This window comes from Nocardia sp. NPDC051321 (assembly GCF_044455225.1).
GTDB lineage: Bacteria > Actinomycetota > Actinomycetes > Mycobacteriales > Mycobacteriaceae > Nocardia.
Map to the genome: position 1 here is coordinate 115,052 of NZ_JBITEM010000010.1, position 227,074 is coordinate 342,125.

Annotated in this window: 217 protein-coding genes, 1 pseudogene and 1 riboswitch (1 of these 219 only partly in view); of the genes and pseudogenes, 100 read left to right on the forward strand and 118 right to left on the reverse strand. The window is 66.6% G+C overall.

Going from position 1 to position 227,074, the window contains the following annotated elements; genetic code table 11:
- Positions 1–28 precede the first annotated feature (28 nt).
- A complete protein-coding gene (locus ACIA8C_RS24320) occupies positions 29–1,750 on the forward strand; it encodes an urease subunit alpha (RefSeq protein WP_397138375.1) in 1,722 nt (573 codons plus the stop codon).
- A gap of 3 nt (positions 1,751–1,753) precedes the next feature.
- Here the strand turns inward: ACIA8C_RS24320 and ACIA8C_RS24325 are convergent, their stop codons facing one another.
- Together ACIA8C_RS24325 and ACIA8C_RS24330 are read right to left on the reverse strand one after the other, a co-directional pair.
- Positions 1,754–2,284, reverse strand: coding sequence for a DUF3558 family protein (locus tag ACIA8C_RS24325; protein WP_397138377.1), 531 nt, complete (start codon positions 2,282–2,284; stop codon positions 1,754–1,756).
- 110 nt (positions 2,285–2,394) lie between these two features.
- On the reverse strand, positions 2,395–2,736 hold the full coding sequence (locus ACIA8C_RS24330) for an ArsR/SmtB family transcription factor (protein ID WP_397138379.1): 342 nt from the start codon (positions 2,734–2,736) through the stop codon (positions 2,395–2,397).
- 550 nt (positions 2,737–3,286) lie between these two features.
- Here ACIA8C_RS24330 and ACIA8C_RS24335 point away from each other — a divergent pair.
- From ACIA8C_RS24335 to ACIA8C_RS24345, 3 genes are read left to right on the forward strand one after another with little or no spacing between them, the layout of a single operon-like run.
- The gene (locus ACIA8C_RS24335) at positions 3,287–3,475 is read left to right on the forward strand and encodes a hypothetical protein (RefSeq protein ID WP_397138381.1); all 189 of its coding nucleotides are present in this window, start codon (positions 3,287–3,289) and stop codon (positions 3,473–3,475) included.
- A gap of 2 nt (positions 3,476–3,477) precedes the next feature.
- Positions 3,478–4,422 (forward strand): CorA family divalent cation transporter, encoded by a 945-nt coding sequence (locus ACIA8C_RS24340; RefSeq protein WP_397138383.1) that lies wholly within the window; start codon positions 3,478–3,480, stop codon positions 4,420–4,422.
- A gap of 55 nt (positions 4,423–4,477) precedes the next feature.
- Positions 4,478–5,197 (forward strand): TetR/AcrR family transcriptional regulator, encoded by a 720-nt coding sequence (locus ACIA8C_RS24345; RefSeq protein ID WP_397138385.1) that lies wholly within the window; start codon positions 4,478–4,480, stop codon positions 5,195–5,197.
- Here ACIA8C_RS24345 and ACIA8C_RS24350 read toward each other — a convergent pair whose 3' ends face one another.
- The 6 genes from ACIA8C_RS24350 to ACIA8C_RS24375 form a co-directional block, all read right to left on the reverse strand.
- A complete protein-coding gene (locus tag ACIA8C_RS24350; protein WP_397138387.1) occupies positions 5,198–6,247 on the reverse strand; it encodes a 2Fe-2S iron-sulfur cluster-binding protein in 1,050 nt (349 codons plus the stop codon).
- A gap of 4 nt (positions 6,248–6,251) precedes the next feature.
- Entirely contained in the window at positions 6,252–7,199 is a 948-nt protein-coding gene (locus ACIA8C_RS24355) for an SDR family NAD(P)-dependent oxidoreductase (protein WP_397138389.1), read from the reverse strand.
- Positions 7,196–8,770 (reverse strand): flavin-containing monooxygenase, encoded by a 1,575-nt coding sequence (locus ACIA8C_RS24360; protein ID WP_397138391.1) that lies wholly within the window; start codon positions 8,768–8,770, stop codon positions 7,196–7,198. The genes ACIA8C_RS24355 and ACIA8C_RS24360 overlap by 4 nt, the downstream gene beginning before the upstream one ends.
- Positions 8,767–9,624, reverse strand: coding sequence for a metal-dependent hydrolase (locus tag ACIA8C_RS24365; protein WP_397138393.1), 858 nt, complete (start codon positions 9,622–9,624; stop codon positions 8,767–8,769). The genes ACIA8C_RS24360 and ACIA8C_RS24365 overlap by 4 nt, the downstream gene beginning before the upstream one ends.
- A 42-nt stretch (positions 9,625–9,666) precedes the next feature.
- On the reverse strand, positions 9,667–10,545 hold the full coding sequence (locus tag ACIA8C_RS24370; RefSeq protein WP_397138395.1) for a metal-dependent hydrolase: 879 nt from the start codon (positions 10,543–10,545) through the stop codon (positions 9,667–9,669).
- A 124-nt stretch (positions 10,546–10,669) separates the two neighbouring features.
- A complete protein-coding gene (locus ACIA8C_RS24375; RefSeq protein WP_397138397.1) occupies positions 10,670–11,494 on the reverse strand; it encodes an amino acid-binding protein in 825 nt (274 codons plus the stop codon).
- Positions 11,495–11,912: 418 nt separating this feature from the next.
- On the opposite strand from ACIA8C_RS24375, the gene ACIA8C_RS24380 reads away from it, so the two are divergent.
- Both ACIA8C_RS24380 and ACIA8C_RS24385 read left to right on the forward strand, forming a co-directional pair.
- A complete protein-coding gene (locus tag ACIA8C_RS24380; RefSeq protein WP_397138399.1) occupies positions 11,913–12,200 on the forward strand; it encodes a hypothetical protein in 288 nt (95 codons plus the stop codon).
- A 222-nt stretch (positions 12,201–12,422) separates the two neighbouring features.
- Positions 12,423–13,325, forward strand: a complete 903-nt coding sequence (locus ACIA8C_RS24385; protein ID WP_397138913.1) for a S1C family serine protease — start codon at positions 12,423–12,425, stop codon at positions 13,323–13,325.
- A 2-nt stretch (positions 13,326–13,327) separates the two neighbouring features.
- Here the strand turns inward: ACIA8C_RS24385 and ACIA8C_RS24390 are convergent, their stop codons facing one another.
- Positions 13,328–14,008, reverse strand: a complete 681-nt coding sequence (locus tag ACIA8C_RS24390) for a TVP38/TMEM64 family protein (RefSeq protein WP_397138401.1) — start codon at positions 14,006–14,008, stop codon at positions 13,328–13,330.
- A 182-nt stretch (positions 14,009–14,190) separates the two neighbouring features.
- On the opposite strand from ACIA8C_RS24390, the gene ACIA8C_RS24395 reads away from it, so the two are divergent.
- The 5 genes from ACIA8C_RS24395 (at position 14,191) to ACIA8C_RS24415 (ending at position 21,401) form a co-directional block, all read left to right on the forward strand.
- Positions 14,191–16,068: a methylmalonyl-CoA mutase family protein gene (locus ACIA8C_RS24395; RefSeq protein ID WP_397138403.1), complete on the forward strand. Its 1,878-nt coding sequence runs from the start codon at positions 14,191–14,193 to the stop codon at positions 16,066–16,068.
- Positions 16,068–18,380, forward strand: coding sequence for a methylmalonyl-CoA mutase (scpA, locus tag ACIA8C_RS24400; RefSeq protein ID WP_397138405.1), 2,313 nt, complete (start codon positions 16,068–16,070; stop codon positions 18,378–18,380). The genes ACIA8C_RS24395 and scpA overlap by 1 nt, the downstream gene beginning before the upstream one ends.
- A gap of 308 nt (positions 18,381–18,688) precedes the next feature.
- The gene (gene meaB, locus ACIA8C_RS24405; RefSeq protein WP_397138915.1) at positions 18,689–19,681 is read left to right on the forward strand and encodes a methylmalonyl Co-A mutase-associated GTPase MeaB; all 993 of its coding nucleotides are present in this window, start codon (positions 18,689–18,691) and stop codon (positions 19,679–19,681) included.
- Between the two features lie 348 nt (positions 19,682–20,029).
- Positions 20,030–20,704, forward strand: a complete 675-nt coding sequence (locus ACIA8C_RS24410; RefSeq protein WP_397138407.1) for an L-2-amino-thiazoline-4-carboxylic acid hydrolase — start codon at positions 20,030–20,032, stop codon at positions 20,702–20,704.
- Positions 20,705–20,936: 232 nt separating this feature from the next.
- Positions 20,937–21,401, forward strand: a complete 465-nt coding sequence (locus ACIA8C_RS24415; protein WP_397138409.1) for a hypothetical protein — start codon at positions 20,937–20,939, stop codon at positions 21,399–21,401.
- 76 nt (positions 21,402–21,477) lie between these two features.
- On the opposite strand, the gene ACIA8C_RS24420 is transcribed toward ACIA8C_RS24415, so the two are convergent.
- Positions 21,478–21,972, reverse strand: coding sequence for a MarR family winged helix-turn-helix transcriptional regulator (locus ACIA8C_RS24420; RefSeq protein WP_397138411.1), 495 nt, complete (start codon positions 21,970–21,972; stop codon positions 21,478–21,480).
- Between the two features lie 114 nt (positions 21,973–22,086).
- On the opposite strand from ACIA8C_RS24420, the gene ACIA8C_RS24425 reads away from it, so the two are divergent.
- Positions 22,087–22,728 (forward strand): NAD(P)-dependent oxidoreductase, encoded by a 642-nt coding sequence (locus ACIA8C_RS24425; RefSeq protein WP_397138917.1) that lies wholly within the window; start codon positions 22,087–22,089, stop codon positions 22,726–22,728.
- Between the two features lie 12 nt (positions 22,729–22,740).
- On the opposite strand, the gene ACIA8C_RS24430 is transcribed toward ACIA8C_RS24425, so the two are convergent.
- The 3 genes from ACIA8C_RS24430 to ACIA8C_RS24440 all read right to left on the reverse strand — a co-directional run bounded on the left by ACIA8C_RS24430 (position 22,741) and on the right by ACIA8C_RS24440 (position 26,110).
- Positions 22,741–23,649 (reverse strand): amidohydrolase family protein, encoded by a 909-nt coding sequence (locus ACIA8C_RS24430; RefSeq protein ID WP_397138412.1) that lies wholly within the window; start codon positions 23,647–23,649, stop codon positions 22,741–22,743.
- A complete protein-coding gene (locus tag ACIA8C_RS24435; protein ID WP_397138413.1) occupies positions 23,642–24,682 on the reverse strand; it encodes a nucleoside hydrolase in 1,041 nt (346 codons plus the stop codon). The genes ACIA8C_RS24430 and ACIA8C_RS24435 overlap by 8 nt, the downstream gene beginning before the upstream one ends.
- An 81-nt stretch (positions 24,683–24,763) precedes the next feature.
- Positions 24,764–26,110 carry a CoA transferase gene (locus tag ACIA8C_RS24440; RefSeq protein ID WP_397138415.1) on the reverse strand — a complete coding sequence of 449 codons (1,347 nt, stop codon included), beginning with the start codon at positions 26,108–26,110 and terminating at the stop codon, positions 24,764–24,766.
- Positions 26,111–26,150: 40 nt separating this feature from the next.
- On the opposite strand from ACIA8C_RS24440, the gene ACIA8C_RS24445 reads away from it, so the two are divergent.
- On the forward strand, positions 26,151–26,924 hold the full coding sequence (locus ACIA8C_RS24445) for a thioesterase II family protein (protein WP_397138417.1): 774 nt from the start codon (positions 26,151–26,153) through the stop codon (positions 26,922–26,924).
- Positions 26,925–26,958: 34 nt separating this feature from the next.
- Here ACIA8C_RS24445 and ACIA8C_RS24450 read toward each other — a convergent pair whose 3' ends face one another.
- From ACIA8C_RS24450 to ACIA8C_RS24480, 7 genes are all read right to left on the reverse strand, one after another.
- Complete coding sequence (locus tag ACIA8C_RS24450; protein WP_397138419.1) at positions 26,959–27,348, reverse strand: DUF2784 domain-containing protein; 390 nt, start codon at positions 27,346–27,348, stop codon at positions 26,959–26,961.
- A gap of 16 nt (positions 27,349–27,364) precedes the next feature.
- Complete coding sequence (locus tag ACIA8C_RS24455) at positions 27,365–28,144, reverse strand: O-methyltransferase (RefSeq protein WP_397138421.1); 780 nt, start codon at positions 28,142–28,144, stop codon at positions 27,365–27,367.
- 54 nt (positions 28,145–28,198) lie between these two features.
- Positions 28,199–29,629 (reverse strand): SDR family NAD(P)-dependent oxidoreductase, encoded by a 1,431-nt coding sequence (locus tag ACIA8C_RS24460; RefSeq protein WP_397138423.1) that lies wholly within the window; start codon positions 29,627–29,629, stop codon positions 28,199–28,201.
- Between the two features lie 95 nt (positions 29,630–29,724).
- Positions 29,725–30,516, reverse strand: coding sequence for a hypothetical protein (locus ACIA8C_RS24465; RefSeq protein ID WP_397138425.1), 792 nt, complete (start codon positions 30,514–30,516; stop codon positions 29,725–29,727).
- 45 nt (positions 30,517–30,561) lie between these two features.
- On the reverse strand, positions 30,562–32,085 hold the full coding sequence (locus ACIA8C_RS24470) for a hypothetical protein (RefSeq protein WP_397138427.1): 1,524 nt from the start codon (positions 32,083–32,085) through the stop codon (positions 30,562–30,564).
- Positions 32,082–32,297 carry a hypothetical protein gene (locus tag ACIA8C_RS24475; RefSeq protein ID WP_397138429.1) on the reverse strand — a complete coding sequence of 72 codons (216 nt, stop codon included), beginning with the start codon at positions 32,295–32,297 and terminating at the stop codon, positions 32,082–32,084. The genes ACIA8C_RS24470 and ACIA8C_RS24475 overlap by 4 nt, the downstream gene beginning before the upstream one ends.
- A gap of 35 nt (positions 32,298–32,332) precedes the next feature.
- Positions 32,333–33,262: an alpha/beta fold hydrolase gene (locus ACIA8C_RS24480; RefSeq protein ID WP_397138431.1), complete on the reverse strand. Its 930-nt coding sequence runs from the start codon at positions 33,260–33,262 to the stop codon at positions 32,333–32,335.
- A 305-nt stretch (positions 33,263–33,567) separates the two neighbouring features.
- Here ACIA8C_RS24480 and ACIA8C_RS24485 point away from each other — a divergent pair, with 305 nt between their 5' ends.
- From ACIA8C_RS24485 to ACIA8C_RS24495, 3 genes are all read left to right on the forward strand, one after another.
- The gene (locus ACIA8C_RS24485) at positions 33,568–34,257 is read left to right on the forward strand and encodes a TetR/AcrR family transcriptional regulator (RefSeq protein WP_397138433.1); all 690 of its coding nucleotides are present in this window, start codon (positions 33,568–33,570) and stop codon (positions 34,255–34,257) included.
- A gap of 193 nt (positions 34,258–34,450) precedes the next feature.
- Positions 34,451–35,596 (forward strand): acyl-CoA dehydrogenase family protein, encoded by a 1,146-nt coding sequence (locus tag ACIA8C_RS24490; protein WP_397138435.1) that lies wholly within the window; start codon positions 34,451–34,453, stop codon positions 35,594–35,596.
- Positions 35,580–36,257, forward strand: coding sequence for a TetR/AcrR family transcriptional regulator (locus ACIA8C_RS24495; RefSeq protein ID WP_397138437.1), 678 nt, complete (start codon positions 35,580–35,582; stop codon positions 36,255–36,257). Before ACIA8C_RS24490 ends, ACIA8C_RS24495 begins: the two co-directional genes overlap by 17 nt.
- Before the next feature lie 21 nt (positions 36,258–36,278).
- Here ACIA8C_RS24495 and ACIA8C_RS24500 read toward each other — a convergent pair whose 3' ends face one another.
- Positions 36,279–36,632, reverse strand: coding sequence for a hypothetical protein (locus tag ACIA8C_RS24500; RefSeq protein WP_397138439.1), 354 nt, complete (start codon positions 36,630–36,632; stop codon positions 36,279–36,281).
- A gap of 231 nt (positions 36,633–36,863) precedes the next feature.
- Here ACIA8C_RS24500 and ACIA8C_RS24505 point away from each other — a divergent pair, with 231 nt between their 5' ends.
- Positions 36,864–37,625 (forward strand): DUF4190 domain-containing protein, encoded by a 762-nt coding sequence (locus tag ACIA8C_RS24505; RefSeq protein WP_397138441.1) that lies wholly within the window; start codon positions 36,864–36,866, stop codon positions 37,623–37,625.
- A 9-nt stretch (positions 37,626–37,634) separates the two neighbouring features.
- Here the strand turns inward: ACIA8C_RS24505 and ligD (ACIA8C_RS24510) are convergent, their stop codons facing one another.
- The 5 genes from ligD (ACIA8C_RS24510) to ACIA8C_RS24530 form a co-directional block, all read right to left on the reverse strand.
- On the reverse strand, positions 37,635–38,636 hold the full coding sequence (ligD, locus tag ACIA8C_RS24510; RefSeq protein WP_397138443.1) for a non-homologous end-joining DNA ligase: 1,002 nt from the start codon (positions 38,634–38,636) through the stop codon (positions 37,635–37,637).
- Complete coding sequence (locus tag ACIA8C_RS24515; RefSeq protein WP_397138445.1) at positions 38,633–39,712, reverse strand: ATP-dependent DNA ligase; 1,080 nt, start codon at positions 39,710–39,712, stop codon at positions 38,633–38,635. The genes ligD (ACIA8C_RS24510) and ACIA8C_RS24515 overlap by 4 nt, the downstream gene beginning before the upstream one ends.
- 296 nt (positions 39,713–40,008) lie before the next feature.
- Positions 40,009–40,413: a cold-shock protein gene (locus ACIA8C_RS24520; protein ID WP_397138447.1), complete on the reverse strand. Its 405-nt coding sequence runs from the start codon at positions 40,411–40,413 to the stop codon at positions 40,009–40,011.
- Between the two features lie 34 nt (positions 40,414–40,447).
- Positions 40,448–41,548 carry an SPFH domain-containing protein gene (locus ACIA8C_RS24525; protein ID WP_397138449.1) on the reverse strand — a complete coding sequence of 367 codons (1,101 nt, stop codon included), beginning with the start codon at positions 41,546–41,548 and terminating at the stop codon, positions 40,448–40,450.
- A gap of 19 nt (positions 41,549–41,567) precedes the next feature.
- Positions 41,568–41,801: a hypothetical protein gene (locus ACIA8C_RS24530; RefSeq protein WP_397138451.1), complete on the reverse strand. Its 234-nt coding sequence runs from the start codon at positions 41,799–41,801 to the stop codon at positions 41,568–41,570.
- Between the two features lie 166 nt (positions 41,802–41,967).
- Here ACIA8C_RS24530 and ACIA8C_RS24535 point away from each other — a divergent pair, with 166 nt between their 5' ends.
- Complete coding sequence (locus ACIA8C_RS24535) at positions 41,968–44,994, forward strand: tetratricopeptide repeat protein (RefSeq protein ID WP_397138453.1); 3,027 nt, start codon at positions 41,968–41,970, stop codon at positions 44,992–44,994.
- Between the two features lie 95 nt (positions 44,995–45,089).
- Positions 45,090–45,743, forward strand: coding sequence for a Uma2 family endonuclease (locus tag ACIA8C_RS24540; RefSeq protein WP_397138455.1), 654 nt, complete (start codon positions 45,090–45,092; stop codon positions 45,741–45,743).
- An 87-nt stretch (positions 45,744–45,830) separates the two neighbouring features.
- Here the strand turns inward: ACIA8C_RS24540 and ACIA8C_RS24545 are convergent, their stop codons facing one another.
- Entirely contained in the window at positions 45,831–46,547 is a 717-nt protein-coding gene (locus ACIA8C_RS24545; protein WP_397138457.1) for an SDR family oxidoreductase, read from the reverse strand.
- Positions 46,548–46,632: 85 nt separating this feature from the next.
- Here ACIA8C_RS24545 and ACIA8C_RS24550 point away from each other — a divergent pair, with 85 nt between their 5' ends.
- A complete protein-coding gene (locus ACIA8C_RS24550; RefSeq protein WP_397138459.1) occupies positions 46,633–47,505 on the forward strand; it encodes a LysR family transcriptional regulator in 873 nt (290 codons plus the stop codon).
- Positions 47,506–47,514: 9 nt separating this feature from the next.
- Here the strand turns inward: ACIA8C_RS24550 and ACIA8C_RS24555 are convergent, their stop codons facing one another.
- From ACIA8C_RS24555 to ACIA8C_RS24600, 10 genes are all read right to left on the reverse strand, one after another.
- Positions 47,515–47,910 carry a hypothetical protein gene (locus ACIA8C_RS24555; protein ID WP_397138461.1) on the reverse strand — a complete coding sequence of 132 codons (396 nt, stop codon included), beginning with the start codon at positions 47,908–47,910 and terminating at the stop codon, positions 47,515–47,517.
- 65 nt (positions 47,911–47,975) lie between these two features.
- On the reverse strand, positions 47,976–49,322 hold the full coding sequence (locus ACIA8C_RS24560) for an AAA-associated domain-containing protein (protein ID WP_397138463.1): 1,347 nt from the start codon (positions 49,320–49,322) through the stop codon (positions 47,976–47,978).
- 40 nt (positions 49,323–49,362) lie between these two features.
- Positions 49,363–51,099, reverse strand: coding sequence for an ABC transporter permease (locus ACIA8C_RS24565; RefSeq protein WP_397138465.1), 1,737 nt, complete (start codon positions 51,097–51,099; stop codon positions 49,363–49,365).
- Positions 51,096–51,812 (reverse strand): MgtC/SapB family protein, encoded by a 717-nt coding sequence (locus tag ACIA8C_RS24570; RefSeq protein ID WP_357388438.1) that lies wholly within the window; start codon positions 51,810–51,812, stop codon positions 51,096–51,098. Before ACIA8C_RS24570 ends, ACIA8C_RS24565 begins: the two co-directional genes overlap by 4 nt.
- 340 nt (positions 51,813–52,152) lie before the next feature.
- A riboswitch (M-box (ykoK) riboswitch) is annotated at positions 52,153–52,323 on the reverse strand.
- A 107-nt stretch (positions 52,324–52,430) separates the two neighbouring features.
- Entirely contained in the window at positions 52,431–53,060 is a 630-nt protein-coding gene (locus ACIA8C_RS24575) for a TetR/AcrR family transcriptional regulator (protein ID WP_397138467.1), read from the reverse strand.
- Positions 53,061–53,140: 80 nt separating this feature from the next.
- Positions 53,141–53,545 carry a hypothetical protein gene (locus ACIA8C_RS24580; RefSeq protein WP_397138469.1) on the reverse strand — a complete coding sequence of 135 codons (405 nt, stop codon included), beginning with the start codon at positions 53,543–53,545 and terminating at the stop codon, positions 53,141–53,143.
- Between the two features lie 113 nt (positions 53,546–53,658).
- Entirely contained in the window at positions 53,659–54,975 is a 1,317-nt protein-coding gene (locus ACIA8C_RS24585; protein ID WP_397138471.1) for a pyridoxal-phosphate dependent enzyme, read from the reverse strand.
- Entirely contained in the window at positions 54,975–56,462 is a 1,488-nt protein-coding gene (locus ACIA8C_RS24590; protein ID WP_397138473.1) for an alanine racemase, read from the reverse strand. Before ACIA8C_RS24590 ends, ACIA8C_RS24585 begins: the two co-directional genes overlap by 1 nt.
- Positions 56,459–57,739: a heavy-metal-associated domain-containing protein gene (locus ACIA8C_RS24595; RefSeq protein ID WP_397138475.1), complete on the reverse strand. Its 1,281-nt coding sequence runs from the start codon at positions 57,737–57,739 to the stop codon at positions 56,459–56,461. The genes ACIA8C_RS24590 and ACIA8C_RS24595 overlap by 4 nt, the downstream gene beginning before the upstream one ends.
- Positions 57,736–59,052 carry an aminotransferase class V-fold PLP-dependent enzyme gene (locus tag ACIA8C_RS24600; protein ID WP_397138477.1) on the reverse strand — a complete coding sequence of 439 codons (1,317 nt, stop codon included), beginning with the start codon at positions 59,050–59,052 and terminating at the stop codon, positions 57,736–57,738. The genes ACIA8C_RS24595 and ACIA8C_RS24600 overlap by 4 nt, the downstream gene beginning before the upstream one ends.
- Before the next feature lie 123 nt (positions 59,053–59,175).
- Between ACIA8C_RS24600 and ACIA8C_RS24605 the strand changes: the two genes are divergently transcribed.
- Positions 59,176–59,598, forward strand: coding sequence for a pyridoxamine 5'-phosphate oxidase family protein (locus ACIA8C_RS24605; protein WP_397138479.1), 423 nt, complete (start codon positions 59,176–59,178; stop codon positions 59,596–59,598).
- 14 nt (positions 59,599–59,612) lie between these two features.
- On the opposite strand, the gene ACIA8C_RS24610 is transcribed toward ACIA8C_RS24605, so the two are convergent.
- The 4 genes from ACIA8C_RS24610 to ACIA8C_RS24625 form a co-directional block, all read right to left on the reverse strand.
- Positions 59,613–60,047, reverse strand: a complete 435-nt coding sequence (locus ACIA8C_RS24610; RefSeq protein WP_397138919.1) for a CBS domain-containing protein — start codon at positions 60,045–60,047, stop codon at positions 59,613–59,615.
- A 78-nt stretch (positions 60,048–60,125) separates the two neighbouring features.
- Positions 60,126–61,388 (reverse strand): PucR family transcriptional regulator, encoded by a 1,263-nt coding sequence (locus ACIA8C_RS24615; protein WP_397138481.1) that lies wholly within the window; start codon positions 61,386–61,388, stop codon positions 60,126–60,128.
- A 237-nt stretch (positions 61,389–61,625) separates the two neighbouring features.
- Entirely contained in the window at positions 61,626–61,856 is a 231-nt protein-coding gene (locus tag ACIA8C_RS24620) for a hypothetical protein (protein ID WP_357388460.1), read from the reverse strand.
- 211 nt (positions 61,857–62,067) lie between these two features.
- Positions 62,068–62,223: an SAM-dependent methyltransferase gene (locus ACIA8C_RS24625; protein ID WP_397138921.1), complete on the reverse strand. Its 156-nt coding sequence runs from the start codon at positions 62,221–62,223 to the stop codon at positions 62,068–62,070.
- Positions 62,224–62,873: 650 nt separating this feature from the next.
- On the opposite strand from ACIA8C_RS24625, the gene ACIA8C_RS24630 reads away from it, so the two are divergent.
- Both ACIA8C_RS24630 and ACIA8C_RS24635 read left to right on the forward strand, forming a co-directional pair.
- The gene (locus ACIA8C_RS24630) at positions 62,874–63,095 is read left to right on the forward strand and encodes a DUF397 domain-containing protein (RefSeq protein WP_397138483.1); all 222 of its coding nucleotides are present in this window, start codon (positions 62,874–62,876) and stop codon (positions 63,093–63,095) included.
- An 89-nt stretch (positions 63,096–63,184) separates the two neighbouring features.
- Entirely contained in the window at positions 63,185–64,078 is an 894-nt protein-coding gene (locus ACIA8C_RS24635; RefSeq protein ID WP_397138485.1) for a helix-turn-helix domain-containing protein, read from the forward strand.
- A gap of 742 nt (positions 64,079–64,820) precedes the next feature.
- On the opposite strand, the gene ACIA8C_RS24640 is transcribed toward ACIA8C_RS24635, so the two are convergent.
- The 4 genes from ACIA8C_RS24640 to ACIA8C_RS24655 form a co-directional block, all read right to left on the reverse strand.
- On the reverse strand, positions 64,821–65,048 hold the full coding sequence (locus ACIA8C_RS24640) for a hypothetical protein (protein ID WP_397138487.1): 228 nt from the start codon (positions 65,046–65,048) through the stop codon (positions 64,821–64,823).
- Between the two features lie 296 nt (positions 65,049–65,344).
- Positions 65,345–65,644 carry a putative quinol monooxygenase gene (locus tag ACIA8C_RS24645; protein ID WP_397138489.1) on the reverse strand — a complete coding sequence of 100 codons (300 nt, stop codon included), beginning with the start codon at positions 65,642–65,644 and terminating at the stop codon, positions 65,345–65,347.
- 30 nt (positions 65,645–65,674) lie between these two features.
- Complete coding sequence (locus tag ACIA8C_RS24650) at positions 65,675–66,370, reverse strand: SDR family oxidoreductase (RefSeq protein WP_397138491.1); 696 nt, start codon at positions 66,368–66,370, stop codon at positions 65,675–65,677.
- Between the two features lie 33 nt (positions 66,371–66,403).
- Positions 66,404–66,892, reverse strand: a complete 489-nt coding sequence (locus tag ACIA8C_RS24655) for a DUF2599 domain-containing protein (protein ID WP_397138493.1) — start codon at positions 66,890–66,892, stop codon at positions 66,404–66,406.
- A gap of 229 nt (positions 66,893–67,121) precedes the next feature.
- Here ACIA8C_RS24655 and ACIA8C_RS24660 point away from each other — a divergent pair, with 229 nt between their 5' ends.
- Positions 67,122–68,246, forward strand: coding sequence for a lipase family protein (locus ACIA8C_RS24660; RefSeq protein WP_397138495.1), 1,125 nt, complete (start codon positions 67,122–67,124; stop codon positions 68,244–68,246).
- Positions 68,247–68,344: 98 nt separating this feature from the next.
- Here the strand turns inward: ACIA8C_RS24660 and ACIA8C_RS24665 are convergent, their stop codons facing one another.
- Complete coding sequence (locus ACIA8C_RS24665) at positions 68,345–68,668, reverse strand: hypothetical protein (protein ID WP_397138497.1); 324 nt, start codon at positions 68,666–68,668, stop codon at positions 68,345–68,347.
- A 220-nt stretch (positions 68,669–68,888) separates the two neighbouring features.
- On the opposite strand from ACIA8C_RS24665, the gene ACIA8C_RS24670 reads away from it, so the two are divergent.
- The 6 genes from ACIA8C_RS24670 (at position 68,889) to ACIA8C_RS24695 (ending at position 75,473) form a co-directional block, all read left to right on the forward strand.
- Positions 68,889–70,112 carry a lipase family protein gene (locus ACIA8C_RS24670; RefSeq protein WP_397138499.1) on the forward strand — a complete coding sequence of 408 codons (1,224 nt, stop codon included), beginning with the start codon at positions 68,889–68,891 and terminating at the stop codon, positions 70,110–70,112.
- 184 nt (positions 70,113–70,296) lie between these two features.
- Positions 70,297–71,730, forward strand: coding sequence for a lipase family protein (locus ACIA8C_RS24675; protein ID WP_397138501.1), 1,434 nt, complete (start codon positions 70,297–70,299; stop codon positions 71,728–71,730).
- Between the two features lie 212 nt (positions 71,731–71,942).
- Positions 71,943–73,010 (forward strand): fused (3R)-hydroxyacyl-ACP dehydratase subunits HadA/HadB, encoded by a 1,068-nt coding sequence (locus ACIA8C_RS24680; RefSeq protein WP_397138502.1) that lies wholly within the window; start codon positions 71,943–71,945, stop codon positions 73,008–73,010.
- A 205-nt stretch (positions 73,011–73,215) separates the two neighbouring features.
- Positions 73,216–74,079 (forward strand): helix-turn-helix domain-containing protein, encoded by an 864-nt coding sequence (locus tag ACIA8C_RS24685; protein WP_397138923.1) that lies wholly within the window; start codon positions 73,216–73,218, stop codon positions 74,077–74,079.
- Positions 74,080–74,247: 168 nt separating this feature from the next.
- A complete protein-coding gene (locus ACIA8C_RS24690; RefSeq protein ID WP_397138504.1) occupies positions 74,248–74,892 on the forward strand; it encodes a TetR/AcrR family transcriptional regulator in 645 nt (214 codons plus the stop codon).
- Positions 74,889–75,473, forward strand: coding sequence for a hypothetical protein (locus tag ACIA8C_RS24695; RefSeq protein WP_397138506.1), 585 nt, complete (start codon positions 74,889–74,891; stop codon positions 75,471–75,473). The genes ACIA8C_RS24690 and ACIA8C_RS24695 overlap by 4 nt, the downstream gene beginning before the upstream one ends.
- A 205-nt stretch (positions 75,474–75,678) precedes the next feature.
- Here the strand turns inward: ACIA8C_RS24695 and ACIA8C_RS24700 are convergent, their stop codons facing one another.
- Positions 75,679–77,244 carry an acyl-CoA carboxylase subunit beta gene (locus ACIA8C_RS24700; protein WP_397138508.1) on the reverse strand — a complete coding sequence of 522 codons (1,566 nt, stop codon included), beginning with the start codon at positions 77,242–77,244 and terminating at the stop codon, positions 75,679–75,681.
- Positions 77,245–77,796: 552 nt separating this feature from the next.
- Between ACIA8C_RS24700 and ACIA8C_RS24705 the strand changes: the two genes are divergently transcribed.
- The 4 genes from ACIA8C_RS24705 to ACIA8C_RS24720 are packed head-to-tail and all read left to right on the forward strand — an operon-like array spanning position 77,797 to position 81,877.
- The gene (locus tag ACIA8C_RS24705; protein WP_397138510.1) at positions 77,797–78,753 is read left to right on the forward strand and encodes a transcriptional regulator; all 957 of its coding nucleotides are present in this window, start codon (positions 77,797–77,799) and stop codon (positions 78,751–78,753) included.
- 58 nt (positions 78,754–78,811) lie between these two features.
- Positions 78,812–79,762 carry an acyl-ACP desaturase gene (locus tag ACIA8C_RS24710; RefSeq protein ID WP_397138512.1) on the forward strand — a complete coding sequence of 317 codons (951 nt, stop codon included), beginning with the start codon at positions 78,812–78,814 and terminating at the stop codon, positions 79,760–79,762.
- Between the two features lie 29 nt (positions 79,763–79,791).
- A complete protein-coding gene (locus ACIA8C_RS24715; protein WP_397138514.1) occupies positions 79,792–80,790 on the forward strand; it encodes an alpha/beta hydrolase in 999 nt (332 codons plus the stop codon).
- Between the two features lie 49 nt (positions 80,791–80,839).
- Positions 80,840–81,877 carry an LLM class flavin-dependent oxidoreductase gene (locus tag ACIA8C_RS24720; protein ID WP_397138516.1) on the forward strand — a complete coding sequence of 346 codons (1,038 nt, stop codon included), beginning with the start codon at positions 80,840–80,842 and terminating at the stop codon, positions 81,875–81,877.
- A 1-nt stretch (position 81,878) separates the two neighbouring features.
- Here ACIA8C_RS24720 and ACIA8C_RS24725 read toward each other — a convergent pair whose 3' ends face one another.
- Positions 81,879–82,928 carry a fused (3R)-hydroxyacyl-ACP dehydratase subunits HadA/HadB gene (locus tag ACIA8C_RS24725; protein ID WP_397138518.1) on the reverse strand — a complete coding sequence of 350 codons (1,050 nt, stop codon included), beginning with the start codon at positions 82,926–82,928 and terminating at the stop codon, positions 81,879–81,881.
- A gap of 11 nt (positions 82,929–82,939) precedes the next feature.
- Positions 82,940–83,584 (reverse strand): YdcF family protein, encoded by a 645-nt coding sequence (locus ACIA8C_RS24730; RefSeq protein ID WP_397138520.1) that lies wholly within the window; start codon positions 83,582–83,584, stop codon positions 82,940–82,942.
- 372 nt (positions 83,585–83,956) lie between these two features.
- On the opposite strand from ACIA8C_RS24730, the gene ACIA8C_RS24735 reads away from it, so the two are divergent.
- Both ACIA8C_RS24735 and ACIA8C_RS24740 read left to right on the forward strand, forming a co-directional pair.
- Positions 83,957–85,156, forward strand: a complete 1,200-nt coding sequence (locus ACIA8C_RS24735) for an esterase/lipase family protein (protein WP_397138522.1) — start codon at positions 83,957–83,959, stop codon at positions 85,154–85,156.
- 446 nt (positions 85,157–85,602) lie between these two features.
- On the forward strand, positions 85,603–86,694 hold the full coding sequence (locus ACIA8C_RS24740; RefSeq protein ID WP_397138523.1) for an alpha/beta fold hydrolase: 1,092 nt from the start codon (positions 85,603–85,605) through the stop codon (positions 86,692–86,694).
- A gap of 8 nt (positions 86,695–86,702) precedes the next feature.
- Here ACIA8C_RS24740 and ACIA8C_RS24745 read toward each other — a convergent pair whose 3' ends face one another.
- The 5 genes from ACIA8C_RS24745 to ACIA8C_RS24765 form a co-directional block, all read right to left on the reverse strand.
- Positions 86,703–87,140, reverse strand: coding sequence for a hypothetical protein (locus ACIA8C_RS24745; RefSeq protein WP_397138525.1), 438 nt, complete (start codon positions 87,138–87,140; stop codon positions 86,703–86,705).
- Positions 87,141–87,456: 316 nt separating this feature from the next.
- Positions 87,457–87,738 (reverse strand): response regulator transcription factor, encoded by a 282-nt coding sequence (locus ACIA8C_RS24750; RefSeq protein WP_397138527.1) that lies wholly within the window; start codon positions 87,736–87,738, stop codon positions 87,457–87,459.
- A gap of 126 nt (positions 87,739–87,864) precedes the next feature.
- Positions 87,865–88,947 carry a hypothetical protein gene (locus ACIA8C_RS24755; RefSeq protein ID WP_397138529.1) on the reverse strand — a complete coding sequence of 361 codons (1,083 nt, stop codon included), beginning with the start codon at positions 88,945–88,947 and terminating at the stop codon, positions 87,865–87,867.
- Positions 88,944–90,131, reverse strand: coding sequence for an ATP-binding protein (locus ACIA8C_RS24760; RefSeq protein WP_397138531.1), 1,188 nt, complete (start codon positions 90,129–90,131; stop codon positions 88,944–88,946). The genes ACIA8C_RS24755 and ACIA8C_RS24760 overlap by 4 nt, the downstream gene beginning before the upstream one ends.
- Positions 90,128–90,823, reverse strand: a complete 696-nt coding sequence (locus ACIA8C_RS24765; protein WP_397138925.1) for a response regulator transcription factor — start codon at positions 90,821–90,823, stop codon at positions 90,128–90,130. Before ACIA8C_RS24765 ends, ACIA8C_RS24760 begins: the two co-directional genes overlap by 4 nt.
- Positions 90,824–91,332: 509 nt before the next feature.
- Between ACIA8C_RS24765 and ACIA8C_RS24770 the strand changes: the two genes are divergently transcribed.
- Positions 91,333–91,959, forward strand: coding sequence for a 4Fe-4S cluster-binding domain-containing protein (locus ACIA8C_RS24770; RefSeq protein WP_397138533.1), 627 nt, complete (start codon positions 91,333–91,335; stop codon positions 91,957–91,959).
- Here ACIA8C_RS24770 and ACIA8C_RS24775 read toward each other — a convergent pair.
- Positions 91,877–93,097, reverse strand: a complete 1,221-nt coding sequence (locus ACIA8C_RS24775) for a PucR family transcriptional regulator (RefSeq protein ID WP_397138535.1) — start codon at positions 93,095–93,097, stop codon at positions 91,877–91,879. The two genes, ACIA8C_RS24770 and ACIA8C_RS24775, sit on opposite strands and share 83 nt — an antisense overlap.
- Positions 93,098–93,305: 208 nt before the next feature.
- Here ACIA8C_RS24775 and ACIA8C_RS24780 point away from each other — a divergent pair, with 208 nt between their 5' ends.
- Positions 93,306–93,722, forward strand: coding sequence for a hypothetical protein (locus ACIA8C_RS24780; protein WP_397138537.1), 417 nt, complete (start codon positions 93,306–93,308; stop codon positions 93,720–93,722).
- A 64-nt stretch (positions 93,723–93,786) separates the two neighbouring features.
- Here the strand turns inward: ACIA8C_RS24780 and ACIA8C_RS24785 are convergent, their stop codons facing one another.
- Complete coding sequence (locus tag ACIA8C_RS24785; protein ID WP_397138539.1) at positions 93,787–94,665, reverse strand: sigma-70 family RNA polymerase sigma factor; 879 nt, start codon at positions 94,663–94,665, stop codon at positions 93,787–93,789.
- Between the two features lie 107 nt (positions 94,666–94,772).
- Here ACIA8C_RS24785 and ACIA8C_RS24790 point away from each other — a divergent pair, with 107 nt between their 5' ends.
- On the forward strand, positions 94,773–95,120 hold the full coding sequence (locus ACIA8C_RS24790; RefSeq protein WP_397138541.1) for a DoxX family protein: 348 nt from the start codon (positions 94,773–94,775) through the stop codon (positions 95,118–95,120).
- 8 nt (positions 95,121–95,128) lie between these two features.
- Here ACIA8C_RS24790 and ACIA8C_RS24795 read toward each other — a convergent pair whose 3' ends face one another.
- Positions 95,129–96,715, reverse strand: coding sequence for a GMC family oxidoreductase (locus ACIA8C_RS24795; RefSeq protein ID WP_397138543.1), 1,587 nt, complete (start codon positions 96,713–96,715; stop codon positions 95,129–95,131).
- A 231-nt stretch (positions 96,716–96,946) separates the two neighbouring features.
- Here ACIA8C_RS24795 and ACIA8C_RS24800 point away from each other — a divergent pair, with 231 nt between their 5' ends.
- Positions 96,947–97,390, forward strand: coding sequence for a nuclear transport factor 2 family protein (locus ACIA8C_RS24800; protein ID WP_397138545.1), 444 nt, complete (start codon positions 96,947–96,949; stop codon positions 97,388–97,390).
- Between the two features lie 27 nt (positions 97,391–97,417).
- Here the strand turns inward: ACIA8C_RS24800 and ACIA8C_RS24805 are convergent, their stop codons facing one another.
- From ACIA8C_RS24805 to ACIA8C_RS24830, 6 genes are read right to left on the reverse strand one after another with little or no spacing between them, the layout of a single operon-like run.
- Positions 97,418–97,996, reverse strand: a complete 579-nt coding sequence (locus tag ACIA8C_RS24805; protein ID WP_397138547.1) for a TetR/AcrR family transcriptional regulator — start codon at positions 97,994–97,996, stop codon at positions 97,418–97,420.
- A 15-nt stretch (positions 97,997–98,011) separates the two neighbouring features.
- Positions 98,012–99,481 carry an FAD-dependent oxidoreductase gene (locus ACIA8C_RS24810; RefSeq protein ID WP_397138549.1) on the reverse strand — a complete coding sequence of 490 codons (1,470 nt, stop codon included), beginning with the start codon at positions 99,479–99,481 and terminating at the stop codon, positions 98,012–98,014.
- A 12-nt stretch (positions 99,482–99,493) separates the two neighbouring features.
- Positions 99,494–99,889 (reverse strand): carboxymuconolactone decarboxylase family protein, encoded by a 396-nt coding sequence (locus ACIA8C_RS24815; RefSeq protein ID WP_397138551.1) that lies wholly within the window; start codon positions 99,887–99,889, stop codon positions 99,494–99,496.
- Positions 99,886–100,755 carry an NAD(P)-dependent oxidoreductase gene (locus ACIA8C_RS24820; RefSeq protein ID WP_397138553.1) on the reverse strand — a complete coding sequence of 290 codons (870 nt, stop codon included), beginning with the start codon at positions 100,753–100,755 and terminating at the stop codon, positions 99,886–99,888. The genes ACIA8C_RS24815 and ACIA8C_RS24820 overlap by 4 nt, the downstream gene beginning before the upstream one ends.
- Positions 100,752–101,501, reverse strand: a complete 750-nt coding sequence (locus ACIA8C_RS24825) for an SDR family oxidoreductase (RefSeq protein WP_397138555.1) — start codon at positions 101,499–101,501, stop codon at positions 100,752–100,754. The genes ACIA8C_RS24820 and ACIA8C_RS24825 overlap by 4 nt, the downstream gene beginning before the upstream one ends.
- Positions 101,502–101,516: 15 nt before the next feature.
- The gene (locus tag ACIA8C_RS24830; protein ID WP_397138557.1) at positions 101,517–102,986 is read right to left on the reverse strand and encodes an aldehyde dehydrogenase; all 1,470 of its coding nucleotides are present in this window, start codon (positions 102,984–102,986) and stop codon (positions 101,517–101,519) included.
- 300 nt (positions 102,987–103,286) lie between these two features.
- On the opposite strand from ACIA8C_RS24830, the gene ACIA8C_RS24835 reads away from it, so the two are divergent.
- The 10 genes from ACIA8C_RS24835 (at position 103,287) to ACIA8C_RS24880 (ending at position 112,879) form a co-directional block, all read left to right on the forward strand.
- Complete coding sequence (locus ACIA8C_RS24835; protein WP_397138559.1) at positions 103,287–104,489, forward strand: cytochrome P450; 1,203 nt, start codon at positions 103,287–103,289, stop codon at positions 104,487–104,489.
- Positions 104,489–105,295, forward strand: coding sequence for an SDR family oxidoreductase (locus ACIA8C_RS24840; protein WP_397138561.1), 807 nt, complete (start codon positions 104,489–104,491; stop codon positions 105,293–105,295). Before ACIA8C_RS24835 ends, ACIA8C_RS24840 begins: the two co-directional genes overlap by 1 nt.
- Positions 105,292–105,498 (forward strand): ferredoxin, encoded by a 207-nt coding sequence (locus tag ACIA8C_RS24845; protein ID WP_397138563.1) that lies wholly within the window; start codon positions 105,292–105,294, stop codon positions 105,496–105,498. The genes ACIA8C_RS24840 and ACIA8C_RS24845 overlap by 4 nt, the downstream gene beginning before the upstream one ends.
- Entirely contained in the window at positions 105,498–106,046 is a 549-nt protein-coding gene (locus ACIA8C_RS24850) for a nuclear transport factor 2 family protein (RefSeq protein WP_397138565.1), read from the forward strand. The genes ACIA8C_RS24845 and ACIA8C_RS24850 overlap by 1 nt, the downstream gene beginning before the upstream one ends.
- 5 nt (positions 106,047–106,051) lie before the next feature.
- Positions 106,052–107,296, forward strand: coding sequence for a hypothetical protein (locus tag ACIA8C_RS24855; RefSeq protein ID WP_397138567.1), 1,245 nt, complete (start codon positions 106,052–106,054; stop codon positions 107,294–107,296).
- 24 nt (positions 107,297–107,320) lie between these two features.
- A complete protein-coding gene (locus tag ACIA8C_RS24860) occupies positions 107,321–108,925 on the forward strand; it encodes an acyl-CoA synthetase (protein WP_397138569.1) in 1,605 nt (534 codons plus the stop codon).
- Between the two features lie 177 nt (positions 108,926–109,102).
- A complete protein-coding gene (locus ACIA8C_RS24865; protein WP_397138571.1) occupies positions 109,103–110,686 on the forward strand; it encodes a succinic semialdehyde dehydrogenase in 1,584 nt (527 codons plus the stop codon).
- 35 nt (positions 110,687–110,721) lie between these two features.
- Positions 110,722–111,948 carry a cytochrome P450 gene (locus ACIA8C_RS24870; protein ID WP_397138573.1) on the forward strand — a complete coding sequence of 409 codons (1,227 nt, stop codon included), beginning with the start codon at positions 110,722–110,724 and terminating at the stop codon, positions 111,946–111,948.
- Positions 111,945–112,430 (forward strand): glutathione peroxidase, encoded by a 486-nt coding sequence (locus ACIA8C_RS24875; RefSeq protein ID WP_397138575.1) that lies wholly within the window; start codon positions 111,945–111,947, stop codon positions 112,428–112,430. Before ACIA8C_RS24870 ends, ACIA8C_RS24875 begins: the two co-directional genes overlap by 4 nt.
- Positions 112,431–112,561: 131 nt before the next feature.
- Positions 112,562–112,879, forward strand: coding sequence for a GNAT family N-acetyltransferase (locus ACIA8C_RS24880; RefSeq protein ID WP_397138577.1), 318 nt, complete (start codon positions 112,562–112,564; stop codon positions 112,877–112,879).
- Positions 112,880–112,910: 31 nt separating this feature from the next.
- Here ACIA8C_RS24880 and ACIA8C_RS24885 read toward each other — a convergent pair whose 3' ends face one another.
- The 3 genes from ACIA8C_RS24885 to ACIA8C_RS24895 all read right to left on the reverse strand — a co-directional run bounded on the left by ACIA8C_RS24885 (position 112,911) and on the right by ACIA8C_RS24895 (position 117,020).
- Complete coding sequence (locus ACIA8C_RS24885; protein ID WP_397138579.1) at positions 112,911–114,275, reverse strand: NtaA/DmoA family FMN-dependent monooxygenase; 1,365 nt, start codon at positions 114,273–114,275, stop codon at positions 112,911–112,913.
- A gap of 15 nt (positions 114,276–114,290) precedes the next feature.
- Positions 114,291–115,337 (reverse strand): LLM class flavin-dependent oxidoreductase, encoded by a 1,047-nt coding sequence (locus ACIA8C_RS24890; RefSeq protein ID WP_397138581.1) that lies wholly within the window; start codon positions 115,335–115,337, stop codon positions 114,291–114,293.
- 231 nt (positions 115,338–115,568) lie between these two features.
- Complete coding sequence (locus tag ACIA8C_RS24895; RefSeq protein WP_397138583.1) at positions 115,569–117,020, reverse strand: MFS transporter; 1,452 nt, start codon at positions 117,018–117,020, stop codon at positions 115,569–115,571.
- 243 nt (positions 117,021–117,263) lie between these two features.
- On the opposite strand from ACIA8C_RS24895, the gene car reads away from it, so the two are divergent.
- Complete coding sequence (car, locus tag ACIA8C_RS24900) at positions 117,264–120,770, forward strand: carboxylic acid reductase (RefSeq protein WP_397138585.1); 3,507 nt, start codon at positions 117,264–117,266, stop codon at positions 120,768–120,770.
- A gap of 5 nt (positions 120,771–120,775) precedes the next feature.
- Here car and ACIA8C_RS24905 read toward each other — a convergent pair whose 3' ends face one another.
- The 3 genes from ACIA8C_RS24905 to ACIA8C_RS24915 form a co-directional block, all read right to left on the reverse strand.
- Entirely contained in the window at positions 120,776–121,519 is a 744-nt protein-coding gene (locus ACIA8C_RS24905) for a nucleotidyltransferase domain-containing protein (RefSeq protein ID WP_397138587.1), read from the reverse strand.
- On the reverse strand, positions 121,516–122,760 hold the full coding sequence (locus tag ACIA8C_RS24910) for a glycosyltransferase 87 family protein (protein ID WP_397138589.1): 1,245 nt from the start codon (positions 122,758–122,760) through the stop codon (positions 121,516–121,518). Before ACIA8C_RS24910 ends, ACIA8C_RS24905 begins: the two co-directional genes overlap by 4 nt.
- A gap of 123 nt (positions 122,761–122,883) precedes the next feature.
- On the reverse strand, positions 122,884–123,816 hold the full coding sequence (locus ACIA8C_RS24915) for a DUF1295 domain-containing protein (protein ID WP_397138591.1): 933 nt from the start codon (positions 123,814–123,816) through the stop codon (positions 122,884–122,886).
- An 86-nt stretch (positions 123,817–123,902) separates the two neighbouring features.
- Between ACIA8C_RS24915 and ACIA8C_RS24920 the strand changes: the two genes are divergently transcribed.
- Both ACIA8C_RS24920 and ACIA8C_RS24925 read left to right on the forward strand, forming a co-directional pair.
- Complete coding sequence (locus ACIA8C_RS24920) at positions 123,903–124,532, forward strand: TetR/AcrR family transcriptional regulator (protein WP_397138593.1); 630 nt, start codon at positions 123,903–123,905, stop codon at positions 124,530–124,532.
- 54 nt (positions 124,533–124,586) lie between these two features.
- A complete protein-coding gene (locus ACIA8C_RS24925; protein WP_397138595.1) occupies positions 124,587–125,495 on the forward strand; it encodes a helix-turn-helix transcriptional regulator in 909 nt (302 codons plus the stop codon).
- Between the two features lie 21 nt (positions 125,496–125,516).
- Here the strand turns inward: ACIA8C_RS24925 and ACIA8C_RS24930 are convergent, their stop codons facing one another.
- Positions 125,517–127,088 carry a S10 family peptidase gene (locus tag ACIA8C_RS24930; RefSeq protein ID WP_397138597.1) on the reverse strand — a complete coding sequence of 524 codons (1,572 nt, stop codon included), beginning with the start codon at positions 127,086–127,088 and terminating at the stop codon, positions 125,517–125,519.
- Between the two features lie 230 nt (positions 127,089–127,318).
- Between ACIA8C_RS24930 and ACIA8C_RS24935 the strand changes: the two genes are divergently transcribed.
- On the forward strand, positions 127,319–127,546 hold the full coding sequence (locus ACIA8C_RS24935; RefSeq protein WP_397138599.1) for a hypothetical protein: 228 nt from the start codon (positions 127,319–127,321) through the stop codon (positions 127,544–127,546).
- Positions 127,547–127,591: 45 nt separating this feature from the next.
- Complete coding sequence (locus tag ACIA8C_RS24940; protein ID WP_397138601.1) at positions 127,592–128,284, forward strand: aquaporin; 693 nt, start codon at positions 127,592–127,594, stop codon at positions 128,282–128,284.
- Positions 128,285–128,368: 84 nt separating this feature from the next.
- Here ACIA8C_RS24940 and ACIA8C_RS24945 read toward each other — a convergent pair whose 3' ends face one another.
- Positions 128,369–130,090 carry a GMC oxidoreductase gene (locus tag ACIA8C_RS24945; RefSeq protein ID WP_397138603.1) on the reverse strand — a complete coding sequence of 574 codons (1,722 nt, stop codon included), beginning with the start codon at positions 130,088–130,090 and terminating at the stop codon, positions 128,369–128,371.
- Positions 130,091–130,287: 197 nt separating this feature from the next.
- Here ACIA8C_RS24945 and ACIA8C_RS24950 point away from each other — a divergent pair, with 197 nt between their 5' ends.
- Positions 130,288–130,986 carry a TetR/AcrR family transcriptional regulator gene (locus ACIA8C_RS24950; RefSeq protein ID WP_397138605.1) on the forward strand — a complete coding sequence of 233 codons (699 nt, stop codon included), beginning with the start codon at positions 130,288–130,290 and terminating at the stop codon, positions 130,984–130,986.
- A gap of 30 nt (positions 130,987–131,016) precedes the next feature.
- Here the strand turns inward: ACIA8C_RS24950 and ACIA8C_RS24955 are convergent, their stop codons facing one another.
- The 5 genes from ACIA8C_RS24955 to ACIA8C_RS24975 all read right to left on the reverse strand — a co-directional run bounded on the left by ACIA8C_RS24955 (position 131,017) and on the right by ACIA8C_RS24975 (position 136,825).
- Positions 131,017–131,229 (reverse strand): hypothetical protein, encoded by a 213-nt coding sequence (locus ACIA8C_RS24955; protein ID WP_397138607.1) that lies wholly within the window; start codon positions 131,227–131,229, stop codon positions 131,017–131,019.
- On the reverse strand, positions 131,226–132,554 hold the full coding sequence (locus ACIA8C_RS24960) for a family 1 glycosylhydrolase (protein ID WP_397138609.1): 1,329 nt from the start codon (positions 132,552–132,554) through the stop codon (positions 131,226–131,228). Before ACIA8C_RS24960 ends, ACIA8C_RS24955 begins: the two co-directional genes overlap by 4 nt.
- 375 nt (positions 132,555–132,929) lie before the next feature.
- Positions 132,930–133,868: a TIGR03621 family F420-dependent LLM class oxidoreductase gene (locus ACIA8C_RS24965; protein WP_397138611.1), complete on the reverse strand. Its 939-nt coding sequence runs from the start codon at positions 133,866–133,868 to the stop codon at positions 132,930–132,932.
- Positions 133,869–133,948: 80 nt separating this feature from the next.
- A complete protein-coding gene (locus tag ACIA8C_RS24970; RefSeq protein ID WP_397138613.1) occupies positions 133,949–136,228 on the reverse strand; it encodes an MMPL family transporter in 2,280 nt (759 codons plus the stop codon).
- Between the two features lie 153 nt (positions 136,229–136,381).
- Entirely contained in the window at positions 136,382–136,825 is a 444-nt protein-coding gene (locus tag ACIA8C_RS24975; protein ID WP_397138615.1) for a MarR family winged helix-turn-helix transcriptional regulator, read from the reverse strand.
- A gap of 86 nt (positions 136,826–136,911) precedes the next feature.
- On the opposite strand from ACIA8C_RS24975, the gene ACIA8C_RS24980 reads away from it, so the two are divergent.
- Complete coding sequence (locus ACIA8C_RS24980; protein ID WP_397138617.1) at positions 136,912–137,265, forward strand: rhodanese-like domain-containing protein; 354 nt, start codon at positions 136,912–136,914, stop codon at positions 137,263–137,265.
- On the opposite strand, the gene ACIA8C_RS24985 is transcribed toward ACIA8C_RS24980, so the two are convergent.
- Complete coding sequence (locus tag ACIA8C_RS24985; protein WP_397138619.1) at positions 137,246–137,815, reverse strand: nitroreductase/quinone reductase family protein; 570 nt, start codon at positions 137,813–137,815, stop codon at positions 137,246–137,248. The two genes, ACIA8C_RS24980 and ACIA8C_RS24985, sit on opposite strands and share 20 nt — an antisense overlap.
- 162 nt (positions 137,816–137,977) lie before the next feature.
- Between ACIA8C_RS24985 and ACIA8C_RS24990 the strand changes: the two genes are divergently transcribed.
- On the forward strand, positions 137,978–138,454 hold the full coding sequence (locus ACIA8C_RS24990; RefSeq protein ID WP_397138621.1) for a nitroreductase family deazaflavin-dependent oxidoreductase: 477 nt from the start codon (positions 137,978–137,980) through the stop codon (positions 138,452–138,454).
- A gap of 98 nt (positions 138,455–138,552) precedes the next feature.
- Entirely contained in the window at positions 138,553–140,847 is a 2,295-nt protein-coding gene (locus tag ACIA8C_RS24995; protein ID WP_397138623.1) for a molybdopterin guanine dinucleotide-containing S/N-oxide reductase, read from the forward strand.
- A gap of 79 nt (positions 140,848–140,926) precedes the next feature.
- Here ACIA8C_RS24995 and ACIA8C_RS25000 read toward each other — a convergent pair whose 3' ends face one another.
- Positions 140,927–141,676: an alpha/beta fold hydrolase gene (locus ACIA8C_RS25000; RefSeq protein ID WP_397138625.1), complete on the reverse strand. Its 750-nt coding sequence runs from the start codon at positions 141,674–141,676 to the stop codon at positions 140,927–140,929.
- Between the two features lie 159 nt (positions 141,677–141,835).
- On the opposite strand from ACIA8C_RS25000, the gene ACIA8C_RS25005 reads away from it, so the two are divergent.
- The 5 genes from ACIA8C_RS25005 (at position 141,836) to ACIA8C_RS25025 (ending at position 145,932) form a co-directional block, all read left to right on the forward strand.
- Positions 141,836–142,417, forward strand: a complete 582-nt coding sequence (locus ACIA8C_RS25005) for a PadR family transcriptional regulator (protein ID WP_397138627.1) — start codon at positions 141,836–141,838, stop codon at positions 142,415–142,417.
- An 11-nt stretch (positions 142,418–142,428) separates the two neighbouring features.
- Entirely contained in the window at positions 142,429–143,862 is a 1,434-nt protein-coding gene (locus ACIA8C_RS25010) for an FAD-dependent monooxygenase (protein ID WP_397138629.1), read from the forward strand.
- 70 nt (positions 143,863–143,932) lie between these two features.
- Positions 143,933–144,325 carry a VOC family protein gene (locus ACIA8C_RS25015; RefSeq protein ID WP_397138631.1) on the forward strand — a complete coding sequence of 131 codons (393 nt, stop codon included), beginning with the start codon at positions 143,933–143,935 and terminating at the stop codon, positions 144,323–144,325.
- 68 nt (positions 144,326–144,393) lie between these two features.
- Positions 144,394–145,044: a transcriptional repressor LexA gene (lexA, locus tag ACIA8C_RS25020; protein WP_397138634.1), complete on the forward strand. Its 651-nt coding sequence runs from the start codon at positions 144,394–144,396 to the stop codon at positions 145,042–145,044.
- Between the two features lie 24 nt (positions 145,045–145,068).
- Positions 145,069–145,932: an NAD-dependent protein deacetylase gene (locus tag ACIA8C_RS25025; RefSeq protein ID WP_397138636.1), complete on the forward strand. Its 864-nt coding sequence runs from the start codon at positions 145,069–145,071 to the stop codon at positions 145,930–145,932.
- A gap of 275 nt (positions 145,933–146,207) precedes the next feature.
- On the opposite strand, the gene ACIA8C_RS25030 is transcribed toward ACIA8C_RS25025, so the two are convergent.
- Entirely contained in the window at positions 146,208–146,822 is a 615-nt protein-coding gene (locus tag ACIA8C_RS25030; protein WP_397138638.1) for a TetR/AcrR family transcriptional regulator, read from the reverse strand.
- A gap of 116 nt (positions 146,823–146,938) precedes the next feature.
- On the opposite strand from ACIA8C_RS25030, the gene ACIA8C_RS25035 reads away from it, so the two are divergent.
- Positions 146,939–147,715: an SDR family NAD(P)-dependent oxidoreductase gene (locus ACIA8C_RS25035; RefSeq protein ID WP_397138640.1), complete on the forward strand. Its 777-nt coding sequence runs from the start codon at positions 146,939–146,941 to the stop codon at positions 147,713–147,715.
- Positions 147,716–147,862: 147 nt separating this feature from the next.
- Here ACIA8C_RS25035 and ACIA8C_RS25040 read toward each other — a convergent pair whose 3' ends face one another.
- The gene (locus tag ACIA8C_RS25040; RefSeq protein WP_397138643.1) at positions 147,863–149,428 is read right to left on the reverse strand and encodes an MFS transporter; all 1,566 of its coding nucleotides are present in this window, start codon (positions 149,426–149,428) and stop codon (positions 147,863–147,865) included.
- Positions 149,429–149,513: 85 nt separating this feature from the next.
- On the opposite strand from ACIA8C_RS25040, the gene ACIA8C_RS25045 reads away from it, so the two are divergent.
- Complete coding sequence (locus ACIA8C_RS25045; RefSeq protein ID WP_397138645.1) at positions 149,514–149,945, forward strand: MarR family winged helix-turn-helix transcriptional regulator; 432 nt, start codon at positions 149,514–149,516, stop codon at positions 149,943–149,945.
- 375 nt (positions 149,946–150,320) lie between these two features.
- Here the strand turns inward: ACIA8C_RS25045 and helR are convergent, their stop codons facing one another.
- Positions 150,321–152,516, reverse strand: a complete 2,196-nt coding sequence (gene helR / locus ACIA8C_RS25050; RefSeq protein ID WP_397138647.1) for an RNA polymerase recycling motor ATPase HelR — start codon at positions 152,514–152,516, stop codon at positions 150,321–150,323.
- 669 nt (positions 152,517–153,185) lie between these two features.
- Between helR and ACIA8C_RS25055 the strand changes: the two genes are divergently transcribed.
- Positions 153,186–155,075, forward strand: coding sequence for a S9 family peptidase (locus tag ACIA8C_RS25055; RefSeq protein WP_397138649.1), 1,890 nt, complete (start codon positions 153,186–153,188; stop codon positions 155,073–155,075).
- Between the two features lie 92 nt (positions 155,076–155,167).
- Here ACIA8C_RS25055 and fabG1 read toward each other — a convergent pair whose 3' ends face one another.
- Both fabG1 and ligD (ACIA8C_RS25065) read right to left on the reverse strand, forming a co-directional pair.
- Entirely contained in the window at positions 155,168–155,887 is a 720-nt protein-coding gene (gene fabG1, locus ACIA8C_RS25060) for a 3-oxoacyl-ACP reductase FabG1 (protein WP_397138651.1), read from the reverse strand.
- Positions 155,888–156,197: 310 nt separating this feature from the next.
- Complete coding sequence (ligD, locus tag ACIA8C_RS25065) at positions 156,198–157,148, reverse strand: non-homologous end-joining DNA ligase (protein WP_397138927.1); 951 nt, start codon at positions 157,146–157,148, stop codon at positions 156,198–156,200.
- 730 nt (positions 157,149–157,878) lie between these two features.
- Here ligD (ACIA8C_RS25065) and ACIA8C_RS25070 point away from each other — a divergent pair.
- Both ACIA8C_RS25070 and ACIA8C_RS25075 read left to right on the forward strand, forming a co-directional pair.
- Positions 157,879–158,733 carry a hypothetical protein gene (locus tag ACIA8C_RS25070; RefSeq protein ID WP_397138654.1) on the forward strand — a complete coding sequence of 285 codons (855 nt, stop codon included), beginning with the start codon at positions 157,879–157,881 and terminating at the stop codon, positions 158,731–158,733.
- A gap of 108 nt (positions 158,734–158,841) precedes the next feature.
- Positions 158,842–159,066: a hypothetical protein gene (locus tag ACIA8C_RS25075; protein WP_397138656.1), complete on the forward strand. Its 225-nt coding sequence runs from the start codon at positions 158,842–158,844 to the stop codon at positions 159,064–159,066.
- Between the two features lie 89 nt (positions 159,067–159,155).
- On the opposite strand, the gene ACIA8C_RS25080 is transcribed toward ACIA8C_RS25075, so the two are convergent.
- Together ACIA8C_RS25080 and ACIA8C_RS25085 are read right to left on the reverse strand one after the other, a co-directional pair.
- Positions 159,156–160,361, reverse strand: a complete 1,206-nt coding sequence (locus ACIA8C_RS25080) for a site-specific integrase (RefSeq protein WP_397138659.1) — start codon at positions 160,359–160,361, stop codon at positions 159,156–159,158.
- Between the two features lie 148 nt (positions 160,362–160,509).
- Positions 160,510–160,818, reverse strand: coding sequence for a hypothetical protein (locus ACIA8C_RS25085; protein WP_397138662.1), 309 nt, complete (start codon positions 160,816–160,818; stop codon positions 160,510–160,512).
- 172 nt (positions 160,819–160,990) lie between these two features.
- Here ACIA8C_RS25085 and ACIA8C_RS25090 point away from each other — a divergent pair, with 172 nt between their 5' ends.
- Positions 160,991–161,431 (forward strand): GNAT family N-acetyltransferase, encoded by a 441-nt coding sequence (locus ACIA8C_RS25090; protein WP_397138664.1) that lies wholly within the window; start codon positions 160,991–160,993, stop codon positions 161,429–161,431.
- A 34-nt stretch (positions 161,432–161,465) separates the two neighbouring features.
- On the opposite strand, the gene ACIA8C_RS25095 is transcribed toward ACIA8C_RS25090, so the two are convergent.
- The gene (locus ACIA8C_RS25095; RefSeq protein WP_397138666.1) at positions 161,466–162,650 is read right to left on the reverse strand and encodes a citrate synthase; all 1,185 of its coding nucleotides are present in this window, start codon (positions 162,648–162,650) and stop codon (positions 161,466–161,468) included.
- A gap of 87 nt (positions 162,651–162,737) precedes the next feature.
- On the opposite strand from ACIA8C_RS25095, the gene ACIA8C_RS25100 reads away from it, so the two are divergent.
- Positions 162,738–163,919 carry a citrate/2-methylcitrate synthase gene (locus ACIA8C_RS25100; RefSeq protein WP_397138668.1) on the forward strand — a complete coding sequence of 394 codons (1,182 nt, stop codon included), beginning with the start codon at positions 162,738–162,740 and terminating at the stop codon, positions 163,917–163,919.
- Here the strand turns inward: ACIA8C_RS25100 and ACIA8C_RS25105 are convergent.
- Positions 163,907–165,448, reverse strand: coding sequence for a carboxylesterase/lipase family protein (locus ACIA8C_RS25105; protein WP_397138670.1), 1,542 nt, complete (start codon positions 165,446–165,448; stop codon positions 163,907–163,909). The two genes, ACIA8C_RS25100 and ACIA8C_RS25105, sit on opposite strands and share 13 nt — an antisense overlap.
- A gap of 331 nt (positions 165,449–165,779) precedes the next feature.
- Here ACIA8C_RS25105 and ACIA8C_RS25110 point away from each other — a divergent pair, with 331 nt between their 5' ends.
- Both ACIA8C_RS25110 and ACIA8C_RS25115 read left to right on the forward strand, forming a co-directional pair.
- A complete protein-coding gene (locus ACIA8C_RS25110) occupies positions 165,780–166,586 on the forward strand; it encodes an SDR family oxidoreductase (protein WP_397138672.1) in 807 nt (268 codons plus the stop codon).
- Between the two features lie 103 nt (positions 166,587–166,689).
- A complete protein-coding gene (locus ACIA8C_RS25115) occupies positions 166,690–167,565 on the forward strand; it encodes a helix-turn-helix domain-containing protein (RefSeq protein WP_397138674.1) in 876 nt (291 codons plus the stop codon).
- Here ACIA8C_RS25115 and ACIA8C_RS25120 read toward each other — a convergent pair.
- Positions 167,562–168,554: an aldo/keto reductase gene (locus tag ACIA8C_RS25120; protein WP_397138676.1), complete on the reverse strand. Its 993-nt coding sequence runs from the start codon at positions 168,552–168,554 to the stop codon at positions 167,562–167,564. The genes ACIA8C_RS25115 and ACIA8C_RS25120 overlap by 4 nt on opposite strands.
- A 592-nt stretch (positions 168,555–169,146) precedes the next feature.
- Between ACIA8C_RS25120 and ACIA8C_RS25125 the strand changes: the two genes are divergently transcribed.
- Together ACIA8C_RS25125 and ACIA8C_RS25130 are read left to right on the forward strand one after the other, a co-directional pair.
- On the forward strand, positions 169,147–170,103 hold the full coding sequence (locus ACIA8C_RS25125) for a hypothetical protein (RefSeq protein WP_397138678.1): 957 nt from the start codon (positions 169,147–169,149) through the stop codon (positions 170,101–170,103).
- Positions 170,104–170,210: 107 nt separating this feature from the next.
- Positions 170,211–170,882, forward strand: coding sequence for a 1,4-alpha-glucan branching protein (locus ACIA8C_RS25130; protein ID WP_397138680.1), 672 nt, complete (start codon positions 170,211–170,213; stop codon positions 170,880–170,882).
- A 37-nt stretch (positions 170,883–170,919) separates the two neighbouring features.
- On the opposite strand, the gene ACIA8C_RS25135 is transcribed toward ACIA8C_RS25130, so the two are convergent.
- From ACIA8C_RS25135 to ACIA8C_RS25145, 3 genes are read right to left on the reverse strand one after another with little or no spacing between them, the layout of a single operon-like run.
- Complete coding sequence (locus ACIA8C_RS25135; RefSeq protein WP_397138682.1) at positions 170,920–172,083, reverse strand: RNA polymerase sigma factor; 1,164 nt, start codon at positions 172,081–172,083, stop codon at positions 170,920–170,922.
- Complete coding sequence (locus ACIA8C_RS25140; protein ID WP_397138684.1) at positions 172,080–172,487, reverse strand: YciI family protein; 408 nt, start codon at positions 172,485–172,487, stop codon at positions 172,080–172,082. Before ACIA8C_RS25140 ends, ACIA8C_RS25135 begins: the two co-directional genes overlap by 4 nt.
- A 54-nt stretch (positions 172,488–172,541) precedes the next feature.
- Positions 172,542–173,039, reverse strand: a complete 498-nt coding sequence (locus ACIA8C_RS25145; RefSeq protein ID WP_397138686.1) for a pyridoxamine 5'-phosphate oxidase family protein — start codon at positions 173,037–173,039, stop codon at positions 172,542–172,544.
- A 171-nt stretch (positions 173,040–173,210) separates the two neighbouring features.
- On the opposite strand from ACIA8C_RS25145, the gene ACIA8C_RS25150 reads away from it, so the two are divergent.
- The 5 genes from ACIA8C_RS25150 (at position 173,211) to ACIA8C_RS25170 (ending at position 177,812) form a co-directional block, all read left to right on the forward strand.
- Complete coding sequence (locus tag ACIA8C_RS25150) at positions 173,211–173,813, forward strand: DUF308 domain-containing protein (protein ID WP_397138688.1); 603 nt, start codon at positions 173,211–173,213, stop codon at positions 173,811–173,813.
- Between the two features lie 88 nt (positions 173,814–173,901).
- Complete coding sequence (locus ACIA8C_RS25155; protein ID WP_397138690.1) at positions 173,902–175,308, forward strand: S8 family serine peptidase; 1,407 nt, start codon at positions 173,902–173,904, stop codon at positions 175,306–175,308.
- 103 nt (positions 175,309–175,411) lie between these two features.
- The gene (locus ACIA8C_RS25160) at positions 175,412–175,534 is read left to right on the forward strand and encodes a hypothetical protein (protein WP_397138692.1); all 123 of its coding nucleotides are present in this window, start codon (positions 175,412–175,414) and stop codon (positions 175,532–175,534) included.
- 180 nt (positions 175,535–175,714) lie between these two features.
- On the forward strand, positions 175,715–176,476 hold the full coding sequence (locus tag ACIA8C_RS25165) for a hypothetical protein (RefSeq protein ID WP_397138694.1): 762 nt from the start codon (positions 175,715–175,717) through the stop codon (positions 176,474–176,476).
- Positions 176,477–176,594: 118 nt separating this feature from the next.
- Positions 176,595–177,812, forward strand: a complete 1,218-nt coding sequence (locus tag ACIA8C_RS25170; RefSeq protein WP_397138696.1) for a DUF418 domain-containing protein — start codon at positions 176,595–176,597, stop codon at positions 177,810–177,812.
- 46 nt (positions 177,813–177,858) lie between these two features.
- On the opposite strand, the gene ACIA8C_RS25175 is transcribed toward ACIA8C_RS25170, so the two are convergent.
- The 4 genes from ACIA8C_RS25175 to rox form a co-directional block, all read right to left on the reverse strand.
- Entirely contained in the window at positions 177,859–179,772 is a 1,914-nt protein-coding gene (locus ACIA8C_RS25175; protein WP_397138698.1) for a M61 family metallopeptidase, read from the reverse strand.
- A 304-nt stretch (positions 179,773–180,076) separates the two neighbouring features.
- Positions 180,077–180,952, reverse strand: coding sequence for an alpha/beta fold hydrolase (locus ACIA8C_RS25180; protein ID WP_397138700.1), 876 nt, complete (start codon positions 180,950–180,952; stop codon positions 180,077–180,079).
- The gene (locus ACIA8C_RS25185) at positions 180,949–181,533 is read right to left on the reverse strand and encodes a TetR/AcrR family transcriptional regulator (RefSeq protein WP_397138702.1); all 585 of its coding nucleotides are present in this window, start codon (positions 181,531–181,533) and stop codon (positions 180,949–180,951) included. The genes ACIA8C_RS25180 and ACIA8C_RS25185 overlap by 4 nt, the downstream gene beginning before the upstream one ends.
- 178 nt (positions 181,534–181,711) lie before the next feature.
- Positions 181,712–183,136, reverse strand: coding sequence for a rifampin monooxygenase (gene rox / locus ACIA8C_RS25190; RefSeq protein ID WP_397138704.1), 1,425 nt, complete (start codon positions 183,134–183,136; stop codon positions 181,712–181,714).
- Positions 183,137–183,492: 356 nt separating this feature from the next.
- On the opposite strand from rox, the gene ACIA8C_RS25195 reads away from it, so the two are divergent.
- Positions 183,493–184,314, forward strand: a complete 822-nt coding sequence (locus ACIA8C_RS25195) for an alpha/beta fold hydrolase (protein ID WP_397138706.1) — start codon at positions 183,493–183,495, stop codon at positions 184,312–184,314.
- A gap of 159 nt (positions 184,315–184,473) precedes the next feature.
- Here ACIA8C_RS25195 and ACIA8C_RS25200 read toward each other — a convergent pair whose 3' ends face one another.
- Entirely contained in the window at positions 184,474–186,198 is a 1,725-nt protein-coding gene (locus ACIA8C_RS25200; protein ID WP_397138708.1) for a hypothetical protein, read from the reverse strand.
- A 270-nt stretch (positions 186,199–186,468) separates the two neighbouring features.
- On the opposite strand from ACIA8C_RS25200, the gene ACIA8C_RS25205 reads away from it, so the two are divergent.
- From ACIA8C_RS25205 to ACIA8C_RS25215, 3 genes are read left to right on the forward strand one after another with little or no spacing between them, the layout of a single operon-like run.
- Complete coding sequence (locus ACIA8C_RS25205; RefSeq protein ID WP_397138710.1) at positions 186,469–187,443, forward strand: alpha/beta fold hydrolase; 975 nt, start codon at positions 186,469–186,471, stop codon at positions 187,441–187,443.
- A gap of 41 nt (positions 187,444–187,484) precedes the next feature.
- Positions 187,485–188,921 carry an alpha-amylase family protein gene (locus ACIA8C_RS25210; RefSeq protein ID WP_397138712.1) on the forward strand — a complete coding sequence of 479 codons (1,437 nt, stop codon included), beginning with the start codon at positions 187,485–187,487 and terminating at the stop codon, positions 188,919–188,921.
- A 35-nt stretch (positions 188,922–188,956) separates the two neighbouring features.
- Positions 188,957–189,775, forward strand: a complete 819-nt coding sequence (locus tag ACIA8C_RS25215; RefSeq protein WP_397138714.1) for a thioesterase family protein — start codon at positions 188,957–188,959, stop codon at positions 189,773–189,775.
- Between the two features lie 51 nt (positions 189,776–189,826).
- On the opposite strand, the gene nuoN is transcribed toward ACIA8C_RS25215, so the two are convergent.
- The 15 genes and pseudogenes from nuoN to ACIA8C_RS25290 form a co-directional block, all read right to left on the reverse strand.
- The gene (nuoN, locus tag ACIA8C_RS25220) at positions 189,827–191,452 is read right to left on the reverse strand and encodes an NADH-quinone oxidoreductase subunit NuoN (RefSeq protein ID WP_397138716.1); all 1,626 of its coding nucleotides are present in this window, start codon (positions 191,450–191,452) and stop codon (positions 189,827–189,829) included.
- Positions 191,453–191,535: 83 nt separating this feature from the next.
- Positions 191,536–193,161 carry an NADH-quinone oxidoreductase subunit M gene (locus ACIA8C_RS25225; RefSeq protein ID WP_397138718.1) on the reverse strand — a complete coding sequence of 542 codons (1,626 nt, stop codon included), beginning with the start codon at positions 193,159–193,161 and terminating at the stop codon, positions 191,536–191,538.
- Complete coding sequence (nuoL, locus tag ACIA8C_RS25230) at positions 193,158–195,044, reverse strand: NADH-quinone oxidoreductase subunit L (RefSeq protein WP_397138720.1); 1,887 nt, start codon at positions 195,042–195,044, stop codon at positions 193,158–193,160. The genes ACIA8C_RS25225 and nuoL overlap by 4 nt, the downstream gene beginning before the upstream one ends.
- A 1-nt stretch (position 195,045) precedes the next feature.
- On the reverse strand, positions 195,046–195,345 hold the full coding sequence (gene nuoK, locus ACIA8C_RS25235) for an NADH-quinone oxidoreductase subunit NuoK (RefSeq protein ID WP_357388746.1): 300 nt from the start codon (positions 195,343–195,345) through the stop codon (positions 195,046–195,048).
- Positions 195,342–196,178 (reverse strand): NADH-quinone oxidoreductase subunit J, encoded by an 837-nt coding sequence (locus ACIA8C_RS25240; RefSeq protein WP_397138722.1) that lies wholly within the window; start codon positions 196,176–196,178, stop codon positions 195,342–195,344. Before ACIA8C_RS25240 ends, nuoK begins: the two co-directional genes overlap by 4 nt.
- A complete protein-coding gene (gene nuoI, locus ACIA8C_RS25245; RefSeq protein ID WP_397138929.1) occupies positions 196,175–196,798 on the reverse strand; it encodes an NADH-quinone oxidoreductase subunit NuoI in 624 nt (207 codons plus the stop codon). Before nuoI ends, ACIA8C_RS25240 begins: the two co-directional genes overlap by 4 nt.
- Positions 196,787–198,010 (reverse strand): annotated as a pseudogene (gene nuoH / locus ACIA8C_RS25250) (NADH-quinone oxidoreductase subunit NuoH); the annotation flags it as partial. The gene nuoI and the pseudogene nuoH, both read right to left, overlap by 12 nt.
- On the reverse strand, positions 198,003–200,486 hold the full coding sequence (locus tag ACIA8C_RS25255; RefSeq protein ID WP_397138724.1) for an NADH-quinone oxidoreductase subunit G: 2,484 nt from the start codon (positions 200,484–200,486) through the stop codon (positions 198,003–198,005). The pseudogene nuoH and the gene ACIA8C_RS25255, both read right to left, overlap by 8 nt.
- Positions 200,483–201,850 carry an NADH-quinone oxidoreductase subunit NuoF gene (gene nuoF, locus ACIA8C_RS25260; RefSeq protein WP_397138726.1) on the reverse strand — a complete coding sequence of 456 codons (1,368 nt, stop codon included), beginning with the start codon at positions 201,848–201,850 and terminating at the stop codon, positions 200,483–200,485. Before nuoF ends, ACIA8C_RS25255 begins: the two co-directional genes overlap by 4 nt.
- Positions 201,847–202,563, reverse strand: a complete 717-nt coding sequence (nuoE, locus tag ACIA8C_RS25265; protein ID WP_397138728.1) for an NADH-quinone oxidoreductase subunit NuoE — start codon at positions 202,561–202,563, stop codon at positions 201,847–201,849. The genes nuoF and nuoE overlap by 4 nt, the downstream gene beginning before the upstream one ends.
- Positions 202,560–203,948, reverse strand: a complete 1,389-nt coding sequence (gene nuoD / locus ACIA8C_RS25270) for an NADH dehydrogenase (quinone) subunit D (RefSeq protein WP_397138730.1) — start codon at positions 203,946–203,948, stop codon at positions 202,560–202,562. The genes nuoE and nuoD overlap by 4 nt, the downstream gene beginning before the upstream one ends.
- On the reverse strand, positions 203,948–204,724 hold the full coding sequence (locus ACIA8C_RS25275) for an NADH-quinone oxidoreductase subunit C (RefSeq protein WP_397138732.1): 777 nt from the start codon (positions 204,722–204,724) through the stop codon (positions 203,948–203,950). The genes nuoD and ACIA8C_RS25275 overlap by 1 nt, the downstream gene beginning before the upstream one ends.
- Positions 204,721–205,275 (reverse strand): NuoB/complex I 20 kDa subunit family protein, encoded by a 555-nt coding sequence (locus ACIA8C_RS25280; protein WP_396970174.1) that lies wholly within the window; start codon positions 205,273–205,275, stop codon positions 204,721–204,723. The genes ACIA8C_RS25275 and ACIA8C_RS25280 overlap by 4 nt, the downstream gene beginning before the upstream one ends.
- A 50-nt stretch (positions 205,276–205,325) precedes the next feature.
- A complete protein-coding gene (locus ACIA8C_RS25285) occupies positions 205,326–205,694 on the reverse strand; it encodes an NADH-quinone oxidoreductase subunit A (protein WP_397138931.1) in 369 nt (122 codons plus the stop codon).
- A gap of 538 nt (positions 205,695–206,232) precedes the next feature.
- Positions 206,233–206,643 (reverse strand): hypothetical protein, encoded by a 411-nt coding sequence (locus ACIA8C_RS25290; protein WP_397138734.1) that lies wholly within the window; start codon positions 206,641–206,643, stop codon positions 206,233–206,235.
- A 161-nt stretch (positions 206,644–206,804) separates the two neighbouring features.
- Here ACIA8C_RS25290 and ACIA8C_RS25295 point away from each other — a divergent pair, with 161 nt between their 5' ends.
- From ACIA8C_RS25295 to ACIA8C_RS25310, 4 genes are all read left to right on the forward strand, one after another.
- Entirely contained in the window at positions 206,805–208,346 is a 1,542-nt protein-coding gene (locus ACIA8C_RS25295) for a hypothetical protein (RefSeq protein ID WP_397138736.1), read from the forward strand.
- A gap of 4 nt (positions 208,347–208,350) precedes the next feature.
- Entirely contained in the window at positions 208,351–208,794 is a 444-nt protein-coding gene (locus ACIA8C_RS25300) for a hypothetical protein (protein ID WP_397138738.1), read from the forward strand.
- Between the two features lie 119 nt (positions 208,795–208,913).
- Entirely contained in the window at positions 208,914–211,175 is a 2,262-nt protein-coding gene (locus ACIA8C_RS25305; RefSeq protein WP_397138740.1) for an FHA domain-containing protein, read from the forward strand.
- Positions 211,176–211,470: 295 nt separating this feature from the next.
- Positions 211,471–212,511: a chitinase gene (locus ACIA8C_RS25310; protein ID WP_397138742.1), complete on the forward strand. Its 1,041-nt coding sequence runs from the start codon at positions 211,471–211,473 to the stop codon at positions 212,509–212,511.
- Positions 212,512–212,521: 10 nt separating this feature from the next.
- On the opposite strand, the gene ACIA8C_RS25315 is transcribed toward ACIA8C_RS25310, so the two are convergent.
- A complete protein-coding gene (locus tag ACIA8C_RS25315) occupies positions 212,522–213,766 on the reverse strand; it encodes a helix-turn-helix domain-containing protein (RefSeq protein WP_397138744.1) in 1,245 nt (414 codons plus the stop codon).
- Positions 213,767–214,186: 420 nt separating this feature from the next.
- Between ACIA8C_RS25315 and ACIA8C_RS25320 the strand changes: the two genes are divergently transcribed.
- Positions 214,187–214,396 (forward strand): hypothetical protein, encoded by a 210-nt coding sequence (locus tag ACIA8C_RS25320; protein ID WP_397138746.1) that lies wholly within the window; start codon positions 214,187–214,189, stop codon positions 214,394–214,396.
- A gap of 82 nt (positions 214,397–214,478) precedes the next feature.
- On the opposite strand, the gene ACIA8C_RS25325 is transcribed toward ACIA8C_RS25320, so the two are convergent.
- Positions 214,479–215,348 carry a LysR family transcriptional regulator gene (locus ACIA8C_RS25325; protein WP_397138748.1) on the reverse strand — a complete coding sequence of 290 codons (870 nt, stop codon included), beginning with the start codon at positions 215,346–215,348 and terminating at the stop codon, positions 214,479–214,481.
- Positions 215,349–215,735: 387 nt separating this feature from the next.
- On the opposite strand from ACIA8C_RS25325, the gene ACIA8C_RS25330 reads away from it, so the two are divergent.
- The 7 genes from ACIA8C_RS25330 (at position 215,736) to ACIA8C_RS25360 (ending at position 221,928) form a co-directional block, all read left to right on the forward strand.
- The gene (locus ACIA8C_RS25330) at positions 215,736–217,178 is read left to right on the forward strand and encodes a form I ribulose bisphosphate carboxylase large subunit (RefSeq protein ID WP_397138750.1); all 1,443 of its coding nucleotides are present in this window, start codon (positions 215,736–215,738) and stop codon (positions 217,176–217,178) included.
- A gap of 20 nt (positions 217,179–217,198) precedes the next feature.
- Positions 217,199–217,618: a ribulose bisphosphate carboxylase small subunit gene (locus ACIA8C_RS25335; protein WP_397138752.1), complete on the forward strand. Its 420-nt coding sequence runs from the start codon at positions 217,199–217,201 to the stop codon at positions 217,616–217,618.
- A complete protein-coding gene (locus tag ACIA8C_RS25340; RefSeq protein WP_397138754.1) occupies positions 217,611–218,705 on the forward strand; it encodes an AAA family ATPase in 1,095 nt (364 codons plus the stop codon). The genes ACIA8C_RS25335 and ACIA8C_RS25340 overlap by 8 nt, the downstream gene beginning before the upstream one ends.
- 16 nt (positions 218,706–218,721) lie before the next feature.
- Entirely contained in the window at positions 218,722–219,801 is a 1,080-nt protein-coding gene (locus tag ACIA8C_RS25345; protein WP_397138756.1) for a class 1 fructose-bisphosphatase, read from the forward strand.
- A 27-nt stretch (positions 219,802–219,828) separates the two neighbouring features.
- Entirely contained in the window at positions 219,829–220,707 is an 879-nt protein-coding gene (locus ACIA8C_RS25350) for a phosphoribulokinase (RefSeq protein ID WP_397138758.1), read from the forward strand.
- Positions 220,708–220,826: 119 nt separating this feature from the next.
- Positions 220,827–221,240, forward strand: a complete 414-nt coding sequence (locus ACIA8C_RS25355; RefSeq protein WP_397138760.1) for a nuclear transport factor 2 family protein — start codon at positions 220,827–220,829, stop codon at positions 221,238–221,240.
- 136 nt (positions 221,241–221,376) lie between these two features.
- Entirely contained in the window at positions 221,377–221,928 is a 552-nt protein-coding gene (locus tag ACIA8C_RS25360; protein WP_397138933.1) for a Uma2 family endonuclease, read from the forward strand.
- Positions 221,929–221,932: 4 nt separating this feature from the next.
- Here ACIA8C_RS25360 and dinB read toward each other — a convergent pair whose 3' ends face one another.
- The gene (gene dinB / locus ACIA8C_RS25365) at positions 221,933–223,165 is read right to left on the reverse strand and encodes a DNA polymerase IV (protein ID WP_397138762.1); all 1,233 of its coding nucleotides are present in this window, start codon (positions 223,163–223,165) and stop codon (positions 221,933–221,935) included.
- 141 nt (positions 223,166–223,306) lie between these two features.
- Here dinB and ACIA8C_RS25370 point away from each other — a divergent pair, with 141 nt between their 5' ends.
- The 4 genes from ACIA8C_RS25370 to ACIA8C_RS25385 all read left to right on the forward strand — a co-directional run bounded on the left by ACIA8C_RS25370 (position 223,307) and on the right by ACIA8C_RS25385 (position 225,652).
- On the forward strand, positions 223,307–223,702 hold the full coding sequence (locus ACIA8C_RS25370; protein ID WP_396993689.1) for a BlaI/MecI/CopY family transcriptional regulator: 396 nt from the start codon (positions 223,307–223,309) through the stop codon (positions 223,700–223,702).
- Entirely contained in the window at positions 223,699–224,649 is a 951-nt protein-coding gene (locus ACIA8C_RS25375; protein ID WP_397138764.1) for a M56 family metallopeptidase, read from the forward strand. Before ACIA8C_RS25370 ends, ACIA8C_RS25375 begins: the two co-directional genes overlap by 4 nt.
- An 81-nt stretch (positions 224,650–224,730) precedes the next feature.
- Positions 224,731–225,126, forward strand: coding sequence for an NUDIX domain-containing protein (locus ACIA8C_RS25380; protein WP_397138766.1), 396 nt, complete (start codon positions 224,731–224,733; stop codon positions 225,124–225,126).
- 31 nt (positions 225,127–225,157) lie between these two features.
- The gene (locus ACIA8C_RS25385) at positions 225,158–225,652 is read left to right on the forward strand and encodes a hypothetical protein (RefSeq protein WP_397138768.1); all 495 of its coding nucleotides are present in this window, start codon (positions 225,158–225,160) and stop codon (positions 225,650–225,652) included.
- Positions 225,653–225,654: 2 nt separating this feature from the next.
- Here the strand turns inward: ACIA8C_RS25385 and ACIA8C_RS25390 are convergent, their stop codons facing one another.
- From ACIA8C_RS25390 to ACIA8C_RS25405, 4 genes are all read right to left on the reverse strand, one after another.
- On the reverse strand, positions 225,655–225,858 hold the full coding sequence (locus ACIA8C_RS25390; protein WP_397138770.1) for a hypothetical protein: 204 nt from the start codon (positions 225,856–225,858) through the stop codon (positions 225,655–225,657).
- Positions 225,859–225,919: 61 nt separating this feature from the next.
- Positions 225,920–226,519 (reverse strand): GTP-binding protein, encoded by a 600-nt coding sequence (locus ACIA8C_RS25395; protein ID WP_397138772.1) that lies wholly within the window; start codon positions 226,517–226,519, stop codon positions 225,920–225,922.
- Positions 226,500–226,874 carry a DUF742 domain-containing protein gene (locus ACIA8C_RS25400; protein ID WP_397138774.1) on the reverse strand — a complete coding sequence of 125 codons (375 nt, stop codon included), beginning with the start codon at positions 226,872–226,874 and terminating at the stop codon, positions 226,500–226,502. Before ACIA8C_RS25400 ends, ACIA8C_RS25395 begins: the two co-directional genes overlap by 20 nt.
- Positions 226,871–227,074, reverse strand: the final stretch of a protein-coding gene (locus tag ACIA8C_RS25405) for a roadblock/LC7 domain-containing protein (protein WP_357388808.1). 222 nt of this gene lie beyond the right edge of the window; 204 of the gene's 426 nt are visible here — the last part of the coding sequence; the start codon falls outside the window, past its right edge — the gene reads right to left on this strand; it ends in the stop codon at positions 226,871–226,873. Before ACIA8C_RS25405 ends, ACIA8C_RS25400 begins: the two co-directional genes overlap by 4 nt.

Consider the following 227,074-nt stretch of genomic DNA (forward strand, 5'->3'; position numbering starts at 1 on the left):
TGGTGCGCGGCCGACCCGGAGGGACACCATGGCTGAGTTGAGCCGCGCCCGTTACGCGGAACTGTTCGGACCGACGACCGGTGACCGAATCCGGCTGGCCGACACCGACCTCTTCGTCGAGATCACCGAAGACCGCAGCGGCGGACCGGGACTCGCGGGCGACGAGGCGGTCTTCGGCGGCGGCAAGGTACTGCGCGAATCGATGGGCCAGTCCCGCGCGACCCGCGCCGACGGCGCCCCCGACACCGTGATCACCGGCGCGGTGATCATCGACCACTGGGGAATCATCAAGGCCGACATCGGCATTCGCGACGGCCGCATCTGCGCCATCGGCAAGGCGGGCAACCCGGACACCATGAACGGGATACATCCCGACCTGGTGGTCGGCCCGTCCACCGAGATCATCGCGGGCAACGGCCGCATCCTCACCGCGGGCGCCATCGACTGTCACGTGCACTTCATCTGCCCGCAGCTGATGGACGAGGCCCTCGGCGGCGGCATCACCACCCTGATCGGCGGCGGCACCGGCCCCGCCGAGGGCAGCAAGGCGACCACCGTCACGCCGGGCTCCTGGCACCTGGCCCGGATGCTGGAGGCCACCGACGGCTGGCCGATGAACATCGTGCTGCTCGGCAAAGGCAACACGGTCAGCGCCGAGTCGATGTGGGAGCAATTGCGTGCTGGCGCGGCGGGTTTCAAGCTGCACGAGGATTGGGGTTCCACCCCGGCGGCGATCGACGCCTGCCTCACCGTCGCCGACGCGGCGGGCGTCCAGGTGGCGCTGCACTCGGACACGTTGAACGAGGCCGGTTTTGTCGAGGACACCCTCGGCGCCATCGCGGGCCGCGGCATCCACGCCTATCATACCGAGGGCGCGGGCGGCGGCCACGCGCCCGACATCATCACTGTCGCAGCACATCTCAACGTGCTGCCCAGTTCGACCAACCCGACCCGCCCGCACACCGTCAACACCCTCGACGAGCACCTCGACATGCTCATGGTGTGCCACCACCTCAGCGCGGCCATCCCGGAGGACCTCGCGTTCGCGGAGAGCCGGATCCGCCCGTCCACCATCGCGGCCGAGGACCTGCTGCACGACCTCGGCGCGATCTCGATGATCGGCAGCGACTCCCAGGCCATGGGCCGCATCGGCGAGGTGGTCATGCGCACCTGGCAGACCGCGCACGTGATGAAGCGCCGGCGCGGCGCGCTGCCCGGCGACGGCGCCGCCGACAACGCCAGGGTGCGGCGCTACATCGCGAAATACACCATCTGCCCGGCCGTCGCGCACGGCCTCGACCACGAGATCGGTTCGGTCGAGGTCGGTAAGCTCGCCGACCTGGTGCTGTGGGAGCCCGCCTTCTTCGGTGTCCGCCCGCACGCGGTGCTCAAGGGCGGCGCCATCGCCTGGGCCGCGATGGGCGACGCCAATGCGTCCATCCCCACCCCGCAACCGGTGCTGCCCCGCCCCATGTTCGGCGCGGCCCCGCTGGTCGCGGCCGCCACCTCGCTGCACTTCGTCGCCGAGCAGGCCATCGACGACGGCCTCGCCGATCGGCTGCGGATCAACCGGAAACTGGCCCCCGTCAAGAACGTTCGCGACCGCAAGAAGACCGACATGCCGCACAACGACGCCATGCCGCGCATCGAAGTCGACCCCGACACCTTCACCGTCCGCATCGACGGCGAGGTCTGGACCGAACAGCCGGCCACCGAACTCCCGATGGCCCAGCGCTATTTCCTGTTCTGAGGGCTAGGGGGACAGGTCGACCATCATGGTCGCCAGGTCCAGTGCGGCCGCGCAGGGGTCGAGTGCTGTTGTGTGCGAACGCTTCTGGACGCGCCAGGTGATGGCGCCGTTGGCGGCGGCGGTGACGGCGCAGTCGCTGGTGTCGTGCGGGTTGCGGATGTAGAAGGCGGTCGCGGTGACCGTGCCGAGGGCGTGCTTGGTGATCACCATGTGCTCGGTCTGGAAGCCGTCGGATCTGGCGCGGTCCCACAGCTGCTGCAGCGAGTCCTGCGCGGAGTAGGTGAAGCTGACGGTCGCGTCGCCGTCGCCGACCTGGGCCTCCCAGTAGCAGACCTGCGGCGTGTGGTGCGTGGTAAGGCTGTCCGCGTGGACGGCGTCGCTGATCTGCTGGTTGGTCAGCGGCGCACAGTCGGCGAACGGGTTCGCGGGCGCCGCGGGGGCGGCGTCCGGCGTGCTTGCGGTGCTACATCCCGTCACCAATCCGGCCAGGGCGATAACGGCAAGTCCGGCATTACGGACAGAGAACGGGTTCATCACCGCTCCCTTTCTGGATCATCAACGGGTCAGACCAGGCCACGCTACCCAGCGATCCGCCGACACGCGACCTGAGCAGGCGCGATCTTGCTCTCAGTCGGCCAGGCCGTTCAGTCGCCCAGGCCCTCAGGCAGCTGCCCGCCGTGTAGCCGGTGATGCCGGAAGGCGAGCCGGACGATGTCGCCGATGCCGGGATCGGCGATCGTGTAGACATTGCGCCGACCCTCTTTGCGCATGTGGACCAGACCGGCCAGTTTCAGTTTGGCGAGGTGCTGGCTGACCGCGGGCACGGTTTGGCCGATATCGGTGGCCAGTGTGCCGACATCGCGCTCGCCTTGACCGAGCAGCCACAGGATCTGCAGCCGGGCGGTGGCCGCGAGCATGCCGAAAACCGCTGCCGCGTCCTGTAGTTGAGCCGCCGGGAGGGGGCCCGGTTCGCTGTGCTCGGTCACGTCCGCCTCCAACCGGGAGCGCTGGCGAGCGAATTCGCCAGGCCGCTGGGAGCGCTCGCGGAGCGAATGCGCGAGGCCGCGTGTCCGTAGCGTGGCACGCAGTCGAATACTTGCGCAACTGATTGACGAACGCACGGCGGCGGGTTTCTAATAATGGGTGCGCAATTCTGCGTAGCTGAACAACCAACGAAGCGGGGTGAGCGGCTGATGCCGGTTGACAGTATCGACGTCTCTAGCCGGACCGCCTTAGCGAAACGGGTTGTGCCGGTTCGTCGTTGATCTGCCCGCGCGATGCGTGGCCGAGCTGAGCGGCCGTCCCATCGCCTGACGCGGCACCAATTGTCAACATCGTTCGACCCGAAGGGCTTGCGCACGCGGCGTCGGTGCGGGTAAGTCGGTGCGACCGTCCCTTGGCGGCCGTACAGAGCGCTTGCGAAATCCGTGCAGCCGCACCGATCTTCGGGCGCGGCCGCGCGCTGCGCCCGAACGTTCGGCCCGCGCGGTAGCGGGCGCTGTCACCACCAGACCTACGAAACATTGGAGTTCCGCCATGGCGATCATGTTCAAGAGGGCCGAAACACCGCACCGCGCACCGAATCTGGAGCGCCAGTCGATCTGGTTCACGATCGGTCTCTACCTTTTGATCAGCGCGGGACTGCTGACTATGCATTACGCCCATCATCAGGCCCCGGTCGGCTCGTCGTCGGTCTCGCCCGCGCACTCGTCCCACGGTCAGTAGCGATGCGTGCACTCACCGGCGCCGTGCCCGCCGACCGGTTCGACACCGAAGTCCTGCAACAACATTGGATCCCGCTGGCGGCCGCCGACGCCGACACCGCCGCGGTGCTGCGCGAGCGGCTCGGCGTCGACTTCGCCGCCGCCCGTGACCGGGTCTGGGAGACCGACAACTTCCTCTACCTGCCGGTCGTGGCCAACTACAAGCGCGGCGACGCCATCGAACGGGAAACCATCGTCTTCGCCCTCGGCGCCGAATTCCTGGTGACGTTGCAGCCGGAGGAGCACTTCATCCCGTTCGACAAGGCGATCGCGAAGATGCGCCGCACCCCGACCCTCACCGGTTCCGCGCACGGCGTGATGTACGCGCTGCTCTGGGCGCTGAACGAGGCATCGGAGCGGGTTATCTACTACGCAAGCGACGCGCTGGAGGCGATGAACGACGAGATCGAGATGGCCACCAACGGCTACGACCAGCGCGGCCGCGAGATCGGCGTCGCCGACATGCGCGGCACCATGTCGCGAATGAACGCGGCCGAGGAGATCGTCTCGCGCACCCAGGAGACCCAGCTCCAATTGGCCCGTGCCGCAAGACATCTGATGGCCGATATCACCGTGCGCAGCGCCGAGATGGAGAGCCTGCTCGCCATCCTGATCGCCGACATCGACGGGGTGAAACAGCACGCGGGCTTCGAGCACGACAAGGTCCGCTACCTGCAGCAGTCGGTGATGACCTGGCTCGACGTCAAACAGAATCAGATCGTCAAGGTGTTCACCATCATCACCGCGGTCTTCCTGCCACCCACCCTGATCGCCACCTTCTACGGCATGAATTTCACCTGGATGCCCGAACTGGAATGGCAGCACGGGTTTCTGGCCACCACCCTGATGACCCTGGTGGCCGCCGTGATCCCGCTCGCCTATATCAAACGAAAGGGCTGGCTGCGCTGAGCGAGGAGCGGCCCGAACGGCGTTGCCGAGGTCGGCATTCAATATCATGACAACTATGACGGCCGCCGGTAGCAGCTCGCCCGACGCGCCGCGTCCGGATGCCAGGACCGAACGATGGCGCGCGCATCGGGAGCAGGTGCGCGGCGAATTCGTCGACGCCGCCTTCCGTGCGCTCGCCGAGCACGGGCCCGACGTGAGCATGGACGACATCGCGCGCGCCGCGGGCTGCGCCAAGCCCAAGCTGTACCGGCATTTCGCGGACAAGACCGATCTGTACCTGTCGATCCTCGAGCGGGTGCAGAACATGCTGTGGGAGCGGGTGCTTGCGAAGATCAGTCTGACCACCGATTCGGTGGCCGAGCTGATTCGCACCGCCATCGCGGAGTATGTCGCCGTGGTGGAGGAGCAGCCCGATGTGTTCCGCTTTCTGGTGCACAGCAGGCTGGCGCAGCAGGCCGAGCAACCAGAACGCGCCATCGAGGTGGCGCAGCGGTCGGCGCTGCTTGCGGCGCAGATGGTCGAGGAGCGGCTCGAAGGGCAGAACGTCGACACCGGCAGCCTGGAGTTGACCGCCTACGCCATCTTCGGCGCGGTCGGCTCGGCCACCGACTGGTGGCTCGGCGCGAACCGGGCCAGGGCCGAGGTGATGTCGACCGAGCGGTTCGCCCAGCATGTGAGCATTATCGCCAGGAACATGCTCGACGGGGTCGCCGAGCTCAACAATCTGCCGCTCGACGTGCGGAAACCGGCGCACCTGGCGTTCGAGCCGGAGTAATCACTGGTCGAAGGCGATGTGCACCCGGGGTGACTCCGGGAGGGTTTGGCAGGCGAGGGTCAGGCCGAGGGCGAGCTCGTCATCGATGAGTGCCTCGTTCTGCCGCATCCGGGTGCGTCCCTGTTTCACCGAGCAGACGCAGGTGCCGCAGGCGGATTCACGGCAGACGTAAGGGGCGTCGATTCCGTTGTCCAGCAATACATCCAGTAGGGGAGTGTGTTTGGGCCAGTCCAGGACATGGGTTTCGCCGTCGATGTCCACTTCGACAACGGCCGCGTCGCCGAGTGGTGTTGCGGCGGGCAGACGTTCGTTGACGGTTTCGAACGGATTCGACTGCAGAGACCGGTATTCCTCGGTGTGGATGCGGGATGTCGGCACCCGCAGTGCGGTAGCCGCGGCACCGGCCACCGTCATGAATCCCGCAGGCCCGCACAGAAACCAGTCACGGTCGGAATACGGTCGCACCAGTTCCGCGACCGCATCCGCGGTGGGTAGCCCACGCTCCGATTCGAGCCAGTGCAACACCTGCAACCGACCGGCGTAGCGGCGTGTCAAATCGTCGATGGTGTCCGCGAAGATCACCGACCGCCGATCCCGGTTGGCATACAGCACAACGACATTCCCGCCGCCGGACATCATGGATTTGATGATCGACAGGACCGGCGTGATGCCGCTGCCCGCAGCACACAGCAGCACATCGGTGCCCAGATCGCGCGGCCCGAACGTACCGGACGGCTCCAGCACCGTGATCAGGTCACCGACCGCGACGGTGTCACAGATCAGGTTCGAGGCATAACCGTCCGCGATCCGCTTGACCGTCACCGCGATCCGATCATCACAGTGCGGGCTGCTGCACAGCGAATAGCACCTGGCCACCGAGCCGGTACGCGCGCTGGGCACCCGCAGGGTGAGGAACTGGCCGGGACGGTACCGGAAACGCTCGGTGAGCTCATCGGGCACCTCGAATACCAACGTGCGGGCATCGTCGGTCTCCTCGATCACCGCCCCGACCTTCAGCACATGCCCGCGCACGCCGTTGTCCGCGGTCATCGGGCTACCTCGGCGCCTCGACCGGTACTGAAACAGGCTGCGCCGCTGCGGGAGTGGCCGACACCGGATCGATCAGCCGGAGCACCCGGCGACCGAGCCGTTCGATTCGCTCGACATCGAACGGCTGGGTGATCCGTCGATTCACGCCCGGCGCGATCCGCAACATGAAGTAGCCAAGCCACGCCTCGGCCCGCACCGGCACGACGGCAAGGTCGTAACGCACCGCGCGCTGTGCCGCCCGTGCCACCAGATCCGGACTCATCGGCGAGAACGGCAGTTTCGCCGCGGCGTCCTGCACTCGCCGCGCCAGTTCCTTGCCGCGTGCGATCAACTCTTGATCGACGCCGACGGTGACGGCATGCTCGCCGATATTGGTGTTGATCACCCCGGGACAGATCGCGCTGACCCCGATTCCCTTGGGCCCGAACTCGAGTCGCAGGCACTCGGTGAGCATCTTCACCCCGGCCTTGGACACCGAATACGCCGACATCACCGGCGTCGGCGTAAAGGCCGCCGCCGACGCGATATTCACGATGTGGCCCCGCTTGCCGTCGTCGATCATCTGCTGCCCGAACACCCGGCAGCCGTGCACCACTCCGAGCAGGTTGACGCTGAGCTGGCGATCCCAGTCGGCCGGTGTTAGATCCACGAAGGCGCCGCTGACCAGCATGCCGGCATTGTTGACCAGCACATCCGGCACGCCGTAGTCCGCGAGCACGTCCCGGCCGAACGCTTCCCACGCGCTCGAGTCGGTGACGTCGAGCCGAGCCGCGGCGGCCCGGTGACCGCGTGCGTGGATCATCGCCTCGGTCGCCAGGGCGGAATCCAGATCAAGGTCGGAGACCACTACGTGCGCTCCCGCCATCGCGAACCGGATCGCGATGGCCCGGCCGATGCCGCTGCCCGCACCGGTCACCACCACCAGTTCGGGGTGAATGTTGGTGAGTTTCATACGGATTCCTCGAGGATCGCGCCGGTCCGCAGTGCGGGCACGGGCTGGCGGTAGTGGTAGTCGTCGAGATCGAAATGCCGGTTCTGCCAGTACATCTCGCCGTGCGTGGAGGGACGGAACGGTGAATCGCCGTGACTGTTGATGTAATAGGTGTTCGATCCGTCGCAGGCGGAGGTGAACAGGAAGTTCTTCTCCTGGCGGCGCAGGCATTTGGCGAAGTACTCGTCGTGCGCGTGCTGGCTGATCTCGCACACGGTCGCGCCGCGCCGCTTGGTCTCGGCGATGGCCCGGCTCAGGTGCGCGGCGGTGGCCTCGATCATCCAGATGTAGGAACCGAGCACGAAACCGTAGGGCCCGGTGATGGTGAACATATTCGGGAACCCTGGCACCGAGACGCCGTGATAGGCCTGGAATCTGTTGCGGTCCCAGAACTCTCCGAGATCGAGCCCGTCGCGGCCGGTCACCGGGAACGGCGGTATCGAATCCTTTTCCCACAGCTTGAATCCGGTAGCGCAGATCAGCACATCGACCGGATGCCGCACCCCGTCCTCGGTGGTGATGTCGTGCTCGCCGATGCAGCCGATCGGCTCGGTGATCAGGCTGACATCCGGCCGATTGAATGTCGACAAGTAATCGTTCGACATCGAGGGCCGCTTGCACCCGAGCCCGTAGGCCGGAATCAACTTCTCGCGGATGACCGGATCGTGCACCTGGCCCCGCATCCACCGTCGCGCCGGGATCTCCGCCAGCCGACGGCCCGCGTCGCTGAGCCAGGTGGGACCGACCACCATGCCGCCCATGCCGATCTCGGTCGCGAGGGTGCCAAGCATCCGGATGCCGGACCGCACCCAGGGCCGCTCGAGCACCGCGCGGCCGATCGGCCCTACGGCCGCGTCGGATTTCGGGAACACCCAGATCGGCGTCCGCTGAAACACATTCAGGTGCGCCACCTCGTCCACGATGGCGGGCACCAGCTGCAATGCGGTCGCTCCCGTCCCGATCACCGCGACCCGCTTGCCCGTCAGCGCGACGTCGTCGTCCCACAGCGCCGTGTGCATCAGGGTGCCCTTGAAGTCTTGCAGGCCCGGAATATCGGGCATCTTCGGTCGTTCCAGCCCGCCGATCGCCATCACGACATAGCGCGCGGTGAGCGTGCGGCCGCCATCGGTGCCCAACAGCCACAGGCTGTTCTCGGCGTCGTACACCGCCGAGACGACCGTCGTGTTCAACCGCAGTTTCGGCCGCAGGCCGTACTTGTCGACCATGCCCTCGGCGTAATCGCGCAGCTCGGTGCCGGGCGCGAAGATTCGCGACCAGTCACCGCGCTGTTCATAGGAGAAGCTGTAGATGAACGACGGGATGTCAACGGCGACACCGGGGTAGGTGTTCGCGTGCCAGGTGCCACCGACGCGATCCCACTTGTCCACGATGACGAAGTCGTGAATGCCTTTGCGTTGCAGTGCGATAGCGGCGCCGATGCCGCCGAACCCTGCGCCGATCACGATCACCTCGTGCGGCCGCGCGCTGTTGCCACTCGCCGGCGCGCCATGGCCGGGTTGCGCCGCGCTCATCGGACGCGATCCACGAGCGCGCCTTGGGCGCCGAACAATTCGGTCTGCCACCGCTGGAGCAGGGCCGCGGTGTCCACCTGGTCCGGGTGGAATCCCGGCTTCAGGTACACCTGGATCTCGCTGAGCAGGCCGCGCACGATCGGTCCGCGAATCAGCCGGTAGGACTGCCTGGCGACCGTGATCGGCTGCCAGGCAGGGGGATCGGCGATGATCGAGGCGAATACCCCGAGCCCGACCACAGGAATCGTGAAGAGATACATCACCGCCATGATCGCGATCCGCAGCCACTCCGGGCCGTCGACCGATCGATAGACGTCGAAGGTCACCGATTTGTGTTCGAGCTCTTCGAGCGCGTGCCAATTGAGCAGGTTGCGCACCTCGGGATCGCCTGCCAGGGTCTGGATTTCGGGACTGGACAGCACCCGGGCCGCCAGCACGGCGGTGTAGTGCTCGGCAGCGGCCGTGATGGCGAGATGGGCGGCGGGTGGCGCCAGCCGTTCGGCCCGGCGCACGAGTTCACCCTGCCTGCTCACGAATCGCGGCAGCGGATAGCCGAGCGCGAACAGCTGCTCGTTCAAGCTGCCGTGCTGCTGGCCGTGGACGGCCTCCTGGCCGATGAACGCCGCGACCCGTTTCTTGAGCACCGGATCGGTGATCTGGTCGGCGAAGCGGCGCACCGATCGGATGAACGATTCCTCGCCGGGTGGGAAGGCGGCCGAGAGCAACGCGACCAAGTGGCTGAGCACGATGTCGTCGCCCGCGTAATACTTGGTCATCGGTTCCGGGTCGCCGAAGCGGAATTTCATCCGGCGCACCTTCGGGTAGCCGCCGGATTTCTGCACGCTGGTGGTCATGTGAATCTCCGTTGATTCCAGGGTTGTTCGGGCGGGGATCAGTTACTTCAGGTGATCGACGAGGGCACCTTCGGTACCGAAAAGCTCTTTCTGCCAGCGCTCCAGCAACTCTCGCGAGTCGATGTCGTCGGGATGGAAGTTGGGCCGCAGATACAGCACCAGCTCGCGGCCGATGCCGCGGAACACCGGCCCGCGGAACAGCGTGACGGCTTCCCTGGCCAGGCTCAGCGGGTAACGCCGCGCGTCCGGGTCGCGGCTGAGCGACGCGGTGAGCGTGACGGCCGTGAGCGGGAGCGTGAGCGCGACCAGCGTCGCCATCGTGAGGATGCGCATCGTCTCCGTGCCGCCGACCGCGCGGTACACGTCGAACGCGACCGACTTGTGCTCGAGTTCCTCGAAAGCATGCCAGTTCAACAGGTTCCGCACTTCTTCGTCACCGGCCAGCGCCTGGATCTCCGGGCTGGACAGCACGCGTTCGGCCAGCACCGCCGTGTAGTGCTCGGCCGCCGCGGTGGCCGCCAGGTGCAGCCGCGCGGGGATGCGCTGTTCGAAACGCTTCTGCCGTTCGACGGCCGCAGGCGCGTCCAGCCATTCGATGGCGTAGCCAAGCTCGATCAGCTTCTCGTTCAGGCGCCGGTGTTCCTGGCCGTGCATCGCCTCCTGGCCGATGAAACCGGCGACCCGCTTCTTGAGCACCGGATCGGTGATCTGGTCGGCGAAGCGGCGCACCGATCGGATGAACGATTCCTCGCCGGGCGGGAACCCCGCGGACAGTCCGGCGATGAAATGGCTGAACACCATGTCGCCGCCCGCGTAGTACTTCGACATGGGCACCGGCTCGCCGAAGCGGAATCTGATTCGCCTCGCCCTCGGGTATCCGCTGCCCGTGCGGCCCTTCGTTCGCACACCTTGCTCGGTCATCTCGCACCTCATTGAGCTCGGTACCGTCAGTATGCGGTACTACTAGTACGATACCGTCTCAGACGGATAGGGCAAGAGGTGTCGGAATTGACGCAGGTAGACGGAATTCTGTTGCGACTGTTCGTCAGCCGTGTCTGGTAACGCTGCGTGCCAGGTCGGTCAATCGGTGCGCGCGGGCGTTCTCGGCCGGGGTGAAAGGTTCGTCGGGGCGGACGAAGAGGAGTGGGTGGTCCGGCTGCCACGGCACGACCAGGGTGGTCCCGTCGAACGTGAGGTCGCGGTGGGCGAAGGTGCCGGGGGTCAGGTAGCGGGCGCCGAGCAGTTCGGCGATGGCGAGCGGGAGTTCGTCCGGGTCGGAGGCGACGCGGGTCGCGATGCCGAGCGCCTTGGTCTGGCCGTCGATCAGGGCGAATGCCGAGGCGGGCCAGATGCGGACCGCGGATCCGCCCGCGTGCACGACCGCCGACGACAGGGTGTCCGAGGTGATGCCCGCGGGCGCGGCGATGACCAGCTCGTTGAGCACGCCCGATTCGAGTTGGTGCACATGGACATTCAGGATATTGGCACCGCGGCGAGCCAGGTGTCTGGCGAGCGCCTCGAGCCGGCCGGGGCGATCGTCGACACGGACGCGAATGCGCCACAGGGCAGGGGCGCGGTCGACGTCGTCGCGGCTGCGCAGCTCGGGGCCGTGCAGCCACGCGCCGAGCATGCGCGTTGCCGAGGGCTCGACGACCCAGATGATGAGCGTCGTCGTGCTGATCGTCAGCAGGGCAACGGTGACCAAATAGGGCGGGTCCAAGTGGACGACGAGCGCGTGCAGCGCCAGTTCGACCGGAAATACCGCGGCCAGTTTGGCCAGCGTCAATCGTGCCCGGCGCGGGTGCGGCAAGCGGCCGCACACCTCACACGCCAGCACATGTACACGATGTCGAGAACGCATCGGACGCATGCGCACAGCGTCCGGCTCGAACATTTCCGTTCCGCTGCCGAATGTGTAACGCGGCGGTGAAATCGGACGGGAAAGCCGTTGAGCGGCAGGACTTTCCGTGGTGATGCTGAGCACAGGCGGAGGGGTGCGTGTCCGAGCGCACAGTTACCGGACGGGTCGGCCGACTTCGCGGGTGGTCTGCGAGTGCCACCCCGACCTCGTCGCCAGCGCAGACCGGCTGGCCTGGCCCGCCGAGATGAACCCGGGGCGACCGCCTCGTGACTAAATGTTTGCTCAAATGTTGCGGAGTTGCGCGTGTCGGGCTACGTTCATAGCGAACGGATAGTCGTAAGTGCCCTGCCTGTTGAGTATTACCGGGAGTGTCCGATGAGGAACCGACTTGTAGCTGCAACATTGCTTGTACCGGGTCGTGCGTGACATGACCATGATCATCACCCCCGCCGACGACCTGCTGGCCACCAACGAATTCCTCCGGGACGGCGTCCGAATGAGCGTCGCGATCGGCCGCCCCCAGCCCTATCCCACCGGCTCAGGCTGGCGCTGCCGCGTCCGCGTCGAATGCGGCACCACCCGCCTAGAACAATCCCAGGTCGTAGCCCCCACCCCCCAAGAAGTCCTCCGCCTAGCCCTGGACCTCATCACCACCCGCCTGAACATGACCGAATCAGAATTCTTCGAAGGCGCCACCGTGAGCCCCGCCGCCTAACGCAAACCCAGGCACACTTGACCTACGCATCATGCTCTTGACGCTCGTTGCAGGAAGCGTCAAGAGCATGATGCGTACATCAAGTCGCGTCGGGTGCGCGGGGCGTTGATTGGTTGTGGCTCTGGTGAAGACGGTGCGGGGTGGGCGGTGGGCGGGCATGCTGGAGGGGTTGGTTTGGACGGGTAGTCAGGGGTGGTGGTCGGCGTGGACGATGACGCTGCGATGGATGCCTATTCGCGCACGGTGACCAGGGTTGCCGCGTCGGTCACGCCGCATGTGGCCAGCGTGCGAACCAGGCGGGGTAGTGGGTCGGCGGTTGTGTTCACCGACGACGGTTTTCTGCTGACGAACGCGCATGTCGTGGGGTCGGCCAGCGGTGGCGAGGTGGTGTTCGCCGATGGGGTGGAAGCCGAGTTCGACGTTGTGGGCGTCGATCCGCTGTCGGATCTTGCGGTGCTGCGCTCCCGTGGCGGCGCGCCGGGGGCGGTCATCCTCGGTGACGCGGACGAGCTCGTCGTCGGGCAACTGGTCGTCGCCGTCGGCAGCCCGCTCGGCCTTGCCGGTTCGGTGACCGCGGGTGTGGTGAGCGCCCTTGGCCGAGCCGTACCGGTCGCCTCCCGCCGCGCCGGACGAGTAATCGAGGACGTGATCCAAACCGACGCCGCCCTGAACCCCGGCAATTCCGGTGGCGCCCTTTCGGATTCGGCGGGCCGGGTAGTCGGCATCAATACCGCCGTCGCGGGTATCGGCCTCGGCCTTGCGATCCCGATCAACGCAACCACCCGCCGCATCATCGGCACCCTGCACACCGACGGCCGCGTCCGCCGCGCCTACCTCGGCCTGGTCGGCATGCCCGCCCCGCTGCCCGCCACCGTCGCCGCCCGCACCGGCCAAGCCGCCGGTGTCCGCATCATGGAAGTGGTGCGCGGCGGCCCAGCCGAAGCGGCCGGCCTGCGCCGCGGCGACCTGGTACTCAGCGTCGCCCGCGCCGAAGTCCGTGACGCCCAAGGCATTCAACGTCAACTGTTCGCCGACGCCATCGGCGTGCAGCTCCCGGTTACCGTCCTGCGCAACGGGGCGATGGTCGACGTCATCGCCGTCCCCATCGAACTGACCGTGGACTGAGGCTATTTGGCGACGGTCGCGGGTTCCTCGGTGCGCGGGACGGCGTCGGTGTTCCAGCGCGCGTCGACCACCAGGCCGATCACTCCGACGGCGATCAGGACGGCCGAGAAGACGATCAACGCGGGGTGGGTGGTGCCGGTGAGGGCGTCGCCGAGGATGACGGTCCCGATGGTGCCGGGGAGAACGCCGAGGAGGGTGGCGATCATGTACGGCCAGAAGCGGATCGAGGACAGGCCGCAGCAGTAGTTGATCACCGAGAAGGGGACCGCGGCGATCAGCCGCAGTGACCCGACGGCCAGCCACCCGCGACGCCGCAGTCGATCGTCGACGGCGCGCACGGCGGGATGAGTCAGGCGGGACGCGACCTGCTCGCGATCGAGCGCGCGCACCACCAGGATGGCAAGCGCGGCACTGATCGTCGTCGCGCCGACGGCGAGCGCGATGCCGAGCACCGGACCGAACAGCAGCCCGGCACTCACCGTGAACACCGTCCGCGGAATCGGCGCGACCGTCACGAGCGCGTGCACCACGAGGAACAGCACCGGAAAGATCGGCCCGACGGAGGTTGCCCAGTCTTGGATCTGGCGCGGACTGGGCAGCGGGACCAGCATCGCCGCCACGAACAACGCGACGACACCCACGATCAACGCGAGCACACGCGGGTCACGGATCAGCCTGGTCACCGGGGCCAGATTACCGGGTGGTAGTGGTACTAGGGGACAACGCGTTGCAGTGTTGCCGCTAGCATCAGAGGAAACGGGACGAATGCTCGTTAACCAAAGTACTCGCTGAACTGGGCGAATACGGCGGTTTCGGCACACAATCACGGGTGCGCCTGCAGTCGAGTGGAAGAGGAAAGCAAGCTATGCCGATTGCTTCAGAGCCCGGACCGGGATCGGCGCCCACGGGCGTGGATCCGGTGCCGCAGTTCGCCGCGTGGCGCAAGGGCGTGGCCGGGGTGCTGGCGAAGGTCCGGCGGGTCGAGATCGCCGAACTGCCGGAGGAACCAGAGCACCTGCTCGATGAGACGACCTACGACGGGCTCACCATCGCCCCGCTGTACACCCGGCGGGACGAGCTGCCCGAGCAGCCGCTGCCGGGCGCGTATCCGTTCGTCCGGGGCAGTGATGGCACCCGCGACGTGCACCGCGGCTGGCACGTGAGCGCCCACTTCGGTGGGCCCGATGCCGCCGCGGTCAACCGGGAGATCATGGCTGGTCTCGGCAACGGCATCAGCGCCGTATGGCTCGGCGTCGGCGAGCGCGGCGTGCCAGCGGCCGAGCTGCCCGCCGCGCTGTCCGGTCTGCTGTTCGATCTCGCGCCGCTGACCCTGGACGCGGGCACCGCGACGGCCGACGCGGCCGCGCACCTGTACACCGTGCTCGACGGCTATGACGCGGCCTCCCGCAAGGACATTCAGGTCTGCCTCGGCGCGGCACCGCTCACCAGCGGGTTCGCCGGAACCGCCGACATCGAACTCGCGGACACGGTGACCGTGGCCGCCGCCGCGGTCGCGCGCGCCGAGGCGGTGCGCGCGATCACCGTGGACGGCACCGTATTCCACAACGCGGGCGCCTCCGACGCCCAGGAACTCGGTGCCGCCGTCGCTGCGGGCCTGGCCTACCTGCGCGCCCTCACCGAGGGCCTGGACATCGCGGACGCGTTGGAGCAGCTGACCTTCCGGTTCGCCGCCACCGACGATCAATTCGCCACGATCGCCAAATTCCGTGCCGCCCGCCAACTCTGGGCCCGCGTCGCGCATGCCTGCGGCGCACCGAATTTCGGTGGCGCGCCGCAGCACGCGGTGACCTCCGCGGCCATGATGACCCAGCGCGACCCGTGGGTGAACCTGCTGCGCACCACCCTCGCGGCGTTCGGCGCCGGTGTCGGCGGGGCGGACGCGGTCACCGTGCTGACCTTCGACTCGGCACTGCCCGCCGGTGAGCTCGGCGTCTCGAAGTCGTTCGCGGACCGGATGGCGCGCAACACGCAGCTGCTGCTGCTCGAGGAATCCCACCTCGGCTTCGTGCAGGACCCGGGTGCTGGCTCCTGGTATGTCGAGGACCTGACCGGCGCGCTGGCCGCGAAGGCCTGGGCGTTCATGCAGGAAATCGAGGCGGCCGGTGGCTATCTCGCCGCGCTGGATTCCGGACTCCTTGCCGGGCGCATCGCGGAGACCAAGTCGGCTCGGGATTCCGATGTCGCGCACCGCAAGACGTCCGTCACCGGGGTCAACGAGTTCCCGAACCTGGCCGAGCAGCCGCTGTCCGAGGCGGCGCGCCTCGATGATCGGGTGGCTCGTTACGGTGCCACGTTCGAGGCGCTGCGCAACCGGTCCGACGCCTACCTGGCCGAGCACGGCGCGCGGCCGAAAGCGCTACTGGTGCCGCTCGGTTCGGTCGCCGAACACAACGTTCGAGTGACCTTCATCGCGAACCTGCTGGCCTCGGGTGGTATCGAATCCATCAATCCCGGACCACTCGAGGTAGGCGCGATCGCCACGGCGGCAACCGAATCCGGTGCGCCGATCGCGGTGCTGTGTGGTTCGGACAAGCGTTACGGCGTGGAAGCCGGTGCGGCGGTAGCGCAGTTGCGTGCCGCCGGAGTGGAGACGGTGTTGCTGGCCGGTGCCGCCAAGGCGGTCGCCGAGCTCGAGGACGCGCAGCGTCCGGACGGATATCTCGCGGCGAAGATCGATGCGGTCGCCGCGTTGTCCGCCCTGCTGGAGAAAGTGGGAGCCTGATGACACTGAGTCATATGCGCAAACAGGGTGAAATCAAGCACGTGATCGGCAGTTTCGCCGAGGTGCCGCTCACCGAGCACGCGCCGGAGCCTGCAGAGGTGGACTCCGCGCAGGTCGATGCCTACATCGGCGAGGCAGCGAAGGCCAACAACTACGCCCCCGAGCAGCTGGTGTGGTCGACACCCGAGGGCATCGACGTGCCACCGGTGTTCACCAAGGCCGATCGGGATGGCGTTGTGGCCGAGGGCTATCCGCTCGACAGCGTGCCCGGTGTCGCGCCGTTCGTGCGCGGCCCGTACCCGACGATGTATGTCAACCAGCCGTGGACCATCCGCCAGTACGCTGGGTTCTCCACCGCCGCCGACTCGAATGCCTTCTACCGCCGCAATCTTCAGGCTGGGCAGAAGGGCCTTTCGGTCGCCTTCGACCTGGCCACCCACCGCGGCTACGACTCCGACCATCCGCGCGTGCAGGGTGACGTCGGCATGGCCGGTGTCGCCATCGATTCCATCCTCGACATGCGCCAGCTGTTCGATCACATCCCGCTCGACCAGGTCAGCGTCTCGATGACGATGAACGGCGCGGTGCTGCCGATCCTGGCGCTGTATGTCGTTGCGGCAGAAGAGCAAGGCGTCGGACCGGAGCTGCTGGCCGGAACCATTCAGAACGACATTCTGAAGGAGTTCATGGTCCGCAACACCTACATCTACCCGCCGAAGCCCTCGATGCGGATCATCTCCGACATCTTCGCCTACACCAGCGCGAAGATGCCGAAGTTCAACTCGATCTCCATCTCCGGCTACCACATTCAGGAAGCGGGCGCGACCGCCGACCTGGAGCTGGCCTACACCCTCGCCGACGGCGTCGAGTACATCCGGGCCGGTATCGACGCGGGCATGGAGGTGGACAAGTTCGCGCCGCGGCTGTCGTTCTTCTGGGCGATCGGCATGAACTTCTTCATGGAGGTCGCCAAGCTGCGCGCCGGGCGGCTGCTGTGGAGCGAGCTGGTCGCGAAGTTCGAGCCGAAGAGCTCGAAATCGCTGTCGCTGCGCACTCATTCGCAGACCTCCGGCTGGTCGCTCACCGCGCAGGACGCCTATAACAACGTCGCGCGCACCTGCATCGAGGCGATGGCCGCGACGCAGGGGCATACCCAGTCCCTGCACACCAACGCGTTGGATGAGGCGCTCGCGCTGCCGACAGACTTCTCCGCCCGCATCGCGCGCAATACCCAGCTGCTCATCCAGCAGGAGTCGAAGACAACCCGCCCCGTAGATCCTTGGGGCGGTTCGTATTACGTCGAGTGGCTGACCCATCAGCTGGCCAATCGGGCTCGCGCGCACATCGCCGAGGTGGAAGCCCACGGCGGGATGGCGCAGGCGATCGGCGAGGGCATTCCGAAGCTGCGTATCGAGGAGGCCGCCGCGCGCACGCAGGCACGGATCGATACCGGGCAGCAGCCGGTGATCGGTATCAACAAGTATCAGGCCGAACAGGACCAGCAGGTCGAGGTCCTCAAGGTCGAGAACTCGCGGGTGCGCGCTGAGCAGATCGAGAAGCTGCGGCAGCTGCGGGCCGACCGTGATTCGGCCGAGGTCGAACGCGCGCTAGCCGAATTGACCCGTGCCGCAGCCTCTTCCGAGGGCGGCATGGAGAACAACCTGCTGGCCCTCGCCATCGACGCCGCGCGCGCCAAGGCGACCGTCGGTGAGATCTCCGACGCGCTGGAGAAGGTTTACGGCAGGCATCAGGCCGAGATCCGTACCCTCTCCGGTGTGTACCGCGACGAGGCAGGGAAGGTCAGCAACATCACCAAGGCGAGCGAGCTCGTCGAGGAGTTCGCCGAGGCGGAAGGTCGTCGCCCGCGTATCCTCGTCGCGAAAATGGGGCAGGACGGGCACGACCGCGGCCAGAAGGTGATCGCCACCGCCTTCGCCGACCTCGGCTTCGACGTCGACGTGGGCCCGCTGTTCCAGACCCCGGAAGAGGTGGCCCAGCAGGCGGCGGACAACGACGTGCACGTCGTCGGCGTGTCCTCGCTGGCGGCCGGCCACCTCACGCTGGTGCCCGCGCTGCGGCAGGCACTGGCCGACGCGGGTCGACCCGACATCATGGTGATCGTCGGCGGCGTCATCCCGCCCGGCGATTTCGACGCCCTCTACGAGGCCGGTGCCGCGGCGATCTTCCCGCCGGGAACGGTCATCGCCGACGCCGCGATCAACCTGCTGAAGAAGCTCGCCGCCGACCTCGGCCACCCCGAGCTAGGTTCGGAAACCAGCAGCGGCGCCGAGGATTCCGCCGAGGGCGAATGAGCGAGCACAACGCCGCGGGCCCCTCGACCGAAGGCCCTCTTCAGTCGGACGCGGACGCTGAAGGGCGCCTTCGGTCGGATGCCGGTGCCTCGGCTGAGCATGCCGACGATATGGTTCGATCGGGCTCGGCGGCAGACGGTCGCCTCGAGGCGGGGCCAGATGTGCCGATTGACGATGCGACTCAGTCGGATTCGGCCGTCGAAGGTCGTCCACGGTCGGATTCCAGTGCGCGGAGCGGTCGGGCTGATGGTGGCCGGGAGTCGGTCTCGCAGGTCGACCGTGGGCCTCGGCCGCCAGGGCGTCCGGCGATCGATGTGGAGGCGATGGCGAAGGCGGTGCGGGCGGGGGAGCGGGCCGCCTTGGCGCGGGCGATCACCCTCGTGGAGTCGACGCGTGCCGACCACCGGGACTCGGCGCAGCAGTTGTTGCTGCGGCTGACGCCGGACAAGCACAGTTCCGAGACCGCGGTGGTGTCGAATCGTGTTGGCATCACCGGTGTTCCGGGCGTCGGCAAGTCGACGTTCATCGATGCGCTCGGGATGGATTTGATCGGGAAGGGGCATCGGGTCGCGGTGCTCGCGGTCGATCCGTCGTCCACCCGGACCGGCGGTTCGATTCTCGGCGACAAGACCCGGATGGCGCGACTGTCGCTGGAGCGCAACGCCTATATCCGTCCGTCGCCGACCGCGGGCACCCTCGGTGGCGTGGCCAAGGCGACTCGCGAGACTATCGTGCTGCTCGAGGCCGCCGGGTACGACGTGATCCTGGTGGAGACCGTCGGCGTTGGCCAATCCGAGGTCACCGTCGCCAATATGGTCGACGTCTTCTGCTTCCTCACGCTGGCTCGCACCGGAGATCAGTTGCAGGGCATCAAGAAAGGTGTGCTGGAACTCGCCGACCTGGTCGCGGTCAACAAGGCCGACGGCAAACACGAACTGGAAGCCAAGTCGGCCGCCCGCGAACTCGCGGGCGCGCTGCGCCTGATCCACCCGCACGACGCGCTCTGGCGCCCGCCGGTGCTCACCATGAGCGGACTGGAAGGCGTCGGCCTCGACAAATTCTGGGCCACCGTCCTCGAACACCGCCGCGTCCTCACCGACGCGGGCGAATTCGACGAGAAACGCCGCCGCCAGCAAGTCGACTGGACCTGGACCATGGTGCACGACCAGCTGCTGCGCCGCCTAGCCGACAACCCCGCCGTGAAAGCCATTCGCGCCCAAGTGGAAAGCCAGGTCCGCGACGGAACCCTCACCGCCGCCCTCGCCGCCGAAGAACTCCTCCGCGCCTTCGACACCCACTAGCCCTCACCCGAAGGGGTTGATGATCGCGGCCCCGGTCTCCTCGAAGTGCTTCACATTCCGGGTGACCACGGCGAGGCCATGCGTCAACGCGGTCGCCGCGACAAGCCCATCCGCCATGTCGATCGAGTGCACGCTCCGAAAGAAGTTCGGTACCAGGACTATTGGACATGGCATCGCGGGCGTGGGATGCTGCGAATGTTCCGCAGCCGCGGGACTATCCAGGAATATCGTCAGCGCCAGGTAGGTCGGTGGAGCGCGTTGGCGTGCTCGTCGGTGGCGGGCACGGCCGACTCTTCGCTGTGTGGTTGTGCTGTGTTCGAGACCGGCGATGTCTCGAAAGGACGCAGTATGAACACCGACCGTTTCGGTCTTGCCGGAGACGATTACGTGCCCGATGTGGCGGGCGACTCGACGGCGATCGTCGAGGCCTTCTTCGACCATCTCGCGGGGAGTCTGCGGGACGCGGACCTGCCCGATGATCTGTTCAGCGGTATGCGTGCATCGCTCGCCGCGCTGGCCGCCGCTGATGCGGAGCGTTGCGTGGACGAGCCCGCGCGCTACAACCTGGAAATGACGCTCGCCTTGGTGGTCGCCTACCGGGCGTTGCGACCTCGGCTCGGGCGGGAGGTCACCATCGCCGCGCTGCGGGCGGCTTTCGTCGAACCCCTGGGGGAGGCTGTTCGGGCCGGCACGAGGGCGATGCTCGATGCCGCAGCGGATCCGTTCGCCGCGCTGGTCGCGGTGTCGAAGACCCGCGAGAAGTACGCCTTCGGCGCCGGATTCGGCTTCGCGCGCACCGTGGACAGTGCCGACAGCTACCACCTCGATATCGTGCGCTGCTTCTATCATGAAGTGCTGGTTGCGCATTCGGCGGCCGAGCTGACGCCGGTGATGTGTGAGTTCGACGCGAACTGGATCGGCGCCATCGATCCGGCGAAGCACGGGTTCCGGTTCGATCGGGCTACCACGATCGGACTCGGCGGGACGCACTGTCCGTTCCATTGGGATCGCACCGAGAGCTGATCGGTCGCTGACCTGTCGAGGCGGTGGCCTGCCCACCGCCTCGGTAGGTCCATCTACCTGCGTAGACATCGCGTCCGATGGATATTTGCGGAAGATCTGCTAGTTGTCGAGCCATATTGACGAGTAGTAGATTGGAAGGTTCCTCAGCTGGCGATGACGCGGCGACGAGGACTCGCCAGCCGACGTGATGCGGGGGGATCCGGCCCTCCGCAGGGCGAAGGAGGTGCCTGCGATGTCCGATGAAGCGATCGCCCGACCGTCCGAACCGGGAATGGTTCGGCCGCAGTGGATTTCCGGGCCGGAACCGCCTCCGCCGCAGTGGAATTCGTTCACCCCGCTGCCCGTTTTGGTGACCGTCGGAGACATCGGGTGCACGGCGACCCAGGTCATGACGCCCTCTGGGCAGCATCCGCTGGCCGGTACCACATGGATTGTCACCAACCAGACCAGCGTCAACCAGCGCATCCCGTCGTACGCGATCGTGCTCGCGGTGCTCCTGATGGTCTTCTGCCTGCTCGGCCTGTTGTTCCTGGCCGTCAAGGAGGACAAGATCCAGGGCTTCGTGCAGGTCAGCGTGCAGGGGCCCGGCTTCTACTACGCGACCCAGGTCAAGATCGCCGACCGCGCGCAGGTGTTCGACACCGAGCAGCGCGTCAACTACATCCGCGGCCTGGTCGCCGCACTGCCCGCCGCCTGAGCGGACCGTCCGCGCACCGATCGGCCCGGCGCGCGCCGCACAGCTAACGATTTCCTGCGCCTCGCGCGGCGGCGGATCAGGTTGCGTCGCCCAGGGATTCGAGCAACGTACGCAACGTGTCGGCCAGTGCGGCGCGCTGTTTCGGGGTGAGTGGACTGAGCAGGCGTTCCTCGGTGGCGACATGATCGGGTAGTGCGGCATCGATGAGCTGATGCCCGGCGTCGGTGAGGGCGACGTGGATGCCGCGACCATCGGATTCGCTGCGGGACCGGCGCACCAGGCCGCGTTCTTCGAGGCGATCCAGGCGCTGGGTGATCGCGCCGGAGGTGACCATCGCCGAACGCATCAGCTCGGTGGGGGTCAGGCTGTGCGGCGGTTCGCTGCGCCGCAGCGTGGCCAGCACGTCGAAGGACGCGGCGTCGAGGCCGTGCGCGGCGAAGGTCTTGCGCAGTTCGGCGCCGCTGAGTTGCGTCAGTCTGGACAGCCGCCCGAGCACGGCCATGGGGGAGACGTCCAGGTCGGGGCGCTGGTCCTGCCATTGCGCGAGAACGTGGTCGACGTGATCGGTCACCCCCGCACTCTAGCGAATATCTCAACGGTGAGGTATCTCATTCGGGAATTACTCAGCGCTAAGGTAAGTTACTTAGAGCTAAGCGATCGAAAACAGCACGGAGGAGGACGAATCATGCGCATCACGGTGTTCGGCGCGACAGGTCAGGTGGGCAGCCGGGTGGTGGCGGAGGCGTTATCGCGCGGCCATGAGGTCGTCGCCGCGCTGCGGAACCCGGCCGGTGCGGCCACCGTGCCGGCCGCGGCCGAGGTCAGGATCGGTGATGCGATGAATCTCGATGACGTCGTATCGTTAAGCGCCGGACAAGATCTCGTGATCACCGCGACCCGGCCCGCGACCGGTCAGGAACACGAACTGCCCGAGATGACGTCAGTCCTATTGAAAGTGCTGGCGCACAATGGTGTTCGCCTGTTGGCAGTCGGCGGTGCGTCGACGCTTCTGGTGCCGGGCACCGATGGCGTGACGCTGCACGAAACACCCGGCTTTCCCACGGAATTGCGATCGATCGCGCAGGCGTGCGCCGACCAGCTGGCACTGTACCGAGCCGAAACCGTGGCGGACTGGACCTATCTGAGCCCGCCTGCGTTGCTGGAACCAGGGGAGCGCACCGGCACCTACCAGACCGGCGTCGATGAACTGCTCGAAGGCCCGGACGGCGAATCGGCCATCTCGATGGAGGACTTCGCCGTCGCCCTGCTCGACGAGGCCGAGCGCCCCGCGCATCGCCGCGCCAGGTTCACCGTCGCGGCGGCGTGAATACCAGCAGGCCTACTCGATACCGAACAGATCCGCCGCATTGTGGTAGCAGACCTTGCGCAACCATTCGTCGCCGAGCTCGAGACGTTCCAGTGCGGAGACGGCGTGCCCGTAGGTGTACGGGATGTTCGGGAAGTCGCTGCCGAACAGGATGCGGTCACCGAGGAAACGCAACCTGTCGCGTTCCGCGTCGGGGAACGGATCGACTTCCTCGAAGAAGTCGGTGAACGTCATGGTGGTGTCGAATCGGATATCCGGGTATCGCTCGGCCAGGTCGAAGAATTCGGTGTACTCGGGTGCGCCCATGTGCGCGACGATCAACCGCAGGCGGGGAAAGCGCCGCAGCAGTGCGGCAATGGGCGCCGGACCGGTGAATTCGCCCGCTACGGGCCCGGATCCGCAGTGGATAACCACCGGAATGCCCGCGTCCTGAACCAGCCCCCAGGCGGGGTCGAGCAGCGGATCGCCGGGATCGAAGCCGCCGACCTGGATGTGCACCTTGAACAGCTGGGCGCCGCGCTGAATCGCGGCAGCCACATAGCTTCCGGCGTCCGGCTCGGGATAGAACGTGGCGGTGTGCAGGCAATCAGGTGTGCGCGCGGCGAATTCGGCGGTCCATTCGTTCAGCCACGCCGCCATCTCCGGCTTGTGCGGGTAGACGAGGGCGCTGAAGGCACGAACACCGAAGCCGCGCAACGTCTTCAACCTGACCTGCTCGTCCGCCCGGTACGCGATGGGCCAGGCGCGGGCGGTGAGCGGACCGGCCGAGTCGAAGTAGGCCCACACCTTCCGCATCACCGGCTCCGGCATGAAATGTGTGTGCACATCGATGATTCCGGGCAGTCCGAGCCGGTCGCGGAACTCGGTGAGATAGCCGTCGTCGTCCTTGTCGCCGAGCACGGCTTCTCCTGTCTCACACATTCGGCGGGTACACCGTCCGCGCGAAGTCGCCGATCCTGGTGATCAGCCGGTCGAAGAACAGCTGCTGATCGGTACCGATCACGATGTCCGCGTTGGGTTCTCGGCCCCACATGCCAGCCCAGTCGGCCACGGTCGTCGCGCGCGTCAAGGTTCCGGTCAGCTCGACGTCGACCGTCGCCGGACGCGTGACGGCCAGGGCCGGGTCGAGCGCCACCGCCGCCGCGAACGGATCGTGCATGTGCGCGAGGTAGCCGAGATCGTAGAGCCGGTGGAAGTCGAAGTAGAACCGCACCGCGTCGGTAGCATGCCGGACAATCGGATTGCTCGCCGCCGACCTGGCCTCGGGCGGATCGGTCTCCGAAACCGTCTCCACCGGAACGCTGCCCGCGCGTTCGGCCAGCAGCGACAGGTGCTTCGGCCGCATCTCGATGGTCTCGGTGATGTCGAGCGCGCAGACGATCGGCCTGCGATCCGGCGGCGCGGCGGAGAAGGCATCGAAGACCTCCTTGGCGGCCTCCGGATCCACGTGCACGTTCCACTCATTGGTGGGTGTGGTGTTGCCGGGATGATTGAACGCGCCGCCCATGATCACCAGCCTGCGCAACAGCGTCGGCAGCGCGGGCTCGAGCCGGACGGCCAGCGCCAGATTGGTCAGCGGACCGGTACACAATCCGACGATCTCGCCGGGATGCGCGCGCACCAGATCGACCCACAGCTGCGCGGCCGACCGCGGCGAAAGGACGCGCGCCGAGAGCGGCAGCTCGGCATACCCGACCCCCTGCGGCCCATGTGTGTCCTCGGTGGTGCGCAACGGAATAGCCAGCGGCTCGGCGGCGCCGAGCGCGACCTCGATCTCCGGCGCCCCGCACACCTCGAGCCAGGCGAGGTTATTCGCCGCCACCTGCGGCGCGGGCACATTCCCGGCCGTCGACGCGATCCCGACGATCTCCGCCTCCGGCGACGCCAGCAGGTAGAGCAGCGCAAGAGAATCGTCGACCCCGGTATCGACATCCATCATGATCTTCTGCCGCACCCAACGAGACTAACCGCCGGTCTCGCATCGGTTCCGCGCGCACCGTTCGCCAGGCCCGCGGCTCACCTGTGTGCGCGGCGATCAATGGGTCTTCAAAGGCCAGGCGGGGCGATCACCGCCGTAGGTGGGAGCGGGCCAGGTGTAGGCGGGGTATTCGGCGATGGCGGGGGTGGCGGTGATGACGTCGCCGTGCGACATGACCTCGGTGGGATCGGGCAGGGCGGCGGGTGGGTGACGGGGGGTGCGGTCAGGGGCGGCCAGGAGCCAGGAGGCGGTGCGCGCCAAGGAGACTCGCACGTCACGGCCGATGCCGTCGGACGCGCGAGCGGCCAGCGCATCGATAACGCCCGCGGCGAGCAGGTAACCGGAGGCATGGTCGAGCGCTTGCGCGGGCAGCGCGCTCGGCACCGACGGCGCGCCCTCGGCGATCGAAATCCCCGACGCCGCTTGCACAATGCTGTCGAAACCACGCCGCTCGGCCCACGGTCCGGCCTCGCCCCAAGCGCTCACCCGGCCGTGCACCATCCCGGGCCGCATCGCGGCGGTGAGACCCGCGCGTTCCAGCGAACCCGGCCGATACCCGGTAACCAGCACATCGGCCGAAGCCAGCAGATCCCGGACCAGCGGCAGTTGCGCCCACAGATCCACCAGCGTCGACCGCTTGCCCTGCCCGGTATCCGCGTACTGCCAAGAGATTTCCGGCAGGTGTGGCGGATCCACCCGCAGCACATCGGCGCCGAGCAACGCCAGCGTCCGCGTCGCCACCGGCCCGGCTATCACCCGCGTCAAATCGAGCACCCGCAACCCACGCAACGGCTGAAATGGCGCGGCACCGACCGGCAATCCGGGCTCCCCGCGATCGGCCCGCCGGTCGATCGCGACCAACGGCCCCATCGTGGCGGCCCACCCCTCGGCGCTCGCCAGCCACTCCTGCTCGGTCCGCACCCGCACCGCGATCGCCCCGTGCGCGGCGGCATGATCCTCGATGTCGGCCGCGCGGCTCATCGCCATGTGCGCGACAACGAGATCGAACGGTGCGTCCAGTGGCAACCCGAGCGCGGTGAGCAGCCGATCACGGTGGTGCGGATAGTTGGCGTGCGTGCGCACCCACCCGTCGAAGGTGGGGAAGAATCCGGAGAGGTCGCCGAACATCGTCGCGGGGCGACCGCCGATGCTGAGTAACCGTTCACTACAGAACGCGGCGGTGATGCGCGCGGGGTCGATGCGGTGCGCGACCGGGTCGAGTCCGCGGACACCGCGGATCCGGTTGGCGGCGGCGATCAGCGCGGCGACCGATCCGGCCGACAGTGACCAGACCGGCAGTGTCGCAGCCAGATTGCTGACAGGATCGGGTGCGGGCGTAATGGCAGAGGGGGTGACACCGATTCCGGCTTCGTAGTCGTGGACCAGCCGTGTATGCGCGTTCACGCGAAAGAGCGTAATAGTTCCGTCTGAGGAGGAGTTATACATGGGCAGATCCATCGAGTCCGGTGACTGGCTGCGGAGCCTGCGTTCCGACGCGACTCCCCGGCACCACCTGCTGTGTTTCCCGCCGGGCGGCGGTCCCGCGACGGCCTATCGCGATTTGGCGAAACAGTTCGGTGCGGGCATCGCGGTGTCCTCGGTGCAGTATCCGGGACGGCAGGATCGGCTCGGCGAGGCGCCGATCACCGAACTGGATACGCTCGCCGAGCGGATTGCCGAGGAAGTGCTGAAGCTCGGAATCATTGATGGGCTAGCGCTATTCGGTCATAGCATGGGCGCAACACTGGCGTTCGAGACCGCGCGTCGGCTGGAGCGCAAGGGGCAATCGTTGACGGCATTGTTCGTCTCCGGCCGTCCCGCACCGACTTTCGTGGAGACGCAGCGCGTCCATGCCGGCTCCGACGGCGACCTGATCGCCGAGCTGGAGCGGTTGGCCGCCGACCCCGCGCCGATCCAAATGCTGCGCGACGAGCCAAGTCTCGCGGAACTGGTGCTACCCGCCGTGCGCGCCGACTACCAGGCCGTCGAGACCTATCGGTACACCAAGGGCGCCCCGCTGACCGCCGACATCGTCGCGCTCGTCAGCACCGAAGACCCGACGATGACCCCGGACCAAGCCGACGAATGGCGCGAGTTCACCACCGGAACCTTCGACCGCGCGACCTTCCCCGGCGGTCACTTCTATCTGGACGAGCGTCCCGCCGAGGTGGCGAAGGTCGTCGCCGAGCAGCTCGCGCGCAATCTGTCGGATATCTGAAAGCGTCTGTCGGCCAATCTATTTCGACATGTAACTAGTGGGATGCGGAAAGGTGGGTAGTCGACCCGGCTGCCCGCCGCCGCAGCCACCCATAGCCCACCCACGACACCGCGACACACACCGCGACGAGCACCCGAACCAGCCCGAGCGCGTTCTCCGGATAGAGCACGCCGGTGATGTAGTGGTCGATGAACCCGCTCGACGGCAGTCCGGCCTCGCCGGCTCGATGCCGCGCCCAATTCTCCAAATACGTCAGCGGACAATCCAACCCGAACAGCACCGTGCTGAATCCCCAGCCGAACGCGATCAGGTGCAGCCAGATGCTGCGCGGCCAGCGCCACGCGAGGAACCCGCCGACGACCACGTACGCGACGAACACGAAATGCGCCGCGGCGGTGGCGTCGGCCAGCAGCCGATACAGCATCTCACCAGCGTAACCGTCAGCCGAGGTATTCGGATTCGAGCACGAGATCGGCGACCAGGGATTGGTATTCGAGGTGCGTCTTGTGCTCCGTGGTGCGCCAGCGCGTCCCTTCGTGCTCGCGCATATACCGGCGGTACCCGGGAGCTCCCGGAATTCTGACGTTGTCGGCGACCACGATCGTCCCCGGATGCAGCCAGCTCGCGGCCAGCATCGACTTCAGATCCGGCAGATACGCGGTCTTCAGATGGTCGATGAACACGAAATCCAGTGCGCCGGGCCCGAAGTCGTGCTCGATGGCGAGGTGCCGCATGGTCGCGCCGCCGTCGCCGATCTTGCCGATCACCACGCTGATCCGATCGGCAAGGCCCGCGTGCTCGATCACCGCTCGCGCGATCTCGGCGTTGTCGGGGCTCGCCTCGACCGACACCAGTCGCGCCTTCGACGGCATCATCCGGCCGGTGCGCACCGCGCTGTACCCGCAGTAGGCGCCCAGTTCGAGCAGCAGCGTCGGCTCGGCCCGCTTGATGGCGCTGTCCAGGATCAGGCCCTTTTCGTCGCCGATGTTCATCAGCAGACTGCGATTACGGGCGAAATCGTCGATCGCGGCGAGCACACTGTCCGGATCGCCCGCCGTGGCCGTGGCTCGAACGTGGTCGAGCAGGGCGCGCTCGCGACCGTCACCCACCTGCCCCGTGCGCAGGACGTTGCCCATGCCGAGCCCCATCCGGATAGTCGACCAGCGCAGGAACGGCAGCCGATCGCGCACCCTCGCGCCGAGCCCGGTCTGATTCACCATGTAACCCCTTAAGCAGGTCGGATTGCGGCCGATTCTGCCCGGGGTGCCGTCGGATTACCAGGGCGAAGGCCGGTAATCCTTCAGGAAGCAGCCGTACAGGTCGGTGCCGTGCTCACCCTGCACGATCGGGTCGTAGACGCGGGCCGCGCCATCGACCAGGTCCAGCGGCGCGTGGAAGCCCTCCTCGGCGAGCCGGACCTTCGTGTAATGCGGCCGCTCGTCGGTGATCCAGCCGGTGTCAACGGCGGTCATCAAAATGCCGTCGGCTTCGAGCATTTCGCCGGCGCTGGTGCGGGTCAGCATGTTCAGCGCGGCCTTGGCCATGTTGGTGTGCGGGTGCCCCGGTCCCTTGTAGGCGCGAGCGAACTGGCCCTCCATCGCCGACACGTTGACGATGTATTTGCGGCGCGCCGCGGCGGCGGCCATGGCCGGGCGGAGCCGCGATACCAGAATGAACGGCGCGACCGAATTGCACAGCTGCACCTCGAGCAGCTCGGTCGGGTCGACCTCGGCGACGGTCTGCACCCAGCTGTTGGTGTGCGCCAGGTCCGGCACCAGGCCACCGGCATCGATCGCCACGCCACGCGAAATGCGTTCGGGGGTGGCCGATCCCGCGACGAGTGCGAGCTCGGCGACGTCGGCCGCGGTCAGCGTCGGGGTGAGCGAGGCGGTGAGCGCGGTGGGGTGTGCCTGCATCGTCTTACCGAAGGTCACCACATCGGGCAGCGCACCGGCGGGCAGCGCACCGGACTCGGCGTCGACCAGCGCGCTGTACGCACCGGGGGAGCGGCGGACCGTCTGCGCCGCGTTATTGATCAGGACGTCGAGCGGACCCTGCGCCGCGACGTCGTCCGCGAGGGCGACCACCTGCGCCGGATCACGCAGGTCGATGCCGACGACCCGCAGCCGGTGCAGCCACTGCGCGCTGTCGTCCATGGCGGCGAACCGGCGGATGGCGTCGTTCGGGAAGCGGGTGGTGATGGTGGTGTGCGCGCCGTCGCGCAGCAGCCGCAGCGCAATGTACATACCGATCTTGGCGCGCCCGCCGGTCAGCAGCGCGCGACGGCCGGTCAGATCGGTACGGGCGTCCCGCTTGGTGTGGCTGCTCGCGGCACATTCGGGGCACAGCTGGTGATAGAAGGCGTCGACCTGCGTGTACGGCTGCTTGCAGATGTAACAGGGACGCGCCCGGATCAGCGTGCCCGCGGTGGCGCCGCGCGCGTTCGAGGCGAGCGGGATGCCCGCGGTCTCGTCATCGATCCGCTGCGGCGAGCCGGTGGCCGTCGCGGCGATGACCTCGCGGTCGGCATCGGCCACCGCCGTCCTGGCCTCGATCCGGCGCCGCTGCTTGAGCTTCTTGAACATGTGGCCGACCGCGCGCTGCACCGCCACCGAGTCGGGATGCTCTTTCTCCAGCTGTCCGGCCTGGTCCAGTACCCGCAGACAGGTCGCGAGCTCGTCCGGATCGATCATGCTTTCGGCCATCGGTGGTACAGGCATCCTTCGGTGAGCTGGGAAATCGACCCGACCATTGTCGCAAACTCCGCGACCAGGTTGCCGCCCGGTTGCCTCTCGATGGCCTACGCGCGAAGCAGCGCCATCGTGGTGGCCGCGGTTCGCTTCAGCAATTCGACGACCTCCGGCACCTTGATATCGGTGGTCGTGACCACCGACGGCGGGCGTAACCAGCTGATATCGAAGGTGGTCCAGCCGTCGCGAACGGCCAGGGTGACGCCCGTGTTCGGCGCGTGCTCGGTCTGCTTGCGGACCAGGTACGCCTCGTCGCCGAGGCCGCCGATCTTGGTGACGTCGTCGTGCGCGGCGAGGTCGGCCTGCGTCCAGGTCTCGAACCGCGCGGTGAACTCGGGACCGGGATCGGCCCGCTTGTGCACCAAGGCGTTCACCATCAGCGTGGTGTCGTCGGCCCGGTCCCTTGATCCCGGCGACGCGAGACGGATGGTGCACGTCATCGCGTCGATCGCGGGGTGCAGGCGGGTTTGGTGCAGCGGATACTTCAGCGTCGCCGAACTCGACGGCGCCAAGATGAATCCGGCGTGCGTGTAGGGCGCGGTGTCGGTGATCGCGCAGAGATTGTCGACATAGTGGTAGCCCCGCAGGTCGGGCACCGGATCGGCGGGCCGACTGTCGGACACGCCGAGCACGCCGACCACCACCAACGTCGAGACGCCGACCACGGCGCCGAGTATCCACCATCGCCCCCGATGACCGCCCGGCTGCCGCCACCGGCCGAGCGGCTGCGGCGGCACCGGGCCGTCCGGGTACGGCCGCATCGCCCCGATCGGCGTCAACGGCTCGTGCAGCCATCCGGCGTTGCTGAGGCTAGGACGCCGCTGACCAGCCGGTCCCATCATGGGGCGAAAGTATCACTTCACCGGCGGCGCCGCCGGTCGTTCGCGTCAGGCCGGATCCGTGCGCAGGCTGTCGGCGACGGCGGTCCGCCCGCAGTGCTGCGCGCGGTCGGCCAGCCGAATGCGTAGCGCGGCGGGGATTTCCGCGTGCACTTCGATCAAGCCCTGCCACACCACCGCTGGCGTGTCCGGCGTCAGCGCGGCGAGGAACTCGTCGAGATCGGCCATCCCGTCGATGATCTCGAGCACTCGGGCCCGACCCTCGGCGTCCTGCGCGAGCGCGATATCGACGAGGGTGTCGATGTTGTCGCTGCGCGAAGCGACGAGCACGGCGGCCAGCATCTGGCCGGTGCTGAGATCGCCGATGCACGAGGCCAGGATCGGTGTCGCGGAGTCGGGCAGCGCGTCAACCAAAGGCAGTGCCTGCGACCAGAGTTCGTGTTCGGCGGTGGTGTTGATCACCGCGCGCAGCACGTCGGGATCCCGCATGATCGGCAGACCGGCCATCCGGCGACGATCGGTCTCGGTCATCGCCAGCGCGATCGGCAGCATGGCGCTCCACAGGCCCGCCGTATCCGCTTGGGCGACAAGGTCACCGAGCTCCTCGTCGGACTTGTCGGCCAGGCGCGCGGCGAGAATGGCGAGCTGCGACGGCTGCAGATGCACAACGAGCGGCAGCAGGTCGAGCCAAAAACCCTTGTTCAGCGCGGCATTCATGATCGAGGCGAGCACCGATTCCTCCTGTACCGCAGGCCTTTCGGCGAACGCGCGCAAGCTGTCCGCGTTCATCGCGGCGGTCACCGGGAGCAGCGAGTCCCAGGCGTCGAGCGTCCGGACCGCCTCGATCAGGCCGTCGAGCACCGCACCGCCGAGCCCGGCGGCGATATCGCCGAGCGCGGCCCGATTCTCCGGTCCGACACTGTCGAGCAGGTCGAGTCCCTCGGCCCACAGGTCTTGTTCGTGCGCGGCGCGGATGACCCCGGCGAGCCGATCGGTGACCAGACCCATCAGCCGGTCCAGCGCGGACTTGTCCTCCATCAAGAACCCGACGCGCAGCAGATCCGCGTCCCCGAGCGCGGGCGCCGCGGCCCGCATCGACTCCTCGGGAACCACGCCGACGAAACGGCTCATCGTCACGTGATCGTCCCGGCGCAGCAGCTCGCGGGCCACCTCGACGACCAGCCGTGGCGGTACCGCGGCGATGATGTCGGCGGTGCGGCGCGGGTCGAGCTGAATCGCGGTCTCGGCGAGGAATCGAGCGGGCAGCGCCTTGGCGATGTCCACCGCGCGGGCGGGTTCGACCGAACCCGCGACCGCCGCGCACAACACCGGACCGAACGCGCGCTCGGCTGCCTTGGCGCTGATCGCGGTCGGCACCAATTTAGTCGCCGCCGCAACGCGTTTCATGCGGGCGGCGTCGCCGTTGAACAGCAGATCGGTGGCCCGCTCACGGAATTCCCGAATAGCTTCCGGCGAAAGGCCGTTGAGGAAGTCGAGCGCCGCCGGATCGGAAATATCAAGCAGGCGGGCGAGTTTGGTCGTCTCGGCACGAGCCATCAGCTGCGCGCTCATAAGCCCAGCGCCCGCTTCACGGTCGGTCGCATGAGCCGGGGGATGAGCTGGAGCGAGGACTCGACCGCCGCGCGGAGGCGCTCGCCTCGCGCGGTGACGGCGTTGCGCAGCAGGCGGTCCAGTTCGGCGAGATCGGAGTCGGTGAGCCGGTCGAATTCGTCGGGCAGTGGTGCGCCAAGGGTGCGGATCAGCGGCTGGGCTGCGTCCGGCATGGGATCTCCGTATCGATGTCGAGTTATCAGGTAGGTCAGCTGCTGCGCGGGGTGATCGCGGCGTGGTCGGCCCGCATGTCGTCGACGAAATTGGCGATCGCCTCGGCGACCAGCAGCGGCTCGGTGACCGGCAGCCAGTGGTCGGCAGGCACGGCACAGCGCCACAGCCGGTCCACCCAGCGCGTCGAGGTGTCGTAGATGGAGGCGGGCACGAACGGGTCGGTGGTGTCGACGAGCAACTGCACCGGCACCGCGGTGCGCCGCACCCGTGGCCGCTGTAGGTGATGCAGCAGGTTGGCCTGTGCGATGCGGGCGCCCGCGAGCAGATCCGTGCGCCAGGTGCGCGCGATCCTGGCAGGCACCGGGGAAAGACCGCCGAGTCGTTCCACCAGCAGCGTGCGCACCCTCGGCGGATACAGCCTGCGAGCGACGGGCACCGGGCTCAGTGTCCAGCGCACCCCACTAAACCACCAGCCGAGATCGCCCGCGTGCAGCCGCGCGTGCGGCGCCATGGCCCGCAACCACAGACCGAGGTGATCGAGATTCGGGCCAGAAATGGCGGTGAACGAGGCGATTCGGGTGTTCGCCCGCGGATCGCAGACCGCCTCCCACAGCTGCACCGCGCCCCAGCCGTGCCCGCAGGTGTGCACCGGTCGCTTCGGGCTCGCCGCGTCGATCACCGCGAAGAAGTCGGCGGCGAGCCGGTCCAGGCGGAAGCCGGAAAGCAGTGGCGGAGTGGCCGATCGACCGTGGCCGCGCACGTCGTAGGTGATCACCCGGAATCCGTCGGTCAGCAGCGCGGCGACGGTGGCCCACACGCGGTGGGTGTCGGTGAGACCGTGCACCAGGACCAGGGGTGCGGCGGCGGGGTCGCCCCATTCGTAGACGGCGAGTTCGGTGCCGTCGGCGGTCACCGTCCACTCTCGATCCGGGCGGGGCGTATCGGTGTCGAGCTCGTTGGTCATTTTTTCTTGCCTCGTTCGGGTGCGGGCTGCCGGACGGTCATGCGGTGGTCGGCCGGGCACTGGACACTGGCGACTGCAGTGCAGCTCGCCGGAACGATCGGCCCGTACCGGTAGTACGTTTTCCGATACTGACAGTACGAAGAAAACTCCCGGAACGGGAGAGCTAACCGCAGAGTATGGCGTACCTCACGGCTACGCCTCGCTGACGCTCGGCTTCGCCGTAAGGTAAGACCGCTGTATTGATGGTTCGCTCGCCAGCTCGCTCACGCTAAATAACGTACCGCCGGTACGTGTATGCTGCGGTCGTGCCACGTCCCAGCGTCCATTCGACGACCTCCCGTGCGGAGATCGTCGATGCCGCGATCCGGGTGATCGACCGGGACGGGCCGCGGCCGAGCATGGACGACATCGCCCGCGAGGCGGGCATCACCAAGCCCCGCCTGTATCGTCAGTTCGCCGACAAGGCCGATCTCTACACTGAGATCGGCAACCGGATGGCCAAGGCCGCCGCGGCCGCCGCGGGCAACGATCTGACGCTCATGCTGCAACCGCCACGGACCGCGCTGCGACGGGTGCTCACCGGATACGCCGACAGTATTCTGCAGCATCCCAACGTTTTTCGCTTCCTGGGCCAGGCGCAGGTGACCCAGCAGTCCGACGGAACGGTGCTGCAGTTCGACCTCGGCCGCGCCGCCTCGGACCGCTTCGCCAGGCAGGCGCGCGACATCGCCGAATCCATTCCGATCGACACCGCGGGCATCGACTATCTGTCCCGCGCGGTGGTCGGCGTCGTCGTCTCCATCACCGACCTGTGGCTCGCCGATTCGACGCTGCCGCACCCGGATCGCACCGCCGAATTCATCGACCAGGCCACCGAATTCGTCTGGGGCCTGATCGACGGTTTCCTGCGCAGGCAGGGCATCTCGGCCGATCCGGAAACGCCGATCTTCACCTCGCTGGCCGCCGTCAACCAGGCGCAACAACCCGCGAGCTGACCGCAGCAGGCGCTGAGCAGGTGTCCCGCGTGCGCCGCTTGTTGACATGCTGCCAATAGTGCGAGAATCTGATGGCGATGACCGGCGTCGACGCCGGAGCGGCGCGAGCGGACCCTGACGGCGACAGCCTGCGTAACCACGGAGAACCCGGGAGCGCCGACATCAGGCACAGCTGCGAGCAAAGGATCCGATGATGGCACGCGCCGCATGGAGTGACGACGAGGTCGAGGCGGTACGCGACCTGGCGAAGGCGTTCTTCGAGAAGGAGGTCGTCCCGCACGAGGAGAAATTCGTCGCGCAGGGCCACCCCGATCGCGCGCTGTACCACCGTGCCGGCGAGCTCGGCCTGCTCTGCACCGCCATCCCCACTGAATTCGGCGGTGGCGGCGGCACTTTCGCGCACGAGGCGGCCATCATCGAGGAACAGTCCAGGGCGGGCGACGGCTCGATGGGCATGCCGGTGCACAGCTCGATCATCGCGCCCTACATAAAGGAGTTCGGTGCCGCGGAACTCAAGCAGCGCGTGCTGCCCAAGGCGGCCAGCGGCGAGATGGTGCTTTCGATCGGCATGACCGAACCGGGCACCGGCTCCGACCTGCAGAACATCAAGACCCGCGCGGTCCGCGAGGGCGACGAGTACGTCATCACCGGCTCGAAGATCTTCATCACCAACGGCTGGCTCTGCGACGGCATCATCATCGCCGCCAAAACCGACCCGACCAAGGGCGCGTCCGGCGTCTCGCTGATCTTCGCCGACGTCTCCGACGACACCCCCGGCTTCAAGCGCGGTCGCATCCTGAACAAGATCGGCGGCAAGGCCCAGGACACCGCCGAGCTGTTCTTCGACGGACTGCGAGTGCCCGCGTCGAACCTGCTCGGCGAGGCCGAGGGCCTCGGCTTCTATCAGATGATGCAGATGCTGGCCCACGAACGGCTGGTCACCGGCATTATCGCGGTCGCGATGATGGAAAAGGCCGTGCAGCTGACCATCGACTACACCAAGGGCCGCGAAGCCTTCGGCAAGCCGCTGTTCGCGATGCAGAACACCAAATTCGAGCTGGCCGAGTGCGCCACCATCGCGAAGGTCAGCCGTACCTTCCTGGACAACTGCATCGTCGAACACCTGCGCGGTGAGCTCGACATTCCTACCGCGGCGATGTCGAAGTACTGGCTCACCGACCAGCTGGGTATCGTGGTTGACCGCTGCCTGCAACTGTTCGGCGGCTACGGCTACATGACGGAGTATCCGATTTCGCAGCTTTACACCGGCGCCCGCGTCTTGCGCATCCTGGCGGGTAGCAACGAGGTGATGAAGGATCTCATTGCCCGGTCTCTCTGATACGACGAGTGAGACCGGCGCGCCGGACGCGCCCGCGCCGCCGGCTGATGCCGCGCAGCCACGCCGCCGTCGGCTGGAACCCGACGAGCGGCGGGCCGAGATCCTGGCGTGCGCGATCGACATGTTCGGCGAGCGCCCGTACGCGGCGGTCTCGACCGCCGAGCTGGCCCAGCGCGCCGGGGTGGCCCGCGGTCTGATCAACCACTACTTCGGCAACAAGCGCGACCTGTACCTCGTGGTGGTGCGCCGGATGGTCACCCTGCCCAGGCTCGACGAGATGATCGTGCCCACCGGCACCGAGCGCGAACGGGTCGATGCCAGTGTGCACTGGCTGCTGGATACCATCGCCGAGCACGGCAGCACCTGGGTGAAGGTGACCAGCCACGAGGGCGTCGGCAACGACCCCGAGGTGCAGCAGATCCTCGACCAGGCCGACGACGCGGCCGCCGAACGGCTGCTGCTGATGGTCGGTCTGGCCGATTCCGCGCGCAGTGCGGCATTGCGCGCGATGGTCCGCGCCTACGGTGGGCTGGTGAAAGTCGCGGGCCGGGAATGGATCACCCGCGGCACCCTGACCCGCCCGCAGGTGCACGAGCTGCTCGCCGACATGCTGATGACACTGGTCACCGAGTCGCTACCGAAGGTGGACCGCCGCCACTGAGCGCGCGGCGGTCCCCATTCGCTAGGTGAGCGCCTCGGGCGCGGTCTCGTCCGGTTCCATGCTGTAGCGCACCGGCCGCCGATTACCCGGCGCGTGACCGAGCCTGCCGTGCTTCAGCTCGATCACCTCCTCGCGCCGATGCTCGACCAGCAGGGCGCCGATGCCGAGAATCCAGAGCGCGGCCGTGACGATCGCGCCGGTCTGGGTCCAGTCGTTGAAGCCGTAACCCGCCGCGGTGAGCGTGCACGCCAGTGCGACGATGCCGAGCGCACACAGAATGAGGCCGGGGACGTTGTAATTGTCGCCGAGCAGATCGCCGGCCTGAGCGTGCCACGGCCGATTGTCCCGGCCGTCGGAGTTGGTGCTACCGAACATGGATCCTCCTGTGGAGTCAGCGCAAGATCAGTGACACGGAGCGCTTGCAAGGGCGAATGCCCGAGGCCGCACTTTTCGAACATCATGGACCCTCAGCGGGGAAAACGGCTTGTAATTGGACGTTTCAGATGATGTCGCGCCGTTAGGCCCCTATTGTGGGTCGGGATATCGGGGCGGGTCCGGGCAGTCCGAGGTTCCTGCACGGTTTGTTGGTGTGGAGAGGGACCTGGCATGGCACGGGCGGAACGCCGTGAAAGTGAACGTTGGCCTGCGGCAGGGCAGGACGACCGGTGGCCCGCGGCGGGCGAAGAGGAACAGTGGGCCGAGCCGGAGCCCGAGGAGCGGTGGCAGGAACCGGCGCCTGCGCGGCGCCGGACCGGTCGGTTGCGGGTGGAAATTCCACCCATTGTGAATCCGTACGCGATCGTCGCCCTGGTGGCCGCGCTGGTCGGTTTGTTCCCGGTGGCCATTGTTTTCGGCTTCATCGCGTTCTCGCATCCCCGTGGCCGGGTGATGGCGATGTTCGCGCTGCTGATCGGCGTCGCGGAGGTGACGGCGCTGGCCGGGGTCATCGTGGTGTCGGGAAATATGTTGCCGGACTCGCTGACTCGCGCGAACAAGCCCGCGGCGAGCGTCACGGCACCGACGACCGTGGAGCAGCTGCCGCAGCCGACGGTCACGGCCGCGCCGCCGGTGGCGACCACGACGGCCGGCCCGTCGACGGCGAATCAGAGCAACCTGAAAAAGGGCGCGTCCTGCACCGAGGGTCAGGTCGGTCAGATCGGCAGCGCCGCGGACGGCGGCACGCTGATCTGCCTCGGCGCGGGGAGCACCTATCAGTGGGCGGGCCCGTACACGGTGGCCACGGCGGTCCAGCAACCCGGGGCGAAATGTGATGGCACCACAGCGAAGACAGGCCGCACCGCGGATGGCCGCGCGCTGGTGTGCGAACCTGCGACTCGCAGCGGCACCTGGGTGCTATGGACCGACTAGCCGGGTCGGCTACTCCTCTTTCTTGGCACGGCTCGGCTGAACGCGCGGCGGCTCGTTCGGCATCTTCGGATATTGCGGCGGCCACGGCGCGTCCATGAGACCCGACGCCATATCGCGTTCCGACATTTCCAGCAGTGGCGCAATGGATTGCGGTGCGCGAGCGGCCCACGGGTCACCAAGCTCGGCCAGCCGGGCGGGCACGGTGGCGATGGTCAGCTCATCGGGGGCGACGTTGTCCAATTCCGACCAGGCGATCGGCGTCGACACCTGCGCGCCCACCTTCGGGCGCACACACCACGCCCCGAAAACCGTTTTGTGCGGTGCGTTTTGGTTGAAGTCGACGAACACGCGGTTGCCGCGTTCTTCCTTCCACCACTGCGCGGTGATCTCCGCCGGATGGCGGCGCTCCAGCTCACGTGCCAGCGCGACGGAGGCGGCGCGCACCTGGTAGCCATCCCAATTCGGTTCCAGCGCAACGTAGATGTGCAGGCCGCGGGAGCCGGAGGTCTTGATCCGCGACTCGATGCCCAACTCGACGAACAACTCTCGGGTGAGCACGGCGGCGTGCTTGAGGTCGTCGAACGTGATGCCGGGGGAGGGATCGAGGTCGATGCGCAGTTCGTCGGCGATCTTCAGGTTGTCCGCCCGGTTGGGCCACACGTGAAAACCCAAGCAGCCCTGGTTCACCGCCCACAGAATGTGCGCGAGATCGTGCGCGACGAGCGCGTCGGCGGTGGTGCCGTTCGGGGTGGACACCTCGACGGTGTGCAGCCAGTCCGGCGCCGATTTCGGCACTCGTTTCTGGAACCACGACTTACCGGAGGCGCCGTCGGGATAACGCTCCAGCAGTAGCGGCCTGCCGCCGACCACATTCAGGAACGGTTCGGCCACCGCCTGGTAGTAATGCACGAGGTCGAGTTTCGTGTCGCCGCGCTTGGTGAAATACACCTTGTCGGGATTGCTGATGGTGACGGTCCGGCCGTCGGTCTCGATTTCGACTGACGCGCTCACTGTGCCTCACTGAAGATCGCACTCAATTCCGCGGGCGGTGCCTCGTCGAGTTGAGCGTAGGTACACGATTCGGGGGTGCGGTCGGCGCGGAAACGGACCAGCCTGCCGCCGTGGCGCAGCCGCCCGGACTGCACGTGTTCGTAGCGGACCTCCGCGACCAGCTCGGTGCGCAGCGCCACCCAGGACAGGTCCTTGCCGCCGGTCCAGCGGCTCACCCCGCCGGGCATCTTGCCGTCGGCCTTGGCCTGCGCCGCGGCGTCGGCCCATTCCCGCCATGGATGGTTTTCCAGCGCGTTCTCGCGCAGCGGTGCCAGTTCGTCGACCAGTTCCTTGCGCCGGGCGGCGGTGAAGCTGCTCGCGACGCCGACATGGTGCAGGTGCCCTTCGTCGTCGAAGAGCCCGAGCAGCAGCGATCCGACGCCCGCGCCGTCTTTGTGCCAGCGGAATCCGGCGACCACGCAGTCGGCGGTGCGCTCGTGTTTGACCTTGAGCATCACCCGCTTGTCCTGCAGGTAGGCCAGGTCGTTGGCCTTGACCATGACCCCGTCGAACCCGGCGCCCTCGAACCGGGTGAACCAGTCCTCGGCGACCTCGGGATCCTGGGTGATCGGGGTCAGATGGACCCGCGCGAGCTCGGTGTCCAGGATGGTTTCCAGCAGTCGCCTGCGTTCGGCGAACGGTTTCTCGGTCAGATCCTGATCGCCGAGGGCGAGTAGATCGAAGGCGACGAAGCTGGCGGGCGTCTCCACGGCCAGCTTGTTGACCCGGGAGGCGGCCGGATGCAGCCGATTCTGCAGGGTGTCGAAGTCGAGGCCCTCGTCGGTGACCACCACGATCTCGCCGTCCACCACACACCGCTGCGGCAGCGCCTTCTTCAGTAGCTCGGCGACCTCGGGAAAGTACCTGGTCAGCGGGCGATCGTTGCGGGAGCCGAGTTCCACCTCGTCGCCATCGCGGAAGACAATGCAGCGGAAGCCGTCCCACTTGGGCTCATAACTCAGCCCGGCCTCGTGTGGCACCCCCGGCGCGGTTTTGGCCAGCATCGGTTTAACGGGTGGCATCACCGGTAGGTCCACGTGGTCCCGCCTCTCCGCGTATTCAGGCCAGACTCGCCTGCCACACCAGTAGCGTTGGCGTCCGGCGGCGAAAATGTCGCCGAACCAGCCCGTCCTCGGCGAGTTACCCATGTACTCGCGAGACCAGTTCTTACGTCGGGTGGCATCACCGGTAGGTCCACACGATCCTCCTCGGTTCGTCTGTCTCCCATACCGACGGAGTGACCACGCAGAACTCATCGGTACTTGCCGATGATCGTAAGCGCCGCCTCCGACAAGATCATCGAACTCGCGGATGGCGGCGGCACGAGTGCCTCTTATGCGTCCAGCCAGCCGTGTTGTTCGGCGAAGACGGTCAGCCGGTCGCGGATGGTGAGGATCTCACCCGCGGTGAGTGCCGGGCTCGCGTCGAGGAGCAGCTCGGTGATCAGTCGTTTGTGTTCGGCGGCGTTGAGCTGACCCGAGTTCGACCTGTGTTTGGTTTTGTGCGGCATCGGCGGCGGACTGGGCTGGCCACCGACCACGCTCAGATTGACCGCCTTCGGCCCACGATCACCCTCAGTCATGTCGAATTCGAAAACCCGCCCCTGCCGCAACTCGTCTTCATCCAGACCGATGTCGTTGACGTGCACGAATACGTCCGGCCCGCCGTCCTCCGGTCGAATGAACCCGAATCCCCGAGAGCTGTCGAACGACACCAATTTCCCGATGGACACCAACACCCGCTCCTCGTCGCGCCGTCGCTACCCGGCCACCTTAGCCCGCGTTATCGTCAGCGTTGGACGAAAGCGCCTTTTGCAATGAATTGAAAACGGTGAGTCCCTGACCGACCATTCCGTTGACGAGTTCGCTCACGCCGTCCGGGCCGTTCAGCACGGTCAGATTCGCGTTCGCCAGCCCGTTCGAGGCCTGCTTGACGATTTCCGGAAGTTGTTCGATCAACAACTGGTCCAACGCGATCCGGTTGTTGGACGCGGCCGCGGCGGCCTGAATCCTGGTGCGGTCGGCCTCGGCCTCGGCCAGGATGCGTACCCGTTCCGCCTCTGCCTGAGCGGGTTTCACCACTTCGGTCTGCAGCTGTTGCTCGCGCAGCTCCGCCGTTTTGCGCGCCTGCTCGGCCTGTGCGGTGAGCACCTCCTGTAGCGCCATCGCCTCGGCGAGCGGACCCGCCTGTGCCGCTTCGGCATTCGCCTTGTCGATGTCGCGCTGATACTGCGCGCGCAGGATCGCGGTCTCCCGCTGATACTCCGCCTGCCTGCGCAGCGACTCCTGCTCCGCCTGTGCGGACAGCTGCGCCGCTTGCGATTGCGCGATCTGCGCGTCGCGCTGGACGGTGGCATTGTGCGGCGCGGCGAGTGCCTGAATGTAGCCGAGGTTGCCGTCGTCGATCGACTGGATCTGGAAGGAATCCACCCAGAGTCCGATATTGCCCATCTCGACTTTCGACGCGACGAGTACTTCATCGGCGAGTTTCTGGCGTTCCCGGATGATCTCCTCGACCGTCATCGAACCGACGATCGAGCGCAGATGGCCGGAAAAAATACGGCCGGTGAGGACCGACATCTCCCTTTCCTGCTCGGACAGGAAGCGTTGCGCGGCATTCACGATCGAGGTGGTGTCGTTGGCGACCTTGAACGCGATCACCGCGCGGACCTCGAGCTGGATCGCCTGCTTGGTGACGCAGCGCTCCTTGATCTCGGCCTCGAACATGGCCAGCGAAAGGTAGCTGACCTTGCGGAACAGCGGCACCGCCCAGGTGCCGCGTCCGATCACCACCTTGAACGGCGCGTTGTCTTTGGTCTTGGCGCCGCTGATCAGCATCGCCTCGTCCGGGTCTGGTACGTGGTAGCCCAGCACGGTTGTCTCCCTTAATTTTTCAGATGGTTTCGGCCGGATCCGGCGTCAGTGGTATCCAGGGCACCACATCGACGATGCGGCCAGGATTGACGGCGATGACCAACACGGTTGTGCCCGCTGGAATCGGTTCGACGGCACGTGCGATGTACAGCTCTGTCCCCCCTCGAATTGCCACTAAGACCTCCCCGAGCAGCCCCGCGCCTCGGATCGGCGAGGTGAGCGTACCCGTCAAGCCGACAACGGGGTCGCTCATCGCAACGATCTCCTCCCACTCGTATCCAGGCCCGCCACACTACGTCTCGGATAGCACGTTTCGATATAGGAACGGCTCGGCGAAGGTGACGCGATCGTTGTGACGACGGTATGCCCAGGTTGCGGGTGTGTGATCCGTTTCGATAGCACGCGGGTATGTTGCTTGCATGGGAGGACGACTCGCGTTGGTTGTCGGGTCCGAGTGTGCGGCGCTGGGGGAACTGGGGTTCACCGGCGAACTCGCGACGGGGTTGTACGCGAGTTTGACCGGGGCGGGCGGCTGGCGCTCCGCGACGGAAGACGACGGTCCGGTGCTGAATCCGACTGCGGCGCAGCTGGTCACGGCGGTGGACGCGGCATTCGAGGCGGCTGGGCGGCGGCAGGCGACCTTGCTGCTCGCGTTCATCGGACACGGCGTCGCGACCAACGCCGAGGACTTCTATCTGCTCGGCCATGACTCGCCCGCGGTGCCCAACTCGCACAACGCCTTTCACCTCACCCAGGAGATCAGGGAGCGACTGGACCAGTCGGCCGTCGACGGCCTGGTGGTGCTGGTCGACGCCTGCGAGACCGGGCAGGGGGTGATCGGTGCGGCGCGCCGGTGGACCGATCTGCTCGCGCAGTCGGCGGGCCGGATGGAGATGCTGGTCGCGGCGGGGGACGGGCCCGCGTTCTCCGGGTGCTTCACCAGGACCATGCTGTCCACCTTCGATGACGGGTTGCCGCTGCGCGGCGAGAACCTGCTGCCCGCGGATCTGGTCGACCCGATCGCCGGTGAATGCGTTCATCAACAGCCGCAATACCTTTCGTTTACCTCGGGCGTGTCGGTGGCGCATGGTGCGGATCCGGGACTCTGGTTGGTGCCCAACACCGCTCGGCATCGCGATGCCGTAAGTGGGCGCTCCGCAGCGGGTTTCGTTGACCAGCTGACCCGCGGGCTGCTTGTGACGCCCGATGTCCGTGAGCATCTGGACACGATCGTGGACGCGGGCAGTAATCGCCTGCGGGTGGTGATGGGCCCGGCCGGTGCCGGTAAGTCCACCCTGCTCGCCATGCTGATCCGGCCGAGCCTGGTGGAAGGCTTGGCGGTGACCCCCGAATACATCACCGCCGCGGTGTTTCTCACCGCCGCCAGCTCGATCGAGGCGGTCGCGGCCGAGCTGGCCGCGCAGTTGAGCGCGCGGGTGCCCGGCTTCGCGGAGGCGGCGCAGGCGGTGCACGTGCACCTGGCTCGAGACGAGTTCGACATCTTCGACCTGTCGGTGCGGCATCCGCTGGCGCGGCTGTCGACCTCCGGTCGCCGGGTGACGCTCGTGCTGGACGGATTGAATCAGCCGCAGGAAGGCACCAGGCGCCTGCTGATCTCGGCCATCGCCGACCTCACCCGCCGCCACGATCTGCGGCACGTGCGGGTCATCGTCGGCATCCGGGACGGCACCGGCGTCGAGGACGATCCCGCGCTGGCCCACATGTACCGGATCGACGTCGGCGAACCCGCCGCCGACGACATCGCCACCGTCGTTGGTTCGGCGCGCGGCACCGGTGCGCCCGCCGATCCGGCGGACTGGGTGAACTGGATCCAGTCGTTGCTCGCCGAAACGCCGACGGACGCCGAGGGCCCGCACGTCGTCTCCGGCGGCTGGCTGCTGGCCAGGATGCTGCTGGAGGTGGCGCCGAGCATCACCGACGGCGCCGTGGCGGCCGGTATCGGGCTCGACCGGATCGTCGCGCTGCGGGTCGATGCGGCACTACGCGGGCTGTATCCCGAAACAGCCGGTGCGACAGGCACTTTCCTCAGCATCATGGTCGCCGCCGGGGTCGGTCCGGTGCTGCCGATCGAGCTCCTCGACGCCGCGTTGACGGCGCGTGGATTCGATCTGCACATCGCTCGAATCCGGGACATCACAGTGGCGCTTGGGGCGCTCGTCACCCGTAGCCGTCCCGGCACGCCGCGCGAGTCGCTCGGCGTGACCCACAGCGCCGTGCTACCCGGACTGCGTGCCGAATGCGTAAAGCTAGGCGCGGAACTCGAAGACGCGCACCGGGCCATCGTGACGGCCATCAAGCAGAGTCCCGGTGATCGTGCAGCTGACTACGCACGCGGATCAGCCGTGCGCCATTGCCTGGCGTATCGGGACTCGGCCAGCGCCCTGCACTTCCTCGAACTGCTGCAAACCACGAGAGCCGCGGACAACCGGGATCTTTGGGCCGCCTGGGTGCCCGCCTTCGTCGAAACCCTCGGCCCCGACCACCCCGACACGCTGACCACGCGCAGCCGCGAGGCATACCACCGCGCCGAAAGCGGCGACCTGGTCGGCGCGATCAGCGACTTCGAGCTGTTGCTGGCCGACCGGCTGCGCATCCTCGGCCCCGATCATCCGAAAACCCTTGGCACGCGCACGAATCTGGCTACCTACCGGGCCCGCTGCGGCGATTACATCGGTGCCAGAGGCGAATACAAGCGACTGGTCTCCGACCAGCGCCGCCTGCTCGGACCGGACGACCCCGATACCCTGCGTACCCGAAACGACCTGGCGTCCAACCGCGCCGACCTCGGCGACCTCGCCGGTGCCATCGCCGACTTCGAACTGCTACGCCTCGACCGCTGCCGGGTGCTCGGCCCCGACGACCCGCAGACCCTGCGCACCCGCAACAGCCTGGCCTACTGGCGCGGCGAAAACGGCGATGTCACCGGCGCCCGAACCGAATTCGAACAACTACTCGCCGACAGCCTGCGCATCTTCGGCCCCGACCACCCGGCCACCCTGGCCGCCCGCAACAGCCTGGCCGCGTTCCGGGCCCGCAGCGGCGACCTCGCGGGCGCCGCCACCGAATTCACCCACCTCCTCGCTGACCGCCTGCGCGTGCTCGGCCCCGACCACCCCGACACCCTCACCACCCGAAGCACTCTCGCCGACTACCACGCCGACACCGGCAACCTCCCCGACGCCATCGTCGAACTCGAACAACTCCTGGCCGACCGTCTCCGCGTCCTCGGCCCCGACCACCCCGACACCTTCGCCACCCGCAACGACCTGGCCACCCGCCAAGCCGAAAACGGCGACCTCCCCCGAGCGATAGCCGACCTGGAAGTCCTGCTGGTAGCCGAACTCCGCGCCCTCGGCCCCACCCACGCCGCCACCATCCGCACCCAAACCACCCTCGCCCACTGGCGAGCCCAACTCGTCAAGTAGACACGCGAGCCCGAGCCCCGGCTCGGATATGCTGACCGCGGCGGTCGCCGACTGCTGGATCGCGGGAACGAGCCCGCCGCACCGGGTGGAGGCGCATGTCCGAGGCATTCGATTGGTCATGGCTGCGGCAGGCGACTGCCCTGCCGGAGATCACGGTAGATTCGTACCTCGAGCTACCGGAAGAATTGTCGCGGCAGATCGAGGTCGAGGACGGCCGCATCATTCACTGCGAGTCGCCGAGTCCCAGCCATCAGCGCATTTCCCGGAATCTCGTGCAAGCACTACTGGACGCGGCGGAAAAGCACGATAGCGACAATCACACGTGTCACGAGGTGAACGGCGAGCTCGACGTGCTGTTCGCCGAAGTGCCGCGATTCAACTACCGGCGCCCTGATGTCATCTTGTACCGGTGTGTACCACGGGACCGCGGTGGTCGTTGGAAGGACAAGCCGCTCGCCGGCGACGTCGTCGTCGTGGTCGAGGTGGTGTCTGCCTCCACCGTCACCGAGGATCTGATCACCAAGCGAAGGCTGTACGCGAAAGCAGGCATTCCACACTATTGGATCATTCGAATGGCGGGTGATGACGGCATCGCGATGTCCATCGAGCGGCTGCGACTGTCGGCGGACCAGGTGTACGTGAGCGGCGGGGGAGCCATCCGCGACAAGGATCTGCGCGCGGTCCAGACCTCCGACCCGCTGGAGGTCACGGTTACCTGGGAACAGTTGGATCGAGGGTTTCCCGCCTGATCCGTCGGCAGCATCTTCGAGCTCGGTCGTACGCGCCGACGGTGAGCGAGTGCTTGGCGCGGACGGCGGATCACCTTTCGTCTGGGCTCACCAAGGGACCACGCCGTCATCATCGAAGAATCCCCCGCGCGGTCCGTCGTCCGGCAGGGTGGCGAGGTGGATGGCTATCGCAGCACCTTGGTCGGGGGTGCGCGGTGAGTTGAAGCCGGTGAAATCGGTCGCGACATAGCCGGGGCAGCAGGCGTTCACGATGATGTGCGTGTCCGAGAGCTGGCGGGCGTACTGGGTCGTGAGGCTGTTGAGCATGGTCTTCGAGGATGCGTAGGCGGTCAGGATCGGGCCGGTCTGCAGGGTCAGTGAGCCCATGTTGCTGGAGATGTTGACGATGCGTGGTGCGGGTGCGCGGCGGAGCAGCGGCAGCATGGCGTTCGTCACCCGGACTACACCGAAAACGTTGGTGTCGAGGACAGTTCGGACGACGTCGAGGTCGAGCGTGGTCGGATCCTGTGCGCCACCGTCGATTCGACCGGCGATGCCCGCGTTGTTGACGAGCACGTCGAGTCGTCCTGCTGTCTGTTCGATGGCGGTGACTGCCGCGGTGACGCTGTCGTCCGAGGTGACGTCGAGGGCGACGCCGAATGCATCGATGCCTGCGGCGCGGAGACGCTCGACGGCTTCCTTTCGCTTGATGTCGTCGCGAGCGCCCACCGCGACTGTGTAGCCGATCGCTCCGAGGCCCTGTGCGATGGCGAAGCCGATTCCCTTGTTCGCGCCGGTGACCAGCGCGGTCTTCGTGTCGTTCACGCGATCCATCCTCGGTGCGCTGCATGCTCGGCGTCCAACACCGACTCGGTAGGCCGTGATACTCGCCGGGTATTAGCGTTGGCTCGTGCCTGATCTCGAGACCCGTGAGCTCCGATACTTCGTCGCCGTCGCCGAGGAGTTGCACTTCGGCCGCGCCGCCGTCCGACTCGGGATCGCCCAACCGCCACTGTCGCGGGCGATCAGCCAGTTGGAGCGGCGGCTCGGCGTCCAGCTCCTCGACCGGGACCGGCGCGGCGTGGCGCTTACCGAGGCGGGCCGGGTGCTGCTCCGGGAAGCCGGCGCGGCTCTCGATGCGGTCGCGACCGCCGCGCGTCGGACGCAGTGTGCCGGGGATCCGAAGCGGCCGCTGGTGCTGGTGACGAAAGCCGGTGCGTCGCATGAGCTGCTGCAACGTCTGCTGGACGCGCTCGCGAGTGAACCCGATGCCGCACCGGTCGACATCCTGCTGTGCGAGGTCGGCGAGCAGGCCCACCGGCTGCGCGACGGGCGTGCCGACGTCGCCCTCATGCATCGCCCGTACGACGACCTCGCCGGATTCTCCACCGAGGACCTCTACGTCGAAGGTCAGATCGCCCTGCTGCCCGCGGCCCATCCGCTCGCGGCACGCGATCGGCTCACCCTGGCCGAAGTCAGCGAGGTGCCTGGCCTGCCGATCGCGCGATGGCCCCGCCTCGACGGGTCCTACCCGGACGGGCCAGGCCCGGAGGTACACACCCAAGCGCAGCTCGCTCAACTCGTCGCGCTCGGCAAAACGCTGCTCGTCATCCCAGCCTCCAGCCGTGCCTGGCAGTGGCCCGAACATGTAGCGGTCCCCGTCGTCGACGCACCGGACGTCACCACGGTAATCGCCTGGCCACCAAGCACTCTCTCCCCGGCGATCGCCGCACTCGTTCGCTCGGCGGTCAGGCTCCGCGACACCGCGCAGGTACCGATTTAACCGGCCCGGCTACCGCAGATCGTGCGCAAGCCGGGTTGCGCCGACGACCAGGTAGCCGCCGGTGAGTGCAACTGTGGTGAGTGCTGTCGCGCGCGGGAGGTCACCACGCGCGACATGAGCCGCCCCGTGCGCGGTGTCGATGAAGTCCACCAGCAACCCCAAACGCTGCCATCGCGGACGCTCATCAGCGGGGGCGGTCAGGTATCCCAGGCCGAGCGCGATCGCTCGCGCGCCGAAAATCCTTGTCATATAGGTCAATTCGGGCGTCGACCGGATACCGAACGCGGCGCTCATCGTCCGCGGCATCCCGATGGCCGCAGCACCCAACACGATTCGGCCAACCGCCAGCCCGCGCAGCGCACCGGCCAGTGGGGGACGGGATGGTGACGCGATGTTCGTTGCCATGGGTACCAGGGTTCCCGAAAGACGATGGGGGGTCGATTACCTCGGAGGTAATCGACCCCGCGGCACTACGCCGTCCACTTCCCCCGAACGCCTGCGAAAACCTGAGCGGCGGGGTCGGCGGTGATTTTGTCGGAATCCGTGTCGTAGTCGTACAGTTCGGCGTAGCGACCCCAGTCGATGGCGATATCGAGTTGGCGCCGAGCGTCTTCCGGGCCGAAGCCGCGGCGGAGCAGGTCGAGGAAGAAACCGGCGCGCAGGCTGCCGTCGGAGCTGCCGGTGAGGCCCTTGCAGATGGTGCGGACCAGCGGGGCGCGGTGGCGTGCTTGTTCGGCGAAGATGCGCTTGCTTTCCTGGATGTCGGCGGTGGTGAAGCGGGTGCCGACGTCGGTGAGCAGCACGTCGCCGTCCTCGACGGTGATGAAGCCGAGCATTTCGGCGGCGTCGACGAGCGGGAGCAGGTCGTCGATTTCGAAGTTGAGCTCGTCGGCGATGTCGGGGAGGTCGGCGCGACCGCCGTTGGCGTAGACGAGCTCGACCAGACCGGCCAGGCCGCCGACGGAGGCGTCGGGCAGCGGCTGGGCGGTGGGGGTGGCCTTATCTGGTTCGGGGACAACGGGTTCGGTGTCGCGGCCGGTGAGCAAGCCGTAGATCTCGTCGACCAAGGCCTCGAACCACGGTGCGCGCCGGTCGCGCGGGCGCGGTTGCGGCACCTGGATTTCGGCGATGATGCGACCGGGGTTGGAGCCGAGGACCAAAACACGGTCGGCCAGCTGCACGGCCTCCTCGATGTTGTGGGTGACGACGCAGATCGCCTTGGTGGGGAAACCGTCGGTGGCCCACAGGTTCACCAGTTCGGTGCGCAGGTTCTCCGCGGTGAGCACGTCGAGCGCCGAGAACGGCTCGTCCATCAACAGCAGGTCCGGTTCGAGCACCAGCGCGCGGGCGAAGCCGACCCGCTGGCGCATGCCGCCGGAAAGCTCCTTGGGGTAGGCGGTTTCGAAGCCGTCCAGGCCGATCATGTCGATGGCGGCCAGCGCCCGCTGCTGTCGCTCGGCGGGCGCCACATTGCGGGCGGCGAGCCCGAGTTCGACATTGTCCTGCACGGTGAGCCACGGCATCAGCGCGAACGATTGAAACACCAGCGCGGCACCGGGATTGCTGCCGTTGAGCGGGGTGCCGCGGTAGGTCACCTCGCCGTCCGACGGCGCGATGAGTCCGGCGATGATGCGCAGCAGGGTGGATTTGCCGGAGCCGGAACGCCCGAGCAGCGCCACGATTTCGCCGCTGCGCAGCTGCAGATCGATACCGTCGAGTACCCGCAACTCGTCGCCCGCGGCGCCGGTGAATCGCTTGCCGACTCCCGAGATGTCCAGCAGCACATCGCGGTTGGTCTCGGTGGTGGTCACGGTCATGATCGGTCTCCCGTCGAACGAGTGGAGCAGAAGCGGGCGTTCACAGCGAGTACCGCCGTTCGGCCAGTGCGTAGAGCCGCCGCCAGAACAGCCGGTTGATGCCGACCACGTAGATGCTCATGACCAGCACGCCGATCAGAATCCGTGGTGCGTCACCGACTTTGGTCGCCTCGTGGATGTAGGAGCCGAGCCCCGCCGCCACCAGCGTGGTCGATCCGTAGTCGACGACCTCCGAGACGATGGACGCGTTCCACGCGCCACCGGCCGCGGTGATCCCGCCGGTCACATAGCTGGGGAAGATGGCGGGCAGAATCAGCCTGCGCCACCACAGTTTTCGCGGCAGTTGCAGGTTGGCCGCGGCCTCACGCAGGTCGGTTGGCACCGCGCTGGCGCCGGCGATCACGTTGAACAGGATGTACCACTGCGCGCCGAGCGCCATCAGGATGGTGCCCGCCCAGTTCAGGCTGGCGCCACTCCACACGAGCACCGCGGTGATGAAGGGGAACAGGAAGTTGGCCGGGAAGCTGGCCAGCACCTGCACCACCGGCTGCGCGAGCCGGGACACCTTGGGGTTCAACCCGATCCACACACCGATGGGCACCCACACGATGGTCGCGAAGACCAACAGCACGACCACCCGCAGCAGCGTCAGGAAGCCGAGCCCGAACGCGTGCCCGACCTCGCCGAAGCCTGCGGTGGATTCGATGTAGCCCGCCACGCGATACCCGCCGTAGGCGACCGCCGCCGAGACCGCCGCCGCGAACACCAGATCGCCCGCGCGGCGCCGGACCGGGGAAGCGTGCAGCGGGTACTCGGCCAGCCCGAACACACTCATCAGCCGATCGAGCGGCGATACCAGCGGCCCGAAAACCTTGCCGAGCAACAGCGGAATGTGCGAGCGCCGCAACAGATTCAGCATCACACTGCGCGGCGCGTCGGCCGCCCCGGTGTCCTCCACCCGGAACCGCTCGGCCCACGCGGTGAGCGGCCGCCAGAACAGGAAGTTCACCCCGACGACCATCACGATCATCACGCCGATCGCGATGAACACCTTGCCGAGATCGCCGTCGCCGGTGGCCGTCGCGACATAGGACCCGATGCCGGGCAACGCGTATTCGTGGTTGTTCACACTGATCGCCTCGGACGCGACCAGGAAGAACCAGCCGCCGCCGAAGCTCATCATCCCGTTCCAGACCAGCGGGATCATGCCGCTCGGCACGTCGACGCGCCAGAACCGTTGCCAGCGTGACAGTCTCAGATTGCGTGCGGCCTCGTCCAGCTCACGCGGCTGCGCGGCCAGGCTGTGGTAGAACGCGAACGCCATGTTCCACGCCTGTGAGGTGAAAATCGCGAAGATGGAAGCGCTTTCGAGGCCGAGTTGCGAGCCGGGGAACAGCGCGATGAACCCGGCGACGGTGATCGACAGGAACCCGAGGATCGGCACCGACTGCAGGATGTCGAGCAGCGGCAGCAGCACCGTGCGGGCCCGCCGCAGCCGCGCCGCCGCCGTGGCGTAGACGAAGGTGAACAGGATCGACAGCGCGAGCGCGGCGAACATCCGCAGCAGCGACCGCGCCGCGTAGTAGGGCAGCTGTGCCGGATCGGTGGACACGGTGGCGGGCGCGTCGGCCTGGTCGAACGGCACGTTCGCACTGGCTGACACCCGCACGACCAGCCAGATCAGCACCGCCGCGCCGACGAACACGACGACGTCGGCGAACCGGTTGCGCGGCCGGTCGAGCGCACTGCCCGCAGGGTAGGAACGAAGCTGAATCATGCCTGCGGACCCTTCACATCCGTGGTGGCGATGTGCCAGCCGACACTGGTCACCGACGGTTCCAAACTGAGCCTGCTTACCGCCGACTCCATTTGGCGATCGTCGCGCTGGTCGCCGAACAGTTCCGCGCGCACCTCGACCCGGCCCGGCGTGCCGGTGTTCGCGCTGGAGATCGAGATCAGTTGAAAGTCGGTGCGGGTCAACGCTTGTACGAGCAGGGCGCGCACATGCGCCTCGTTGTCGTCGTTGGTGACGGCGGCGAACGCGTAGGAGGCGGGCTGTTCGTGACCGGCCTCGGGCTGCTTGTCCACGGCGCGTCCCGCGGCGCGCAGCGCGACATTGACGCCGACCACCGCGACGGTCCCCGCGGCCGCCGTGCTGTACATGCCCGCTCCGGCGAGCGCGCCGACCGCGGCCGCGCACCACAGGGTGGCCGCGGTGTTGAGGCCGCGCACGTTGAGTCCGTCGCGGATGATCACGCCCGCGCCGAGGAAGCCGATGCCGGAGACGATCTGCGCGGCGACCCGGGTCGGGTCGGCGTCGCCGCCGGAGAAGCCGTGGGCGGACAGCAGTACAAACAGTGTCGCCCCCGCGGCGACGAGCGCGTTGGTGCGCAGGCCCGCCATTCGGGCCCGGTACTGCCGCTCGAAGCCGATGGCCGCGCCGAAGCCGACCCCGGCGAGCAGCCGCAGGATCATTTCCACTGTTGTCATGACCGCACTCCCTGAACTATCGTCAGCGCACCGTCGAAAACAGCCAGCCCGCTCGCGACTACGCCGAGCTGGCGCTCGGCTAGGTCGCGAGCCTGCTACGTCCAGCGGGCTTGCTCGCTACGCTCGCGCGCCGGATACAGATCCGAGGTTACGGAGCACAGTTCGCAACGGGATGGGCTGTTGAGGTGTCACCGGGTGAATATTTGGCAAACTGGGATACGGACTGTCTCCGCCGGGCATCCGGCTCACCTCCTTCGTCCATCCGCGCACGGCGAATACCGAGCGTCACGCACTTGATCGTTGCAGAGCGCGGCAGTGAAATCCGACAAAAACGCCGGTGAGCACTTCTCCTCGTAAGACCTTTGGCACTTCACGGCGTAAACCCGGGGGACCGGGAGCCAATCGGGATCACCCCTTAAGCCGGGGAGATCTGTCCTGACCCGGGGCGTCTCTCGACGTTCGGGGTCGCTGGCCTGTTTCCGTGAAGGAGCCTCAGCGAACGATCGGCACCTTGCGCTGGTCAGTTAACACCCAGACGGAAACATTGGCAACCCGGATGTGATCGTGATCGCAGCCGGGTGGCGAATTCCGTTGTGCCCGAGCGCAGCTCGCGGTGCGTCAGGACTTGTACAGCGAGCGGTACGCGGTGATCACCGCGACGCAGTGGTCGATGATCTCGTCGCGGGTGGCCCGCAGCGAGCCGTTGAGCCAGGCGGAGAACATGCCCGCGTTGCCGCTGGCCATGGTCACCGCGGCCAGCCTGCGCTTGACCGGGTCGTCGATGTGCGAGAACAGGTGGTCCTGCATCAGCCGGGTGAACACCGGCATCACGGAGATGGTGGTCTGGCCGAGGCCGGTGCTCGAGTACGGCTCGACCAGGAACAGCCGGGATTTGCGCGGGTCGTCGAGCACCTTGTCGACCAGGATCTTGGCCAGTTCGCGGTCGCGGGTCGGCTCGTCGGTGGCGGCGAACGCGGTCATCGGCTGCAGGAACTCCTCGGCCACCTGCCGGTAGAGCACATCGAGCAGCTCGTCGCGGCTGGTGAAGCTCTCATAGAAGTAGCGGTCAGTGAGGTTGGCCCGGCGACAGACCGCGCGCATGGTGACGCCGCTGGCGCCCGCCTCGCCGATCAGGTCAAGCGCGGCCTCGAGTAGCGCGGTGCGGCGCGCCTCCCTGCGTTCGGTGAGGGTCGTGCCGCCCCAGATTCGTGGGCCCGCGTCGTCGTCTGAATCCTGGCCTGAGTGCACCGCACCAGACTAGTGCCTGGTGGGCGGCGGGCCCGACGATCTACCGCAGACGGGGCCCTCGGTCCGCCGATGGTTGCCGCTCAGGGCAATACGAGGCAGACCGGGCCGAGGTTGACGCCGTTGCCGACGGTGGCCGCCGTGGAGACGAACGCGCCCGAATTGTGTACCGCGAAGACGGTGTGATTGCCGGGGAGCCGCGGCGTCCACTTCGCGGTCACCGTGCCGGAGCTGGGCACGGTGAGCCAGCCGCCGGGGTCGAAGGTGCCGGTGGCGTCGAAGAATCCGACTACGTCGCCGGGTGCCGCGGTGGCCGTCGCGATGTAGGTGCAGTTCGTGCCGAACGAGGTGGAGCTGCCGAAACTGAGCCCAGGTGCCACTCCGACGGCGGAGACCGCGGCGGGCGCAGCGGGCGCGGTGAGCACCAGGGCCGCGCTGATGGCACCGAAGGAGGTCAGTGCGGCGACGGATTTCTTCGACCGGTACATGAGGAATCATCTCTTTCGGGCGTTGACGGACAGCGCAGGGTTGCGCGCTTCGTGTGTAGTCTCCGCGCGACGCGAAAGAGACACGCGCGAAATGGCGGATGGCCCCGCGCGCGTCACCCGCCACTTTCCAGCGGCAGGCCCGCGTCCCGCCAGGCGACGATGCCGCCGGCCAGGCTGCTCGCGTCGTAACCCGCCTGCTTGGCCCGGGTGGCGAAGCGCAGCGACAGCTCGCCCACCGGGCAGACGAACACCACCGGCCGGGAGCGGGGGAACGGGATGCCCTGTGCGAACATGTCATCGAGCTGGTCGTCGCGAATGTTGAGCGCGCCGGGCACATGTCCGATCCGGTAGGCCATCGAGCCGCGGGTGTCCACGATGGTCGGCTTGCCGGTGCGCTCCAGCTCGGCCAGCTCGTCGGGTGAAAGTGTCGGCGTGGCAGCCTGTTCCGTGGCGCTAGGCCGCGGTCGGCGGTCGGCGCGGTCGAACAGGTCGGGCCTGCGCTTCTTGATGTAGGACAGGTACGGTTCCAGCCGGTCGCAGACGATGAACACCGCGACGATCGGATCATCCGTAATATCCGACGTGGCAAGGGATTCCAACGCGGCCGCGTAACTGGCGCCGCTGGTCGGTCCGGCCAGGATGCCGTAACCGGTGGCGAGACGCAGGGTGGCGTCCACCGCGTGCCCGGCCTCGACGGTCACGATGTCGTCGTAGAAGTCGGCTTGGAAGAGGCCAACATCCCACATCTCGCTCTCCGAACGGATCCCGGGAATGAAGTCGGTGCGGTCGGAAACCACGGCGACGGCGCGTAATTCGGGATTGTGCTTGCGCAGGTAGGTGGCGGTTCCCCTGGTCGACCCCGTCGTCCCGAGACCACCGATCAGGTAGTCGACCCGGTTTATGCCGTCGGCGGCGAGATCCTCGTGGATCTCCCGGCCGGTGCCGTGGTGATGCGCCTCGATGTTCTTCTCGTTGGTGTACTGCGACGGGTGCACGTAGGCGCCCGGCTGCTGCGCCATCGTCGCCTCGATCACCGAGTACACGTCGTTCGGCGTGGTCGGATCGGGGCACTCGGACAGGCCGGGCAGTTCGACGATCTCGGTCTCCAGGAGCTGCAACAGATCTCGCACCTCGGCGACCTTGATCCGGTTGGTCACCGCGCGCAGCCCGACGCCGTGCATCGCGCCGAGGATCCGCAGCGCCTTGGCGGTATTGCCGCTCGACGCCTCGATGAAGGTCTGCCCGTTGGCCACGATGCCGTCGAGCTCGTCGCGGATCATGCCCCAGGCCACCCGGTCCTTGACCGAGCCGAAGGGGTTGCAGGACTCCAGCTTCGCGTACAGCTCGACATTGGGCAGGCCGTGCACCGCTGGGTCGAGGCGCAGCAGGGGAGTGTTGCCGATGAGTTCGGTGATGTGGTCGTAGCGCATCAGGGCGCCTCGGTGGGTATGCGCGGCGAACGCCGCGGCGGGGTGTGGTGCGGTGGTGGGCCGAGGGGCAGATCCGGTTCGTAGTCGGCGTCGAGACAGACCTGGAAGTCGCCACCGCGATGCGCGACCGCCAGTTTGATCGGCGGTGGCCGCATCGAGGCCGTGGCCGCGGACAGATCCATGTGGTAGGCACCGGTATTCGGGAACACCACCAGATCGCCGCGACGCGGTCGCGCCGGCAGCCACACTTTGTGATTGGTGATCAGATCGCGCTCCAGGCAGAGTCGTCCGGCGAAATACACACCAACAGGCGAGGTTTCGGCGCCATCACCATGCCGCGGCAGGATGACCGGATCGACCATCACCTCCTGATCGGCCGGTGTCACCGCGTCACGGCTGAGATCGAGGTTGACCAGCACGGTGCCGTCGGCGACCTCCTTGACGAACTCGACCATGGCCACCGTCACCCCCGCGTGATCGAGCAGCGCCTTGCCCGGCTCCAGCCACACATCGAGGAGATTGTCCGAGGCCACCTCGGCGACGGTGCGCCCACCGTGCCGATCCAGCGGCGCGGTGCACAGGTCGGCGAGCATGGTAGTCGCCGGAATCGTGTTGGCGTACTTGTGGAACACCGGTATCCCGTGCACCGCGCCGCCTGTGACGTGATAGCCGAAGGTGTTGCTGCCCCAGCTCATCGGCTCGCCGCGGCCGAGTAGCGATTCGCGCAGCGCGTGCACGTAGCCGTCGAATCGATCGGCGTCGGCGGTGAAGACCTGACGGTAGCCGCCGCCGATATTCAGCACCGAGGGCGCCAGCCCGTACCCGTAGGCCTGCTCGACCAGCGCCAGGCACGCGTCGATCGCCCGGATCCGTTCGTTCGTGTCACCGGAGTCGAGGTGAAACGCGAAGCCGAGGAAGGTAATTCGGTCGCGGTGCGCCGAAAGCAGGTCGAAGGCGCGCTCGATGTGCCCGATCGGCACCCCGAAACGGCTCACCTGACCCGAGTCGAACCCGGAAACCCGCAGCAGCACCGGCACTTTCGTGTGCGCACCGGCCAGCTCGGTGATGCGCGCCAACTCCCACAGGTTGTCCACGTTGATCGTGACGCCCCGATCGATCAGATCACGCAGGAACACCTCACCTTTCGGCCCGGTCACCTCGATGCGCCGCGGTCCGAACCCGGCGGCGACCGCGCTGGCCACCTCCTGCGGCGACGCGGCATCGATGGCGATCCCGGCCCTTGCGGCCGTCCTGACCAAAGCTCGAGATTGATTCGCCTTGTGCGCGTAGCAGATTCGGTGCCGCGCCAGCAGACGATCGAGCACCCCGCGGAACCGCCCGAGGTTCTCCGCGTACACCTGCGGGAACACCAGGTGCACCGGCGAACCGAACCGGTCCAGCGCCGCCGCCACGGCGCCTGGGGTATCGAGAAAGGCGCGCACCAGCGGATCGATCTTCGCGGGCAGCGCCGGAATCGGTGCCGTCATACCGCGGATTCCGACGCCACGGCGCCCTCGGCCGCCACCGCGGGCCGGTCGGCGACCGGGTTGTAGCCGCCGTCGCGAATGGCCTCGAAGGCCCTGGCGCGGTTGCGTGGACTGCGGAACTCGGCGATCACCCGCTTGCTCATCAAATCGATCTCGACCACCCGGATATCCATCGACTCCAGCACCCCACCGATCGTCCGCACACAGTGCTTGCACGTCATATCCGGCACATAGAACACCTGATCCTCGGCGGTGGCCGCGCGATCGGCGGTGTCGCCATCGAGTTCGGCACTCACCTCGACGAGCTCGCACCGCCCGGCGACCTGGGCGAACACCGCGACGAACTGATCGACCAGCACCGGCAGAATGCTGTAGTGCCCGCCGCCGAGGTGATGCGGCATCGCGGCCAGACAGGCCGGCCTGGTCCCCGCGGGCAGCAGCGCGTACTGGCGGGAGATGAGGTCGAGTTCGTCGTGATACTTGGCCAGCGCCGCCGGAATGCTGAGTCCTTCGACGTGGGTCGCCCTGCGCATCACCGTGTGCGCGTCGGCGATGGTGGCGTCCTTCATCGCCCGCAGCGTCGCCACGGTCTCGGCGGAGTAGCGCACGGTGCCGTCGGGCTGCGCGATGAGGGTCACCGGGATCATGCCGCGCCGATAGGTCGAGGCCTGCAGTTCCCAATACCAGCGGGTGGCGACGGCGGCGAACAGCCCGGATTCGTGCATGCCCCTGGCGAATTCGGCGGCGCCGCGATACGGCGTCTGCCTGGCGAGCAACGCGTGCTGCGCCAGCGCCCGCCCGGCGGCCTCGATGCCGACCCGGAAGATGTCCATCGGGTCGTGGTCGGTAGTTGTGCCTTCCAGCATCGCGTGGTCGCGCGGACCGAGCGCGGAAACCCGTTCGGCGAACGCGGTATTCGCGTCCAGCGCGTGCCACAGTGCCAGCACCGTCTCACGCATCGCGATCGGCACCAGCGGGCCGAGGCCGTCGGCGCGATAGTGTCCGGTGTTGGGGATGCCGTCGCTGTCGGTCCAGGTGATCCGGTGGGTGGCGCTGGTGACCTGATACGACCGGCACGGTCGCATGAAGCGCTCGAGGTACAGCCGCTGGGAGTAGGTGAGGTGACTGTTCGGCTCGGTATGCAGTGCGGTGCAGGTGAATTCGATCCGGCGCCGGCCGGGGACGGGCACCGGTGCCGCGAACAGACCCGGCTGCGCCAGCCCGGCGAGCACCCGGGACGCGGCCCGCCGGTCGTAGCGCGGAGTGTCCATCGTCATCTGACCTCCTCGGCAATCGTCTTGACGCACTGGGTGAATCGGTCGATCTCGTCGGCGGTGTTGTAGATGTGGGTGCTGACGCGCACCGAATCGTCGGCGTCGGCGAGCCGGTGATCGAACGCGCTGTCCTTGACGGCGACGGTGCAGTGCAGGCCGGTGCGGACCAGGAAACCCAGCTCGCTCAGCACGAATCCGAGGTCGGTCGCGGAGATGCCGTCGAGGGTGAAGGAGACGATGCCGTAGCCGTCCGTGCCCGGCGCATGCGCTGGGCCAGGCAGGAATTCGAGCCCGTGGATGGGGCGAAGACCGCCGATGAGCCGCGCGGTCAGCTCGCGATTGTGCGCCGCGATGGCACCGATATCGAACGACTCCAGCACCTCCAGCGCGCTGCCGAGCGCGAGGATGCCGGGGATGTTGTGGGTGCCGCCCTCCAAGAGCGCGGGCATCGCCGCGGGCACCAATCCAGCCTCGCTCACCAGCACCCCCGAGTTACCGCCAGGTAGGAATGGCACAAGCGTATCGTGGACTCGCCTGTGGCAGTACAGGATTCCGGTTCCCGGTGCGCCGAACATCTTGTGCGCGGCGAAGATCGCGAAATCGGCGCCGAGCTCGGTCACGTCCACCGGCACGTGCCCACCGCTCTGGCTGCAGTCGAAGCACAGCAGAATCGATGGGTCGAGCAGACCGCGCAGCGCGGCGAGCGTAGTCAGGCCGCCGTACACATGATGCAGATGGCTGGTGGTGATCAATCGGGTGCGCGGGGTGACCTTGGCGAGGATGTCGGCGGTGTCGGCTTCCCCGGTGCCGGTCACCCGGTAGGGGACCAGCTCGATCCGGCGCCCGAACCGCGCGAGCAGGCCGCGCAAGTGGTACCAGGGATGCACGTTCGACGCGTGATCGGCTGGGCTGTACAGGATTTCGTCGCCGTCCTCCAGCACGGCCAACCCCCAGGACAGGGTAACGGCGTTGAGCGCCGCGGTCGCGCCACCGGTGAAAACCACCTCGTCGGGAGACTCGGCGCCGATGAAGGCCGCGGTGCGATGCCGGATTCTGCTCAATCGGGTGGTCAGGCTGGTCGCCCACGGGTAGGTGCCGCGCCCGGCATTGGCGGTTCGTGAGCTGTGATAACGATGAATGGTCTCGATGACCGGCAGCGGCTTCTGCGTGGTCGCGGCGCTGTCCAGGTAGATCTCGGTGGATTCGGCCAGCGCGGGAAAGAGCTTCCGAATGTCGGCCGGAGACTGTGTCGACGCTGCCGATAATCGAGCGGCCGGTGGCCGCGCGACATGCGACCTCGAGGCATGGGATCGCAACGTGACGCTCCCTCCGCAAAACCCGTTCACAAGCTGCGTTGGACGCCACCCACGATACGCACTTTTGGTTGCGTCTTCGAAGGTTATCGAGGGCAACGGCTTTCACACGCTAAGGTGGAGACCATGGCTTTGACCTTGAAAGAGCGTCAAGAGTTCCTCGCGCAGCCGCATATCGCGGCGTTGTCCGTGGCAGGTGGACCCGGTCGGGGCCCGCTGTCCGTCCCCATCTGGTACCAGTACGAGCCCGGATCCGAGCCGTGGCTGACCACCGGGGCCGACTCGCAAAAAATCCGATTGATCAAAGAGGCCGGACGGTTCACCCTGATGGCGCAGCGCACCGAACCGACCACTCGGTACGTCTCGGTCGAGGGTTCGGTGTCCAAGATCGTGCCGCTGACCGACGAACTGCACATGGAAATGGTCAAGCGGTATCTGAGCGGCGACGCCGTCGACAATTACCTGAAGCAGGCGGCGAACTTCGGCGATCAGGTCGTGGTGTATCTGCGGCCAGAGCACTGGCTCTCCGCGGACCTCGGCAGCGTCTGAGGGCCGCGGCAGGCTCAGTACTTGCCCTGTAGATACTCGACCAGGTGCTGCTTCTCGGTCGCCAGTTCGGAGATCGCGCTCTTCACCACATCGCCGATGCTGACGATGCCGACCAACCTGCCCTGATCCACCACCGGCAGGTGCCGAATCCGATGCTCGGTCATGGTGTTTCGTAGCCCGTCGACCTCGTCGTCGGGCGCACAGGTACGCACGTCGGTGGTCATGATCTCCGATATCGGCGTGTCGAGCAGCTCCGCGCCGCGCGCGTGCAGGTTGCGCACCACGTCGCGTTCGGAGATTATCCCGACGATCCCTTCGCCGTCACGTGACACGACAACAGCACCGATATTGTGCTCGGCCAACGTGGCCAACAGGCTTCGTATTGTCGTGTCGGGTGCGACCGTGGCGACGTCGCTGCCCTTCCTGCGTAAGATCTCGGCTATTCGCATTTTCACCATCCAGATGTCCGCGGCAGTTTCAGGATCCCAAGGTTCCGCTCTGGTGGCTAGTGCCCTGTCATACGACTGTCACAGGCGGCGGGTGACGCTGTTGTCCAAATCGCGGGCGAGCAGGGCGATGGCCGCCTGCGAAATCCCGGCCGAAGTGGCCAGGTCGATGGTGGTGAGCTGGGCGATCCGGCGCAGCCGGTAGTCGACCGTATTCGGGTGCACATATAGCTGACGCGCGGTGAGCTGGCGATTCATATCGTTGCCGAGGTAGGCGCGCATGGTCTCGAACAGTTCGGCATGCGCCTCGAGCGGGTCGAGGATGGTGGCGATCCGCCGGGTCGCCGGGCCGCCGCGGGTGAGTTGATATTCCACCGCCAGGTCGGCCATTTGATAGAGGCCAGGGGGCTTGCCACCCACCCGCACCAGATTGAGCAATTCGTGTGCCTGGTCGGCGGATTCGGGAACCTCGTCGGTGCCGCTGGCGACGACCGTTGCGGTGAGCGGCACCTCGGCGGCCTCGGCTAGCCGGGTCAGTGTCTCGGCGGTCATGGCGGTGTCGTCGCTCTCGCCGACCGGGATGAGCATCGTGCCGCCCTTGGTGCTGAGCAGCGCGAGCGCACGCGAGGCGAACACGGTGGCCAGCGCGGATTGCAACCTGCGCAGCTTGCGGCGGGCCGCGACGTGCGCGTCGACCCGCGAATCGCGTTCATCCGGATGTTCCGAAAGGGACAGGGCCACCACCTGATACGCGTCGGCGATCGGGATACCGGCCTGCCTGGCGAGTGCCGAACTACCCCGTCCGCTCAACAGCGCGGAGGCGAGGGTCTGCGCCGCGGTCTGGTGTTCCTTGGCGACCAGATGCTGTTCGTCGACGTAGGAATCGGCCACGGCGGCGGTGACCGCCTCCAGCAGTTCCAGCATGAGATCGGTCGCGACCAGCAGTTCATCCAGGTCATCGGCCCTGGCGGGCGCGGTGACCAGGCCGAACGCGATGCGCACCCCTTCGTGGTAGCCGCGCAGAATCGTGCTGAGCGGCACGCCTTCCCTGGCCCACTGGGCCGCGGCCTCGCGGACCTCGCCGAATTGTTCGTCACCGGGAACGGTGCGCCGGTCGAACATCTCGGCGACCAAACCCAGGCAGCTGCGGGTGAGTTTGGTGACGTCGCCGCGTAATTGTTCGCCAGGAAGAGAGCGGCACGGTGCCATGCAGGTGGCGAAATATCCCACCATTCGCGAGGCCACTCGGTCGGTGTTCTGCAGGGGCACCGAAGCCGGCTGGCCACCGATTTCGAGCGCCGTGTCGGACGAATCGGCGGGAAGATGCAGCGCGGAGAAGGTCATTCGGTCGCTCCATTGCCACGTCGGGCGTAATAGAACTGTGCCCGAATCGTTCGGCTCACTATACGAAAGGGTACTGCGCCGGGGGAGTTATCGGCGAGATCCATTGGGAGCCTACGGCATTATGGGTTGATCCGTTCGTGACATCCCACTGTGCCGGGACATCGGCGCGCGCGCGTTATGCTGCGTGGAATGTTCGGCTGGCTCGAACATTGATGTGTGCCAAAGGGGTTCGAGCGACTATTCGTCGTCGAGACCGGCGGAGAGGTAGGCCGCCGCGGCGAGCCACTGCCTGCACTGCGGGCCGTGTACCTCGTGGGCGGACAGGATGTCGCGCGCCAGCCGGTAGGTAAGGCCGGGTGGTTCGACACCGCAGTCGGAGACCTGGACCGGAGCGGGACACTGCCGCAAAGTCTCGACGCCGGTGCCGATGACGGCAACCCGGCGGGGAGTCCGGAATGGCTGGCTCATTCGACCGCCCCTCGCGTGTGGCGTGTGGGAAGGTTGCTGTGTAGGCGCCGCCGGCTCGAATCTCCCTGCGTACCTCCCCGATATGGGTTCGAGTCTATGCCGCCGTAGCTTACAGATGCAAGTACATTTGCACAGACGGCCACGATGAACTTGGGCCGACATCTATCGGAATGGCAGACGTCGCCGCCCATCGTTCGCGTCTCCGGTCCGGCTACGGCTTGCGAGCTACTGCGCGGTAGGAAGAGTTCCGCCTGGTCAGGGCCTTGAGCGCGGCGGCGGTTCGCCATCGGGCGATCGCAACCAGGCCTGGCTCAACGGGTTCCAGTCCGTCGAAGCGATCGCGGATCTGTTGCTCGAGGCGCGAAATCTACGGCGCGTCGCGGGTTCTGGAGTAGTTCTCGCTCAGCTTCGCGTACCCAACGCTGTCGTCCCCCACGACGAGGTAGCTGCCGAATGGCATGGCGTCCGCGCGATGTACGGCGTGGTCGGGCACGCCCATGAACATCCCGCCGAACAGCTAGTCGAGGTCGAGCACGTGCTGCGTGGCGGCGACGACGCGATCGTGGTCGTCGGCCTCTATATAGGGGTCACGCCTTCCGGCGAGGTGCTGGTGGGCGACGTCCCCGATTGGACAAGCACCATCGATCGTGCGGACGCGGACGCGGATCACGAGGCTGGTTGTCCTAGTCGGGCATGGGATTCGGCTCCTCGGGACACCGGTGCGGGCGCGTGCCGGCGGTGCGCACCGGGGCTGTCGCGACGGACTGTTACTTCCAATTCAGCCTGCGACAGTACAAGATTCACCAACGCAGGAAGGTCCCGATCGACCTCCTGACCAGTCGGTTCTTTGGGCGAAACACTGGCGCCTCAGATCCCGGACCGGATGGTCGGAAATAGTAGAGGCGCGGTGGCGAACTTCGTGCTATCGTCCAAACTGTTGGTGCAAATGCAAGAACGTTTGAGCGTGCAGATGCACGAACCAAATGACCCGAACGGCGTAACCGAGGAGTGGGGAACATGTCGGATACATCCATCACCAAGATCACTGGCACCTGGCGCAAGAGCTCCTACAGCAATCCGAGCGGCAACTGCGTCGAGGTCGCCGAGGCGTCCAACGGCGAGGTGGCTATGCGGAACTCGCGCGATCCCGAAGGTGGAACGCTTTTCTACACCCGTCCTGAAATCGACGCGTTCGTTCGCGGCGCGAAGGCGGGGGAGTTCGACTATCTGACGAGTTGAGCGGTAACATAGGCGATCGGTGCGGTGTGTTTCGCGACAGGTGGTTGTGACACACTGTGGGCAACCCCCGAGTATCGGAGACGAACTCAATGATCGCTGAACCCGACGACGATGGTCAGGTGCATCCCGTTGTCGCGGAACGTGGTCCGACAGTGCTACGTATCGCACTCGGCGGCCAGTTGCGCAGGCTGCGAGAGGCCAAAGGAATCACCCGCGAGGCGGCGGGCGATGCCATTCGTGGCTCGCACGCCAAGATCAGTCGTCTCGAGTTGGGCCGCACCGGTTTCAAGGAACGCGATATCAGGGACCTGCTGTCGCTATATGGCGTCAACGACGTCGATGAGCGCGAGCGGTTCCTCGATCTGGCCAGGCAGGCGAACGAGCCGGGTTGGTGGCATCGCTACAGCGATCTGCTGCCACAGTGGTTCGGCACCTACCTCGGACTCGAACAGGCAGCGAGCAAGATTCGCACCTACGAGGCGCATCTTGTTCCCGGACTACTGCAAACCCCCGAATACGCCAGGGCGGTAGTGGCGCTCGGGTATGAGGATGCCGACACCGATCGGCGGGTCCAGGTACGTCAGCGCAGGCAAGAGATTCTGCATCGCTCGGATCCGCCGATCGTGTGGGCGGTAATCGACGAGGCAGCGTTGCATCGGCCGGTCGGTGGGCCTCGGGTGCACCGCGAGCAGATGGAGCACCTGATCCAGCTCGCCAGCCTGCCGACGGTCACCGTGCAGGTGTTGCCTTACTCGGCGGGTGAACATGCCGCCGCGGGAAGCTCGTTCAGCATTTTGCGCTTCGCTGAGTCCGAGCTACCCGACATCGTGTATCTCGAACACCTGACCAGTGCGCTGTATCTGGATCGGCGGCAAGACCTCGCGCTGTACCTGTCGGTAATGGACCGGCTCAGCGTGCAGGCCGAGCGGCCGGAGAAGTCGGTGGAGATCCTTCGGAAGTATGCCGAGGGCTACGGTAGCTGATCACCCGCGAGGGGATCATTGTGAAGCGCGTCAGTACAGATAGACCAGAACGCCACGCGTCACGAAACCGGCCGTGGTGGTCTGGTCCGAGTGCTGTTCGGGCCCGTTTGCCGCGCGGGCGTCAGGCCGCTGTGTGCGATTCTGCGTGGCAACGAGATTCGCCAGGCGCGCTGCGCTATTCGGCGCGCGTTACGTGGCCACGCACGCGATCAGCCGTCAAGAATGGACTGCTACGTGCCACGTCACCGCCGCGCGGCGGGGCGATGAGTGCGGGTGGCGCGGGGCAATTCGGTGGGGGAGGCCGATGCGATTGCGCGCCCGGCGATTCCATGCTGACACCGACCAATTCCACGTGGACGCAGTGCAATTCACGGCGGACGTGGCAGCGTTCGACGCGGGCGCGGTGTAGCTCAACGCGGGCACGGTGCAATTCTGTACGAGCGCCTCGGAATTCGGCACGGGCGTCTCGGAACTTGGCACAAGTGCCCCGCAATGTCATACGGGCACAATATAATTCGAATTGGGCGCCTGGTAGTTCGTTAGCGGCGCGAGGTGATTCGACCGGGGCGCATCATCATGCGGCGCGTGCGCCGTCTGATGGCTCGATCCGACTCCGCGCCCAATTGCCTTGTGCCGCAAACCCTGCGCCCGAGGGTAGATCATCGCCAGTGGAGCATGTTGGCTCAGCGCTTGCGGTACAAGGCAATTCGGCGTCCGCCGGACATCGGGATGCCCGGAAGTCTTACAGCCTGATGAAGCTGGAGGCAATCCGCCAGAACGTCGAGGGCTGCATGGTGTGGAAGTCCCAGTCGTCGACCACATCGTGCGCGGTGGTGACGATCCGGTCGATGTCGAAATCGTGCCGGGTGGCCGCGCCCTTGGACTCGACGGCATCGATGACGAACGCGACGGCGGTTTCCCGCGAGTACGCGGTGTTCCTTTGGCCGCTCCGGGCCGTGGGTGTGCTCATTTTTGTACCGTTCGCTGGCTTGTCGACCAGTGCGGCGGCGGCTATTCCGAGCCGAGCGCCGGAAAGTGGTTGGTTCATTCGAACGCCCCTGACGTTTGGCGGCGGCGGACCCACGGCGACTTCGGCCTTCGGCTCGACCATCCGGCCTCCCCTGGTTGTCCCCTGTAAAGCGTTGCGCGACTGAGTTTAGGTCGCTGCACCTTTCAGATGCAAGTACATCTGCACGATCGATTTGCAAGCGCACGTGCGGGTTTAGGCGTCTGCAAGTTTGCTGACACGGTGTAGCAATAAGACGATCAGTTGGCAAAAAGAACGTCTGTGCTGTAGTGAATCTGCGTTCCGGGTTCCACGTACTTGTCCGCCGCGTCGCGCATCGCCAGGAAATGTTCGGTGAAGCGGTGCGCCTCGGCCGCCTCGTCATCGGTATAGAGCTGGTAGAGGAAGAATCGATGCGGGTCGAGGCGGTCGGCGCAGACATCGAAGCGTAGACAACCCGGCTCGTCTCGCAGCGAGGAGACCGCGCTACGCGAGATGGCGTCGAGGAAGTCGGCGCGCGATCCCTCCCGGATTTTCATGGATACGATGCGGCTGAACAAGGTTGCTCGCTCCTAACGAGAAGGTGAACGTCAATCGGTAAGGGGGGCGGCACCCTCGGAATTGGTACCGTCCGCCAGCGCCGCCACCGCCCGGTCGATCGCCGTGTCGCCGGAGACGAGCTCGAGTGTCGCGCCCGCGGTGTGCGCTGCGGGGAGCAGTCCGGCGAGTACGGCGGCAACGTCGGCGCGCGCGATGTCGCCCCGCGAAACCGGCGGCGTGGCAAGGGTGACCAGGCCGGTAGCCGCGGTGTCGACCAGGCGGCCGGGCCGCAGGATCGTCCAATCCAGCGCGCGCTTGCGCAGGTCGTTCTCGGCCTGCGTCTTGGCGTCGATATAGGCGGCCCAGATGTCGTCGCTCCCGGGTGCGGGAGGTCGACCGGCGCCCATCGTGGAGATTTGCACGAAACGCCGTATGCCCGCCCGTTCGGCGGTGTCGGCCAGCCGGACGGAGCCGTCCCGGTCGACAGTGTACTTCCGTTCGGCACTACTGCCCGGTCCCGCGCCCGCCGCGAAAACCACTGCGTCCGAGCCACGCAGCGTGCTGAGCAGGTCCGCCGCGTCGGCGTGTTCCAGGTCGAGCACGGCGGGTTCGGCGCCCACGGCGGTGATGTCGGCGGCTTGATCCGGATTACGGATGAGCGATACCACCTGGTCGCCGCGGCGGGTCAGCAGTTCGGCGAGCAGCAGCGCGATCTTGCCGTGTCCGCCTGCGATGACAGTGCGCATGGGTCGGTCCTTCCGATCGAGGGTGGTCCGGGCTCAGCGTTCGGGGCCACCCGGGTTGCAGCGCGCGTCGACGGTGGCCTGGTAGCCGACCGCCGGGCGCCAGGGTTCCAGATTCCAGCTCGGTTTGTCCGGTTGGACCAGCCGCGCCCAGGTCCAATGGCAGACGAACTGGTCGCGCATGCCGGGTGTGTCCGCGTCCGGTGCGTGTTCGAGCACCTCTTGCCAGGCGCGTTCGTCGGTGCCGGGGAAGCTGGTCTGCCGTCCAGCGGGCGTGGGGTAGACGAGCAGCCGCGGGCCGTCGACGGCCTCGGTCCAGTCGGTGTGGTCGATGAGCGGCAGGCCGGCGAAGGGGTCGACGGTGGGCGCGGTGCTCGGTGCCGCGGACGTCGGGGGCGGCGTCGCGGAAATCGTTGTCGTGACGGCGGATACGGCGGCGGGTTCACTCGACCCGCAGGCCGCCGCGGTCGGCAGTATTGCGGCACACAGCAGTACGGTCGTTCGGGCGTGGAGTACAACAGGCATGCGAGTCGGCCGGTTCGGGTGTCGCACTCCGGCTCCTTTCGCGTCAGCCCAGGATCGCCCGGCGCTGTCCTTCGAGCCTAGCGACCGGCCGGTACCTTTGATAGTTCTCCAGCTCGCAACGAAGCCTAGCTATACCCTGCGACAGGTACTGAAACGTCAAGCCTGCCCCCGCATAGGCCACCGATTGTGGTGGCTTGCCCCAAGATCGTGCGGTCGGGATAGTCGTTCGATGACATGTGCACGGATCATGGCGGGGGCGGCCGGGGTCGTGATCTCGGTAGGTGTCGCACTCGCGCCACCGGCGGTGGCGGGTACGGGCGAGGCGCCGGGGACGGTGACGAATCAGGTGGAGCTGGCCGGGCGTTTCCGGGTGGACGGCGCGGCGACCGCCGAGCGGCTGACCTACTGGTCGCGCGGGCCACGCGGGCCGATGCAGAGCACCGGAGTCGTCTACGTGCCGCCGGGCCCGGCACCGGCGGGCGGCTGGCCGATCGTCGCCTACGCGCACGGCACTACCGGCATCGCCGATCAGTGCGCGTTCACCCTGGAACCCCGCGTGTACTACCTGGATTCGCTGTACCCCGAGCTGCTGCGGGCCGGGTACGCGGTGGTGATCTCGGACTACGTCGGGCTCGGCACGCCGGGCACGCATCCCTATCTGGACGGACCTTCGCAGGCGCGCAGCGTAATCGACGGTGTCCGAGCCGCCAGGGCGGTCGCGCCGGAGTTGGGTACCCGATGGGCGGTGCTCGGTCAGTCGCAGGGCGCGCAGGCCGCGCTGTTCACGGCGCACCTCGGCCCCACCGACGCGCCGGAACTGCAGCTGCGCGGCGCGGCGGCGACCGGCCCGCCGTCGAACCTGGATCTGCTGCTCCCGCTTGCCGGGCCGTGGATTCCGCGCCTGCCGCTGGAGAAGACCCCCGCCTACGTCGCCATGCTGCTGGCGGGATTGCGGGCCAGCGCACCGGAACTCGATGTGGACAGCTACCTGACGCCGATCGGCGAGGACGCGCTGCGGGTGGTGGAGACGGAGTGCGTCACCGAGGCCAACGCCCGTCTTGCCGATGTCCCGATCGGCGCGATGCTGGCCAGATCGCTGAATGATCCTGCGCTGACGGCGGCGGCCAGCCAGATGATGCGAATACCGACCGGCGGGTACACGATTCCGCTCTTCGTCGGTCAGGGCCTGACCGACATGGAGGTGCCGCCGCCGCTGACCGCGAAATTGGTCGCCGAGCTGACCGCGTCGGGCACCGACCTCGAAACCCATCTGTACCCGGGCGATCACCTCGGTGCCGCGCGGGCGGCGCTGCCCGACGCCGTTGCCTTCCTACGCCGCGTTCTTCCTGTCTAGACCGCCAGAATGGCACTCACTGCCGACTGGCATGCGCTGCTGATGCGCAGAATGTGCTGAAACGTGGCGACTTTCGTCGCATGTCCGACGAAACCCGCTCAGTGCCAGAGCGATCGGCAGGGGAGCCGGCGCAACCCTGGGCGCAGCATGCCGTCCACCGTGACCGTGAGTCCGGCATGCACGGCGGCGGAGGTGAATTCCCACGCCTCGGTGCTGCTTGCCGCGTACTCGAGGACCATCGCGTCGTCAGGGGTTGGGCCGTCGAAGTAGACGGTGACGCGTCGCGTCGGTACCTGGTCGATATCTTCGCGGTAAGCGAGTTTGCGCGCAGTGCCGTCCATGCCACCGTCTCCTTCCGGGCCGGGCGCGGCATCCGCGCCGGTTACCTGTGAAAGGTAGAGCCGTGACATGGAGGAGAACATGTTCCGTCTCGTTGGCTGGACATGTCACAGGGGGTGCTCGCGGCGGTGGGGCAGTGTCACGAGCGAATGCGCCGAACCATCACAGACCGGTCGCTCCAAACTTGTGAGTTCTCAACATGATCGCTACGCGATCTGCCGCTCGGTGCCGAAATTGTCGAGGATGAGTCACAACGTTGGACCATTCGAGAGGCACCTATCGATGAGTCAGGCCCTACGTTCGATGAGCAGGGGAGCGACCCGCACCCGATTGGCTCGCGCGTTCGGCGCGATGGCGGCCGGGTTGGTGCTCGTCGCCACGATGGCCGGACCAGGCCACAGCGCCCCCCTGTATCCCGCACCGGACCCGGATCCCTTCTATGCGACACCGGCGGATATCGCGGACAAGAAGCCGGGCGATGTCCTCGCGACCCGCGTGATGCCGCCGCTGCTGATCTTCCCGGACACCACGGTCACCGTGGTCCGGTTCCGCTCCACCAGCTCCGAGAACCAGCCGATCGCGGCGACCACCACCGTGCTCACCCCGCGGGTGCACGCGAAGGACGGCCCGCTGCTGTCCTTTCAGCACATCATCAACGGACTCGGCGCCGAATGTTCGGTCTCCAAGGTCCTCTACACCGGCGATCCGAACCTGATCGTCCGCGAGGCGCCCGGCTGGAATGTGCTGCTGCAGCGTGGTTGGACTGTCGCACTGCCTGATCATCTCGGCCCGAATTTCGCCTACGGTGCCGCCAAGCTGGGCGGCCAGATCACCCTCGACGGCATCCGCGCGGTCAAACAGGTGGCCGAGCTCGAGGTGGCGAAGAGCAAGGTGGCGATGGTCGGCTACTCCGGCGGCGGCATGGCCACCGCCTGGGCCGCGGCGCTGCAACCGGCCTACGCGCCGGATCTGGACATCGCGGGCGCGGCCATGGGTGGCGTGCCGATGAATCTGGTGAAGATGCTGGAGTCGCTCGGTCTCAGTTCGCATCCGGTGTTCGGGTTGGCGCTGGCCGCCGGTCTCGGACTGGAACGTGAGTATCCCGACCGCTTCCCGCTCAGCGACCAGCTGAATGATCGTGGCCTCGCCGCTCGCGCGCAGATGGCCAACAGCTGCACCAACGACATCCTCTCCGCAGGTGCCGGACACGGAGCGCTCGACTTCGCGAAGACGACGTCGATGATCAACGACAACACCGCACGCGGCGTGGTGGAGGAGAACAGCCTCGAGCTCTACGACGGGGTACCGAAAATGCCGGTATTCGAATGGCATTCACCGATCGACGGGCTGATACCGGTCGACGCGGTGGTGAATACCGACAAGCGCTGGTGCACCGCCGGTGCGACGGTGCAGACCGAACAGATCCCCGTGCCCGATCACCTCACCGCTGCGGTGCTCGGCATTCCGGACGCGCTGAATTGGTTGGACGCACGCTTCCGAGGGGAGGCCGCACCAAGCAACTGCTGACGCGAGACGCGAGCTCGGTTGTTGCGGTTCGGCCACGTGTCATACACAACTCGGTCGTTTCATCGCATTGTGGCGGGTGCGGCGGGTTAGCCTGACTGTCTGGTACAACAGGGGGCCTTATCGGGGAAGCCGCGTCTTCCTGGGTGCCAGGTGAACCTGACGTCCGCACCCAAAGGCGTGTGCCATGAGATGCTTGCCTGCCATTGCCGTGGCACTCTTGATCATCTGCCCGACAATGACGGGGCAGGCGGTTGCCGAGCCGCTGCCTGGGCCACCGGCGCTGCCGGAACTGCCCGCACTGCCGCAGTTTCCGGGTCTGTTCCCGCCGCCTCCGGACGGTGGTTCGCTGCTGCCCGGCCTGCAGAATTTGATCGATCAGGTGATTCCGCCCCCGCCGATCGCGTCCGCGCCGCAGGAGCCGTCGCCGGTGTGGGAGGCCGCCAGCATGCCGCCGCCGCTGATCGCGCTGCGCGACGCCGCGCTGCCGGGAAACATCGGTGATCCGATGTTCGATGCCTGGCCGGCGAACCTCGCGGACTTCGCCGAGGGCCAGGTCATAGAGTCACGTGACATTACGCCGACGACCGCGCCACTCATGCTGCTGCCGATCCAACGCGCGCAGCTGCTGAAATTCCGGACCACCGACGCGCACGGCGAACCGTCCTATGCCACTGCGACACTGGTGGTTCCGGCCGCGGCCTGGCCCGGCGGGGGTGCACGGCCGGTCGTGGTCAACAACCTGCCTATCGACGCGCTCGGCCGCACCTGCACCCCCAGTTACACGCTGTCGCACGGATTCAACCCGGACACCAGCGTCACCGATTTCATTCCGCCCACCACCTACGTCGCGGCGTTGCGCGGATACGCGGTGCTCATTCCGGATCACGAGGGCCCGTGGATGGCCTACGCGGAGCCATACGTCGCCGGGCACGCGGTACTCGACTCGATCCGCGCGGTGCGCGGCTTCCTCCCGGCGGAGTTCGGCGCGAGCAAATTCGGCATGGCAGGTTACTCGGGGGGCGCCATCGCCACGCACGGTGCGGTGAAACTGATCGATAGTTACGCACCGGAATTGGCGGACGTGATCGTCGGCGCGGCGCTTGGCGGTGTGCCCGCGGACTACGAGATCCTGTCGCGCAGCATGAACGGCAACCTGGCCTCGGCGGTGTTCATGGCGGCGGTCTTCGGCATCGGCAGGGAACGCCCGGAGATCCTGGCCAGGATGAACAATCTGGCGCAGTGGGTGGCGACCTCGCCGGCGAAGGACCTGTGCGGCAGCACCTACGGGTTGATCGGAGTGCTCATGCTGCCGATCGATATCGCCGCGAACATCCCCGACCCGCTGCACTCCGGGGTGGCCGACGAGATATTCCGGATAACCAAGATGGCGGATATGAAATCTGGTACGCCGCTCTATATTTACAACGGCGAGCAGGAATTCTGGATCCCGGCCGAGGGTGCTCGCAATCTCTACCTCGAGCAATGCAGGCTCGGCGTGCCATCGGTATATCGCAGCGTGCTCGGCGAGCACCTTATCGCGGGCGGCCTCGGCTATCCCGAGGCGATGCTGTGGCTGGATCAACGGCTGCATGGTGTGCAAGCGCCGAATGAGTGCTGACCGTTTGCCATTCACCGGTGTGTCGTCAAGCCCGCTAGATAATCGGTGTTAGCGTTTGCCACGTTTGCCGCGATCTATCACGGACAACCCTTTCCCCCCGATGTCGGTCGGGCCAAGTCCGGACCTGCCGCCCCGGCGGTGCGACTCTGCCGCGTTTCGGTATTGTGGGCCGGTCCGGGCGAGCTTGACGCCAGGATTCGCGAAAGAGGCACATGAACGACATCACGACCACCGCGTCCGAACAGGCACTTGCCTTGGTAGGACGGCAGTACCGGATGACCGAGCACTACGAGGTAGGGCGCGAGAAGATCCGGGAATTCGCCCGCGCTGTGCACGACCGGCATCCGGCACACTGGCACGAGGACGCCGCCGCCGAGTTGGGGTACGACGCCCTGCTCGCGCCGCTGACCTTCACCTCGATCGTGCTGATGTTGATGCAGCGCAACATGTTCGAGTCCGTGCTCACCGCCTACGACATCGGCCAGGTGCTGCAGACCGAACAGTCGATCCAGGTGCACCGACCGGTGCTGGCGGGCGATCAGCTGCACTGCGTCTCCTACATCGAGTCGTTCCGGCAGTTCGGTGACAAAGACTTCATGGTGACCAAGAACCTGCTCACCAATCAGCACAAGGAACTGCTGCAGACCGCGACCTCCACCGCGGTCGCGCAAACCGGCGTGGATATCGCCACCGACCTGCGGGCCGCGGTCGACGGCGTGATCATGAGCGGGCAGTCCACGGCCGACCGCACCGACGTCGCGACCCAGCGGGCCACCATCGGCGCGGAGGCGGGCGTTGTCGAATGTTTCGACGCACCCGCGCAGGCCGACCCGCTCGATCACCGGCGGACGCCGCGCACCGTGCCGAGCTTCGACGAGCTCGCAGTCGGCATGGAACTGCCCGTGCGTTCGATGCCGTTGTCCCGCGGCGATCTGGTGAATTACGCAGGCGTGTCCGGTGATTCGAATCCGATCCACTTCAGCGACGTGGTCGCCCGCAGCGCGGGACTGCCCGATGTCGTCTCGCACGGTCTGCTCACCATGGGCCTTGGCGCGGGCTACCTGACCTCGTGGCTGGGGGATCCCGCGGCCGTCACCGGTTACGGCGTGCGGTTCGCCGGTTTCGCGCCGGTCGCGGCGACCAAGGCGAGCGAGATCGAGTTCCGGGGCAAGATCAAGTCGCTCGATCCCGAGCGGCGAATGGCTACCGTCGCGCTCACCGCGACCTGCGACGGCAGGAAGCTGTTCGGGCGGGCGACGGCGGATGTCGCGCTGCGCTGACGCGGACCGGTCCTTCCGCCCAGATTTCGCGTTCTGGGCGGGCACTGGACTTGCGGCTCGATATCGGCACAGAGTCTTTGGTCAGTAGAAACAGGCAAGCTTCGCATGGCAAACTTTAGGTATGCGTCCTTTGGCGGCTCGACATTCGGCTGATTCCCCGATAGTCCACGGGGTGAGTCCGGCGGGCGGGCCGACCGTGCTGCGGATGGTGCTCGGCGGCAGGCTGCGCAAACTTCGCGAGAACTGCGGGATGACCCGCGAGGACGCGGGCGAGGCCATTCGCGGCTCGCATTCGAAGATCAGCAGGCTCGAGCTCGGCCGCACCGGATTCCGGGTGCGCGATCTGGTCGATCTGCTCGACCTCTACCAGGTCACCGATCCGATCGAGCGCGAGGAATACCTGGAACTGGCGCGGCAGGGCAACGCGTCGGGCTGGTGGCATCGCGACAACGACTGGCTGCCCAAGTGGTACGACACCTACCTCGGCCTCGAGCAGGCGGCCACGCTGGTGCGCGCCTACGAACCGCGGGCGGTGCCCGAGCTGCTGCAAACCCCCGATTACGCTCGGGCGCTGCTGTCGCTGGCGCACTCGGGCGAGCCGCCGCCCTCGATCGAGCGGCGGGTCGCGCTGCGCATGCGCCGCCAGGAGATCCTCGACCGGCCGAACCCGCCGCAACTGTGGGTGGTCGTCGAGGAGGCGGCGCTGTCGCGCCCGATCGGCGGCTCCACCGTGTGGAACGAGCAGATCGATCACCTGCTGCGCGTCGTCGACAAGAAGAACGTCATCGTCCAGGTGCTGGCCGACCATGTCGGCGGCCCCGCGCTCGCCGACGGCGCGTTCACCATCCTGCGCTTCGCCGAGGCCGACCTGCCCGATATCGTCTACTTGCAGCAGCTCACCAGTGCGCTGTATCTGGACAAGCAGGCCGACCTGGACGCGTATCGCGCTGTGGCGAACCAACTTTCGGTGCACGCCGCGCCGCCCGAATACACCATCTCGCTGCTGAAAGCGCTGCGCCGCCGTCAGCCGCCGATCCTCGATCAGCCGTCGAGCACCCGCAGGGTCTGAGTTCCACTACGCCACATGATTCGGCTCGGCTGAATTGGGCATGTGACAGGTGAGACGAATGCTCGTCTCGCGCTGAGTGCGACCCACCCCGCTCTGGTACCCCGACACGGGTCGGCACTGGGCGCGAAGTATTGTCCCATTGGGACAATAAGGTGGTAAACTGACGATATGAGCGACGATGGTGTCGATCTGGATGGCCGCCGGCTGCGCACCAGGCGCAGCCGGGAAGCGTTGTCGCGTGCGGCCTTCGACCTGCTCACCGAGCGGGGGCTCGGCGCGGTAGCCGTCGAGGACATCGCGGTGCGGGCCGGGGTAACCCGGCGCACCTTCAGTCGTCATTTCACGTCCATCGCCGAAGCCGTCCTCGGCGATGTCGACCAGGACGTCCACCTGTTCAACGAGGCGCTGTGCCGCCGCCCACTGCACGAATCGCCGCTGCTGGCCTACCGCAACGCGGTCCACGATTGGTTCGCGGTCGAATACGGCGGCGAGCGCGCCACGCTGCTGGCCCGGCGCTGGGCGCTGTTCCAGCGTTTCGAGGACGAACCCGAACTTTTCGCCGGATATCAGCGCATCCGCATCGAAGGTCAGCGAGAATCGGTGCGGATCATTGCCGCCCGGCTCGACGTCGACCCGGAGCGGGACCTGCGCCCGGCCACCGCGGTAGCCGCGGGCGCGGGCCTGCTCATCTCGGCGCTGCAGTCCTGGGCCGCCGGTGACGATCCGAGCGCCCTACCCGACCTCATCGAGGACTATTTCGCCACACTCGTCGCACTCACCATCGAATTCCGGACCGAGGAGTCACCGTCATGACCACAGCGTCGGTGAATATGTATCGCAGGACGTGCCGCCGCGTCGGACTGGACCGAAATCCGATGCGCCGCAGAGAAGATCGCGTGCAGACCATGGTCGCCGCGGCACTGGCGCTGGTGTTCCTGATCATCGTTCCGGTGCTGGTGCTCGCCGTCGGCGTCCGGGTCTATCACACCGAAACCGCTGTGGTGCAAGCGAAAACGGCGCAGCTGCATCAGGTGGACGCGACGGTGACCGAGACCGGCAAGGCACCGCTGTACGCGCCGATCATGCCGACCAAGGTGCAGTGGAAAGACGCCGACGGCGTCACACACCTCGCCGACTATCAATCGACGACCGTGGTGCAACCCGGTCAGTCCGTTGCCATTTGGCTGAACGGTGCCAACAAGATCGTCGAGCCGCCGTCGCAAACCCAGGCGCTCAGCAAGGCGGTGCTGCTCACCTCCGGCGCGCTGCTCGGCGTGCTCATCGCGGTGGGCGCCTGCTACTTCGCGCTGCGCCGCAGCCTCGACCGTAAGCGCCTGCGGATGTGGGAAATGGAGTGGGCCACCGCGGATCTGCGGTGGGGTAGCCACAGCTGATCGAAAGTGCGACGCGCCCGCCGGGCGAGGGTAGGGTTCAGGCCTGGCGGGCACGTCGCGTGCCCGGGTCGCGGCGAACGACATCCGGGCACGGTCTCGACGTTAAGGTATCGCGCCCGAAGTTGTTCGGCGAGAACGCCGATCACCGGATACGCCACGACCGGCGCCCGGTTCGGTTGTGACTCGGCACAACCGGGCGAGTGGATCAGACCGGCAGCAGGCTGTGCTTGCGCGGATTCGCCTTGGCGGTGTTCTTGTCGCGCAGCAGGCGCAGCGCCTTACGGATCTCCAGCCGGGTCTGTGACGGCTCGATGACCGCGTCGACGTAACCGCGCTCGGCCGCGATCCACGGGGTGGCCATGGTCGCGTTGTAGAAGTCGATCATCTGCTGGCGCACCGCGGCCCGCTGATCGACGGGGGTGGCCTCGAGCTGCTTGCGGCCGATGATGCCGACCATGCTCTCCGCCCCCATCACCGCGATGCGCGCGGTCGGCCAGGCGAAGCTGATGTCGGCGCCGAGCTGCTTGCAGCCCATCACCGCGTAGCCGCCGCCGTAGGCCTTGCGGGTCACAATCGTCACGATCGGCACGGTCGCCTCGATCACCGCGCGGAAGAACCGTCCGCCACGCTTGATCACGCCGTTGCGTTCCTCTTCGATGCCGGGCAACACGCCAGGGGTGTCCACCACGAAGATGATCGGCAGCCCGTAGGCATCGCACAGCCGGATGAAGTGTGTCGCCTTGTCCGAGCACTGCGCGTCGAGCGCGCCGCCGAGCACCTGCGGCTGGTTGGCGACCACGCCGACGCTGCGGCCGTCCACCCTGGCGAAGCCGGTGATCAGGTTCTGCGCGGTGGCCGCGGCCAGCTCGTGGAACTCGCCGTCGTCGAAGATCCGGAGCAGGATCTCGTGCATGTCGTAGCCGACCTTGTCCGAATCCGGAATGATCGAATTCAGTTCCAGGTCATGGCTGGTCACCTCGGGCTCGAGGCCTGGGTTGACGACCGGCGGCTGCTCCAGGCAGCTGGTCGGCAGGTAGCCGAGATAGTCGCGCACCCAGTCGAAGGCGGCCTGCTCGTCGCGGGCCACATGGTGCAGCGTGCCGTTGCGCGCCTGCACGGCCGCGCCGCCGAGCTCCTCGGCGCTCACCACCTCGCCGGTCACCGCCTTGATCACCTCGGGGCCGGTGACGAACATGTACGACTTGTCCGTCGCGACCAGCACATCCATATTGACCGGGGCGTACACCGAGCCTGCCGCACACTTGCCGAGCATGATCGCCACCTGCGGCACAAAGCCGGACAGATCCTCCTGCCGCCGGCACATCAACGCGTACCAGGCCAGCGAGGTCACCGCGTCCTGGATGCGGGCGCCGCCGGAGTCGTTGATCGCCACCACCGGGCAGGCGTTCTCGTAGGCGAACTCCATCGCGGCGGCGACCTTGCGGCCGAACATCTCGCCGACCGAGCCACCGTGCACGGTCTGGTCGTGCGCGATCACCACCACGGGCCTGCCATTGATGTGGCCGCGACCGGTGACCACGCCGTCGCCGTACATCGCGTTGCTCGCGCCGGGCTGCCGGACGAGCGCGCCGATCTCCACGAAGCTGCCAGGGTCGAGCAGCGCGCGTACGCGTTGCCGCGCGCTCGGTATGCCCTTGGCTTTGCGCTTGGCGATGCCGACTTCGCCGGCGGGTTCCGCGGCAAGCTCCAGGATCCCCCGCAACTGCTCGAGCTTCTCGCGCGACGTGCTCGGCTCACTTCGTTCGTTCATTGTGGTTTGTCATGCCCTTCGAAACTCTGCAGCGTCGCCGTACGGGGCGCAGCGCTCGATGTTAACCGTGGTGAGAGCTACTGCACAGTTGTTCGTCAGATCCCGTGGACCAGCTCACAGGTTTGGCCGTGACGCGCGTGGTCTAACGAAGAGCCCGCGCTGCCTGCGAAGGAACACGGATTTTGTGCAACTCAACAGTCGGCCCGCTACGCGCCGATGACAGTTCCACAGGATCGCGGAGATGTCTGTTCGGGGCGGTCAGCTGGCGTTAAGGTGACGTCGACGCAGCGCCGAAATGCGCGGTCGGCGCTGCGTCGACACATTGTTCGGGGGCCGCGGAGCCATGTCGAAGTGACAACCATTGTGCACGAAATGCGCCTCGGCACCGGAATATTTCTCGTATGGGGCGGTTGACGTAGCGAAACTCACTCGGGTGCTTGTGATTTCGCCCAACGAGTGTCGTGATCCCTGATGACTTCCCCGATTTCGCGATCGTATCCCGATTTCATCACGATTCGTCGCTAGCCTTTGTGAGTCATGACGGCTATGCGGATGAGTTCGAGTTCCGAGCTACTGGCGTCGAAACTTCTCGACTACCTGGCGCCACGAGCGGGCAGCGCGCCGCCCGGTGATGTCGCGACCACCACCAGGAATTGTGTGGCGGCGGCCGTCAAGTCGCTCGCGCCGCGCACGTCGGCCCTAGCCGTCCAGCCACCCGAAATCGCCGGTGCCGCAACGCGATGGGCGCGCGAGGGGGTGTCGCTGGAAACCGTGCTCGCCGCCTATCACGACGAAATCCGGTCCGGCCTGGAATTCGTTGCGGCACATACCGAAGGCGGCGATGTCGTCGCCGGTGCACAGCTGATGCTGCGGGTGCTGGAAATGGTGACCGGCACGTCGTCGACCGCGTATGTCGACGAACATCGCCTAGTGGCAAGGGAACACCAGACCGCGGCGCAGACGCTGGTGTCCGCGCTGCTCGGCGGCCATGCGGTGGGGGAACTGGTGAGCGAGACCGGGATCGCCGTCGCGCCGGCGTATCAGGTGGTGGCGCTGAGCATTCCGGCCCATCCCGACGAGCGAAGACCGGGTGCGGGCGCCGCGGTGGCCCGGCGCAAGCTGCGCAGGGTGCAGGCCGCGCTGGCCGATCCGCTCGGCTCGCGCGCGTTGTCGCTGCTGTCCGCCGCGGGCGGCACCGTGCTGGTGCCTGCCGACGTGCGGCCCGTGCGCATCGGCGCACCGGCGATGACCGCCGAGGTGCTCGCCATGCTGGCCGATGCCGCGGCGGTGCCGCTGACCGCCGTGCTGGCCACCGGCGCTACGTCGCGCATACCGGAGCTCGCCGCTCGCACCCACGATCTGCTGGACCGCATCCGCGCCGCGGGCAGGCCGCCCGGTCTCTACCGGGTGGCCGAATCGCCGGAGGCGACCGATTGTGATCCGGCCCAGCAGGCCCGGATTCCCGTCGTCACCTCGACCAATGATCACGAAATAGGACGCTCCGCTTGATCTTTCCCGCTTAGTGTCGAATTCGCCGAGCTGCCCGCGCCGAGCAAAAGGAGCACGTGTGACCACCGCGCTGACCGATCGCGATATTCTCCGCGAACTCGAACCCGTCGCAGAACGTTTGCTCAACGACCACCTGCGCAAGGCCAAGGCATGGCACCCACACGACTATGTGCCATGGGACGACGGACGCAATTTCGCCGCGATGGGTGGAATAGATTGGGAGCCAGGTCAATCGAAGCTCACCGAGGTGGCAAGGACCGCGATGGTGACCAACCTGCTCACCGAGGACAATCTGCCGTCCTATCACCGCGAGATCTCGGAATCGTTCTCCCTGGACGGCGTGTGGGGCACCTGGGTCGGCCGCTGGACCGCCGAGGAGAACCGCCATGCCATCGTCATGCGCGACTATTTGGTGGTCACCCGCGCGGTCGATCCGGTGCTTCTGGAACAGGCCAGGATGGCGCATATGACCACGGGTGTAGCGAAACCTGTGAAAGGACCGCAATTTCTGCGTTCGGTCAGCTATGTGACCCTACAAGAATTGGCCACTAGAATCAGTCATCGGAACACCGGAACAGCGTGCGACGAACCGATCGCCGAGCGTATGCTCCAACGGATCGCCGCCGACGAGAACCTGCATATGATCTTTTATCGCAACCTCAGTGCCGCCGCGCTGGACCTGATGCCGAACGAGACGCTGCGTGCCATCACCGACATCGTCACGCGCTTCCAGATGCCGGGTCTCACTCAGCCGAACTTCCGCCGCAACGCGGTCCTGCTCGCCAAACACGGCATCTACGACCTGCGCCAGCATCTCGACGTGGTGGTGCGGCCGGTGCTGCGGGCCTGGAATGTGTTCGAGCGCACCGATCTATCCGGCGAGGGCGAACGCGCCCGCGACAAGCTCAGCGCGTACCTCGACGAGTTAGCCGAGAAGGCAACCAGATTCGAGGAACAGCGGGATCGGGTGGCGGCCAGGCAGGCAGAACGAGCCGCTGCGGCGCAATGAGATTCCGGGGCTCGATCTCAGTGGCGGCGATGACGGTGATCGCCGCGACGGTCGCGGTGCCCGCGGTGGCGGACGACCCCGGCGTGCCGAGCGCGCCGCCCGCCGTCGACCCGGCGATGACGCGCACCGGGCTGATCTCGATCGAGAGTGCCGGCCCGCACCGCGATCACCTGCGGATCGCGTCCGCGGCGATGCGGCGGATCATCGAGGTCGACGTGCTGCGTGGCACCGGTTCGGGACCGCGTCCGACGCTGTATCTGCTCGACGGTGTCGACGGCGAAACCACCTCGGGCTGGCTGAGCAAGGGCGGCGCGGCGGAGTTCTTCGCGGACAAGCCGGTGGACGTGGTGCTGACCAGCGGCGGTACCGGCAGCATGTACAGCGACTGGGACCGGCACGACGCCACCCTCGGCCTGAACCGGTGGGAAACCTTCCTCACCGAGGAGCTCCCGCCGATTGTCGAATCGCTGCTGAAATCGAGCGGGCGGCGCGCCATCGCGGGGGTTTCGATGGGCGCGCAAGCGGCGATGATGCTGGCCCAACGGCATCCTGGACGTTATCGCGCCGTGGCAGGCATGAGCGGGTGCTATTCCACCGCGGACCCGCTCGGTCACGCCGTTACCACGATCACCGTCGCCTCGCGCGGCGGCAATGTCGAAAACCTCTGGGGCCCACCGACTTCGCCGGAATGGGCGGAGCACGACAGCCTGCTCGGCGCGGCCGACCTGCGCGGCACCGCGATCTATCTCTCGGCCGCCACCGGCGTGCCGACCGGCGCCGACCTGGTCGCCATCGCGCAGTCGCCGACCGTCGTGGACGCGCTGCGGCTGGCCGGCGGCGGCGCGGCGCTGGAGGCGGGTGCCCGCTCGTGCACCGAGCGTTTCGCCGCGCGGCTGACCGAGCTCAACATTCCCGCCACCATCGAATACGACGCGGCAGGCATGCATTCCTGGCCCGACTTCGAGGCAGAGCTGCCACGAGCCTGGGCCGTGCTCTCGAAGGCACTGGAGCTGCCCTCCCCGAAGTGACCGTGACCGCACCGCGGAATCACCGGGCGTTGGCCGCGTTGACACAGGTATGACCTCGGCACTTCCCTCCGTCCGGTTGTCCATCCTTGACCGCTCCCGCGTGCGGCGCGGCCAGAGTCATCCTTCGGCGTTGCGCGAGACCGTCGAGTTCGCGCGGCTCGCCGAGGAGTGGGGTTATCACCGGTTCTGGGTGTCCGAGCATCACAGCGTGCCTGGCGTGGCGGGGTCGGCGCCGACGGTACTCGCCGCGGCCGCCGCGGCGGCGACCGAGCGCATTCGGATCGGGACCGGCGGGGTGATGCTGCCCAACCATCAGCCGTTGATCGTCGCCGAACAGTTCGGCGTGCTGGAATCGCTGTATCCGGGCCGGATCGACATGGGTCTCGGCCGATCGGTCGGCTTCACCGACGGGGTGCGCCGCGCGCTCGGGCACGACAAACGGGCCGCCGAAGACTTCGACGCCCAGCTCACCGAACTGCTCGACTACTTCGACCACGGCCGTGACGGCGTGCACGGCTGGCCCGCCGAGGGACTGCGAGTCCAGGCGTTTGTGCTGGCGACCGGTTCGGGTGCGCAGCGGGCGGCGCGGTTCGGGCTGCCATTGGTCATCGCCGCCGTTGGCGGTCAGGACCGGATGATCGAGGCGATCGAGCGTTACCGTGCCGAGTTCACCGCCACGGCGTGGGGTGCCGAGCCCTATGTCGTGGTGTCCGGCTCGGTGGTGATCGCCGATACCGCCGAGCAGGCGCACCGGCTGCTGCTACCGGAGGCCTGGTCGAACGCGTATTCGCGGACCCGCGGCGAGTTTCCGACGTTGCTCCCGCCCGCGGAGATCGAGGCGCTCACCATGACCGATCGGGAGCGCCGGATCTTCGAGGAGTCGCTACGTGGTCACCTGCACGGCACCGAAGACGAGGTCGCCGAGCAGTTGGAGCGATGGGTGACCAGCACCGGCGCGGACGAAATCCTGGTGCACACCAGCACTTACGATCGTGCGGCACGGCTGGAGTCGCACCGTCGGCTGGCCCGAGTGGCCGGTCTGCTCGACGCCGCGGGTGCGGGTCGTGCCGACGCGGGCAGGGGATAGGTCAATCGGCAAGGGGGAAGCGGACTTCCGCCGCGGCGTAGCCGAAAAGCCTGCGGCCGTCCGACCGTGCGTCGATCGCGATGGTGGCGCGGCGACGGCGCGGATCGAGCGAGGTGACCCGGCCGTTGAACTCGATCGCGCTCGTCGCGAGCGGCGGGATCCGCAGGTAGTGGGTGTAGTGCGCGAACTGCGCGCGAAACCTGGTGACGGCGGCCGGATCTCCCAGCGAGGAACTCAGAAATGCCGCGGCCATGCCGAGTTTCAGCATTCCGGGCGCGACCGCCGACGGTAACCCGCTCGCCGTCGCGCCGTCGTCCTCACACCTGGCCGGATCGGCATCGCCCACCACCGCGGCGTAATTCACCAGGTCCACGCGCGAGAGCCGAACCGTGCGCCGCGGCAGCTCGGTGCCGACCGCGAGCGAGTCGAAATCGACTGTCGTGCGCGGCATCCGGCTGCCACGCAGTGGTTCGAACGGGCCGGCATCCGCGACGGCGAGCTGTCCGGCCCTCGGGCGCGGCCGGGTAGGGGAGTAGCCCTGAATGGCGATGGTGCGGACCGTCTCGGCAAGCCGAGGATCCGCGAGACCGGTTCTGGCGAGCAGGGCGGTCGAGCCGGTCTGTACCGTTTCGCCGCGCTGATCGATGAGCACGCTCTTGATCGCCAGCACGTCGTAGTCGGCGAAATGGCGGAAGGATTCGAAATAGATATCGCAGGTCAGCCGGTCGCCCGCGACCACCGGTCTGGCGATGTCGAGTACTTGATCGGCGTGCAGAATCCGGGTGGACCGATAGCCGGTGAGCACGGTGTCCAATATTTCCCGTTGCACCCGGTTCAGAATGATAGCGGAGAAGGTGGCCGGTGCGACCAGCCCGGCGAAACCGAGATCGGCGGCCGCGCCCTCGCTCCAATGCGCCGGATGATAATCCTGCACGGCGCGGGCGAATTCGCGAATCTTGCCTCGGCTTACGTCATACGGCGTCGTAGACCGATACCGACGGTCGACCAATGCTTGGACCTGATCGGATGGATTGACGGAAATGTCGCGCATGATTGCTCCTTTTACCTGCCGGGCCCGAATTGCCATACGAGCCGTGGCACTCGATCGGGCGTGACCGCGCCGACCACATCCACCCCGGCATCGATGAATGTGTCGACGGCCCGGTCGATATGGTCGGCCGAGGTGACCACCACCGCGTCCCGCGCGCCGATCGCCCGCATGATCCGCGCGGAGCGTTCGGCGTTCTGCACGGTCGAGTCGGCGTCCGGTTCCAGATGGATCCGTTCGGCCGGAATGCCGTGCTGGACAAGCCAGTCCGCCATCGCCCGCGCCTCGGTGACGCCGTTGTGCGGGTTGCCGCCGGTGACGATGATCGGCGACGCGGGCGCGAGCAGTGCCTGCACGAATCCGGCGTGCAGACGATCGATCAGCTCCGGGCGCATCGTTCCGTCGGGCAGCAGGCCGTAGCCGAGCACCACGATCGCGGTGGCCGGACCGTGCAGCGCCGGAAGGGGTTCCGGTGCCTGTGGGACCAGGTCGCGCAGCGCGTCCGGGAGCGCGCTGTCGGCCGAACCGGTGCTCTCGGCGAGGGCGGCGGGTAAATGGACGAGGGTCACCGCGACGGCGACGGCGCCGAAAAGGGTGCGGGCCGTGCGCCTTACCGCGCACGCGGTGCCGCGGTAATTCGAAAACAAGGTGGCGAACATGGCGATCTCCGATGGCTGGAAAGGATTCACTCATGGTCGGCCACTCCGTTTATTCGCTCCATAATTCCGCCGTTTATCTGTAGACCTCACCGTCCGGCCCGGTCGCTGTCTAGTGGAAGACACGTGCCATTGGACGCCGCCCGGAAAACCCCGGCGTCGCACTGTGACTATTCCTCACCGAGTTGTTCTCCGGCGCCGGACTGTGCCGTTTAACTAACCGCGACAGCGGGTTTGGTGAGCTGTCCAGAAAGCGCGTCGACCGATGGGTTGCCCGGCCGCCCGGTTTTAGCGTTGGCGCAGTTTCAGTGCCGTCTACCTCGCATACCTCGGCACTGTCTCTCGAATTCTGTGCTCGACGTAGGAAGGCATGCAATGAAACGAAGTACCCTCGGCCGGTCGTCGCTCGCGGCGGCGGTGATGACGGGCGTCTCGGTGCTGGTCATGGGCATCGCCGGGCCCGGCGCGAACGCTGACCCCGCGCCGACCGAGCAGACCCTGGCCGATTACATCGCCGCGGGCCGCACGGCGGCACCGGTCGCCGATTCTGGCAGCGCGTCCGGCTCCGCCTGCAATTCGGGCAGCGGCGCCGGATCGGGCAACGGCTCCGGCGACTGCTACGGCGGATCCGGCAGCAGTTCCGGGCTGTCCGGCGGATACGCCAGCGACACAGTCGGTTTCGGCCCGCCGATGACCTCCTGGCTGGCCGCCTTCGGCTACGGCCTGATGAATCCCGACGTCGCGCCGCCCGGCGCCAACGACTGGAACTGCAAGCCGACCGCCGCGCATCCGCGTCCGGTGGTGCTGCTGCACGGCACCTGGATGAACGCCTACAACGGTTACGCGTTCATGGGTCAGCCGATCAAGGACGCGGGTTTCTGCACCTTCACCTTCAACTACGGCCGGTCCAACCTGATTCAGGGCGGCGGCCTCGGTTCGGTGCTGCCCGGCGTGATGGGCACCGGCTACATCCAGGACTCCGCCGCGCAACTGGCCACCTTCGTCGACCGGGTGCTCGCCGCCACCGGGTCACCGGAGGTCGACATCGTGGCGCACTCGCAGGGTGGCGCGATGGCCAACTGGTACACCAAGTTCAACGGCGGCGCGGACAAGGTGAAGAACCTGGTCACCTTCGGCGCCACGAATCACGGCACGTCGCTGGATGGCATCGGCGCGCTCGGCCGGGCGATCAACAACTTCGGTATCGACATCCTCGGCTTCATCGAGATCTTCGTCGGCCACGCCGGTATTCAGCAGACCATCGGCTCCGACTTCGTCAACAAGCTGAATGCCAACGGCGACACCATTTCCGGTGTCGATTACACGATTGTCGGCACCCGCTACGACGAAATCACCAATCCCTACGACCTGACATTCCTCAAGCCGGGACCGGGTGCGTCGGTGCAGAACATCACCCTGCAGGACGGCTGCGAACAAGACGTTTCGGACCATTTGACGATGATGTACTCGCCCCGCGCTCTGTCCATCGCGCTGCGCGCCCTCGACCCGGCCGGACACCCCAGCCTGGAGTGCACATTCAACCCGTGGGTGATCGGCGGTGGCGGCGGGCTGTAGCACCCGAAAGAACGTGTATCTCGACAAACAGGCGAAACCCTAACTCTCCAAGCCTGTTTCGACAGATGCACCGCACGCCACGTGATCGGTGCGCAGGACGGGACCTCAACCCCGCCCACTGTTCTGCCGCCCCGAGTCCGAGCCGTGGCGAAAGTGCCCACCGGGCAGCGACCGCACGCGTCGCCCGGTGGGCACTGTGCTTTTCACCGAATCTTTAAGAGGTTTACCGCGTCTGGATGAAATTTACGCGCCATTGGTCGCATGGTTATATCCGCTCCATGATGCGCTGTTTGCCTGTAGGTCGTACTGTCCGGCACGGGTTTGTGCGGAGGAGTTCCACCTCCGGACCTGCCCGTGCCGGACTGTGCCGTTTCCGTATATCCCGAACGCCGCGTGCGACGCCGGAAGGCATATCAATGAAATCAAGGACCTCCAGGCGATCATCGATGGCAGCGGTGCTGGTCGGCGTCGCGGCGCTGGTTCTCGGCGTCGCGGGCACGGGCGCGAGCGCCGCGCCGCCGGACCAGTCGATCGAGCAGCTCATCGCCGACCGCATCGACGCGGCCGGGCGTGGTGCCGCAGTCGCCGACTATGGCTTCAGTGCGGGCCTGTCCGGTGGATTCGCCAGCGACACAGTGGGTTCCGGACCTGCTCTGCCCGCGTGGCTGGCCGCTTTCGGCTACGGATTGCTGAACCCGGATGCCGCGCCGCCCGGCGCCAACGACTGGAACTGCAAGCCGACCGCCGCGCACCCGCGTCCGGTGGTGCTGCTGCACGGCACCTGGATGAACGCCTACAACAGCTTCGCCTTCATGAGTCAGCCGATCAAGGACGCGGGTTTCTGCACCTTCGCGTTCAACTACGGCCGGTCCGGCCCGGTGCAGGGCGGCGGCCTCCCGCCGGTGCTGCCCGGCGTGATGGGTACCGGCAACATCGAGGATTCGGCCAAGCAGCTCGGCACCTTCGTCGACCGGGTACTCGCGGCGACCGGTGCCCCCGCCGTCGACATCATCGGCTACTCGCAGGGTGGCGCGATGGCGAACTGGTACACCAAGTTCGAGGGCGGCGCGGACAAGGTGCAGCACCTGATCACCTTCGGCGCGACGCATCACGGTTCCACCATCGACGGCATCGCCGCATTGGGCCGGGCCATCAACAACATCGGTGTCGACGTGGTCGGCGCCAGCTCGATCGTGGTCGGGCACGCCGTCGCCGAGCAAACCATCGGCTCGGATTTCGTCAACCGGCTCAACGCAAACGGCGACACCGTCCCCGGCATCGACTACACGGTCGTCGGCACCCGCTACGACGAGATCATGACCCCGTACAACCTGACCTTCCTCCGGCAAGGCCGGGGCGCCTCGGTCGAGAACGTCACCCTCCAGGACGGCTGCGAACTGGACCTGTCCGACCATCAGACCCTGATGTACTCACCGCGCGCCCTCTCCATCGCGCTGCGCGCCCTCGACCCCGCAGGCCACCCGAACCTCGCCTGCACCTTCAACCCGTGGCTGATCGGCGGCGGTGGGCACCTCTAACGCACGCTTCAGTCGGTGGTGCTCGCGCAACCGCACGACACACTGGTCGTGACGCCGGTCGCGGCGAGCGTCTCCGACGTTTTCGTGACGAGATACTCGGCCCAGGACGTCTCCTGCGCCATGGCGATCTCGGAGTTCGGTGTCGCACAGTAGAACTGAGCGCAGGCCAGCGCGCCGTCGATCGCGAAGATCACGTCGACGGCGGCACCGCGGTGTAGCGTGACGGTGATCGCCGCGATGGCGCGGCGATCGACCACATGCTTGGTCTCTACGGTGGCCAGCGCGAGGTCGCGCACCCGCGGCGCGCTGATGCCGACGACGTTGCCGAACCGCCACCGGCGCGGCGACCGCCCACCCGACTGTCCCGCGGCCTCGTGCACCGCCAGGATGAGGTCGTCCAGCGCCGGGGTCGGGACGGTCACCTCATAGGCATATCGTCGGTTCACGATCCGTGCCCACACCTTCCCGCGTGCGGTCGCGACGTGTCGTACCGGCGACCGAGTCCAGAACAAGCAATGCCCGAGAAACTCGTGGGCGCAACCGATCTGCACGACGGCGGGGTGCTCGCCTAGTGTCGTGGTCTGTTTCGTCCGCGAAATCTGACGATGTCACGATTTCGCATCGTTGTCTGTCGGTCAAATGTCCGACACCACGGCGAGCGACAGTGGGTCACGTTCGATTCACATCCGTCGTTCAAATGATTTCGGTACTGCTATCACGATGTTAGCGTCGAATCGAGAGAAAGACAGTGGCGCAATGCGACTACAACTCGTCCAGCGTGATCACGCCATCCTGCAGGGCACGGGCCACCAGCGCGGCCTTGGTGTTGGCCGCTCGATCGACCGCCGCGTACTTGGCGCGAATGCGGGTGATGTGGGTGTTGACGGTGCCGATCGACAGGTAGAGCTGCATGCCGACCTGCGTTTTCGAATCGCATTTGACCCAGGCGACAAGTACTTCGAGCTCCCGCGCCGACAGGTGGGGGTCGCGCCACAACGTGATCGGGTTCGGTTGTGGTCGGGGATCCGGAACGATCGCAGTCATCAGTTTTTCCCGCTTCGTGCAGTGTCAGTCGGCTCCGGTGCCGCACCTCCCCGAAGGTTGCAGACCAATAACCGATGTGCCCACTGAATATATGTTCCGGTTACCGCGCTGTGAATTCCCCAGCTTTCAGCCCGCAGGTCTGGGGTCTTGCTTCGCTTCGCGAACATCTTGGCGACCGTCCAGGTCGGAACGCACCGCGCCGGAGGCCTCGACCTCGATCCGGAGTTCGCCGTTGTCGCGCAGCAGAACCGATGCCAGCGTACCGCGCCCAGGCGGCAGGATCCTGGCGGTAATGGTGCCGCCGTCGGCGTAGTCGAGCGCGTCGCGCAAGACGGTACGCACCAGCTGCCTCAGGTCGGCGTCGACCTCGTCGAGGCCACCGCCGTCGTCGAGCACCACGGTGACCCCGCGTTGCCTGGCACAGCGCGCGGCGGCGCCGACCGACGCGTCGATCATCAGTCCGCCCAGAATGTCGTCGCGCAACTCCGACTCGACGAGGCTGCACTCGTTCTGTTCCTGCGCGGTGAGCGGGCGGCCGGAGGCGATGATCTCGAGCAGCGGCCGCGCGGCGCTGCCGAGCCGGGCGACGCGTTCGTCGCGCTCCTGCTGGGCGGCTTGCGCGGCGGCCTCGGCCGCGGCGCGATCGGTATCTTGTTGGCGCAGTGCGAGAATCGAATGGGCGAGCGGGCGGACCACCCTGGCGAAGAACGTCGCCATGAGCAGCGGAGTCAGGTTGATGAACGAGAAGCCGACCCCGGTGCGCCAACCCTGACCGGTATGCGTCGTCCACCAGGTGCTGACGACGATCTGGCCGAGCACGCCGGTCCAGGCCCACAGCGGTGCGCCGCGCACGCACAAGAAGTTCAGATACGCCGATCCCGCGCCGAGAAACCAGATTTGGGTGGAGTTGCCCATCGGGACGGGCAGCTGCGAGATGGCAAGCGCGGCGGCGAGCGGGGCCGCTACGGCGGCGGGCGCCGCGAACCGAGCGGGCAGCGGATCGCCCGGCGCGAGCAGCATGGCGGATCCGGCGCCGAGGATGAGCAGCACCGCGAGCGCGGTGAGCCGGATATCGCGGATCCCGTCGTCGGCCGCGAACGCCATCGAGCTGATCGCGACGGCGAACAGACCGGACACCAGCCAGGCCGCCCTGGTCCGCATGCCGAGAATGTCGCGTACGTCGTCGCGCACGGTCCGGTTCGCCATCATCGCGCCACCCAGCCGGTGCTGACCCGGCAGCCGCGGCCCGGCGCGGCGTCGATGACCGACCAACCGCCGGGCAACTCGGCGAGCCGGTCGATGATGCTGGCGCGCAGGCCGATTCGGTCCGGCGGGACGGTCGCGGGATCGAATCCGACGCCGTCGTCGACGACATCTACCTGTACCGAGTCCGCGTCTGCGGTCACCAGCACCTCGCAGACCGCTTCTCGGGTGCCCGAACCGGCGTGCCGCTGCCAGTTGCGCAGCGCCTCGCCGACCGCGGCGGCCAGCGCCGTCGCCACCTCGCTGGGTACCGCGAGGGCGGCGCCCGCGGCGTGGTCGGTGCGCAGTCGCACCGAGTCGTCGACCTCGGCCGCGGTCGCCCGGATGCTCGCCACCACCTGGTCGAGGTCGAGGTTGTCCCGCAGCGGCATGCCGGAGCTCAATCGTTCGAGGTCGCGCAGCGTCACGTCCGCGTGGTGGGTCAGCACGGGGGAGTTGGGTGCGCGCGAGGCCTCTAGCAGTGTCGCGATGACCCAGTCGTGGGCCAGCGCGTCGAAGCGGCGGCGTTCGAAGCGGCGCGCCTCGGCCGCGGCGGCGGTGGACGCCTTCGCGCGGACCTCGTGTGAGGTCTGATCCAGCACTCGCCCGACCCGCACCAATACGACGCATGCCGCGCAGGGGAGGGCCGAATAGGCAACGGCGAACAGGAAATCCGGCACCACCGGGTTGTGCGCGTCCGGTCCACGGGCGTAGGCCGCGTCGATCTGCGCGAGCGCAGCAGCGAGGACGAGATAGGCGAAAGGTATGCGGCGCCAGAAGATACAGAGCGCTACCGCGGGCAGGCCGGGAATCCAGGTGATCCACAACGACTGTTCGGGTGGCACGACGGCATCGGCGCGCACGGCAAGCCAGCTGGCCGCGGCGAACAGATAGCCGAACGCGAAAATCAGCACCGCGTACCGGGTCAGGTCGAAACGCCAGCGCAGCGCGGCGGCGGCGATGAACACGGTGGGCAGATAGATCACGGTGAGCGACAACGGAGTCCACCACGGCGCCGCCAGCGACGACTGGGTCAGCGCGGTCGGCACGGTGAGTGCCGCGTAGAAGAGGCCGCCGGACCCGACGAAAAGGCCCGCGCCGCGGACGAGGCGAGATTCGGCGCTGCGCCGTGGCGCGGCCGCTTCGATCATCGCGGCCGTGGATCGCCGCCGAGAAAACCGTCCCGCTTGGCCTCACGGTAGAGGTCGACCCGCGACCGGACCGGCCGGCCCGCCTCGGCGTACCGGCGGCGAATCCGGCTCAGGTAATCGTTGACCGTGTGCTCGGACAGGCCGAGCTTGTGCGCCACCGAGGCCGCGGTCTCGCCGTTCGCGTAGTGCTCCAACACGTCTCGCTGCCGGGGCGGCAGATCGATATTGGTCAGCGCCGGGTCGCTGTCGATGGCCGAGGCCCAGGCCATCGTCGCCACCTGCCTGCCAGAGGCGGCCGCGCGGATCATCGCGGTGGTGCGCTCGGCCGGGTCACTTTTCAGCGCGACGCCGAGCACGCCGGCGCGCGCGGCCGAGCGGATCAGGTCGCGCCAATCGCCGGTGGTGTAGACGAGGCAGGGAATGTCGAGGTTGTGCAGCATCTCGACGTTCTCGCGCGGACTGGAACCGTCGGGCAGCCGCAGATCGAGGACGGCCAGATCGAGATCCGTTGCCTGCTTCAGCAATTCGGGGACGGTGGGCGCGATCGCGACGACGGTGAGGTCCGGCTGGTCGGACAGGATGGCGGCCAGGCCGACCGCGACCGCCTGGTGGTCCTCGACGATGCCGATCCGGCGCACCGTGCCCGGCTTCGCGTACGGGCCGGGCAGGTCGGTGACGGCCACCCCCGCCATAGTGAGCAGTCGACGGATCACCATGAATGGAATTAAATCACTCGGTAACGAAGGTGCCAAGTCGGGCCCTTCGATTATTCGAGTTTCGCGCCTGTTGGGGTGGATCGAATGATGATCGAATGGTGGTCCTGGACAGTGTAAATCGGTATCGACCGGTCGGTTTTATGATGGGCGGCTCGAATCAGGTTGCGGCAGTGGTGATCAGCGGCAGGGTCCGGCGGATGACAGGCTATCGTCGCCGTGTGCGAAACTGCACAGCGTCCCAATGTGAATTTCCGTGCGAAAATATTACGTTAGTCGACGTGATCGGAGTGGTTGCATTATTTCCTGGAAGTTCGTCGAATTACCCATTTTGACTTCGCTGACGCCGGAATGGATGTCGGCGAAATCCCCGATCATGGAGTGGTGTCGTGTGTTCAGCGGACAGACAGCGGGCATCGGCGCCACGAAGCTCGTCACTAGGTGAGGACGCGGGGCGCGGCCCCGCCTGGCGGCAAGGCTCAGGAGAGATGGACGTGCACTCGACTCGGCACCCGGACAGCGCCACGATGTTGTTGTCGCGCCCGCGTTTTCCGGTGGCGAACATCGGATTCGGAATTCGGGCAGGCCTGTGGTTGCCGGGCTGCCGTATCTTCTGCCGCGGCTGCCTCGCCGAAAACACCTGGGTATTCGATGAATCGACGCGCTGCGGTGTCGCGACGATACTCGGCTGGTTGCACGAGTTACCGGTCGACCTGGTCGATGGCGTCACCATCTATGGCCGCGAGCCGACCGGCCAGCCCGCGGCGCTGCGTGCCCTGCTCGACGGCATCGGCGGATGGCGCGCGCGGCTCGCCCGCCCCGCCGACATCCTGCTCTACTCCGGTCGATCGGCCGCCGTGCTCGACGAGCGGTTCCCCTGGCTGCGCGCCTCGGTCGACGCGCTGGTCACCGAACGTCCGGTAGCCGAGGACGGGCGCGATATCGCGCTGCGCGGTGCGGCGAATCGGGAGGTTGTCGCGAGCTCGGCGCTCGGCATCCGACGTTATGCCGCAGCCGAATTCGGCACCGACCTCATATCGTGCGATAGCTGCGCGCGACCAAGGCCGATCGCAGATACCACAGCCCGGACGGTTGGGACGGGTCGAAGCCGGTGAGCTGACCGATCCGCTTGAGCCGGTAGTCCACGGTGTTGGTGTGCACGTGCAGGACTCGGGCGGTGCGCTGACGGTTGAGGTTGTTGGCGATGTGGCGCTGCAAGGTTTCCAGCAGTTCGGGGTGCTCGTCGAGCGGGTCGAGCAGCTGGCCGAGATATTCACGGCCGGGGCCGGGGCGGGTGAGCTGGTATTCGAGCGCGAGTTCGTCGAAGCGGTACAGCCCGGCCACCGCCTCCAGCCGCTGCACCATGTCGAGCAACTCGTGCGCCTGGTCGGCGGCATTGGGGATCTGCTCGGGAGTGGCCTCGACCATGGTCGCGGTGATGCCGGCCTGCGCGGCGTGCGACAGCTGGGTCACCAGGGCCTCGTAGCCCGCGTTGTCGAAGGTGGCCGACGGGATCAGCACGGTGCCGCCGTCGACGCTGAGCAGCGAAAGCGCGCTGTCGCCGCAGCGGGTGGCGAGTTCGGCCTGCACCCGTCTGAGCTTGCGGCGCGCGACCACCTGACTGTCCAGCATCGGATTGTGCTCCTCCCGATGCGGCGGAATCGCCACGGCGAGCACGGCATACGAGGTCGCGATGGCGATGCCGCATTCGCGCGCCATGGTGGAGGTGCTGTGCCCGCCGAGCAGGGCGGAGGTCAGGGTGTGCACGGCGGTGTGGTGTTCGCTGACCACCGAGCGCAGTTCCCTGATGTAGGCCACCGAGATGGCGGAACTGAACATGTCCAGCATCTCCAGCACCATCTTGGCGCCGTCGACCAGGCTGTCGTAGTCCTTGATGGACGCGTCCGACACCACCAGATCCAGGCCCATCTTGAAGCCTTCGTGGATGGAGTGATGGATGGTGTCGATCGGCACGCCCTCGCGGGCCCAGCTCGACGCGGCGTCCTGCAGGCGCTGCAACTTGCCGGGGATGTCCTGCCCGTCCAGCATGCTGACCGCGAATTCGAGGCAGACCCTGGTGATGGTGGTGACATCGCCGGAGATCGCGTCCGCGGGCAGGGTGCCGCAGGGGATGACGTTTTCGACGAAGTGCCCCACCATCTGGCGCGATAACGCGCGAACGTCCTTGAGTGGGGACGACATCGGCTTGCCTGCCAGAGTCAGGCTTTGCCGTGCAGAGTTGTCGATCGACATTGACGACTTCCTTCCGCCCCCGGGAGATAGCTGTACAGCGCATTCACACTAATCGTTGGATACCCGTCGCGGATCGATTCGCCCGGTTCTATAGCGGGCATCAGAGACTGGTCGGTTGGTGGTTGTGTTGCGTCACAGCGGTTCCGTGACCGAATGCGGTACCGCTGGTTCTGTCTGAGAACTGGACAACACACTGTGGGACGGCGCGGTGAGCGATCGATCCAGCGGGGCGCTGCGGCCCGCCGCGCTGCGCACGCTGCGGCTGCTCAGCGATCGAGGCATCTGGCACGCCGTGGCCGGCCGCGGCGATCGCGAGTTGACCATGGACAAGCTGTACCGGCACGGCGTCTACGAGATGTTCTCCGCCCTCGAAATCGGCTGGGGTCCGAAGTCTTCGGCGATCAGCCGGATCGGTACCACGCTGGGCCTGACGCTGGACACCATCGGTTTCATCGATGACGAACCGGTCGAACGCGCCGAGGTGCTGCGCGCGCTGCCCAAGGTCCGCTGCTACGCCGCGGGCAATGTCGACGTACTGCCCGCGTTGCCCGACTTTCGCCCGGTCGTGCGCACCGGACCGAATCCGACACCGCCGGTCGGATTTGCCCGGGTGCCCGCGCTATAGCACCGGCCTGTTGCCCGCACACCGTTCAGACGGTGCGCGGGCACGTTTGCGTTGTCGCCCAGCATTATTGCGGGAGCACGGCGAGGTCGAGTTCGCGCAGCCGGGCGGGATCGGCGATCACCTGGTAACCGGCGACCCGATCGCCGCGCACCGTCACCGTAATGGCGAGTAGCAGTGCGCCGCGCGGTGCGACGAGGATGCCGACCGAGCCGTTTACCAGCGCGAGCGTCGCGACCCGCGAACGGCGTTGCAGCAGTACGGTTTCCTTCGCCACCGTGGTCGCGCCCCGGACCACCGCCGACAGGCCCGCGGGCAGCGCGGCAGGGTCGGCGACCCGGACCACGTCGGGGGCGAGCACGGCGAGCAGGGCGGTGAGATCGCCGCCGCGAGCAGCCGTCAGGAATGCCTCAACGACATGTCGCTGTTCGGCGAGTTCGGTTGCTGTCGCGGTTGTTTCGCCCTGAACCCGATGACGGGCGCGGCTCGCGAGTTTCTTCGTGGTCGCCGTGGTCCGCCCGAGGATCGGCGCGATCTGATCGAACGGCAGGGCAAACAGATCGTGCAGCACGAACGCCACCCGTTCGTCGGGGCCGAGCGTATCGAGGACCACCAGCAGGGCCCGGCCGACCGAATCGATCAGGACCGCTTCGTGTTCCGGGTCGCTGTCGAAATCGGCGTTGCCGAGCTCGGCGAGCAGATCGAGTGGGGCCTCGCGCCGAGTCGCGCGAGTCCGCAACATGTCCAGGCAGATTCGAGACACCACCGTGGTCAACCAGCCGACCAGATTGGTCACGTCCTCGGTGTCGTGCCGCGCGAGCCGGAGCCAGGCCTCCTGCACGGCGTCGTCGGCTTCGCTGACGGAACCGAGCATCCGATACGCGACCGCCCGCAGATGGCCGCGATGTGTCTCGAAACGTCGCGCCAGCAGGTCTTGGGCGTGCATCGGTCACCTTTCCGTTCCGTCATCCGTCACACCGTCGACGGATGGCCGATCTGCGTCCGCACACCATCGCAGACCGGCCACACCACGAAACAGGAGGGTGTTACCCCATGTCCACCGCTTACGTCATCGTCACCATCGCCGCCGCGGCCGCCGTGCTGATCGCCTCGGGAGTCGATGTGTTCCGTGCTCAATGGGTGCGCGACAACATGAAGAGCTACGGCATACCGGACTGGACGCTGTACCCCCTGGCCGTCATCAAGGCGGCCGGGGCCTTCGGCCTACTCGTCGGCCTGGCGATTCCGCCGCTGGGGTTGGCTGCCGCGATCTGCCTCGTCCTCTACTTCCTCGGCGCGATCATCGCCATCGTCCGCGCCCGCGGCTACGGCGACCTCGCCTACCCGATGCCCTATCTGGGACTGGCCGCCGCGTCGCTCGCCCTGTTCGTCGCGTCCTGAACTCGGCGCTACCCCCGCTGGATGAATGTGGCCGCCTGCTCTCCGATGAAAACGGCCGGCGCGTGCGTGTGGCCGCGCACGAGCAGTGGCATCACCGAGGCGTCGGCCACTCGAAGACCTTGCACGCCACGGACTTCCAGCTTCGGCGTGACGACGCTGGCCACGTCGGTGCCCATCCGGCAGGTGCCGACCGGGTGATACAGCGTGTGCGAGTAGCCGTTCAGGGTCAGTTCGAGGGTGGCTTCCAATTGCGATGGTGCCTGCGGCGGGTAGATGATCGGGCCGAGTACGGCTTTCATAGCCGGTGCGGCCGCGATTTCGGTGCAGGTGCGTAGGCCCGACATCAGGGCGGCCCGGTCGATGCCCGCGCTGTCGGATAGGTAGCGCGGGTCGATCAGCGGCTTGGCGGCCGGGTCCGCGGACGCCAGCGCGATCCGGCCGCGGCTGTGCGGGCGCAGCAGCACGGTCGCGAGGATGACGCCGTGTTCGGTCGGATCGACCAGGCCCTCGTAGTAGAACGGCGCCGGGGCGAAGATCATCTCGAGGTCGGGCAGGTCCAGCTCGGGCCTGCTGCGTACGAATCCGTACGCCTCACCGACATTGGAGGTGAGCATGCCGCGATGCCGGATCAGGTAGTCGAGCAGCTGGCGTGGCTTCTCGGCCGCGAACAGCGAATCGCCGGCCACCCCGTAGCCGACGCCGGTGACGAGATGATCCTGCAGGTTCGCGCCCACCTCGGGCGCGTGCCGGAGGGCACGAATGCCATGCCGCGCCAATTCATCTCGATCGCCGATGCCCGAAAGCATGAGCAGCTGCGGGCTGTTGATCGCGCCACCGCACAGCACCACCTCGCGCCGCGCGGTGACCGTGTGCGGGCCGCCGCCCTGGTGGTATTCGACGCCGACCGCCTGCGTTCCCTCGAACAGCACGCGGGTGGCCAGCGCTTCGCTGCGGATCGTCAGGTTCGGCCGCCGCATCGCGGGCCGCAGGTACCCGTCCGCGGTGCTCCAGCGCCTGCCGCCGTGCTGGGTGACCATGGTCTCGCTGAAGCCTTCCGGCTCCGGCCGATTCGGCGGCTCGACCTGGAAACCCGCCTCCCGCACCGCGGTCAGGTATGCGGCGGTCAGCGCGCGCGGACTGCGTTGCCGCGAGATGTGCAAAGGCCCGTTGGCGCCCTCGTCGGGATACTGTGCGTCCTCGACATTTTCGATCCGCCGGAACTGCTCGACGGCGGCCGCGAAACCCCACTCCTGGCCGGCCAGCAACGCCCACTCGTCGTAGTCGGCGCGGAAACCGCGCACCCACATCATCGCGTTCATCGATGAGGAGCCGCCGAACATCTTGCCGCGCGGCCAATAGATCTGCCGGTTCTTCAGCTCCGGCTGCGGCTCGGTGAGATAGTCCCAATCCACCTCGGAGCGAAAGAGTTTCGCGAATCCGGCGGGAATATGCGCGAATTTGTTCTTGTCGGCGGGTCCTGCCTCCAGCAGCACCACCGAGGTATTCGGATCGGCACTGAGCCGATTCGCCAGCACCGCTCCCGCGGATCCGGCGCCGACGATCACGTAGTCCGCGGTAAGGCCACCTGGTTGCACAGTCCCACTCCGATCTATGACGCCTACGGCAAAGATACGAGGCGGAGCTGGGCCGGGGTTCGATTTCGGCGCAACCGGGCACAAGTCATCGGCTACGGTTCCTTTACTGATCTTGTCGGCCGCCGATAAAGTAACGACTCGAGTGGCGCCAGTCACAAAACGATCGATCGGTCGTATTGGCTTGGTAATCTCTGTTGAGACCATTCGGTTCCCTTTGATCGAGAGGCTGTGATGGATATGAACGACGAGGGCCGCGCGCGCAAGATCGCGATGATCGAACAGTTCTACGAGTTCATCTCGGCAACGGAGTACGAGAAGCTGTACGAGCTGTGCACCGACGATGTGCGGATGTCGATTCCGTACCAGCTGCCCGGCTTCCCGAATCATGGCGAGGGCAAAGAGAATCTGCGCCAATTGAACGGCGCGATGGACCGGTACAGCTCCACCGCGCAAACGGTGGTCAAGGTCGAGCCCATGTTGAACCCGGACAGTTTCCTGGTGGAGGTCAAGGGCGACATGGTCGTTCGGGATACCGGCAGGCCGTACCGCAACGACTATCTCAATATCTTCCGATTCCGCGACGGCAAGATCGCCGAGTGGGTCAGCTACCACGATCCGGTGCGTCAGCTCGTCGCGTTCGGCTTCACCGAACTGCCGGTACCCGCCGAGTCCTGATCGTGCGGCCCGGCGGTGTCGAGCGGACTATTTCAGGATGAGTAACGCGGACTTCTCGATGCGGTCGGCGATTTCCGAATAGGACGCGTAGCCCATGCCCGCTCGCACGAGGGCGCCCGCGTAGAGCAACTCGAGTGACTCGACGACATCCGGGTCCGCGTCGGTGCCGAGGGCGCGGATGAGCCGCTTGCGGATCTCGGCGCCGATGCGGCCGCGCAAGTGCACCACATCGGGATCGCGGCCGAGCAGTGCGCTGGTCACCGCGCCGGACAGTTCCTGTTCGTCGGCCACCAGCATGGCGATGGTCCGCAGTTCGGCGACCACCCGCACGGTCGGGTCCGCGTCCTCGCTGACCGGGGACGGCGCGGAAATCAAACGCCGCCAGAAGATCTCGGCGACCAGGTGCTCCTTCGAGGAGAAATAGGTGTACGCGGTCGCCGCGCCGACCCCCGCCGCGGCCGCGACCATCCGGATTGTCATGCCCGCGAACCCTTCGCGGGCAAGCACTTCCACCGCCGACCTGGTGAGCTTGTCGACGGTGTCGGCCTGTTTCCCGGACAGCCTGCGGCGGGTCGCCTCGAGAATGACGGAATCGGGTTCGGACATGTGTCTGGATACTACTCAGTTCTTCGCCGCGGCGAGGCCGGCCCGTCGGCCGTAGAAGCTGCCGTCACCCAGCGACGCTCCGCTCACGTACCCGCCCGCGCACAGCCCGGAGGTGCAGCGCCCGGCGGCGAACAGGCCGGGGATGGGCTCGCCGGAGACGTGCAGTACCCGCGAATCCAGGTCGGTGCGCAGCCCGCCGAGCGTGAAACCCGCGGTGAATCCGCGCATGTCGAACGCTGCCAGCGAACCACGCAGCGGCCGAACCCATTCCGGCTTCTTGCCGAGCAGTGGGTCCTTGCCGTCGGCGGCGTGCAGGTTGTAGCAGTCGACGGTGGCCTGCAGCGCGAGAGTGGGCAGGCCCATGTCGCTTTCGAGTTCGGCCACGGTTTCGGCGGCCCAGGTCGGTGGCTGCCGGAAGAACGGAGTGGAGGTCTCGGTGGCCAGCCCGGCTTCGTAGGACGCCTCGTCGATCACGAGAAAGGCCTGGTTCTCCTGTTGGATGAGGGTCGCCTGGCCGATGCGGCCCGGGTAGGTGTCCTCGGCGATGAATCGCTGGCCGCGCCCGTTGACCAGGATGCCGCGCGCCATCAGCTGCGGGTCGCCGAAGAAGGCCACCTCGGTCGCGTCCATGTGCGCCAGCTCCGCGCCGAGGGCCTGCGCGACGCGGATGCCGATGCCGTCGTGCTCCTCGATCGCGGCCGCGGGCCTGCCGATCAGGCGCGGTGCGTAGCCCTCGATCATCTGCTGGTGGTAGGCGAAACTGCCGGTGGCCAAGACGATGCCGCGGTCCGCGCGGATCGCCACCTCCTTGCCGTACCGCTTGGCGATCACTCCGACGACGCGATCGTCGTCGTCCAGCACGAGCCGGCCGAGCCGCAGATCGTATTCGACTCGGACACCGAGGGATTCGGCGGTTTCGGCGAGCGGTTTCATCAGCATATAGCCGCCGCTCTTGCGGCCGATCTTCTTGTCCGCCATCTGCGGAACATGGCCGCGCGGTGCCGGTTTCGCGATCGCGTTGAACGGCGCGGCGTTCTCGCCGCCGGAGTACATCAGCCCCTCGTCGTGCGGCGGCTCCCAGCCCGGCTCGCCCCAGAAGGCCTCGCGGAACGGCACGCCGTTGGCGACCAGCCAGTTGTAGTGCTCGACGCTGCCGCGGGCGTAGTCGGCGATCTTGGCCTTGTCGACGCCGGGGCCGAGGGCCGCGAGCAGGAAGGTCTCCATGTTCTCCGGCGTGTCCTCAAAGCCGAGCGCCTGTTGCAGCGGGGTGCCGCCGCCGAGGTAGATGAAGCCGCCCGCCATCGCGGCCGCGCCGCCCCAGCCGCCGGTGCGTTCCAGGATCAGCACGTCGGCGCCAGCGCGGGCCGCCTCGATCGCGGCGCACACCCCGGCGATGCCGTAACCCGCGACGACGACGTCGGCCTGGTGGTCCCATTCGGTGACGCCGCTCGCACGCAGCGGGCGAAGGGTGTTGGCATCAGACATGTTTCGGGTCCTTCACTCGGTGCGATCGGATTGCTGCTGACGGGCGGCCTTTTTTTGCTGCGCCACAATGGTGCCAACCAACAGGTCGAGTTTGGTGCCGTTCGGCCAACCTACGTAGTGGCAGAGGAAGACCGCGATCTCGTGTAGTTGCTCCTCGGTCAGTTCCTCGTTGCGCAGCGCGGCGCCGATCTGGATGCCCGCGGTGTCGATGGCGCCCTGAGCGGTAAGCGCGCCGAGCAGGATCAGCCGCCGGTCCCGGATGGACAGGGCGGGCCGCGACCAGATGTCGGCGAAGAGGTGATCGGCGGTGACGGCGAAGTGGCTGCCGGGGTAGTCCTGGAACTCGGTGCCGTACACCTCGGCCATCTTGGCCAGGCCGCGCTCGCGTACGGAATCGTTGTCGGTCATGAGGTTTGCCTTTCGGAGGCGCCGACGCCGAGCCCCGGCCCGAGGTGTTCGAGCGCGAGTTCGGCCAGCGGGAGTGCGATGTCGAGCCGGGCGCCGAGGTCGATGGCCAGGCTCAGGTCCTTTTCGCCGAGGTCACGCACGTGTCGCAGGATCGGCAGCCAGAAGTCGCCCTCCTCGATCGGCGCGGTGCGGTCGCGCAGCATGATGGCGCCGGGGCCGCCGGTGACGGCGTCGGAATGACGGACCACCTTGCCGAGTAGCGTGATATCGAGTCCGGCGGCCTCGGCCAGCCGTTGCGCCTCGGTCGTCGCGGCGAACGCGATGAAGTGGACCAGGTTGCGCGCCAATTTCATTCGGGTTCCGGCGCCGACCGGTCCGGCGTGCACGACCAGATCGGCGAAGCAGCCGAACGGCGGCTGAACCTGCTCGAATGCCGTGTCGCTACCGCCGACCATGACCGCGAGGGTGCCCTTTTTCGCCCCCGGTGCACCGCCGCTGATCGGCGCGTCGACGAATTCGACACCGTGCGTGGTGCATTCGGCGGCCAGTGCCTCGGCGGTCAGGTCGCTGATCGTCGAGTGCACCGCGACCACGGTTCCCGGTGCGGCACTGCGCAATAGACCGTCGGGGCCGGTGAGGACGTCGCGCACCTGGGCGTCGTTCACCACCGCGACCGAGATGATCGTTGCGCGTTCGGCGACCTCGGCGGGGGATAGGGCGGCATCGGCACCGGCCTCGGTATAGCGCTGCAATGCCTCGGCTCGCACGTCGCACACCGTCAGGCCGCCCGGCCAGTCGAGCAGCCGCTTGGCCATCGGCGCGCCCATGGCGCCGAGTCCGATGAAGCCGATCCTCGGTTCGGTCACGAGCGGAACACCTGTCCGCCATCGACATTGAAGATCTGCCCGGTGACCCAGCTCGCCTCGTCGGACAGCAGGTACAGGCACGCGCCGACCAGGTCGGCCGGGGTCCCCATCCGTTTGAGCGGCAACCGGTTCACCATGTCCTCGACGATGGCCTGCGGCGTCACCGCCTTGGTGGCGTCGGTATCAATGGGACCCGGTGCGATGGCGTTGATTCGGATGTTGGAGCCGCCGAGCTCGAACGCCAGCTGCTGGGTCAGGCCGTTGATGCCGACCTTGGCCAGGCCGTAGAAGCTGGCGTAGGTCCATGCGGCGGTAGACGATTGGTTGACGATCGAGCCGCCCGCCTTGCGCATGTGCGGCCAGACGGCGCGGGTCATGTTCAACGCGCCGTCCATGTTCACGCTCATGAACTTCTTGTAATAGTCCCACGGCACGGTGAGCAGCAGGTTGAGCTTCATCTCGCCGTAGATGGCGGCGTTGTTGACGAGGTGGTCGATGCCGCCGAACTCGGCGACCGTCAATTCGGCCAGCGCCGAAGCGGATTCGGGGTCGGACACGTCGACCTGACCGAACAGCGCGGTGCCGCCGTCGGCGGTGATCTTCGCCACCGTTTCCTGCCCGCCCTCGATATTTTTGTCGGCGACAACGACTTTCGCGCCCTCGGCGGCCAGCGCGGCGGCGTACGCGGCACCGATGCCCTGTGCGGCACCGGTGACGATGACGGATTTTCCCGCGAAACGGGCCATGACGGTGTGCTCCTCTTATCCAGCGGTCGCGATCAGCTTGGTTTCCAGGTATTCCTCGAACCCGGCGATGCCCATCTCCCGGCCGATGCCGGACTGCTTGTAGCCGCCGAAGGGGGCGTCGGCGGCGTACCAGACGCCGCCGTTGACGCTCAATGTCCCGGTGCGGACGCCGTTGGCGACGTGGCGGATTCGCTTGGGATCGGTGCCCCAGACCGAGCCGGACAGGCCGTAGGGGGAGTCGTTGGCGAGCCGGATGGCGTCGTCGTCGCCGTCGTGGGGGATGACGACCAGCACGGGGCCGAAGATCTCCTCGCGGGCGACGGTCGCGGTGTTGGGCACGTCCGCGATCAGTGTCGGCTCGATGAAGAAGCCGCGCTCCAGGTTCTTCGGCCTGCCGCCCCCGACCACGATGCGGCCGCCTTCCGACCGCGCTATATCCAGGTAGTGCTCGACCCTGGCACGTTGCCGTTCGGAGATGAGTGGCCCGCACACGGTTCGCGAGCCGGCCGGATCGCCCGGCTTGATCCCGGCGATGGTCGCGGCGGCGGCCTGCACCGCCTCGTCGTAAGCCGCGCGGGGAACGAGCAGCCTGGTGCTGAGCGCGCAGCCCTGTCCGGCGTGCACGCACACCGAAAACGCCGCCACCGCACAGGCTCCCGCGATATTCGCGTCGTCGAGCACGATAAAGGCCGATTTGCCGCCCAGTTCCAGGAAGGCCTTCTTGAGTGTCGTTGCGGCACCGCGCATCACCGCGCGACCGGTCTGCGTCGAACCCGTGAAGCTGATCAGGTCGACCAGGGGATGCTCGGTGAGTTGGGTACCGAGCCCGTGGTCGGCGGAGGTCACGATGTTCACCACACCGGCCGGGATGTCGGTCTCCTCGGCAAGGATCGCGCCGACGGCCGCCGCGCACCACGGTGTGTCGGGAGCGGGCTTGAGCACCACCGTGTTTCCGGCCGCCAGCGCGGGTCCGAGCTTGGCGAAGGTGATCTGGTGCGGGAAGTTCCACGGGGTGATCGCGCCGACCACCCCGACGGGCTCGCGGCGCAGCACCCGGCGGGTCTTGATGCCCATCGGCTCCGCGACCCCGAGATCGGTTTCCCAGCTGTAGTTTTCGGCCAGCGTGGCGGAGTACGCGAGGTCGGCGATCGGGCCTTCCAGCTGCGGTCCGCGGGTGAACATGGCAGGCGCGCCCGCCTCGGCGATGGTGAGCTCGCGCAGCTCCTCGGTGTGCGATTGCAGTGCGGTGCGCAGTTGTTCGAGGCAGCGCGCGCGGAAGGCGTGGTCGCGGGACCAGTCGGTCGCGTCGAACGCGGTGCGGGCCGCTGCGACGGCCGCGTCCATGTCGGCGGCGTTCGCGTTCGCGGCGTGCCCGAGGACCTCCTCGGTCGCCGGATTCACGGTCGCGAAGACCCCGTCGCCGCCCTCGACGAGCTTGCCGCCGATGAGCACGCGTGCGCCGTCGGCGGGCAGGAGATTGGTCATGCGGTTCTCCGATGCTGTCTGGACACGTGTTCGGAATATAGTCGGGGGCCGCGATTTATCGCAAGAACAGGTTCTAACTCCGCCAGTCTGGGCCAGCTGCCGCGCGGTCGCGATGGAATCTCGGCGGTTTCCGGGCGAGTCGGCCGGATTGTGCGCAATGGTGTTGGTAGTGCACTGGAAACGTTGTCGGAGGTGGGTGCCGATGGTACTGTCCAGACACATGTCCAGCTATCTGTCGCCCGCTAGTTCGATAGGCGTTATCGCTCGGGGGAACTTGTTCTCGAATGTGGGGTGGGTGTAATGACGGCCGCGTTGGAACCCTTGACGTTCGATCCCTATGACTATCGGTTCCACGAGGACCCGTATCCGACGTATCACCGGTTACGCACCGAAGCGCCGCTGTACTACAACGCCGACCTGGATTTCTGGGCATTGTCGCGGCACGCCGACGTCACCAACGGATTCCGGGACAGCGCGCGGCTGTCGAGTGCCAACGGCGTTTCCCTTGATCCGGCGGCGTGGGGTCCGCACGCGCACCGGGTGATGTCGTTCCTCGCCATGGACGATCCGCGGCACCTGCGCATGCGCAGGCTGGTCTACAAGGGGTTCACGCCGAAGCGGGTAGCCGAAATGCAGGGCCGGATCAAGGAATTGACCCTGTCCTACCTCGAACCAGCCATCTCCACCGGATCTTTCGACTGGATCGACGAGGTCGCGGGCAAGCTGCCGATGGACGTCATCTCCGAGCTGATGGGCGTCCCAGCGAGCGACCGCGCCGAAATCCGCAGGCTCGCCGACCTTGTCGTGCATCGCGACGACGGGGTGCTCGACATACCGAAGGCGGCCGTCGAGGCGTCGATCAAGCTGCTCACCTACTACACCGAGATGGTGGCCGAGCGCAGGCGCGCGCCGAGCGCCGATCTGACCTCGGCGCTGCTGGACGCCGAAGTCGACGGCGACACACTGTCCGACGAGGAGATCATCGGCTTCCTGTTCCTGATGGTGGTCGCGGGCAACGAGACCACGACGAAGCTGCTCGGCAACGCGCTGTACTGGGGCGCCCGGAACCCGGGGGAGTACGCCAAGGTCGCGGTGGAGCCCGCCCATGTGCCGGATTGGGTGGAGGAGACGCTGCGCTACGACACCTCCAGTCAGGTGATCGCGCGCTCCGCCACCGTCGACCTCGACTATTACGGCGACACCGTGCCCGCGGGCGCCAAGGTGCTGCTGCTGATCGGCTCGGCGAACCGTGATCCCGCCGTGTTCGACGACGGCGACACCTACCGGATAGACCGCGCCGACAAGGCCGGGCTGGCGAGTTTCGGTGCGGGCGTGCACTACTGCCTCGGCGCGCACCTGGCTCGGCTGGAGGCCGCGGTCGCGTTGCGCGAATTCGCCTGCCGGGTGCGGTCGTACGCCGTGGTCGAAACGGGCATCGTGCGCGTGCACTCGTCGAACGTGCGCGGCTTCGCCAAGCTGCCGATCGTTGTGGAGGCGAGCTAGTGCCCCGTTTCGCACCTCATCCGGCCCGCCGTCCAGTGCTGGTCGCGGGCGCGTCGTCGGGCATCGGCGCCGCCACCGCGGCCGCACTGGCCGAGCTCGGGTATCCGGTCGCGCTCGGCGCGCGCCGGGCCGACCAGTGCGCGGAACTGGCGGACAAGATTCGGGCCAACGGTGGCGAGGCTTTCGCGCACCGGTTGGATGTCACCGATGCGGCGTCGATCGACGAATTCGTCACCGCGGCAGAAGATGCGGTCGGCCCCATCGAGATTCTGGTCTCCAGCGCCGGGGACATCGAGTTCGCGCCGGTGCACGAGATGGATCCGGAGCGGTTCCTGAATCAGGTTCAGGTGCATCTGGTCGGTGCGCATCGGCTGGTGCACCGGGTGCTGCCGGGCATGCTCGACCGGCAGCGCGGTGACGTCGTGCTGATCAGCTCGGACTGCGCGCCCGAGCCGCGACCGCGCACCGGTGCCTACAGCGCGGCCAAAGCGGGCTTGGAGGCCATGGCGTCGCAGATGCGAATGGAGTTGGAAGGCAGCGGGATCCGGGCCTCGCTGGTGCGCCCCGGTCCAACGCTCACCGGCATGGGGATGAACTCCACCCCGGAGGTCATCGGGCCGCTGCTGGAGTCATGGAAGGACTGGGGATTCGCCCGGCATCCGAACATGCTGCGCCCGGCGGACCTTGCCGCCGCGGTGGCCGCGGTGGTGTCGACGCCGCGCGGCGCGCATCTCGTGCTCGTCGAGGTCCAGCCGGAGGCTCAGGTGCGGGATCGGTCGAAAGAACAAGGCGGGAGCCAACAGTGAGAGTCGTCGCGGATCTGGACCTGTGCCAGGGGCATGCCGTGTGTCAGGACGAAGCGCCGGACGCGTTCCGAGTGCCCAAGCGAGGCAAGGTGGAAATCCTGGTCGACACGCCGGACCCGGCGAACCGGGCCGACATCGACCGGGCCATCCATTACTGCCCGACGCAAGCACTGTCGATCGCTCCCACGGAAGGTGCTCGGTAATGACAGGTTTCGCGCGTGACGAGCTGGACGAAATGGTTCGGCGCTGGCTGATCGAGAACCAGCGCTGCGAGGAGAAGGGCGATTGGACACCCTTAGCGGAGATGTACACCGAGGACGCCACGTACGGCTGGAACTACGGCCCGACCCAGGAATTCATGGCCGTGGGCCGCGACGAGATCCGTGCGCTCGCCCTCGGCCAGGAGATGCAGGGGCTCGACGGGTGGACCTATCCGTACCAGGAGTTCGTCATCGATGACCGTCAAGGCACCGTCATCGGCTTCTGGAAGCAGGTGTCGGAGGTGAAGCGGCCGGACGGACGGCACTATTCGCCGGAGGGCATCGGCGGCAGTTGGTTCCGTTACGGCGGCGACTTCCAATGGTCCTGGCAGCGTGACTTTTTCGACTTCGGCAATGTGTCGCACATGTTCATGGAGATGATCACCGGCAAGGTACTGCCCAAGGGCATGCAGGAGCGCATCGAACGGTCGGTGGCCGGGCCGCTGCCTGGGTGGTATCCGGTCGGTGAATCGCCGGCCTCGCTGTGGTGAAAGCCATGTCGGGGAGCAACTTCGAGCAGCTGTCGCGGGCACAGCTCGCCGCATTGCTGCCCGAACTGCTGCTGTGCGGGCACTTGATCGACCGGTCCGGCATGGCGCACACCATCGCGGCGTTCGGCCGCGAGGGGATGACGGCCGTCGCGATCGAGGAGTGGCAGCTCGCCAGTCCGGTCTACACCCGGCGCATGCAGCGGGCGTTCGGGTTCACCGGCGACGACGTGGTCACCATCTTCAAGGGATTGCAGCTCGATATCGGCGCCCCACCGCAATTCATGGACTTCCGGTTCCGCGTCGAGGATCGTGACCACGGCGAATTCTGGCTCGACCACTGTGGCGCGCTCCTCGATGTGGAGCCGATGGGCGACGATTTCGTGGTCGCGATGTGCCACGACATCGAGGATCCGACCTTCGACGCCACCGCCCTGGCCACCAACCCGCACGCGCAGGTCCGGCCGATTCATCGGCCGCCGCGCCGACCGGCGGACCGGAAGCCCATGTGCGCGTGGACGGTAACCATCGACGCGGCGCACGTCCCGCCGCCGGTGCCGCCGAACTCCGACGCGATGGCGGCTACCGCGGCCGCGCGGCTGGTGCTCGCCGACATCGACCCGGCCGATGACGGTCGGCACGACTACGCGGGACCGCTACTGAGTGACCTTCGGTTCGCGGACTTCTCGAAGTCGGCGCTGGTGCGGATGGCGGACGAGGTGTGCCTGCAACACCATCTGCTGACGCTCGGTTTCCTGATCGCGCTGCGTTCCCGGCTCGATCCGGCCGCGGCGATCCAGGTGTGCCGCAAGCAATTCGCGGGCATTGCCGGGCTCACCGCCGAACGGCTTTGCAAGGCACTGGAGCTCGGCGATGACATGGCCGCGCTGGCCAACGTGCTTCGCCTGCATCCGGCCTGGAACCCGTTGGCCTACACGGGCATCGGCGTCCTCGAAACCGAGGGCAACGTCCAGCTGACGATCGCACGCGACAGCGGTGCCGAGACCGACGGTTCCTGGCCCGCACTGGTCGGTGCCGATCACCTCGCACCCATCGACGCGATGGCTCGCGCGGTGAACCCTCGATTCGCCGTCCGCACGGTCGATTCCACCGAAGCACAGCTGACCATCGAGATCGGCCGCGCGGATCAGCCCTTCCGTGAGTCGAACGAGGTCGCACTGACCCGATTCAGCACCGGCGCCGCCTTTGCCTTCACCGACCGCGGCATCCCCTTGCCGCTGACGGTGGTGTGAGAAGTATCGAGAGAGTGAATTACCGTGGCACGTAACTTCGCCGACCTGTTCGAGCATTCCGTCGACGCCATGCCCGATCGCGTGGCACTGCTCGCGGGCGAGCGCCGCCTGACCTTCGCGGAGGTCGACACGCGCGCGAATCGGCTTGCCGCGCACCTGATGTCCGCGGGTATTCGAGCGGGCACCCACGTCGGATTCCAGATGCACAACGGCATCGAGACCATGGAGACGCTGCTCGCCTGCTTCAAGGTGCGGGCGGTCCCCATCAATATCAACTATCGCTACGGCGTCGAGGAACTGCGCTATGTCTACGACAACGCCGACCTGCGGGCGCTGATCTACCACGCCGCCTACGCGCCCGCGGTGCACGAGGCGGCGGCGCAGGTCCGGTCGTTGCGGCACCGGATCGTGGTACACGACGACCTCGCCGACATCGAATCGCCGGTCGACGCCGTGCATTACGAGGACGCGCTCGCCGCGGGTGCCACCGAGCGCGACTTTCCGCGGCGCAGCGCCGACGACCTGTTCATGATGTACACCGGCGGCACAACGGGCCTACCGAAGGGCGTGATGTGGCGCCAGGAAGACATGTGGCGGGTGCTCGGCGGTGGCATCGACTTCTACACCGGAGTGCCGGTGTCCGACGAATACGAGCAGTCCCGCGTCGGCGCGCAAGGGGAGCAGAGCACCTGGTTCGTGCTGCCGCCGCTGATCCACGCGGCCGCCATGATGCCGACCTTTGCCGCGCTGTGGTCGGGCAACGCGGTGCTGTTCGAGCCGCGATTCGACGCGAATCGGGTGTGGCAGGCGGTGGCTCGGCACCGGCCGCAGGTCATGGTCATCACCGGCGACGCCATGGCGCGGCCGCTGCTCGACGCCTACCGGGCCGCGCCGGTCGACGCGTCGGGGCTGCTCGCCATCGGCTCGGGTGCCGCGCTGCTTTCGCAACCGGTGAAGAACGAACTCCTGGAACTGTTTCCGTCGGTGGTCGTCACCGACTCGATCGGCTCGTCGGAAACCGGTTTCGGCGGAATGGGTTTCGCGCAGAAAGACGACAACCCCGGTCGAGGGCCCCGGGTGCAGACCGGGCGCGGTTCGATCGTGGTCGACGACGACGGACGTCCGGTGCGGCCCGGCGAGGAAGGGTGGCTGGCGAAGAACGGATCGGTGCCGCTCGGTTACTACAAGGACCCGGTCAAGACGGGCAAGCTGTTCAAGACGGTCGACGGTGTGCGCATCGTGGTCACCGACGATCGCGCGCGGATCGAGCGGGACGGGTCGGTGACGCTGCTCGGTCGCGGCAACATGGTCGTCAATACCGGCGGCGAGAAGGTGTTCGTCGAAGAGGTCGAGGGCGTGCTGAAGGCCCACCACGGGATCTACGACGCGGTGGTGGTCGGCGTCCCGCACGAGCGGTGGGGCTGGCAGGTCGCCGCCGTGGTCTCGGCAGTCGGGTCGATCGATTTCGCGGCACTGGACAGGCACGTGCGCAAGCATCTCGCCGGGTACAAGGTTCCCAAGCGGGTCTGGCTGGCCGATGTCATTGCCCGAGCGCCCAGCGGCAAACCGGACTATCGCTGGGCCAAGTACTACACCGCGCGGCGTGCGCCGGACTATCACGCGGACTGACCCATGAGACTGTGCGAACGGCCACGCCAGGCAATAGGAACGTGTTCTAATTCGATGCGAGCACCCGGCCCGATACCTGCGGCGATTCCGCACGTCATGGAGGAGTCCCATGCGAGAGCGAAGCGAATGCCAGCGCGCGGTGCGCGCGCCGGAACCGAGCGTTAGCGGGGGACAGGCATGACCACGAAGTGTCCGACGGCGGCGCTGCCCGCGCGGATCACCGGCGCACTGATCGAACGGCTGACCGGACTGGTCGCCGCGGGCGGTTCCGTCGCGCCGTACTCGATGACGGAGGTCTACACCGGCGCTGCGGTCGGCGAGCTCCCACAGTCCGCGCCGGACGACGTCGTCGCGGCGGTCGCGACTGCCCGTGCGGCCCAACCGGAATGGGCCGCGCTGCCGCTACGTGAGCGGCTGCGAGTCTTCGAGCGGATGCACGAATTGGTCCTCACCGAGGTCGAAACCATCGCCGATCTCATCCAGCTCGGCTGCGGCAAGACCCGCCGGATGGCCGTCGAAGAATCGTGCGACGTGCCCATGGTCATCAGCCACTACCTGAAAACCGCACGCCGCGTGCTGCGTTCGAAGCGCCGCGGTGGCGCGATGCCGATCGTGACCACCTCGACCGAACAACACCGGCCCAAGGGTCTGGTTGCGGTGATCGCGCCGTGGAATTTCCCGTTCGCGATCGCGCTGTCCGACGCGATGCCCGCGCTGATGGCGGGCAACGGGGTAATCCTCAAGCCGGACAACAAGACCGCGCTGTGCGTCCTCTACGGCGTCGAGCTGCTGCATCGCGCAGGCCTGCCGCGCGGGCTCGTGCAGGTGGTGTGCGGTGAGGGGCCCGATATCGGCCCAAGCCTGATCGACAACGTGGACTTCGTCATGTTCACCGGCTCGACCGCCACCGGGCGCGTGGTCGGCGAACAGGCCGGGCGCAACCTGATCGGCTGCAGCCTCGAGCTCGGCGGCAAGAATCCGATGCTCGTGCTCGCCGACGCGAACCTCGACGAAGCGATCGCCGGGGCGGCCTTCGCGGTCTTCGCCAACTCGGGGCAGGCGTGCATGCACATCGAGCGGATCTATGTGCAGCGCAGTCGCTTCGACGAGTTCGTGCGCGGATTGGTCGCTGCCGCTGACGAATTGAACAGTAAAATCGGTGCCGCCTACGACTACACGCCGGAATTCGGCTCGCTGGTGTCGGTGCAGCACCGGGATCGGGTCGCCGCGCACGTCGATGACGCCCGCGCCAAGGGTGCCACCGTGCTGACCGGTGGCAAGGTGCGACCCGACATCGGTCCCGCGTTCTACGAGGCCACCGTGCTCACCGGCGTCACTCCGGAGATGACGCACGCGACCCTGGAGACCTTCGGCCCGGTGGTGAGCGTCTACCCGTTCGACGACGAACAGGAAGCCATCCGGCTCGCCAACGACACCGACTACGGCCTGAACGCGAGCGTGTGGAGCCGAGACCTGGCGCGCGCCAACCGCATTGCCGCCCAGCTGCAGGCTGGCAATATCAACATCAACGACGGGTTCGTGGCGACCTACGCGGCCAAGGGCACGCCGTCGGGTGGGGTGAAGCAGTCCGGGGTCGGGACGCGACACGGCGATCAGGGCCTGCTCGAGTACACCGACACGGTCAACGTCGGCGTGCTCAAGCGTCAGGTGATGTCGGCCCGCGCGGGGCAGCCGTACGAGAAGCAATTGAAGATCACGCTGATGTCCCTGCGGCTGATGCGCCGAACAAGGCTGCGCTGAGGCGCGGTTCGCAGTACCCACCTGAGGAGGTAGCCGTGGCGACACCGTCGTTGCCGGCCGGATTCGACTTCACCGATCCGGCGCTCTGGGAGACGCGAAGGCCCATCGAGGAATTCGCGATGCTGCGCCGGACCGCGCCGGTCTGGTGGAACCCGCAGGCCGATGACCACTCCGGTGGGTTCCGGGACGGCGGCTACTGGGTGGTGAGCACCCTCGCTGACGTCAAGGAGATCTCGCGCAATTCGGAACTGTTCTCCTCCGAGCGAAAAGGCTCGATCATCCGGCCGTCCGACGCGACAACGCCGGAGCAGTCGGCGGCGGCGAGCGTGCTGCTGGTGAACATGGATCCGCCGAAGCACTCGAAATTCCGGAAGATCATCACGAAGGGTTTTACGCCGCGCGCGGTCGAGGGATTGCGCGCGGCATTGACCGAACGAGCGCATGCCATTGTGCACGAGGCGAAAAAATCGGGCGGCGGAAACTTCGTCGAACAGGTCGCGTGCGAGCTGCCATTGCAGGCGATCGCCGAGCTCATCGGCGTACCGCAGGCCGACCGGCGCAAGCTGTTCGACTGGTCGAATCAGATGCTCAGCTACGACGACCCGGATTACGGCGATCCCGCGCTCGCCTCCGCCGAAATCCTCGGCTATGCCTGGAATATGGCCGAGCAGCGGCGCGGTGCCCCGGCGGGGGATATCGTGTCCGAACTCGTGCACGCCGACGTCGACGGCGAGTCGCTCGGCTCCGACGAATTCGGTTTCTTCGTGATCCTGCTTTCGGTGGCGGGCAACGAAACAACACGCAATGCCATCACGCACGGCATGAAAGCCTTCGTCGACAATCCGGAGCAATGGGAGCTGTATCAGCAGCGGCGCCCACGCACCGCGCCCGACGAGATCGTCCGCTGGGCCACGCCGGTGACGGCGTTCCAGCGCACCGCAACCGCCGATACCGAGCTCGGCGGCACCCAGATCCGGCAGGGTGAGCGGGTCGGTCTGTTCTACGGTTCGGCCAACTTCGACGAGGACGCGTTCACCGATCCGTTCACCTTCGACATCTCGCGCGACCCCAATCCGCATGTCGGATTCGGCGGCACCGGCGCGCACTACTGTGTCGGCGCGAACCTGGCCCGACTCGAAATCGACCTCATGTTCAACGCCATCGCCGACGCCATGCCCAAGATCACTCAGGTGGCCGATCCGGTACGGTTGCGATCGGGGTGGATCAACGGAATCAAGAATTGGCAGGTCCGATACGAATGAATCTTCGAGACGTACCGCTGCAGACACTGAGCGGCGAATCCGCGACGCTGTCCGAGCTGGTCGGCGACAAAGTGGTACTGCTGGTCAACGTGGCCTCCAAATGTGGGCTGACGCCGCAGTACACCGGACTCGTCGAATTGCAGAAGTCCTACGGCCCGCGCGGTTTCAGCGTGGTCGGTGTGCCGAGCAATCAGTTCATGGGCCAGGAACCCGGCACCGCCGAGGAGATCCAAGAGTTCTGCTCGACCACCTACGGCGTCGACTTCCCGCTGCTGGCGAAGACCGATGTCAACGGCGAAAACCAGCACCCGCTGTATGAAACTTTGGTCGAAATCGCCGACGCCGACGGCGCGGCAGGCGACGTCCAATGGAACTTCGAGAAGTTCCTGATCGACCGCGACGGCAAGGTGGCAGGCCGCTTCCGCCCCACCGTCACCCCCGACGCGGCCGCACTCGTCACCGCCATCGAATCTTTGCTCTGAGTGCACACTTTCGAGGCCCGTCCACCCGGACGGGCCTCGAACCATGTTCGGAGGCGCTCGAATTCGCCGCGACGGCATGCTGTGCGGGTTTGCACTATGTGCATGCATGATCGAGCCATGGGGCAGTTGACATGGGCCACTGGGCCTTCCTGGAAGGCGACACGGTGGTAGGAATCGGCCACCTTCGCCCGTCCTGGGAACTCCCCGGCGACCTCCCCGAAATCGGCTGGTACCTCAGCCCGATCCATGGCGGACGCGGCCTGGCCACCGAGGCCGCGGCCGCCCTACTCCAGCACGGCCTCATCAACCTAGGCCTGACCTCGGTATGGGCTCTGGTCCACGCTGACAACAAACCCAGCCTCAATCTCGCCGCACGCCTAGGGTTCCTACTCGTCGGCACCGGCTTCCACTACGGCGCCGACCACCGCGTCCACGTAGCCCTGCCCTGACCGCCGGATCCCGCAGAGTCGCTGGGGATTCTCAGGTGCGACGGGTTAGAGGGGCGCGGAGGCCGAGGTGGTGGCGGAGGGTGGTGCCGGTGTATTCGGTGCGGTAGACGCCGCGTTCTTGGAGTTCGGGGACCAGCCAGTCGACGATTTCGTCTAAGCCGGTGGGGATGAGGTAGGGCGAGATGTTGAAGCCGTCTACCGCGCCCTGGCGGACCCAGCGGGCCAGTTCGTCGGCCACCTGGGCGGGGGTACCTGCGAAGCCGGAGCGTTCGGTGGTGGCGATGACTGTCTCACGGAGGGAAAGGTTTTCGGCCTCTGCGCGGGTGCGCCATGCGCGGGCGATGGCGTGCGGGTCCTGGCCATGCCGGGGGGAGCCTCGGGTTTCGGAGATGGGGCGGTGTTCGGGGTCTTCTTTCGGGAGCGGGCCATCGGGGTCGAGGTGGGAGAGGTCGCGGCCCCAGACCTGGCCGGCCAGGGAAAGGGCGGTCTGGCCGGTGTATTGGCCGTTCTTTACCCAGCGGACCTTCTCTTCGACCTCGGATTCTTTCTCCGCCAATACGATCTGGGTGCCGGGCAGAATCTTGATGTCGTCCTCGGGTCGGCCCGCGGCGTGCAGGCGGGCACGGATATCGTTGGCGAAGGCCAGGGCGTCGTCGAAATGTGTTCCGTGCCTGGAGAAGATGACGTCGGCGTTGGCCGCGGCGAAATCCCGGCCGGTAGGGGAGTCGCCTGCTTGGAAGATGACCGGGTGTCCCTGCACGCTGCGGGGGAGCGTCGGGGTGATCCGCACCTGGAAGTGGTCGTTGGATCTTTCGACCGGATGTACCGCGTCCTCGCCCGCCCAGGACGGGCTCTGCTGCGAGGTGGCGATGGCACCGTCGCGCCAGGAATCCCAGATCGCGCGGGCGGTGGCGAGGAACTCACCGGCCCGCTCGTAGCGCAGGGCATGATCCAAATAGCCACCGCGGCGGAAATTTTCGCCGGTCCAGGCATTGTCGGTGGTGACGGCGTTCCAGCCTGCGCGCCCGCCCGAGATCAGGTCCAGGCTGCTCAGGCGGCGGGCCAGGTCGGCGGGCTCGTTGTAGGTGGTGTTCTGAGTAGCGACCAGGCCGATGTGGCGGGTGATGCCCGCCAGCGCGGCGAGCTGGGCGATCGCGTCCGGCCGGCCCGCGATATCGAGTTCGAGGATCTTGCCGTCCTGCTCGCGTAGCCGCAGACCCTCGCCGAGGAAGAACGCGTCGAACAATCCGCGCTCGGCGGTCTGCACGACGTGGCGGAAGGTCTCGAAGTCGATCTGGGAGCCGCTGGCCGGATCGGACCAGATGGTGGTGTGGTTGACGCCCTGGAAGAACACACCGAAATGGACCTGGGCGTCCGGACGTGGCTGGACTGTCATTGTCGTTGGCTCCTGTCAGTTCGACGCGGCGTAGCGATTGGCGGGACGGGCCAGGCCGAGGTTCGCGCGCAAGGTCGAACCCGGCACCGGGCGGTGCGCGACACCGGTACGCACCAGCGCGGGCAGCACCTGGCGGGCGAGGACCGGAAGGTCCTCGTCGATGACGGCGGGGTGCAGGCGCACGCCGTCCAAGTGGGTGCTGAGGTGAGTCAGTAGGTCGACGAGCGCGGCCGCAGACCCGGAAAAAGCTAGGCGGGCAGGAGAATTCGAGGGCGCGGCGCCGAGTCGCTGGACGGCCGTCGCGTCGGGCGTGTCCAGGGTGACGTCGATTTCGGCGAAGGCCAGCGGTGTCCCGGCCGAGCGTGCCTGTTCAGCCGATTCGATAGCGGCCGCGACCGAGTCGGCCGCGACGAGCCGGACATCGACATCACCGTCGGCACCGAACACCACCGGCTGCCCCTGCGGTGGGCGCGGCACGATCGACGGGCCCTTCACCGAAAAAGACGCACCGCGAAAGTCGATGTAGTGCAGTTTGTTCCGGTCCAGGAAGCGTCCGCTGGGGTAGTCGCGGATCACCGCGTCGTCCTCCCACGAGTCCCACAGCCGACGGGCGACCTCGATGGAATCGCTGTGCTCCCTGGCAAGTTCGTCGCCGGTGACCTGAGTGCGTCCCCACGTCGCCGCGGCCCGCGGATCGTCGATTTGTTCGGCAATCCACCCGGCCCGACCGCGCGAGGCATAGTCGAGCGTCGCGATCTGCGACGAGGTGTGGAAAGGCTCGGCGTAGGTGGTGGCAACCGTCGGAACCAGCCCGATGGTGCTGGTGGTCGCCGCGACGAACGACGCACGGGTGACCGCGTCGATGCGACCGGCCACGGATTCCGGCGGCAGGATCGAGTCGGCGAAGGTGACGAGCGTGAATCCCGCGTTCTCGGCCGTGGCGACGCGGGTGCGCAGGGTGTCGCCGGTGAGCAGACGATCCGGCGCGTGGGTGGCGCGCCGCCAGGCCTCGGGGTGGAAGCCTTCGCCGTCGAGTTCTATACCGAGCGCGAAAACGCCCATCCGACACCTTCTTCCGTGCTGCGATCGAGAATTGCGGTGCGGCCGCCGCTGTCGGCAACGAGACCGGCTCGCCCGACCGGCATTTCGGCACCCGCTGTCCGACTGACGAAGCAGCCCTGCTCGAGCATGCTGTCCGGTGCGGGCGGGCGCGACGGTTTGCGTCGCGCTGATTCGAAGCCGCACAGCACAAATCCCGGGCCACCGCGTGACCCGGGATCGGTGTCGTGATCGCTATCGTGCCGCGCGGGCCGAAAGACCTGCCGCGACAAGCACCGTCACACCTTCGGCGATGGCGGTGCCGCCGAGTGCGTGCGACGCGGACAGCGCCGTACTACCAGCGAGGCCGAGGAACAGCGTGCCGAAGGAGGCGATGCCGACCACGATGCCGAGCTGCACATTGGTTACCAGGATTCCGCTGGCATCCGCGGCCAGGCTCATCGGCACCTTGGCCAGCGTCCGCGTCATCAGCGGGCTGAACGCGAGCCCGTTGCCGATTCCGCAGAGCCCGAGCAGTACTAGCACGAGCGGGCCCACGTCCGCACCGTTGCGCAGCAGCGCGCCGATGGCAACCATGCTCATCGCGGCGAGCACGAGGCCGAGCGGAATCATCGTGGCGTGGAACCGATGTGGGATGCGCTCCCAGTTCAGGCCCGCGATCGCGAACGTCACGCCCAACGGGATGAACATCAGACCCGCGTGCAGCGCGCTGTAACCGAGCGTGCTCTGCAGATGGATGGCCATCACGAACATCCAGCCACCGAACGTCGCCATCACCACGAACAGCGTCGCCGCGGCCAGCAGCAGCCCCGGCGCGGCCAGCACCCGGTGCGAGAACAGCGGCTCACCGTCGCGCGCCGCCACCGCCCGCTCGATGCCGACGAACGCCGCGAACGCGAGCACGCAGGCGCCAAGCGAAATCCAGGACCACACCGGCCAATTCAGCTCCCGGCCGAGCACCAGCGGCAGCACGAGTGCCAGTACCGCCGCGGTCAGCATGGTGAGCCCGGCCAGGTCGAGCTTGCGGTCGAAACGCTGGGTCACCTTGGGCAGCACCCGCGGCGCGACCGCCAGCAGCGCCAGGCCGATCGGCACATTCACCAGGAACACGCCGCGCCAGCTGCTGCCGCCCACGTCGGCGCTGACGATGAGCCCGCCGAGCACCTGCCCGGCGACCATGCCGCCGGAGATGATCGCGGAGTACACGCTGAGCGCCTTGGCCCGCGCGTTACCGGTGAAATTCCGCTGGATGAGCGTCATGATCTGCGGCACCATCGCCGCCGCGCCGACGCCCTGGGCGAATCGGAACACGATGAGCGATATTTCGTTCCACGCCAGTCCGCAGATCAGCGAGGCGAGGGTGAACAGCGCCAGGCCGGCGATGAACATCCGCCGCTGGCTGAATCGGTCGCCGAGCCGGGCGCCGGTCACCAGCAAAACGGCGTAGGCGATCACATATCCGGCCACGATCAGCTGCAAAGCCGCGCCGGAGGTGTGCAGGGAACTGCGAATCGAGGGAATCGCGACATTGACGATGGAGGCGTCGAGCACGGCCATGAACTGGCCGGTGAGGATCACTGCGAGGATGGCAAGGGTGCGCCGCGCACCGTACGCGGCGGGTGGAGCTGCCGGGGGCGCGGTAACCGGCGGTGCGGCTGCCGAATCCGGCGACAAGGTCTGCGTCATGCACTGATCTTGCGGGCAGTACGACACCAGTAACAGGAGCCCATTAAAACTGGTACCGGCAACACCTGGATAAGCGCGCGGATAGCGAGGAATGTCTGCTATACGGCATATTATTCCTGTCAGGTGTGGCGAAGACCACCAAATTCGTCGCTGGAGCAGGCCCTTTTTCGAAATACTTAGGCAGGCTAATCTGTTTTAGAAAGTTGCAGGCGTTTCTAACTTTCTCAGCGAGGGAGATTTGCCATGGCGGTTGGGTCACGGGACGAGCGGCTGAGGAGCCGTATCGCGCAGTTGTTCGCCGAAGACGAACAGGTCAAGGCCGCGCGGCCGCTGGAGGCGGTGTCGGACGCGGCGCGGGAACCCGGTCTGCGGGTGGCGCAGGTGATCGCCACGGTGATGCAGGGTTACGCGGACCGCCCCGCCCTCGGGCAGCGTGCCATCGAGTTCGTCGCCGATGACGCCACCGGCGCCAAGTCGGTGCGGTTGCTGCCCAGGCTGGAGGCCATCACCTACCGCGAGCTGTGGCGGCGGGCCGGGGCGGTGTCGACCGCTTGGCAGCGCGAGGCTGAAAATCCTTTGCGCGCTGGCGATTTCGTTGCCCTCCTCGGGTTCACGAGCATCGACTACGCGACGCTCGATCTGGCCACCGTCCATCTCGGCGCGGTCACCGTGCCGTTGCAGGCGAGTGCGGCGCCGCCGCAGCTGATGGCGATCCTCACCGAGACTTCGCCGCGGCTGCTCGCCTCGACGCCGGACTACCTGGAGACGGCAGTCGACTGCCTGCTCGCGGGTGCTTCGCCGGAGCGGCTGGTCGTGTTCGACTACCACCCCGAGGACGACGCGCAGCGCGCCGCATTCGACGCCGCTCGTCAGCGCCTGGCCGACGCGGGCAGCGCGGTGATCGTCGAGACGTTCGGCGACGTGCTCGAACGGGGCAGCACACAGCCGCAAGCGCCGTTGTTCGTCCCCGCCGCCGACGAGGATCCGCTGGCGCTGCTCATCTACACCTCGGGCAGCACGGGCACGCCGAAGGGCGCGATGTACACCGAGCGGCTGACCCGGGTGATGTGGCAGGGCCTGCGCGACGGCGTCGGGATCAACCTCAACTACATGCCGATGAGTCACATCGCCGGGCGTTTGTCGATGATCGGCGTGCTCGCCCGCGGCGGCACCGCGTATTTCGCGGCGAAGAGCGACATGTCGACGCTGTTCGAGGACATCGCGCTGGTGCGGCCCACCGAGATATTCTTCGTCCCGCGCGTGTGCGACATGATCTTTCAGCGCTATCGCAGCGAGATGGACCGGCGCTCGGTCCCCGGCGTTGACCCGGCGGCGCTCGATCAAGAGGTGAAAGCCGAACTGCGACAGAACTTCCTGGGTGGCCGGTTCATGGGCGCGATCGTCGGTAGCGCGCCGCTGTCCGCGGAGATGCGCGCGTTCATGGAGTCCGTCCTCGACGTACAGCTACACGATGGATACGGCTCGACCGAGGCGGGCGCGGGCATCCTGATGGACAACCGGGTGCAGCGGCCGCCGGTGACCGATTACAAGCTCGTCGATGTGCCCGAGCTCGGTTACTTCCGTACCGATCAGCCGCATCCGCGCGGTGAGCTGCTGGTGAAGGCGGCGACGCAGATTCCCGGGTATTACAAGCGGCCCGAGGTCACCGCCGAGATCTTCGACGAGGACGGCTTCTACAGGACCGGTGACATCGTGGCCGAACTCGGTCCCGATGAGCTGGTGTACGTCGACCGCCGCAACAACGTGCTCAAGTTGTCGCAGGGCGAGTTCGTCACCGTCGCGCACCTCGAGGCCGTGTTCGCCAGTAGCCCGCTGATCCGGCAGATCTTCATCTACGGCAGCAGCGAACGCTCTTACCTGGTAGCGGTGATCGTGCCCACCGAGTCCGCGCTGCGCGACTACGACGCCGAGGCTTTGAAATCGGCGCTGGCCGAGTCGATTCAGCAGCTCGCCAAGGACGCGGACCTGCAGCCCTACGAGATTCCCCGCGATTTCCTGCTCGAGACCGAGCCGTTCACAATGGAGAACGGCCTGCTCTCCGGTATCGCGAAGTTGTTGCGCCCCAAGCTGAAGGAACGTTACGGGGAGCGCCTCGAACAGCTCTACGTCGATCATGCCACCCGGCAGAGTGACGAGATGCTGGCGCTGCGGCGCGAAGCCGCGGAACGCCCGGTGCTCGACACGGTGAGTCACGCGGCGCGAGCGATGCTCGGCATCGCCGCCACCGAGCTGCGCCCCGACGCGCACTTCACCGACCTCGGCGGCGATTCGCTGTCGGCGCTGTCGTTTTCGAACCTGCTCAAGGAGACCTTCGGGGTCGAGGTGCCGGTCGGTGTCATCATCAGCCCGGCGAACAACCTTCGGGAGATCGCGAAATACATCGAGGCGGAACGTGATTCGGGCGCGAAGCGGCCAACGGTTACCTCGGTGCACGGTGCCGGTTCGCAGATCCGTGCCGCCGATCTCACGCTGGACAAGTTCATCGACGACCGAACCCTGGCCGCCGCCAACACGATTGCGCCCGCGCCGGTGCCCGCGCGGACTGTCCTGCTGACCGGCGCGAACGGCTACCTCGGTCGCTTCCTGTGCCTGGAATGGCTGGAGCGACTGGACAAGTCGGGTGGCAAGCTGATCTGCATCGTGCGCGGCAGCGACGCGGCCGCGGCACGCAAGCGGCTCGACGCGGCGTTCGACAGCGGCGACCCCAAGCTGGTCACCCACTACCAGGAACTGGCCGCCAGGAACCTTGAAGTGCTCGCGGGCGACATCGGCGATCCGGATCTCGGGCTGGACGAAGCGACCTGGCAGCGGCTGGCCGAGACCGTCGACCTGATCATTCATCCGGCCGCGCTGGTCAATCATGTGCTGCCGTACAGCCAGATGTTCGGTCCGAATGTCGTTGGTACCGCTGAAATCATCCGCCTCGCCATCACCTCGCGGCGCAAGCCCGTCACCTACCTGTCGACCGTGGGGGTGGCCGATCAGGTCGATCCGGCGGCGTTCCAGGAGGACAGCGACGTTCGCGAAATGAGTGCGGTGCGTGCCGTGCGCGACAGTTACGCCAACGGCTACGGCAACAGCAAGTGGGCGGGCGAGGTCCTGCTACGCGAGGCGCATGATCTGTGCGGCCTGCCGGTCGCGGTGTTCCGTTCCGACATGATCCTCGCCGACCGCCGGTACGCCGGTCAGCTCAACGTGCCCGACGTGTTCACCCGGCTGATTCTGAGCCTGGTCGCCACCGGCATCGCGCCGTACTCGTTCTACCGGACCGACGCCGACGGACACCGGCAGCGGGCCCACTACGACGGTCTGCCCGCCGATTTCACCGCCGAGGCGATCACCACCCTTGGTATCCAAGCGACCGAGGGCTTCCAGACCTACGACGTGCTCAACCCGCACGACGACGGCATCTCCATGGACGAATTCGTCGACTGGCTGATCGCATCCGGTCGCCCGATCCAGCGGATCGCCGACTATGCGGACTGGTTCGGCCGTTTCGAGACCGCGATCCGCGGTTTGCCCGAAAAGCAGCGCCATGCCTCGGTTCTGCCGTTGCTCGATGCCTACCGCAGTCAGCGCCCGCCGGTCCGGGGATCGGTGTTGCCTGCCAAGAAGTTCCAGGCGGCGGTGCAGGCCGCGAGCATCGGCGCGGACAAGGACATTCCGCATTTGACGGAGACGGTGATCGAGAAGTATGTCAGCGATCTGGAACTGCTCCGACTGCTCTGATCACTTCAGTAGGACAACAGAACTCGAAGCCCGTCCGAGACCAGTCCATGTACTGACTTGGCCCGGCGCAGCCGAGACAGCGGCGAAATAGGCACGGTGTACCCGTCTCGTCGCTGTCGTATCTGTTCGATCAGTTCGGCCGGGACATGGAAGCGGTCCAGCCGTGTCAGCGCTTCTCGTTTGGTGATCAATTCGTTGGTCGCCAAGGTGACTTCGGCGCGTGCCAGTGTGAACAGGCTGAGGTCGACGTAGGAGTCACGGAACCAGATCGACGGCCGCCGGAGCGCGGGAACCCAGTATCCGCTGAGGTCGCCGCGGACCGCCGCCGTCAACTCGGCCGCGGTAACCGGCGGAATCACGGCCTCCGGTGGCTCTCCGAATACGGCAAACCCGAAGCGCAACAGTTCGGCTCGGGCGATGCCGGTGAGCGGTCGCTCGAACATCATCTGCGCGGCCCAGGTGACATGCGGAGTCGGGACCTCGTTGCGGTCGTCCACCGGCACGTAGACACAATGCAGCTTGGTGGCTTCGGGAACTCGGCTGATGAACGCCCGGTGCAGCTGCGCGACGCGTCGTCGCTGATCATCGGTCAGCGGACGTTCGATCAACGCCACCAAGTCGAAATCGCTCACGCCGGGCCGGAAGTCACCGGTCGCCAGCGAGCCGCTCACCAGCAGAGCGACGACGTCGGCAACGGGTTTGATCTCGGCCGCGAACGCCTCGAGCACGGCTGCCTGCGGCACGCTCATACCGACGCTCGCGCCTCGTCGCCGACCTCGGCACCCTGGCGCCGGAGTCGAACCAGGACCAGTCCCGCGCTGACGAGCACGATGGCGTACACGATGACGAAACTGTTGATCAGGATCTGGGCGCCCGGCCACCACGGTGGGAACAGGAAGAGGCCGACGACCACGTAATTCGGGTCGTACTCCCATGTCCACGCGCCGATCGAGGCGAAAAGGGCCGCGGCGACGAGCCACCACCCCCATCGCGATTGCGCTTTGTGTACCAGGTAGACGAACAGCGGAACGAACCAGACCCAGTGGTGATCCCAGGAAAACGGTGATACCGCGCAGGCAGTGAGACCGGCCAGCGTCACCGCGAGCAGCCGCTCGCCGCGCCGGAACAGGCCCGCGGTGATCGCCAGGCTCACCAGCGTGACAGCGCCCGCGATGAGCAGCCACAGCCACACGGGCGCGGGGCGGTGCGTCAGGTGCGCGATCGCGCCGCGGATCGATTGATTCGACGGGTGCATGTCGTCGGCGATCCGATTGGACTGGAAGAACGTCGACGTCCAGTACTGCTTGGAGTCGGCGGGCAGCACGATCCAGGCGAGCACGATCGAGGCGACGAAGGTCGCCACCGCGGTGACGGCCGACCGCCACTGGCGCAGCACGAGAAACTGCACGACGAAGTAGGCCGGGACGAGTTTGATGCCCGCGGCCAGTCCGACGCCGATGCCGCGCAGCTTGCTTCGGTCGGTGCGGGAGAAGTCCCACAGCACCAGCAGCATCAGCATCAGGTTGATCTGCCCGTAGAACAGCGTGGTGCGGACGGGCTCGATGAACGCCAAGGTGATCGCCAATAGCGCGCTGACCGCGGTGAGTTGGGCGTTGATCCGATACCCGAGGATGCGCCAGCTCAGCAGTACGCACCCGCAGAGCACGAGCAGGTTCAACACCAGCCAGGTGTCGGCGACCCACGACCACGGGATCGCCACGATGGGTATGAAGGCAATCGTCGAGAAGGGGGTGTAGGTGTACAGGAGCCCAGCGATGGTCGGCTCGGTATAGAGCGGCAGTCCGTGCAGGATGCGCCAGGCGCCGTCCCGATATACGTGCACGTCCAGCCCGCCGTCCAGGATGCCTGCCCGGTCCAGCCACGGATCGACCGTGGTGAACAGCAGGATCACCGCCAGAGCGGCACTTGCGGCCAGTATGAAAAGTGTTGGGCCCGTGCGTGGAAACTCCAGCATCCGGGACTTGGGCACAAGTGATCAACTTACCGAATAACACGAGCAGGAGCACGCCCCGAACTCCCCGGTCCCGTCGCGGTGCTCGAATTGTTACCGCTACCAGGGGATTTGTCCGACTGTGCGACATGCCACGCCGCCCTACGCGCGGGCCGGGCCGGGGAAGAACCGGTTGGTGCGCGCCTGATAGTCGCGGTAGTCGGGACGTTTCTGGACGCTGTAGTACTCGGCGGGGACGGCGCCGGTGTAGAAGACCAGGCACCAGTACATGGTCGCCGAGCATCCGACCAGCCCGATGACGAGCCAGACCGCGCTGTACACGTTCGTCCGGCTGAGATGGTCGACGAGTTCGGGTAGGCACATGATCGCCACGGCATTCCACTGCATCCATTGGAAGAAGTAGTTCGGGTGGCGGCTGTACTTCCATAGCCCGACATCGCAGCTGCGTTTGACGCCTGCCCGTTTCGAGGCCGCGCCGAATCGCAGCTTCTGCATGTCCGCAGTGGATTCCAGAATCCAGGAAACCGCCCAGGCAACCAGCCCGACGATGGTGAGCGCGCCGAACGCCGGATTGTCGGTGGAGACGGCGAGCGCGGCGGGCACCGCGAGCACCGTGCAGTTCGCCCAGCCTTGCACGAGGACCTCGGCGACCAGGTCGACGCGTTCGCTCCCGAGCGACGTGCGCCGCCAGCGCAACCGCTGGAATCGATATCGGGGCAGTTCCTTGTCGAATTCGCCGGTGCGCCAGAGGGTCACCGCGGCGAGCCCCATCCGGGCTCCGACCACCAGGTAGAAGCAGGCGATCGCCGCGGCGAACGGCGAAAGGTCGCCGAGTGTCAGGACTTCCACACCGAGCACGACCAGCCCCCACGGCCAGGCGATGTCGACGTAGGTCATCCGTCGGGTCCGCCACGCCGGAATGCACGCGACGGCGATGAACAACACGAGCTGCGCGACCGCGTTGACGATCGCGAAGGTGCGGATGTTCCCGTCGACGAGCATCGCGATGAACAACGGGACGGCGAACACGGAGGAAAGGAACCGCCGGATCGGTTGTTGGGTCGTGTCGGCCACGGAGCCTCCTGGTTCGGGTGCACCAGAGGTTATTCCAAGTCGACCGACTTAACAAGTCAGTCGACAGGTTTTGCTATAGTGGGCCGGTGAGCAGCGCGAAGCGGACACAAGCGGAACGGCGAGCGGGCACGGTCGCCGCGCTGCTCGACGCCACCGTCGCCAGCCTGATCGAGGTCGGCTACGCGGGCACCTCTACCCGCAGCGTCGCCGAGCGGGCCGGCGTCAGCCAGGGGGCGCAGCAGCACTACTTTCCGTCCAAGGCGACGCTGGTCGACGCGGCGATGGCGCGGCTGGGGGAGCAGATGTTCGGCGAGTTCGTCACCACGCCCGCGCCCGGGGCGAGTGAGCGCGAGATCGCCGTGGTGATGCTGGATCGCCTGTGGCGGTTGCATTGCCTACCCATCACGCCCGCGGTGTTCGAGCTGTTCAACGTGGCCCGCACCGACAGCGAAATCGCGCGCAGCGCAGTCGAACTGACGACCGTCGGCATGGACAGCCTGCGCAGGCAGGCCAGGACGCTGCTGCCCACGTATGCCGCGGCGCCGGGCTTCGACAGCCTGTTGGACATGGCCGTGGCCACCGTCCGCGGCGTGGCACTCGTCGGCGCGATTCCCGGCGCGGCACCGGAATGGTCCGACTGGACCGCGATTCGCGCGCATCTGATGAACAGCCTCGATGCACTCGTCGAATCGGCCACAGGAGAACCCTTGGGTTAAAACGGGTACTAGCAACACCTGGATACCGCTACCGATTTCGGGCACGATCAGTGGATGACCGATGTGCTCGATGTCCGGGCGGTGCGCAAAGCGCGCCGTGCGGAGCTGGGAACCTTCCTGAAGTCGCGGCGGGCCAAGATCTCACCGGACGACGTCGGGTTGCCGCCCGGACCGCGCCGTCGCACGCCCGGCCTGCGCCGCGAGGAGGTCGCACAGCTGTCCGGCATCGGGGTCACCTGGTACACGTGGCTCGAGCAGGGCCGTCAGATCAATGTCAGCGTGCAGGTACTCGACGCGGTGGCCAGGACGCTGGCGCTCGACGATGCCGAGCGTGGTCATCTCTATCGGCTCGCCGATGTACCGACCGTGCCGAGCCCGCACGCGAACAGCGCGCTGCCCGAGGAGATGCAGACCATCCTCGATCATCTGACGCCACTGCCCGCGGCGGTGCTGAGCGCGCGATACGACGTGTTGGCGTTCAACGACTCCTACGCGGCCCTGTGCCCGGGATTCCTGATGGGGGAGCGCAACGTCATGCGGCGCGTGTTCCTCACGCCGCCGTGCTGCAACACCTACCGCAGCAGCATGGACGATCTGCGCCGCATGGTCGCCTACCTGCGCGGCGCCTACGCGAAGAACCTCGACGACCCGACCTGGCAGCGGTTCATCGAGGAAATGTGCACCGACAGCGCCGATTTCGCCGCGCTGTGGGCCCGCAACGACGTCGCGGTCCCGTCGAATCGGATCAAACAGCTCCGCAATCTGGCCATCGGTGAACTGGAAATGTTCATCACCAGCATGTCCTTGCCCGTCGTCGCCGGTGCCTGGGTACAGATCTACACCCCGACCGACGAAGCCCAGTGGGCCCAACTGCGACTGCTGCTCGCGATGAGTCCGGAGGAACAGCGCAAGCCCTGGGACGAGCACCGTCTGCAGTACCACGCGGTGCCGACGGCCGTGTGAATCAGCCTGCGCCCGTTACGTTCAGCTCTTGCTCTGCCACAAGGTGAGGATGCGGCTCATCGCCGCTCTGTCGCTGGTCACGATGTCGTACAGCTGGACAAGATCCTGTTTGAGCGCGGTGCGCGAATGGCCGTCCAGATACACCATGTGACCCGACTGGTAGAAACGGACCGACAGGTTCTGCCGAGTCGTCTGATCGTCCAGCGGCATCTGCTGTAAGTCGAGCACTGTTTGAAACTGCGGCGTGACGAAATCGTAGTAGCCGTTGGCCGACAGCACTTTCAGATCGACATTGATCGCCATCACCGCGGCCAAATCGCCTGCCGTGTAGAACGAGTCGGGCCCGTGCTTCGCGCCGGTCGGATCGACGTGGCTGAAATCCCAGCTCAGGAAGACCTGGTCATTGAGATCGGTGAACGCCGAGTCCGAGGTGAACTGCAGCTGTTCTTCGAGATACCAATTCCACATCGCCGTGTAGACACCGGAGACGGCCGCCATGGTCGGATCGTTGCCGCCGGAGTTCGGGTCGACCTTGCCCGCGATACCGGAATCGATCCCGGTGACCCGGCCGTCGTACGCGCCGAGCGCGCGGTTGCGATCCTGCAGTAGGGTCGTCAAGAACGGCCAGCCGATGTACAGGCTCCACGAGGTCAAAACGATCTTATCGATACCGGTATACGCCGCGAGTTTGTCGAGCACGGCCGGATCGAACTTCGGAAACGCTTGCAGCGCAGTCAAATAGTCGCCGGTGGCGAACTCCTCGACCTCCGCCATGAACGTGTCCAGATCGGCAGGGGGCGGGGTGATCCCGAGACGTTTGTGGTACCACGCGTCGGCGGCGGCCGTCGGCAACAAGCCGATCGGGTTGCCCGACTGCCGGTAATCGAGGATCGACGACAACAGTGTGATGCCGTTCAGATCGACGCCGTCCTCATGCAGCTTGTAGGCGAGAACGCAACTGCGCGCGGTGCCATACGATTCGCCGAACAGGAATTTCGGCGAGTTCCACCGGTGGGTCTTCGTCAAGTATCGCTTGATGAACTGCTTCAGCGACTCGGCGTCCTGATCGACACCCCAGAAATCGCGATTCTTGTGTGGCGCGACAGCTGCCGAGTAGCCCGTGCCGACGGGATTGACGAACACCAGATCGCTGGTGTCGATCAAACTGTCGGGATTGTCCTCCATGGAATACGGTGCGGGCGGCGTGAAGTCGGGCATTTTGGTCTTGATACGCCGCGGTGCGAACGAACCGAGCAGTACGAATACCGCCGAGGAACCCGGACCCCCGTTGTAGAAGAACGTGACCGGTCGCGTCTCTTCTGGCTGCGCGTCTTTCGTGAACGCTACATAGAACATCTTCGCGTTCGGCATCGAGTTGCTCGGATCGACCGTGACGAGGTGACCCGCCGTCGCCGTATACGGAATGTCGTTGCCGTCGATGGTGATCGTGTGATGGGTGACGGCCGCGGTTTCGGCGGTGTCGGTGACGTTGTCGTCGGGACCGTTGCCATACACCACCGGATCGAAGAACGGCTGGTCACCGCCCTCGGCTGGGTTGGCCGAATCGCCGCCGGAACCGGAATGCATCTTCATCGTAATTCTCCCCAAGCTTGGACAGCTTGCCACCAACGATACAAGTGGGGCGGCGGCGCCGGACGCGAAACGTTCCGCGTGGCGGAACACCAACTCTGCCGAAGATCTTCCGTGGCGGAATCTCGTGCCGGGTTGAACCATTCTGTCGGGCAATACGTTTCAACACACAGGCGGTGTCGTCCCGGTCGGCCGACACCCCGGGCGAACCATGATCGGTGAACGGATCAGCCATGGCATCGGACACACAGTGCATTTGTCGATTTCCCCTCGCCTACGACGCCGAAGCTCAGGCTTTTTGGGTGTGCGGACATTCGCTGCCGATCGTCACGCGGGGTGTTTCGAACTTTTGCGAGGAGATCTGCCTGGATCCCGATGCGCGGCTGCGTCGTCATGACCGTGCCGCCGCGCTCGCGCGTGCCCAGGAATTGCGCTCAGGCACCGCCGGCACATGCGCATAGTTGCCGAAGAACGGCAACCGATGGTTGGAAAATGGAGACGGAAGTATGACTACCTCGGCCCCGGATAAGACGGCCGCGCCCACGGCCCTTGACACACCCGGTTGGAATATCGCACGCAAGCTCACCGTCGAAGGGATCGGAACGTTCTTTCTCGTCTTCACCGTCGGATCGGCGGTGCGCAGCGGGAGTTCGCTCGCACCGCTGGCGATCGGTGCGGTGCTCATGGTCATGGTCTACGCGGGCGGCCACATCTCCGGTGCGCACTACAACCCGGCGGTGACATTGGCGGCGCTGGTCCGGGGCCGGATCAAACTGCTTGCGGCCGTTGGCTATTGGCTCACCCAGGTAGTGGCCGGCGTGGTCGCGGCGGTGGTCGTCCGCCTCGTCGTCGGCGGTGCACCGGGCCGATCGTTGAGCCCGTCGGGTCATCTCCTGGCCGACGCGCTCGTCGCGGAGCTCGTCTTCACCTTTGCCCTCGCTTACGTTGTGCTCAATGTGGCGACCAGCGCTGACCATCCGAACAACTCGTTCTACGGGCTGGCCATCGGATTCACCGTCGCGGCCGGTGCTGTCGCGGTCGGCGGAATCTCCGGCGCCGCGTTCAACCCGGCCGTGCTGCTCGGCGGCATGGTGATGGGCATCTTCGGCACATCGACCTTGTTCTACCTGATCGTCCAGTTGCTTGGCGCCGCCGCAGCGGGTTTGGTGTTCCGGATGCTCAACCCCGCCGACGCATAGCCGACATTCAGCCCACGATAGGAACCTCGGCGGCCAGGTCTCGCTGTATTACGCCGCGATCCAGAACCGTTGCGCCACAACGTGTCAGCCCGCGGCCGGGGTCTTCCTGATCTCGACGATCGGAAGCACAAGTGCGGCAGGCGCGTTCGCCGGTACCGCGGGGGCGACCGGTGCGACCGGTGCGATCTGCTGGTAGGTGGCGCCGAGCGGGGGCCGAGTGTCCACCTCGCCCTTGTTCGGCCAGTAGGCGGCGGCGCGTTCGGCCTGGGCGGTGATGGTGAGGGACGGGTTCACGCCGAGGTTGGCCGAGACCGCCGCGCCGTCGACGACGCTGAGCGTGGGATAGCCGAAAACGCGGTGGTAGCCGTCGATTACGCCGTGCTCGGCGTCGGCGCCGATGACCGCGCCGCCGAGGAAGTGGGCGGTGAGCGGGATATTGAAGATCTCCCCCCAGCTGCCGCCCGCGATGCCACCGATCTTGGCGGCCACCCGCCGGGTGACGTCGTTGCCGACCGGGATCCAGGTCGGGTTCGGTTCGCCGTGACCCTGTTTGCTGGTCAGCTTGCGGCCGAAGAGCCCGCGCTTGGTGTAGGTGGTGATCGAATTGTCCAGGTGCTGCATGACCAGCGAGATGATGGTGCGCTCGCTCCAGTCCTTGGTGCTCAGGAAGCTGAGCAGGTCCATCGGGCGGCGCAGCAGGATGCCGAGGAAGCGCAGCCAGCGCGGAATGCGACCGCCGCCGTCCACCATCAGCGTCTGCAGCAGCCCCATGGCGTTGGAGCCCTTGCCGTAGCGAACCGGCTCGATGTGCGTGTCCGGCGTGGGGTGGATGGACGAGGTGATCGCCACGCCCTTGGTGAAATCGACACCGGGCGTGACCTTTTTGGTCGCGGCACCGACGATCGATTCGGAGTTGGTGCGGGTCAACTGGCCGAGGCGTTCCGAGAGCTCCGGCAGCGCGCCCTTGTCCTTCATGGCGAACAGCAGCTGCTGGGTGCCTCGGGTGCCTGCCGCGAGTACGACGTTCGCCGCGGTGTATGTCTTGGGCTGCTTACGCAGCCAAGCGCCGGTGCGCGCCGTTGACACGTCCCAGGTGCCGTCCGGGTGCGGGCGCAGGTCGGTGACGGTTGTCATCGGAATGACTTGCGCTCCGGCCTGTTCCGCGAGGTAGAGGTAGTTTTTCACGAGCGTGTTCTTGGCGCCGAACTTGCAGCCGACCATGCAGTCACCGCACTCGACGCAGCCGGTGCGCTCGGGCCCGACGCCGCCGAAGTACGGATCCGCCACCGTCTTTCCCGGCTCGCCGAAGAACACGCCGACGGGGGTCTGCACGAAGGTATCGCCGACACCGAGGTCGTCGGCGACCTGCTTGAACACCTCGTCGGCCGGGGTCATGTGCGGGTTGCGCACCACGCCGAGCATCTTCTGCGCGCGCTCGTAGTAGGGCGCGAGCTCGGTCTGCCAGTCGGTGATGTCGCGCCACTGCGCGTCCCGGAAGAACGGCTCCGGCGGCACGTACAGCGTGTTGGCGTAGTTCAGCGAGCCACCGCCGACACCGGCGCCGCCGAGGATGAGGACATCGCGCAGCAGGTGGATGCGCTGGATGCCGTAGCAGCCGAGCTTCGGCGCCCAGAGGAACTTCTTCAGCTCCCAGCTTGTCTTCGGCAGTTCGTCGTCGGCGAACCGCTGGCCCGCTTCGAGAACGCCTACCTTGTAGCCCTTCTCGACCAACCGCAGCGCGGTGACGCTGCCACCGAACCCAGAACCGACGATGAGGACGTCGAAATCCGTTGCTCGCTGGTCCATAGGAAGCTCCTCGATAGTGTCGCCAGTGACTGGGGTAACACTACTACCGGGTAGGTTGTGCGCCGAACCAGGGCGGGTGCCGCGGTCTTGTACCGATGCCAGTCGCTTTCGAGGTCAGGGCTGTGACTTCCGAAGGGCTGAGGAGAGCAATGCTCACTGTTGTTGACAACGCTCTCTGAATATTGCACGGTGGAGTCATGCCGACTACGCCGCGCGCCCGAGCAAGGGCACAGACCATGACCGACATAGTCCGCATCGGCCGCGAACATCTGGCCACCGACGGTGCCGCGGCACTGTCGCTGCGCGCGGTCGCCCGTGATCTCGGGGTCGTCTCCTCGGCCGTCTACCGCTACGTCAGCAGTCGCGACGAACTACTCACCCTGTTGGTCATCGACGGATACAACGCACTCGGCGACGCGGTCGACGCCGCCCTCGCCGACGCACCCGACGATCCGATCGAGCAAATGCGCGTGCTGGCCCGCACCGTCCGGCGCTGGGCCACCGCCGAACCCGCCCGCTACGGCCTGCTTTTCGGCACCCCGGTGCCCGGCTATGACGCGCCAGCCGACCAGACCATGGCCCCCGGCACCCGCGTGATCATCGCCCTGCAATCCCTCTTCGCCCGCGCCCACCAGTCCGGCCTACTCCACGCACCCGCTACCGACCCGCGTATATCTGCGCCTCTCGCAACAAGTTTCGCCGAAATACGCAACGAAGCCCACTTCGACATCCCCGACTGGCTGATCACCCGCGGCGTCACCTTCTGGGCAAGCCTCTTCGGTGCGGTAACCGCCGACGTCTTCGACATGTACGGCACCGAAACCTTCGCCGACCGCGACGAGCTCTTCGAACTCCAGCTCGACGCCCTGCTGGACATGTTGGGATACCGGCCCTGACTTACCTTGCGGGAGTGGTCATCCCGATGGTCAGTCCTCGTTGCTGAGCCGCTCGCCAAGGAACTGAAGCAGCGCTGGGTCGTCGGAGGTGAAGCGGTCGACTTCCTGGCCGCCGGTGCATTCGTAGAGGCCGACGGTGACGCGGTCCGATCTGCGGGAGAGGACGCGCCAGATGGCGCCGGAGTCCTGCCAGCGTTGCAGAATCGCGGTGGCGCTGGGGGTTCCGGGTTGGGGTGCTGTCATCGTGGCACCGTGACGGGATCCAGACAGCTGGCCGCGGCGTCTACGAACGAGCACGGCTGCGGTGCCCGGGTGGGGCGATAGTCGGGGGTGACGCCGCCGGCCTGGGTGATCGCGGTGTAGGCGGGGACTGCGTCGGTGGGCTTGCGGGTGAGGGTCGGGTCGGTCAGTGCATCCACTGTGTAGAGGCCGAAACGTGGGGTGTAGGAACCCCATTCGTAGTTGTCGGTGAGGCTCCAGTAGTTGTAGCCGATGACGTTCATGCCGTCGGATTTGGCACGCTGTAGCCAGTAGACGGTGTCGCGGAGGTTGTCGGCGCGGGTGTAGCCGTCGGCTCGGGGCGCGCCGTTTTCGGTAGGCATGCCGTTTTCGACTATGTAGAGCGGCTTTTCGGGGAACTGCCGGGCGTAATGCTGCAGGGCGTAGTAAATGCCTTCCGGCTGAAGTGGTTGGGTCCACAGCCTTTCGAAGTCGGGCGGGCCCGCCAGCAAGGATTCGGGGGAGAGGCCGTAGTAGTAGTCGATGCCGATGTAGTCGAGCCGGGCGCGGATCTTGTCGAGCAGCGGCTTGTTGACGATGTCCTCGCCGGTGGGTATGTAGGCGACGTTGCTCGTGACCAGCGCGCCGGGCTGGACGGTGTGGATGTAGTCGTAAATGCTGTTGTGCGCTTGGGCGATTCGATCGTGCATGGCGGGGATGTCGACGGGGGAGATGCCGCCCTTTTGCAGTTCGTTGACGAGGTAGAACGTCGGCTCGTTGAAGGTGACCCACAGCGGGTCGCCGGCGGCGTAGCGGTCGACGACGGCGCGGGCGTTGGCGAGCCAGTCCTCGACGATGCCCGCGTTGCGCCAGCCGCCGCGGTCCACCTCCCAACCCGGATAGACCCAGTGGTCGATGGTGAGCATCGGTCGTATGCCCGCCGCGGTGATCGCGGCGATGACGTTGTCGTAGAAGCGGAGTCCGGTCTCGTCCCACTCGCCGGGCCTCGGCTGTATTCGCGCCCACTCGAGGCCGATCCGATAGACCTTGACGCCGAGCTGGGCGGCCAACGCGATGTCCGAGCGGTATCGGGTGAAGAAATCGATCGAATCGCCGTATGGGTCAGGGGTTTTCCCGGCCGCGACGTAGCGAGACCAGTTGCTGTCGGGTGCGTGGCCCTCCGACTGGTATCCGGATGCGGCGACACCCCAGAGAAAGTCCGCACCCAGCGGTGCGACCTGAGCGGGCGGCGCTGGACGCGCGGCGGCGGTGGCAGTGCTGCCGACGAGCAGCGCGGCGGTGGTGGCCGCGAGGGTGAGCAAGACGTGGCGACGGCGCTGTGCTCGCATCGGACTCCTGTTCAGCGGATGACCGGGGCCATGGACCTGGGGGACAGCGTAACTGGTCGTATGTCCGTTTCCGGTGGATCTGGGGCGGTGCGTTGTTCCGGAGTAGGGGAGTCGAGCTTCACCGGTGGGGTAGGGATCGATCACGCCTAGACGGGAGTCTGGTTGTGGGCCTGGAGTTTCCGGCGTGGTGACGTCTTGGGGTGGAGAGCAGGTGAAGTCGATGGAAGGTATCAAAATAGAAAAGACATCTAGTTACGTAGATATGCGCATTTACGCATGCAGAACTATTCGATTGAACCTCACCACAAATCACCAATGCAGAATCCAACTGTCCCGCCCCCTCATCAGCCAAGACGAGAGGACGAGGCAGCCGGTCTACTTGTCCGTTGCGGCGAGTGCCGCGAGGAGTTGGGCGCCTGCCGTACGGGCCGGGGTGCGCATGACGAATCGGTCGAACCCCCAACGTTGCTGGTGCGCGCGCAGCTCGGTGGCCAGCTCGTCCACCGTGCCGATCAATACGTACGGCGCGCTGAGCAACTCGGCGACGTTGGTGGTGGGAATGTCCTCGGCGAAGCGCGCACAGGCGGCCTCGGCGTCGTCAGTGATCTCCACGTGCTGCACGAGCGCCTCGAACGCGGGCGTGCGGCCTGCCTGTTGTGCCGCGTCGCGCGCGATCTCGACGTGCGCGTCGATCTGATTGCGACTCCACCGGGTTTCGTGACTGTGCCCGTCGGGCAGGGTCCGGCCGAGCCCGGAGAATCCGACGATGTCCGCAGTCGCGGCGGCGTACCGCAGCACGCGGGTCCCATTGCCGCCGACCAGAAGCGGTATCGGGTCCTGAATGGGCTGCGGTCTGGTCAGCACGGCCTCTTGGAGTTGCACATGCGCACCCGCGAAGGTCACGGTGTCTCCGGCGAGCAACCGGCGCGTGGTATCGGTGACCTCGACCATCCGGTCGACCCGTGCGGCGGCCGACGGATGCTCGCGCCCCTGCATGGTCCACTCGGCGGGGGTGTGCCCGGCGCCGATCCCGAACAGCGCACGCCCACCGGACACGACATCGAGCGTGGCGACTTCACCGGCCAGCAGGAACGGTTCCCACATCCCGGCATTCACCACGTTGGTTCCGAGGCGGATCGTCTCGGTGGCCGTCGCGGCCGCGGCGAGGGCCACGAAAGGGGAGACGAACGACCCCGGATGGTCGGGGACCATGAGCGCGTCGAAACCCTCTCGCTCGCACCCTCGGGCGAAGTCCGGCCAGGTGCCGACCTCGATCACATTGGCGGTCATCGAGAACTTGATCGGAGCGTTCATGCTCGCCTCCCTTCGAGCTGCCCACGCTAATTCGGGTCGGCCGTGCGGCGTAAGTGATTCCGCTGAGGGCGAATTCGGCGTCAGCGCCGGGCTTGATCCGCGGTGACGACGGGCAGTCGCACGGTCACCGGGTCGGTGACGGGGGTGGTTTGGACGAGGTCGGTCATGTGGCGGGTGGCGTGGTGCTCGTCGGCGAGGATCGGTTCGCTGAGGCCGATGCGTTCGTGTAGGCGTTTCATCCAGGCCGGTGCCCACCAGCAGTCGTCGCCGAGGAGTTTCATGACCGCGGGTACCAGCAGCATGCGCAGGATGGTCGCGTCGATGATCAGTGCGGCGATCATGCCGTAGGCGATGTACTGCATCATCACCAGCTTGGAGAACGCGAACGCGCCGGTGACGACGAGCAGGATGAGCGCGGCGGCGGTGATGATGCGGCCGGTGTGCGCGGTGCCGATCCGAATCGCCTCGGTGGTGGTCGCGCCCTTGGAGCGGGCTTCGACCATGCGGGACAACAGGAATACCTCGTAGTCGGTGGAGAGGCCGTAGATGATGGCGATGATCAGCACGAGAATCGCCGCTTGGATCGGCTGTGGGGTGAAGTTGAGTAGTCCTGAGCCGTTTCCGTCGACGAAGATCCAGGTGAGGATGCCGAGGGTGGAGCCGAGGCCGAGTGCGCTCATCAGGGCGGCCTTGATCGGCAGGATGAGCGAGCCGAAGGTCAGAAACATCAGCATCGTGGTGAGGAAGAGAACCACCGCGACCATGAAGGGGATGCGACCCAAAAGGCCGTCGATGGAATCCTTTTGAATCGCGGGCGTACCGCCGACGAGCATGGTCACATCGTCGGGTAGCTGGATCGAGCGCAGATAGTCGACGGTGGTGTTGGCGTTCTTGACGGCGAGTGCCGCTTCGGTGCGATAGACGCCGGGGCGTTTGGTGGAGGAGCTCGGCGTGGCGAAGGGGCCGGTGCCGCCCGGTGGTGTGATCAGACCCGGCGCTCGATTGGCTTGCTTCAGGACATTGCCGATGGCGGTGGTGTTGTCGGAAATGAACAGGAGCTGCACGGGGTCGGCTTTGCGGATGGGGAAGGTGGTGTCGAATTCTTGTTGGGCGATCCGGGTCGGGTCGTTCGGTGGCAGATAGGTTTCGCTGAATCCGCCGAAGGCGATGTTCTTCACCGGAATGATCAACAGCAGTAGGCCGAGGCAGATCGGGACGGCGATTCGTTTCGGGTGCTTCATCACCCATCGGGTGGAGCGGCCCCAGAAACCGTTCTCCACCTCTTGCGCGGTCTTGTTCTTGCCGAAACGCTCGAGTCCGAGCATGTCCACGCGCGGGCCGAGGACGCTCAGCAGCGCGGGCAGGATGGTGAGTGCCGTCAACGCGGCCAGGGAGACCGATGCGATGGAGGCGTAGGCCATCGATCGGAGGAAGCCCTGCGGGAACATCAGCATGCCGCCGAGGCTGACGATGATCATGGTCGCCGAGAACACCACGGTACGGCCCGCGGTCATCACCGCGCGGCGCACGGCGGTCTTGGTGTCGTAGCCCTCGGCGAGTTCCTCGCGGAATCGGCTCACGATGAATAGGCCGTAGTCGATGGCCAGGCCGACGCCGATCATCGAGACGACGCCGGAGACAAAGGAATTGACGTCGGTGAATTCGGTGAAGGCGCGAATGATGCCGTTGGCGCCGATGACGGTGAGTCCGCCGACGATCAACGGGAGCGCGGCGGCGACCAATCCGCCGAAGATGAAGAACAGCAGCACGGCCACCACGGGGAAGGCGACCATTTCCATCAGGTGGATGTCCTCGTCGAGCGAGGAGGTCAGTGTTCCCGCGACAGGTTGGAGTCCGGCGACCTGGACGTCGACGCCCGGAATGTAGAAGACGTCCTTCACTTTCCGGAAGTTGTTCACCATCTCGGTGTCGGTGTTGCCTTTGATGGCGATCGAGGCGAAGGCTCGGTTCAGGTCCGCTCGGCCGAACGCGCTCGGTTGCTGTTGGCCGGTCTCGGTCTTCCAGTAGGAGCCGTTGACCTTGTCGATTTCGTCGGGGTGCAGGCGTTGCAGGCTGTTGAGGTTGTCGACGATCTTGGCGCTGAACGCTGGATCGTCGAGCGATACCCCGGCGGGGGCGGTGTAGAGCACGAGGACGTCGGCTCGGTGGTCGCGCTCGAATGCCTGGTCGGATAAGCGGGCGGCTTTGGCGGATTCCGAGGTGGGGTCGTCCAACCCGCCGGAGGCCAGGTGGTGTGACAGGTCGGATCCGTACCCGCCGAGTGCGAGCAGTGCCGCCCCGACGACGCCGATGACGAGGAATCGGAACCGGTGGACGACATCTCCCCAGCGCGCGAACATCAGGCGGCTCTTCGGAGGTGCGGACAGGTCGGTCGTGCGAGCAGCGGCCTGAGGGCACCGATCATCAAGAGATTGCTTCCTTCCGGTGGTCGCGCCCGATATGCGCGCTATCCAAAGTACCGGTGCGCCGGAGGGGTCTTCCTGAGAGTTTTGCTAGGAAATATCCGTTGGCCCAAGGATTTTGCCGAGTGTTCTGGTGAGTGTCCGCAGTTCGTCGGGGTCGAGTTTGCCTGCGAAGCGTTGTTCGATGCCCGCGCGGTAGCGCGGGGCGGCTTCGTGGAGGCGGGTGCGTCCGGTCTCGGTGATGGTGACGAAGGCGGATCTGCCGTCGTCGGGGTTGGCTTCGCGGGTGACAAGGCCTGCGTTTTCCAGTTCGGTGACGAGGCGGCTTACTCGGGTGCGGCTGAGGACGACGCGGGTGCCGAGGTCGGTCATGCGCAGGGGAGGTACGCCGTCGAGTTCGAGCAGGACGTCGTACCAGGCGAGGGGGAGTCCGACTGAGATGCGCAGGTCGGCGTCGAGTTGGGGCACCAGCTTGGCGTGCACGCGCAGGAACGCGGACCAGGCGTTGGCTGCCGCGTGGTGGTTGTCGGTCACGGGGCGAGCTTACCCACTTGTGTGCGCCCGCACGCATATAGTAGCGTGCACACGCACATAAATTGTGTTCGGAGAAAGGAAATCTCATGACCGATGTCATTGCCCGGGCGGAGCTGGCGGCTGCGATCGAGGCGGGTTCGGTGACGGTTCTCGACACGCTCGGGGCCGGCTATTACGAGAAGGCGCATCTGCCCGGCGCGCGGGTCCTGGTCGAATCCGACGTGGAAACGGTTGCCGGACAACTGCTTCCGGATCGCAACGCGGCGATTGTGACCTACTGTGCGAACGAAGCATGCCGCAACAGTGAGAATGTCGCGGTGAAGCTGCGGGGGCTGGGGTACACGAATGTGCGCGCGTATCGGGCGGGGATTCAGGATTGGTCGGAGGCCGGGCTTCCGGTGGAGGAGGGGCCTGAACTCCCTACGGCGCGACCTCGATAGCAAGCGGAGTGCCGGTGTCGAACCAATAACGGTGTAGTTCTTGGATTTTGGCTCGACTCGGTCGCCCGCGCAGGTGCAACGTGCATTCGCCGTAGTCCATCGGAGTGACTGTTTCGCACAGGATGGTGCGCGCGATCGCGCGTTCGGTGGGGTCGGTGATCTCGCGGGCGATGCCGTCGAAAGTGCCGTCCGGCAGACGGATTCGGACGTGGGGGTCGGCGCGGATGTTGAGCAGCCATGCGCTGGCCGCCGCGGGCCTGGTGATCGCGAGGTGCGGCGGGACCAGTTGGACGAGGTAGGCGCGGTTGTCGCGGCGGATCACCCGGACGCATTTCTGGCGTTTCTTGCCGGTCATTCGGCCCGTGGTGGTGATCACGCCATAGCCCTCGGGGGCTCGGACCCGGAACCACGGCAGCATCGCGGCGCTGACGATGCGACCGGCTCGCTCGGTGCGAACCAGGCGGGTGTGTTTCTCGGCTTCGGCCGTGGCGGCGATCCGGATCTTGCGCAGTCGTTCACTGGTCGGCTCGGCGGGCGCTGAGTCCTGCATAGCTTCCATGGTCCGCCGCGCGGGCTTGTCGCGGAACGTTTCGCCGTTTGTGGCGTTGTCTGTCAACGACTTTGCGCGCTGCGCGCGAGTTTCGCTGTGACATGCCCCTCGGTCCCGGCCTGGCGGTGCCGCTGACGAACCGCGACGTGTCAGGATTCTGAGATGGTGTCGAATCCGCTGCCGCCGATTGCTCGCAAGCTGGCCCAACAGCGCTGGGTCATGCGCACGGCGCCGGTCGTCATTCCGGTCGAGCGCGTCGTTCGGCGCTGGACCAACGGCCGCAGGGGCGTGCTGGATGTGGTCGGGCTGCCCTCGATCGAGGTCACCGTCGCGGGCCGCAAGACCGGTATCGCGCGGACCACGTCGCTGCTGTACGTGCCGCGCGGTGACGGCTTCCTCGTGCTCGGCTCGAACTGGGGCAGCCCGAAGCATCCGGTGTGGTCGGCCAATTTGCGTGCCGCGGGTATCGCGACCGTTCGGCACAAGGGTGAGCAGTTCACGGTGTCGGTGACCGAGCTCACCGGTGTCGATCGCAAATCCGCCTGGGACTTGGCCGTCGAGTTCTGGCCTGGATACGAGATGGAGTACGAGCTGTCCGGCGGGCGTCAGTTCCGGATGTTCGAGCTGCGCCGGGTTTGAGTCTGCGCGAAATGTGTTCGGGGCGGGGGTGAGTCGCGCTTTCGCGATCTTGTCGAGGTGGCTCCCAGTTTGTCGGAGGTCCGGGTTACGGTGTGTTGATGACCACGCATCTGACGCATTGGGGTGCCTTCGAGGCCGACAGCGACGGTGAGCGGCTGACCGCTGTTCGCCCATGGCGCGGCGATCCGGAGCCGATGCGGCTGATCGAGAATGTGGCGTCCGCGCAGCATCATCCGACCCGGGTCGATCAGCCTTATGTTCGGCAAGGCTGGTTGGAGCGCGGGCCGGGCGCGGCAGGGCGCGGGACAGATCCGTTCGTGCCGGTGTCGTGGGAGACCATGCTGGATCTGCTGGCCGGTGAGCTGGGGCGGGTGTATCGCGAGCACGGTGCCGAGGGGGTGTTCGGCGGATCCTATGGATGGGCGAGTGCGGGGCGTTTTCATCACGCGCAGAGCCAGACGCATCGGTTCCTCAACTGCCTCGGCGGGTATGTGCGGCACGTCAACAGTTACAGCCTCGGGGTGTCGCAGGTCTTGATGCCGCATGTGTTCGGCCATCTCGGTTTCGTTATCGAGCGGGCGACGGCGAAGACGGTGCTGGCGCGGCATACAGAGTTGGTGGTGGCGTTCGGCGGGTTGTCGCCGAAGAACTCGGCGGTGTCGCCGGGTGGTGTGTCCCGGCACAACAGCCGGGGCTGGATCGGCGCGGCGCGGGCGCGGGGGTGCCGGTTCGTGTCGATCTCGCCGTTGCGTGACGACATTCCGGCGGAGGCCGAGGCGGAGTGGCTCGCGCCGCGGCCGGGCAGCGATACGGCGTTGATGCTGGCGTTGGCGCAGGTGCTCGACGCGGAGGGGTTGGCGGACAAGACATTCCTGGACAAGTACACCGTCGGCTATGAGCGATTCATCGGCTATGTGCGTGGCTCGACGGATGGGATCGTCAAGTCCCCGGAGTGGGCCGCGGCGCTCACCGGCCTGCCCGCCGAACGGATCCGGGCGCTGGCACGCGAGATGGCGGCGGCTCGGACCTTCGTGACGGTGAGCTGGTCGTTGCAGCGCGCACAGTACGGCGAGCAGCCGCTGTGGTTGGGGGTGGTGCTCGCGGCGATGCTCGGCCAGATCGGGTTGCCCGGTGGTGGGTTCGGGCACGGCTACGGGTCGGCGGCGAGCGTGGGCGAGCCAGCGCGGGAATTCTCGCCGCCGCGATTGCCGCAGGGTGTCAACGGAGTCGACACCTTCATTCCGGTCGCGCGCATCGCCGACATGCTGCTCAATCCAGGTCAATCCTTCGAATACAACGGGCAGCAGCTGATCTACCCCGATATTCGGCTGGTGTACTGGGCCGGCGGGAATCCCTTTCACCACCACCAGGATCTGGCCCGGCTGCGCGCGGCGTTCGCCCGGCCCGAGACGGTGGTGGTGCACGATCCGTTCTGGTCCTCGACCGCCCGGCATGCCGACTTCGTGCTCCCCGCCACCATGACGATCGAACGTAACGACTACGGCGCGGGCGAGAACGACCGCGTGCTGTTCCCGATGAAGGCGATCACCCGCCCGCACGGCAGCGCGCGCGACGACTACGCCATCTTCGGCGAGCTGGCCGAACGCCTCGGGGTCGGCAAGGAATTCACCGAGGGCCGCACCGCCGACGAGTGGCTGCGCTACCTCTACGAGGAATGGCGACAGCACCAGGGCGGCCACGATCTGCCGGACTTCGACACGTTCTGGGCCAGCGAGCACATCGAACTCCCGATCCTCGACGAGGATCAGATACTCGCTGCCGACTTCCGCGGCGACCCGGACCGATTTCCGCTAGCCACCCCGAGCGGCAAGATCGAGATCTTCTCTGAAACCATCGACAGCTTCGGCTACGCGGACTGCCCCGGCCACCCGACGTGGCTCGAACCCGAGGAATGGCTAGGTGCCCCGGCCGCAGCCGAATTCCCGCTGCAGTTGGTCGCCAACCAGCCACGCGCCAAGCTGCACAGCCAACTCGACGTCGGCGCCTACAGCCAATCCACCAAGATCGCCGGACGTGAACCGGTTCGCCTGCACCCCACCGACGCCACCGCCCGCGACCTGCACGACGGCGACACCGTCCGCATCCGCAGCAAACGCGGCAGCTGCCTGGCCGGACTCACCATCGACGACGCCGTGCGCCCAGGTGTCGCCCAACTATCGACCGGCGCCTGGTACGACCCCGACCCGGCCAACCCCGCCTTCTGCCGCCACGGCAACCCCAACGTCCTGACCCCCGACCGCCCCTCCTCAGCCCTGAGCCAGGGTTGCACAGGCCAGCTATCGCTGGTCGAAATCGAGCGATACGAAGGAACAGCCCCCGCCCTGACCGTGAACCAACCCCCCGCCACCATTGCGGCACAACACCTTCCGTAACAGCGAAGGCCGCGGCAGGAGCAGGCAGAGGCATTGGCCGAACGCCTGCGAACTGCTCTGGGGTCCAATCCTAGGTCTTTCACACCGAAGCGAGGAACTGCTCCAAGCGCTCGGCGAAACCCGGTGCCGCCGGGACGAAATGCCCTGCACCCGGTGCGACCACCCGCTGTGCGTTCAAGGCGTCCGCGAGCCCGTCGCATATCCGTTCCACTGCCGGGGAGTGACCGCCCGAGGCGACCAGGGTGGGAATGCCGTGCGCGCGAATCGCTTCCAACCGTGGTCGCGCCTCACTCGGCAGTCGCCCGCGATGCGCGCGCCGCACCGCCGCCACGGTTCCGGCGGATAGGGGCTGCCCATCGGTGACCGGTGAGCCTGCGAGAGTGAGGAATTCGCGCAGCTGCGCGGTGTCGGTATCGAGACCATTCGTGAGCACGGTGTCGCCGAGTTGCCGCAACCTGTGCACGAGCGGATCGTCGCCGGCCACGAAGTACAGCGGCGATTCGATGATGGTCAGCGAGCGTACGGAGTTCGGGTGCCGGGCGGCGGCGATGAGCGTCCCGAGCGTGCCATACGAATGAGCGACAATGTGCGGGCGCATGTCACCGATCACCGCAGCGATATCGTCGGCGTCCACCTCGAAGTCCTGGCTCCCGCCGACCGGCGCCGGGCTGGGCGGAAATCCCCGCCGATACACCGATGCCAGCGTCCACCGCGCCCGCAACGGTTCCAGTCCCGCCCACGTAGTCGTCGGCCCCGCCCCTCCGTGCACCAGCACAACCTCCGGCCCACTGCCCTCCCGCAGCACACTGATCGCCTGTTCCAGCATCATCGGCCTCCCCGCCGCAATCGGTTCCCGCCGCGGCGAGAATTCTTATCGGGAATCCTACGTGCGATCCAATCGGCCACCGGCCGCGCAGATCTCACCAGTCGGCGCCTCACATCCCGCCGAGGCGTATAGTCGGATCCGACTAGTAGGAAGCGACTATCCATGGCACGCCGCAAGATAACCAACACGCTGGCACTCGCGCTGCTCGGGCTGCTGCTCGAGCAGCGGATGCACCCGTATGAAATGGCAGCTACGCTGCGGGAACGTCATAAGGGCGACAGTTTCAAAATCAATTCTGGCTCGCTCTATGACACCGTCGAGGCGTTGGCGCGGCACGGCTGGATCGAGCCGGTCGAGACGGTCCGCGATGGCAACCGGCCGGAGCGAACGGTGTACGCGCACACCGAACTCGGGCGCCGGGAATTCGTCGCATGGCTGGACGAACTGGTGCGAACGCCGGTCGCGGAGTTCCCGAAGTTCCTTGCCGCGGTCAGCTACCTCGGGGCGTTGGGGCCGGTCGGGGCGGCCGATGCTCTCGAAGAGCGCGCTCGCCATCTGGCCGAACGCATTTCCGGTGCGGACAGCACGCTCGAGCAGACCGTCGGCGTGGGAGCTCCACGGCTGTTCATGATCGAAGTCGAGTACCAGCGCCATGCCTGGCAGGCCGAACTCGACTGGACCAGGCAGACCATCGCCGAGATCCGAGACGGCTCACTGCCGTGGCCTGAGCCCGGCACGTTCTGAGGGGGAACACGATGACCGACCGACCGCTGGATACCGATGTCCTGATCGTCGGCGCGGGGCCCGCGGGTGTGCTGCTCGCCTATGAGCTCGCGCTGGCCGGGGTGCGAACGACTGTTGTCGAACGTTCGCTGGAACCACTGTGGTGCCGTGGATACAACCTCAATGCCCGTTCGCTCGACCTGCTCGCGCGGCGCGGCCTTGCCGCTGAGCTCATAGCCGAAGGCCACCAGGTGCCGAACGTCCCCGCCACCGGGATCTCGCGACCACTGCCGCTGGCGGGGGCGCATACCGATCACCCGTTCTCGTTGGGTATTCCGCAGACCCGCGTCGAAGAGGTGCTGGCCGCGCGGGCCGTCGAGCTGGGTGCCACGGTCTTGCGCGGGCGCGAGGTTCGCGCCATCGCGCAGGACGCCGACTCGGTGACCGCGACGGTCCACAACGGACAGTTCGATACTCAGCTGACCGCGCGATACCTTGTCGGCTGCGACGGCGGCCGAAGCGTCGTACGCAAGAGCGCGGGCATCGCGTTTCCCGGCACCGACGCCAGCTTCTTCGCCCTGCTCGGCGACGTCGAATGCGATCTGCCGTACGGTATTTCGGCCGGTCCCGACGGGCGCACGGTGTTCGTCATTCCGCGACCCGGATATGTGCGCGTCATCGTGCGCGAACAGGACCCGCCCCCGGCAAAGGACACCCCGGTGACCCTGGAGTTGCTGCAGTCCCAGGTATCCGAGGTGCTCGGCAGGCGCACCGAACTGCGCGCACCACGCTGGCTGACCCGGTTCGGGGACGCGGCGCGCTTGGCCGAGCGCTTCCGCGAGGGTCGAGTCTTGCTGGCCGGCGACGCGGCACACATCCACCCGCCCGCCGGCGCCATCGGCGTCAACGTTGCCCTGGACGACGCGTTCAACCTGGGTTGGAAGCTCGCTGCCACGGTCCACGGCAGCGCACCGAAGACCCTGCTCGACACCTACCACGACGAACGGCACGCGACAGGTGCCGCACTCCTGTCGAACCAGCGCGCGCTGGTACTGCTCAACGAACCCGCGTCGCCGCTGGCGGACCTGGTCCAGCAGGTCGCGGCACACCCCGCGGGCAACCGTGCGCTCACCGAGATCTTGACCGGCCTCGACACCTGCTACCTACCCGGCGAGCACCGCTGGCTCGGCCGCCTCGCTCCCGACCTCGCTTTGTCGACCGCCGACGGCGAGACGACCCTGGCCACACTGCTGCATCCGGGTCGTCCGGTATTGCTCGATCTGACTGCCGGACAAGCGTTCTCGTCGTGGTCGGCGTCGGTCACCGTGGTCAGCGCGACCTGTCGGGCGTATCGGGATATCCGTGCGTTGCTGCTGCGCCCGGACGGCCACATTGCCTGGCTGAGTACCAGCGTCGCGGACGACGCAGGGCTCGCGGACGCCCTTCATCGCTGGGTTATCCCCTGAGGCGATTGTCGGGCAAACGGCAATTTTATTGCGGTGCATCGGCACTCGGGTCCCCGTTAGGCTCGCCCGCATGATTCTTCGCCACGTCACCATCGACTGCGCCGACCCGTACAAGCTCGCGTCGTTCTGGAGCGCCGTCACCGGCTGGCCGCTGTCCGCGGAGGACGAAGTGGACGACGACGAGACCCTGCTCACCGCGCCCGAGCCGCTTCCCGGTTTCCTTTTCATCCGGGTTCCGGAGGGCAAGACGGTGAAGAACCGGATCCACTTCGATTGGATGCCCACCGAACGTACCCGCGACGAGGAAGTGGAGCGGCTGTTCACGGTGGGCGCGACACTGTACGAAGATCACCGCACCGCCGACGGTCGAGGCTGGGTCACCCTCCTCGACCCCGAGGGGAACGAATTCTGTGTCGAGCGAAGCACTTCCGAACGATCCAAGGCCGAACAAGCCGGAGCGTAACCGGTACCGCGACACTCCGTAATGGCCTGTGCGACCGTGTGATCGGCGCTGACCTCTACGATGCCCCGGTGACCTACGACGACCTCGAGCACCTCGACACCTCCCGCCTGCCCGAGCGGCAGCAGCAGATCCTTGCCACCATTCGGGACTGGGTGGTGCGGCAGGGGTACGCGCCGAACTCACGGCAGATCGGGGACGCGGTGGGGTTGCGGTCTTCGTCGTCGGTGTCCAAGCACCTGAACAGCCTGGAGGAGAAGGGGTTCCTGCGGCGCAGCGAGACGATGTCGCGGCCGATCGATGTCCGGATGTTCCTGCGGGGTTCGGCGCCGCGGGAAACGAACGAGGATTCGGTGGCGGTGCCGGTGATCGGTGACATCGCGGCGGGCACGCCGATTCTGGCCGAGGAGCACACCGACGACATGGTGACGATGTCGCGTCAGCTGGTCGGTCGCGGGACGGTGTTCGGGCTGCGGGTGCGCGGGGATTCGATGATCGACGCGGCGATCTGCGACGGTGACATCGTGGTGGTGCGCCAGCAGAACGAGGCGCATTCGGGGGAAATCGTCGCCGCGATGATCGAGGGGGAGGCGACGGTGAAGGTGTATCGGCGGCGCAACGGTCACGTGTATCTCGAGCCGCGCAACCCCGCCTATGAAGTCATCGATGGCGACAAGGCCGCAGTGCTCGGCAAGGTGGTGTCGGTGATGCGACGCGTCTGATCGGCATCGTCGTACCCTGAACTGATGTCGGAGATCGCGGAACCGGATTTCGGGCGGCTGGTCGAGGTACTGGCCGGTCGGCGGGTGGTGGTGCTGACCGGTGCGGGTGTGTCGACCGACAGTGGCATCCCCGACTATCGCGGTCCGTCCTCGCCGCCGCGCAATCCGATGACCTATCAGCAGTTCGTCGGTGACGCGGTATTCCGGCAGCGGTATTGGGCGCGTAATCACATCGGCTGGCGGCGAATGGATGCGTCGCGGCCGAATCCGGGGCATCGCGCGCTGGCTCGGCTGGAACGGATGGGCGTGGTGAGTGGGCTGATCACCCAGAACGTCGATCTGTTGCATACCAAGGCCGGCCATCGTCGGGTGATCGATCTACACGGCACCTATGCGCGGGTCCGGTGCTTGAGTTGCGATGCGTTGATTTCGCGGATGGCGTTGGCAGAACGGTTGGAAGCCGCGAATCCGGGGTTCGCCGAGGGGGCAACGACCAACGGGGTGGAGGTCGCACCCGACGCCGACGCGGTTGTCGCTGATACCGAGAGTTTTCGGATGGTCGATTGCGCGGGGTGCGGGGGAATGCTCAAGCCCGACATCGTGTATTTCGGCGAAAACGTGCCGAAAGATCGGGTGGCGGCGGCGTTCGAGCTCGTCGATGACGCGGATGCGTTGCTGGTCGCGGGGTCGTCGTTGACCGTCATGTCGGGGCTGCGGTTCGTGCGGCATGCGGCGAAGCGTGCGCGGCCGGTGGTGATCGTCAATCGCGGAAATACTCGTGGGGATGAGTTGGCGTCGCTGACTGTTGACGCCGGATGCTCGGATGTTCTTGTCGCACTCGCCGACTCGCTCGGGGACGCGCACGTTTTAGCCGGGGCAGCGGTGTAGTCGAGTTTTGTTGCGGCGCAATGCGCGTCGTTGCATCGAGTGCGCATCAGCAGGCGATGCCGATAATGATTGTGCGGCACGCGTTTACGGCGGGGTTTCCGGGAGAAATTGTCAGGCGAACGGCTGTGCGGCGTCGAGATTGCGGCCGATGTAAACAAGCAGACCATGCCGAACAGATGCTATTCGGCGGGCCGAAGCTCTTTCCCTTTCAACATATATCGCACGGGTGGACTTGCGGCCAGGCTCCGTCGGGGCGTCGAAATCGACGTATCCAGTCACGACGCGTATCTGGCCACCATGGTTTCGGCTGCCTCGCTCACGACGCGGTTTACGGCGTCGCGTGATGGCCGCCAGTCGATGAGCAGGAGTCGGGGCCAGAACACGTTGTCGGCGATCATGCCGAGGAACTGCGTCGCGGCGATGTCGGGGTGGTCGACCCGCAGGGCGCCGGCGCCGGACTCAGCCCGCAGGTAATCGTGTACCGACCGCCAGAACGGCTGCTTGCCGAGTTCGAAATTGGCTTTCGCGAGTTCAGGAAAGCGGGGTGCCTCGGCTATGACGATCCGGAACAGTTCTGCCATCCCCGGGCGGCTCAGAACCGTGACGTAGCGCCGCCCCAGCGTGATCAGGTTGCGACGGATGTGGCCGTCGGCGGTGACCTCGTCGGTCCAGTCGGCGGGTCGCCAGAACTCGATGACCATCGCCTCGAACAGTTCCGCCTTGGTCGGGAACTGCTTGAACAGCGTGGCTTTCGACACTCCGGCGCCGGCCGCGATCTTCGACAGCGACGTGCCGTCGTACCCGAACTCGCCGAACAACGCCGTCGCCGCGTCCATGATCGCTGCCCGCTTCTCCGTCGCGAGCTGCTCGTGATATGCCGTCTTGCTCACGCCAGCCAGTATGCACCCGCGGGCCAGGAGTGAGGCGAGCCGGTTGACTCACAACTCAGCGCCGCCTACCGTGAGGCGAGTCAATCGACTCACAGCTCCTGACTAGGGGATCATTCATGCAAGACTTCACCGGACGCACCGTGGTCGTTACCGGCGGCAACGGCGGCATGGGCGCCAGCCACGTCCGAGGCTTCCACGCCGCCGGCGCCAACGTCATCATCGCCGGCCGCAACGCTGACGCCGGATACGCCTTCGCGGCGGAACTGGGCGACCGGGCCCGCTATGTCGCACTGGATGTCACCGACGAGCAGCAATGGCATGCCGCCATCACCACGGCTGAGGCCGCGTTCGGGCCGGTGTCGGTGCTGGTCAACAACGCAGGCATCCAAAATCCTGCGGCGACCTTGGAAGATACCGACCGACAGAATTGGGAACGGGTGCTCGCGGTCAACCTCACCGGCACCTACCTCGGCATCAAAGCCGCAGCGCCGTCGTTGCGACGCGCAGGCGGCGGAGCGGTCGTCAACATCGGCTCGGCCATGGGCCACGGTGGCACCGCCATGTTCGGGCCGTACGTGGCCAGCAAGTGGGCCGTGCGTGGGCTGACCGCCACCGCCGCCCTGGAACTGGCTCGTGACAACGTCCGCGTCAACGCCGTCGACCCCGGCGTGGTGTCCACTCCCTTCATTCACGAGCCGACCGCCCCGGGTCAGGCCGCCATCGCCGACCACTTCTCCCCGGAACCGCTCGCCGTCCCCCGCCTGGCCGATCCCGCCGAGATCACCAAGCTCGTGCTGTTCCTCGCCTCCGACGACGCCTCGTTCGCCACTGGACAGGACTATGTCGTCGACGGCGGGCTGCTGCTCGGACCGGCCCTGCCCGCCGCCAGCTGACACCACCCGACCCCGGCGGACAACCCTGCGGGCGCCTGCCATGCGGCACGACAGCGCTGAGCAGAGCGCGTGCCCGTGTCGCCGGGAGAGGCTCGGAATAGCTCGCGGCTGAGTTTCGCAGCGAATCGCGGATTACCGAGCGGCAGGTTACAGAGCTTCCGCGGGTTCAAGAGCCTCGGCCTGTTCCGGTGCCGCGTCCGTCCGAATTCCGTTCGGGCGCAACGTTATCGCCAACACGGCCGCTCCGGCCAGCGCGATGAGCATCGTCCATACCGCGCCCACGTGCATGGCGTGGATGAACGCGGCATCGGCGGCGCGCGTCAGGTCGGGGCGGTGGATCACCGCTGCGGCGTGTCTGGTTTGCTCGGCGGAGACCTGTGCCCGTTCCCGCACATCGGCGGGCAGGTCGTGCAGTGCGGATCCGATGCCACGCTGGTACGCGATCGACATGATCGTGCCGCCCACCGCGATGCCGAGCACGCTGCCGGTCTGTCGCACGGTGTTGGTGACCGCGGATCCGGCACCGGCCTGCGTCAGCGGAAGGGTGTTCATCAGCGCCGCGGTCGTGCTGCCCATGACTATGCCGATCGACAGGCCCTGGATCAGCAAGACGATCTCGTTCCAGACGAGCGGAGTGTGCAGTCCGAAGAACGCGAAGCTGCCCATCGCCAGTGCCGCCACGGTGAGCGCGGTCGCGGTGACCGGGCGCAGCGACCAGCGGCGCACCAATCGGATGCCGAGCGGCCCGCCGACCATCGCGCCGAGCGCCGCCGGGAACGTGGCGAAACCGGCCTGCAGCGGCGAGAAGCCCCGTGCGCCTTGCAGATAGAACGCGCCGTAGAAACCGGCGGCGGTCATCGCGAAAAGCAGCAGCCCGAGCGCCGCGTTGCCGCCACCGAACGTGCGCTGCGCGAGGAGCCGGGGATCGAAGCTCGGCTGATGGCTACGCAGTTCGACGAACACGAACGCGCCAAGCAGAATCACTCCCGCGGCGATCGGCGCCCAGACATCCACCGGGGTCCAGGAGGCCACCTGTCCCGCGCGAATCAGCCCATAGGCCAGGGCGGCGAGTCCGCTGATCGAGAGCAGTAGACCGGTCAGGTCGAGCGGGCGCGGGGTGGGGCTGCGGAATTCGGGGATCAGCGCGGCGATCCCCACCAACCCGGCCAGCACCGCCGGGACATTGATGAGAAACACCGAGCCCCACCAGAAATGGTCGAGCAGCACACCGGCGAGCAGCGGACCGGCCGCCAATCCGACGCCGGCGGAGGCGGAGGAAATGCCGATCGCGGTGGCCCTGGCGGGACCGGTGAAGGTCCAGGTGAGGATGGCCATGGTGGCGGGCATGATCAGCGCGCTGCCCACGCCCATCGCGGCACGGGCGGCGATCAACTGGCCCGCGTCACCGGCGTAGGCAGCCCAGATCGACGCGGCGGCGAAGGTCGTCAGGCCCGTGGCGAGCACGGTCCGGTGACCGAATCGGTCACCCAGCGCGCCCGCGGTGAACATCAGCGCGGCGAAGACCAGGGTGTAGGAGCCGGTCGCCCATTGCAGCTGGGCTGGGGTGGCGCCGAGGCCGCGGACCGGGTCGGCCAGTGTCTGGAAGGTCAGGCTGAGGATGGTGTTGTCCATCCAGATCAGGAACGAGGACAGCACGAGTACGGCGAGGATCAACCGTTGCCTCGGCTTCGGCAACGTGGGAGACGTGATCATGGAAACCTTCGCTAAGATTGGCAAGAACCTGACGATTAACTTCGCATAGTCGTCAGGAACCTGTCAATATCGAGGAGGTTTTTCGTTGGGTTCCTACCGGAGCGAGGTCGGGTCACTGACCTTCATGGTTCGCAAGGTCTGGCTCAACATGCGGGCGGCAATCGGGGAGGAGCTCAAGGCCTTTGGGCTGTCGACCTCCCAGTACGCCACCCTGATGATGACCGCCGCACGTCCCGGAATGTCGGTCGCCGACATCGCCCGCGAGGTCGCCAGCTCCCGCCAGGCCGCCAACGAAATGCTCAGCGGACTCGAACACGAGGGCCTGATCGAACGCCGCCCGCACCCCTCCGACCGGCGCACCCATCAAATCACCGTCACCGAATCCGGCCGGGCCCGGTTGGCGCAGGCCCGCGTCGCTGTCGGTCGCCGCGAAGCCGAACTCGAATCCTCGTTCACCCCCGCCCAGCAGGCCGCGATCCGCGACTGGCTCGAGGGCATCTCCGATGCCTGCCACTGATCGGGCGTAAAGTGCTGTTGGGCAGATGAATTCACGGTCGAGCAGCCGATATCGATAGCGAGCATGCCGCTTGGTCCGGATGGCGTGATTGCTGGATCGTTCGGAGGCGACACGTGCGACATTCAGCCGTGCATTCCGCAACCAGGCGGGCCCGATGACGGTGTAGCGCAGGCGGAGCGGCTCGTCGACGAGTCGATTGCGTTGGCGCCGTGTGAGATTGCGTCCAGCCCCTACTAATGCGCTGCCGGTCGGGCGCTCAGGTCGAACATCGCCCCGCCAGTTTGTCGGCCGCTGGCGAAATCGAAACGGTTCGCCGCGGCGACGATGCCCTCGGACTTGTCGCTCGAACAAGTCCGAGGGCATCGACTAATTGCGCTACCGGTGCATTCCGGCTTGCACGGGTGCGTCGATTTGCTCGAGTCCGGTCAGGGCCGGCGGCAAGGGACCCTCGTGCAGGACGCCGAGACGTTGGGTTGCGCGGGTGAGGGCGACATAGAGTTCGGCTGCACCGCGAGGGCCGTCGGCGAGGATCCGTTCGGGGTCCACGACCAGCACGGCGTCGAACTCCAATCCTTTCGTCTCCGATGCCGTCACCGTGCCCGGCACCCCCGCCGGACCGATGACGATACTGGTGCCCTCGCGATCAGCTTCCTGCCGGACGAATTCTTCGATGGCAGTAGCCAATTCGTCCTCGGTGACCTGCCTGGACCAGGGCTGGACACCGCACGCCCGAACCGACTCCGGTGGCTGCACGCCGGGCGCGAACTCGGCGAGTAGCGCGGCGGCGACGGTCATGATCTCGGCCGGGGTGCGATAGTTCACCGTCAGCGACCGGTAGGCCCAGCGGCCGGGCACATACGGTTGCATCATCGTGTCCCACGAGGTCGCACCGGCCACCGACCGGCGCTGGGCCAGATCGCCAACCACCGTGAACGATTTGCTCGGGCAGCGGCGCATCAGTATCCGCCAATCCATTTCCGACAGCTCTTGCGCCTCGTCGACCACGACGTGCCGATAGGTCCAATCACGGTCTGCCGCAGCACGTTCGGCGAGTTCCCTGGTGTCGCGCTCGAGGAATCGATCGGCCAGGTCCTCGGCGTAGAGCAGGTCCTGGGCGAACAGATGGTCCTCGTCGTCCATCATGTCCTCGCGGCTGACCATCACATCCAGCACGCCGGCGGCATACTCGGCCTCGGCCTTCCTTTCCCGCTCCGCGGTTCGATCGGCTGGTTTGTCGGGGCCGAGCAAATCGGCCAGTTCGTCGAGCAGCGGTACGTCCGACACCGTCCATGCCGCGCCGTCGGCCCGTGCCAGCGCCTCGTCGGCGCCTGCCGCGCGCAGTCGTTCAGGTGACGAATATAGCTGTGCCAGTAGCGTTTCCGGTGTCAGAATCGGCCACAGTTCGTCGAGTGTGGCGGCGAAGGTGTCGTGACTCGCGAGCTCCTCGACCAGGTCTTCGCGCAGTTGCTCCCATGCCTCGCGGTCGTCTCGGGTCAGCCAGCCGCGCCCGATCCGGGCGATCGCCCGCTCGGTGAGCACGTAGGTGATGATGTCGCGGAACACCGCTTGCGCCTCGTTGTGTGGCCGGCCGCTCGCGCGGGCCTCCGCTCTGGCCCACTCGGCGGTCTCGGCGTCGATGCGCACCGTGACGTCGGCCAGTTCGATCGTCACCGGATCCTGGGGTAGTCGCTGACGATCGGCGACCGCCGCGGCGAGCACGTCCAATATCTTCAGCGAGCCCTTGAGCTTCGCGGCCCGCGGGGTGTCCTCGGCGGTGACACGCAGGCCAGGCACGAGTTCGCCCGCGGTGGTGAACACCACGTTGGTCTCGCCCAGTGACGGCAGGACGTGGGCGATGTGGTTCAAGAAGGCCGGATTAGGCCCGACCACCAGCACGCCCTGGCGTTCCATCCGCTCCCGCTGGGTGTAGAGCAGGTACGCGACGCGGTGCAACGCCACCACGGTCTTCCCGGTACCCGGACCGCCCTCGATCACCAGCACGCCAGGATGGTCGAGTCGGATGATCTCGTCCTGCTCGGCCTGGATCGTCGCGACGATGTCGCGCATCCCCTCGCCACGCGGCGCGTTGACCGCCGCCAGCAGCGCCGCGTCGCCGCGCTCGCCGTCATCGGGACGGCCGAGCACCTCGTCGGTGAAATCCACCACCTGACGTCCACGGGTGTGGAACTGGCGGCGCCTGCGCATGTTCTCCGGTGTCGCGGCGGTGGCCACATAGAACGCCCGCGCGGCCGGTGCTCGCCAATCGAGCAGCAGCGGTTCGAATTCGTTCGCTTCGTCGTAGAGACCGATCCGGCCGATGTAGGAACGCTCGCCCGACAGAGTGTCCAATCGACCGAAACACAGCCCGTTGTCGGCCACATCCAGCCGCTGCACCGACTTGCCCAGCGCGCGCACCTGGTCCTCGCGCTCCATGGCGGAACCGTCTCTGCCGCGCAACGCGGCGCTGTACTGGCCCTTCACTCGCGCGCGCTCGGCGTCGAGGCGCGTGTACAGCTCGGCCACGTAGCTACGCTCGGACTGTAATTCCTCGTCATACTCTCGAGTTAGCATGTGCCCCTTCTTTTTTGATGGCTCGGCGATGTCGCTGTGTTCGTGCGGTCGCTCGGTCCGCGGCTACGCGAACTCCGGCGGCGCAAACGCGTACGCGCCGAGTGCCCGCAACGCCGCCGCGAGCCCCACCATCAGCTCGCCATCCCCACACGACTCACGCGTCGACAACAACACACCCGATCCGTAACTCCCATTTCCGCAGGCTCTGGCCTCGGCCAGCGAGTATGCGCCCCCGCCGGGGTCTTGCCGCAAGCCCCCGGGTGCGATATATAATTGGATACGGAAAGGATTGAGGTCCTTTCCATTTTTATGTCCGCTGTCGACGGACTTCCTCCCCACTCAGCGCATGCGCAACATCAACCCAGCGGTGACCCCCGGCTGTAGTTAACGGCCCCCGCAGTCCAGTATCGGCGTGATCATCCAGTGCCTCAGGGTGTTCGGTGCTCGCGCGGAACGATCACATTGATGGCTTGCGGAGTTTCACAGTTCGCCACCGTCGAGGGGGAACTGGTGTTCTCCGGCACTCGGTCGGACGATGCCAACACCAGTTCCCCCTCGATCGAGGTCTGCTCGGCGACGATGTGGCGTGGATCATGCGGGGGCGGCATTGACTGTGCCGTGACGGCCAACGGTGTTCTGGGTGTACGCGCTCAGGCCAGGAGGATCGCCATGGCGTTGCCGGAATTCATTTCTGTAGAGGATTTTTTCAAGCCGCCGATGAGTGCTGCGCCGTCGATTTCTCCGGACGGCACCAGGATTGCGTATCTCGCGCCGCGCAAGGATCGGTTGAACGTGTGGGTCCAAGACCTCGACTCCGACGCGGAAGCGCGCTGCGTGACCGCGGACGAGCACCGCAACGTGTACAACTTCCGCTGGACCGACGATCCGCGATGGCTGCTCTACACCCAGGACAACGGCGGTGACGAGCAATGGCACCTGTATCGGGTAGACCTGGACTACTCCGACGCGCCGGTGCTCGACCTGACACCGTTCCCGCGAACGGCGGTCATCGACTTCGAGTTGCCCGCGGGACGGCCGGGGAAAGTGCTGGTTCAGCTGAACGACAGGAAGGTCGAGGCGTTCGACCTCTGCGAGATCGACCTCGCCACCGGCGACCTCACGGTGCTGGCCGAAAACCCCGGCCATATCGGCGCCTGGATGTGCGGCCCCGGCGGCGAAGTGTACGGTCGCGGACTGACCGCGACGGGCGATATCGAGCTATATCGCTGGGACGCAGGCACTTTGCACCCCATCGCAGTGTTCGACGGTGCCGACTACCCGATGGGTGTGTTGCCGGTCCGGCTGACCCCGGACGGGACCGGCGTGTGGCTCGGATCCAACCGCGGCACCGACCGGACCCGGCTGGTCCGCCTCGACCTGGCGACCGGGCAGGAATCCGAGGTCGACAGTCACCCGACGTTCGACCTCGATACGCGCGGCGCCGTCATTCCCACGCTGCCGTCACCGTTGATCCTCGACCGGCGAACCGGAGAGTTGATCGGCGCCCGCTACCTCGGCGAACGGCAGGTGATCCACGCACTGGATCCGAATTTCGCCGCGGTGCTTGCGAACTTGCAGAAGCTGTCGGAGGGAGACTTGGCTGCAGTGTCCTCCGATCGCACCGGCCAACGGTGGGTCGTCACCTTCACACACGACCGCGACCCCGAAGTCGCGTACTACTACGACCACTCCACCGGGAAGAGCCGGCTGTTGTTCCGGCCGTTCCCGCATCTGAATCCCGAATCGCTTGCCCCGATGACACCGGTGACCATCCCGGCGCGCGATGGACTGAGCCTCCCGTCGTATCTGACCCTGCCCGTCGGCATCGAGCCGTCCGCGTTGCCGATGGTATTGATGGTCCACGGCGGCCCGTGGCTGCGCGACAGCTGGGACTTCGACCCGACCGCACAACTCTTCGCCAACCGCGGCTACGCCGTATTGCAGGTCAACTACCGCGGCTCGACCGGATACGGCAAAGCGTTCGTCAAAGCCGCGATCAAGGAGTTCGCGGGCAAGATGCACGACGACCTCATCGACGCCGTGCAATGGGCCGTCGATCAGGGTTATGCCGATCCGGCACGGGTCGCGATCTTCGGCGGCTCCTACGGTGGCTATTCGGCCCTGGTCGGTGTCACCTTCACCCCCGACGTCTTCGCGGCCGCCATCGACTACGTCGGCATCTCCAACCTGGCGAACTTCCTGCGCACCATCCCCGCCTACAGCAAACCGCACACCGCCAACAACTGGCACCTCTTCGTCGGCGACCCCGACGACCCGGAACAAGAAGCCGACATGCTCGCCCGCTCACCGATCACCCACGTCGACCGCATCCACACCCCACTGCTGGTAGTGCAGGGCGCCAACGACATTCGAGTAGTACGCGCCGAATCCGACAACCTCGTCGAAGCACTCCGGCAGCGCGGCGTCGACGTCGAATACCTGGTCAAAAACAACGAAGGCCACGGTTTCGCCAACCCGGAAAACCAGATCGAGCTGTTCCACACCATCGAACGCTTCCTCGCCCGACACCTGGGCGGACGCGAATCATCCACCCGCTAACCACTTTCCGCCGCCCAGCCCCTAACGTCGTCCGACAATGGCCACAATCTTCAGCCGCCGAATGGCTCACCAACAGTCGAAGAGTGTATGGGTCAATGGCCCATGCCGAGGCCGCCGTCGACTGGGATGATGGCGCCGGAGATGTAGCTGGCTTCGTCGGAGGCGAGGAAGCTGATCGCGGCGGCGACTTCTTCGGGGGCGCCGATGCGTTGCATCGGGATGGCTTGCTTGGCGAGCTGGTGGTATTTGTCGTCGAGGGCCTGGGTCATGTCGGTGTCGATGAAGCCGGGGGCGACGACATTGGCGGTGATGGAGCGGGAGCTGAGTTCACGGGTGATCGATCGGGCCAGTCCGACCAGACCCGCTTTGGCGGAGGCGTAGTTCGCCTGGCCGGGGGTGCCGAGCATGCCGACCACGGAGCCGAGGAAGATCAGTCGTCCCCAGTGTGCGCGCAGCATGGATCGACTCGCGCGTTTGGCGACGCGGAACGCACCGGTGAGGTTGGTGTCCAAGGTGCGTTCGAATTGGTCCTCGCTCATCAGCGTGAACAGCATGTCGTCGGTGATACCGGCGTTGGCGACCACCACTTCGACCGCACCGTGGTGCTCGGCGACTTCGGTGAAAGCCGCGTCGATCGATGCGGTGTCGGTGACGTCGCATCGCACGCCGAGTAGTCCGGCGGGGGCGTCGGTGCCGCGGTGGGTGACCGCGACCCGGTGACCGTCCTCGGCCAGCCGTCGCGCGACGGCCAAACCTATGCCGCGATTGCCTCCGGTGACCAGGACCGATCGCGGGGTGGTCGGTTTCGACATGCACATCCTTACGTCGAGTGGATCAGTTCGTTCAGCCGAAATATTCGGCCCCACTGAGCATTACGGTTCGCAAGGGGATCGGCATCAGCGGGTTCCCACAATCTCCACGGCGGAATATGAGGGTTCCGTACTAAGCGGTCGGTGCAGCACCAGCACGCGAGTTGCCCCATCGACCATTCCCGCGGCGGCACCTCGGAGCGCGAAATCATCGCCACTCAGCACTGCGAGTCACAGTTGGATGGTCTAGCAGCGGCGCACCGGCATTGGTGCGGTTACCGCTGAGTCGTTGTCAGCGCAGCTCCGAGAGGTGTCAGCGCCCGACTTCTGGCACTGTCGCTTCGTGCGGTGCCTTGTCGGGGCGCAGGCCGCGCCAGCTCGGGTGGCGTAAGCCGTCGGGGCTGGCTTCGCGGAATTCGATGTCGGCGACGAGTTCGGGGTTGACCCAATGGGCGGCGGTGGCTACGGGGCGTGGCGGTGGGATGTCGAAAGGGCTGTCGGGGCGGGCGATTTCGTTCAGTTGGAGTTGGAGTTGCTTGCGGTCGCGCATGGTCCAGCCGGTGCCGACATTGCCGATGTGGACCAGGCGGCCCGTTTCGTCGTAGGCGCCCATCACGAGGGACCCGAAGATGCCGGCGTAGCGGCCGTTGCCGGGGAGCCAGCCTGCGACGACGACCTCCGTCGTTCTACGCAGCGGGGTTTTGATCCATGCGGGGGAGCGGCGGCCGGGCTGGTAGGTGGAGTCGAGGCGCTTGGCGATGATGCCTTCCAGCCCGTGATCGCGGGCGACGCCGAGCATGGTGGTGGCGTCGACGTTGGCGTAGTAGGGCGGGGTGCGGGCCAGGGGCAGGTCGATCGCCAATTCGTCTAGCCGGGCGCGCCTTTCGATATAGGGGAGGGCTATCAGGGACTCTCCGCTGTCGGCGAGCAAATCAAATATGAGGTATTGGACCGGCACTTGCCGGAGGAGTTCAGCGGTGGGTTTCACAACGTGCATCCGGCGCTGCAGCCGACGAAAAGAGGGTACGCCGGTTCCCGGTTCAGGGGCCACGATCTCACCGTCGACCAGCACATCCCTGCCGCCGAGCAAATTGGCGAAAACGCTGGTCAACTCCGGAAAAGAACCGCTCAGATCCCGATTGTTCCGGCTGTAGAACCGGCATTCCCCGCCGCCCACCCGCCCAATGGCACGAATACCGTCCCATTTCATCTCGATCGCCCACATGCCAGTATCTACCGGTGGCCGCCCGGGGACGGCCAGCATCGGCGCCGGCACTGATTGCACAAGATCAGCATACTGTTAGCTACCGATTTGTCTGGTCAGTAATGGGAGTGGTCTGGCGAGTTGGCTTTGAGCCGAAGGTGAAGTAGTGCGTCGGCATGGCCACCTGTTGATGCTCGAATACGAATATCGAGGGCTCGGGAGTGTTGAACGGGCAACTCGATAGCGGTGGCGCTGAGCCGGACGGGATGCAGGTGTCATCGCCCCTGTTCGGCGAGGAACCCGCGCGTGTCATCGACTACCCGTGCGGTGCCGCTGGTCCATAAACGGCCAAAGCAGACCTTCCCCAACGCAGCGGAAATCCAAGCGCCGCAAACCTCGCCCAGTGACCATCGACACGAAAAACCCCGTTCCCCCGCAACCCCATTCATCACTCGCACTTGACGTACGAACCACGCTCTTGACGCATGCTGCAACCTACGTCATGAAGACGTTGCGTACATCAAGTCGGTGCTGCCCGCGCCCTAGCCGGACGAGGTCGCACGCTGGGCTACCGATGAGCTCATCTAGCCGACACTCGACACAGTTGCACGCTGATACTCCTTTATTTATGAATACGCCGTTGCAACGTTCCAGTAGGATATTACGTCACTGCAATATTCCAATTTGATTCCGACGCAAGGTGTTCTGCCGCAATGTGAGGAGAAAACGTTTCGCAGAATTATTGGAGTTTCACCGAAAGTGTCAGTGGCGCACTGTAATCTCCTCGATCATGTCGCCATCATTCGTCCACGAGGGTTTTGTGGAACTGTTCCGCAGTCGGCCTGAGCTGGCGGCGGGCTTTCTGCAGGAAGTGTTCGGGCTACCGATGCCCGATTCTCACCAGACCCATGCCGAGCCATGCGATTTCACCGACATGGGCCCAAAAGAGTTTCGAGGTGATGCGGCCTTCGCGGTGACCGATGCGAGCGGAACCGCGTTGGTCGGAATCGCGGTCGAGGTGCAGCTTGCGCAAGACGGCACGCGGCAGTGGAGTTGGCCGGTGTACCTCGTCACCCTCCGGGCGCGGTTGAAATGCCCGGTGTTTCTGCTCGTGGTTACCCCGGATTCCGGGGTCGCGGAATGGGCGAGGCAGCCGATCGAGTTGGGACACCCCGGATTGGCGTTGTGCCCGCTGGTCCTGGGTCCTGAATTGGTACCCGCCGTGACTGACGGTGCCGAGGCGGTGGCGATGCCCGAGCGCGCGTGCTGTCCGCCATCGCCCACGCCGACGGTCCACAGGCACACGAAGTCCTATCCGCCCTGCTCGCGGGCTTGCAGAAGACCGATGACCAGCAAACGAAAATGTACTATGACATCGTGCGCACGGCTCTGTCCTCCGCGACAACACCTGGAGGAGCTGATGACGACGGGATACGAGTACCAGAGCGACTTCGCCCGCAAGTATGTGGCGGAGGGGCGTGCGACTGAAGCGGCACGGATCATCTTCAGAGTCCTCGATGCCCGGGGGATTTCTGTCAGCGCTGACGTTCATGCGCGGATCTCGAGCTGTGAAGATATGGATCAGCTGGAGGACTGGGTTGACCGAGCGGTGGTCGCCGATACCGCCGACGATCTGTTCACCTGACGCCAGCATCGTGGTCTGGTTCGCTGCGCGCGAGGCACGGTAACGGCATTGTGTCCGTGCGGGATTCGGCATCTGTCCGAGGCTGCGCTACACCACCTGGAGGAGCTGATGACTACGAGATACGAGTACCAGAGCGACTTCGCCCGCAAGTATGTGGCTGAAGGCCAAGCATCGGGAGCTGCGCGCATGGTCCTGGAGGTCCTTGATATCCGGGGCATTTCTGTCAGCGACGAGGTTCGCGCGCGGATCTCGAACTGCAGTGACGTAGATCAGCTCGGAATCTGGCACCGCCGTGCAATGCTCGCCGATACCGCCGACGATCTGTTCGCCTGACGCCAGCATCGTGGTCTGGTTCGCTCCACGCGAGGCGCGGCAACCGCATGGTGTCCGTGCGGGATCAGCGCCTGCCGGTCGGCTGGTCTTCAAAGCCCGAGTTTGGTAACGGCGTTGTCTTCCAAGGGATTTGCCGTACGAATGTAGCCGTGTACGGTGCGCGGATTGGACCAGCGACCTTGGCGCATGATCTCGCGGTCGCTGGCGCCACCGAGGGCGGCCTGGGTGGCGAAGCCGGCGCGCAGGGAGTGGCCGGAGAAGAGGTCGGGGTCGAGACCGGCGCGGGCGGCGTAGCGTTTGACGAGTTCGGCGACGGCGCGGCCGGACATGGGGGTGGCGCCGACCGTACCGTGACGATTTATCGTGGGGCACAAGGGTAGGTCGGGTTGCTCGGCGAGAGCGGTTCCGGTGAAGCCGTGGCAGCGGTGGATGTTCGAGTCGGTCGCGGGCGCAGTGAGATGGGTGCGCAGGCCCGATGCGCCTTCGGCAGCGTGTATTTCGAGCAGGCGCACCCAGTCGGCGAAGGCGCAGACAGGGCAGGTGCGCGGACGTTGACCGCGTGGCAGCGCGACGCGTTGTTCGGCAACACCGGTCGGGTCGGTTTTCGTCGACGGCAGCCGCACCAGCAACACCGGTTCGCCGGTGGCGTGATCGAGCTGCACTTCGACGTCGGCGATGCGCAGCCCGGCAAGCTCACTGCGACGCAATGCACCGGCGAACCCGATCAACAAGACAAGAGCATCGCGACGCCGGGCGGGTTCGGTGGGCCAGCCAGGTTCGGGCAGTCCAGCCAGCAGCTGGTCGAGGGTGTGCAACAGCACGGGGCGTTTGCGTTTCGGTTGGGTGCGCCGCGTGCGCCGAATGCCGCGCAAGGTCAGTCGGACAACGTCGGAGCGGGTGGGGGAGGGCAATCCGTTCGCGGCGTGCACCGCCGCGATCGCGGCCGACTTGCGTTCCAGCGTGGCCGCGCTGAACGCCCACTCACCGGTATCTCGGCGCGCGTCCGCCGCCGCGGCCAGATAGACGGCGACATCGAGCGGATCGGCGGGCATCGCCTGCCGAGTCTCGGCCAGGCACCACGCCGACCACGCGATCCAGTCGGTCCGGTAGGCGCGCAACGTATTCGCCGACTGCGACGCTTCCAAATATCGCCGCAGCGACCCCGCCTGATTGTCATCGAACCGCTCCCGCACCAACCGCAACGCGGCCGCGTCCACCAGAACGCTCCGCACCCCGCGACGCAGTTCGGTCCGCACCGACTCCGGCATCGCCACGACAGCGGCGCGCTCTTCCATCGACCAGCTCCCTGCTCCTAGACCCCCACCATTGTCCTGCTGCCACAGCCCAATTCGCGGCATCGACCATCTCCCCGCGCGTCGCCATCACCCGCCGCCAGCACTTGGTAACGCGGTCACCCCGCAACTCGGTTCCATCCAGCTCGCTCTAGTGGTCTCGGACGGACGGTGACATGCATTCCGGGTGGCGTCGACGATCGCCGCAGCCGTAGACCGAGCTGAATGGCTTGCCGCGGTCCGATGAGTTGGGGCAGTGCCAGGAGCGTCCGTCCCATTCCACAACAAACGGCGCGGCGTGCGGCAACGGCGTATCCCAGAGCCCACATAGCGACGCGACCGTCAGGGTGAGGCTGGCGACATGGCCGACAACGACGACGGTCTCTTCGGAGTGGCATTCGCGATGCGTCGAAGGGCGGCGCGGCTCTGGCTCGATGCCGTCCGCGAAGATGTCGCGCACGATAATTCACCCGAGCATCGAAGTTGCCGTATCGGTGCGCCGTCCTCGGTGACCAGCCCGTCTTCTTCGGCCTGGCCCCACGGAGGCATCGCCGTCGTTGTCGGCCGTCACATACTTGGAATCCACTGTCCTATGCCAGAATTCGCGAATGAGTAACACCGTGATCCATCCAGTGCGGGATGACGAGTTGGTTGGCGTCGCTCGACTTCGTTGGCAGTGGCTCGAGGAAAATCAGGGGACTGCGTCGACTACCGAGGAGGAGTTCGTACCGGCGTTCGTGACTTGGGCGCAGGACAACAGGTCCTCGCATCGGTGCCTGGTTGTGGTCGACGATGGTGTTGTCGTCGGGATGGCGTGGCTGGCGATCTATCAACGCGTACCGAGCCCGAGCAATATGCACCGATTTTCCGGTGATTTGCAGAGTATGTATGTGGTGCCCGATCGCCGAGACAGCGGGCTCGGCGGCCAGCTTATCGATGCGGTTGTGCGTCTGGCCGATGAATTGGGATTGAAGCCGCTGACCGTCAACTCGAGTGGTAGGGCGATCAGCGCGTATGTCCGCGGTGGCTTTGTGACGTCGCCGGGGCTGCTGAAAGCCGAATTCGCGCGCTGACAACCGGGGACGAGCCATCGATCGTGGGCCGACTCTATGGCGCGGGGACCGGAGTTCGGTTGGGGCGGAAGCGCATCGGCGGTTCGCTGTACTCCTCGAGCGTGTGCGCGATCCAGCCGATGGTGCGGGCGACGGCGAAGATCGCCTCTCCGGCATCGGGTCGCATGCGATAGGCGTGCATGAGTACCGCCAGGGCGAGGTCGATGTTGGGTATGGCGGTGTGGGGTGGGCCGAGTTGGTCGGTGATGGTGTCGATCGCGGTCAGCGCCGGGGTGGCGGCGGGGATGGACCGGAGCATGGCCAGCAGCAGGTCGGCGCGCGGATCGGCGGCGCGGTAGATCAGGTGTCCGAAACCTGGCAGCCCGCCGCCGAGGCGGAGCCGTTCGGACGCCGCGCCGAGCGGATCGGCGATCGCATCGCCGAGGAAGCGATACGCGACAGTGCTTGCCGCGCCGTGATATTGGCTGTCCAGCGCCCCGAGACCAGCGGAGACGACGCCGTAGGGATGGACTCGCGCGCTGGCCGCGACCCGGGCGGCCATGGTGGAGATCGCGAGCCCGTGGTCGGCCAGCAGGATCAAGGTCGCGTCGAGCAGTCCGGCGGGCAGGGCTTGGTCGGTCAAGCTGGGCCCTAGCCGTTCAGCCAGCGCCCCGGAATCGCGGTGCGCCTTGCCGAGGCAATCGACCTCGACCGCGAGCAGGATGCCTGCCGTTCGAAGCACCCCCTGCGGCGACAGGTCGAATCGCCACTGATCGCTCGCGCTGGCAACGGTCACCGCGACGCGCATCCGATCGGTCAGCCGAACATTCTCCGGGAGAGCGCCGACTGCCGCGCGGCAGGTGGTGAGAAGTTCAGCGGGAGCGGTGAATTGCGGTGGTGCTGCGGCAAAATCGCCCGTCCACAGCAAGCCTGCCACGGCCTCGACCGGTTGCGTCGTCACCAGATCCGCGACGTGGTGGCCTCGGTAGCGCAACTGATCGTCCTCGATGCGCGAGATCGTGGAGGCGATGTCGGCCATCGTGTGCTCGCCGCCGTGCCGCCGCCCACGCGCCAGCCGGGCGACTTCGTCCTCCCGGAACAGACTGCCTCGACGGCCCGAAGCCGCGACCTTGGTCAACAGCCCGCGGCTGACATAGGCGTAGACGGTCTCGGGCTTGATATCGAGACGGTTCGCCACCTCGGCAGTGGTGAGGTGGCGTGCGTCACCTTTCTCGTCCATGACCTGCCTCTCCGCATTCATATTGACTTGATCAATATTGACTCTAGTTGACCGTGCTCGCACAGTTCAGTCAAGGAGGTCTGAACGATGACTATCAACGGTGTCGAGCTCGACGAGCTGATCAACGTGCCCGCCGGACTACGCAATGTGGTGGCGGCCGAGACGCGACTGGGCGATGTTCGCGGGCAGGAAGGCTTCTATCACTATCGCCAGTACTCGGCGATCGACCTGGCGGCCGCGTGCACCTTCGAAGAAGTGTGGTTTCTGCTGTTCGAGGGACGTTTGCCCGACCGGGCCGAGCTGGCCGGGTTCACCGGCGAGGTGGCGCGAGCACGGTTGCTACCACCTGAACTGCTGCCGATGCTGCCGACAATCGCGGCGGGTGGGGATCCGTTCCGTCCGATGGTCGGCCTGCGGACAGCGTTGTCGATGCTGGCCGCGCTTCGCGATCTGCAGCCGGTGTGGGACGGCGACCGCGCGTCCCGCAAGTCCGACGCGCTGCTGATCTGCGCGGTCACACCAACGATCCTGGCGGCGCTGCACCGGCTTTACCGTGGCCTGGAACCGGTTGCCCCACGCGCGGATTTGTCGACGGCGGCGAATTGGCTGTACATGCTGACCGGTCAACTACCGCACCCACCGGCCGCCCGGGCGATCGAGCAGTACCTGATCGCCACGATCGATCACGGGTTCAATCCGTCCACCTTCACCGCGCGGGTCGTGGCGTCCACCGGTGCCGATGTCGCCTCGGCGGTTATCGCGGCGATCGGCGCGTTCTCCGGACCGCTGCACGGCGGCGCCCCGGACCGTGCGCTGGACGGATTGGATGAGATCGGCAGCGTGGACCGCATCGAGGGCTGGGTGCGCGACAAGCTCGCCAAGGGTGACCGGGTCATGGGCTTCGGCCACGCCGTATACCGGACCGCGGATCCTCGCTCGGTTCTGTTGCGCGCCATCGGCATTGGACTCGGCGGGGAACTCGTGGAATTCGCGACCACGGTGGAACGACGAGTCACCGAGGTGCTCGCCGAACTCAAACCCGGCCGGGATCTCTATGCCAACGTGGAGTTCTATGCCGGGGTCGTGATGGAGCTGTGCGGGATTCCCCGTTCGATGTTCACCCCGACCTTCGCCACCAGCCGCGTCGTCGGCTGGACCGCCAACATTCTCGAACAGGCCGATACCACGAAGGTCATCCGCCCGGCCGCGCGATACGTCGGTCCTGCTGCGCCGCAACCGGTGCCGCCGCGCGCTGGTCAGTCGGTGTGAATGAGGTCCAAGGTGTCGAACTGGTGGGTGGCCCAGATGCGGCGTGAGCGTTCCTCGGGGTAAGGCCGAGTGGTTGGTTCGGCGGTGTAGACGCGGGTGGCGCGGGTGTCCGGATCATATGGCGTCCAGCCGGGGGTGCCGGTGGTTGCGAAAGTCAGCCAGTCGGTGCGCATGTGGTGTGCGACGTGCACGGCTTCGGCTGCGGCGTTCGGGAACGCTGACGGATGGTCGCGGACCTCGTCGAGGTCGAGGGTGCCGAGGACGAGCAGCAGGTCGAGGCTATGCGAGGCACCCTGGTCGCGGTTGTAGCTCCAGCACAGTTCGTAATTCCAGACCTGGCCGCCTCCGGTGTGCTTGGCGTCGGCCAGATGCAGGCCCGGCATCCGAAACAGCCAGTCGCAGTTGACGAGTTCGTATATCTGCCCGGGGGTGGCCTCGGGGTAGAGGGCGCGGTAGCCGCCGCTGGTGTCAGCGGCGGGGGCGAAACGGTCGAGCGTGGTGGTGAGCTGCGCGTCGGTCACCTCGCTGCCGAGCATGGGGTTGAACAGCCGGAATTCGTCGCGGGTGTGTCCCACGAGTAGATCGATGTCGCGTGCGGCACCGCCGGCGAGCGCGGGCCACGGTGCCTGCGGGAGGACGTCACCGTCGACGACGGGTGAGAACGGTGTCGGGGTCAGCGCTGTCGGTCCCCATGATTCGACGAAGTCCGGCATCTTCTTCATCACCGCCCCGGTGGCGTTGATGAGCTCGCCGGGGGAAAAACGGGCGAGCTCATCAACGGTGGCTCGGGCACCGAGTTCCGCGGCGATCGTCGCTGAGATCACGGCGGACAGTCTCGGCGAGAAGAAGGTGCCCGGGCAGCTCTGGACTATCGCACGCCGAAACAGCCCGGCCGCCAACGGCATTGTCACCAGCGCCGCAATGCAACCCGCGCCGGCGGACTGGCCGAACACAGTGACATTGTCGGGATCGCCACCGAACGCAGCGACATTTTCTTGCACCCACCGCAGCGCGGCGATCTGATCGAGCATGCCGCGGTTGTTCGGCGCCCCGGCGACATTGGCGAAGCCCTCCACACCAACGCGGTAGTTCATGCTGACCATCACCGCCCCGGCCGCGGCCAGAATCGCACCGTCCTGGTGCGGGTTACTGGAGGTGCCTTCTAAGTACCTGCCCCCATGGATGAACACCAGCACCGGCAGCGCGGCGGCACCGAGGTCAGGTGACCAGACGTTGAGGGTCAAGCAGTTTCGATCACTGGATGCCGACGGAATCGCGTCGGCTTGGGGAACCGGCGGACCGAACTCAACCGCGTCGCGGACACCGTCCCACGGTTGGGCCGGGACGGGAGCCGCAAACCGTCGTGTGCCGACCGGTGGCTGGGCGTAGGGGATACCCCGGAAGACTCCGACGGTGTTTTCCCACTTGCCACGCACAACGCCAGCGGTCGTGCGGATTTCGGGTTGGGTAATCACTGATGAGTTCGCTTTCGGTCGGTAAGTCAGGTCGAGTCGACAGATCGAAGTCACGTTAAGCGCGGTGAGCGATAACCCCGGTCATCGAATGGCTAACAGGTCGGATGACAATGCCGGGTCACAATACAGATCAAGGCAATCACGAAAGTGATTGTGCAGGAATGATTATGGCAGCGTGAGTCGGCGTACCGGGCAAGGGGGCTCTCACAGTACCTGTATCACCAGGGTCTCCCAGACGTCCAAAACGCCTGTCAACCTGGTTGAGTCGGCGCCCTGAACGAAAGCGCCGACAACATTCCATGGACACGCACTGCAGATTTACCCCCATCAGTTCAATGCGCGACCGTGTCGGCGCATTCTTCCACGACAGAAGCGACGGAGACCAATGACGGACAACCAATTCACTACGCACACAGAACGTTTCGATCTAAGTGGGAAGTACGCACTTGTCACCGGCGGCACCAGCGGCATTGGGATGATGATAGCGCGCGGCCTTCTCCAGGCGGGCGCCAGCGTCATTATCAGCTCACGTAAGGCAGACAGGTGCGCCGAGGCACAGCGTCTATTGTCTGAATTCGGCGATGTGCAAGCAATCCCTGCCGACCTGTCCAGACACGACGAGTGTCAGCGCCTCGCTGATCTTGTCGAGGCCGACTCGGAACGCCTGGACATTCTCGTCAACAACGCGGGAGCGATGTGGCGCGAGCCGCTGGAGACGTTCCCGGACGAGGCCTGGGACGCAGTGCTCGACCTCAATCTCAAGTCGCCGTTCTGGCTGGTGCAGGCGCTGCTTCCCGCACTTCGCAGGGCGGGCACCGTCGCTGATCCCGCGCGGATCATCAACATCGGCAGTATCGCCGCCATTCACGTCGCCCAGTCGACCAACTACTCGTACGCCAGCAGCAAAGCGGCGCTCCATCAGCTCACCAGGGTGCTTGCCAGAGAGCTGGGCCCACAGCACGTCACGGTGAACGCGGTAGCACCGGGACTGTTTCCGTCGCAGATGATGGCGTCCACGCTCGATGCCGTCGGCGACACGATCGCGGCGGCAACCCCGCTGCGCAGGCTCGGCCGCGACGACGACATGGCGGGTGTCGCCGTGTTTCTCGCTAGCCGGGCTGGGTCCTACCTCACGGGCACCATCATCCCGGTAGACGGCGGCATCGCGACAACCGCATCGGGCACCCCCTGAGCGCGAGGTTTTGCCAGCGGCCGACGGCCTCGTGAACACCCGCAGTTGTCGGGGGTACCCGCAGTGCCTCCCTTGGAATGCGGGGCGGGCCTACGGTGAGAGGATGGCCACGATGGATCTGCGCACCGATATCCGGGAGTTTCTCAGCTCGCGTCGCGCCCGCATCACACCCGAGCAGGCGGGCCTGCCCGCTTACGGCGGCAATCGTCGGGTCAAAGGTCTGCGTCGCGAGGAGGTAGCGCTACTGGCGGGGGTATCAGTCGACTACTACGTGCGCATGGAGCGCGGCAGCCTCGCTGGTGCCTCCGACGGCGTGCTCGACGCGTTGGCCGCTGCCTTGCAACTCGACGAGGCCGAGCGCGACCACCTGTTTCACCTCGCGCGCCGATCCGGGGCGGCCAGCGGTCCACGCCGGCGCAGGCCTGCCGTTGCGGTGCGCTCGACGCTGCAGCAGGTGCTCGACGCCATCTCCGATGCGCCGGCCTGGATCTGCAACGGGCGTTATGACGTGCTCGCCATGAATCAACTTGCCCGCGCGCTGTTTTCGCCGGTGCTGGCCGACCCGCGACGGCCCGCGAACACAGCGCGGTTCGTCTATCTGGCTCCCGAGGCGGCCAGAGATTTCTTTGTCGACTACGACCACATTGCCGGTGACGTGGCCGCGAAGCTACGCATGGAAGCAGGCCGCGATCCGCACGACGAGGACCTGATCGCTCTGGTCGGTGAACTGTCAACGCGCAGTGAGTTATTCCGGCAGCGGTGGGCATCTAGGGACGTGCGGCTGCGCCGGTCTGGACGCAAGCGGGTGCACCATCCGGTCGTCGGCCAGCTCGACTTGGACGTCGAGTCCCTGGAACTGCCCGCGGAACCCGGCCTGCACCTCACCGTCTACACCGCACCCGCGGGCACGCCGACCGCCGACAATTTAGCGCTTCTGGCGTCGTGGACGGCCACCCAACGCGTCGAGCCTACCGGCTAACCCCGAGCGACCTCAGCGGTGTGCGCGGGGGTGTAGCGCTCGCCCATCACCTGGTCGCTCAGCGGGTCCAGCGCGATCAGTGCCTCGGCGTCCAGGGTGAGCTCCAGCGCGGCCGCGTTCTGGTCCAGCCGAGCCGGGCTGCGGGTGCCCGGAATGGTCGCCACCGCCACGCCGAGTCGCTCGGCCTGGGCGTACACCCAGGCCAGCGCCACCTGGGCCGGGGTGGCACCCAGCCGGTCGGCCACCTCGCGCACGGTCTGCGCGATCTTCTCGTTAGCCGCGCCCGCCTCGCCGGCGAAACGCGGGTTGGTGCGCCGGAAGTCCTTCTCGCCCAGCGTGGAGCGGTCCAGAGTGCCGGTCAAGAACCCTCGCCCCAGCGGCGAGTACGGCACCAACCCGACCCCCAGCTCGGCCATCACCGGGGTGAGGGCCTCGACGTCGCGGGTCCACAGCGAGTACTCGCTCTGCACCGCGGTGATCGGGTGCACCGCGTGCGCCCGGCGCAGCAATTCGGCGTCGACCTCGGACAGGCCCAGATGGCGGACCTTGCCCGCCTCGACCAGCTCGGCCATCGCCCCGACGGTCTCCTCGATCTCCACATCCTGGGGCGGGCGGTGAGCGTAGTAGAGGTCGATCACCTCGACGCCCAGCCGCAGCAGCGAGGCGTCGCAGGAGCGCAGCACGAAGTCCCGGGCACCACGGATGCGGCGTGCCCGGTCTCCGGCGCTGCGGTCGATGCCGAACTTGGTGGCCAGCTGCACCTGGTCCCGGCGGCCGTGGATGGCTCGGCCGACCAGCACCTCGTTGTGCCCGGTGCCGTAGGCGTCGGCGGTGTCAAGGAACGTGATGCCCAGCTCCAGGGCCCGGTGGATCGTGGCCAAGCCGGCGTCCCAGTCGGCGGCGCCGTAGCTCTCGCTCATCCCCATGCACCCCAGTCCCATCGCGCTGACGGTGAGACCTGGCGAGCCGAGCGTGGTTCGGGTGATCATGCGCGGATACTCCTCCTGCCCGGCGGGACCGGGCGGTACCTCGAGGGCTGACGAACGCCTCCGACACTAGGACCTGGAGCGCACTCCAAGTCAAGTCGGCGGACCAGGTCGCCGTCGCAGCCAACGCCGAACTCCATCAGCCCGATGTGCTCGAGAACATCGAAAATGGTACGGGCGTACAGGGGTACACAGTTTTCGAGGAGTTTCGTGACTGTTTCGTTTCGTTGGTTGCTACCAAACGTAAACGTATTAATACCGACGTGGTTGGGGGAGTTGGTGGAATCGTGATTGAGTCTGACCGCCGATAATGTTCACTTATCGGCGGTCAGAAAACGAGCCAGGTAAATGAGTCGTCCTGCGACACGCCACATTTCGTTTCGTATGAATACGTCAATTGTGACGAAACCAACGCTACGATTCTCCGGTGTCCAACGTCTGCAACTATCCGGGCTGCTCCCGACCGATCACGCGCGGCGGGGGACCCGGCCGCCCGTCCGAATACTGTGATCACCCGGACCACACGAGATGGCGCGCGTGGCGGGAACGTCAACGGCTACAGCAGGAGTCAGAGGTACCCCTCGCTAACGTCACTGTGACGCAGCAAGGTCCGGTTACCGTCGCCCGACTCCGGGCCGATGAGCTGCTCACCCAGTTTCGTGGGCTCGCAGACCAACTGGGCAACACCCTCAACGCGGCCGTCGCGGAACTGGCCACCCTCGGCGACCCCTCCGTCGCCGAGGCGCAGGTCCAGGCCGTCCAAGCCGATGCCGCGCGGCGGATCGCCGAAGCCGAAATGGCCACCGTCGCCGCCGAACAGGCACGACGCGAGGCCGAGGAAGCACGCGCGCTCGCCGAGGAAGCCGCCGACGATGCCGCCAGTGCCGCCGAAAGCGCGGAAGCCGCCGTCGCCGACGCCAACAGCACCCGCGACGACGCGCTCCGCGAAGTCGAGCGCGCCACCCGCCAGGCCGCCGACGATGTTTTCGCCGCCCGCAGCGAAGCCGAGGCCGACATCCGCACGGCCCGCCGCGAAGCCGCCGAGGAAATCGAGCGCGTCCGCGCGGAAGCCGCCGAACAGATCGAGCGCACCGAACGTCGCGTCGCGACCGAAATCGCGCACGCACAACGCGAATCCGCCGCGCAAATCGCCGCCGCCCATTCCGAACGCGACCTCGCCGTACAACGCGCCGCCGACGCCGAACGCGCCACCGAACGCGCCGAGCAAGCGGCCATGGAACGGATCGAAGCCGCAAACGAGGCCCGCGAGGAATGGCGCAGGGTCCGCGCCGAACTCGACACCACCCGCACCGAACTCGCCGAGATCCGCCGCGCCGCAGCCGCCGACATCGCCGCCGCCCGCGCGGAAGCCGCGGCCACCATCGACAAGGCCCGCGCCGAAGCCGCCCACCGCATCGAGGCCCTCGACCAAGCCCGCACCCAAACCCTGGCCCGCGCCGAACGCGCCGAAACCCAACTCGACGAACTCCTCGCCGAAACCCGCCGCAAACCAACCGCGGTTACCGAAATAGGCAGTCGCACAGGGGCGTAAGCGGTTCGCGGTCGGGCACGACTCTGCTACCGGTAAATGCCGGATCCCATAGACTGCGATGCGCGGCGTCGGCGGCTTGCCTTGGCGCGGCGGAGGAGGAGTCGGGCATGGCGGTAATCCACGAGACCACAATGGTTCCCACCAAGGTCGAGTTGTTGTCCTCGTGGTTGCCGACGCGGTCGTGGTATCGCGGTGGCGCTCAGCCGGTGCTGGACCGGGTCGGTGGGTTTCGGCTCGATGATCCGGACGGGGAGGTCGGGATCGAATTCGTTGCGGTGACCGATAGTTCGGGTGCGGAGCCGGTCACCTATCAGGTGCCGTTCGCGTACCGGGGGTCGCCGCTCGACGGAGCGGAGGACGCGCTGATCGGGACGTCGATGCACGGCGTGCTCGGGCAGCGGTGGCTCTATGACGGGACACGCGATCCGGTGGTTGTGGCCCAAATCCTGGCGCTGCTCGGTGGAACGGCGCAGCCACAAGCACAGCACGACAGCACGACGGTGGACGAGTCGGTCGCCGTGACGCCCCCTGAGATCGCGGTTCCCACCCTCGGATCCGAGCCGGTCACGGCGGAAGACGGATCGTCGGGCACCGACATCATGGTCGGCGCGCGGGTGCCGGGCAACACCGCGATCGTTCGGATCAACCGGATGCTGCGCCCCGGTGACGAGTCGTCCGAAGACGCCGGTGCGGGTCACGTCACCGCGCCGTGGCGACTGCCGGACGGTTCCTCGGTCCGCGGGGTGTTCCTCACCTTCCACGGGCACGCGGCGAGTTAACGGGTCCATCCGTTCCTCGGCCCGGACATGCACCGACTCAACCACGCAACTGCGCGTTGAGCCGTGCCGCCTGCCGCGTGAGGTGATCGCGTTCGGGAAGGCTTGTCGCCGATTGGGCGGCGTCGTGATAAAGACGAGCCGCGGTCGCCGGGTCGCCGTCGCGCTCGTGCAGGTATGCCGCGACTGCGTCATATCGGGGCAGCGTGGGATCGAGACCCGCGAGTGCGGCCAAACCGGCCCTGGCACCGTCGGCCTCACCGACCGCGACGGCCCGATTGAGTTGGGCCACTGGGCTGTTGGTGATCCGCAGCAACTCGTCGTACCACTCGACGATCTGCACCCAGTCGGTCTCCTCGGCTGTCTGAGCGTCGGCGTGCAGCGCGGCGATGGCGGCCTGGGCCTGGAACTCCCCGAGCCGGTCGCGGGCGAGGGCATGCTGGAGCACGTCGACACCCTCGGCGATCAGACGGGTGTCCCACAAGCCGCGGTCCTGTTCGGCGAGCGGCACGAGACTGCCGTCGGCGCGGGTCCGTGCCGGGCGCCGCGCGTGATGGAGCAGCATCAGCGCGAGCAGGCCGGCCACCTCTTCGTGCTCGATCTTGGTCGCCACCTGGCGGGTGAGCCGGATCGCCTCGGCGGCCAGGTCGATGTCGCCGGAGTAACCCTCGTTGAAGACGAGATAGAGCACGCGCAGCACCGTGGCGACGTCACCGGCTTGATCGAACCGGACGCTCGACACGGTTCGCTTGGCCCGGCTGATCCGCTGCGCCATGGTCGCCTCGGGCACGAGGTAGGCCTGCGCGATCTGTCGCGTGGTCAGGCCGCCGACCGCGCGCAGCGTCAGTGCGACCGCGGAGGCGGGCGTCAAAGACGGGTGCGCGCACAGGAAATAGAGCTGCAAGGTGTCGTCCGCGGTCTCGGTCGGCCCGGGTGCCGGCTCGGCGTCGATCCGCAGCTCTCGGTCGCGCCGGGCCGCCTCGGCACGGTGCGCGTCGAGGAACTTGCGCCAGGCGACCGTGATCAACCAGCCCTTCGGGTCGGCGGGCCGCTGGTCCGGCCAGGTCAGTGCGGCCTGAAGCAGCGCTTCCTGCACGGCGTCCTCGGCGGTCGCGAAGTCGACACCGCGATGCACGAGGACGCCGATCACCGCGGGAGTCAGCTCCCGTAGCAGCAGTTCGTCGAGCACCTGAGCTCCGCTCACTCGGTGACCGTTGCCGCCGCGCCGAGGAACGGGCGCACCTCGAGCCATTCCTGGACCGGTTTCCCACCCGCACCCGGCGCCGCGGACAACTCGGCGGCAACCTCCAACGCCCGCTGGTAGGTGTCGACGTCGATCACCATCCAGCCCGCGATCAGGTCTTTGGTCTCCGCGAACGGGCCGTCGGTGACCGGTGGCCTGCCTTCGCCGCCGGAGCGGACGAACGTGCCCTTCGGTGACAGCTCTTGACTCTCCACGAATTCACCGGTGCGCTCGAGTCGAGCGCCGAGATCCTGCATGTACCGCACGTGCGCCCACACCTCGTCCGGCGTCCACTGGTCCATTGGCACGTCGTTCACCGAGGCAGGCGCACCGCGATAGTGCTTGAGCAGCAAGTACTTGGCCATCGTGTTCTCCTTGATCTGTACGGCCTATTGTGGCCGTCGTTGACGGTGTGGTGCTCAGGCGGCCGAGCGTTCGGCGCGCTGCTGGATCAGTTCCTCGACCGCGCTCGGCAACGTGGTGTCGAAGTCGATCAGCTTCGCCCAGGTCGGGGTTACCACGATCCGGACCATGCCGTCGTAGAGCGCGCGCACCTCCGCTTCCCACTCGACTCGCTGCTCGGCGGTCATCTCGTAGGAGCCGTTCATCTGGAGATATTCGGCCGGGATGCCATCGACCACGTCCAGCTCGACCTGGCCTCGGATGAGCAGCAGCTTCGGCGGATGCACCTCGGTGTCGATCGTCAGGGCCACCATCGGATTCTCGCGCAGGGCATGCAGTTTCGGGGCGTTCGTCGAGGTGCACAGGACGACTTCGGAGCCGTTCCAGGTGAATCCGATCGGGACGTTGCGCGGCGTGCCGTCCTTGGCGACGTAGGCCAAGCGGGTCAGGTCGCGGGCCAGCAGTTCCTGGCTGAGCGGGCGGTTCAGGACTTCGGCGATCTCGTTCTGTTGCACGGTAATGCCTTTCGTTGTCGTTGGTGGTCGTTGATAACCCTGGGACGGAGCCGGGGCGATCTTCTCGACATCGGCAGCGTGCTGAATTCCAGAAATTTTCCGCGGTGATCCATTCGCGGATCCGGCAACGGCATGGCAACATTCACCGACCGTGCGTCATATCATGTAGCTATGCCCGAAAACGAGCTCGAAGGGCGTACGGAACCACTGGCCGGGGGTGCCCGGCAGGCAATACTGGTGGCCGGTGCCTGCTCGATGATCGTGGGTGTGGTCGTAGCGGTGTGGCCACACAAATCGCTGCCGACCGTGGAGCTGCTGTTCGGTCTCTACCTGCTGCTCAACGGCGGATTGCAGATGGTCGTCTCGTTCGGCGCGAAGTTCGCGCCCGCCCTGCGCGTGCTCGTTTTCGCCAGCGGCCTGGTCTCGATGCTGCTCGCCGTGCTGTGTTTCAGCGGCGGCAATTCGGCGCTGCTGCTGTCGTTCTGGATCGGACTGGCCTGGTCGGTGCGCGGGATCTGCCACGCCACGGTCGCGGTCTGGACCGACAATCTGGCGGGCGGCGGCAGGCAGGAGGTGTTCGGCCTGGCGACCATGGTGCTCGGCATCCTGGTCGGGGTGCTGCCCTTCGACTCGGTGGACGTGCTCGGCCTGGTGGTCGGCCTGTTCCTCATCGTGATCGGGACAATGGAGGTGCTCAGCGTCGCCGCGGTGCGCCACAGCGTGGTGGATCTGCCTGGTGTTTCGCGAATGGGGGCGGTGCGGCTCGATCCGTGAGCGCCGCCGCGGCAGGTGATGCCGAAATGCGGCCGCTGCGTAACGCATTGCGCTGGTGCCCGGTCCACGTACCGGGTTCACTGAAACCATGGCACTCCACATGCAGCCGGAGCTGATCGTGGTCACCCACGGCGCCGACACCACGCTCACCCCGGGCGCACTCAGCGACAGTCTCAGCACCGCCGCCCGGTTGACCACGCTGCTGCCCGCGGGCGGTCGCCTCGCCCGCATCTTCGGACCGGTCAACCGCCTGCACGGGCGCGTCGCGGGAACACCACACGAACCCGTCGCCGCGCAGTACCTGCGGTACTTTGCCGTCCGTGGCGTCACCGCCGATCTCGCCGCCATCGCGGCGCGGCTGCGCGAAGACGACGCGGTCGACGGCGCTTACCTCAAACCACCCGCCGAACCTCCGATCGCCCCCGACGCCACCACTTTTACCGCGGCCGCCGACGCGCCACCGGTGACCCCGAATTTCGAAGCGCGCCAGGGCTATCTGGACCCGGCACCGCAAGGCATCGACGCCCGCTGGGCCTGGACCGTGCCCGGCGGACGCGGCCAAGGGGTGCGCGTGATCGATATCGAAGGCGCGTGGCGATTCACCCACGAGGACCTGCTCGCCAACCAGGGCGGCGTGATCGGCGGCGACCCCTCTTCCGATCAGGGTTGGCGCGATCACGGCACCGCGGTCGCCGGCGAAATCGGCGGCGACGTGAACACCTTCGGCATCACCGGCATCGCACCCGACGCCCTGCTGCGCGCCGTATCGATCTTCGGGCCAGGATCGGCCGCCGCGATCCGCACGGCCGCCGACGCGCTCGATGCAGGCGATGTCATCTTGCTCGAACTGCACCGTCCCGGACCACGATTCAACTACGCTCCCCGCCCGGACCAGGCAGGCTACATCGCCATCGAATGGTGGCCCGACGACCTCGCCGCGGTCCGCTACGCCGTCGGTCGCGGCGTCATCGTGGTGGCGGCGGGCGGAAACGGGGCCGAAGACCTCGATGCCGCGCTCTACGACACCCGTCCCGCGGACTTCCCCAGCTCGTGGCGCAACCCGTTTCGCGGTGCGGCCGACGATTCCGGGGCGATCATCGTTGGCGCGGGCGCGCCACCTCCCGGCTTCCACGGCCGCGACTATGGACCCGCCCGAGCACGACTCGACTTCTCCAACTTCGGTTCCCGCGTCGACGCCCAAGGGTGGGGGAGGGAAGTCACCACCACCGGCTACGGCGATCTCCAGGGCGGTTCCGACGAAGACCTCTGGTACACCGACGTATTCAGCGGAACATCCAGCGCCGCACCGATCATCACCGGCACCGTCGCCAGCTATCAGGGCATCAGCACCGCGGCCGGTCAACGCCGGATACCCGCCGAGGTACGCGCCCGCCTGCGCGCCACCGGCTCCCCGCAGACGAGCGCGCCGGGCCGACCGGCCAGTCAGCGAATCGGCAACCTACCGGATCTGCGGGCAATGGCCGCACCCCACTGATCGACCTTCGGACATCGAATCCGTCGCTCACGTACTGCCCGGTCGCGGAACCGGATTCCTGGAATCCCATATCTGTGGGTTCGAGCCGCAACACGAATTCGGGTTGCGCCGGGTCATCGGCGGGCGGCTGCACACCGACGAGGGCGGTGAGCGTTTCCTGGCGGGGTGCGCAGAAGTGATGCACGCGATGGATATCTGGTGGACCGGACTGCTGGCTGTCGCGTGACGGTGCGCCATCTGCGCAACGGGGCATGCCGCCGGCGTGTCCCGTTGAACTCGTCGGCGGTGGCGAGCGCAGTTCATGGCGCCTGTCGGGTAGTCGGTGTCAGGGAATTCGAGTAGTGCGGCACTCGTGGCAGGGAGGTCGGCGCTTGGCACTGTGAGGATGCGAGGAAAGGAGCTCAGGATGAGTGCGATTCATATTCGTGCACCTGGACACCACCATCGGGCCGGTTTGGCAGGGGGTGCGGGATTGCACGGCATGGTGGTTTTCGGTACCGGGGTCGACTGTTATCTGTCGTATCGGCCGACGTTCCAGGCGCCCTACAACTTTCAGATACTGCTTTCCGTCGAGTTCGATGAGCGGGGCAAGCGGGCTCTCGGCGCGGATCGGCGGATCGGGTATACCGATATCCACACCTTCGATCCCGAGGATTTCCCGGTGGCGGAACTGGATCCAGGGTGTGTTCGCCGACGTAGGTCGTTCCGCGGCACCCTGATCCGAGGCAGGCGCGAGCGCGGCGGCGTCGCGATTGCCACCGAGGTGCGTGCGACGGTGCAGCGCGTGGTGTATTTCGCCGAACTCGACCCGCACCGCGAACGCGGCCGCGGACTGCTCACCCACCTGTGCTTCGGCAGGCCCGACCGGATGTACCTGGCGCACCACATCAATTGCCAACCCAGTTTCGATCAGATCGTCGCGGCCCGGATCATCCCGGGAACCGTGACCGACCTGCTCGGTGAGCCGCTGGCCGACGAGATCGCCGGGTCTGGTTTCGCCAACGCGCAGCCGATCATCCTCGGCCAGCGCGAATTCACCGGTGCGCGGTTGCGCGCGGGAGAACTGGCGGTCGCGGCGTTCCCGACGACAGCCGGTGGCGCACAAGGCTTCCTGGCCGACATCGCGGTCGAGCGGCAGATCTATCTCGAGGTCGCCGACCTGGCGTGACCGCCGAACGGCCGATGTCAATACGCCTCAGGTCGCAGCCTCGATGTGCCAAGGTCAGGGCGTCGATCAGCCCGCCGACGGACGCGCGACCCTGGTATCACTGGCTACTTTCGACACCATGACCGAATCGGTTCTGCCCGCCACCGCTTCGGGTCGGCGGATCGCAGAGGTAGACATTCTGCGTGGTTTCGCCCTGTTCGGCATCCTCATCACCAACGCCGTGTTCGCGACGACGCTGTGGTCGTTCACCGGCGCGAGTGACGATCCGAAATTGCGCTTCGACGGACCCATCGACCATCTGGTGAGCGCGGTGGTCGGCGCCCTGTTCGAGGGCCGGTTCTACCTGCTGTTCGCGTTCCTGTTCGGCTACTCGTTCACCCTGCAGATCGCGGCGGCGCAGCGCGCGGGCGCCTCGGCCAACAGGCGGCTACTACGACGCTGCCTGGCGCTGCTGGTTATCGGGCTCGCGCACGTGTACTTGCTGTGGATCGGTGACATCCTCACCCTCTACGCGTTCCTGTGCTTGATTCTGATACCGCTGAAGAAACTGAAGCCGCGGACCGCCGTTGTCATCGGTGCGGTGCTGTACGTGTTGTGGTGCGGCTGGTCGCTCGCGCCGAGCGAGGACGGCGACGGGATGTCCGCGCTGGCCAGCCTCTTCGACCTGCAGCGGATCCACGACGGATACACCGGTACCTTCGGCGACACCTTCGCCGATCAGATGTGGCTCGCGCCCATCTTCATCTTCCTGATCTGGTTCACCCAGGGCGTGACCGCGTTCGGCATGTTCCTGATGGGCATGGCGGCAGGCAAGCGAGAATTGCTCACCGACCGGGAGACGTTGCGGCGCTGGGCGCCTCGGGTACTCGTCGGCGGCTTGGCGATCGGGCTGCCGGTGTCGGCGGTGACCTTCGCGGGATCGATAGGTTGGTTTACCCCGCCGTCCAGTTGGGCCGGAGTGCAAGAAGTGATCAACACGCTGATGACGTTCGCCTACCTGGCGGGCATCATGTGCCTGACGCAATCGCCGCGTACCGCACAGCTGATCGGCAGGCTGGCTCCGGCCGGGCGGATGGCGGCGTCCAACTACATCGGGCAGTCCATCGTGCTCATGGTGATCTACACCGGCTACGGGTTCGCGCTGGTCGACACGATCCCGCCGGCCGGTGTCGTCGGCATCGCCCTGCTCACCTACGCCGCTCAACTGGCACTGAGCGGCTGGTGGTTGCGTAATCACCGGTACGGTCCGGTGGAGTGGGCGCTGCGAGCCGCGACCTATCTGTCGATTCCGGAGTGGAAGCGTCGTCCGGAACCGGTTCCGGCGCAGGTGACTTGACCCCCGGGGTTGCCGAGGATCAAGCCACCTTGCCGGACCAAATGCGCTAGTTCCGCGCGGCCAGGATCTGAGTGAGGTAGTCCGGGGTGCCGTCGATGCGCTGCAGATGCGGGTAACGGAGGCCGTCGTGATAGTTCACTTCAATGGTCCGGGTCTGATCGAAGTCCTTGACCTGCAATCGGATCGGCGCGGGATTTGTCTTGGCCCCCTCGATCGCGGCTTCCATCGTGGCCTGGGAATAGGGGGCGTCGTTGACCGAAACCACCGTCATTCCGGAGCCGACTTTTGCCTTGAACGCGGGTCCGTCCCAGCGCACGTCGGTGACCTTGCCTTCGCCGGACACGTTCAGACCGATCGAATAGGTGTAGTTGACGGCGCCCTCGGCGGCTTTCCGCTGAGCCGTGAGCAAGGCACCCGGGTTGTTGTCGTAGACCAACTTCCACCCCGTCTTCTCGACACTGGCGGCGAACGGTTCTTTTCCGTCGAGGCGATCGCGCAGGTACTTCGCCCAATCGTCGGCTACCACACCGTTGAGCGTCGAGACGATGTCGTCGAAGTTGTAGGTGTTCTGCGACTCCCACTTACTGTCGTCGACACCGAAGAACGCGCGCGCGAAATCATCGAGTGACTTCGTGTTCCCCGACAGTTCGCGGATGCGCGCGTCCACCCCCAGCCACACCAGTTGCCCGCCCTGGTAGTAGTCCTCGCTGAGCTGCCAGGACCGATACGGCTTCGTACGCCGCTGAGCGATGATGGGATCGTTGGTGGTGTCCTGCAGACTGCGCCAGTTGAGTCCGGGCCGGTTGTCGGTGTATGCGGCGACTACCGAAGCCAGCGCATCACGAGAAAGTTCCGCGGGTCGCAAGCCGGACCGGTTGGTGAGCACATTGCCCCAATACTGCGTCTGTCCCTCATAGACCCACAACAAGCTGTCTTGCATCGGGACGTTGTAGTTGGGCGTCCACAAATCCGCCGGGCGTCGAAACTTGCCGTTCCAGGAATGGGTGTACTCGTGCCCGAGCAGATCGTCGCTACCGATCGCGGGGTCCCACGCGGTGAAATAGTCCGTGGGTTCGCCGTCCTCGCTGGATCGTTGGTGTTCCAAGCCGTTGGAGCTGAGCTGATCCGACAACGAAAGCAGGAAGTCGTAGTGGTCATAGTGTTGTGAGCCGTACAGTTTCGCGGCCTGTTGCGCCAGCGCCTTGTGCTGCTCAATGTGCTCGGGCTTGGCCGCGAGCTGCTCCGGTGCATCGGCGAATACTTGCAACCGCACCGGGATTTTCGCGCCGGGAGCCAGGTCGAACTCCTTGTGATAGCGCCCCGCGTACACGGGCGAATCTACGAGGATGTCCAGCGAAACAGGCTTGTAATTGACGGTGTCGCCGTTCTTGTCGGCGACGTCCAGCGCGGTTCCGGCCTCGAATCCTGGCGGGTAAGTGACGCTCGCGACGAAGGGAATCTCACTGACGGGAACACCGGCCGGATAGAGGACCACGGCATTCCACTGCAAATTCAGCATATTCGGCGTCATCACCACGCGCCCCTGGCCGGAATCGGTAGGGGTGAGGTACTGGAAGTTCGCGTCGATTGATTCCACGCCGTCGGGCACAGTAACCTTGAACTCATATACGTTCACTGGATCACGCTTCCACTCCAGCTTGTTCCCCGCGCCGGTGAAGGTGATTCCCGCGATCTTGTCGATCGGACCGGACGGCGAGTGGTTGCCGGGCAGCCACTCCGGAAAGAGTAGATCCACCTCGCCCGACTGAACGGGAATCGTCTGTTTCACCTGAATAATGCGTTGCGGCAGATTGGTCACGTCGACCGCCACCGAGATCGCCTTCTGATTCGCCGGAGCTTCATTCGACCTGTCGCGCAAGCCGAAGTAGAGCGAACCCGCCAGGATCAGGAGGACAACGACTCCAACGGCGCTGATAATACGAATCTTGGACAACAACACTCCCGAATCACACAGACGATTTTGTCGACATTATGAAATAGACGCGATGCCCGCCCCCCGGCAACTTGTGGTCACCGATCGAGGATAGGACCTACCGATTGCCGCTATAAAATGCTGCTTATAGCGGCAACAATTTCGCGTACGGTGCGGTCGCCACGACCGCCTGTCCTATCCCTTCCTCCGGCGTCAACGCTTCACATAGTTTGTTCAGGCCGCCGAGCGCCCCTCAGTTGCTGAACCAATTGTCGATACTACGAGGGTTGGTATCGTCGCGTGCGCGGAGCGAGTGTGGCCTGCGTCATACCTAACGCGAGGTGTGGTCACCGACCGGCGGATACGGCGGACGCTCCTTCGCGGTGAGCAGTAGGTCGAGTAGCTGGTGGGCGAATGGGGCGGGGGCGTCGGTGAAACCGCTGTGGCCGCCGGGGAATTCGATGAGGGGGAGGTGGAGGTTGGTGGCGAGGGTGGCGGCTGGGCGGTGTGGAAGATGGCCGCGGGTTTCCAGGCCTGCGGCGAGGATCAGGCGGTCGGTTCGGGTGGCGAGGATGGGTTCGTCGGGGAGGTAGGAGGTGATGGGGCGGAGTTCGTTGGCCATCATAAGGGCGGCGTTGGCATAGAGGCGGTGCGTCATTTCGGCTGCGCGGGGCGGTAATTCGGCGGGGTCGGGCATCGGCTTCATGGTTGCGCCGATGCCTTCGAGGAAGCGGGCGCCTGCGGCCGCGACCCCCTCGGTGCGGAACAGTGTGTACACCTCGTCGATGAATGCCTTGTGCTCGGCGGCGTCGGGGAGTACCGCGAAGCATGGTGGTTCGTGGGCGATGACCAGGCGCAGGCGTTCGGGATGGTGGGTGAGCAGGTCGAGGGCGATGACGGCGCCGCCGCTTCCGCCGAAGACGTAGGCGTCTTCGCCTGCGGGGGTGAGGGTTTCGAGTAAGCGGTAGGCGTCGTCGCGCTGTACCGCGACCAGCTGGCCGACCGGCTCGGCGGAGTCGGGCACGCTGCGGGAGTAGCCCCGCGGGTCGAGCGTGACGACGGTGAAATGCGCGGCCAGGATGTCGGCGATCGGGTCGAAGACGGCCGCGTCACCGCCGCTGCCCGGCAGGAGCAGTAGCACGGGGCCGGTGCCGCGCACCTCGTAGTAGAGGGTGGCGCCGGGGACCTTCAGGGTTCCGGATCTCATTGCTGTTCCTTGCTGGTCGGCCAGTGCTCGAGGGTGATGTGCAGTGCGTCGATGATCCGTTCCCAGGAGGCGGTGGTGTCCCGCGAGTGGGCGAAGCCGCCGGTGGCCTCGAGGGCGGCGTACCCGTGAAAGGTGCTGCGCAGCAACCGGACCGCGTCGGTGAGGTCGGGTTCGGTCAGGCCGTAGGCGCGCAGCATGCTGTAGGTGAGTTCGATGCCGCGCACCGCGCCGGGGTCGGGCTCGACCACGCCGGGCGGCACCGGCGATTGGGTGGCGGTGTAGCGGCCCGGATACCGCAGGGCGTATTCGCGCCAGGCATTGGCGAAGGCGGCGAGCGCGTCGCGGCCCGCTCGTCCCGCGACGGCGCTCGAGATGAGGTCGGTCTTTTCGGCGGCGGCGAGCATGGCGACCCGCGCCCTGAGTTCCTGAAGGTTCTTGACGTGGGAGTAGAGACTGGCGTCTTTGACGCCGAATTTTTTGGCCAACGCCGACATCGTCACATTGTCGAAGCCGATCTCATCGGCGAGATCGGCCGCAGCGCGGGTGATCCGCTCGACGGTCAATCCGGCTCGTGCCATCATTTGCCCACCTCCAAAGCTAAGATACCTAGTATATAACCTAGGGCAATTAGCTTTGGCAAGTCGATGCCCTGCGGGTCGCCGTCCGCAGCGACGACCCGCACCCGTCGGGATTTGCCGAACGATTCAGCGAATCAAGCTGCAGGACAGATTGATTGACGCCCGCACCGCCGCCGCGAGCTCAGCCGGCGGCAGCGCCGAACCAGGTGGGCAGCTGGCCGTCCAACTCCTGCTGATCCTCACCAACCCACGCCACGTAACCGTCCGGCCGCAGCAACACCGCGGGCACATGCAGTTCCTCACTGACATCGACGACGTGATCGACGCGATCCGCCCAGCCCGCCACCGAAAGCCGTCCGGTCTGATCGAGTAGCAGCCCGCGGCCCTCATGCATCAGCTCGAAGAGCCGCCCCCGCTTCAAATTCACGTCCCGCAGCCGACGGCCGAGCAGTTCATGGCCCGTGCCGAAGTCGTAGCGAACCCCGATCCCGATGATCATCTCGGTCAAATACCGGCTGACGACGTCGAAGTCCATCAGCTTCGCCACCAGCCTGCGTGCCGCCTGTGGCCCCGGCTCGAGCGACACCAACTCCATCTGGGCGCGCGTGTTGTCCAGCACGTCGGCGGCGACCGGATGCCGCTCGGTGTGGTAACTGTCCAGCAGACCCGCCGGCGCCCAGCCGTCGATCGCGGCGGCCAGCTTCCAGCCGAGGTTGAACGAGTCCTGGATGCCGAGGTTCAGCCCCTGCCCACCCATCGGCGGATGGATATGCGCCGCGTCGCCTGCCAGAAACACCCGACCCACCCGGTAACGCTCGGCCTGCCGAGTGGCATCACCGAAACGGGAGAGCCAGCGCGGCGAGTGCACGCCGAAGTCGGTGCCCGCGGTCGCCAGCAGCTGTTGCTTCAGCTCGTCCAGGGTCGGCGGGACCGTGCGATCCTCGGCCACCGCCGCGGCAGGCGCGACGACCCGGTACACCCCATTTCCGAGATGCCCAGCGCCGAAACGCAACTGAGTCTTGCGGACCTCGGCGTTCACGGCGTCGATCGTTTCCTGCGGCGCGGTCAGCTCTACCTCGCCGAGCAGCGTATCGACCCGGGTCGGCTCGCCGGGGAAGTCGACGCCGAGCACCTTGCGCACCGTGCTGCGCCCACCGTCGCAGCCGACGAGATAGCGCGAGCGCAGCCGCGTACCGTCGGCCAGTTCGGCGCTCACCCCGTCCGTGTCTTGACTCAACCCGACCAGCTCGCAGCCGCGGCGGATCTCGACGCCGAGTTCGATGGCGTGCTCGGCCAGCAGGCGATCGGTGGTGGGCTGCGGGATGCTGAGGACGTACGGGTGTGAGGTGTCCAGCTCGGGCGTCGGTTTGCGAATGCCCGCGAAGAAGCCATGCAGCTCGTTCTGCGTACCGAGCGCGAGAAACCGCTCGAGCAGGCCACGCTGATCCATGATCTCGATGGTGCGCGCGTGCATGCCGAGCGCACGGACAATCTTGGTCGGCTCCGCATCCTTCTCCAGCACGAGAGCCCGTACGCCACGCAGCCGCAACTCGCTGGCCAGCATCATGCCGGTCGGTCCGCCGCCGACAACGATCACGTCAATCATCAAAAACTCTCCATTCAACAAGGTTGCATTTCGACCACCGCGCGGCCCGCCAATGCCACTATGTCCGCGACCACATCATTGATCCCGGCTCAACGCGCGCGCGACTTCATCATTTCCGCAGGTACTGGCATCGGCCGATCATTGTGCGGCACGACGGGGGTCTTGCGGCAAGGCCCCCGGTGCGATATATGTTGAAGGGGGACAGGGAGTGAGTTCACCTCCTTGTCCTTACTTATTTCTCGTCCGTCGAGGCGTCACAACCCCGCATCGAGCAATTCCGCTGTCGGCCGATGAGTTTCAGACGCGGGCACCGTCGACAGTCATGAGCACCAAGCACCATCCGCAGAGGAGCACTCATGACCCAGACCTCGTCCGTCTCCACCCACACCCTCGACGTCCCCGGCGCCCACCTGTATTACGAGCTGCGTGGCAGCGGCCCGCTCATCGCCATGGTCGGCGCCCCGATGGCGGCCGCCGCCTTCGCACCGGCGGCCGATCTGCTCGCCACCGACCACACCGTGCTCACCATGGACCCGCGCGGTCACCGGAGCAGCGTGCTCGATGATCCCGAGCAGGATTCGACGCCCGAACTGCGCGCCGACGACCTGGCCCGCATCATCACCCACCTCGGCGCTGGCCCCGCCGTGGTTCTGGGTTCCAGCGGCGGCGCGGTCACCACCCTGGCGCTGGTCCAGGCGCATCCGGAACTCGTCAGCACCGCGATCGCGCACGAGCCGCCGCTGAATCAACTGCTCGACAACCACGACGAATTGCGGATCAGCACAGCGGATCTCGTCGCCACCTACGCCAGCGGCGACACGCTCGGCGCCTGGCGGAAGTTCTTCGCCAACGCCAACATTCAGATGCCGGAGCCGATGTTCGAGCAGATGTTCGGCGGCGACCGCGATCCGATCGATGTGGCAAGCGAACGCTTCTGGTACCTGCACGAGATCGAGGGAACCGGTTGGTGGCAGCCCGATCTCGCGGTACTGCGCGCCACGCCGGTCCGGTTGGTGGCCGGCATCGGAGCCGCCTCGGCGAATCAATTCTGCGACAAGACGACGCGCGCGCTGGCCGCGCAACTCGGCATCGAACCCACCATGTTCCCTGGCGGTCACACCGGATTCGTCGAGGACCCGGCCGCTTTCGTCACCCGGCTGCGTGCAGTGCTCAGTTGACCTGTCGGCGCGGTCAGGCCCACGCCGCGACATGGTGACGTCCTGGACGGCGGAGCTGCCCACGCCGCCGTCCAGGACGTACACCGGGCGGCCTGATGAGGGTCGAGGTCGCCCGGCGTCACCGCCCACGTGGTCCGGCACGCGGGCACTGACGTTCGGTTAGGTGAGCCCCCTGATGAATTCGGCCAAGTACTGACCGCTGTAGTCGGGCTTACCGTTGTTCTGCACCGCGGCCGCGCCGATCGTGTCGATGTGCGTGTAGCCCGGCAACGTCTCCACCTGCGCGGTCGCCCCGATAGGCACCCACGTTCCGACGCCGTACTGCACGACACTGTCGCCGGCGTAGGCGATGAAGTTCGGCTTGGTGCGACTCATGTTGTGGTAGCGCAAGTTGACCATGTCGCCATTGCGCGCGCCGGTCATCCCGGCACCGAGGTCGATGATCATGCGCAGCGGAAAATAGGTCTCCCAGTAGGCCGTTGGCGCGCCAGTGCCCAATTGGCGGGCCACCTCGTTGATATCGGAGGTCTCCCGGCTCGGCGCGGTCCACGGCACGCCGACGACGTCGTTGTAGTTGCGCCACGTGTAGAGCGCGTTGCGGTCGGTCGGCGCGACGCGGGTCTGCGGGCCCGCGCTGATCCGCAGGTAGTTGCCGAGCACCGGAATCTGGGTCGCCCCACCGCCGTTCGGGAACGTCTTCTCCTGCACCGGGCCACCGGACAGCGCGCCGACCCCTTGCTGCAGCAGCGCGAAGTTGCCGGAGTTGTTGTCGATGAACGTGCCTAGCAGTGCCGCATTGGTGTACCGGTAGTCGCGAATGGTGCCTTCACCGTCGCCACCGCCGGTCGCCACGGCCGCCCAACTCTGGCCGAACATGGTGGTGAGCGTCGCGTCGATCTCGGGATCATGCAGGTGCGCGAGCAGCTGGCTCTCCTCGTTCGGCGCGAGATGCGCGGCGAGTCCGGCGAGCCGGTAGAGCATCATCGCCTTGGTGCCGATCACGGGAGCCGGGCCCAGCGTGCGCATCGGCAGCACGCCGCTGTCGAAACCCGCCTTCAGCACGTTGTTCGTCGGGCTCATGAGCGCGTCGGTGACATCGTGGAAGAACGGTGTGTTCTGAATGGCGGCCGGATCCGAGGAGACCATCGAGTCCTGCGCGGCGAACGCGGCGCACTGGTGGTAGCCCGCGTCGGCCTGGGTGGCCGGATTGCCGTCGAAATCCCAGTCCGCGAAGAACCCGGTGACCATGCCGCCCATCGAAATGCCGGTGCAGACGTATTTGCGTTGCCGCTCAGCCTGATCCGGGATCTCGTGCAGCATGATCTCGTACTGGTCCCTGATCACCCGCTCGACGCCGATCGAGTCGAGAATCGGCAGGTCCTGCGAGTTCTTGAAGCCGGGGAAGGTGCGCCCGTCGATCGGCTTGCCGTTGAAGTAGTAGTCGACCGCGTCCAGGTAGTTCCCGGTCTGCAGGGCGTAGTCGAAGCCCGCTGTCTCATCCAAGCAGGCGCCGCGCCGCGCCAGCGACCAGAACTCGATGTTGCGGCCAAGGGTCTTCGCCGAGCGCACGGTGTTGCCCGCGACGCCCTCGGAATTGACTGCGCCACCGTCCAATCCCTGCTGCTGCACCACGACCGCGTCGGCGTCGCGCGAGTTCTCCGGGCCGCCGACCGGCCGATAGCGCAGGTAGCCCGTGCGATCGCAGGCCTCCGGATGCGCGGCGGCGTTGGCGGGCAGCGGCAGCCGGAAGCTGACGTAGGACACTACGATTCCGTCGCGCGTCGCGATGGGCTGCTCCTGCCGGTCCGTCGCCACCGACGCCGGCGCTTCGTCGGCCGCCGCCGCCAGCCCCGGCGGGACCAGGCCCGCGGCAACCACCGTCATCACCACCGTTGCCGCCCAGCCATTTCGGCGCTCTACGCGCCGCCGCCCCTGTTGTACCGACCGTCCGAGACGCCGCGCCGCAATTCTCACGGTCAGTGACGTTGCCATGCGCAATGGTCCACGTCACTGGGAGATTTGTCAGGAGTTGACCGAACTGTTCATGCAGTTCGCCAAGATCGGCATCGGCGGATTCCGGCCAATGTTGTTCCGGCTCAGACGGACGGACCGCGCGGGTGGTTAGGTGCCAAGTACGGCGAACGGAGGGGCTTCATGTCCGACGACATCGAGTTGGGACGTTCGGGCGAGGCCGCCTGCCGAAAGCGGCTGCCCGGCGCGATCGTCGTCGGTGCGATCGTTGCCGCGCTGGCGGTGAACACGGTCCTGGCGACCCGGGATACCGCGGCCGCGACGGGGGCGCGGCTGGTGCGGCTGCGCGACGGCGATCTGCACGTCGTCGACGACGGACCGCGCGACGCGCCCGCGCTACTGCTCATCCACGGCAACGCCAGTTCGACGGCGTGGTGGGAGCCGGTCGTCCCGGCCCTCGCCGCGCGGTACCGGGTGCTCCGCGTCGATCTGCTCGGTCACGGACAGTCCGCGAAACCCATTGCCAGATATGATGTTCCGGCGCAGGCGCGCCGCTCGGCGGAGCTGTTGGACGAACTCGGCATCGCCAACGCCACGATCATCGCGCACTCGATGGGCGGCATGGTCGCCACCGCGCTGGCCGAGCGGCGACCCGACCTGGTGACCGCGCTGGCACTCATCGATTCGGCGCCGAGCCCCGGCGCTCCCATCCGGCAGCCGCTGATTCCCCGGCTCGTTCCGGTGCCCGTGCTCGGTCAGCTGCTGTGGCGATTGCGCGCCGACGAGCAGATCCGAGCCGGACTGGCCACCGCCTTCACCCGCGATATCGACCTGCCCGCCGCCGTGATCGATGGCGTGCGCGGCATGACCTACCGCTCGTTCACCGAGTCGCCCAAGAAAGCCGCCCGGTTCATCGCCGCGCGGACGCTGCCCGATCGCCTGGCTGTTCTCGACCGTCCCGTCCTGGTCATCTTCGGCAGCGAGGATCGGCGGGTGCGGTCCGCCGCTGCCAAGGAGTACCAGATCGTCCCCGGTGCGCGGATCGAGATGGTTCCTGGGGTTGGCCACACGCCGATGCTCGAAGACCCGCAGCGGACCATCGACCTGTTGCTGGATTTCCTCGCCGAGCACAGTGCTGTTCCGACGCGCCGGGACTGAGCGGAAGTCTGTCGAATCGCGGCCTCGGTTACAGTCGCCCCATGGTCCGCGTATGGGTGTTCGCGCTGGTTACCGCGGTAACGACGACGTGGGTCGCGGTGCCGGCGCAGGCTTCGGCGGCGGAGCCCGGCGGAAGTTCGGTGATCGCGCAGATGTTCGGCTGGAACTGGCGATCCATCGGTCGCGAATGCCAGTCGACGCTCGGCAGGCTGGGTTACGGCGCGGTGCAGACCTCGCCGCCGGAGGAGCATTCGCTGTTGCCGGAGAAGGGGTTTCCTTGGTGGCAGAGTTACTCCGCGGTGTCGCATAGGTTGGACAGTCGCTTCGGCACGCGCGATGAGCTGGCGGCAATGGTTCGCGGTTGCCATGCCGCTGGCGTGCAGGTCTATATCGACGCGGTGATCAACAATATGTCCGCGACGACCGGCTGCGGTATCGGCAGCGGCGGCACGCCGTACTGCCACTACTGGTATCCCGCGGTGCCGTACAACGATCGCGACTTCCACCATTGCGGAACACCCGACGATGCCGTCACGGACCTGCATGACCGCGACCAGGTATTCCGCTGCCAGTCGTTCAACGGGGCAGACGTGGCGACCGAGGACGACTCCGTCCGGGACCGGATCGCCGCGTACCTCAACGACCTGCTGTCCCTCGGCGTCGACGGGTTCCGCGTCGACTCGGCCAAATACATTCCGCCCGAGGACCTCGCGGCCATCGAGCAACGTCTGACCCGCCCGGCCTACGTCTATCAGGAAGTCATCTACGGCTGGCAGGAAGCCGTGCAACCCGAGGAGTATCTGGCGACCGGCGCGGTGATGGACCTGCGCTACGCAGGCACCTTGAGCCAGATCTTCCGCCAGGGACGGCTCGCCTGGCTGCGCACCTTCAGCGCACCGCTGCCGTCCGACAACACGGTGGTTTTCGTGGCCAACCACGACACCGAACACAACGGTTCCACCCTGACCTACGCCGACGGCGACCGATACACCCTGGCCAACGCGTTCATGCTCGCCTGGCCCTACGGCCGCCCAAAAGTGCTCAGCGGCTACGCATTCAGCTCCTACGACGAGCCACCGCCGTCCGATCCGCTCGGCCGCGCCATGGACTCCACGTGCGGCGACGGCCACTGGTTGTGCGAACACGCCTGGCCTGGCATCGCCGGCATGGTCGGCTTCCACCAGCAGGTCCACGATCAGCCGGTCGTCGACTGGTCCGACAACGGTGGCAACCGGATCGCGTTCGGCCGCGGCAACGAGGGATACCTCGTCATCAACGGCGAGGACTTCCCGGCACCCGAAGGCGTCTACCACACCTCGCTTCCCGCAGGCCGCTACTGCGACGTCATGCACGGCACGGTTCAGGCGGGAACCTGCACGGGCCCAACCTACGAAGTCGACAGCACCGGCCTGCTCCACGCAGAAGTCGCCGCCCAGTCGGGCCTCGCACTCCACACCGGTGCCACCGTCACCGAGTGACCCGCCAGCTGCTTCTCGGCTGGTAGGGATTAACCATGGATGCGTTCTACCTGCCTGACTCCGCGGCCCCAGACCTGTTCCACCCCACCGAACTCACTCGTGGGCCGTGGTCGCCGGACGCACAGCACGGCGGGGCACCGTCGGCACTGCTGGGTTATGTGATCGACCGCTGCGAGCCACGGCCGCGGAGCCGGGTCGCACGCGTCACAGTGGAGTTTCTCGGGCCGGTGCCGATCGCGCCGCTGCGGGCCGAAGCGCGAGTCATCCCGGCCGAAGCGCGAGTCGCCCAACCCGGGCGCAATGTCGAATTGATCGAGGCCGCACTGAGTTCCGACCGAGGACCGGTGCTGAAGGCCACCGCCTGGCGGCTTCGACCCGTCGAGCCGGACCTCGACATACCGACCGAGATGCTGCCGACTGGCACCCGGCCCGGCCAGGCCACCGTGCCGCCGAGCCCGGATCACGACTTCCCGAGTACTCAGCCGGTCGGATTCCACACCGGCGTCGAATACCGTTTCGTCTCAGGCGCTTTCCAAACCCCCGGCCCGGCCGTGTGCTGGATTCGCTTGCGCTACCCGATAGTGGCCGGCACCCCGATCAGCCCGCTGCAACGCACCCTCGCCGCCGCCGACTTCGGCAACGGCGTCAGCTCCGTCCTGCCGTGGGGCCGATACTTTTTCATCAACACCGATCTCACGGTGACCCTGCACCGCGAACCGGTCGGCGAGTGGATCTGCCTGGATGCCACCACTTATCCGGACCGCAGTGGCATCGGCCTAGCCGACTCCCACCTGTTCGATCAGCAGGGGCCGATCGGACGCGGCACCCAGACCCTGCTACTCGGCACCCGCTGATCCGGATCTCAGCCTCGACATTGGTAACCGGGGCTTCCCGGGGACCAACCCTCAGCGGACGAACGTTGACGCTCGGTCTGCCAAATCGAGGACCATCTGGGGGAAGATGCCGAGGACGAGGGTGGCTCCGGCGCCGAAGGTGACGATGGTGGTGGTGAGGAAGGGGGAGACGACGAGGGGGGCGTCGCTGGGTGGGTCGGTGAAGAACATCAGGACGATGACCCGGATGTAGAAGAAGGCGGCGATGGCGCTGCAGATGACGCCGACGATGACCAGGAAGGTGGCGTCGCCGGCGGCGGCGGCTTCGAAAACGGCGAACTTGCTGACGAATCCGCTGGTGAGGGGCAGACCTGCGAAGGAGAGCAGGAATAGGGCGAAGACGCTGGCAAGCCAGGGGGAGCGGCGGCCGAGGCCTGCCCATTGGGACAGCGCGCTGACTTCCTCGCCGGACGCGTCGCGAACCAGGCTGACCACGGCGAACGCGCCGACGGTGCCGACGCCGTAAGCGACGAGATAGAACAGGATCGCCGAGACGCCCTTGTCGTTGGCGGCGACCAGGCCGGTCAGGATGAAACCGGCATGTGCGACAGAGGAATACGCGAGCATCCGTTTGACGTCGGTCTGCGTGATGGCCATGATCGCGCCGACTGCCATGGTGGCGATGGCGATGGCGGCGAGCACCGGACGCCAGTCGTCGCGCAGCCCCGGCACCGCGACTTGCAGCACGCGCAACAACGCACCGACTGCCGCGATCTTGGTCGCCGCCGCCATGAACGCCGTAACCGGTGTCGGCGCACCCTGATACACGTCGGGCACCCACGACTGGAACGGCACCGTCCCGATCTTGAACAGCAGCCCGACGGCCAGCAGCGCCACCCCGAGCAACGCGAGCATCGCGTTATCCGGATGCAGCGCAATGGCATCGGCGATCCCGGCCAGCTTGACCGTGCCCGCCTGCCCGTACAGCAGCGCGACACCGTAGAGGAAGAATGCCGACGAGAACGCGCCGAGCAGGAAGTACTTCAGCGCCGCTTCCTGCGACAGCAACCGCTTGCGCCGGGCGAGCCCGCACAGCAGATACAGCGGCAGCGACAATACCTCGAGCGCGACGAACATGGTGAGCAGATCATTGGACGCCGGGAACAACAGCAACCCGCCGACAGCGAGCAACGTCAACGGGAACACCTCGGTCGTCGCGATCCCGGCCCGCAACGCAGTCCGCTCCATCGCACTACCCGGCACCGAAGAAGCCTGCGGCGTAAACGCATCCACGCCACGCCCGAGCGTCGCCGCGGCCGCACTCCAGGTGCCGGGGCCACTGCGCGCCTCGACACGCGGCTCGGCACCGCGCTCGCCCATGAACAGCACACCGAGGATCGACACCACCAGGATGGTGCCCTGCAGGAACAGCGTCACCCCGTCGACGGCAACCGCACCGCCGATAGCGGTGGCCTCGGTCCCGGCCAGCAGCACCACCGCGACGAGCGCGCCAACCAACCCGGCGACGCTCAGCAGCAGCTGCATTCCGAACCGGAACCGCCGCCCCATGAACGCTTCCACCAGCACACTGATCACCGCGACACCGAACACGATGAGCATCGGCGAAAGGTGCCCATATTCGATGTCCGGCGCCGGAATCGCCGCGGCGAGGGTTGTTCCGTAGTCCAGGGAAGTCACTTAGGCCGTCCTCGAGAAGGAGATCACCGCGGCGAGCAGCCCCGCGACGATGAGAGCGATGGCGACGCGAACACTGGTGCGACTCATTTGTGGACACCTCCGGGATGATCGGCCTTACCGGCCTCGGGCAGCGCGGGCACCGCCGGCGCGGGATCGTGCTTGCCGATGGTCGTCAACGTCTGGCTCACCGCGGGATTGATGAAGTCCAGGATCGGTTTCGGATACACGCCGAGGAACAGCAGCGCCGCGATCAACGGCACCACCACCGCGAGTTCGCGGGGCACCAGGTCGTAGATGCGTTCGTTGCCCTCCTTGACCGGGCCGGTCATCATCCGCTGATACATCCACAGCACGTACAGCGCCGCGAGCACCAGCGCACCGGTTGCGATCACCGCGGCGACCTGGTAGCGGCTGAAGGTGCCGACCAGCACCAGGAACTCGCTGACGAACGGCGCGAGCCCGGGCAGCGAGAGCGTCGCCAAGCCCGAGATGAAGAACGTACCCGCCAATATCGGCGCCACCTTCTGCACCCCGCCGAAGTCGGCGATGAGCCGAGTACCGCGGCGCGACACCAGGAAGCCCGCGATCAGGAACAGCGCGGCCGTGGAGATGCCGTGGTTGACCATGTACAGCGTCGCGCCGGTCTGACCCTGACTGGTCATCGCGAAGATGCCGAGAATGATGAACCCGAAGTGCGAGATCGAGGTGTAGGCGATCAACCGCATCACATCGGTCTGCCCGATGGCCAGCAGCGCACCGTAGATGATGCCGATCACCGCGAGGGTGATCACCAGCGGCGCATAGGTACTCGACGCGTCCGGGAACAGCATCAGGCAGTAGCGCAGCATGCCGAAGGTGCCGACCTTGTCGACCACCGCCATCATCAGCACCGCACTCGACGGTGTCGCGGCGACGGCGGCGTCGGGCAGCCAGGTGTGCAGCGGCCACAGCGGCGCCTTCACCGCGAACGCGAACATGAACCCGAGGAACAGCGCGTTGAGCACCGCGGGCGCCGCGCCGAGCTGGCCGGAGTTGGCCGCGGTGACCACCGTGCGGAAGTCGAAGGTGCCCGCCGCACCCGCGCCGAGCCCGTCGCGAGCGGTGACCACGTACAACCCGATCACCGCGGCCAGCATGATCAGCCCGCCGAACAGGTTGTACAGCAGGAACTTCACCGCCGCCCGCGACCGCTGCTGCCGCAGTTCCAGGTTCGCCGACCGTGGCCCGAACCCGCCGATGAGGAAGTACATCGGAATCAACATGGCTTCGAAGAACACGTAGAACAGCAGAATGTCGAGCGAGACAAAGGAAATCAGCACCATCGCCTCGACGAGCAGGGTCAGCGCGACATAGGTGTGCGACACCCGCCGCCCGCTGCCGACCTCACGCTCGTCGTGCCAGCCCGCCAGGATCAGCAACGGCACCAGCACCGTGGTGAGCAGCACCAGCACCAGCGCGATCCCGTCGATCCCGACCGTGTACCCGGCGCCGAACGCCGGAATCCACTCATGGTCCTCGACGAATTGATACTGCGCCCCACCGGGTTCGAAGCGCACCGCAAGCACAATGGCGAACACCAGCACCGCCACCGACACCGCCAGCGCCAGGCACCGCGCGAGCACTCGTTGCGAGGCGGGCAGCACCAGCACGATGACCGCGCCGATCGCCGGCGCCAACCACAACGTGGTCAACCAGGGAAAGTCCGTCACCACAACCTCACAGCCAGCAGGGCGGCGGCGACCAGGGCCGCGCCGGTGAACATGGACAAGGCATAAGAGCGCACGAAACCGGTTTGTACGCGCCGGATTCGGCCGGACACCCCACCGATCAGCGCGGCGGTTCCGTTGACGATGCCGTCGATGCCTCGGTTGTCGAGGAACACCAGCGCGCGGGTCAGGTAGCTACCCGGGCGCATCAAGGCGGCCTCGTTGAGCGCGTCAGCGTAGAGGTCCTTGCGGGCCGCGATGGTCAACGCGGACACCGCTTCCGGTGCGGTCTCGGGGATGTCGCGCTGTGCGTACTGGTAGTAGGCGAAGCCGACTCCGATGGCGACCACCACCAGCGCGAGCGCCGTGACGACACCGGCGGGGACACTTTCCTCGCCGTGGTGCGCGCCGACAACCGGTGCCAGCCAGTTCTGCAGCGAGGAACCGAACGCGAACAGCGCACCAGCCGCGACCGATCCGATGGCGAGCAGGATCATCGGTCCGGTCATCACCGCAGGAGCTTCGTGCGGATGCGTCTCGGGCTTCCAGCGCTTCTCGCCGAAGAACGTCATCATCATGACCCGGGTCATGTAGAACGCGGTGAGTCCCGCACCGAGCAACGTCACCAGGCCCAACGTCACCCCGCTTGCGCCGCCCTGGTTGAACGCCACCTCGATGATCTTGTCCTTGGAGAAGAACCCCGCGAACGGTGGAACGCCGATGATCGCGAGATAGCCGAGCCCGAAGGTGACGTAGGTGATCGGCAGCAGCTTGCGCAGGCCGCCGTAGCGGCGCATGTCGGTCTCGTCGTCCATCGCGTGCATCACCGAACCGGCCCCGAGGAACAGTCCGGCCTTGAAGAACCCGTGGGTGAGCAGATGCATGATGGCGAAGGCGTATCCGGCTGGGCCGAGGCCGGCGGCGAGCACCATGTACCCGATCTGGCTCATGGTGGACGCGGCAAGGGCCTTCTTGATGTCGTCCTTCGCGCAACCGACGATCGCACCGAAAAGCAGTGTCACCGCACCCACGAGCACCACGCCCAAGCGCGCATCCGGTGCCAGATCAAAGATCGGCCCGGACCGCGCGATCAAGTACACACCGGCGGTCACCATGGTTGCCGCGTGGATGAGCGCCGACACCGGGGTCGGGCCTTCCATCGCGTCGCCGAGCCAGGACTGCAGCGGCACCTGCGCGGACTTACCGCACGCGGCGAGCAACAGCAGCAACCCGATCCCGGTGAGCGTTCCCTCCCCGGCCTGCGGCGCACCCGCGAACACGTCGGTGAAGTTGATCGACCCGAAGGTCGAGAACATGACGAACATGGCGATCGCAAGCCCCATGTCGCCGACCCGGTTGACCACGAACGCCTTCTTGGCCGCCGTCGCCGCCGTCGGTTTGTGGTACCAGAACCCGATCAGCAGGTAGGACGCCAAACCGACGCCCTCCCAGCCCAGGTAGAGCACCAGGTAGTTGTTCGCGAGCACCAGCAGCAGCATGGCCGCGAGGAACAGGTTGAGGTAGGCGAAGAAGCGCCGCCGTCCCGGGTCGTGGCTCATGTAGCCGATGGAGTAGATGTGGATCAGCGAGCCGACGCCGGTGATCAGCAACGCGAAACACATTGACAGCTGGTCCAATTGGAGGCTGAAGTCGGCCTGCAGCCCGGCCACCGGCACCCAGCTGAAGAGGTCGGTGTGGATGCCGCGCTGCGCGGTGTCGCGCCCGAGCATGTCGAAGAACCCGATCCCGGCGACCACGAAGGCGGCAAGCGCCAGCACCGTGCCGAGCAGGTGGCCCCACTTGTCGCTGAAGCGACCGGTGAGCAGAAGGATTACCGCGCCTGCGAGGGGCAGGGCGGGCAGCAGCCAGAGCGTCGCCGTCTCCATCTCAGAACTTCAACAGGTTGGCGTCGTCGACCGAGGTCGAGCGGCGGGCGCGGAAGATGGTCATGATGATGGCAAGGCCGACAACGACTTCGGCCGCGGCGACCACCATGGTGAAGAACGCGAACACCTGGCCGTCCAGGTTCGAGTGCAGCCTGGCGAAGGTGACGAAGGCCAGGTTCGCCGCGTTGAGCATCAGCTCGATGCACATGAACACCACGATGGCGTTGCGCCGCAACAGCACTCCGGCCGCGCCGATGGTGAACAGCAAGGCGGACAGGAACAGGTAGTTCTCGGGATTCACCGGTTGCCTTCCTCGTCGCTCTGGATCTCGGTCGCGCCGACCGGCGCCGTGTCCTGCGCCGCGACCGAGATGACGGCCGCTTCAGTCAGCGCCCGGGTGCGGCGGTGCCGCAGGATGGTGCTGACCGACAGTTCCTCGAAGGACCCGTCGGGCAGCCTGGCCGGAATGTCGACCGCGTTGTGCCTGGCGTAGACGCCGGGCGTCGGCAGCGGGGTGGCGCGGTGGCCCGCCTCGCGGAACCGGCGCACCGACATTTCCCGCTGGCCGATCTTCGGGCCGAACTGCTCGCGGTGCGCGAGCACCATCGCGCCGATGGTGGCGGTGATGAGCAGCGCGCCGGTGAGCTCGAAGGCCCACACGTAGCGGACGAAGATCAGTTCGGCGAGCTCGCCGATCACGTCACGTCCGGCGAATCCGGTTGCCGGGAAGGCGATGCCGGATTCGCGGATGCCGCGGGCGATGCCGCTGATCAGCAGCAACCCGAACCCGATGCCGACGGCCGCGGCCGCAAGCTGCTGTCCGCGCAGGTTCTCCTTCAGCGATTCGGTGGAGTCGACACCGACCAGCATGAGCACGAACAGGAACAGCATCATGACCGCGCCGGTGTAGACGACGATCTGCACCACACCGAGGAACAGCGCGTCCTGGGCCATGTAGAACACCGCGAGGATGATCATGGTGGCGGCCAGGCAGATCGCGGAATGCACTGCCTTGCGGGCGAATACCATGCCGAGCGCGCCGACCACGGCCAGCGGCGCGAGCACCCAGAAGTTCACCGCTTCGCCGGTGCCGGTCCGGGTGAGCGGCTCGGCGGCGAGGATAAGTTCGTTCACCGCACGCCTCCTTCCACGCCCGCGACGGCGGGTTCTTTCGGACTGTCCGGCACGGTGTTTCCGTTGCCGCCGTTGGTTTCCTGGATGCTGCCGAGCACATTGCCGAGGTAGTAGTCGCTCTCGTCGGTGCCGGGCTGCATGGCGTGCGGCGGTGCGGTCATGCCCGGCTGCAGCGGAGCGAGCAGCCGGTCCTTCTCGTAGATCAGACCGGCACGGTTGTCGTCGGTCATCTCGTAGTCGTTGGTCATGGTCAGCGCCCGGGTCGGGCACGCCTCGATGCACAGGCCGCAGCCGATGCAGCGCAGGTAGTTGATCTGATAGACCTGCCCGTACCGTTCACCGGGCGAAAAACGTTGGGTCTCGGTGTTGTCCGCGCCTTCGACGAAGATGGCGTCGGCGGGGCAGGCCCAGGCGCACAGCTCGCAGCCGATGCACTTCTCCAGCCCGTCCGGGTGCCGGTTGAGCTGATGACGCCCGTGGTAGCGCGGCGCGGTCGGCACCTTCTGTTCCGGATAGAACTCGGTGTTCGGCTTCTTGAACATGGTCGCCGCGGTGACCAGGAACCCGGCCAGCGGATCGAACAGGCCGGCCTTGGCGACGTCGCGCGGCTGTGCGGGCAGCGGCGGCGTCGGGAACCCGAGGAACACCGCCGTATCCGCGGTCGCCGCCGCGGGTTCCGGCTCGGCCGGTGGCGCGGCACCACCCCGGCGCCCGGCCCGCAGGAACGTTCCGATCAACAGTGCGGAGATGATCAGGCCGCCGATGACGAGCGCCGGAGTCTGCACGTGGTAGCCCTCGGCCTCCAGTACCCGAGCGCCGCCCACCAGCATCACCCACAGCAGCGAGGTCGGGATCAGCAGCTTCCAGCCGAGGTTCATGAACTGGTCGTAGCGCAGGCGGGGCAGCGTGCCGCGCAACCAGATGAACACGAACAGGAAGCCCCATACCTTGGCGGTGAACCACAGCACCGGCCACCAGCCGGTGTTGGCACCGGCCCACAGGCTCAACGGCCACGGCGCGTGCCAGCCACCGAGGAACAGGGTGGTGGCGAGCGCGGAAACCGTTGCCATGTTGATGTATTCGGCCATCATGAACATGGCGAACTTCAGCGAGGAGTACTCGGTGTGGAAGCCACCGACCAGCTCGCCCTCGGCCTCGGGCAGGTCGAACGGTGCCCGGTTGGTCTCACCGACCATGGAGACGCAGTAGATGAGGAACGAGGGCAGCAGCAGGAAGACGTACCAGGTGTCGTGCTGCGCGGACACGATGCCCGAGGTGGACATGGTGCCGCCGAGCAGGAACACGGTGGCGAAGCACAGTGCCATCGCGATCTCGTAGGAGATCACCTGCGCGGTCGAGCGCAGTCCGCCGAGCAGCGGATAGGTGGAACCCGACGACCACCCGGCGAGCACGATGCCGTACACGCCGATCGAGGTGATCGCGAGGATGTAGAGCACCGCCACCGGCATATCGGTGAGCTGCAGGGCGGTGTGGTGACCGAAGACGGAAACCTCGGGGCCGAACGGGATCACCGCGAACGCCATTACCGCCGGGATCAGCGAAATGATCGGCGCCATGATGAAGATCGGCTTGTCCACGATGGCCGGGACGATGTCTTCCTTGAGCGCCATCTTGACGCCGTCGGCGATGCTCTGCAGCATGCCGAACGGGCCGATCCGGTTCGGGCCGATGCGCATCTGCATGCGCGCCACGATCTTTCGCTCCGCGACCACCGCGATCATCGGGATAAGCAGCAGGAAGATGAAGATGGCGACGGACTTCCCGATCACCAACCACAGGGGATCGTGGCCGAACAAATGGAGATCACTCATGCCTGTGCTCCTTCATCCTCTCGTCGGACCGCCGCAGCGCCACGATGCCGCCGGGCTGGGTGGCCAACTGTTCGGCGATCGAGCTGCCCGGTGAACGCTGCGGCAGCCAGACCACCCGGTCGGGCAGGTCGGTGATCATCAACGGCAGCGTGACGGTGCCGTGCTCGCTGGCGACGGTCACCAGATCGTCTGTCGCGGCACCGATTTCGGCGGCCGTCGCGCGCGAGAGCCGGACCACCGGGGTGCGGGCGATGCCGGCCAGGTTGGGTTCGCCGTCTTGCAGGCGGCCCAGGTCGAGCAGCATCCGCCAGCTGGCCAGCACCGCGGTGCCCGGCCCCGGCTGGGTCAGCGGATGCGGGCGATGCGCGGGCGCCGCGACGGCCGTGCCGTCCCAGGCGCCGAGCTCGGCGAGTTCGGCGCGGGCCGCGTCGGTGTCAGGCAGGCCGAGGCGCACCTTCATCTCGTCGGCGATGGCTTGCAGCACCCGCTGATCCGAGAGCGGGGCGGACTGGCGGCGCACCATGTCGTCGCCGAGCGCGGCGGCGAACGGACGCGGCCTGCCCTCCCAGTTGCGGAAGGTGCCGGACTTCTCGGTCGCCGTGGCGACCGGGAACACGACGTCGGCGCGCTCGGTGACCGCGCTGTGCCGCTGCTCCAGGCTGACGACGAAGCGCGCGGCGTCGATGGCGGCCAACGCGCCCTTCGGGTCCGGCAGATCGACGACGTCGACGCCGCCGATCACCAGCGCACCGAGGCCGGGTGCCGCGTCCAGGATGGCCGCGGTGTCGCGACCGGCCGTGGCCGGCAGATCCGGCACGTTCCAGACTGCCCGAACCTGTTGGCGGGCAGCGGGATCCGCGACCGGGCGACCGCCGGGCAGCAGGCCGGGCAACGCACCCGCCTCGACGGCGCCACGCTCACCGGCGCGACGCGGCACCCATGCCAGCGCCGCTCCGGTCTCGTCGGCGAGCCGGACGGCGGCGGAGAGCGCACCGGGGATTCCGGCCATCCGCTCACCGACCATGATCACCGCGCCGGGTTCGCGAAGCAGTCGGGAGACGTCAGCGATCTGCGTGGGATCGGCTCCCGGCGTTGCGGTTTCGCCGTTACGCACCGCGTCCAGCAAATGCGGCTCGGCGCCGGGCATCGCCTGCATCAGCTTGCCCGACATCCGGTCGAGACCGCGCGAGGAATACGGCGCCATCGAATAGATCGGCAGGCGACGCTTGCGTGCGGCCTTGCGCAGGCGCAGGTAGACGATCGGCGACTCTTCCTCCGGCTCGAATCCGACGAGCAGCACGATCGGCGCGGTCTCCAGGTTGTCGTAGCTGACCGCCATGCCCTGGCCCGCGACCCGCGCGGCGAGGAAGTCGGCCTCCTCGGCCGAGTGTGCCCGCGCGCGGAAGTCGACATCGTTGGTGCCCAACGCGATTCGCGCGAACTTGGCGTAGGCGTAGGCGTCCTCCTCGGTGACTCGGCCACCGACGAGAACACCCGCGCTGCCGAATGCGGCAGCCAAACCCTCCGCGGCCGCGGCGAGCGCCTCGGACCAGGAGGCCGGTGCGAGGTTGCCGTCCCAGCCGCGAACCAGCGGCGTGCTGAGCCGGTCGCGTTCGGTGGCGTAGGCGAAGGCCCAGCGGCCCTTGTCGCAGTTCCATTCCTCGTTCACCTGCGGATCGTCCCCGGCCAATCGGCGAAGCACCTTGCCGCGGCGGTGATCGGTGCGCTGCGCGCATCCGGACGCGCAGTGCTCACACACATTCGGGCTCGACACCAGGTCGAACGGGCGGGCACGGAACCGGTAGCTGGTGCCGGTCAGCGCCCCGACCGGGCACACCTGCACGGTGTTGCCGGAGAAGTAGGAATCCAGCGGCTCGGCCTGCGCGGTACCGACCTGTTGCAGCGCACCACGTTCCAGCAGTTCGATGAACGGGTCGCCGGCGACCTGCTGGGAGAAGCGGGTGCAGCGCGCGCACAGCACGCAGCGTTCCCGGTCCAGCAGCACCGCGGTGGACAGCGGAATCGGCTTGGGATAGGTGCGCTTTTCGCCCTCGAAGCGGGTCTCGGCGCGACCGGTGGACATCGCCTGGTTCTGCAGCGGACACTCACCGCCCTTGTCACACACCGGGCAGTCGAGGGGATGGTTGATGAGCAGCAGCTCCATCACGCCCTCCTGTGCCTTGTCGGCCACCGGAGAGGTGAGCTGGGTGCGCACCACCATGCCGTCGGTGACGGTCATGGTGCACGAGGCGACCGGCTTGCGCTGGCCCTCGACCTCGACGATGCACTGACGGCAGGCCCCGACCGGGTCGAGCAACGGATGATCGCAGAAGCGCGGGATCTGGATACCGATCAGCTCGGCGGCCCGGATCACCAGGGTGCCCGCTGGCACGCTGACGGTGGTGTCGTCGATTGTGACCGACACCAGATCAGCCGGGACAACCCCGCTGGCATTGGTATTCACAGTGGCGGTCATCGCACTCCTTCCGTGTCCTGTACTGCGGCCGGTTCGTGCGAATGCGGCACGGCCCCAACTCCGTTCGCCCACACAGTGGACCGCGCCGGATCGAACGGGCAGCCGCCGGTGGCGACGTGGTCGACGTACTCTTCGCGGAAGTACTTCAGCGACGAGATGATCGGGCTGGCCGCGCCGTCGCCCAGGGCGCAGAACGACTTGCCGTTGAGGGTGTCGCTGATATCGAGCAGCTTGTCCAGGTCGGACTCGGTGCCCCGGCCCGACTCGATGCGCTGCAGCAGCTGCACCAGCCAGTAGGTGCCTTCCCGGCACGGCGTGCACTTGCCACAGGATTCGTGCATGTAGAACTCGGTCCAGCGCAGCACGGCGCGCACCACGCAGGTGGTGTCGTCGAAGATCTGTAATGCCTTGGTGCCCAACATGGATCCGGCCGTAGCGACACCCTCGTAATCGAGTGGCACGTCCAGGTGCGCGTCGGTGAACAGCGGCGTGGACGACCCACCCGGGGTCCAGAACTTCACCGTGTGCCCGGTGCGCACGCCACCGGCGTAGCCGAGCAGTTCGCGCAGGGTGACGCCGAGCGGCGCCTCGTACTGCCCGGGCCGGTGCACGTGGCCCGACAGCGAATACAGCGTGAAGCCGGGGGACTTCTCGCTGCCCATCGACCGGAACCATTCGGTGCCGTTGAGCAGGATCGCAGGCACGCTGGCAATGGATTCCACATTGTTCACCACGGTCGGGCAGGCGTACAGACCCGCGACGGCAGGGAACGGCGGCCGCAGTCGCGGCTGCCCGCGACGGCCTTCCAGGGAATCCAGCAGCGCGGTTTCCTCGCCACAGATGTAGGCGCCCGCTCCGGCGTGCACGATGAGTTCGAGGTCGTAACCGGAGCCGAGAATATTGCGACCCAGGAACCCGGCCTCGTAGGCCTGCGCGACGGCGGCTTGCAGCCGGCGCAGCACCGGCACCACTTCACCGCGCACGTAGATGAACGCGTGCGCGGCGCGGATGGCGTAGGAGCCGATGATGATGCCCTCGATGAGCGCGTGCGGGCTCGACAGCATCAACGGAATGTCTTTGCACGTACCGGGTTCGGACTCGTCGGCGTTGACCACCATGTAGTGCGGCTTGCTCACGCCGTCGGGTCCGGCGCCCTGCGGGATGAAGCTCCACTTCATGCCCGTCGGGAAGCCCGCACCGCCGCGGCCGCGCAGTCCGGCGTCCTTGACGGTCTGGATGACCTGGTCCGGCTCCATCGCCAGCGCCTTGCGCAGCGCCTGGTAGCCGTCGTGGCGGCGGTAGGTATCCATCGTCCACGACTGCGGGTCATCCCAGTACCTGCTGAGTACAGGGGTCAGCGTCATTTGGGCCCCTCCGAATCCTGTTGCGGCCCAGCGGTGTTCATGTTCTGCTCGCGCGCGACCCGCAGGCCGGCCAGGGTGGCCTCGCCTGCCGCGTGGTCGAGCACGCCGGGACGCTCGTCGGGGAAACCGGCGAGGATGCGCGCGGTCTCCTTGAACGTGCACAGCGGCGCACCGCGCGTCGGTGTCACCTGTTGCCCCGCGCGCAGCGAATCCACCAGTGCCTGAGCCGATTCCGGGGTCTGGTTGTCGAAGAACTCCCAGTTGACCATGATCACCGGCGCGAAATCGCAGGCCGCGTTGCACTCGACATGCTCGAGGGTGATCTTTCCGTCGGCGGTGGTGTCGCCGTGACCGATGCCGAGATGCCGTTCCAGCGTGGCGAGGATGGCGTCGCCACCCATCACCGCGCACAGCGTGTTGGTGCACACACCGACGTGGTAATCGCCGGTTGGGCTGCGCCGGTACATCGAGTAGAACGTGGCCACCGCGGTGACCTCGGCACCGGTCAAGCCCAGCTGGTCGGCGCAGAAGTCGATGCCGGTGCCGGTGACACAGCCCTCTTCGGCCTGTACCAGGTGCAGCAGCGGCAGCAGTGCCGATCGAGGTTCCGGGTAGCGGCCGATGATCTCCTTGGCGTCCAGTTCCAGGCGTTCACGCACGAACGGTTGGAATGGTTCCGGTCGCGTACTGAGCTTCAACATGATTTCAGTCATCGGTCCACTCCGCCCATAACCGGGTCGATGCTGGCGACCGCGGCGATCACGTCGGCGACCATGCCGCCCTCGCAAGTCGCCGCAACCGCTTGCAGATTGGTGAACGAGGGGTCGCGATAGTGCACCCGGAAAGGCCGGGTGCCGCCGTCGCTGACCATGTGCACGCCCAGCTCGCCGCGCGGTGACTCGACGGCGGTGTACACCTGACCGGCCGGCACCCGGATGCCCTCGGTGACCAGCTTGAAGTGGTGGATGAGTCCCTCCATGGACGTGCCCATGATCTTGCCGATGTGCTTGGGGGAGTTGCCGAGTCCGTCCGGACCGAGCTGCAGGTCGGCGGGCCAGGCGATCTTCTTGTCGTCGACCATCACCGGGCCGGGGCGCAGCTTGTCCAGGCACTGTTCGACGATCTTGAGCGATTCCTTCATCTCGTCCACGCGGATCACGTAGCGGCCGTAGCAGTCACAGCCGGTGGTGGTGGGGATGTCGAATTCGTAGTTCTCGTACCCGCAGTACGGCTGGGCCTTGCGCAGATCGTGCGGCAGGCCGGTGGCGCGCAGCACCGGGCCGGTGATCCCGAGGGCCATGCAGCCCTGCAGGTTCAGGTAGCCGATGTTCTGCGTGCGGGCCTTCCAGATCGGGTTCGAGGTGAGCAGCTGCTCCATGTCCTTCAGCCGCTTGGGCATCAGGGCAAGCAGCTCACGGACTTTCGCGACGCCGTCGTCGGGCAGGTCCTGGGCCAGCCCGCCCGGGCGGATGTAGGCGTGGTTCATCCGCAGGCCGGTGATGGTCTCGAACACGTCGAGGATCAGTTCGCGCTCCCGGAAACCGAACAGCATCGGGGTGAGCGCGCCGAGTTCCATGCCGCCGGTGGCCAGCGCCACCAGGTGCGAGGAGATGCGGTTCAGCTCCATCAGCATGACCCGAATGATGTTGACCCGCTCCGGGATCGCCTCGGTGATGTCGAGGAGCTTCTCCACGCCGAGGCAGTACGCCGTCTCGTTGAAGAACGGCGAGAGGTAGTCCATCCGGGTGACGAAGGTGACGCCCTGGGTCCAGTTGCGGAACTCCAGGTTCTTCTCGATGCCGGTGTGCAGGTAGCCGATGCCGCAGCGCGCCTCGGTGACCGTCTCGCCCTCGATTTCGAGGATGAGCCGCAGCACGCCATGCGTGGACGGGTGCTGCGGGCCCATGTTGACGACGATGCGTTCCTCGCCCGCGCCGCGCAGCGAGTCGGAGATCTCTTCCCAGTCCTGACCGGCGACGGTGACAACGGTGGGTTCCGGCCCTGCGTCGCCTGCGACGTCGGGCCGGATATCGGTGTCGTTCAGCCCACCCGTCGCCCGGCCGCCACCCCGCACGGAATCGCTTCGCGATGCAGTCATCAGTTGTACGCCCTCCGCTCGTCGGGCGGCGGTATCCGCGCGCCCTTGTACTCGACCGGGATGCCGCCCAGCGGGTAGTCCTTGCGCTGGGGGTGGCCGTGCCAGTCGTCGGGCATCAGGATTCGAGTGAGCGAGGGGTGCCCGTCGAAGACGATGCCGAAGAAGTCGTAGGTTTCCCGCTCATGCCAGTCGGTGGTCGGGTACACCTCGTACAGCGACGGAATGTGCGCGTCGGCGTCGGGGGTGGACACCTCGACGCGCAGCCGCCGGTTGTGCGTGATCGACATCAGCGGATACACCGCGTGCAGTTCGCGGCCCGCGTCGTCGGGGTAGTGCACGCCGCTGACGCCGAGGCTCAGCTCGAAACGCAGTGCGGGATGGTCACGCAACACCTGCGCGACCGCGACCAGGTGCTCGCGGTGCACGTGCAGGGTGAGTTCGCCGCGGAACACGACGATTTTCTCCAGCGCGGTCTCCAGCCGGGTAGCTGTCGCGCCGAGCGCGGTGCGCAGTGCGTCGACGACCTCGTCGAAGTAGCCGCCGTAGGGCGCGGGTGTGCTGCCGGGCAGGCTGACCGGGCGGACCAGGCCGCCGTAACCGGAGGTGTCGCCGGAGCCGGTGACGCCGAACATGCCGTGCCGCACGCCGATCACCTCCGCGCCGGCGGCCTGCTGGTCGTCCTCGGTGGGCAGGGTGCCTTCCGGTCCCGCCGTTGCGGCCGCGTCGATTTCGTCGTGCGCGGTGGTGGTGCTGTTGTCGGAGGAATCGAACGTCATCGCAGCAGACCCTCCATCCGGATGGTCGGGGTCGAGGCCAGTGCCGCCGCCTCGGCGGCCTTGATGGCCTCTTCGCGATTGACGCCGAGCGGCGTTTCCTGAATCTTGGCGTGCAGCGCCAGGATCGCGTTCAACAGCATCTCCGGCCGCGGCGGGCAGCCGGGCAGGTAGATGTCGACCGGCACCACGTGGTCGACGCCCTGGACGATCGCGTAGTTGTTGAACATGCCACCCGAGGACGCGCAGACGCCCATGGCGAGCACCCATTTCGGCTCGGTCATCTGGTCGTAGACCTGACGAAGCACCGGGGCCATCTTCTGGCTGACCCGCCCGGCGACGATCATCAGATCGGCCTGCCGCGGCGAGGCGCGGAACGCCTCCATGCCGAAGCGGGCGATGTCGAAACGGCCACCGCCCGTTGCCATCATCTCGATGGCGCAGCAGGCGAGGCCGAAGGTGGCGGGCCACAACGAGCCCTTACGCATGAACCCGGCGAAATCCTCAACGGTGCTCAGCAGGAATCCGCTGGGCAGTTTTTCCTCTAACCCCATATCCGACTAACCTTCACTTCCACTCGTCGCCCGAACACGTTGTGCGGCAATCACTCCCAGCTGAGCCCGCCGCGTCGCCATTCGTAGGCGTATGCCACCGAGACGTTGAAAATGAACAACGCCATCGCGGCCAGACCGAAGAGACCGAGCGCATCGAAGTGGACTGCCCACGGGTAGAGGAACACGATCTCGATGTCGAAGATGATGAACAGCATGGCGGTGAGGTAGTACTTCACCGGAAAGCGTTGCCCTGTCACGTTTCCCGGGCCGCCTGCGATGGCGTGCGGTGTCGGTTCGATGCCGCATTCGTACGCCTCGAGCTTGGCCCGGTTGGCCCGTTTCGGCCCGACCAGGGCCGCCATGACGATGGAGAACACCGCGAACGCCGCGGCGATCGCGCCTAAGACCAGAGTGGGCATTTCGATATTCACGACTGCGCTCTCCCTTTAATCTGCGCGAGCCCCTCCTTGCGAGCTGGAGCCTGCGGGTGGGTCGCCCGTTGCCGGACGGCAGCTTCCGAGGCGGGCTGACGTCGTTGTCCGCCTCGGCCAGCCACGCCCCATGGCCTGCTCGACGCGAGTAGGGCTGGTACCCGCGCTGGTGTGAGCTAGGGCACAGCCTACAACTGATCGCTCTGAGTGCTACACGTTTGGCCGCAGCGTTTGATCGAATTCGCGACGTCGATTCATGACTGAAACGGGGGTAATCCGGGGGCTTGTCACGTGACGTTGGCTGACCGGTCAGTCTGTGCTGCGGAAACACCGCTGTTGCTGCGGTTTTCGGGGCGTCATCGCAGCGTTCACCGGAACCGATCGCTACGTCGAACGGTTAACTCACCGCTTCCTTCCGGATCGAGCGCGGTGGGTTTGTCCGAATTGACGGCAGTGCATCCCGTGCAGGTCAAGAGCGATTGATTAATGCATGCTCTACATAAGTGAGCGTGCGGAACCGGACTATTCAGGCTGCCGAACGGTTGCGCAGCAACCCGACGACGGCCTCGGTGAGCCGGATCGGATCGATCGGATGCGACACCGCCGCTTCCGCGCGCGACCAGTTGGCCAGCCAGGCGTCGTCGGGACGCCCGGTGAGCACGAGTACCGGTGGGCAGTGCTCGATTTCGTCCTTGAGTTGCTTGGCGATGCCGAGCCCGCCGGTCGGCGCCGACTCACCGTCGAGGATGACGAGGTCGATGCCGCCCGCGTCCAGGTTTTGGATCACCACGGGGCCGGTGGCCACTTCGAGGTAGTCGAGGGGCGGTAGTTCGGGGTGCGGGTGTTTGCCCAGTGCCAGGATCACCTGGCGCCGGGTATCGGCGTCGTTGCTGTATACGAGGACCCGCAGAGGGGTGGAACGAGTCGAGTCGGCCACCAGCGCATGCTACTTCCGCGAGGGTCCGGTCCGTGGCATGTTGGGCCAGATCCGCCTCCGCGCGTCGCGGAGCCCGGTCGAGCCGGTGCGTCGCCGGGAGTGCTTGCCGCCGAAGGAAGATCGCAAGTTATCCGTAAGAAGCGGCCGGTAAAGTGCCCGAAATGCGGGGAGATCTAACCCAGGTGCTCGTCGATACCGACGTGTGGACCGATGAGATGCTGGACAGCACCGGGATTCCGGTGATCGATGTGCCGTTCGTGACGATCGGCAGTGGCATCGGGTCGTTCGTCACCTATGACACGTTGCGCATCTTCGGGGTGCCCGCGCGATCGATGGCGGTGCTCGGGCCGCAGGAGCACCCGTGGTCGTCCTATGAGTATCTGACGCGGGTGTCGCAGATTCCGCGCGGCGAGCGGTTGCGCAGCGACTCGGCGTCGGAGCCGGACAACATGTGGGGGTTCCCGTCCTACGCGGTGCGTGAGGCCATCGCGGACAAGTCGATCAGGCCGCTGTGGAATGTGTTCGTGGAGCCCATCTTCGCGAACTACTACACGCCGCGGGCGGGGGCGGTGTTCGCCGGGATGGACCGTGAGTTCCGGCGCATCGACTATGCGAGCTCGTTGCATCGCGGGCAGGTTCGCATGGTGCGCAAACGTCAAGGCGGCGGGTACTTCACCGTCCTGACCCCCGCCGAGGGGTCGACGCCGACCAAGCGGGTGGCGTTTCGGAGCACGTATGTGCATGTGGCCGTGGGGTATCCGGGACTGAAGTTGCTGCCGGATCTGCAGGAGTATCGCGAGACGCATCGGGATCCGACGCGGGTGGTGAACGCGTATGAGCCGCACGAGCACGTCTATCAAGCGTTGCAGCGCAGGCAGGCGACGGTGCTGATCCGGGGTAGCGGGATCGTGGCGAGCCGGGTGTTGCAGCGGCTCATCGATGATCGGGACAGGTTGCAGTTGAACACGCAGATCCTGCATCTGTTCCGGACCTACGTCGCCAGGTCGCACGGCAAGAATGTGTTCAACCGGCGCCGGGGGTCCGACGGCTGGGCCTACCAAGGCTTCAACTATCCGAAGTCGGTGTGGGGTGGGCAGCTCAAGCAGAAGATACGTAGTTTGCAAGGTGAGCAGCGGGCCGCGGCGTACAAGGAGATCTCCGGGACCAATACGCCGATCCGGTCCTCGTGGCAGGAGCAGTTGAAGCGCGGGCGCAAACAAGGCTGGTATCAGGTGATGGCCGGGACCATGCGGGCGCCGCGGCCCGCCGAGGGACGGCAAGGGGTGGTCGCCACGATCATTCCCGACCCCACCGCGGAGCTGCCGACTCCGCCGCCGACGCAACCGTTCGACACCACAGTCGATTACATCATCGACTGCACCGGACTCGAAGCCGACATCCGTGAGCATCGGCTGCTGGCAGACCTGCTCGATCACGCCGGTGCCGGGCGTAACCCGGTGGGGCGCTTGGATGTGGACACCACCTTCGAGTTGATCGGCACGCGAAGTGGCACCGGACGCATCTATGCATCCGGTAGCGCGACGTTGGGCGGGCCGTTCGTCGGGGTCGACACCTTCCTCGGCTTGCAGATCGCCGCGCAGGAGATCGCGGACGATCTTGCGGCGCTGGGATTCTGCCGCCGGATGGGTCCACTGCGCTCGACTCGCCAGTGGTGGTCCTGGGTCACCGACCAGAAGATCTGAGCTGATGCTGCCAACTTTGAACGGGCGAATGCAGGCCCGTGTCCTTGCGCTGAGCGTGATCGGGTGCTTCGTCGCGCTGATCATCACCCCATTCCTGCCCACCGGCTCACTGAGCCTCGGGCAGGCCTACCGGGTGACGTTGTCGATCCTGCTCGCCACCGTTGCGATCGGGGTGCTGTGGGAGTTGCTCTACCATTTCTTACAACAGTTCCGCTGGGAAAAGGATTGGCCGACCCTGTTCGGCTTCTGCACCATGGTCAACGAGGGGGCGCTCATGTGGGTGCTCATCCGGTACACGACCGTGGTGTTGCCCGAGGCGCTGCATCCGTCGCTGACCGCGTTCCTGATTCAGTTCATCGTCACCTGGATTGTGTTCTGGCTCATCGTCAATGGGCCGATGCGGGTGGTGTTTCATCGGTGGCGTTTTCAAGGTGGCAGGTTCTTGTGAGTAGGCAGATCGAGGTTCTCCCCGGTGGTCACCTGGTGGCCGGCGCCGGGGGTGTTGTTGTGGTGGTCGCGCATCGAGGCGAACGCGCGTTGACCGCGGATTCGGTGGCGGCGCGGGCCATGACCGAGCTGCTCGGAATCGTGCGGCAAGCCGACGCGCACGAGCCGCGCCGCCGGGGACGGACAGTGGCACGGTTGGCAACCAACTGGTTGATGGGATTGGCGAACGGGGATGTCGACGAGGTCGAGTTCGGGGTGATCACGCCGGGGGACGGTGGGATCGCGGTGTTCCTGCACGGCGGGGTGACGGCGGTGGTGGCCGGGGCGGAGCGGTCGGAGGTTTTGCGAGGGCGAGAGGCGGGGTTCACCGTTGATCGGGTGGTGCTGCCCGCGCCGGGGATCGGCGCCGGGTTATTCGTGGATGAGGTGGGGCGCGAGGTCGAGATGCTGCCTGCGCGTGGGGTTTACGCGCTAGGGGAGGGTACTGCGCCGGGGGCCGGGGTGGTGCTGTGGTTCGATGCGGCCGATCCCGAGTTTGCCGGGGCGGATGTTCCGCAGGGTGGGGCGTCGGCGCAGGCCGTCTCCGACAGTCGATCGGCGTTCGAACCGTGGCGCGAGTCCCCGCCCCAAGACGCCTTCGATCCGAGGCGAATGTCCGTCCCGGAGCGCGCTGCTGAGGAGCGTAGGTCTGATGTGCAGCGTGACTCTGACGTGCGGCAAGGATTTGACGTGCCGCACGGGTCCGAGTCTCACGGGGCAGACCCCCAGCATGGGTCTGACTTCCAGCGTGAGCCCGACCTGCAGTATGAGGCAGACCTCCAGCGCGCGTCCGACCTGCAGCGTGACTCTGACATGCGGCATGGGTCCGACCTGCAACGAGGGTCTGACTTGCAGCATGGGGCCGAACCGCAACGAGTGGCCGACCTATGGAAGCGCGATGAATCTCTGGACGCGGCGACGGAAAACTACAGCACAACGCCGATTTGGCGGGAGCCCGTCGTAAACCCCGCGACTTCAACAGGTGGCGAGCAGGGGCGGCACGGCGCATCGGCCCACGCCGCGCCGGAGCCCGCACCCTTCCCCGACACTGCGGTCCCAGAACGGACGGAGTCACTCGACGACGAAACATCCGCCCCCGCGCAGGGACCGTCGCACGCAGCGCAGTACCCCGGCGCGGGTCCCGGAGCACTCGATGAAGAAACGTCACCCCATCCGCGGGAGGAGTCTTCGCGCGCAGCGCATTTCGGCCATGCGGAACAGCCTGGACGTATGAGCGCACTCAGCGGAGAAGCGTCGTCCCTTGCCGCGGAACCGTCTAGCGGGCGACGCTTCCAGGATCCGGCCCTACCTGTGAGTCCCGAAGTGCGGCGGGAAGACTCGCCCCCTCTCGCCGGAGAGCCTGCGGGCGCGCCACGCTTGCCCGGCTCGATCGCCCCAGGCAGCACTGGGCCGGTCAGCGAACAAGCGCCGTCCGATGCGGGAGAGTCCTCGGGAGTGCCGCACGATCCTGGCGAGGCGGCGCCGCGCGGGGCGATGACTCCACCGCATTCGCACCACTCGGATAGCGCCTCGGTGGCTGAGGAGGCGAGCGACGGCTTGGGCCTGACTCCGCCGGATTACTCCAGTGCGCATCCTGAGTGGCCGAGCCAGGATTTGCCGTCGGTGAGTTCGGCTCCGCCGCGTATTGCGATGCCGGCGAAGCTGCGGAAGGTTGAGGGGCAGTCAGCGGAGGGGGCGCGGGCGTACGGCGGTGAACAGCTCGGCATCGCACCGCACGAATCCGGGGCGCAGGATCAGGTCGTGGATCGTGGGCTCGTCAGCGATGTCGATCTTCAAGAGACGATGGTCTCGGCTGAGGGGTTGGTTGCCCGGGTTCTGGGCGCTCCGATTCCCGAGGGGACCCCGCACGGTTTCGTGGTCAAGGGATTCAAATGTGCGCGTGACCATCTCAACGATCCGCGGGTGTCGTTCTGTGCGGTCTGCGGTATCCGAATGGACCAGTTGACCTGCATCCTTACCGATGGTGTCCGCCCACCGCTCGGGCTGCTGCTGCTCGACGACGGCACCTCGTTCGTCCTCGACAACGACTGTGTGCTGGGGCGCGAGCCGGAACACGCGGACGCCGTTGCCCGCGGTGCCCGCCCGGTCCGGCTGGAGGACGCGTCGGGCGGAATGTCGCGCGCCCACGCCGAGATTCGCCTCATCGACTGGGACGTCACCGTCGTCGACGGCGGCTCCACCAACGGCACCCACATCCGCCAACCCGGCCACCAGGATTGGACCCGCGCCATCCCCGGCCACGCGGTGAAGCTGACCCCCGGCGCCCAGGTCCAACTAGGCGGCCGCGTCGTCACCTTCGACTCCCAACACGGCCAACTGTAAACCCCGAACGGCCCGCAACATTTCGACGTGGTGGGTCGCGACCAAGATCATGGGGTATTGGTGTCGGTATCGTTCGAGAGGGCGCTTGCACCAATTCCCCCTGATCATGGAGGCGACTTTCCCAGCGGAATTCGGGCCCAATTCTCGGGCCGGTGCGGTGGTCGATTTCGGAAACGTGGTGCTCCCCAGTTGTCGCCATTGGAGTTGATCATTCTGGGTGTGGTTCTACTTAGCTATGAATTCCACATGTGGCTCTCGAGGGGGCGGCCATCGCTTGGTGTTGCTCCGGTTTGTGATGGTTTTGCTTGCGGCGATCGGGGCGATGGTTGTCGCGGTCGCGCCGGGTGTTTCCGCGGCGGCGAACGACACAACCTGTCCTACTAAGCCGAAGCCGACAGGGAAAGTGCTGCAAGGCTATTGGGAGAACTGGGACGGGGCGTCCAATGGCGTCCATCCGGGCATGGGCTGGATCCCGATCACCGACTCCCGCATCGCGGCGCACGGCCACAATGTCATCAATGCGGCGTTCCCGGTCATCGAATCCGACGGCACCGCGCGGTGGGAGGACGGGATGGACGCGACGGTGAAGGTCGCGACGCCCACGGAGATGTGCCAGGCCAAGGCGGCCGGTGCCACCATCCTGATGTCGATCGGCGGCGCGGCGGCGGGCATCGACCTCAACTCCAGTGCGGTCGCCGACCGGTTCATCGCGACCATCGTGCCGATCCTGAAGCAGTACAACTTCGACGGCATCGATATCGATCTGGAAACCGGTCTGGTCGGCAGCGGCAACATCAAGACCCTGTCGACCTCCCAGGCCAACCTGGTGCGCATCATCGACGGCGTCCTGGCCCAGATGCCCGCGGGCTTCGGCCTGACGATGGCCCCCGAAACCGCGTACGTCACCGGCGGCAGCGTCACCTACGGTTCGATCTGGGGCGCCTACCTCCCGATCATCAAGAAATACGCCGACAACGGGCGGCTCTGGTGGCTCAACATGCAGTACTACAACGGCAGCATGTACGGCTGCGCGGGCGACTCATACCAGGCCGGCACCGTTCAGGGTTTCATCGCCCAAACCGACTGCCTGGCAAAGGGTCTCACCGTCCAAGGAACCACCATCACCGTCCCCTATGACAAGCAAGCCCCCGGCCTCCCGGCCCAGCCCGGCGCGGGCGGCGGCTACATGTCCCCGAACCTGGTCGCCCAGGCCTGGAACCACTACGGCACCGGCTCCGCGAATCAGTTGAAGGGCTTGATGACCTGGTCCATCAACTGGGACGGCTCCCGCAACTGGACCTTCGGCAACAACGTCAAATCCCTGCAAGGTCGCTAGCAGCAGACACTCAGCCCAGACCCATCGCGCGTTCGAGGCCGGCCAGCCCGGCGTCGAACGCAGTCGGTTGGGCGCGACGTAGAAGATGTTCGACAAGGCCGCGGGCAAGAGGGTGGTTGTAAACATAGTGCGGGGCGATAGCGGCGGCCTGGCGCAGCGTCGCTACCGCGACGGCGTCCTGGCTGAGTTGGCCGTAGGCGCGGGCCAGGTCGATGTAGTGGCTGGTGTGACGCTCCTTGGAGGGCACCGCCGCCAGGTCGAATCGGCCCTTTCGCGCCAGCGCGATGTCTGGCTGATCGAGTTCGACCGCGATCTCGGTCGCGTGTATCGCGACGTTGCCCGGGCCGAACACGGTCTGAAAATCGTTGCGGTCCACACCCAAACGGGCAGCGACACGTTGAGCCTCGTCGAGGTGCTGTGCGGCAGTGCCCGCGTCATGGCGTCGCGACGCGGCGACCGCGCAACGGAGGTTGAGCGCACCATAGAGCGACAACACCTGCGGGGTCGGCGCTTCGAGCAGATCGGCCAGGTCGTTCATCGCGGCTTCGGCGACTGTAAAGACCTCCGATGGTGATCCGGTATGCAGCAGGACACCGCACCGGTCCCACGCCGAGCATGCCTTGAGCAGGGGATCGTCGACTATCGCCGCCCCGATGGCGGCGTTCTCGACTGCGGTCCACGCGAGGTCGTGGTAGCCGAGCTGATTGAGCGCCATGCGTGCTATGTGGCCCGTTTCGACGATGAGCCCGTACACAACGTCTCGCTGCGGCGTTCCCGCGGTGTCGAGTGCTCGGGTATTGAGGGCCTCGACCAACTCGGGTAGCGCGAGCATTACCTCGAGGAGGTTCGCCGCTTGGCGGCGCCGGGTCACCCGGTTCACACTGTTGCGCAACGCACTCAACGATTGCGGCACGCCGACAGCGTGTATGCGGGGGTGCCCGGACAGGATCAAGCTGGTGCGGCGCAACGCAGTTCGCAGGGCGGGGACTTCGCTATGTCCGGCGTTATGCGCGGGCTCGCCGGGTTGATACGGCTGACCGAGCAGCCACGCGACATCGATGGCGAGGACTTCGGCGAGTCTGTCGATGAGTGAAAACTTCTCCAGGGCAAGCCGACCGTTCTCGATCTTCTCGAGCCATGACTCCGACCGGCCCACCAGTGCGCCTAGCTCTGCCTGGCTGAGGTTCTTCGCCTTCCGCGCCCGGCGTATCCGGGCGCCCACGCTGTCGTTGTTACCCCCATGACCGCTCGCCATAGCGACATTCTATGTTTTTTCGTGACCGAAAACCCGTAACAAGTTACGGGTTTCGACAGGTTGGCTTTGGCAGGCTGAACAACCGAAGCAGGACCGAACCGGCTTTCTAGATCGCAGCCCAAAGCGATCCATGCCTGGACCTTCCTAGAGAATACGTCAAGGGCCCTGCGCTACATGATCGAATGCAGTAAATCGGAAGGGATCGCCTGTGTCCGCAATTGATCTGTTTCAGAAGTGCCCGCGCGGCTCTCCGATGCGATTTCGTGCTCTGACGGAAAACGTTCTCGGACACTGGCGCACCCCTGGCAGTCCGCGTGATCGCCGGAGTTCTGGAACAAGTACACCCCCGCCTGCTGGAGCAGACGGGGGCGACTGAGCATCCCGAATGTCCATGCTGCGAAACCTGAACAACGGAACACAATGAGAGTAACCAAACGCCCCGCCCACATCATCCCGCGAGACCCGGAACGCCGGATCGGGCACTGGGCCATCGACCTGATCGCACTGACCATGATCGCGGCAACCGTGATCGTTCTAGTGACCGTCGGCAACGCCGGAGTGGCAGTCCTCGCTGGCGCGAGCGGCTTTGTCGTGGCGGTTTACGAGGTCTGGCGGCGCAACAGATTGTAATGAATTATGTTGAGCAACAGTGCAACAGCAGCTGAGCCGCAACAACATTTACCAATGCGGTTCAGCTGATGCAGCGCTGGGTTCAGGCGGGGTAGAAGGCGGCGGGGCCTACTTCTTCGGGGTCGAGGATGTGGGTGAGGAAGAGGCGGGTGGTGGGGGTGGGGGTGCGGGTGGTGATGGCGTGCCAGGGGCGGTCGAGGGGGGTGCCGGTGACGGGGAGGATGCGCAGGGTGCCGGATTCGAGGTCGTGGGAGACGGCGTCGCTGTGAATGAGGGTGACGCCGAGGCCTTCTCGGGCGGCGGCGAGGACGGCGCCGTGACTGCCGAGGGTGAGGGTGGGTGGGGTGATGTCGAGTTGGTCGAGCAGGGCGAGGGTGGCGTCGCGGGTGCCGGAGCCGCGGCCGCGCAGTAGCCAGGTGGTGCGCAGGGGGTCGTGGTCGGTCGCGCCGACGACGATGAGGTTGCTCGGGCGGCGGGCTCGGATGACCAGGCCGGTGTTGCGGGGTGGGCGGCCCGCGATGACGAGATCTGTTTCGTGGTGCTGCAATTCGAGGAACAGGACGTCGCGGGGGTGCACGGAAAGGCTGAGCTCGATGTCGGGGTAGCGGTTGCGGAATGCGGCGAGGGGGCGCAGCAGGACGTATTCGCCCGCGGTGGCGACGACGCCGATGCGTAGTCGCCCGGTTTCGGCCTGCTGGACGGCGGCGTGGGCTTCTTTCATCAGGCCGAGGATGCTGCGGCAGTATTCGGCGTAGACGCGGCCCGCTTCGGTGAGCGCGATACCGCGCCCGGATTTGGCGATGAGCTTGGCGCCGAGCTGTTTTTCGATGTGCGCGACGGCGGCGGAGACGGCGGCCTCGGTGATGTGCAGCTGGGTGGCGGCACGGCGGATGCTGCTGAGGCGGGCGACTACCAGGAATGTTTCCATCCTGGCCGCACTGACCGCTCCCATCCGCCGACGGTAGCAAACGATCGACGGTGACTCTGGTGCCAACGGAATTGACGGCTCCGCGGGTGCGGCGCGGGGGTGGTGATCTGTGGAAACATCGATGATGTCGAGGTCGACCCGACGGCGGCGCGTGAGTCCCCTTCCGCGCCGCGCGTGAACACCCCGGGACGGTGCGCGTCCCGGGGTGTTCGCTGCGGTTCCGGAAGTTTTCCGCCGCCCGCGAACTCCTTTACCCGATCAGGGTCGCGCGAAACCTGACTATTTCGTTGAGCTTTCGCAGGAACAATCAAATTGTTTGTTGTCGGCGCTGCCGTCATCCTGGAATTCGTAAGGCGCACAACCCGACCCCGGTGACGGGTGTCCCCGCAGTAACGACTGCCAGGAGGAACAATGGCCGAAGAGACCGAGCGGGACCGGTGGGATCCGGGTGTTCAAACCTATGCGTCGATGGGGTATTACGCGCCGGACTATCAGCCGTCGGACACCGATGTGCTTGCCGTGTTCCGGGTGACTCCGCAGCCCGGCGTGGATCCGATCGAGGCCTCGGCGGCGGTGGCGGGTGAATCGTCAACGGCGACATGGACGGTGGTGTGGACCGACCGGCTCACCGCGCACTCGAAGTACCAGGCCAAGTGTTATCGGGTGGACGAGGTGCCGGGGCGGCCGGGGGAGTATTTCGCTTATGTCGCTTACGATCTCGACCTGTTCGAGGAGGGTTCGATCACCAACCTGACCTCCTCGGTGATCGGCAACGTGTTCGGTTTCAAGCCGCTGCTGGCGCTGCGCCTGGAGGATATGCGGATTCCGGTGGCGTATGTGAAGACCTTTCAGGGTCCGCCACACGGCACGGTGATGGAACGCGAATATCTGAACAAGTACGGCCGCCCGCTGCTCGGGGCGACCGTGAAGCCGAAACTCGGTCTGTCGGCGCGGAATTACGGCCGGGTGGTCTATGAGGCATGCAAGGGCGGGCTGGATTTCACCAAGGACGACGAGAACATCAACTCTCAGCCGTTCATGCGGTGGCGCGACCGCTATCTGTTCGCGATGGAGGGCGTGAACCGCGCCATGGCCGAGACCGGTGAGATCAAAGGTCACTACCTCAATGTCACCGCGGCGTCGATGGAGGACATGTACGAGCGGGCCGAGTTCGCCAAGAACCTGGGCAGTGTGGTGATCATGATCGACCTCACCGTGGGATACACGGCGATGCAGTCGATGTCGCACTGGGCGCGGCGCAACGGGCTGCTGCTGCACCTGCACCGGGCCGGGCATTCCACCTTCACCCGGCAGAAGACACACGGGGTGAGCTTCCGGGTGCTGGCCAAGTGGTGCAGGCTGATCGGGGTCGATCATCTGCACGCGGGCACGGTGGTCGGCAAGCTCGAGGGCGACCCGGCGACGACGCGGGGCTTCTATGACACGTTGCGCGACAACCACATTCCCGCCAATCTCGGCAACGGGATCTTCTTCGATCAGGACTGGGCGAGCTTGCCCGGGGTGATGCCGGTGGCCTCCGGTGGTATTCACGCGGGCCAGATGCATCAGCTGCTCGACCTTTTCGGCGATGACGTGATCCTGCAGTTCGGTGGCGGCACCATCGGGCATCCGCTCGGGATCGCGGCGGGCGCCGAGGCCAATCGGGTGGCATTGGAGGCAGTGGTCAAGGCCCGCAACGAAGGTCGCGATCTGCTCAAAGAAGGCCCGGACGTGTTGCGCAAAGCCGCCGAGATCTGCCGTCCGCTCGAGGTCGCGCTGGCGACCTGGGGCGATGTCACCTTCGACTACACCTCCACCGACGCACCGGATGCGGTGCCGACGGCCACGCGCTGAAATCCCTTGGAGCACACATCATGTACCTGCGTCACGGAACGTTTTCGTACCTGCCGGAATTCACCGACGCGGAAATCTCCGCCCAGGTGCGCTACGCGCTGCTCAACAGCTGGCCGGTGTCGATCGAGTACACCGACGACCCGCATCCCCGCAACGCCTACTGGGAGATGTGGGGGCTGCCGCTGTTCGATCTGGACGAGCCCGACGGTGTACTCGCCGAAATCAACGCCTGCCGTTCGACTTTCCCCCGCCACTATGTGCGGGTACTGGCCTACGACGCCCGCTTCGGCAGGCAGACCACGGCGCTGAGCTTCCTGGTGCAGCGTCCGGCCGACGAACCAGGCTTCCTGCTGACCCGCCTGGAAGGACCGGATCGTCAGCAGAAGTACGGCCTGCACTCCTACGCCACCGACGATCGGCAGGGACAGCGGTATGGCTGAGGCCAACGGTTTCCGGCTACACCGTCCCGGCACGGGCGACGGCAGGCCGGTGCGCGCCGAGCCTGCCGAAGCCGAGGCGCCCGATATCTTGGATGACGATGCGGTGCTTGATCTTTCGACCGACATCGCGGGCAACGACGTCGAGGACACGCTGCGCAGGCTCGACGCCGAACTCGTCGGCTTGGCCAATGTCAAACGCCGGGTGCGCGAGATCGCGGCATTATTACTGATCGACCGGGCCAGGCAACGCTTCGGCCTGAGTTCCTCGCGGCCCACCATGCACATGAGCTTCACCGGCGGTCCAGGCACCGGCAAGACCACCGTCGCGCTGCGCATGGCCGAAATGCTGCACGCGCTGGGTTATATCCGGAAACCCAAGGTGCACACCGTCACCCGGGATGACCTGGTGGGCCAGTTCATCGGCCACACCGCGCCGAAAACCAAGGAGGCACTGGCCAAGGCGGCCGGCGGGGTGCTGTTCATCGACGAGGCCTACTACCTGTTCCGACCGGAGAACGAGCGGGACTACGGGCAAGAGGTCATCGAAATCCTGTTGCAGGAGATGGAAAGTGAGCGCGCCAGCCTGGTGGTGATCTTCGCGGGTTACCCGGACCGGATGGAGCGCTTCTTCTCCGCCAATCCCGGCCTGTCCTCGCGGGTGGCCCATCATCTGGAGTTCGCCGACTACACCCCCGGCGAGCTGATGGATATCGCCGAACTCATGGTGGCGCGGGAGAACTTTCGCTTCGACCCGCCCGCGCATACCGCCTTCGCCGAGTATCTGGAACTGCGGATGACCCGGCCCCGGTTCTCCAACGCGCGCAGTGTGCGCAACGCGCTGGACCGCTGCCGGCTGCGGCAGGCCAAGCGGCTGGTGGAGCTGCACCGGCCGCTGACCAAGACCGATCTGATCACGCTGACCGACCGGGATGTCTACGGCAGCAGCGTGTTCACCGACAGCACCGAACCGCAGGACGGGCCGAGCGCGCGGGCCCCAGTGCTCACCCACCCCGTCGGCTCCGCCTCCTGCCGTCCCCCAGTGCTCACCCACCCCGTCGGCTCCGCCTCCTGCCGTCCCCCGGCGTAACGAGATCGAGGCGCCCATGCCAGAGGGACTGAAGACGCTCACCCGGTATACGATCGAGCAGGAGCATCGGCACCCCGGCTCGTCCGGTGAGTTCTCCGCGTTGCTGAACGTCGTTGCGACCGCGACGAAGATGATCGCCAATCAGGTGACGCGGGGTGCCATTGCCGGATCTTTCGGAGCTGCCGAGCCCGACAATCTGCCACCGACGGTGCATCGCAAGCTCGACGCGATCGCCAACGACATCATGGTGAGCGAGACGCAATGGACCGGGCATCTGGCCGCGCTGGTGTCGGAGCAGATGGCGACCAGTCACCCGGTGCCCGACGCGCATCGGCGCGGCAAGTATCTGCTGGCCTTCGATCCCCTCGACGGGTCCTCAAATATCGACGTAAACCTGCCTGTCGGAACAATTTTCAGCGTGCTGCGCGCGCCGGAGCACGAGCGCGGCTCGCCCACCGCGGAGGACTTCCTGCAACCCGGTGTGCGTCAGGTGTGTGCCGGATTCACCCTCTACGGCCCGGCGACCATGCTGGTGATCACCACCGGCAGCGGTGTCGACGGATTCACCCTCGACCGGGAGATCGGCGCGTTCGTGCTGACCCATCCGCGGATGCGCATCCCCGAGGACACCTCCGGGTTCGCGATCAACGCCGCCAACGAGCGGTTCTGGGAGCGGCCGGTGCGCCGCTACGTGCACGAGTGCCTCGACGGCGTGGAGGGCCCGCGCGGACGCGATTTCAATATGCGCTGGGTTGCCTCGCTGGTCGCGGACACCTTCCACATTCTGACCAGGGGCGGGGTGTATCTGTATCCGCACGACAACCGCCCGCCGGTGCGCCCGGGGCGGGTGTCGTTGCTGTACGGGGCCAATCCGATCGCGTTCATCGTCGAGCAGGCCGGTGGGTGGGCGACCACGGGCGGCGAGCGGGTGCTGGAGGTGCCGCCCGAGCACGTGCACCACCAGGTGCCGTTGATCTTCGGGTCGCGCAACGAGGTCGAGCGGATCGAGCGGTATCACAGCGAGCCCGACGAGGGGCATGTCTTCGACAGCTCGTTGTTCGGGTCGCGGTCGCTGTTTCGCCCGGCGCCGCACTGAAATCTGTTGCGCCACCGAGGAGGTGCCATGTCGGTCAAGCATCCCGTCGTCGCGATCACCGGATCATCCGGTGCGGGAACGACAAGCGTCACGCGGACATTTCAGGAGATATTCCGCCGGGAAGGCATCAATGCTGTTGTGGTGGAGGGTGATTCGTTCCACCGCTACGACCGCAACGAGATGAAGCTCGCGATGGCCGAGGCCGAACAGAACCGCAACCTCACCTTCTCGCATTTCGGCGAGGAGGCGAATCTGCTCAAAGAACTGGAGACGTTGTTTCGTGATTACGGCGAGACCGGGGTCGGGGCGGTACGCAAGTATCTGCACGATGAGGTCGAGGCCAAACCGCACGGGCAGCCCGCGGGCACGTTCACCCCATGGCAGGACTTGGCGCCGGGCAGCGATCTGCTGTTCTACGAAGGATTACACGGTGCCGCCGTCACCGACAGCGTGAATGTCGCGCGGTACGCGGATCTGCTGGTGGGTGTGGTGCCGATCGTGAATCTGGAATGGATTCAGAAGGTGATCCGCGACAAGACCGAACGCGGGTACTCCAGCGAGGCGGTGATCGATACGATCCTGCGGCGCATGCCGGACTACGTGAAATACATCTGCCCGCAGTTCTCGCACACCTACGTCAACTTCCAGCGCGTGCCCACCGTGGACACCTCGAACCCGTTCATCGCCCGCAGCATCCCGACCGCCGACGAAAGCTTCGTCGTCATCCGCTTCGCCGACCCCAAGGTCATCGACTTTCCCTACCTGCTGTCGATGCTGCACGACTCGTTCATGTCGCGGCCCAACTGCATCGTGGTGCCCGGCGGCAAAATGGCGCTGGCGATGCAGCTGATCTTCACCCCGCTGATCCTGCGTCTCATGGACAAGCGTCCCAAGCGCCCGCACTGAATCATCCGCGCCCGATTCGCGTCCCGGCGTTCTGCGCGCGGGTAGGTGCCACTCGGCGAAGTTTCTGCGTTACCCTCGAACCGACCCTATTCAACGAGTTGCATATGCGAGGTGCCGTGATGACTACGTTCCGCGAGGCCGTCGAAGCCAGAGACACCGAGGCGGTCGAGGCGCTGCTCGCCGACAACGTCGTCTTCACCAGCCCGGTCGCGTTCAAGCCCTACCCAGGTAAGGCGATCACCGCCGCCATCCTGCGCGGCGTGCTGCGCGTCTTCGAGGACTTCCACTACCTGCGCGAGATCGCCAACCCCGACGGCCGCGACCACGCGCTGATCTTCGAGGCGACGGTCGACGGCAAAACCGTCAACGGCTGCGACTTCCTGCACTACGACGACAACGGCAAGATCGACAGCCTCACCGTCATGATCCGCCCCCTCTCCGCCGCGCAAGCCCTCTCCGAAGCCATGGCCGCCCAATTCCCCCGCATCCAAGAGGAAGCGCTGGCCGCCACGCAGTCTCAGTCGGCCTCATAACGCCAAGGCTCGAGGCTGTACGGTCATGCTCCGGCGACATGCTGCGTAGCATGACCGATGACCGATAACCCTTCTGCGAGCGAGGCAGCCAGTGAGCGTATTACCGGTTTGGGCCGACGACCCTGGCGCCTTGGAGATGACCGAGGCCGACTATGACCAGCTGCCGGATGATTTGCGCAAGCTGATCGAGGTCATCGATGGCAACATCATTCGCTGCCAAAGCGGTTCGCCCGAACACAGCGATGTGGCACGCCGACTGGCCAACCAGCTGGAGGCCGCCAAGCCCGCGGACCCTTGCACACGCGTGTCGACCGACGTCGATGTTCATTTCACCCGACGGCGAAACCGCGACGGCGCGTTCTCGTTTCGCCGACCGGACGTCACCGTCTATCGCTGTGTCGAGCGCGGGTCGAAACTGACGACCGGCGATGCTTTGCTGGTCGTCGAGGTCGTTTCCCCCGGCTCCGGCTATACCGACACTGTCGACAAGCTGGCGGAATACGCCTACGAAGGCATCCCCGTATACCTCGTCGTTCACCTCGATGCGAGCTTGTACGTGAAGATGATTCACGAATACCGCCTCGATTGGGCCACTCGCGTCTACCGGTTGGTCGACACGCATCAGGAGGCGGTCGTTCTGGAGAGCCCGTTCCCGGCGACGATTCTGTTTTCGCAGCTCGATGGCTGAGTTGTCAGTCCGGTAGGAGGGGCACCGACAGGCCCTCGCCGCGGCCGAGTAGGGCGGCGCGGGTGATGGCGGCGGAGCCGAAGCGGTGGCGTAGGTCGTCGAGGGTGGCGTCGAGGGTGTTGGTGGCGCGGGCTTCGAAGGGTAGGGAGAGTTGGCAGGGGTCGGCGTCGGCGAGGTTGGTGAATGCTAGGCCGATGAGGGTGAGGCCGCGTTCCTGGATCGCCGGCATGGCGGCGGACAGCAGAGACCTCGCGGCGCACAGCAGGGTTTCGGTGTGGTCGGTGGCCTCGGGCAGGGTGTGGGAGCGGGTGGCTCGGGTGAAGTCGCCGAAGCGCATGCGCAGCACCAGGGTTCGGCAGATACGGTCGGCGGCGCGCAGGCGGCGCCCGAGCCGGTCGGTGAGGCCGTGCAGGTAGGCCTCGATCTCGTCGGGCGGGTGGGGTTGGCGGCCGAGGGCGCGCTGGGCGCCGATGGAGCGGCGGCGCACGCCGGTTTCGACACGGCGGGGGTCGCGGGCCCAGGACAGGGCGTAGAGGTGGCGGGCAGCGCCCGCGCCGAGCAGGGCGCGCAGCGGGCTTTCGCCGAGGTCGGCGAGCTGGCCGACCCGGGTGATGCCGTGATCGTGCAGGGTGCGTGCGGTGACTTCGCCTACGCCCCACAGCCTTTCGATGGGCAGCGGGTGCAGGAAGTCGAGTTCGGCATCGGGTGCGACGAAGCGCAGGCCGTCGGGTTTGGCGACGGCGCTGGCGACCTTGGCCAGGAATTTGGTGCGGGCGATGCCCACCGAAATCGGCAGCCCGACCTGCTCGCGCACCTGCCCGCGTAAGCGTTCGGCGATGCCGATCGGTTCGCCCGCGATGCGCCGCAGCCCGCCGACATCGAGAAACGCCTCGTCGATGGAGACGCCCTCGACCAACGGCGTGGTGTCGTGGAAGACCTCGAACACCGCCTTGCTCGCCTCCGCGTAGGCCGACATGCGCGGCGGCACGACGATCGCGTGCGGGCACAGTCGCCGCGCCTGGCCGCCGTTCATCGGGGTGCGCACCCCGAAGGCCTTGGCCTCATAGCTGGCCGCGAGCACCACCCCGCCGCCCACGATGACGGGTTTGCCGCGCAGCCGGGGATTGTCGCGCTGCTCGACCGAGGCATAGAACGAGTCGAGGTCGGCGTGCAGGATCGAGGCCTCGGCCCGCGCGACGATCCGCTGGCGGGAGGCGGGTGCGTCGGACACGAACATATGTTCGCATGACGCACCGACATCCGGAACCTGGTCATTCAGGAAATCTGCCGAATCTACGGCTTGACTACGTAGCAATTCGGACTAACCGGTACGCTGGCCCCACAGCAGGACACGTTTTTGGATGAGGGAGTCGGTACTGTGCGCGGATTTGGAGACCTGGAGGCGGTGATCATGGACCGCATCTGGGATCGGGACGCCGAAGACACCACGGTGCGCGAGATCTTCGACGAACTGTCCGCCCAGCGCGACATCGCCTACACCACCGTCATGTCCACCATGGACAACCTGCACCGCAAGGGCTGGCTGGCGCGCGAACGTTCCGGCAAGGCCTACCGGTACTGGCCGACGCTGACCCGCGAGGAGCACAGTGCCCGGCTGATGCTCGAGGCGCTCGGCGCGGGCGGCCGCTCCGATCTGGTGCTGAGCCACTTCGTCGACCGGATCAGTGCCGAGGAATCGGCCGGGCTGCGGGCCGCGCTACGCAGGCTCACCGCTCACAAGACTCCCGAAGCACCGCCGGGCGCCGCGACGTGACGCTGGCGATCGCGTTGATGGTGTACGGCGCCACGGTGGCCACCCTCGGTCCGCCGGTGCTGCGCAGATTGACCCGGCGTGGCAACGCGCCGCGACTGGGCATCATCGCCTGGGTGGTCGCGATCGTCGGCACGCTCGGCGCATGGGCGGCGGCGGCGACCATGCTCACCGTCGAGTTCGCCACCTACTGGGGACATCCGCACGACGCGTTGCGCGCCTGCGTCGCGATCATGTGGAACCCGATGCACGAGGACGGCAGCGGCGCGACCAAGGCGGTCACCTTCGCGATCGGCGCGTTGGTCGCGGCCTGCACGATGGCGGTGGTGGCGCGCGCGGTGTCGGTGGTGCGGGAGATGCGCAGGCGCACCCACGCGCACGCGAAGGCGCTGCGACTGGTCGGGCGCCGGGTGCCCGGGCTCGGCGCGCTGGTGCTGGATTCGCCGCAGCGCCAAGCCTATTGCGTACCGGGACGACCGGACACGATCGTGGTGACCAGTGCCGCGCTCGCGGCGCTGGCACCCGAGCAGCTCGCCGCGGTGCTGGCCCATGAGCGGGCACATCTGTCCGGCAGGCACGCTCCGTTGACGGCGGTGCTGCGGGCGATCGCGACCACGCTGCCGGGTCTGCGCCTGGTCACCCTCGGTACGGCCGAGATCGCCAGGCTGCTGGAGATGTGTGCCGACGACAAGGCGGCCGACAAGCACGGCTCGGCACCGTTGCTCGGCGGGTTGCTGGTGATCCTCGGTGTGTCCGGGCCGGCGCCCTCGGGCGCGCTGGCCGCGGCGGGGACCGCGGTGCTGGCGCGGGCCGAACGTCTGGTGGACCCGGTGAGCCCCATGCGGCGGGCGACCACCCGCACCGCGCTGCTCGGCGTGATCGCGGCGACGGTAACCGGATTCGCCGCCGTCGCGGCCACGGTAGCGTTCTGCAGCGCCGTATTGGGCTGAAGGCGAGCTTCATACGCTCAGACAGGGTGGGGGCGGGTGTCGCGTGGGATGGGGGTTGTGGTGGGTGGTTAGGGTGCGGGGGTGGACGGGCAGCTGATCGATACGGTGGCGTGGGTGCGGATCGAGGGTGGGCGGATTTTGTGTGCGCGGCCGCGGGGGAAGGATGTGTTCTACATTCCCGGCGGGAAGCGGGAGGGGGTGGAGACCGATCTGCAGACGTTGGTGCGGGAGATCGAGGAGGAGCTCACCGTCGCGTTGCTGCCCGAAACGGTCGCGCACGTCGGCACTTACGAGGCGACGCACGCACCGGAGCTGGTGGTGCGGATGAGCTGCTATACCGCCGACTATCACGGCACGCTCGCGGCCAGTAGCGAGATCGAGGAGATGGCGTGGTTCAGCTACGCCGATCGGGCCTTGGTTCCGCCGGTGGATCAGCTGCTGTTCGACGATCTGGTTGATGCGGGCCGATTGCGTTGAGCCGCAGGCACAACGCGCTACCGTCGGCGGTATGAGTGTGCTGCTGGCATGGCTGCGCGCGGCGGTCTACGCCCTGTGGGCGCTGCCGTTGGCGGTCGGCCCGGTGCCGCCACGGCTGCGGGTGCCCCGCCGGTTGCTCGGCGAATCCGTCAATCCGCGTAGGTATTCGGCACCGCGTGCGATGTGGCACTCGGTGCTCAGTGCCGCGCTCGGCGTGGTGACCTGGTTTTTCGCGTTCCTTGCGGTGCTCGGCGGGGTGCGTGGTCTGCTGTATCCGCTGCTCACCGACGGCTACGAGAACGCGTGGGGCGGGCCGACATTGGCCGGTGCCTGGTCGACGCACCTGCTGATCGGTGTGGTTCTGGTGCCGGTGTGGCTGCTGGTGCTCGCCGGACTCGGCACGCTGCAGGTGCACCTCACCCGCGCCGTGCTCGGGCGGCTGGGGCCGCGCTGGCCCGTTGCGATGGTGGTGCTGGTGTGTGCCGCGGGTGTGCTGTTGTTCCTCGGCTGGCTCGCGCAGGTGTGAGCTCAGCAGAGCGGAAACGTCGAACCCGCCAACTGTCCCTTGAGCAAACATACGAGGAAGAACACGAATTCGCGCGCGTAGGTGGCCGCTCCGGAGTCCTGCACGGTCGAGGCCGCCGGCTCGGGTGCGGCGACGGCGGGCGCGGCGGCCGATAACACCAGCGTGCCCGAAACGACCACGGCGGCAAGGGTTCGCTCGATGCGCATAACCCGACTCCTTCCAACGGTGGAACCCCGGCAGCCCCGAGTGCTCGGGGCTGCCGGTTGTTCAGGTGGTGACGGCCGGACGCTGCACGCGTTCGATGAGATGTTCCACCAGTGTCGTCAGGACCGTCTTGCACGATCCTCGGTCACGGGCATCACACAGCAGCACCGGGGTGCTCGGATCGAGGTCGAGCGCGTCGCGCACCTCGTCGATCGTGTAGACCGGCGCTCCGTCGAAGCAGTTGACCCCGACGATGAACGGCAGCCGCCGTCGTTCGAAGAAGTCAACGGCGGCAAAGGAATTGCCGAGTCGCCGGGTGTCGGCCAGCACGACCGCGCCGAGCGCGCCGCGGGCCAGCTCGTCCCACAGGAACCAGAAGCGGTCCTGTCCGGGTGTGCCGAACAGATACAGCACCAGGTCTCGGTCGATGGTGAGCCTGCCGAAGTCCAAGGCGACCGTGGTCGTTGTCTTCTGCTCCACGCCGGACAGATCGTCGACGCCGGTGCTGACCTCGGTGATCAGTTCCTCGGTGCGCAGGGGCGCGACCTCGCTGATCGCCGACACCATGGTCGTTTTGCCGACGCCGAACCCGCCGGCGACGAGGATCTTGACCGAGGCGGCCAGGTGCGGCGTGCCGCTGTGGTCAAAGTTTTCGGATTCCATCCAGTACCGCTCGCAATATGTTGAGGTCTTCGGGCCCGGCTTCCGTCGGGACGGGAGCACGGAATATGAGTTGCCCGTCGCCGATTAGGTCGCCGACGAGGATCTTCGTCACCGCGAGCGGTAAACGCAACTGTGCCGATACTTCGGCCACCGTTTGCGAAACACGGCACAGCCGAAGGATATCGGCGTATTCGGGTTCCATCCGGCGGGAGGTGTCCGCCGATTCGTCGGCGACCACCGAGGTGAGCATGTCCAGTTCGGGACCGCCGCCCGCGGTGCGCCCGCGCGTCACCGCGTACGGGCGGACCAGCGGGCCTGCCGCTTCGTCGAACCAGGGCTCACGCGGGTGGGTCATGGCAGAGTCGACTCGCCCTGTCCGACGAGATCGCGTCGCGGCGTGGTGGACAGGTAGTTGCCGACGCGTTGGACGGTGAGGTTCATCTCGTAGGCCACCATGCCCAGGTTCGCGGACTCGATCGCTTGCAGCGCAAGGCATGCGTTGTCACCGGCGGAGGTGACGAACAGCACGGCTCGGTCGAGTTCGATGACGGCCTG

Coding starts and splice junctions, on each gene's coding strand:
- ACIA8C_RS25315 (WP_397138744.1), bottom strand. CDS start 213,766: ATGGCGAGCGGTCATGGGGGTAACAACGACAGCGTGGGCGCCCGGATA.
- ACIA8C_RS25340 (WP_397138754.1), top strand. CDS start 217,611: ATGGCTGAGGCCAACGGTTTCCGGCTACACCGTCCCGGCACGGGCGAC.
- ACIA8C_RS24730 (WP_397138520.1), bottom strand. CDS start 83,584: ATGTTCGCCACCTTGTTTTCGAATTACCGCGGCACCGCGTGCGCGGTA.
- ACIA8C_RS25005 (WP_397138627.1), top strand. CDS start 141,836: ATGGCACGCCGCAAGATAACCAACACGCTGGCACTCGCGCTGCTCGGG.
- ACIA8C_RS25155 (WP_397138690.1), top strand. CDS start 173,902: ATGGCACTCCACATGCAGCCGGAGCTGATCGTGGTCACCCACGGCGCC.
- ACIA8C_RS25280 (WP_396970174.1), bottom strand. CDS start 205,275: ATGGGGTTAGAGGAAAAACTGCCCAGCGGATTCCTGCTGAGCACCGTT.
- ACIA8C_RS25345 (WP_397138756.1), top strand. CDS start 218,722: ATGCCAGAGGGACTGAAGACGCTCACCCGGTATACGATCGAGCAGGAG.
- ACIA8C_RS24785 (WP_397138539.1), bottom strand. CDS start 94,665: ATGCACGCCCAAGACCTGCTGGCGCGACGTTTCGAGACACATCGCGGC.
- ACIA8C_RS24560 (WP_397138463.1), bottom strand. CDS start 49,322: ATGACCGTGACCACCACCGAGACCAACCGCGATGTGCTGCTGGACATC.
- ACIA8C_RS24590 (WP_397138473.1), bottom strand. CDS start 56,462: ATGACGGCACCGATTCCGGCGCTGCCCGCGAAGATCGATCCGCTGGTG.
- ACIA8C_RS24410 (WP_397138407.1), top strand. CDS start 20,030: ATGAACACCGACCGTTTCGGTCTTGCCGGAGACGATTACGTGCCCGAT.
- ACIA8C_RS24740 (WP_397138523.1), top strand. CDS start 85,603: ATGGCAGCGGTGCTGGTCGGCGTCGCGGCGCTGGTTCTCGGCGTCGCG.
- ACIA8C_RS24950 (WP_397138605.1), top strand. CDS start 130,288: ATGCCGACTACGCCGCGCGCCCGAGCAAGGGCACAGACCATGACCGAC.
- ACIA8C_RS24395 (WP_397138403.1), top strand. CDS start 14,191: ATGCCGATTGCTTCAGAGCCCGGACCGGGATCGGCGCCCACGGGCGTG.
- ACIA8C_RS24480 (WP_397138431.1), bottom strand. CDS start 33,262: ATGACCAACGAGCTCGACACCGATACGCCCCGCCCGGATCGAGAGTGG.
- ACIA8C_RS24650 (WP_397138491.1), bottom strand. CDS start 66,370: ATGCGCACTGTCATCGCAGGCGGACACGGCAAGATCGCGCTGCTGCTC.
- ACIA8C_RS24685 (WP_397138923.1), top strand. CDS start 73,216: ATGGTGCTCGGCGGCAGGCTGCGCAAACTTCGCGAGAACTGCGGGATG.
- ACIA8C_RS24965 (WP_397138611.1), bottom strand. CDS start 133,868: ATGAACGCTCCGATCAAGTTCTCGATGACCGCCAATGTGATCGAGGTC.
- ACIA8C_RS25360 (WP_397138933.1), top strand. CDS start 221,377: ATGACCGAGGCCGACTATGACCAGCTGCCGGATGATTTGCGCAAGCTG.
- ACIA8C_RS24945 (WP_397138603.1), bottom strand. CDS start 130,090: ATGGACCAGCGAGCAACGGATTTCGACGTCCTCATCGTCGGTTCTGGG.
- ACIA8C_RS25350 (WP_397138758.1), top strand. CDS start 219,829: ATGTCGGTCAAGCATCCCGTCGTCGCGATCACCGGATCATCCGGTGCG.
- car (WP_397138585.1), top strand. CDS start 117,264: ATGGCGGTTGGGTCACGGGACGAGCGGCTGAGGAGCCGTATCGCGCAG.
- ACIA8C_RS24320 (WP_397138375.1), top strand. CDS start 29: ATGGCTGAGTTGAGCCGCGCCCGTTACGCGGAACTGTTCGGACCGACG.
- ACIA8C_RS25185 (WP_397138702.1), bottom strand. CDS start 181,533: ATGATGGCACGAGCCGGATTGACCGTCGAGCGGATCACCCGCGCTGCG.
- ACIA8C_RS24700 (WP_397138508.1), bottom strand. CDS start 77,244: ATGAACGAACGAAGTGAGCCGAGCACGTCGCGCGAGAAGCTCGAGCAG.
- ACIA8C_RS25055 (WP_397138649.1), top strand. CDS start 153,186: ATGGCGTTGCCGGAATTCATTTCTGTAGAGGATTTTTTCAAGCCGCCG.
- ACIA8C_RS24450 (WP_397138419.1), bottom strand. CDS start 27,348: ATGCTGTATCGGCTGCTGGCCGACGCCACCGCCGCGGCGCATTTCGTG.
- nuoE (WP_397138728.1), bottom strand. CDS start 202,563: ATGACTGAAATCATGTTGAAGCTCAGTACGCGACCGGAACCATTCCAA.
- ACIA8C_RS24635 (WP_397138485.1), top strand. CDS start 63,185: ATGATCGCTGAACCCGACGACGATGGTCAGGTGCATCCCGTTGTCGCG.
- ACIA8C_RS24750 (WP_397138527.1), bottom strand. CDS start 87,738: ATGACTGCGATCGTTCCGGATCCCCGACCACAACCGAACCCGATCACG.
- ACIA8C_RS24755 (WP_397138529.1), bottom strand. CDS start 88,947: ATGATGGCGAACCGGACCGTGCGCGACGACGTACGCGACATTCTCGGC.
- ACIA8C_RS24835 (WP_397138559.1), top strand. CDS start 103,287: ATGACGGCCGCGTTGGAACCCTTGACGTTCGATCCCTATGACTATCGG.
- ligD (WP_397138927.1), bottom strand. CDS start 157,148: ATGCTGGCCGTCCCCGGGCGGCCACCGGTAGATACTGGCATGTGGGCG.
- ACIA8C_RS25210 (WP_397138712.1), top strand. CDS start 187,485: ATGGTCCGCGTATGGGTGTTCGCGCTGGTTACCGCGGTAACGACGACG.
- ACIA8C_RS24985 (WP_397138619.1), bottom strand. CDS start 137,815: ATGCAGGACTCAGCGCCCGCCGAGCCGACCAGTGAACGACTGCGCAAG.
- ACIA8C_RS25150 (WP_397138688.1), top strand. CDS start 173,211: ATGCCCGAAAACGAGCTCGAAGGGCGTACGGAACCACTGGCCGGGGGT.
- ACIA8C_RS24720 (WP_397138516.1), top strand. CDS start 80,840: ATGACCTCGGCACTTCCCTCCGTCCGGTTGTCCATCCTTGACCGCTCC.
- ACIA8C_RS24800 (WP_397138545.1), top strand. CDS start 96,947: ATGGATATGAACGACGAGGGCCGCGCGCGCAAGATCGCGATGATCGAA.
- ACIA8C_RS24790 (WP_397138541.1), top strand. CDS start 94,773: ATGTCCACCGCTTACGTCATCGTCACCATCGCCGCCGCGGCCGCCGTG.
- ACIA8C_RS24960 (WP_397138609.1), bottom strand. CDS start 132,554: ATGCGAGCACAGCGCCGTCGCCACGTCTTGCTCACCCTCGCGGCCACC.
- ACIA8C_RS24815 (WP_397138551.1), bottom strand. CDS start 99,889: ATGACCGACAACGATTCCGTACGCGAGCGCGGCCTGGCCAAGATGGCC.
- ACIA8C_RS25395 (WP_397138772.1), bottom strand. CDS start 226,519: ATGGAATCCGAAAACTTTGACCACAGCGGCACGCCGCACCTGGCCGCC.
- ACIA8C_RS24760 (WP_397138531.1), bottom strand. CDS start 90,131: ATGATCGAAGCGGCCGCGCCACGGCGCAGCGCCGAATCTCGCCTCGTC.
- ACIA8C_RS24660 (WP_397138495.1), top strand. CDS start 67,122: ATGACATGTGCACGGATCATGGCGGGGGCGGCCGGGGTCGTGATCTCG.
- ACIA8C_RS25300 (WP_397138738.1), top strand. CDS start 208,351: ATGCTGCCAACTTTGAACGGGCGAATGCAGGCCCGTGTCCTTGCGCTG.
- ACIA8C_RS24875 (WP_397138575.1), top strand. CDS start 111,945: ATGAATCTTCGAGACGTACCGCTGCAGACACTGAGCGGCGAATCCGCG.
- ACIA8C_RS25205 (WP_397138710.1), top strand. CDS start 186,469: ATGTCCGACGACATCGAGTTGGGACGTTCGGGCGAGGCCGCCTGCCGA.
- ACIA8C_RS24570 (WP_357388438.1), bottom strand. CDS start 51,812: ATGACAACAGTGGAAATGATCCTGCGGCTGCTCGCCGGGGTCGGCTTC.
- ACIA8C_RS24475 (WP_397138429.1), bottom strand. CDS start 32,297: ATGCCGGACGCAGCCCAGCCGCTGATCCGCACCCTTGGCGCACCACTG.
- ACIA8C_RS24665 (WP_397138497.1), bottom strand. CDS start 68,668: ATGTTCTCCTCCATGTCACGGCTCTACCTTTCACAGGTAACCGGCGCG.
- ACIA8C_RS25095 (WP_397138666.1), bottom strand. CDS start 162,650: ATGGACGAGAAAGGTGACGCACGCCACCTCACCACTGCCGAGGTGGCG.
- ACIA8C_RS24455 (WP_397138421.1), bottom strand. CDS start 28,144: ATGGTGAATCAGACCGGGCTCGGCGCGAGGGTGCGCGATCGGCTGCCG.
- ACIA8C_RS24880 (WP_397138577.1), top strand. CDS start 112,562: ATGGGCCACTGGGCCTTCCTGGAAGGCGACACGGTGGTAGGAATCGGC.
- ACIA8C_RS25015 (WP_397138631.1), top strand. CDS start 143,933: ATGATTCTTCGCCACGTCACCATCGACTGCGCCGACCCGTACAAGCTC.
- scpA (WP_397138405.1), top strand. CDS start 16,068: ATGACACTGAGTCATATGCGCAAACAGGGTGAAATCAAGCACGTGATC.
- ACIA8C_RS24425 (WP_397138917.1), top strand. CDS start 22,087: ATGCGCATCACGGTGTTCGGCGCGACAGGTCAGGTGGGCAGCCGGGTG.
- ACIA8C_RS25025 (WP_397138636.1), top strand. CDS start 145,069: ATGTCGGAGATCGCGGAACCGGATTTCGGGCGGCTGGTCGAGGTACTG.
- ACIA8C_RS24675 (WP_397138501.1), top strand. CDS start 70,297: ATGAGATGCTTGCCTGCCATTGCCGTGGCACTCTTGATCATCTGCCCG.
- ACIA8C_RS24995 (WP_397138623.1), top strand. CDS start 138,553: ATGACCACGCATCTGACGCATTGGGGTGCCTTCGAGGCCGACAGCGAC.
- ACIA8C_RS24505 (WP_397138441.1), top strand. CDS start 36,864: ATGGCACGGGCGGAACGCCGTGAAAGTGAACGTTGGCCTGCGGCAGGG.
- ACIA8C_RS25000 (WP_397138625.1), bottom strand. CDS start 141,676: ATGATGCTGGAACAGGCGATCAGTGTGCTGCGGGAGGGCAGTGGGCCG.
- ACIA8C_RS24895 (WP_397138583.1), bottom strand. CDS start 117,020: ATGACGCAGACCTTGTCGCCGGATTCGGCAGCCGCACCGCCGGTTACC.
- ACIA8C_RS25330 (WP_397138750.1), top strand. CDS start 215,736: ATGGCCGAAGAGACCGAGCGGGACCGGTGGGATCCGGGTGTTCAAACC.
- ACIA8C_RS24855 (WP_397138567.1), top strand. CDS start 106,052: ATGTCGGGGAGCAACTTCGAGCAGCTGTCGCGGGCACAGCTCGCCGCA.
- rox (WP_397138704.1), bottom strand. CDS start 183,136: ATGATTGACGTGATCGTTGTCGGCGGCGGACCGACCGGCATGATGCTG.
- ACIA8C_RS24850 (WP_397138565.1), top strand. CDS start 105,498: ATGACAGGTTTCGCGCGTGACGAGCTGGACGAAATGGTTCGGCGCTGG.
- ACIA8C_RS24925 (WP_397138595.1), top strand. CDS start 124,587: ATGACCGATGTGCTCGATGTCCGGGCGGTGCGCAAAGCGCGCCGTGCG.
- ACIA8C_RS25355 (WP_397138760.1), top strand. CDS start 220,827: ATGACTACGTTCCGCGAGGCCGTCGAAGCCAGAGACACCGAGGCGGTC.
- ACIA8C_RS24690 (WP_397138504.1), top strand. CDS start 74,248: ATGAGCGACGATGGTGTCGATCTGGATGGCCGCCGGCTGCGCACCAGG.
- ACIA8C_RS24905 (WP_397138587.1), bottom strand. CDS start 121,519: ATGAGCGTGCCGCAGGCAGCCGTGCTCGAGGCGTTCGCGGCCGAGATC.
- ACIA8C_RS24385 (WP_397138913.1), top strand. CDS start 12,423: ATGGATGCCTATTCGCGCACGGTGACCAGGGTTGCCGCGTCGGTCACG.
- ACIA8C_RS25275 (WP_397138732.1), bottom strand. CDS start 204,724: ATGACGTTCGATTCCTCCGACAACAGCACCACCACCGCGCACGACGAA.
- ACIA8C_RS24655 (WP_397138493.1), bottom strand. CDS start 66,892: ATGCCTGTTGTACTCCACGCCCGAACGACCGTACTGCTGTGTGCCGCA.
- ACIA8C_RS24355 (WP_397138389.1), bottom strand. CDS start 7,199: ATGAAACTCACCAACATTCACCCCGAACTGGTGGTGGTGACCGGTGCG.
- ACIA8C_RS24345 (WP_397138385.1), top strand. CDS start 4,478: ATGACGGCCGCCGGTAGCAGCTCGCCCGACGCGCCGCGTCCGGATGCC.
- ACIA8C_RS24430 (WP_397138412.1), bottom strand. CDS start 23,649: ATGTGTGAGACAGGAGAAGCCGTGCTCGGCGACAAGGACGACGACGGC.
- ACIA8C_RS24825 (WP_397138555.1), bottom strand. CDS start 101,501: ATGGCCCGTTTCGCGGGAAAATCCGTCATCGTCACCGGTGCCGCACAG.
- ACIA8C_RS25305 (WP_397138740.1), top strand. CDS start 208,914: ATGACCGAGCTGCTCGGAATCGTGCGGCAAGCCGACGCGCACGAGCCG.
- nuoF (WP_397138726.1), bottom strand. CDS start 201,850: ATGACGCTGACCCCTGTACTCAGCAGGTACTGGGATGACCCGCAGTCG.
- ACIA8C_RS24340 (WP_397138383.1), top strand. CDS start 3,478: ATGCGTGCACTCACCGGCGCCGTGCCCGCCGACCGGTTCGACACCGAA.
- ACIA8C_RS25310 (WP_397138742.1), top strand. CDS start 211,471: ATGGTTTTGCTTGCGGCGATCGGGGCGATGGTTGTCGCGGTCGCGCCG.
- ACIA8C_RS25120 (WP_397138676.1), bottom strand. CDS start 168,554: ATGATCACCCGAACCACGCTCGGCTCGCCAGGTCTCACCGTCAGCGCG.
- ACIA8C_RS24335 (WP_397138381.1), top strand. CDS start 3,287: ATGGCGATCATGTTCAAGAGGGCCGAAACACCGCACCGCGCACCGAAT.
- dinB (WP_397138762.1), bottom strand. CDS start 223,165: ATGTTCGTGTCCGACGCACCCGCCTCCCGCCAGCGGATCGTCGCGCGG.
- nuoD (WP_397138730.1), bottom strand. CDS start 203,948: ATGACTGCATCGCGAAGCGATTCCGTGCGGGGTGGCGGCCGGGCGACG.
- ACIA8C_RS24620 (WP_357388460.1), bottom strand. CDS start 61,856: ATGAGCCAGCCATTCCGGACTCCCCGCCGGGTTGCCGTCATCGGCACC.
- ACIA8C_RS25320 (WP_397138746.1), top strand. CDS start 214,187: ATGAGAGTAACCAAACGCCCCGCCCACATCATCCCGCGAGACCCGGAA.
- ACIA8C_RS24830 (WP_397138557.1), bottom strand. CDS start 102,986: ATGACCAATCTCCTGCCCGCCGACGGCGCACGCGTGCTCATCGGCGGC.
- ACIA8C_RS25400 (WP_397138774.1), bottom strand. CDS start 226,874: ATGACCCACCCGCGTGAGCCCTGGTTCGACGAAGCGGCAGGCCCGCTG.
- nuoL (WP_397138720.1), bottom strand. CDS start 195,044: ATGGAGACGGCGACGCTCTGGCTGCTGCCCGCCCTGCCCCTCGCAGGC.
- ACIA8C_RS24935 (WP_397138599.1), top strand. CDS start 127,319: ATGGCATCGGACACACAGTGCATTTGTCGATTTCCCCTCGCCTACGAC.
- ACIA8C_RS25200 (WP_397138708.1), bottom strand. CDS start 186,198: ATGACGGTGGTTGCCGCGGGCCTGGTCCCGCCGGGGCTGGCGGCGGCG.
- ACIA8C_RS24990 (WP_397138621.1), top strand. CDS start 137,978: ATGGTGTCGAATCCGCTGCCGCCGATTGCTCGCAAGCTGGCCCAACAG.
- ACIA8C_RS24765 (WP_397138925.1), bottom strand. CDS start 90,823: ATGGCGGGGGTGGCCGTCACCGACCTGCCCGGCCCGTACGCGAAGCCG.
- ACIA8C_RS24695 (WP_397138506.1), top strand. CDS start 74,889: ATGACCACAGCGTCGGTGAATATGTATCGCAGGACGTGCCGCCGCGTC.
- ACIA8C_RS25195 (WP_397138706.1), top strand. CDS start 183,493: ATGACCCAGACCTCGTCCGTCTCCACCCACACCCTCGACGTCCCCGGC.
- ACIA8C_RS25390 (WP_397138770.1), bottom strand. CDS start 225,858: ATGCGCATCGAGCGAACCCTTGCCGCCGTGGTCGTTTCGGGCACGCTG.
- ACIA8C_RS24930 (WP_397138597.1), bottom strand. CDS start 127,088: ATGAAGATGCATTCCGGTTCCGGCGGCGATTCGGCCAACCCAGCCGAG.
- ACIA8C_RS25180 (WP_397138700.1), bottom strand. CDS start 180,952: ATGAGATCCGGAACCCTGAAGGTCCCCGGCGCCACCCTCTACTACGAG.
- ACIA8C_RS24680 (WP_397138502.1), top strand. CDS start 71,943: ATGAACGACATCACGACCACCGCGTCCGAACAGGCACTTGCCTTGGTA.
- ACIA8C_RS24595 (WP_397138475.1), bottom strand. CDS start 57,739: ATGACGATGGACACTCCGCGCTACGACCGGCGGGCCGCGTCCCGGGTG.
- ACIA8C_RS24940 (WP_397138601.1), top strand. CDS start 127,592: ATGACTACCTCGGCCCCGGATAAGACGGCCGCGCCCACGGCCCTTGAC.
- ACIA8C_RS25115 (WP_397138674.1), top strand. CDS start 166,690: ATGGCCACGATGGATCTGCGCACCGATATCCGGGAGTTTCTCAGCTCG.
- ACIA8C_RS24775 (WP_397138535.1), bottom strand. CDS start 93,097: ATGTCGATCGACAACTCTGCACGGCAAAGCCTGACTCTGGCAGGCAAG.
- ACIA8C_RS25335 (WP_397138752.1), top strand. CDS start 217,199: ATGTACCTGCGTCACGGAACGTTTTCGTACCTGCCGGAATTCACCGAC.
- ACIA8C_RS25170 (WP_397138696.1), top strand. CDS start 176,595: ATGACCGAATCGGTTCTGCCCGCCACCGCTTCGGGTCGGCGGATCGCA.
- ACIA8C_RS24350 (WP_397138387.1), bottom strand. CDS start 6,247: ATGACCGCGGACAACGGCGTGCGCGGGCATGTGCTGAAGGTCGGGGCG.
- ACIA8C_RS24380 (WP_397138399.1), top strand. CDS start 11,913: ATGACCATGATCATCACCCCCGCCGACGACCTGCTGGCCACCAACGAA.
- ACIA8C_RS24500 (WP_397138439.1), bottom strand. CDS start 36,632: ATGTTCGGTAGCACCAACTCCGACGGCCGGGACAATCGGCCGTGGCAC.
- ACIA8C_RS25040 (WP_397138643.1), bottom strand. CDS start 149,428: ATGATCACGTCTCCCACGTTGCCGAAGCCGAGGCAACGGTTGATCCTC.
- ACIA8C_RS25255 (WP_397138724.1), bottom strand. CDS start 200,486: ATGACCGCCACTGTGAATACCAATGCCAGCGGGGTTGTCCCGGCTGAT.
- ACIA8C_RS25140 (WP_397138684.1), bottom strand. CDS start 172,487: ATGGCCAAGTACTTGCTGCTCAAGCACTATCGCGGTGCGCCTGCCTCG.
- ACIA8C_RS25285 (WP_397138931.1), bottom strand. CDS start 205,694: ATGCCCACTCTGGTCTTAGGCGCGATCGCCGCGGCGTTCGCGGTGTTC.
- ACIA8C_RS25325 (WP_397138748.1), bottom strand. CDS start 215,348: ATGGGAGCGGTCAGTGCGGCCAGGATGGAAACATTCCTGGTAGTCGCC.
- ACIA8C_RS24605 (WP_397138479.1), top strand. CDS start 59,176: ATGGCTTTGACCTTGAAAGAGCGTCAAGAGTTCCTCGCGCAGCCGCAT.
- ACIA8C_RS24445 (WP_397138417.1), top strand. CDS start 26,151: ATGGGCAGATCCATCGAGTCCGGTGACTGGCTGCGGAGCCTGCGTTCC.
- ACIA8C_RS25215 (WP_397138714.1), top strand. CDS start 188,957: ATGGATGCGTTCTACCTGCCTGACTCCGCGGCCCCAGACCTGTTCCAC.
- ACIA8C_RS25165 (WP_397138694.1), top strand. CDS start 175,715: ATGAGTGCGATTCATATTCGTGCACCTGGACACCACCATCGGGCCGGT.
- ACIA8C_RS24470 (WP_397138427.1), bottom strand. CDS start 32,085: ATGAGCGCGCAGCTGATGGCTCGTGCCGAGACGACCAAACTCGCCCGC.
- ACIA8C_RS24885 (WP_397138579.1), bottom strand. CDS start 114,275: ATGACAGTCCAGCCACGTCCGGACGCCCAGGTCCATTTCGGTGTGTTC.
- ACIA8C_RS24770 (WP_397138533.1), top strand. CDS start 91,333: ATGGACGTGCACTCGACTCGGCACCCGGACAGCGCCACGATGTTGTTG.
- ACIA8C_RS24610 (WP_397138919.1), bottom strand. CDS start 60,047: ATGCGAATAGCCGAGATCTTACGCAGGAAGGGCAGCGACGTCGCCACG.
- helR (WP_397138647.1), bottom strand. CDS start 152,516: ATGCTAACTCGAGAGTATGACGAGGAATTACAGTCCGAGCGTAGCTAC.
- ACIA8C_RS24735 (WP_397138522.1), top strand. CDS start 83,957: ATGAAACGAAGTACCCTCGGCCGGTCGTCGCTCGCGGCGGCGGTGATG.
- ACIA8C_RS24980 (WP_397138617.1), top strand. CDS start 136,912: ATGACCGATGTCATTGCCCGGGCGGAGCTGGCGGCTGCGATCGAGGCG.
- ACIA8C_RS24365 (WP_397138393.1), bottom strand. CDS start 9,624: ATGACCACCAGCGTGCAGAAATCCGGCGGCTACCCGAAGGTGCGCCGG.
- ACIA8C_RS24890 (WP_397138581.1), bottom strand. CDS start 115,337: ATGGGCGTTTTCGCGCTCGGTATAGAACTCGACGGCGAAGGCTTCCAC.
- ACIA8C_RS24955 (WP_397138607.1), bottom strand. CDS start 131,229: ATGACAGCACCCCAACCCGGAACCCCCAGCGCCACCGCGATTCTGCAA.
- ACIA8C_RS25385 (WP_397138768.1), top strand. CDS start 225,158: ATGAGTGTGCTGCTGGCATGGCTGCGCGCGGCGGTCTACGCCCTGTGG.
- ACIA8C_RS24325 (WP_397138377.1), bottom strand. CDS start 2,284: ATGAACCCGTTCTCTGTCCGTAATGCCGGACTTGCCGTTATCGCCCTG.
- ACIA8C_RS24640 (WP_397138487.1), bottom strand. CDS start 65,048: ATGAGCACACCCACGGCCCGGAGCGGCCAAAGGAACACCGCGTACTCG.
- ACIA8C_RS24630 (WP_397138483.1), top strand. CDS start 62,874: ATGTCGGATACATCCATCACCAAGATCACTGGCACCTGGCGCAAGAGC.
- ACIA8C_RS24970 (WP_397138613.1), bottom strand. CDS start 136,228: ATGTTCGCGCGCTGGGGAGATGTCGTCCACCGGTTCCGATTCCTCGTC.
- ACIA8C_RS24370 (WP_397138395.1), bottom strand. CDS start 10,545: ATGACCGAGCAAGGTGTGCGAACGAAGGGCCGCACGGGCAGCGGATAC.
- ACIA8C_RS24810 (WP_397138549.1), bottom strand. CDS start 99,481: ATGTCTGATGCCAACACCCTTCGCCCGCTGCGTGCGAGCGGCGTCACC.
- ACIA8C_RS24460 (WP_397138423.1), bottom strand. CDS start 29,629: ATGGCCGAAAGCATGATCGATCCGGACGAGCTCGCGACCTGTCTGCGG.
- ACIA8C_RS25075 (WP_397138656.1), top strand. CDS start 158,842: ATGACTACGAGATACGAGTACCAGAGCGACTTCGCCCGCAAGTATGTG.
- ACIA8C_RS24530 (WP_397138451.1), bottom strand. CDS start 41,801: ATGAGCGACCCCGTTGTCGGCTTGACGGGTACGCTCACCTCGCCGATC.
- ACIA8C_RS24705 (WP_397138510.1), top strand. CDS start 77,797: ATGAGTTCGAGTTCCGAGCTACTGGCGTCGAAACTTCTCGACTACCTG.
- ACIA8C_RS24555 (WP_397138461.1), bottom strand. CDS start 47,910: ATGGCAACGAACATCGCGTCACCATCCCGTCCCCCACTGGCCGGTGCG.
- ACIA8C_RS25080 (WP_397138659.1), bottom strand. CDS start 160,361: ATGGAAGAGCGCGCCGCTGTCGTGGCGATGCCGGAGTCGGTGCGGACC.
- ACIA8C_RS24415 (WP_397138409.1), top strand. CDS start 20,937: ATGTCCGATGAAGCGATCGCCCGACCGTCCGAACCGGGAATGGTTCGG.
- ACIA8C_RS25110 (WP_397138672.1), top strand. CDS start 165,780: ATGACGGACAACCAATTCACTACGCACACAGAACGTTTCGATCTAAGT.
- fabG1 (WP_397138651.1), bottom strand. CDS start 155,887: ATGTCGAAACCGACCACCCCGCGATCGGTCCTGGTCACCGGAGGCAAT.
- ACIA8C_RS25130 (WP_397138680.1), top strand. CDS start 170,211: ATGGCGGTAATCCACGAGACCACAATGGTTCCCACCAAGGTCGAGTTG.
- ACIA8C_RS24805 (WP_397138547.1), bottom strand. CDS start 97,996: ATGTCCGAACCCGATTCCGTCATTCTCGAGGCGACCCGCCGCAGGCTG.
- ACIA8C_RS24535 (WP_397138453.1), top strand. CDS start 41,968: ATGGGAGGACGACTCGCGTTGGTTGTCGGGTCCGAGTGTGCGGCGCTG.
- ACIA8C_RS24565 (WP_397138465.1), bottom strand. CDS start 51,099: ATGATTCAGCTTCGTTCCTACCCTGCGGGCAGTGCGCTCGACCGGCCG.
- ACIA8C_RS25010 (WP_397138629.1), top strand. CDS start 142,429: ATGACCGACCGACCGCTGGATACCGATGTCCTGATCGTCGGCGCGGGG.
- ACIA8C_RS24725 (WP_397138518.1), bottom strand. CDS start 82,928: ATGCGCGACATTTCCGTCAATCCATCCGATCAGGTCCAAGCATTGGTC.
- ACIA8C_RS24360 (WP_397138391.1), bottom strand. CDS start 8,770: ATGAGCGCGGCGCAACCCGGCCATGGCGCGCCGGCGAGTGGCAACAGC.
- ACIA8C_RS24670 (WP_397138499.1), top strand. CDS start 68,889: ATGAGCAGGGGAGCGACCCGCACCCGATTGGCTCGCGCGTTCGGCGCG.
- ACIA8C_RS24865 (WP_397138571.1), top strand. CDS start 109,103: ATGACCACGAAGTGTCCGACGGCGGCGCTGCCCGCGCGGATCACCGGC.
- ACIA8C_RS24540 (WP_397138455.1), top strand. CDS start 45,090: ATGTCCGAGGCATTCGATTGGTCATGGCTGCGGCAGGCGACTGCCCTG.
- ACIA8C_RS24580 (WP_397138469.1), bottom strand. CDS start 53,545: ATGTACCGGTCGAAGAAATCCGTCGCCGCACTGACCTCCTTCGGTGCC.
- ACIA8C_RS24585 (WP_397138471.1), bottom strand. CDS start 54,975: ATGCGCTACGACCACATCACCGAACTCATCGGCAACACTCCCCTGCTG.
- ACIA8C_RS24375 (WP_397138397.1), bottom strand. CDS start 11,494: ATGCGTCCGATGCGTTCTCGACATCGTGTACATGTGCTGGCGTGTGAG.
- ACIA8C_RS25035 (WP_397138640.1), top strand. CDS start 146,939: ATGCAAGACTTCACCGGACGCACCGTGGTCGTTACCGGCGGCAACGGC.
- ACIA8C_RS25295 (WP_397138736.1), top strand. CDS start 206,805: ATGCGGGGAGATCTAACCCAGGTGCTCGTCGATACCGACGTGTGGACC.
- ACIA8C_RS24490 (WP_397138435.1), top strand. CDS start 34,451: ATGGCACGCGCCGCATGGAGTGACGACGAGGTCGAGGCGGTACGCGAC.
- ACIA8C_RS24465 (WP_397138425.1), bottom strand. CDS start 30,516: ATGATGGGACCGGCTGGTCAGCGGCGTCCTAGCCTCAGCAACGCCGGA.
- ACIA8C_RS24615 (WP_397138481.1), bottom strand. CDS start 61,388: ATGACCTTCTCCGCGCTGCATCTTCCCGCCGATTCGTCCGACACGGCG.
- ACIA8C_RS24715 (WP_397138514.1), top strand. CDS start 79,792: ATGACGGTGATCGCCGCGACGGTCGCGGTGCCCGCGGTGGCGGACGAC.
- ACIA8C_RS25070 (WP_397138654.1), top strand. CDS start 157,879: ATGTCGCCATCATTCGTCCACGAGGGTTTTGTGGAACTGTTCCGCAGT.
- ACIA8C_RS25100 (WP_397138668.1), top strand. CDS start 162,738: ATGACTATCAACGGTGTCGAGCTCGACGAGCTGATCAACGTGCCCGCC.